Origin of the sequence: Escherichia sp. KTE52, from assembly GCF_000408325.1 — a bacterium.
Lineage (GTDB): Bacteria > Pseudomonadota > Gammaproteobacteria > Enterobacterales > Enterobacteriaceae > Escherichia > Escherichia marmotae.
Map to the genome: position 1 here is coordinate 242,861 of NZ_KE138680.1, position 230,686 is coordinate 473,546.

Annotated in this window: 212 protein-coding genes, 1 tRNA gene, 1 other RNA gene, 5 pseudogenes and 1 riboswitch (2 of these 220 cut by a window edge); of the genes and pseudogenes, 92 read left to right on the top strand and 127 right to left on the bottom strand. The window is 50.4% G+C overall.

Annotated features, from left to right (window positions below):
- Nucleotides 1-615, bottom strand: the 5' portion of a protein-coding gene (gene yqeC, locus A1SC_RS10415; RefSeq protein WP_010378585.1) for a selenium cofactor biosynthesis protein YqeC. Its footprint begins 156 nt before the window's first position; 615 of the gene's 771 nt are visible here — the first part of the coding sequence; the start codon lies at nucleotides 613-615; its stop codon lies beyond the left edge, outside the window.
- Nucleotides 616-720: 105 nt separating this feature from the next.
- Between yqeC and mocA the strand changes: the two genes are divergently transcribed.
- The 8 genes from mocA (at nucleotide 721) to ghxQ (ending at nucleotide 14,041) form a co-directional block, all read left to right on the top strand.
- Nucleotides 721-1,293, top strand: coding sequence for a molybdenum cofactor cytidylyltransferase (mocA, locus tag A1SC_RS10410; RefSeq protein WP_001110887.1), 573 nt, complete (start codon nucleotides 721-723; stop codon nucleotides 1,291-1,293).
- Nucleotides 1,294-1,621: 328 nt separating this feature from the next.
- Nucleotides 1,622-4,720 (top strand): putative selenate reductase subunit YgfK, encoded by a 3,099-nt coding sequence (ygfK, locus tag A1SC_RS10405; RefSeq protein WP_016262501.1) that lies wholly within the window; start codon nucleotides 1,622-1,624, stop codon nucleotides 4,718-4,720.
- 2 nt (nucleotides 4,721-4,722) lie between these two features.
- Complete coding sequence (ssnA, locus tag A1SC_RS10400; protein WP_016262502.1) at nucleotides 4,723-6,051, top strand: putative aminohydrolase SsnA; 1,329 nt, start codon at nucleotides 4,723-4,725, stop codon at nucleotides 6,049-6,051.
- 50 nt (nucleotides 6,052-6,101) lie between these two features.
- Nucleotides 6,102-6,881: a molybdopterin-dependent oxidoreductase FAD-binding subunit gene (gene ygfM, locus A1SC_RS10395; RefSeq protein ID WP_000572480.1), complete on the top strand. Its 780-nt coding sequence runs from the start codon at nucleotides 6,102-6,104 to the stop codon at nucleotides 6,879-6,881.
- A complete protein-coding gene (locus A1SC_RS10390; protein WP_000583667.1) occupies nucleotides 6,878-9,748 on the top strand; it encodes a molybdopterin-dependent oxidoreductase Mo/Fe-S-binding subunit in 2,871 nt (956 codons plus the stop codon). Before ygfM ends, A1SC_RS10390 begins: the two co-directional genes overlap by 4 nt.
- Before the next feature lie 165 nt (nucleotides 9,749-9,913).
- Nucleotides 9,914-11,314 carry a xanthine/proton symporter XanQ gene (gene xanQ, locus A1SC_RS10385; RefSeq protein WP_001517020.1) on the top strand — a complete coding sequence of 467 codons (1,401 nt, stop codon included), beginning with the start codon at nucleotides 9,914-9,916 and terminating at the stop codon, nucleotides 11,312-11,314.
- Between the two features lie 17 nt (nucleotides 11,315-11,331).
- Nucleotides 11,332-12,648: a guanine deaminase gene (guaD, locus tag A1SC_RS10380; RefSeq protein ID WP_010378591.1), complete on the top strand. Its 1,317-nt coding sequence runs from the start codon at nucleotides 11,332-11,334 to the stop codon at nucleotides 12,646-12,648.
- A 25-nt stretch (nucleotides 12,649-12,673) separates the two neighbouring features.
- Nucleotides 12,674-14,041, top strand: coding sequence for a guanine/hypoxanthine transporter GhxQ (gene ghxQ, locus A1SC_RS10375; protein WP_000012179.1), 1,368 nt, complete (start codon nucleotides 12,674-12,676; stop codon nucleotides 14,039-14,041).
- A 35-nt stretch (nucleotides 14,042-14,076) separates the two neighbouring features.
- Here ghxQ and A1SC_RS10370 read toward each other — a convergent pair whose 3' ends face one another.
- The gene (locus A1SC_RS10370) at nucleotides 14,077-14,565 is read right to left on the bottom strand and encodes a 4Fe-4S dicluster domain-containing protein (protein WP_016262503.1); all 489 of its coding nucleotides are present in this window, start codon (nucleotides 14,563-14,565) and stop codon (nucleotides 14,077-14,079) included.
- Nucleotides 14,565-16,484, bottom strand: a complete 1,920-nt coding sequence (gene ygfT / locus A1SC_RS10365) for a formate-dependent uric acid utilization protein YgfT (protein WP_010378594.1) — start codon at nucleotides 16,482-16,484, stop codon at nucleotides 14,565-14,567. Before ygfT ends, A1SC_RS10370 begins: the two co-directional genes overlap by 1 nt.
- Nucleotides 16,485-16,919: 435 nt before the next feature.
- Here ygfT and uacT point away from each other — a divergent pair, with 435 nt between their 5' ends.
- The 3 genes from uacT to idi all read left to right on the top strand — a co-directional run bounded on the left by uacT (nucleotide 16,920) and on the right by idi (nucleotide 19,165).
- Nucleotides 16,920-18,368 (top strand): urate/proton symporter UacT, encoded by a 1,449-nt coding sequence (gene uacT / locus A1SC_RS10360; protein ID WP_001517024.1) that lies wholly within the window; start codon nucleotides 16,920-16,922, stop codon nucleotides 18,366-18,368.
- Between the two features lies 1 nt (nucleotide 18,369).
- Nucleotides 18,370-18,495, top strand: a complete 126-nt coding sequence (yqfG, locus tag A1SC_RS0122020; RefSeq protein WP_010378596.1) for a protein YqfG — start codon at nucleotides 18,370-18,372, stop codon at nucleotides 18,493-18,495.
- A gap of 121 nt (nucleotides 18,496-18,616) precedes the next feature.
- On the top strand, nucleotides 18,617-19,165 hold the full coding sequence (gene idi / locus A1SC_RS10355; protein ID WP_016262504.1) for an isopentenyl-diphosphate Delta-isomerase: 549 nt from the start codon (nucleotides 18,617-18,619) through the stop codon (nucleotides 19,163-19,165).
- Between the two features lie 43 nt (nucleotides 19,166-19,208).
- Here idi and lysS read toward each other — a convergent pair whose 3' ends face one another.
- The 5 genes from lysS to xerD all read right to left on the bottom strand — a co-directional run bounded on the left by lysS (nucleotide 19,209) and on the right by xerD (nucleotide 25,295).
- Complete coding sequence (lysS, locus tag A1SC_RS10350) at nucleotides 19,209-20,726, bottom strand: lysine--tRNA ligase (RefSeq protein WP_001517026.1); 1,518 nt, start codon at nucleotides 20,724-20,726, stop codon at nucleotides 19,209-19,211.
- Between the two features lie 9 nt (nucleotides 20,727-20,735).
- A protein-coding gene (gene prfB / locus A1SC_RS10345; RefSeq protein ID WP_098729101.1) for a peptide chain release factor 2 occupies nucleotides 20,736-21,834 on the bottom strand; the annotation gives its coding sequence in 2 pieces (ribosomal slippage) (nucleotides 20,736-21,758 and nucleotides 21,760-21,834; 1,098 coding nt in all).
- A gap of 90 nt (nucleotides 21,835-21,924) precedes the next feature.
- Nucleotides 21,925-23,658, bottom strand: coding sequence for a single-stranded-DNA-specific exonuclease RecJ (gene recJ, locus A1SC_RS10340; RefSeq protein WP_000813173.1), 1,734 nt, complete (start codon nucleotides 23,656-23,658; stop codon nucleotides 21,925-21,927).
- Between the two features lie 5 nt (nucleotides 23,659-23,663).
- Nucleotides 23,664-24,374, bottom strand: coding sequence for a bifunctional protein-disulfide isomerase/oxidoreductase DsbC (dsbC, locus tag A1SC_RS10335; RefSeq protein ID WP_000715232.1), 711 nt, complete (start codon nucleotides 24,372-24,374; stop codon nucleotides 23,664-23,666).
- A gap of 24 nt (nucleotides 24,375-24,398) precedes the next feature.
- Nucleotides 24,399-25,295: a site-specific tyrosine recombinase XerD gene (gene xerD / locus A1SC_RS10330; RefSeq protein ID WP_000806649.1), complete on the bottom strand. Its 897-nt coding sequence runs from the start codon at nucleotides 25,293-25,295 to the stop codon at nucleotides 24,399-24,401.
- Nucleotides 25,296-25,405: 110 nt separating this feature from the next.
- Here xerD and fldB point away from each other — a divergent pair, with 110 nt between their 5' ends.
- Entirely contained in the window at nucleotides 25,406-25,927 is a 522-nt protein-coding gene (gene fldB, locus A1SC_RS10325) for a flavodoxin FldB (protein WP_001055874.1), read from the top strand.
- Between the two features lie 33 nt (nucleotides 25,928-25,960).
- Here the strand turns inward: fldB and A1SC_RS10320 are convergent, their stop codons facing one another.
- Complete coding sequence (locus A1SC_RS10320) at nucleotides 25,961-26,365, bottom strand: protein YgfX (protein ID WP_000244789.1); 405 nt, start codon at nucleotides 26,363-26,365, stop codon at nucleotides 25,961-25,963.
- Complete coding sequence (sdhE, locus tag A1SC_RS10315; RefSeq protein ID WP_000354045.1) at nucleotides 26,346-26,612, bottom strand: FAD assembly factor SdhE; 267 nt, start codon at nucleotides 26,610-26,612, stop codon at nucleotides 26,346-26,348. Before sdhE ends, A1SC_RS10320 begins: the two co-directional genes overlap by 20 nt.
- A 252-nt stretch (nucleotides 26,613-26,864) precedes the next feature.
- On the opposite strand from sdhE, the gene ygfZ reads away from it, so the two are divergent.
- Entirely contained in the window at nucleotides 26,865-27,845 is a 981-nt protein-coding gene (gene ygfZ, locus A1SC_RS10305; RefSeq protein WP_000886070.1) for a tRNA-modifying protein YgfZ, read from the top strand.
- A 146-nt stretch (nucleotides 27,846-27,991) separates the two neighbouring features.
- On the opposite strand, the gene trhA is transcribed toward ygfZ, so the two are convergent.
- Both trhA and yqfB read right to left on the bottom strand, forming a co-directional pair.
- Entirely contained in the window at nucleotides 27,992-28,651 is a 660-nt protein-coding gene (gene trhA, locus A1SC_RS10300; protein WP_001517030.1) for a PAQR family membrane homeostasis protein TrhA, read from the bottom strand.
- Between the two features lie 162 nt (nucleotides 28,652-28,813).
- Nucleotides 28,814-29,125 carry a N(4)-acetylcytidine aminohydrolase gene (gene yqfB / locus A1SC_RS10295; RefSeq protein WP_001182960.1) on the bottom strand — a complete coding sequence of 104 codons (312 nt, stop codon included), beginning with the start codon at nucleotides 29,123-29,125 and terminating at the stop codon, nucleotides 28,814-28,816.
- 44 nt (nucleotides 29,126-29,169) lie between these two features.
- On the opposite strand from yqfB, the gene bglA reads away from it, so the two are divergent.
- Nucleotides 29,170-30,603, top strand: a complete 1,434-nt coding sequence (gene bglA, locus A1SC_RS10290) for a 6-phospho-beta-glucosidase BglA (protein ID WP_016262505.1) — start codon at nucleotides 29,170-29,172, stop codon at nucleotides 30,601-30,603.
- Nucleotides 30,604-30,766: 163 nt separating this feature from the next.
- Here bglA and gcvP read toward each other — a convergent pair whose 3' ends face one another.
- The 3 genes from gcvP to gcvT form a co-directional block, all read right to left on the bottom strand.
- Nucleotides 30,767-33,640 (bottom strand): aminomethyl-transferring glycine dehydrogenase, encoded by a 2,874-nt coding sequence (gene gcvP / locus A1SC_RS10285; protein WP_016262506.1) that lies wholly within the window; start codon nucleotides 33,638-33,640, stop codon nucleotides 30,767-30,769.
- Between the two features lie 118 nt (nucleotides 33,641-33,758).
- A complete protein-coding gene (gene gcvH, locus A1SC_RS10280; protein WP_000073211.1) occupies nucleotides 33,759-34,148 on the bottom strand; it encodes a glycine cleavage system protein GcvH in 390 nt (129 codons plus the stop codon).
- 23 nt (nucleotides 34,149-34,171) lie between these two features.
- On the bottom strand, nucleotides 34,172-35,266 hold the full coding sequence (gene gcvT / locus A1SC_RS10275; RefSeq protein ID WP_001517033.1) for a glycine cleavage system aminomethyltransferase GcvT: 1,095 nt from the start codon (nucleotides 35,264-35,266) through the stop codon (nucleotides 34,172-34,174).
- Between the two features lie 290 nt (nucleotides 35,267-35,556).
- On the opposite strand from gcvT, the gene A1SC_RS25175 reads away from it, so the two are divergent.
- Nucleotides 35,557-35,640, top strand: a complete 84-nt coding sequence (locus A1SC_RS25175) for a hypothetical protein (RefSeq protein WP_122983120.1) — start codon at nucleotides 35,557-35,559, stop codon at nucleotides 35,638-35,640.
- 73 nt (nucleotides 35,641-35,713) lie between these two features.
- On the opposite strand, the gene ubiI is transcribed toward A1SC_RS25175, so the two are convergent.
- Genes ubiI through ygfB form a run of 4 tightly spaced genes read right to left on the bottom strand, consistent with a single transcriptional unit; the run spans nucleotide 35,714 to nucleotide 40,043 of the window.
- Nucleotides 35,714-36,916 carry an FAD-dependent 2-octaprenylphenol hydroxylase gene (gene ubiI, locus A1SC_RS10270; RefSeq protein ID WP_016262507.1) on the bottom strand — a complete coding sequence of 401 codons (1,203 nt, stop codon included), beginning with the start codon at nucleotides 36,914-36,916 and terminating at the stop codon, nucleotides 35,714-35,716.
- A 22-nt stretch (nucleotides 36,917-36,938) separates the two neighbouring features.
- Nucleotides 36,939-38,117 (bottom strand): 2-octaprenyl-6-methoxyphenyl hydroxylase, encoded by a 1,179-nt coding sequence (ubiH, locus tag A1SC_RS10265; RefSeq protein ID WP_016262508.1) that lies wholly within the window; start codon nucleotides 38,115-38,117, stop codon nucleotides 36,939-36,941.
- Nucleotides 38,114-39,439 carry a Xaa-Pro aminopeptidase gene (gene pepP, locus A1SC_RS10260; RefSeq protein WP_016262509.1) on the bottom strand — a complete coding sequence of 442 codons (1,326 nt, stop codon included), beginning with the start codon at nucleotides 39,437-39,439 and terminating at the stop codon, nucleotides 38,114-38,116. Before pepP ends, ubiH begins: the two co-directional genes overlap by 4 nt.
- Nucleotides 39,440-39,464: 25 nt before the next feature.
- Nucleotides 39,465-40,043 carry a UPF0149 family protein YgfB gene (gene ygfB / locus A1SC_RS10255; RefSeq protein WP_001517036.1) on the bottom strand — a complete coding sequence of 193 codons (579 nt, stop codon included), beginning with the start codon at nucleotides 40,041-40,043 and terminating at the stop codon, nucleotides 39,465-39,467.
- Between the two features lie 167 nt (nucleotides 40,044-40,210).
- On the opposite strand from ygfB, the gene zapA reads away from it, so the two are divergent.
- The 3 genes from zapA to A1SC_RS10245 all read left to right on the top strand — a co-directional run bounded on the left by zapA (nucleotide 40,211) and on the right by A1SC_RS10245 (nucleotide 41,388).
- Entirely contained in the window at nucleotides 40,211-40,540 is a 330-nt protein-coding gene (gene zapA / locus A1SC_RS10250) for a cell division protein ZapA (RefSeq protein ID WP_001276008.1), read from the top strand.
- Between the two features lie 41 nt (nucleotides 40,541-40,581).
- Nucleotides 40,582-40,765, top strand: a non-coding RNA gene (gene ssrS / locus A1SC_RS22910) — 6S RNA.
- Between the two features lie 20 nt (nucleotides 40,766-40,785).
- Nucleotides 40,786-41,388 carry a 5-formyltetrahydrofolate cyclo-ligase gene (locus A1SC_RS10245; RefSeq protein WP_024214628.1) on the top strand — a complete coding sequence of 201 codons (603 nt, stop codon included), beginning with the start codon at nucleotides 40,786-40,788 and terminating at the stop codon, nucleotides 41,386-41,388.
- Between the two features lie 81 nt (nucleotides 41,389-41,469).
- Here the strand turns inward: A1SC_RS10245 and A1SC_RS26255 are convergent, their stop codons facing one another.
- The 3 genes from A1SC_RS26255 to rpiA all read right to left on the bottom strand — a co-directional run bounded on the left by A1SC_RS26255 (nucleotide 41,470) and on the right by rpiA (nucleotide 43,920).
- Nucleotides 41,470-41,514, bottom strand: coding sequence for a hypothetical protein (locus A1SC_RS26255; RefSeq protein ID WP_370567170.1), 45 nt, complete (start codon nucleotides 41,512-41,514; stop codon nucleotides 41,470-41,472).
- Between the two features lie 255 nt (nucleotides 41,515-41,769).
- The gene (gene serA, locus A1SC_RS10240) at nucleotides 41,770-43,002 is read right to left on the bottom strand and encodes a phosphoglycerate dehydrogenase (RefSeq protein WP_001151616.1); all 1,233 of its coding nucleotides are present in this window, start codon (nucleotides 43,000-43,002) and stop codon (nucleotides 41,770-41,772) included.
- Nucleotides 43,003-43,260: 258 nt separating this feature from the next.
- Nucleotides 43,261-43,920 carry a ribose-5-phosphate isomerase RpiA gene (rpiA, locus tag A1SC_RS10235; RefSeq protein ID WP_016249170.1) on the bottom strand — a complete coding sequence of 220 codons (660 nt, stop codon included), beginning with the start codon at nucleotides 43,918-43,920 and terminating at the stop codon, nucleotides 43,261-43,263.
- Nucleotides 43,921-44,295: 375 nt separating this feature from the next.
- On the opposite strand from rpiA, the gene argP reads away from it, so the two are divergent.
- The 5 genes from argP to scpC all read left to right on the top strand — a co-directional run bounded on the left by argP (nucleotide 44,296) and on the right by scpC (nucleotide 50,824).
- Nucleotides 44,296-45,189 carry a DNA-binding transcriptional regulator ArgP gene (argP, locus tag A1SC_RS10230; protein ID WP_000828349.1) on the top strand — a complete coding sequence of 298 codons (894 nt, stop codon included), beginning with the start codon at nucleotides 44,296-44,298 and terminating at the stop codon, nucleotides 45,187-45,189.
- A 202-nt stretch (nucleotides 45,190-45,391) separates the two neighbouring features.
- The gene (gene scpA, locus A1SC_RS10225) at nucleotides 45,392-47,536 is read left to right on the top strand and encodes a methylmalonyl-CoA mutase (protein ID WP_016249171.1); all 2,145 of its coding nucleotides are present in this window, start codon (nucleotides 45,392-45,394) and stop codon (nucleotides 47,534-47,536) included.
- Nucleotides 47,529-48,524 carry a methylmalonyl Co-A mutase-associated GTPase MeaB gene (gene meaB, locus A1SC_RS10220; RefSeq protein ID WP_016262511.1) on the top strand — a complete coding sequence of 332 codons (996 nt, stop codon included), beginning with the start codon at nucleotides 47,529-47,531 and terminating at the stop codon, nucleotides 48,522-48,524. Before scpA ends, meaB begins: the two co-directional genes overlap by 8 nt.
- A gap of 10 nt (nucleotides 48,525-48,534) precedes the next feature.
- The gene (gene scpB, locus A1SC_RS10215; protein ID WP_016262512.1) at nucleotides 48,535-49,320 is read left to right on the top strand and encodes a methylmalonyl-CoA decarboxylase; all 786 of its coding nucleotides are present in this window, start codon (nucleotides 48,535-48,537) and stop codon (nucleotides 49,318-49,320) included.
- Between the two features lie 25 nt (nucleotides 49,321-49,345).
- A complete protein-coding gene (gene scpC, locus A1SC_RS10210; protein WP_016262513.1) occupies nucleotides 49,346-50,824 on the top strand; it encodes a propionyl-CoA:succinate CoA transferase in 1,479 nt (492 codons plus the stop codon).
- Here scpC and srsR read toward each other — a convergent pair.
- From srsR to argO, 3 genes are all read right to left on the bottom strand, one after another.
- Complete coding sequence (gene srsR, locus A1SC_RS10205; protein WP_000350787.1) at nucleotides 50,821-51,717, bottom strand: LysR family transcriptional regulator SrsR; 897 nt, start codon at nucleotides 51,715-51,717, stop codon at nucleotides 50,821-50,823. The genes scpC and srsR overlap by 4 nt on opposite strands.
- Nucleotides 51,718-51,885: 168 nt before the next feature.
- Nucleotides 51,886-52,626, bottom strand: coding sequence for an oxidative stress defense protein (locus A1SC_RS10200; protein WP_000669823.1), 741 nt, complete (start codon nucleotides 52,624-52,626; stop codon nucleotides 51,886-51,888).
- A 92-nt stretch (nucleotides 52,627-52,718) separates the two neighbouring features.
- Nucleotides 52,719-53,354, bottom strand: coding sequence for an arginine exporter ArgO (argO, locus tag A1SC_RS10195; protein ID WP_000493344.1), 636 nt, complete (start codon nucleotides 53,352-53,354; stop codon nucleotides 52,719-52,721).
- A 214-nt stretch (nucleotides 53,355-53,568) separates the two neighbouring features.
- Between argO and A1SC_RS10190 the strand changes: the two genes are divergently transcribed.
- Both A1SC_RS10190 and dctP read left to right on the top strand, forming a co-directional pair.
- Nucleotides 53,569-54,498 (top strand): hypothetical protein, encoded by a 930-nt coding sequence (locus A1SC_RS10190; RefSeq protein WP_016262514.1) that lies wholly within the window; start codon nucleotides 53,569-53,571, stop codon nucleotides 54,496-54,498.
- 54 nt (nucleotides 54,499-54,552) lie between these two features.
- Nucleotides 54,553-55,596 (top strand): annotated as a pseudogene (gene dctP / locus A1SC_RS0122030) (TRAP transporter substrate-binding protein DctP).
- 41 nt (nucleotides 55,597-55,637) lie between these two features.
- Here dctP and mscS read toward each other — a convergent pair.
- The 4 genes from mscS to epd all read right to left on the bottom strand — a co-directional run bounded on the left by mscS (nucleotide 55,638) and on the right by epd (nucleotide 60,275).
- The gene (mscS, locus tag A1SC_RS10185) at nucleotides 55,638-56,513 is read right to left on the bottom strand and encodes a small-conductance mechanosensitive channel MscS (RefSeq protein ID WP_000389807.1); all 876 of its coding nucleotides are present in this window, start codon (nucleotides 56,511-56,513) and stop codon (nucleotides 55,638-55,640) included.
- Nucleotides 56,514-56,871: 358 nt separating this feature from the next.
- A complete protein-coding gene (fbaA, locus tag A1SC_RS10180) occupies nucleotides 56,872-57,951 on the bottom strand; it encodes a class II fructose-bisphosphate aldolase (RefSeq protein ID WP_000034375.1) in 1,080 nt (359 codons plus the stop codon).
- Between the two features lie 91 nt (nucleotides 57,952-58,042).
- On the bottom strand, nucleotides 58,043-59,206 hold the full coding sequence (pgk, locus tag A1SC_RS10175) for a phosphoglycerate kinase (RefSeq protein ID WP_000111269.1): 1,164 nt from the start codon (nucleotides 59,204-59,206) through the stop codon (nucleotides 58,043-58,045).
- A gap of 49 nt (nucleotides 59,207-59,255) precedes the next feature.
- Nucleotides 59,256-60,275, bottom strand: coding sequence for an erythrose-4-phosphate dehydrogenase (gene epd, locus A1SC_RS10170; protein WP_000218495.1), 1,020 nt, complete (start codon nucleotides 60,273-60,275; stop codon nucleotides 59,256-59,258).
- A 371-nt stretch (nucleotides 60,276-60,646) separates the two neighbouring features.
- Between epd and A1SC_RS10165 the strand changes: the two genes are divergently transcribed.
- Genes A1SC_RS10165 through A1SC_RS10145 form a run of 5 tightly spaced genes read left to right on the top strand, consistent with a single transcriptional unit; the run spans nucleotide 60,647 to nucleotide 63,723 of the window.
- Entirely contained in the window at nucleotides 60,647-61,078 is a 432-nt protein-coding gene (locus A1SC_RS10165) for a PPC domain-containing DNA-binding protein (protein ID WP_000988684.1), read from the top strand.
- Nucleotides 61,079-61,100: 22 nt separating this feature from the next.
- Entirely contained in the window at nucleotides 61,101-61,679 is a 579-nt protein-coding gene (locus A1SC_RS10160; RefSeq protein WP_016262517.1) for an ECF transporter S component, read from the top strand.
- The gene (locus tag A1SC_RS10155) at nucleotides 61,680-62,387 is read left to right on the top strand and encodes an energy-coupling factor transporter transmembrane component T (protein ID WP_000553213.1); all 708 of its coding nucleotides are present in this window, start codon (nucleotides 61,680-61,682) and stop codon (nucleotides 62,385-62,387) included.
- A complete protein-coding gene (locus A1SC_RS10150) occupies nucleotides 62,375-63,052 on the top strand; it encodes an energy-coupling factor ABC transporter ATP-binding protein (RefSeq protein ID WP_016262518.1) in 678 nt (225 codons plus the stop codon). Before A1SC_RS10155 ends, A1SC_RS10150 begins: the two co-directional genes overlap by 13 nt.
- A complete protein-coding gene (locus A1SC_RS10145) occupies nucleotides 63,046-63,723 on the top strand; it encodes an ABC transporter ATP-binding protein (RefSeq protein ID WP_016262519.1) in 678 nt (225 codons plus the stop codon). Before A1SC_RS10150 ends, A1SC_RS10145 begins: the two co-directional genes overlap by 7 nt.
- Here A1SC_RS10145 and A1SC_RS10140 read toward each other — a convergent pair.
- Genes A1SC_RS10140 through cmtB form a run of 6 tightly spaced genes read right to left on the bottom strand, consistent with a single transcriptional unit; the run spans nucleotide 63,695 to nucleotide 69,049 of the window.
- Nucleotides 63,695-64,408 carry a nucleoside/nucleotide kinase family protein gene (locus tag A1SC_RS10140; protein WP_016262520.1) on the bottom strand — a complete coding sequence of 238 codons (714 nt, stop codon included), beginning with the start codon at nucleotides 64,406-64,408 and terminating at the stop codon, nucleotides 63,695-63,697. The genes A1SC_RS10145 and A1SC_RS10140 overlap by 29 nt on opposite strands.
- Nucleotides 64,405-64,914, bottom strand: coding sequence for a fumarase E (gene fumE / locus A1SC_RS10135; protein WP_001517047.1), 510 nt, complete (start codon nucleotides 64,912-64,914; stop codon nucleotides 64,405-64,407). Before fumE ends, A1SC_RS10140 begins: the two co-directional genes overlap by 4 nt.
- A 21-nt stretch (nucleotides 64,915-64,935) precedes the next feature.
- Nucleotides 64,936-65,901 carry a class II fructose-bisphosphatase gene (gene glpX, locus A1SC_RS10130; RefSeq protein ID WP_016262521.1) on the bottom strand — a complete coding sequence of 322 codons (966 nt, stop codon included), beginning with the start codon at nucleotides 65,899-65,901 and terminating at the stop codon, nucleotides 64,936-64,938.
- On the bottom strand, nucleotides 65,898-67,175 hold the full coding sequence (locus A1SC_RS10125) for a zinc-binding dehydrogenase (protein ID WP_016249179.1): 1,278 nt from the start codon (nucleotides 67,173-67,175) through the stop codon (nucleotides 65,898-65,900). Before A1SC_RS10125 ends, glpX begins: the two co-directional genes overlap by 4 nt.
- Before the next feature lie 14 nt (nucleotides 67,176-67,189).
- Nucleotides 67,190-68,578 (bottom strand): PTS mannitol transporter subunit IICB, encoded by a 1,389-nt coding sequence (gene cmtA, locus A1SC_RS10120; protein WP_016262522.1) that lies wholly within the window; start codon nucleotides 68,576-68,578, stop codon nucleotides 67,190-67,192.
- 27 nt (nucleotides 68,579-68,605) lie between these two features.
- Nucleotides 68,606-69,049: a PTS mannitol transporter subunit IIA gene (gene cmtB, locus A1SC_RS10115; protein WP_001236708.1), complete on the bottom strand. Its 444-nt coding sequence runs from the start codon at nucleotides 69,047-69,049 to the stop codon at nucleotides 68,606-68,608.
- A 378-nt stretch (nucleotides 69,050-69,427) separates the two neighbouring features.
- Here cmtB and A1SC_RS10110 point away from each other — a divergent pair, with 378 nt between their 5' ends.
- A complete protein-coding gene (locus A1SC_RS10110; protein ID WP_001517050.1) occupies nucleotides 69,428-70,336 on the top strand; it encodes a prohibitin family protein in 909 nt (302 codons plus the stop codon).
- 42 nt (nucleotides 70,337-70,378) lie between these two features.
- Here the strand turns inward: A1SC_RS10110 and tkt are convergent, their stop codons facing one another.
- Nucleotides 70,379-72,370 (bottom strand): transketolase, encoded by a 1,992-nt coding sequence (gene tkt / locus A1SC_RS10105; protein WP_016262523.1) that lies wholly within the window; start codon nucleotides 72,368-72,370, stop codon nucleotides 70,379-70,381.
- Between the two features lie 277 nt (nucleotides 72,371-72,647).
- Between tkt and loiP the strand changes: the two genes are divergently transcribed.
- Nucleotides 72,648-73,406: a metalloprotease LoiP gene (gene loiP / locus A1SC_RS10100; protein WP_000701822.1), complete on the top strand. Its 759-nt coding sequence runs from the start codon at nucleotides 72,648-72,650 to the stop codon at nucleotides 73,404-73,406.
- Nucleotides 73,407-73,535: 129 nt separating this feature from the next.
- On the opposite strand, the gene speB is transcribed toward loiP, so the two are convergent.
- From speB to A1SC_RS26050, 6 genes and pseudogenes are all read right to left on the bottom strand, one after another.
- On the bottom strand, nucleotides 73,536-74,456 hold the full coding sequence (speB, locus tag A1SC_RS10095) for an agmatinase (protein ID WP_000105566.1): 921 nt from the start codon (nucleotides 74,454-74,456) through the stop codon (nucleotides 73,536-73,538).
- Between the two features lie 135 nt (nucleotides 74,457-74,591).
- Nucleotides 74,592-75,323: a hypothetical protein gene (locus A1SC_RS10090; RefSeq protein WP_000758927.1), complete on the bottom strand. Its 732-nt coding sequence runs from the start codon at nucleotides 75,321-75,323 to the stop codon at nucleotides 74,592-74,594.
- A gap of 145 nt (nucleotides 75,324-75,468) precedes the next feature.
- Nucleotides 75,469-77,445 carry a biosynthetic arginine decarboxylase gene (gene speA / locus A1SC_RS10085; RefSeq protein WP_016249181.1) on the bottom strand — a complete coding sequence of 659 codons (1,977 nt, stop codon included), beginning with the start codon at nucleotides 77,443-77,445 and terminating at the stop codon, nucleotides 75,469-75,471.
- 8 nt (nucleotides 77,446-77,453) lie between these two features.
- A complete protein-coding gene (gene yqgB / locus A1SC_RS0122040) occupies nucleotides 77,454-77,585 on the bottom strand; it encodes an acid stress response protein YqgB (protein WP_001338822.1) in 132 nt (43 codons plus the stop codon).
- Between the two features lie 93 nt (nucleotides 77,586-77,678).
- Complete coding sequence (gene yqgG, locus A1SC_RS26045) at nucleotides 77,679-77,822, bottom strand: protein YqgG (protein WP_269446598.1); 144 nt, start codon at nucleotides 77,820-77,822, stop codon at nucleotides 77,679-77,681.
- A gap of 110 nt (nucleotides 77,823-77,932) precedes the next feature.
- Nucleotides 77,933-78,184 (bottom strand): annotated as a pseudogene (locus A1SC_RS26050) (hypothetical protein).
- Between the two features lie 55 nt (nucleotides 78,185-78,239).
- Here A1SC_RS26050 and metK point away from each other — a divergent pair.
- The 8 genes from metK to ruvX all read left to right on the top strand — a co-directional run bounded on the left by metK (nucleotide 78,240) and on the right by ruvX (nucleotide 85,509).
- Nucleotides 78,240-79,394, top strand: coding sequence for a methionine adenosyltransferase (gene metK / locus A1SC_RS10080; protein ID WP_001062125.1), 1,155 nt, complete (start codon nucleotides 78,240-78,242; stop codon nucleotides 79,392-79,394).
- Nucleotides 79,395-79,875: 481 nt separating this feature from the next.
- Nucleotides 79,876-81,270 (top strand): galactose/proton symporter, encoded by a 1,395-nt coding sequence (gene galP, locus A1SC_RS10075; RefSeq protein WP_001517053.1) that lies wholly within the window; start codon nucleotides 79,876-79,878, stop codon nucleotides 81,268-81,270.
- Between the two features lie 76 nt (nucleotides 81,271-81,346).
- Nucleotides 81,347-81,844 carry a SprT family zinc-dependent metalloprotease gene (locus A1SC_RS10070; protein WP_032141455.1) on the top strand — a complete coding sequence of 166 codons (498 nt, stop codon included), beginning with the start codon at nucleotides 81,347-81,349 and terminating at the stop codon, nucleotides 81,842-81,844.
- A 94-nt stretch (nucleotides 81,845-81,938) separates the two neighbouring features.
- Entirely contained in the window at nucleotides 81,939-82,646 is a 708-nt protein-coding gene (gene endA, locus A1SC_RS10065) for a deoxyribonuclease I (protein WP_000286521.1), read from the top strand.
- Nucleotides 82,647-82,726: 80 nt separating this feature from the next.
- Complete coding sequence (gene rsmE / locus A1SC_RS10060; protein ID WP_001517055.1) at nucleotides 82,727-83,458, top strand: 16S rRNA (uracil(1498)-N(3))-methyltransferase; 732 nt, start codon at nucleotides 82,727-82,729, stop codon at nucleotides 83,456-83,458.
- A gap of 12 nt (nucleotides 83,459-83,470) precedes the next feature.
- Nucleotides 83,471-84,421, top strand: coding sequence for a glutathione synthase (gene gshB, locus A1SC_RS10055; RefSeq protein ID WP_000593301.1), 951 nt, complete (start codon nucleotides 83,471-83,473; stop codon nucleotides 84,419-84,421).
- 108 nt (nucleotides 84,422-84,529) lie between these two features.
- Nucleotides 84,530-85,093 (top strand): YqgE/AlgH family protein, encoded by a 564-nt coding sequence (locus A1SC_RS10050; RefSeq protein ID WP_010378695.1) that lies wholly within the window; start codon nucleotides 84,530-84,532, stop codon nucleotides 85,091-85,093.
- A complete protein-coding gene (gene ruvX / locus A1SC_RS10045) occupies nucleotides 85,093-85,509 on the top strand; it encodes a Holliday junction resolvase RuvX (RefSeq protein WP_000017106.1) in 417 nt (138 codons plus the stop codon). The genes A1SC_RS10050 and ruvX overlap by 1 nt, the downstream gene beginning before the upstream one ends.
- 163 nt (nucleotides 85,510-85,672) lie before the next feature.
- Here the strand turns inward: ruvX and A1SC_RS10040 are convergent, their stop codons facing one another.
- Nucleotides 85,673-86,653 carry a PilT/PilU family type 4a pilus ATPase gene (locus A1SC_RS10040; protein ID WP_001517057.1) on the bottom strand — a complete coding sequence of 327 codons (981 nt, stop codon included), beginning with the start codon at nucleotides 86,651-86,653 and terminating at the stop codon, nucleotides 85,673-85,675.
- A gap of 17 nt (nucleotides 86,654-86,670) precedes the next feature.
- On the opposite strand from A1SC_RS10040, the gene yggS reads away from it, so the two are divergent.
- Genes yggS through hemW form a run of 5 tightly spaced genes read left to right on the top strand, consistent with a single transcriptional unit; the run spans nucleotide 86,671 to nucleotide 89,976 of the window.
- Entirely contained in the window at nucleotides 86,671-87,375 is a 705-nt protein-coding gene (gene yggS, locus A1SC_RS10035; RefSeq protein WP_016262525.1) for a pyridoxal phosphate homeostasis protein, read from the top strand.
- A 17-nt stretch (nucleotides 87,376-87,392) separates the two neighbouring features.
- Entirely contained in the window at nucleotides 87,393-87,959 is a 567-nt protein-coding gene (yggT, locus tag A1SC_RS10030) for an osmotic shock tolerance protein YggT (protein WP_001094831.1), read from the top strand.
- Nucleotides 87,956-88,246, top strand: coding sequence for a DUF167 family protein YggU (gene yggU / locus A1SC_RS10025; RefSeq protein ID WP_001277217.1), 291 nt, complete (start codon nucleotides 87,956-87,958; stop codon nucleotides 88,244-88,246). Before yggT ends, yggU begins: the two co-directional genes overlap by 4 nt.
- Nucleotides 88,247-88,253: 7 nt before the next feature.
- The gene (locus tag A1SC_RS10020) at nucleotides 88,254-88,847 is read left to right on the top strand and encodes an XTP/dITP diphosphatase (protein WP_001174757.1); all 594 of its coding nucleotides are present in this window, start codon (nucleotides 88,254-88,256) and stop codon (nucleotides 88,845-88,847) included.
- Entirely contained in the window at nucleotides 88,840-89,976 is a 1,137-nt protein-coding gene (gene hemW / locus A1SC_RS10015; protein WP_000239972.1) for a radical SAM family heme chaperone HemW, read from the top strand. Before A1SC_RS10020 ends, hemW begins: the two co-directional genes overlap by 8 nt.
- A gap of 64 nt (nucleotides 89,977-90,040) precedes the next feature.
- Here the strand turns inward: hemW and A1SC_RS10010 are convergent, their stop codons facing one another.
- The 5 genes from A1SC_RS10010 to trmB form a co-directional block, all read right to left on the bottom strand.
- The gene (locus A1SC_RS10010) at nucleotides 90,041-91,048 is read right to left on the bottom strand and encodes a DUF1202 family protein (protein WP_016262526.1); all 1,008 of its coding nucleotides are present in this window, start codon (nucleotides 91,046-91,048) and stop codon (nucleotides 90,041-90,043) included.
- Between the two features lie 116 nt (nucleotides 91,049-91,164).
- Nucleotides 91,165-92,211, bottom strand: coding sequence for an L-asparaginase 2 (gene ansB, locus A1SC_RS10005; protein WP_000394192.1), 1,047 nt, complete (start codon nucleotides 92,209-92,211; stop codon nucleotides 91,165-91,167).
- A 175-nt stretch (nucleotides 92,212-92,386) separates the two neighbouring features.
- Nucleotides 92,387-93,106: a YggN family protein gene (locus A1SC_RS10000; protein ID WP_000984801.1), complete on the bottom strand. Its 720-nt coding sequence runs from the start codon at nucleotides 93,104-93,106 to the stop codon at nucleotides 92,387-92,389.
- Nucleotides 93,107-93,307: 201 nt separating this feature from the next.
- A complete protein-coding gene (locus A1SC_RS09995; protein ID WP_001107572.1) occupies nucleotides 93,308-93,634 on the bottom strand; it encodes a YggL family protein in 327 nt (108 codons plus the stop codon).
- Entirely contained in the window at nucleotides 93,634-94,353 is a 720-nt protein-coding gene (gene trmB, locus A1SC_RS09990) for a tRNA (guanosine(46)-N7)-methyltransferase TrmB (protein ID WP_000786922.1), read from the bottom strand. The genes A1SC_RS09995 and trmB overlap by 1 nt, the downstream gene beginning before the upstream one ends.
- A 160-nt stretch (nucleotides 94,354-94,513) precedes the next feature.
- On the opposite strand from trmB, the gene mutY reads away from it, so the two are divergent.
- The 4 genes from mutY to nupG all read left to right on the top strand — a co-directional run bounded on the left by mutY (nucleotide 94,514) and on the right by nupG (nucleotide 98,470).
- Nucleotides 94,514-95,566, top strand: a complete 1,053-nt coding sequence (gene mutY, locus A1SC_RS09985; RefSeq protein ID WP_001517060.1) for an A/G-specific adenine glycosylase — start codon at nucleotides 94,514-94,516, stop codon at nucleotides 95,564-95,566.
- 26 nt (nucleotides 95,567-95,592) lie between these two features.
- Nucleotides 95,593-95,868, top strand: a complete 276-nt coding sequence (locus A1SC_RS09980) for an oxidative damage protection protein (RefSeq protein WP_000091700.1) — start codon at nucleotides 95,593-95,595, stop codon at nucleotides 95,866-95,868.
- A 66-nt stretch (nucleotides 95,869-95,934) separates the two neighbouring features.
- Complete coding sequence (gene mltC, locus A1SC_RS09975; protein WP_016262527.1) at nucleotides 95,935-97,014, top strand: membrane-bound lytic murein transglycosylase MltC; 1,080 nt, start codon at nucleotides 95,935-95,937, stop codon at nucleotides 97,012-97,014.
- A 199-nt stretch (nucleotides 97,015-97,213) separates the two neighbouring features.
- Complete coding sequence (gene nupG, locus A1SC_RS09970) at nucleotides 97,214-98,470, top strand: nucleoside permease NupG (RefSeq protein ID WP_001517062.1); 1,257 nt, start codon at nucleotides 97,214-97,216, stop codon at nucleotides 98,468-98,470.
- A gap of 48 nt (nucleotides 98,471-98,518) precedes the next feature.
- Here nupG and speC read toward each other — a convergent pair whose 3' ends face one another.
- The gene (gene speC / locus A1SC_RS09965; RefSeq protein WP_000839918.1) at nucleotides 98,519-100,654 is read right to left on the bottom strand and encodes an ornithine decarboxylase; all 2,136 of its coding nucleotides are present in this window, start codon (nucleotides 100,652-100,654) and stop codon (nucleotides 98,519-98,521) included.
- Between the two features lie 162 nt (nucleotides 100,655-100,816).
- On the bottom strand, nucleotides 100,817-100,900 hold the full coding sequence (locus tag A1SC_RS25660; RefSeq protein ID WP_212976457.1) for a hypothetical protein: 84 nt from the start codon (nucleotides 100,898-100,900) through the stop codon (nucleotides 100,817-100,819).
- Nucleotides 100,901-101,052: 152 nt separating this feature from the next.
- Between A1SC_RS25660 and A1SC_RS09960 the strand changes: the two genes are divergently transcribed.
- Both A1SC_RS09960 and A1SC_RS09955 read left to right on the top strand, forming a co-directional pair.
- Nucleotides 101,053-101,760, top strand: a complete 708-nt coding sequence (locus A1SC_RS09960) for a DUF554 domain-containing protein (protein WP_000234506.1) — start codon at nucleotides 101,053-101,055, stop codon at nucleotides 101,758-101,760.
- A 105-nt stretch (nucleotides 101,761-101,865) separates the two neighbouring features.
- Nucleotides 101,866-101,941, top strand: a tRNA-Phe gene (locus tag A1SC_RS09955).
- A 285-nt stretch (nucleotides 101,942-102,226) separates the two neighbouring features.
- On the opposite strand, the pseudogene tssB reads toward A1SC_RS09955, so the two are convergent.
- Nucleotides 102,227-102,723, bottom strand: a pseudogene (gene tssB, locus A1SC_RS0122060) (type VI secretion system contractile sheath small subunit).
- A 591-nt stretch (nucleotides 102,724-103,314) separates the two neighbouring features.
- On the opposite strand from tssB, the gene A1SC_RS09950 reads away from it, so the two are divergent.
- From A1SC_RS09950 to A1SC_RS09915, 8 genes are all read left to right on the top strand, one after another.
- Entirely contained in the window at nucleotides 103,315-103,788 is a 474-nt protein-coding gene (locus tag A1SC_RS09950; RefSeq protein ID WP_000143249.1) for a hypothetical protein, read from the top strand.
- Nucleotides 103,785-104,120 carry a lysozyme inhibitor LprI family protein gene (locus A1SC_RS09945; RefSeq protein WP_000789899.1) on the top strand — a complete coding sequence of 112 codons (336 nt, stop codon included), beginning with the start codon at nucleotides 103,785-103,787 and terminating at the stop codon, nucleotides 104,118-104,120. The genes A1SC_RS09950 and A1SC_RS09945 overlap by 4 nt, the downstream gene beginning before the upstream one ends.
- Before the next feature lie 824 nt (nucleotides 104,121-104,944).
- Entirely contained in the window at nucleotides 104,945-105,928 is a 984-nt protein-coding gene (locus A1SC_RS09940; protein WP_016262528.1) for a KpsF/GutQ family sugar-phosphate isomerase, read from the top strand.
- 62 nt (nucleotides 105,929-105,990) lie between these two features.
- Nucleotides 105,991-107,139: a capsule polysaccharide transporter gene (locus A1SC_RS09935; RefSeq protein ID WP_000905744.1), complete on the top strand. Its 1,149-nt coding sequence runs from the start codon at nucleotides 105,991-105,993 to the stop codon at nucleotides 107,137-107,139.
- A 23-nt stretch (nucleotides 107,140-107,162) separates the two neighbouring features.
- Entirely contained in the window at nucleotides 107,163-108,839 is a 1,677-nt protein-coding gene (locus A1SC_RS09930) for a polysaccharide biosynthesis/export family protein (RefSeq protein WP_001325876.1), read from the top strand.
- A 9-nt stretch (nucleotides 108,840-108,848) separates the two neighbouring features.
- Nucleotides 108,849-109,589 (top strand): 3-deoxy-manno-octulosonate cytidylyltransferase, encoded by a 741-nt coding sequence (kdsB, locus tag A1SC_RS09925; RefSeq protein WP_016262529.1) that lies wholly within the window; start codon nucleotides 108,849-108,851, stop codon nucleotides 109,587-109,589.
- Entirely contained in the window at nucleotides 109,586-111,613 is a 2,028-nt protein-coding gene (locus A1SC_RS09920; RefSeq protein ID WP_016262530.1) for a capsular polysaccharide biosynthesis protein, read from the top strand. Before kdsB ends, A1SC_RS09920 begins: the two co-directional genes overlap by 4 nt.
- Before the next feature lie 34 nt (nucleotides 111,614-111,647).
- Entirely contained in the window at nucleotides 111,648-112,874 is a 1,227-nt protein-coding gene (locus A1SC_RS09915; protein WP_016262531.1) for a capsule biosynthesis protein, read from the top strand.
- A gap of 50 nt (nucleotides 112,875-112,924) precedes the next feature.
- Here the strand turns inward: A1SC_RS09915 and A1SC_RS0122065 are convergent.
- From A1SC_RS0122065 to glcD, 27 genes and pseudogenes are all read right to left on the bottom strand, one after another.
- A pseudogene (locus tag A1SC_RS0122065) lies at nucleotides 112,925-113,962 on the bottom strand (IS481 family transposase).
- A 152-nt stretch (nucleotides 113,963-114,114) separates the two neighbouring features.
- Entirely contained in the window at nucleotides 114,115-115,128 is a 1,014-nt protein-coding gene (gene galE, locus A1SC_RS09910) for a UDP-glucose 4-epimerase GalE (RefSeq protein WP_000115194.1), read from the bottom strand.
- Nucleotides 115,129-115,136: 8 nt separating this feature from the next.
- The gene (locus tag A1SC_RS09905) at nucleotides 115,137-115,892 is read right to left on the bottom strand and encodes a hypothetical protein (RefSeq protein ID WP_000706159.1); all 756 of its coding nucleotides are present in this window, start codon (nucleotides 115,890-115,892) and stop codon (nucleotides 115,137-115,139) included.
- Nucleotides 115,892-117,652 (bottom strand): capsular polysaccharide export protein, LipB/KpsS family, encoded by a 1,761-nt coding sequence (locus A1SC_RS09900; protein WP_262353651.1) that lies wholly within the window; start codon nucleotides 117,650-117,652, stop codon nucleotides 115,892-115,894. Before A1SC_RS09900 ends, A1SC_RS09905 begins: the two co-directional genes overlap by 1 nt.
- Entirely contained in the window at nucleotides 117,628-118,137 is a 510-nt protein-coding gene (locus A1SC_RS09895; protein ID WP_016262536.1) for a hypothetical protein, read from the bottom strand. Before A1SC_RS09895 ends, A1SC_RS09900 begins: the two co-directional genes overlap by 25 nt.
- 10 nt (nucleotides 118,138-118,147) lie before the next feature.
- On the bottom strand, nucleotides 118,148-118,819 hold the full coding sequence (locus tag A1SC_RS09890) for an ABC transporter ATP-binding protein (protein ID WP_000590252.1): 672 nt from the start codon (nucleotides 118,817-118,819) through the stop codon (nucleotides 118,148-118,150).
- Complete coding sequence (locus A1SC_RS09885; protein WP_001564072.1) at nucleotides 118,816-119,592, bottom strand: ABC transporter permease; 777 nt, start codon at nucleotides 119,590-119,592, stop codon at nucleotides 118,816-118,818. The genes A1SC_RS09890 and A1SC_RS09885 overlap by 4 nt, the downstream gene beginning before the upstream one ends.
- A gap of 1,200 nt (nucleotides 119,593-120,792) precedes the next feature.
- Entirely contained in the window at nucleotides 120,793-121,329 is a 537-nt protein-coding gene (gene yghD / locus A1SC_RS09880; protein WP_016262537.1) for a GspM family type II secretion system protein YghD, read from the bottom strand.
- Between the two features lies 1 nt (nucleotide 121,330).
- On the bottom strand, nucleotides 121,331-122,509 hold the full coding sequence (gspL, locus tag A1SC_RS09875) for a type II secretion system protein GspL (protein ID WP_016262538.1): 1,179 nt from the start codon (nucleotides 122,507-122,509) through the stop codon (nucleotides 121,331-121,333).
- Nucleotides 122,506-123,483 (bottom strand): type II secretion system minor pseudopilin GspK, encoded by a 978-nt coding sequence (gspK, locus tag A1SC_RS09870; RefSeq protein ID WP_016262539.1) that lies wholly within the window; start codon nucleotides 123,481-123,483, stop codon nucleotides 122,506-122,508. The genes gspL and gspK overlap by 4 nt, the downstream gene beginning before the upstream one ends.
- Nucleotides 123,480-124,085: a type II secretion system minor pseudopilin GspJ gene (gene gspJ, locus A1SC_RS09865; protein WP_000822464.1), complete on the bottom strand. Its 606-nt coding sequence runs from the start codon at nucleotides 124,083-124,085 to the stop codon at nucleotides 123,480-123,482. The genes gspK and gspJ overlap by 4 nt, the downstream gene beginning before the upstream one ends.
- Entirely contained in the window at nucleotides 124,082-124,453 is a 372-nt protein-coding gene (gene gspI, locus A1SC_RS09860; RefSeq protein WP_000820075.1) for a type II secretion system minor pseudopilin GspI, read from the bottom strand. The genes gspJ and gspI overlap by 4 nt, the downstream gene beginning before the upstream one ends.
- Entirely contained in the window at nucleotides 124,450-125,013 is a 564-nt protein-coding gene (gene gspH / locus A1SC_RS09855) for a type II secretion system minor pseudopilin GspH (RefSeq protein ID WP_016262540.1), read from the bottom strand. Before gspH ends, gspI begins: the two co-directional genes overlap by 4 nt.
- A gap of 3 nt (nucleotides 125,014-125,016) precedes the next feature.
- Nucleotides 125,017-125,472: a type II secretion system major pseudopilin GspG gene (gene gspG, locus A1SC_RS09850; RefSeq protein WP_001517083.1), complete on the bottom strand. Its 456-nt coding sequence runs from the start codon at nucleotides 125,470-125,472 to the stop codon at nucleotides 125,017-125,019.
- 16 nt (nucleotides 125,473-125,488) lie between these two features.
- Nucleotides 125,489-126,712 (bottom strand): type II secretion system inner membrane protein GspF, encoded by a 1,224-nt coding sequence (gene gspF, locus A1SC_RS09845; RefSeq protein ID WP_016262541.1) that lies wholly within the window; start codon nucleotides 126,710-126,712, stop codon nucleotides 125,489-125,491.
- The gene (gene gspE / locus A1SC_RS09840) at nucleotides 126,712-128,205 is read right to left on the bottom strand and encodes a type II secretion system ATPase GspE (RefSeq protein WP_000249315.1); all 1,494 of its coding nucleotides are present in this window, start codon (nucleotides 128,203-128,205) and stop codon (nucleotides 126,712-126,714) included. Before gspE ends, gspF begins: the two co-directional genes overlap by 1 nt.
- Nucleotides 128,205-130,265 carry a type II secretion system secretin GspD gene (gene gspD / locus A1SC_RS09835; protein ID WP_016262542.1) on the bottom strand — a complete coding sequence of 687 codons (2,061 nt, stop codon included), beginning with the start codon at nucleotides 130,263-130,265 and terminating at the stop codon, nucleotides 128,205-128,207. Before gspD ends, gspE begins: the two co-directional genes overlap by 1 nt.
- Nucleotides 130,266-130,294: 29 nt before the next feature.
- A complete protein-coding gene (gene gspC / locus A1SC_RS09830; protein WP_000135106.1) occupies nucleotides 130,295-131,254 on the bottom strand; it encodes a type II secretion system protein GspC in 960 nt (319 codons plus the stop codon).
- A gap of 17 nt (nucleotides 131,255-131,271) precedes the next feature.
- Complete coding sequence (gene gspS2 / locus A1SC_RS09825; RefSeq protein ID WP_001309757.1) at nucleotides 131,272-131,682, bottom strand: type II secretion system pilot lipoprotein GspS-beta; 411 nt, start codon at nucleotides 131,680-131,682, stop codon at nucleotides 131,272-131,274.
- A gap of 65 nt (nucleotides 131,683-131,747) precedes the next feature.
- Nucleotides 131,748-132,557: a prepilin peptidase PppA gene (gene pppA, locus A1SC_RS09820; protein WP_016262543.1), complete on the bottom strand. Its 810-nt coding sequence runs from the start codon at nucleotides 132,555-132,557 to the stop codon at nucleotides 131,748-131,750.
- A gap of 325 nt (nucleotides 132,558-132,882) precedes the next feature.
- Entirely contained in the window at nucleotides 132,883-137,448 is a 4,566-nt protein-coding gene (gene sslE / locus A1SC_RS09815) for a lipoprotein metalloprotease SslE (protein ID WP_016262544.1), read from the bottom strand.
- A gap of 493 nt (nucleotides 137,449-137,941) precedes the next feature.
- Complete coding sequence (glcA, locus tag A1SC_RS09810) at nucleotides 137,942-139,624, bottom strand: glycolate permease GlcA (RefSeq protein ID WP_000259271.1); 1,683 nt, start codon at nucleotides 139,622-139,624, stop codon at nucleotides 137,942-137,944.
- Between the two features lie 354 nt (nucleotides 139,625-139,978).
- Nucleotides 139,979-142,150, bottom strand: coding sequence for a malate synthase G (gene glcB / locus A1SC_RS09805; protein WP_016262545.1), 2,172 nt, complete (start codon nucleotides 142,148-142,150; stop codon nucleotides 139,979-139,981).
- Nucleotides 142,151-142,171: 21 nt separating this feature from the next.
- Nucleotides 142,172-142,576, bottom strand: a complete 405-nt coding sequence (locus A1SC_RS09800; protein ID WP_000853256.1) for a GlcG family protein — start codon at nucleotides 142,574-142,576, stop codon at nucleotides 142,172-142,174.
- Between the two features lie 4 nt (nucleotides 142,577-142,580).
- Nucleotides 142,581-143,804, bottom strand: a complete 1,224-nt coding sequence (glcF, locus tag A1SC_RS09795) for a glycolate oxidase subunit GlcF (protein ID WP_016262546.1) — start codon at nucleotides 143,802-143,804, stop codon at nucleotides 142,581-142,583.
- Nucleotides 143,805-143,814: 10 nt separating this feature from the next.
- Entirely contained in the window at nucleotides 143,815-144,867 is a 1,053-nt protein-coding gene (gene glcE, locus A1SC_RS09790; protein ID WP_000943105.1) for a glycolate oxidase subunit GlcE, read from the bottom strand.
- Nucleotides 144,867-146,366 (bottom strand): glycolate oxidase subunit GlcD, encoded by a 1,500-nt coding sequence (glcD, locus tag A1SC_RS09785; RefSeq protein ID WP_016262547.1) that lies wholly within the window; start codon nucleotides 146,364-146,366, stop codon nucleotides 144,867-144,869. The genes glcE and glcD overlap by 1 nt, the downstream gene beginning before the upstream one ends.
- 250 nt (nucleotides 146,367-146,616) lie before the next feature.
- Between glcD and glcC the strand changes: the two genes are divergently transcribed.
- On the top strand, nucleotides 146,617-147,381 hold the full coding sequence (glcC, locus tag A1SC_RS09780; protein ID WP_001517090.1) for a transcriptional regulator GlcC: 765 nt from the start codon (nucleotides 146,617-146,619) through the stop codon (nucleotides 147,379-147,381).
- A gap of 6 nt (nucleotides 147,382-147,387) precedes the next feature.
- On the opposite strand, the gene yghO is transcribed toward glcC, so the two are convergent.
- Nucleotides 147,388-148,530: a protein YghO gene (gene yghO, locus A1SC_RS09775; RefSeq protein WP_016262548.1), complete on the bottom strand. Its 1,143-nt coding sequence runs from the start codon at nucleotides 148,528-148,530 to the stop codon at nucleotides 147,388-147,390.
- A gap of 370 nt (nucleotides 148,531-148,900) precedes the next feature.
- On the opposite strand from yghO, the gene A1SC_RS09770 reads away from it, so the two are divergent.
- The 4 genes from A1SC_RS09770 to spt are packed head-to-tail and all read left to right on the top strand — an operon-like array spanning nucleotide 148,901 to nucleotide 152,985.
- Nucleotides 148,901-150,622 carry a fatty acyl-AMP ligase gene (locus A1SC_RS09770; RefSeq protein ID WP_001517092.1) on the top strand — a complete coding sequence of 574 codons (1,722 nt, stop codon included), beginning with the start codon at nucleotides 148,901-148,903 and terminating at the stop codon, nucleotides 150,620-150,622.
- Nucleotides 150,619-151,533, top strand: a complete 915-nt coding sequence (locus A1SC_RS09765) for an NAD-dependent epimerase/dehydratase family protein (RefSeq protein ID WP_001077188.1) — start codon at nucleotides 150,619-150,621, stop codon at nucleotides 151,531-151,533. The genes A1SC_RS09770 and A1SC_RS09765 overlap by 4 nt, the downstream gene beginning before the upstream one ends.
- Nucleotides 151,534-151,564: 31 nt before the next feature.
- Entirely contained in the window at nucleotides 151,565-151,813 is a 249-nt protein-coding gene (locus tag A1SC_RS09760; protein WP_000248105.1) for an acyl carrier protein, read from the top strand.
- Nucleotides 151,813-152,985, top strand: a complete 1,173-nt coding sequence (gene spt / locus A1SC_RS09755) for a serine palmitoyltransferase (protein ID WP_000524948.1) — start codon at nucleotides 151,813-151,815, stop codon at nucleotides 152,983-152,985. Before A1SC_RS09760 ends, spt begins: the two co-directional genes overlap by 1 nt.
- Before the next feature lie 34 nt (nucleotides 152,986-153,019).
- Here the strand turns inward: spt and lptG are convergent, their stop codons facing one another.
- The 7 genes from lptG to A1SC_RS09720 are packed head-to-tail and all read right to left on the bottom strand — an operon-like array spanning nucleotide 153,020 to nucleotide 159,488.
- A complete protein-coding gene (gene lptG, locus A1SC_RS09750) occupies nucleotides 153,020-154,099 on the bottom strand; it encodes an LPS export ABC transporter permease LptG (protein ID WP_016249208.1) in 1,080 nt (359 codons plus the stop codon).
- The gene (gene lptF / locus A1SC_RS09745; RefSeq protein WP_000779618.1) at nucleotides 154,096-155,166 is read right to left on the bottom strand and encodes an LPS export ABC transporter permease LptF; all 1,071 of its coding nucleotides are present in this window, start codon (nucleotides 155,164-155,166) and stop codon (nucleotides 154,096-154,098) included. Before lptF ends, lptG begins: the two co-directional genes overlap by 4 nt.
- A gap of 30 nt (nucleotides 155,167-155,196) precedes the next feature.
- Nucleotides 155,197-155,754, bottom strand: a complete 558-nt coding sequence (locus A1SC_RS09740) for a YtfJ family protein (protein WP_000952663.1) — start codon at nucleotides 155,752-155,754, stop codon at nucleotides 155,197-155,199.
- Between the two features lie 11 nt (nucleotides 155,755-155,765).
- Nucleotides 155,766-156,590 carry a hypothetical protein gene (locus A1SC_RS09735; RefSeq protein ID WP_016262549.1) on the bottom strand — a complete coding sequence of 275 codons (825 nt, stop codon included), beginning with the start codon at nucleotides 156,588-156,590 and terminating at the stop codon, nucleotides 155,766-155,768.
- Nucleotides 156,590-157,939, bottom strand: a complete 1,350-nt coding sequence (locus A1SC_RS09730; protein ID WP_000896902.1) for a lipopolysaccharide biosynthesis protein — start codon at nucleotides 157,937-157,939, stop codon at nucleotides 156,590-156,592. The genes A1SC_RS09735 and A1SC_RS09730 overlap by 1 nt, the downstream gene beginning before the upstream one ends.
- Nucleotides 157,940-157,984: 45 nt before the next feature.
- Complete coding sequence (locus A1SC_RS09725; protein WP_000339328.1) at nucleotides 157,985-158,743, bottom strand: nucleoside/nucleotide kinase family protein; 759 nt, start codon at nucleotides 158,741-158,743, stop codon at nucleotides 157,985-157,987.
- Nucleotides 158,744-158,774: 31 nt separating this feature from the next.
- On the bottom strand, nucleotides 158,775-159,488 hold the full coding sequence (locus A1SC_RS09720; RefSeq protein ID WP_072274938.1) for a dTMP kinase: 714 nt from the start codon (nucleotides 159,486-159,488) through the stop codon (nucleotides 158,775-158,777).
- 173 nt (nucleotides 159,489-159,661) lie between these two features.
- On the opposite strand from A1SC_RS09720, the gene A1SC_RS09715 reads away from it, so the two are divergent.
- A complete protein-coding gene (locus A1SC_RS09715; protein ID WP_016249209.1) occupies nucleotides 159,662-160,354 on the top strand; it encodes a dTMP kinase in 693 nt (230 codons plus the stop codon).
- 48 nt (nucleotides 160,355-160,402) lie between these two features.
- Here the strand turns inward: A1SC_RS09715 and pitB are convergent, their stop codons facing one another.
- Complete coding sequence (pitB, locus tag A1SC_RS09710) at nucleotides 160,403-161,902, bottom strand: inorganic phosphate transporter PitB (protein WP_000933317.1); 1,500 nt, start codon at nucleotides 161,900-161,902, stop codon at nucleotides 160,403-160,405.
- Nucleotides 161,903-162,203: 301 nt separating this feature from the next.
- Nucleotides 162,204-164,063, bottom strand: coding sequence for a bifunctional glutathionylspermidine amidase/synthase (gene gss / locus A1SC_RS09705; RefSeq protein WP_001517098.1), 1,860 nt, complete (start codon nucleotides 164,061-164,063; stop codon nucleotides 162,204-162,206).
- Nucleotides 164,064-164,267: 204 nt separating this feature from the next.
- Here gss and yghU point away from each other — a divergent pair, with 204 nt between their 5' ends.
- The gene (gene yghU / locus A1SC_RS09700; protein WP_000131798.1) at nucleotides 164,268-165,134 is read left to right on the top strand and encodes a glutathione-dependent disulfide-bond oxidoreductase; all 867 of its coding nucleotides are present in this window, start codon (nucleotides 164,268-164,270) and stop codon (nucleotides 165,132-165,134) included.
- Between the two features lie 157 nt (nucleotides 165,135-165,291).
- Here the strand turns inward: yghU and hybG are convergent, their stop codons facing one another.
- From hybG to yghX, 10 genes are all read right to left on the bottom strand, one after another.
- Nucleotides 165,292-165,540, bottom strand: coding sequence for a hydrogenase maturation factor HybG (gene hybG / locus A1SC_RS09695; protein WP_000334894.1), 249 nt, complete (start codon nucleotides 165,538-165,540; stop codon nucleotides 165,292-165,294).
- Between the two features lie 12 nt (nucleotides 165,541-165,552).
- Complete coding sequence (gene hypA, locus A1SC_RS09690; protein WP_000544957.1) at nucleotides 165,553-165,894, bottom strand: hydrogenase maturation nickel metallochaperone HypA; 342 nt, start codon at nucleotides 165,892-165,894, stop codon at nucleotides 165,553-165,555.
- On the bottom strand, nucleotides 165,887-166,375 hold the full coding sequence (hybE, locus tag A1SC_RS09685) for a hydrogenase-2 assembly chaperone (protein WP_016262550.1): 489 nt from the start codon (nucleotides 166,373-166,375) through the stop codon (nucleotides 165,887-165,889). Before hybE ends, hypA begins: the two co-directional genes overlap by 8 nt.
- Nucleotides 166,368-166,862, bottom strand: coding sequence for a HyaD/HybD family hydrogenase maturation endopeptidase (locus tag A1SC_RS09680; protein WP_016262551.1), 495 nt, complete (start codon nucleotides 166,860-166,862; stop codon nucleotides 166,368-166,370). The genes hybE and A1SC_RS09680 overlap by 8 nt, the downstream gene beginning before the upstream one ends.
- Entirely contained in the window at nucleotides 166,862-168,565 is a 1,704-nt protein-coding gene (hybC, locus tag A1SC_RS09675; protein WP_000083056.1) for a hydrogenase 2 large subunit, read from the bottom strand. Before hybC ends, A1SC_RS09680 begins: the two co-directional genes overlap by 1 nt.
- Entirely contained in the window at nucleotides 168,562-169,740 is a 1,179-nt protein-coding gene (gene hybB / locus A1SC_RS09670; protein ID WP_000017694.1) for a Ni/Fe-hydrogenase cytochrome b subunit, read from the bottom strand. Before hybB ends, hybC begins: the two co-directional genes overlap by 4 nt.
- Nucleotides 169,730-170,716 (bottom strand): hydrogenase 2 operon protein HybA, encoded by a 987-nt coding sequence (hybA, locus tag A1SC_RS09665; RefSeq protein WP_001081870.1) that lies wholly within the window; start codon nucleotides 170,714-170,716, stop codon nucleotides 169,730-169,732. The genes hybB and hybA overlap by 11 nt, the downstream gene beginning before the upstream one ends.
- A 2-nt stretch (nucleotides 170,717-170,718) precedes the next feature.
- On the bottom strand, nucleotides 170,719-171,837 hold the full coding sequence (gene hybO / locus A1SC_RS09660) for a hydrogenase 2 small subunit (RefSeq protein ID WP_000145417.1): 1,119 nt from the start codon (nucleotides 171,835-171,837) through the stop codon (nucleotides 170,719-170,721).
- Nucleotides 171,838-172,026: 189 nt separating this feature from the next.
- Nucleotides 172,027-172,314 (bottom strand): DUF2623 family protein YghW, encoded by a 288-nt coding sequence (gene yghW, locus A1SC_RS09655; protein WP_001059136.1) that lies wholly within the window; start codon nucleotides 172,312-172,314, stop codon nucleotides 172,027-172,029.
- A gap of 119 nt (nucleotides 172,315-172,433) precedes the next feature.
- On the bottom strand, nucleotides 172,434-173,321 hold the full coding sequence (gene yghX / locus A1SC_RS09650) for a YghX family hydrolase (protein ID WP_010378800.1): 888 nt from the start codon (nucleotides 173,319-173,321) through the stop codon (nucleotides 172,434-172,436).
- 156 nt (nucleotides 173,322-173,477) lie between these two features.
- Here yghX and gpr point away from each other — a divergent pair, with 156 nt between their 5' ends.
- Nucleotides 173,478-174,518, top strand: coding sequence for an L-glyceraldehyde 3-phosphate reductase (gpr, locus tag A1SC_RS09645; protein WP_016262552.1), 1,041 nt, complete (start codon nucleotides 173,478-173,480; stop codon nucleotides 174,516-174,518).
- A 39-nt stretch (nucleotides 174,519-174,557) separates the two neighbouring features.
- Here gpr and A1SC_RS09640 read toward each other — a convergent pair whose 3' ends face one another.
- Nucleotides 174,558-175,052 (bottom strand): TIGR00645 family protein, encoded by a 495-nt coding sequence (locus A1SC_RS09640; RefSeq protein ID WP_001517102.1) that lies wholly within the window; start codon nucleotides 175,050-175,052, stop codon nucleotides 174,558-174,560.
- Between the two features lie 126 nt (nucleotides 175,053-175,178).
- On the opposite strand from A1SC_RS09640, the pseudogene A1SC_RS0122080 reads away from it, so the two are divergent.
- A pseudogene (locus tag A1SC_RS0122080) lies at nucleotides 175,179-175,355 on the top strand (SDR family oxidoreductase); the annotation flags it as partial.
- A gap of 326 nt (nucleotides 175,356-175,681) precedes the next feature.
- On the opposite strand, the gene exbD reads toward A1SC_RS0122080, so the two are convergent.
- Both exbD and exbB read right to left on the bottom strand, forming a co-directional pair.
- A complete protein-coding gene (gene exbD / locus A1SC_RS09635; protein WP_001240714.1) occupies nucleotides 175,682-176,107 on the bottom strand; it encodes a TonB system transport protein ExbD in 426 nt (141 codons plus the stop codon).
- A gap of 6 nt (nucleotides 176,108-176,113) precedes the next feature.
- A complete protein-coding gene (gene exbB, locus A1SC_RS09630; protein WP_016262553.1) occupies nucleotides 176,114-176,848 on the bottom strand; it encodes a tol-pal system-associated acyl-CoA thioesterase in 735 nt (244 codons plus the stop codon).
- Between the two features lie 251 nt (nucleotides 176,849-177,099).
- Between exbB and metC the strand changes: the two genes are divergently transcribed.
- On the top strand, nucleotides 177,100-178,287 hold the full coding sequence (gene metC, locus A1SC_RS09625) for a cystathionine beta-lyase (RefSeq protein WP_016262554.1): 1,188 nt from the start codon (nucleotides 177,100-177,102) through the stop codon (nucleotides 178,285-178,287).
- 139 nt (nucleotides 178,288-178,426) lie between these two features.
- Nucleotides 178,427-179,086 (top strand): DedA family general envelope maintenance protein YghB, encoded by a 660-nt coding sequence (yghB, locus tag A1SC_RS09620; RefSeq protein WP_000268420.1) that lies wholly within the window; start codon nucleotides 178,427-178,429, stop codon nucleotides 179,084-179,086.
- Nucleotides 179,087-179,125: 39 nt separating this feature from the next.
- Here yghB and yqhC read toward each other — a convergent pair whose 3' ends face one another.
- Nucleotides 179,126-180,025, bottom strand: coding sequence for a DNA-binding transcriptional regulator YqhC (gene yqhC / locus A1SC_RS09615; RefSeq protein ID WP_016249216.1), 900 nt, complete (start codon nucleotides 180,023-180,025; stop codon nucleotides 179,126-179,128).
- Nucleotides 180,026-180,218: 193 nt separating this feature from the next.
- Between yqhC and yqhD the strand changes: the two genes are divergently transcribed.
- From yqhD to yqhH, 4 genes are all read left to right on the top strand, one after another.
- On the top strand, nucleotides 180,219-181,382 hold the full coding sequence (gene yqhD / locus A1SC_RS09610) for an alcohol dehydrogenase (RefSeq protein ID WP_001058791.1): 1,164 nt from the start codon (nucleotides 180,219-180,221) through the stop codon (nucleotides 181,380-181,382).
- A gap of 103 nt (nucleotides 181,383-181,485) precedes the next feature.
- A complete protein-coding gene (dkgA, locus tag A1SC_RS09605) occupies nucleotides 181,486-182,313 on the top strand; it encodes a 2,5-didehydrogluconate reductase DkgA (RefSeq protein ID WP_000184343.1) in 828 nt (275 codons plus the stop codon).
- A 199-nt stretch (nucleotides 182,314-182,512) separates the two neighbouring features.
- Nucleotides 182,513-183,442 (top strand): YqhG/Tai3 family protein, encoded by a 930-nt coding sequence (locus tag A1SC_RS09600; protein WP_016249217.1) that lies wholly within the window; start codon nucleotides 182,513-182,515, stop codon nucleotides 183,440-183,442.
- A 35-nt stretch (nucleotides 183,443-183,477) separates the two neighbouring features.
- A complete protein-coding gene (gene yqhH / locus A1SC_RS09595) occupies nucleotides 183,478-183,735 on the top strand; it encodes a lipoprotein YqhH (RefSeq protein ID WP_001517105.1) in 258 nt (85 codons plus the stop codon).
- Nucleotides 183,736-183,779: 44 nt separating this feature from the next.
- Here yqhH and A1SC_RS09590 read toward each other — a convergent pair whose 3' ends face one another.
- The 7 genes from A1SC_RS09590 to ygiW all read right to left on the bottom strand — a co-directional run bounded on the left by A1SC_RS09590 (nucleotide 183,780) and on the right by ygiW (nucleotide 193,598).
- The gene (locus A1SC_RS09590; RefSeq protein ID WP_016249218.1) at nucleotides 183,780-185,999 is read right to left on the bottom strand and encodes a YgiQ family radical SAM protein; all 2,220 of its coding nucleotides are present in this window, start codon (nucleotides 185,997-185,999) and stop codon (nucleotides 183,780-183,782) included.
- Nucleotides 186,000-186,109: 110 nt separating this feature from the next.
- Nucleotides 186,110-187,522 (bottom strand): cell division protein FtsP, encoded by a 1,413-nt coding sequence (gene ftsP / locus A1SC_RS09585; RefSeq protein ID WP_001517107.1) that lies wholly within the window; start codon nucleotides 187,520-187,522, stop codon nucleotides 186,110-186,112.
- Nucleotides 187,523-187,593: 71 nt separating this feature from the next.
- On the bottom strand, nucleotides 187,594-188,331 hold the full coding sequence (plsC, locus tag A1SC_RS09580; RefSeq protein WP_000965727.1) for a 1-acylglycerol-3-phosphate O-acyltransferase: 738 nt from the start codon (nucleotides 188,329-188,331) through the stop codon (nucleotides 187,594-187,596).
- A 228-nt stretch (nucleotides 188,332-188,559) separates the two neighbouring features.
- Nucleotides 188,560-190,818, bottom strand: coding sequence for a DNA topoisomerase IV subunit A (parC, locus tag A1SC_RS09575; RefSeq protein WP_001281917.1), 2,259 nt, complete (start codon nucleotides 190,816-190,818; stop codon nucleotides 188,560-188,562).
- Nucleotides 190,819-190,955: 137 nt separating this feature from the next.
- A complete protein-coding gene (locus tag A1SC_RS09570) occupies nucleotides 190,956-192,563 on the bottom strand; it encodes an ABC transporter substrate-binding protein (RefSeq protein WP_016262555.1) in 1,608 nt (535 codons plus the stop codon).
- 108 nt (nucleotides 192,564-192,671) lie between these two features.
- The gene (locus A1SC_RS09565; RefSeq protein WP_016262556.1) at nucleotides 192,672-193,154 is read right to left on the bottom strand and encodes an AraC family transcriptional regulator; all 483 of its coding nucleotides are present in this window, start codon (nucleotides 193,152-193,154) and stop codon (nucleotides 192,672-192,674) included.
- A gap of 51 nt (nucleotides 193,155-193,205) precedes the next feature.
- Nucleotides 193,206-193,598, bottom strand: a complete 393-nt coding sequence (gene ygiW, locus A1SC_RS09560; RefSeq protein ID WP_000712662.1) for an OB fold stress tolerance protein YgiW — start codon at nucleotides 193,596-193,598, stop codon at nucleotides 193,206-193,208.
- Nucleotides 193,599-193,749: 151 nt separating this feature from the next.
- On the opposite strand from ygiW, the gene qseB reads away from it, so the two are divergent.
- From qseB to A1SC_RS09540, 4 genes are all read left to right on the top strand, one after another.
- Nucleotides 193,750-194,409 (top strand): quorum sensing response regulator transcription factor QseB, encoded by a 660-nt coding sequence (gene qseB, locus A1SC_RS09555; RefSeq protein WP_001221482.1) that lies wholly within the window; start codon nucleotides 193,750-193,752, stop codon nucleotides 194,407-194,409.
- Nucleotides 194,406-195,755 (top strand): quorum sensing histidine kinase QseC, encoded by a 1,350-nt coding sequence (gene qseC / locus A1SC_RS09550; RefSeq protein ID WP_000673336.1) that lies wholly within the window; start codon nucleotides 194,406-194,408, stop codon nucleotides 195,753-195,755. The genes qseB and qseC overlap by 4 nt, the downstream gene beginning before the upstream one ends.
- A 109-nt stretch (nucleotides 195,756-195,864) precedes the next feature.
- Nucleotides 195,865-196,446 (top strand): NADPH:quinone oxidoreductase MdaB, encoded by a 582-nt coding sequence (gene mdaB, locus A1SC_RS09545; protein ID WP_000065441.1) that lies wholly within the window; start codon nucleotides 195,865-195,867, stop codon nucleotides 196,444-196,446.
- A gap of 30 nt (nucleotides 196,447-196,476) precedes the next feature.
- Nucleotides 196,477-196,791, top strand: coding sequence for a putative quinol monooxygenase (locus tag A1SC_RS09540; RefSeq protein WP_016262557.1), 315 nt, complete (start codon nucleotides 196,477-196,479; stop codon nucleotides 196,789-196,791).
- A 44-nt stretch (nucleotides 196,792-196,835) separates the two neighbouring features.
- On the opposite strand, the gene A1SC_RS09535 is transcribed toward A1SC_RS09540, so the two are convergent.
- From A1SC_RS09535 to A1SC_RS09515, 5 genes are read right to left on the bottom strand one after another with little or no spacing between them, the layout of a single operon-like run.
- Nucleotides 196,836-197,723, bottom strand: a complete 888-nt coding sequence (locus A1SC_RS09535; protein WP_001517109.1) for a MurR/RpiR family transcriptional regulator — start codon at nucleotides 197,721-197,723, stop codon at nucleotides 196,836-196,838.
- The gene (locus A1SC_RS09530; protein ID WP_001517110.1) at nucleotides 197,720-198,667 is read right to left on the bottom strand and encodes an iron-siderophore ABC transporter substrate-binding protein; all 948 of its coding nucleotides are present in this window, start codon (nucleotides 198,665-198,667) and stop codon (nucleotides 197,720-197,722) included. The genes A1SC_RS09535 and A1SC_RS09530 overlap by 4 nt, the downstream gene beginning before the upstream one ends.
- 10 nt (nucleotides 198,668-198,677) lie before the next feature.
- Nucleotides 198,678-199,715 (bottom strand): FecCD family ABC transporter permease, encoded by a 1,038-nt coding sequence (locus A1SC_RS09525; RefSeq protein ID WP_032141510.1) that lies wholly within the window; start codon nucleotides 199,713-199,715, stop codon nucleotides 198,678-198,680.
- An 8-nt stretch (nucleotides 199,716-199,723) separates the two neighbouring features.
- On the bottom strand, nucleotides 199,724-200,707 hold the full coding sequence (locus tag A1SC_RS09520) for a FecCD family ABC transporter permease (RefSeq protein ID WP_001517111.1): 984 nt from the start codon (nucleotides 200,705-200,707) through the stop codon (nucleotides 199,724-199,726).
- Nucleotides 200,704-201,513: an ABC transporter ATP-binding protein gene (locus A1SC_RS09515; protein ID WP_000940884.1), complete on the bottom strand. Its 810-nt coding sequence runs from the start codon at nucleotides 201,511-201,513 to the stop codon at nucleotides 200,704-200,706. The genes A1SC_RS09520 and A1SC_RS09515 overlap by 4 nt, the downstream gene beginning before the upstream one ends.
- Nucleotides 201,514-201,886: 373 nt before the next feature.
- On the opposite strand from A1SC_RS09515, the gene A1SC_RS09510 reads away from it, so the two are divergent.
- Nucleotides 201,887-204,028, top strand: coding sequence for a TonB-dependent siderophore receptor (locus A1SC_RS09510; protein ID WP_016262558.1), 2,142 nt, complete (start codon nucleotides 201,887-201,889; stop codon nucleotides 204,026-204,028).
- Nucleotides 204,029-204,083: 55 nt separating this feature from the next.
- Here the strand turns inward: A1SC_RS09510 and parE are convergent, their stop codons facing one another.
- The 5 genes from parE to nudF are packed head-to-tail and all read right to left on the bottom strand — an operon-like array spanning nucleotide 204,084 to nucleotide 208,490.
- A complete protein-coding gene (parE, locus tag A1SC_RS09505) occupies nucleotides 204,084-205,976 on the bottom strand; it encodes a DNA topoisomerase IV subunit B (protein ID WP_000195279.1) in 1,893 nt (630 codons plus the stop codon).
- A 28-nt stretch (nucleotides 205,977-206,004) separates the two neighbouring features.
- A complete protein-coding gene (gene yqiA / locus A1SC_RS09500; protein ID WP_000105733.1) occupies nucleotides 206,005-206,586 on the bottom strand; it encodes an esterase YqiA in 582 nt (193 codons plus the stop codon).
- Complete coding sequence (gene cpdA / locus A1SC_RS09495) at nucleotides 206,586-207,413, bottom strand: 3',5'-cyclic-AMP phosphodiesterase (protein WP_000444754.1); 828 nt, start codon at nucleotides 207,411-207,413, stop codon at nucleotides 206,586-206,588. Before cpdA ends, yqiA begins: the two co-directional genes overlap by 1 nt.
- Before the next feature lie 24 nt (nucleotides 207,414-207,437).
- Complete coding sequence (locus A1SC_RS09490; protein WP_000833390.1) at nucleotides 207,438-207,860, bottom strand: DUF1249 family protein; 423 nt, start codon at nucleotides 207,858-207,860, stop codon at nucleotides 207,438-207,440.
- Nucleotides 207,861-208,490 carry an ADP-ribose diphosphatase gene (gene nudF, locus A1SC_RS09485; RefSeq protein WP_016262559.1) on the bottom strand — a complete coding sequence of 210 codons (630 nt, stop codon included), beginning with the start codon at nucleotides 208,488-208,490 and terminating at the stop codon, nucleotides 207,861-207,863.
- Between the two features lie 204 nt (nucleotides 208,491-208,694).
- On the opposite strand from nudF, the gene tolC reads away from it, so the two are divergent.
- The 6 genes from tolC to dsbI all read left to right on the top strand — a co-directional run bounded on the left by tolC (nucleotide 208,695) and on the right by dsbI (nucleotide 215,813).
- Complete coding sequence (gene tolC, locus A1SC_RS09480) at nucleotides 208,695-210,176, top strand: outer membrane channel protein TolC (protein ID WP_016262560.1); 1,482 nt, start codon at nucleotides 208,695-208,697, stop codon at nucleotides 210,174-210,176.
- 147 nt (nucleotides 210,177-210,323) lie between these two features.
- Complete coding sequence (locus A1SC_RS09475) at nucleotides 210,324-210,995, top strand: DUF1190 family protein (protein WP_000831543.1); 672 nt, start codon at nucleotides 210,324-210,326, stop codon at nucleotides 210,993-210,995.
- Nucleotides 210,996-211,000: 5 nt separating this feature from the next.
- Nucleotides 211,001-212,161, top strand: coding sequence for a glutathionylspermidine synthase family protein (locus A1SC_RS09470; RefSeq protein WP_000442874.1), 1,161 nt, complete (start codon nucleotides 211,001-211,003; stop codon nucleotides 212,159-212,161).
- Between the two features lie 483 nt (nucleotides 212,162-212,644).
- The gene (locus tag A1SC_RS09465) at nucleotides 212,645-214,441 is read left to right on the top strand and encodes an aryl-sulfate sulfotransferase (protein WP_016262561.1); all 1,797 of its coding nucleotides are present in this window, start codon (nucleotides 212,645-212,647) and stop codon (nucleotides 214,439-214,441) included.
- Nucleotides 214,442-214,458: 17 nt separating this feature from the next.
- Nucleotides 214,459-215,127, top strand: a complete 669-nt coding sequence (locus tag A1SC_RS09460; protein WP_000040026.1) for a thiol:disulfide interchange protein DsbA/DsbL — start codon at nucleotides 214,459-214,461, stop codon at nucleotides 215,125-215,127.
- 14 nt (nucleotides 215,128-215,141) lie between these two features.
- Nucleotides 215,142-215,813: a protein-disulfide oxidoreductase DsbI gene (gene dsbI / locus A1SC_RS09455; protein ID WP_016262562.1), complete on the top strand. Its 672-nt coding sequence runs from the start codon at nucleotides 215,142-215,144 to the stop codon at nucleotides 215,811-215,813.
- Between the two features lie 48 nt (nucleotides 215,814-215,861).
- On the opposite strand, the gene ygiD is transcribed toward dsbI, so the two are convergent.
- Nucleotides 215,862-216,650 carry a 4,5-DOPA-extradiol-dioxygenase gene (ygiD, locus tag A1SC_RS09450; RefSeq protein WP_024214630.1) on the bottom strand — a complete coding sequence of 263 codons (789 nt, stop codon included), beginning with the start codon at nucleotides 216,648-216,650 and terminating at the stop codon, nucleotides 215,862-215,864.
- Nucleotides 216,651-216,792: 142 nt separating this feature from the next.
- Here ygiD and zupT point away from each other — a divergent pair, with 142 nt between their 5' ends.
- Complete coding sequence (gene zupT, locus A1SC_RS09445; RefSeq protein WP_000115865.1) at nucleotides 216,793-217,566, top strand: zinc transporter ZupT; 774 nt, start codon at nucleotides 216,793-216,795, stop codon at nucleotides 217,564-217,566.
- 57 nt (nucleotides 217,567-217,623) lie between these two features.
- On the opposite strand, the gene yqiD is transcribed toward zupT, so the two are convergent.
- Together yqiD and ribB are read right to left on the bottom strand one after the other, a co-directional pair.
- Nucleotides 217,624-217,794: a protein YqiD gene (gene yqiD / locus A1SC_RS26055; protein ID WP_000469265.1), complete on the bottom strand. Its 171-nt coding sequence runs from the start codon at nucleotides 217,792-217,794 to the stop codon at nucleotides 217,624-217,626.
- A 262-nt stretch (nucleotides 217,795-218,056) separates the two neighbouring features.
- A complete protein-coding gene (ribB, locus tag A1SC_RS09435) occupies nucleotides 218,057-218,710 on the bottom strand; it encodes a 3,4-dihydroxy-2-butanone-4-phosphate synthase (RefSeq protein WP_001076995.1) in 654 nt (217 codons plus the stop codon).
- A gap of 103 nt (nucleotides 218,711-218,813) precedes the next feature.
- Nucleotides 218,814-218,962: riboswitch (FMN riboswitch) on the bottom strand.
- A 122-nt stretch (nucleotides 218,963-219,084) separates the two neighbouring features.
- Between ribB and ubiK the strand changes: the two genes are divergently transcribed.
- Nucleotides 219,085-219,384, top strand: a complete 300-nt coding sequence (gene ubiK / locus A1SC_RS09430) for a ubiquinone biosynthesis accessory factor UbiK (RefSeq protein ID WP_001517114.1) — start codon at nucleotides 219,085-219,087, stop codon at nucleotides 219,382-219,384.
- Nucleotides 219,385-219,417: 33 nt separating this feature from the next.
- Here ubiK and glgS read toward each other — a convergent pair whose 3' ends face one another.
- Nucleotides 219,418-219,618 (bottom strand): cell surface composition regulator GlgS, encoded by a 201-nt coding sequence (gene glgS / locus A1SC_RS09425; RefSeq protein ID WP_001517115.1) that lies wholly within the window; start codon nucleotides 219,616-219,618, stop codon nucleotides 219,418-219,420.
- A 268-nt stretch (nucleotides 219,619-219,886) separates the two neighbouring features.
- Here glgS and A1SC_RS09420 point away from each other — a divergent pair, with 268 nt between their 5' ends.
- From A1SC_RS09420 to ibsE, 3 genes are all read left to right on the top strand, one after another.
- Nucleotides 219,887-220,516, top strand: coding sequence for an OB-fold-containig protein (locus A1SC_RS09420; protein ID WP_016262564.1), 630 nt, complete (start codon nucleotides 219,887-219,889; stop codon nucleotides 220,514-220,516).
- Nucleotides 220,517-220,542: 26 nt separating this feature from the next.
- Nucleotides 220,543-222,204, top strand: a complete 1,662-nt coding sequence (locus A1SC_RS09415) for a flotillin family protein (protein WP_000341014.1) — start codon at nucleotides 220,543-220,545, stop codon at nucleotides 222,202-222,204.
- Nucleotides 222,205-222,442: 238 nt separating this feature from the next.
- Nucleotides 222,443-222,502 carry a type I toxin-antitoxin system Ibs family toxin gene (ibsE, locus tag A1SC_RS25190; RefSeq protein WP_001387082.1) on the top strand — a complete coding sequence of 20 codons (60 nt, stop codon included), beginning with the start codon at nucleotides 222,443-222,445 and terminating at the stop codon, nucleotides 222,500-222,502.
- Nucleotides 222,503-222,620: 118 nt separating this feature from the next.
- On the opposite strand, the gene hldE is transcribed toward ibsE, so the two are convergent.
- From hldE to ygiF, 3 genes are read right to left on the bottom strand one after another with little or no spacing between them, the layout of a single operon-like run.
- Complete coding sequence (hldE, locus tag A1SC_RS09410) at nucleotides 222,621-224,054, bottom strand: bifunctional D-glycero-beta-D-manno-heptose-7-phosphate kinase/D-glycero-beta-D-manno-heptose 1-phosphate adenylyltransferase HldE (protein ID WP_016262565.1); 1,434 nt, start codon at nucleotides 224,052-224,054, stop codon at nucleotides 222,621-222,623.
- A 47-nt stretch (nucleotides 224,055-224,101) separates the two neighbouring features.
- Complete coding sequence (gene glnE / locus A1SC_RS09405; protein ID WP_010378851.1) at nucleotides 224,102-226,942, bottom strand: bifunctional [glutamate--ammonia ligase]-adenylyl-L-tyrosine phosphorylase/[glutamate--ammonia-ligase] adenylyltransferase; 2,841 nt, start codon at nucleotides 226,940-226,942, stop codon at nucleotides 224,102-224,104.
- Between the two features lie 22 nt (nucleotides 226,943-226,964).
- Nucleotides 226,965-228,266 carry an inorganic triphosphatase gene (gene ygiF / locus A1SC_RS09400; RefSeq protein WP_000046322.1) on the bottom strand — a complete coding sequence of 434 codons (1,302 nt, stop codon included), beginning with the start codon at nucleotides 228,264-228,266 and terminating at the stop codon, nucleotides 226,965-226,967.
- Between the two features lie 241 nt (nucleotides 228,267-228,507).
- Here ygiF and A1SC_RS09395 point away from each other — a divergent pair, with 241 nt between their 5' ends.
- Entirely contained in the window at nucleotides 228,508-229,128 is a 621-nt protein-coding gene (locus A1SC_RS09395; protein WP_001125318.1) for a TIGR04211 family SH3 domain-containing protein, read from the top strand.
- Between the two features lie 63 nt (nucleotides 229,129-229,191).
- Nucleotides 229,192-230,430 (top strand): fused tRNA nucleotidyltransferase/2',3'-cyclic phosphodiesterase/2' nucleotidase/phosphatase Cca, encoded by a 1,239-nt coding sequence (cca, locus tag A1SC_RS09390; protein ID WP_001517122.1) that lies wholly within the window; start codon nucleotides 229,192-229,194, stop codon nucleotides 230,428-230,430.
- 181 nt (nucleotides 230,431-230,611) lie between these two features.
- Here the strand turns inward: cca and bacA are convergent, their stop codons facing one another.
- Nucleotides 230,612-230,686 carry the final stretch of an undecaprenyl-diphosphate phosphatase gene (gene bacA, locus A1SC_RS09385; RefSeq protein WP_016249227.1) on the bottom strand. Its footprint extends 747 nt past the window's final position, so the window shows 75 of its 822 coding nt (coding positions 748-822); its start codon lies off the right edge, out of view; the stop codon is at nucleotides 230,612-230,614.

The window sequence follows — 230,686 nt, forward strand, 5'->3', positions numbered from 1 at the left end:
CCCTGATGGCACGTTTTTAAACGCACCTTGCGGATGGCGAACCAGGGCAACAAGATCGCTAAGTTGCAAGGTCGCCCCCGGCGTCAGGCCAGTAATGTCGGCAAACTGCGGCCAGCGATGGACATTTTCCGCGCCAACTTTTGCGCCTAAAACATGCCCCCCCATCACAGCAATCACGCAACAACTGCTTCGTGGTATGCAAGGTTCGTGCTCATCCGGCGCTTTTAACGGCATTCCACGCGAGCCATCAGCCTCAATGAGAATTACGTCACATTCCGACCGTTGCGCCAGTGCATCAATGGCATCTGGCGAAAATCCCTGTGCTTTCCCCTGTATCGCTTTCCAACGATGAAAACAAAATAAAATGGGAGATGTGAGAGACGCATGAGGAAGTGTTGCAGGATCACGGCAAAAAACTACAGGCCAATGAGAAACTGGCATAAACATATGCGTAGTCGTAGTAATTAACACACGTCTGCCACTAGCCCGGAGTACCTCTGCCAGCCAAAAAAGCAGACTGGTTTTCCCCCCTGCGCCAACAACTGAAATCACAGCAGGACGTTTCTGCACGTCTAAGTCAATGAATAACGCTGATGGGTCAATTATACTTTTCACAAATCTTTATAGTCCTCTCAGGGATAAATTAACCCCACAAATTCATTAACCAGGAAGTAACGTAATCCCCAGACGTTATTACCCAATATAATTAATGGAACGACTATGCCAGCTATCGACTGTATAATTACCGCTGCCGGATTATCATCAAGAATGGGACAATGGAAAATGATGTTACCCTGGCAGCAAGGAACAATTCTTGATGCAAGTATCAAAAATGCGTTGCAGTTTTGTAGCCGAATTATTTTAGTCACAGGTTTTCGCGCCAATGAACTGCATCATCGCTACGCACATACTGCCAATATTACTCTTATTTATAATCCAGATTATGAGCAGGGTTTACTGACCTCGGTGAAGGCAGCAGCCCACGAAGTGCAAACAGAGCATTGCTTTATTACCCATGGTGACATGCCAACTCTAAATAGAGATATTTTCCTAAAAATCTGGCAGTTACGTAACAGCGGCGCAATACTCCCGCTACACAATGGTATCCCTGGCCATCCCATTTTAATCTCAAAATCGAGCCTGATGCAGGCAATACAACGCCCCAATGTAATCAATATGCGTCAGGCATTACGCATGGGTGAACATTATTCCGTCGAGATGGAAAATGAAGAAATAATTTTAGACATTGATACTCCGGATGACTTTATTAATGCGCAAAAATGGCATACTTAATTTTAGAAAATCAAGCTAAACGATTGCGTTCAAATATTTAATCCACCCTCCACTCCTTTATCATAATGATAAGGAACCACTGTTTTTGAGAAATGAGAAAAGATGATAAAAGCCATAAGAATAATAACGTTCAGGAGTGATTTTAATTCTCATTTGGCACCTGTGAGATCATTCACAAAAAACCATTAAGTTTCGAGGCGCTTCACATTTTTTTATATTTCCGGGCAAACCGGGCAAGAGTGGTGCGATTGTTGCTCTATCCCCTTAAACCACCGGATTTATCAATACCGGTCACTCAATGATATCTGTATAAGCTAAGGAGAGGGTTATGGGGGATATTATGCGTCCCATTCCGTTTGAGGAACTTTTGACGCGCATATTTGATGAGTACCAACAACAACGCTCAATCTTTGGTATTCCCGAACAACAGTTTTACTCACCCGTAAAAGGTAAATCTGTTAGCGTCTTCGGTGAAACCTGTGCTACCCCCGTCGGCCCAGCCGCCGGACCGCACACACAGCTCGCGCAAAACATCGTCACCTCCTGGCTGACCGGCGGACGATTCATCGAACTAAAAACTGTACAAATTCTTGACCGTCTGGAGCTGGAAAAACCCTGTATCGATGCCGAAGACGAGTGTTTTAACACCGAATGGTCTACCGAATTCACTCTGCTTAAAGCGTGGGATGAATACCTTAAAGCCTGGTTTGCCTTGCATCTGCTTGAAGCCCTGTTCCAGCCTTCAGAATCAGGCAAGTCGTTCATCTTTAATATGAGCGTCGGTTACAACCTCGACGGTATTAAGCAGCCGCCAATGCAGCAGTTCATCGATAATATGATGGACGCATCTGACCATCCGAAATTCGCTCAATACCGCGATACGCTTAATAAACTGCTTCAGGATGACGCGTTTTTGGCTCGTCACGATTTGCAGGATAAACGCGAACATTTACAGGCATTACCGGCACGCATCCCCACCAGCATGGTACAAGGCGTTACTCTCTCCACCATGCACGGTTGCCCTCCGCATGAAATCGAAGCCATTTGCCGCTACATGCTGGAAGAAAAAGAGCTGAATACCTTTGTAAAACTCAACCCAACTTTATTAGGTTACGCTCGTGTTCGCGAGATTCTCGATGGCTGCGGCTTCGATTACATCGGCTTAAAAGAAGAATCATTTGATCATGACCTCAAGCTGGCGCAGGCACTGGAAATGCTGGAACGCCTGATGGCGCTGGCAAAAGAGAAATCACTCGGCTTTGGCGTCAAACTGACTAACACCCTCGGCACTATCAACAATAAAGGCGCACTGCCTGGTGAAGAGATGTATATGTCGGGTCGCGCGCTGTTCCCACTCTCTATCAATGTTGCAGCCGTTCTGTCTCGTGCCTTTGACGGCAAACTGCCAATTTCTTACTCCGGTGGTGCGAGCCAACTGACGATCCGCGATATTTTCGATACCGGTATTCGCCCGATCACTATGGCAACCGACCTGCTGAAACCTGGCGGCTATCTGCGTTTAAGCGCCTGTATGCGCGAACTGGAAGGGTCAGACGCCTGGGGGCTTAACCACGTTGACGTTGAACGACTGAGCAAGCTGGCAGCAGATGCATTAACCATGGAATACACTCAAAAACACTGGAAGCCAGAAGAGCGTATTGAAGTGGCAGAAGATCTCCCGCTGACCGATTGCTACGTTGCTCCATGTGTCACTGCCTGTGCCATCAAACAAGATATTCCGGAATACATTCGACTGTTGGGCGAACATCGCTATGCCGATGCGCTGGAACTCATCTACCAACGTAATGCGCTGCCCGCCATTACCGGCCACATTTGCGATCATCAGTGCCAGTACAACTGTACCCGCCTCGATTACGACAGCGCACTGAATATCCGCGAACTGAAAAAAGTCGCCCTGGAAAAAGGCTGGGATGAGTATAAGCAACGCTGGCACAAACCTGCCGGTTCCGGTTCACGCCATCCGGTTGCCGTGATTGGCGCGGGTCCAGCAGGTCTGGCTGCCGGTTACTTCCTTGCCAGAGCGGGTCATCCGGTTACGTTATTTGAACGCGAAGCCAACGCAGGCGGCGTGGTGAAAAATATCATTCCTCAGTTCCGTATTCCGGCAGAGTTAATTCAGCACGATATCGATTTTGTTGCCGATCACGGTGTGAAATTTGAGTATGGCTGCTCACCGGAACTGACCGTCGAGCAGTTAAAGAATCAGGGCTACCACTACGTTCTGATTGCTACCGGCACCGATAAAAACAGCGGTGTGAAACTGGCGGGCGACAACCAGAATATCTGGAAATCACTCCCCTTCCTGCGCGAGTACAATAAAGGTACGGCGCTCAACCTTGGCAAACATGTAGTGGTTGTCGGTGCGGGCAACACCGCAATGGACTGCGCGCGAGCAGCGTTACGCGTTCCGGGCGTAGAAAAAGCAACTGTGGTTTACCGTCGTTCACTGCAAGAGATGCCCGCGTGGCGCGAAGAGTATGAAGAAGCGTTGCACGATGGCGTGGAGTTCCGTTTCCTGAACAATCCGCAACGTTTCGATGCTGATGGCACCTTAACATTGCGCGTCATGTCACTTGGCGAACCTGATGAGAAAGGTCGCCGCCGTCCGGTTGAAACCAACGAAACGGTAACGCTGCATGTAGACAGCCTGATTACTGCCATTGGCGAACAGCAGGATACCGAAGCCCTGAATGCGATGGGTGTGCCACTGGACAAAAACGGCTGGCCTGACGTCGACCATAACGGCGAAACCCGTCTGACTGACGTCTTTATGATCGGTGACGTACAACGCGGGCCGTCCTCAATCGTTGCCGCTGTCAGCACCGCTCGTCGGGCAGCCGATGCCATCCTTAGCCGGGAAAATATCCGTTCCCACCAGCGCGATAAATACTGGAACAACGTTAACCCGGCAGAAATCTACCAACGTAAAGGCGACATCTCTGTCACCCTGGTGAGCAGCGATGATCGTGACGCATTTGTCGCTCAGGAATCCGCGCGCTGCCTTGAATGTAACTACGTTTGCAGCAAGTGTGTGGATGTCTGCCCGAACCGCGCCAACATCTCAATTGCGGTTCCTGGCTTCCAGAACCGTTTCCAGACGCTGCACCTTGATGCCTACTGCAACGAATGCGGTAACTGTGCTCAGTTCTGTCCATGGAACGGTAAACCGTACAAAGACAAAATCACCGTCTTCAGTCTGTCGCAAGACTTTGATAACAGCAGCAACCCTGGCTTCCTGGTGGAAGATGATCGGGTAAGCGTACGTCTGAATAACCAAAGCTGGGTGTTGAACATTAATAGCGAAGGCCAGTTCAACAACGTACCGCCAGAGCTGAACGATATGTGCCGCATTATCAGCCATATTCACCAGCATCATCATTATCTGCTGGGCCGCGTGGAGGTGTAATCATGTTGATTCTTAAGAATGTCACTGCAGTACAGCTACACCCGGCGAAAGTGCAGGAAGGCGTCGATATCGCCATCGAAAATGATGTCATTATCGCTATCGGCAACTCCCTGACACACCGCTACCCTGAAGCCAGCTACAAAGAGATGCATGGCCGGATTGTGATGCCAGGGATCGTATGCTCGCACAACCATTTTTACTCGGGGCTTTCCCGCGGAATTATGGCGAATATTGCCCCCTGCCCGGACTTCATCTCAACGCTAAAAAATCTCTGGTGGCGACTCGATCGCGCCCTTGATGAAGAGTCGCTCTATTACAGCGGGCTGATTTGTTCACTGGAAGCGATTAAGAGCGGATGTACATCGGTTATCGATCACCATGCCTCTCCGGCTTATATCGGCGGATCGCTCTCGACGTTGCGCAACGCATTTCTAAAAGTTGGTCTACGTGCGATGACCTGTTTTGAAACAACAGATCGTAATAACGGTATTAAAGAGTTGCAGGATGGGGTAGAGGAAAACATCCGTTTCGCCCGTCAGATTGACGACGCGAAGAAAGCGGCAAGCGAGCCGTATCTGGTAGAAGCGCATATCGGTGCTCACGCGCCGTTTACCGTGCCAGATGTTGGTCTGGAAATGCTGCGCGAAGCAGTGAAAGCCACAGGCCGTGGTTTACACATACACGCTGCGGAAGACCTTTACGACGTTTCTTACAGTCACCACAGGTACGGAAAAGATCTGCTGGCACGCCTGGCGCAATTCGATCTCATCGATAGCAAAACGCTGGTCGCTCATGGGCTGTATCTGTCGAAAGAGGATATTGCCCTGCTTAACCAACGTGACGCGTTCCTGGTACATAACGCCCGTTCAAACATGAACAACCATGTTGGTTACAACCATCATCTTAGCGACATTCGCAATCTGGCACTGGGAACTGACGGCATCGGTTCAGACATGTTTGAAGAGATGAAATTCGCCTTCTTTAAACATCGTGACTCTGGTGGCCCACTGTGGCCAGACAGTTTTGCCAGAGCGCTGACTAACGGCAACGAACTGATGAGCCGCAACTTTGGTGCGAAATTTGGCCTTCTGGAAGCCGGTTATAAAGCAGATTTAACCATTTGCGATTACAACTCGCCAACGCCGCTGCTGGCAGACAATATTGCAGGCCACATCGCCTTCGGTATGGGTTCAGGCAGCGTTAACAGCGTGATGGTTAACGGCGTGATGGTCTACGAAGATCGTCAGTTTAACTTCGATTGCGATTCCATTTATGCGCAAGCCAGAAAAGCCGCCGCCAGTATGTGGCGTCGGATGGATGCGCTGGCATAAATGACCTATACCCTCTTCCTTCAGGGAAGAGGGTTAAATAAGGAAAGAAGATGATTGAACAATTTTTCAGGCCCGACTCTGTAGAACAGGCGCTGGAACTGAAGCGCCGCTACCAGGATGAAGCCGTCTGGTTTGCCGGGGGCAGCAAACTCAACGCCACGCCAACCCGTACCAATAAAAAAATTGCTATTTCCTTGCAGGATCTGGAACTGGACTGGATTGACTGGGATAACGGCGCACTGCGTATTGGCGCAATGTCGCGCTTACAACCACTGCGCGATGCGCGATTTATTCCAGTGGCACTGCGTGAAGCTCTCGGTTTTGTCTACTCTCGTCATGTACGAAATCAGTCGACTATCGGCGGCGAAATAGCGGCCCGGCAGGAAGAGTCCGTTCTTCTTCCGGTTCTGTTAGCACTGGATGCAGAACTGGTCTTTGGCAATGGCGAAACGTTGTCGATTGAGAGCTATCTGGCCGATCCGGGCGATCGCCTGCTAACCGAAATCATCATTAAAGATCCGTATCGCACCTGTGCGACCCGTAAAATTAGCCGTTCCCGGGCGGGGTTAACAGTGGTGACTGCAGCCGTTGCATTAACTGACCACGACGGACTGCGAATTGCGCTGGATGGCGTTGCCAGTAAAGCCCTGCGCCTGCACGATGTCGAAAAACAAAACCTGGAAGGCAATGCACTTGAACAGGCCGTCGCCAACGCCATTTTCCCCCAGGAAGATTTGCGGGGGAGCGTAGCGTATAAACGCTATATCACGGGAGTTCTGGTGGCCGACCTTTATGCCGACTGCCAACAGGCTGGGGAGGAAGCCGTATGATCATCCACTTTACTTTAAATGGCGCACCCCAGGGGCTAACCGTTAACCCTGGCGAAAACGTGCAAAAGCTGTTGTTTGGTATGGGTATGCACTCCGTGCGCAACAGTGATGATGGTTTCGGTTTCGCCGGTTCTGATGCGATTCTTTTTAACGGCAACATCGTTAATGCCTCCTTGCTGATTGCAGCACAGTTAGAAAAAGCAAACATTCGCACCGCAGAATCCTTAGGCAAATGGAACGAATTAAGCCTGGTTCAACAGGCAATGGTTGATGTTGGCGTGGTGCAGTCCGGTTATAACGATCCGGCAGCATCTTTGATTATTACCGATCTACTCGATCGCATTGCCGAGCCAACCCGCGAAGAGATCGACGACGCGCTTTCTGGTCTGTTCAGCCGCGATGCGGGTTGGCAGCAATACTATCAAGTCATTGAACTGGCTATTGCGCGTAAAAATAACCCGCGTGCCACGATTGACATCGCCCCCACTTTCCGTAACGACCTTGAAGTTATTGGCAAGCACTACCCCAAAACCGATGCTGCTAAAATGGTGCAGGCGAAACCCTGCTATGTTGAAGACCGCGTAACGGCTGACGCCTGCGTCATTAAAATGTTACGCAGCCCACATGCTCACGCACTGATTACTCATCTGGATGTCAGCAAAGCCGAAGCCTTACCGGGCGTCGTTCACGTTATCACTCATCTCAACTGCCCGGATATTTACTACACTCCTGGTGGTCAAAGCGCGCCAGAACCTTCACCGCTCGACCGTCGCATGTTCGGCAAAAAAATGCGTCACGTTGGCGATCGCGTTGCTGCGATCGTTGCCGAAAGTGAAGAAATTGCGCTCGAAGCACTGAAGCTCATTGACGTTGAATATGAAGTGCTTAAACCGGTAATGTCGATTGACGAAGCAATGGCGGAAGATGCCCCTGTCGTTCACGATGAACCGGTGGTGTATGTCGCTGGTGCGCCAGAGACGCTGGAAGAAGACAATAGCCACGCGGCCCAGCGCGGCGAGCATATGATCATTAACTTCCCTATCGGTTCTCGCCCACGTAAAAATATTGCCGCCAGCATTCATGGTCATATCGGTGATATGGACAAAGGCTTCGCTGATGCTGATGTGATCATTGAGCGAACCTATAATTCAACTCAGGCACAACAATGCCCGACTGAAACACATATCTGCTTTACCCGTATGGATGGCGATCGGCTGGTGATCCACGCCTCCACCCAAGTACCGTGGCACCTGCGCCGTCAGGTAGCGCGTCTCGTTGGTATGAAACAGCATAAAGTTCATGTCATTAAAGAACGCGTGGGCGGCGGTTTCGGCTCCAAACAGGACATCCTGCTGGAGGAAGTGTGCGCCTGGGCAACCTGTGTGACCGGGCGTCCGGTACTGTTCCACTACACCCGTGAAGAAGAGTTTATTGCTAACACCTCTCGTCACGTCGCGAAAGTCACTGTCAAACTGGGGGCAAAAAAAGATGGTCGCCTGACGGCAGTGAAAATGGATTTCCGCGCCAATACGGGCCCTTATGGCAACCACTCACTCACCGTACCGTGTAACGGACCGGCGCTGTCGTTGCCGCTGTACCCGTGCGATAACGTCGATTTTCAGGTCACCACCTACTACAGCAACATTTGTCCAAATGGTGCTTATCAGGGCTATGGCGCGCCAAAAGGTAACTTTGCTATCACCATGGCGTTAGCAGAACTTGCTGAACAATTACAGATTGATCAACTGGAAATTATCGAACGTAACCGGGTACATGAAGGGCAAGAGCTGAAGATCCTCGGTGCGATTGGTGAAGGTAAAGCGCCAACCTCCGTTCCTTCTGCTGCCAGTTGCGCACTGGAAGAGATCCTGCGTCAGGGTCGTGAAATGATCCAATGGTCTTCACCGAAATCACAGGAAGGTGACTGGCGCACAGGTCGTGGCGTCGCCATTATCATGCAGAAATCGGGGATCCCGGATATCGATCAGGCTAACTGCATGATCAAACTGGAATCTGATGGCACCTTTATTGTCCATTCTGGTGGTGCTGATATCGGAACCGGCCTGGATACCGTAGTGACAAAACTGGCAGCAGAAGTGCTGCACTGTCCACCTCAGGATGTGCATGTTATCTCCGGTGATACTGACCATGCATTGTTTGACAAAGGCGCTTATGCCTCGTCTGGTACTTGCTTCTCAGGCAACGCGGCGCGTATGGCGGCAGAAAATCTGCGCGAGAAAATTCTCTTTCATGGCGCACAAATGCTTGATGAACCACTGGAAGATGTCCAACTGGCAACGCCAGGTGTCGTTCGTGGCAAGAAAGGCGAAGTCAGTTTCGGGGATATTGCCCATAAAGGCGAAACCGGTACTGGTTTTGGTTCGCTGGTGGGAACAGCCTGCTACATCACGCCTGATTTCGCCTTTCCGTATGGCGCAAACTTTGCTGAAGTTGCCGTCAACACGCGTACCGGTGAAATCCGCCTGGACAAATTCTACGCATTGCTGGATTGCGGTACGCCAGTTAACCCAGAGTTAGCGTTGGGACAGATCTATGGAGCTACCCTGCGTGCTATCGGACACAGTATGAGCGAAGAAATCATTTATGACGCCGAAGGACACCCGTTAACACGTGATTTACGTAGCTACGGTGCTCCCAAAATTGGTGACATCCCGCGTGATTTCCGTGCCGTGTTGGTGCCGAGCGACGATAAAGTCGGTCCATTCGGAGCAAAATCGATCTCAGAAATTGGCGTAAATGGTGCAGCACCAGCAATTGCCACCGCAATTCACGATGCCTGCGGCATCTGGCTACGCGAATGGCATTTCACACCGGAGAAAATACTTACCGCGCTGAAAAAAATATAAGTAATTAATGGCCGCTTCGGCGGCCTGTTTCCCTTGTATTAAAGATAACTAATTAGTAACTGCGAAAATGAGATAAGCCGTTCTCAAGGCGTCCTGCGCCCCAAATTCGTGGGTATTTATTTTACTGATTCAGATGATCAAATTTACTTTAAAAGGAGTGAAGGGATGTCTGATATAAACCATGCAGGCTCCGACCTTATATTTGAACTGGAGGATCGCCCTCCCTTTCATCAGGCTATTGTTGGTGCCATTACCCATCTGTTGGCAATTTTTGTTCCGATGGTGACCCCCGCATTAATTGTTGGTGCGGCTTTACAGCTTTCTGCAGAAACGACCGCCTATCTGGTTTCTATGGCGATGATTGCCTCTGGCATTGGCACCTGGTTACAGGTAAACCGTTACGGTATTGTGGGTTCCGGTTTGCTCTCAATTCAATCCGTTAATTTTTCATTTGTTACGGTCATGATTGCGCTAGGCAGCAGCATGAAAAGTGACGGTTTTCACGAAGAATTAATCATGTCGTCGCTACTCGGCGTCTCCTTCGTTGGCGCATTTCTGGTTGTCGGTTCTTCTTTTATCCTGCCCTATTTACGTCGGGTTATCTCCCCCACCGTCAGCGGTATTGTGGTGCTGATGATCGGCTTAAGTCTGATTAAAGTCGGCATTATTGATTTTGGTGGTGGATTTGCAGCCAAAAGCAGCGGTACGTTCGGCAATTACGAACACCTCGGCGTTGGATTATTGGTTCTGATTGTGGTGATCGGCTTTAACTGCTGCCGCAGTCCGTTGTTACGCATGGGCGGGATCGCCATTGGGCTATGTGTCGGCTATATCGCATCCTTATGCCTGGGAATGGTAGATTTCAGCAGTATGCGCAATCTGCCGTTAATCACCGTCCCGCATCCCTTCAAATACGGATTTAGTTTCAACTTTCATCAGTTCCTGGTGGTCGGCACGATTTATCTACTTAGCGTACTGGAAGCAGTAGGCGATATCACCGCCACGGCAATGGTTTCCCGCCGCCCCATTCAGGGGGAAGAATATCAATCACGTCTGAAAGGCGGCGTGTTGGCTGATGGTCTGGTTTCTGTTATCGCCTCCGCAGTCGGCTCATTACCATTAACTACCTTTGCGCAAAATAACGGTGTTATTCAGATGACCGGCGTCGCCTCACGTTATGTCGGGCGAACCATCGCGGTAATGTTGGTTATCCTCGGGTTATTTCCGATGATCGGCGGCTTCTTCACTACCATTCCCTCAGCAGTTCTGGGTGGGGCAATGACGCTGATGTTTTCCATGATTGCCATCGCCGGTATCCGCATCATTATCACCAACGGATTAAAACGCCGTGAAACACTTATTGTCGCCACTTCTTTAGGTTTAGGGCTTGGCGTCTCCTACGACCCCGAAATTTTTAAAATATTACCTGCCTCAATTTATGTATTAGTTGAAAACCCTATTTGTGCAGGCGGGTTAACTGCGATTTTATTAAATATTATCCTCCCTGGTGGCTACCGACAGGAAAGCGTTCTGCCGGGTATTACCTCAGCGGAAGAGATGGATTAACAATAAAGGAGTCAATGATGTCAGGAGAACACACGTTAAAAGCAGTACGAGGCAGTTTTATTGATGTCACCCGTACAGTCGATAACCCGGAAGAGATTGCCTCTGCGCTGCGTTTTATTGAGGACGGTTTATTACTCATTAAACAGGGGAAGGTGGAATGGTTTGGCGAATGGGAAGACGGCAAGCATCAAATTCCTGACACCATTCGCGTTCGCGACTATCGCGGCAAACTGATAGTACCGGGCTTTGTCGATACGCATATCCATTACCCGCAAAGTGAAATGGTCGGTGCCTATGGCGAACAATTGCTGGAATGGTTGAATAAACACACCTTCCCTACTGAACGTCGCTATGAGGATTTAGAGTACGCCCGTGAAATGTCGGCGTTCTTCATCAAGCAACTTTTACGTAACGGCACAACCACGGCACTGGTGTTTGGTACGGTTCATCCGCAATCCGTTGATGCACTGTTTGAAGCCGCCAGTCATATCAATATGCGCATGATTGCCGGTAAGGTGATGATGGATCGCAACGCGCCGGATTATCTGCTTGATACCGCCGAAAGCAGCTACCTGCAAAGCAAAGAGCTGATCAAACGCTGGCACAAAAATGGTCGTCTGTTGTACGCCATTACGCCACGCTTCGCCCCCACTTCATCGCCCGAACAGATGGCAATGGCGCAACGCCTGAAAAAAGAGTACCCCGATACGTGGGTACATACCCATCTCTGTGAAAACAAAGATGAAATTGCCTGGGTGAAATCACTTTATCCTGAACATGATGGTTATCTGGATGTTTACCACCAGTACGGTCTGACCGGTAAAAACTGCGTCTTTGCTCACTGCGTCCATCTGGAAGAAAAAGAGTGGGATCGCCTTAGCGAAACTCAATCCAGCATCGCTTTCTGTCCGACCTCCAACCTTTATCTCGGTAGCGGCTTATTCAATCTGCAAAAAGCATGGCAGAAGAAAGTCAAAGTGGGCATGGGAACCGATATCGGTGCCGGAACCACCTTCAACATGCTGCAAACACTGAACGAAGCCTACAAAGTGTTGCAATTACAGGGCTATCGTCTCTCAGCCTATGAAGCGTTTTACCTTGCCACGCTCGGCGGCGCGAAATCTCTGGGCCTTGACAACCTGATTGGCAATTTTTTACCAGGCAAAGAGGCTGATTTTGTGGTGATGGAACCCACTGCCACACCGCTACAGCAACTGCGCTATGACAACTCTGTATCTTTAGTCGATAAATTGTTCGTGATGATGACGCTGGGCGATGATCGTTCGATCTACCGCACCTACGTTGATGGTCGTCTGGTGTACGAACGTAACTAATAATAAACCTCGTGAGGACATCATTATGTCTGGAGACATCCTACAAACACCGGACGCATCAAAGCCACAGGGCGCCCTGGATAATTATTTTAAAATTACCGCTCGTGGCAGTACCGTTCGCCAGGAAGTTCTGGCAGGCCTGACCACATTCCTGGCGATGGTTTACTCCGTTATCGTAGTGCCGGGAATGCTGGGTAAAGCAGGTTTTCCTCCCGCAGCGGTCTTTGTTGCCACCTGTCTGGTCGCAGGCTTTGGCTCCCTGCTGATGGGGTTATGGGCTAACCTGCCAATGGCGATTGGTTGCGCCATTTCCTTAACGGCATTTACCGCATTCAGTCTGGTGCTCGGGCAACAAATTAGCGTTCCGGTAGCACTGGGTGCGGTCTTTCTGATGGGGTTGATATTCACCGCCATCTCCGTAACAGGTATTCGTACCTGGATCTTGCGTAATTTACCGATGGGTATTGCACACGGTACAGGTATCGGTATTGGTCTTTTCCTGCTACTGATTGCCGCTAACGGTGTTGGTATGGTTATCAAAAACCCGATTGAAGGCTTACCGGTTGCGCTCGGCGCGTTTACCTCCTTCCCGGTACTAATGAGCTTGCTGGGATTAGCGGTGATTTTCGGTCTGGAAAAATGCCGCATACCAGGCGGGATCTTGTTGGTCATTATCGCCATCTCGATCATCGGCTTAATCTTTGATCCGGCGGTGAAATACCACGGTCTGGTGGCAATGCCGAGCCTGACTGGCGAAGATGGTAAGTCTCTGATTTTCAGTCTGGATATTATGGGCGCGCTCCAGCCAACCGTACTTCCGAGTGTACTGGCGCTGGTGATGACCGCCGTGTTTGACGCCACCGGCACCATCCGTGCCGTAGCCGGCCAGGCGAATCTGCTGGATAAAGACAACCAGATTATCAACGGGGGCAAAGCCCTGACCAGTGACTCGGTAAGTTCAATATTCTCCGGTTTGGTGGGTGCAGCACCTGCGGCAGTTTATATCGAATCAGCGGCCGGGACCGCAGCCGGGGGTAAAACCGGTTTAACCGCAACCGTGGTTGGCGTTCTGTTTCTGTTGATTCTGTTTTTATCTCCGCTGTCGTTTCTGATCCCTGGTTATGCCACCGCCCCCGCGCTGATGTACGTTGGGCTACTGATGTTGAGCAACGTCTCAAAGCTGGACTTCAATGACTTTATTGATGCAATGGCAGGGCTGGTTTGCGCGGTATTCATCGTCCTGACTTGTAATATCGTCACCGGTATTATGCTGGGGTTTGTGACGCTGGTCGTAGGTCGCGTCTTTGCTCGCGAATGGCACAAGCTGAATATCGGCACTGTTATCATTACCGCCGCGCTGGTCGCGTTTTACGCGGGTGGTTGGGCAATCTAAACGATTCTCCGCGCCTTTCAGCGCGGAGGTTTTTATCAAAGAGGATTCGCACCGCTGGCTGCAATACGCTGCTGGCGAACTCGCTTGAGTTCTCTCTCGGTCAGCAACTGCAAAGCCTGCGTCGGGCAAGATTCAACGCAGGCTGGCCCCTCTTCCCGCTGTTCACAGAGATCACATTTCACGATTTGTTGCCGTGTATGACCGGACAACGACTGAATAGTGATCATCCCAAATGGGCATGCACTAACACAACTCTGACAACCAATGCAGCGGGCAGAGTTTGCCTGCACCATCAGCTCCCCTATGCTCAACGCCTGCACGGGACAAGCGCCAACACAAGGAGCGTTTTCGCACTGGTGGCACATCACTGGCGTACTAATGCTGTCCAGCCGCTGTACCTTCAGCCGGGGTAAAAAGACATCGGCATTCAACTCCTGTTCAGACGGATGAGCGACTACACAGGCAACTTCACAGGTACGGCAGCCAATACAGTCAGCCGGATTAGCGATAATTAACGATTTCATCACGATACCTTTGTATCAAACAGAGTTAACATATCGCGCGCCGCCTGCCTTCCTGCGGCCATTGCGGTAACAACCAGATCCGCGCCGTGAACGGCATCACCACCCGCAAAGACTTTTTTCAGATGCGTCTGAGTAGATAAGTATCCCGCGTCGCCGGTTTTAATCAGGCCCCATTTATCAAGTTTAATTCCGCTGCCCTGCAACCACGGCATCGCATGTGCCTGGAAACCAAAGGCCATAATCAGAACATCGGCGGGCAGCTCAAACTCCGACCCCGCCACCGGACGTGGACGACGGCGACCATCTGGCCCAGGCTCCCCCATTGCAGTACGAATCAGACCCACCGCAGTTAAACGCCCATCGTCATCACAGGCGATATATTGCGGCTGAACATTGAACTGAAACTCAACGCCTTCCTCGCGCGCGTTGACCACCTCTTTGCGAGAACCCGGCATACTGACTTCATCACGACGATAAGCACAGGTCACACTGGCGGCATTCAGACGGATGGAAGTACGCAAACAATCCATAGTCGTATCGCCCCCGCCCAATACCACGACTCGCTTACCTTCAACTTCCGTCAGCGGATACTCTCCAGACTCCGGCAATCCCATAAGCTGGCGGGTATGAGCGGTCAGGAACGGTAGCGCCTGAATGACACCAGGAGCGTCTTCATGCGGCAGATCTGCACGCATCATCCCGTAAGTCCCCACACCGAGGAAAACTGCGTCATATTCCACCGTTAATTCGTTGAAAGAGATATCGCGGCCGATTTCACAGTTGAGATGAAAGTCGATTCCCATTGCGGTGAATATCTCACGCCGCTGGCTTAATACCCTTTTATCGAGCTTGAACGGAGGAATGCCAAACGTTAGCATACCGCCAATTTCTGGATGACGATCAAAGACATCAACGTGAACGCCCGCGCGTGCCAGAATATCAGCACACCCCAGCCCCGCTGGCCCTGCGCCAATCACCGCCACTTTTTCCACGCGGGGAGCAACCAGGCTGACATCGGGACGCCAGCCCATCGCCAGCGCGGTATCGGTGATGTAGCGTTCCAGATTCCCGATCGATACAGCGCCAGAGTGATCTTTTAACGTACATGCGCCTTCACAAAGCCTGTCCTGTGGACATACCCTGCCGCAAATTTCTGGTAAGGAGCTGGTCTGGTGACAGAGTTCTGCCGCTTCAATAATCTTCCCTTCCTGTACCAGATGAACATAGTCGGGAATCGCATTATGCAGTGGGCAAAACCAGTTACAGTTGGCTTTCCCGGCACAATAAACACATCGCTCGCTTTCATAAGCCGCTTGTTGATGATCCAGCCCGCAATAAATTTCGCCAAAATGTTTTTTCCGCTCATTCGCTGGAATTTTATCTGCGCCTTTGCGTGGGTTAACAGGAAGCAACGCCGCGTGGCGGGATGGAGGAGTTCCCTCTGACGCTTTTCCTTCTGCCGTTTTGCGCTGGCGGGTCATTTTTATCTGCTGTAACCCTTTATCATCCATCAGCCGTAACGCCTGTGTTGGGCAACTCTCAATACAAGCTTGCGTGCCGGAACTGCGCTGGTTACAAAGGTCACATTTCTGCGCAATAGTATCGGCCATCTCAATGACCCCAAAGGGGCAAGCGATTGCGCATCTTTTACAACCAATACATTTTTGTTCGTCCAGTTGTACGCTATCGGGCTGAAAAGTCAGAGCGTTTACCGGACAAGCCGTAACGCAGGGAGCATTGTTGCAATGATGGCAGGCCACCGGATTAGCCGCCAGCCCTTTCCCAACAACGTGGATACGGGGTCGAAAGTCACGATGACTCAGCGGCCAGAGTTCTTGATTGTGTGCCACCGCACAGGCAATTTCACAGGCATGGCAGCCTATACATTCCGCAGCATCAGCAGCGATAAACTTATTCATTTGCATCCCTTTCATTTGATGAGTTATGTCTTCTCAAATGTCGCGATGCAATAAACGGGCATATATTATAGAACATGCCCGATTTAATAATCATTTTGCTACTGAGATCAAATTATTGCCCCCCAATATATGCTGCTTTCATTCATTAAACATCATTACAAAAAACAGAAGTATCCGACTCAAAAACATTAAATGCGAGAGTCCGACATGCCAGAATGATTAAAGAAATATCAATATGAGAAAATTAGAGATAATTTCACTGCCCATTTATTTTCTCACTTTTTCGGTTTAACCGCGATTATGTGATTGCCTCCGCATTTCCATTCTATAACTCCCTCTCATCGCTAAAACTGGCATCCCACGAGCATGTCATTAGACAGTTTTATTAACGTAAACGGTTGCTTTTTACTCTGGCGAGCGAAAGGAGAATGACTGATGAGCGCCATAGATTCCCAATTACCCTCATCTTCAGGGCAAGACTGCCCCACTGATGAGGTTGACCGTATATTATCACCAGGAAAGTTGATCATACTCGGTCTGCAACACGTCCTTGTTATGTACGCAGGCGCGGTCGCTGTACCACTGATGATTGGTGACAGACTCGGCCTCTCCAAAGAAGCAATAGCAATGCTTATTAGCTCGGATCTCTTTTGCTGCGGGATCGTCACGTTATTGCAATGTATCGGTGTCGGCCGCTTTATGGGGATCCGCCTGCCGGTGATTATGTCGGTGACCTTTGCGGCTGTAACGCCAATGATTGCCATTGGGATGAACCCCGATATCGGCCTGCTGGGGATTTTTGGCGCGACTATCGCAGCAGGGTTTATCACAACATTATTAGCACCACTTATTGGTCGCTTAATGCCTTTGTTCCCACCGCTGGTTACCGGTGTAGTTATTACCTCTATCGGGCTGAGTATTATTCAGGTTGGTATTGACTGGGCTGCTGGTGGTAAGGGCAATCCGCAATATGGCAATCCCGTTTATTTAGGCATCTCTTTCGCAGTCTTAATTTTTATCTTGCTCATTACTCGCTATGCGAAAGGATTTATGTCCAACGTCGCCGTATTACTGGGGATTGTATTTGGCTTCTTCCTTTCATGGATGATGAACGAAGTAAATCTGTCCGGATTATATGATGCATCGTGGTTTGCCATTGTCACGCCAATGTCGTTTGGTATGCCAGTTTTCGATCCTGTTTCCATTCTGACCATGACCGCCGTGTTAATCATCGTATTTATTGAGTCGATGGGGATGTTCCTGGCTTTGGGGGAAATTGTTGGTCGAAAACTTTCTTCACAAGACATTATTCGCGGGCTGCGCGTAGATGGTGTCGGAACAATGATTGGCGGTACATTTAACAGCTTCCCGCATACCTCATTTTCGCAGAACGTCGGTCTGGTCAGCGTAACACGCGTTCACAGTCGCTGGGTGTGTATCTCTTCCGGGATCATTCTTATTCTGTTCGGTATGGTGCCCAAAATGGCAGTGCTGGTAGCTTCCATTCCGCAATTTGTACTTGGTGGCGCAGGGCTTGTCATGTTCGGCATGGTGCTGGCGACAGGGATCCGTATTCTGTCGCGTTGTAACTACACCACCAACCGTTACAACCTCTATATTGTGGCAATCAGCCTTGGCGTGGGCATGACCCCAACGCTTTCTCACGATTTCTTTTCTAAGTTACCAGCCGTACTACAACCATTGCTGCATAGCGGCATTATGTTGGCAACCCTTAGCGCTGTTGTGCTGAACGTTTTCTTTAATGGCTATCAGCATCATGCCGATTTGGTGAAAGAATCTGTCTCTGATAAAGATTTAAAAGTCAGGACAGTACGCATGTGGCTTCTGATGCGCAAGCTGAAGAAAAATGAGCATGGTGAATAATATGAATCTTGTAATGCGCGCTATATTCAGCCTGTTATTGCTCTTTATGATCTCCATTCCTGTCATTTCTGACTGTGTTGCAATGGCTATTGAAAGTCGCTTCAAATATATGATGCTGCTTTTTTAGCTGACATTCCTCTGTCGGCATCCGCTCAAAACGGGCGGTTGCCGATAACACTCACTTGGTTAATCATTTAACATTTTAGTTATCTATAATGACGAATGATTAGAATTACATGTGAGAAATTATGCCAACGGAACACGTCATTTTACTGAATACACAGGGAGTCCCTTCGGGAACACTGGAAAAATATGCTGCACACACGGCTGATACCCCCTTACATCTCGCGTTCTCCTGTTGGCTATTTAACGCCAAAGGACAATTGCTGGTTACTCGCCGTGCACTAAACAAAAAAGCGTGGCCAGGTGTGTGGACCAACTCGGTATGCGGACATCCGCAACTGGGTGAAAGCAATGAAGAGGCGGTGATCCGCCGTTGCCGCTATGAACTGGGCGTAGAAATAACACCACCCGAACCGGTTTATCCAGACTTCCACTATCGCGCCACTGACCCGAATGGCATTGTCGAAAATGAAGTATGCCCGGTATTTGCCGCACGAATTACCAGTACGTTACAGCTCAACGATGATGAAGTGATCGATTATCAATGGTGTGATTTAGCGGAAGTATTACGCAGTATTGATGCCACACCGTGGGCGTTCAGTCCGTGGATGGTCATGCAGGCGACAAACAGCGAAGCCAGAAAAATGTTGTCAGCCTTCGCGCAACAAAAATAAAAAACCCCGACAAATGCCGGGGCTGTGTGCTTACGCGTAAGGCTTATTTTACCGGACGCATCGCCGGGAACAGAATCACGTCACGGATAGTGTGGCTGTTGGTGAACAGCATAACCATACGGTCGATACCAATACCCAGGCCTGCTGTCGGCGGCAGACCATGTTCCAGTGCAGTAACGTAATCTTCATCGTAGAACATTGCTTCATCGTCGCCTGCATCTTTTGCTGCAACCTGATCGAGGAAACGCTGTGCCTGATCTTCAGCATCATTCAGTTCGCTAAAGCCGTTACCGATTTCACGACCACCAATGAAGAACTCAAAGCGATCGGTGATTTCCGGGTTGACGTCGTTACGGCGCGCCAACGGAGAAACTTCTGCCGGATATTCAGTAATGAAGGTCGGTTGAATCAGATTCGCTTCTGCCACTTCGTCGAAGATCTCAGTGACGATACGACCCAGACCCCAGCTCTTCTCCACGTGAATGCCGAGAGATTCAGCAATCGCCTTCGCAGAGTCGAAGTTATCCAGATCCGCCATATCAGTTTCCGGACGATATTTCTTAATCGCTTCACGCATGGTCAGTTTTTCGAACGGCTTACCGAAGTCCAGCTTCACATCACCGTAAGTCACTTCAGTCTTACCGAGAATATCCTGCGCCAGAGTGCGGAACAGCGATTCGGTCAGTTCAATCAGATCTTTGTAATCCGCGTAAGCCATATAGAGTTCCATCATGGTGAACTCTGGGTTATGACGCACGGAAATACCTTCGTTACGGAAGTTACGGTTGATTTCGAACACACGTTCAAAGCCACCAACCACCAGACGCTTGAGGTACAGTTCCGGCGCAATACGCAGGTACATGTCGAGATCCAACGCATTGTGATGGGTAATAAACGGACGCGCTGCCGCACCGCCAGGGATCACCTGCATCATCGGGGTTTCAACTTCCATAAAGCCGCGGTTCACCATGAACTGACGGATGCCAGCGAGGATCTGCGAGCGAACTTTAAAGGTGTTGCGGGATTCATCGTTAGAGATGAGGTCCAGATAACGCTGACGATAACGCGCTTCCTGATCCTGCAAACCGTGGAATTTGTCCGGCAGTGGACGCAGTGCTTTGGTCAGCAGACGCAGCTCGGTGCAGTGGATCGACAGTTCGCCGGTCTTGGTTTTAAACAGCTTACCTTTTGCGCCGATAATATCGCCAAGATCCCATTTCTTAAATTGATCGTTATAAACGCCTTCCGGCAGATCATCACGAGCGACATATAACTGAATGCGGCCACCGACGTCCTGCAGGGTAACGAAGGAGGCTTTACCCATGATTCGACGAGTCATCATGCGACCAGCAACAGCCACTTCGATGTTCAACTCCTCCAGCTCTTCGTTCTCTTTGTCGTCGAAGTCTGTATGCAGTTGGTCAGAAGTATGGTCGCGACGAAAATCGTTCGGAAAAGCAACCCCCTGCTCACGCAGGTTCGCCAGCTTTTCGCGACGGGTTTTCAGTTCATTGTTAAGATCGGTTACCGCGTCAGTGCCTTGTACGTGTTGTTCAGACATGTTGGTTCCTTATAACCCAGCTTTCAAACTTGCTTCGATAAATTGATCCAGGCTGCCATCCAGCACTGCCTGCGTATTGCGGGTTTCCACCCCGGTGCGCAGATCTTTAATGCGGGAGTCATCAAGGACATAAGAACGAATCTGGCTGCCCCAGCCGATGTCAGATTTATTGTCTTCCATCGCCTGTTTCTCAGCGTTCTTCTTCTGCATCTCCAGCTCATAAAGCTTCGCTTTCATCTGCTTCATGGCCTGGTCTTTGTTCTTGTGCTGGGAACGGTCGTTCTGGCACTGAGTCACAATCCCTGTCGGGATGTGGGTAATACGCACCGCAGATTCGGTACGGTTAACGTGCTGACCGCCCGCACCGGATGCGCGATAAACATCAATGCGCAGATCCGCTGGGTTGATTTCGATATCGATATCGTCATCTACTTCTGGATAAACAAATGCGGAACTAAAGGACGTGTGGCGACGGCCACCGGAGTCAAACGGGCTCTTACGCACCAGACGGTGAACGCCGGTTTCTGTGCGCAGCCAACCGTAAGCGTAATCACCGGAGATCTTGATAGTCACGGATTTAATACCCGCCACTTCACCTTCCGACTCTTCGATAATTTCAGTTTTAAAACCACGTGATTCTGCCCAGCGCAGATACATACGCTCAAGCATGCTCGCCCAATCCTGCGCTTCTGTGCCGCCGGAGCCCGCCTGGATATCGAGGTAGCAATCGGCGCTGTCATATTCGCCGGAGAACATGCGGCGGAACTCAAGCTGCGCCAGTTTTTCTTCCAGGGCGTCGAGTTCAGCAACGGCTTCATTAAAGGTTTCTTCGTCGTCGGCTTCTACTGCCAGTTCCAGCAGACCGGAAACATCTTCCAGCCCTTGTTTCATTTGGTCGAGAGTATCGACAACAGCCTCGAGGGAGGAACGCTCTTTACCCAGCGCCTGCGCACGCTCAGGCTCGTTCCAGACATCCGGCTGTTCCAGCTCGGCGTTTACTTCTTCCAGACGCTCTTTCTTGGCGTCGTAGTCAAAGATACCCCCTAAGAACGTCGGAGCGTTCCGTGAGGTCCTGAATGCGATTCTTTACCGGATTAATTTCAAACATGGTCTGATTTCTTTTATTGAGCTAGTCAAAATGCGGTGATAAGAGCGGGATTGTACCCAATCCACACTCTTTTTTATAGAGAAGATGACGCTAAATTGGCCAGATATTGTCGATGATAATCTGTAGATTGCGGTTGCCGCGAAACTCGTTGATATCCAGTTTGTAAGCCAGTTGCACTTCGCGCACGCCGTTATCTGGCCAAAGAGCCGTATCAACGTTAAACGCAATACCATCCAGTAGCGGGCCGCCGCCGACCGGTTCAACCATAACCTTCAGATGGCGCTCCCCCACCAGGCGCTGTTGCAGCAGGCGGAAATGGCCGTCAAACAGCGGTTCCGGGAACATCTGCCCCCACGGACCGGCATCACGCAGCAGTTGCGCGACTTCCATTGTCATCTCCGCTGCACTTAACGGGCCGTCTGACACAACTTCGCCTTGCAATAAAGAAGGATCAAGCCACTCGGTAACCAGCTCGCCAAAGCGTTGCTGAAAGAGTTCAAATTTATCCTCTTCCAGCGACAATCCTGCCGCCATCGCATGACCGCCAAACTTGAGCATCATGCCAGGGTAGAGCGTGTCTAACCGCTCCAGCGCATCGCGCATATGCAGTCCCTGAATGGAGCGACCGGAACCTTTCAGCGTACCATCACCTGCAGGCGCAAAGGCGATAACCGGACGATGAAAACGCTCTTTGATGCGCGAAGCCAGAATACCAACGACGCCCTGATGCCATTCAGGGTGATACATTGCCAGCCCGCCGGGCAGTGTATCGCGACTACGCTCCAGTTGCTCACACAGGGTCAATGCTTCGACCTGCATTCCCTGTTCGATCTCTTTACGTGTCTGGTTTAACGCATCAAGCTCATTGGCCAGAACGCGCGCTTCACCGATGTTGTCGCAAAGCAGCAACGCCACGCCAACGGACATATCATCCAGTCGCCCGGCAGCATTGAGACGCGGCCCCAGCGCAAAACCTAAATCGCTGGCAGCGAGTTTTTGCGGATCGCGATTTGCCACTTCCAGCAGAGCTTTAATCCCCGGTCGGCACTTCCCGGCACGAATACGGCTCATCCCTTGCCAGGTCAGGATGCGGTTATTGGCGTCCAGTGGCACAACATCCGCCACAGTCCCCAGAGCGACCAGATCCAGCAATTCCGCCAAATTGGGGATTGCGATGCCACGCTCATCAAACCATCCCTGATCACGCAAAAAGGTGCGTAACGCCAGCATCAGATAAAAGGCCACACCAACGCCTGCCAGTGATTTTGACGGGAACTCGCAGTCACGCAAATTGGGATTAATAATGGCTTCCGCCGCGGGTAACGTTTCGCCGGGTAAATGGTGATCGGTAACAATAACCGGAATGCCCAGCGAGCGAGCGTGTTCAACACCTGCGTGGGAAGAAATACCGTTATCAACCGTTACAATCAACTGCGCACCACGCGCATAAGCTTGATCGACCACTTCCGGACTTAAACCATAACCGTCTTCAAAACGGTTTGGCACCAGATAGTCGATGTTGTCACAGCCGAGAGAACGCATCGCCAGCACGCTAAGGGCTGTGCTGGTGGCTCCGTCGGCGTCGAAATCCCCGACCACAATAATCCGCGTTCCTTCACGAAAAGCGTTGTAAAGGATCTCAACAGCCTTTTCGACACCGCTCAGTTGCTGCCAGGGCAACATACCTTTAACACTGCGCTCCAGTTCCTGCGCGCTGCGCACGCCCCGACTGGCGTATAAACGGCGCAGCAAGGGGGGCAGGTCAGCGGGCAAGTCTGCCGTTTCGTCGACTTCACGACGACGAAGTTGTATCTGTTGTTTCACGCGAATTATTTACCGCTGGTCATTTTTTGATGTTCGTCGAGGAATGCTTTCATCTCTTTCGGCGGCTGGTAGCCCGGCACCAGAGTACCGTTATTCAGCACAACCGCCGGAGTACCACTAACACCAAGCTGTACGCCAAGTGCGTAATGGTCGGCAATATCGATATCGCAACTTGCCGGAGTAACAGCTTTGCCTGCCATTACGTCATCAAAGGCTTTGTTTTTATCTTTTGCACACCAAATGGCTTTCATTTGTTGCTCCGCCTGGCTTTCCAGCCCCTGACGCGGGAACGCGAGATAACGCACGGTGATCCCCAGCGCGTTGTAGTCAGCCATCTGCTCATGCAGTTTGTGGCAGTAACCGCAGGTAATGTCGGTAAACACGGTGATAACGTGCTTTTCTTGCGGCGCTTTGTAGATAATCATCTCTTTTTCCAGCGCATTCAGTTGCTTTAACAGCATCTGGTTGGTGACGTTGACCGGTGCCACGCCGCTAACATCATACATTGGCCCCTGAATGATGTGTTTACCGTCATCGGTGATATACAGCACGCCGCTGTTAGTTAGCACTGTTTTCATACCAGCAACGGGCGCGGGCTGAATATCGCTGCTTTTGATGCCCATTTTAGCTAACGTTTGTTGTATTGCCGCGTCATCCGCCTGAACAAAGCCAGAAAACGTCGCCAACAAAGTAAACAACATAAAACCTTTCTTCATAAATCATCCTGTTCTTTTCAGCTATCACGCCCGCGGGTGATGCTGTTGATGAAGTTGCCGCAGACGCTCAGTGGCGACATGCGTATAAATTTGAGTCGTGGAGAGATCACTGTGACCCAGCAACATCTGCACCACACGTAAATCCGCACCATGATTTAACAAATGGGTGGCAAAGGCGTGACGCAACACGTGCGGCGATAACTTTTCGCTGTCGATCCCCGCCAGCACAGCATAGTGTTTAATGCGATGCCAGAAAGTCTGCCGCGTCATTTGCTGCGCGCGCTGGCTGGGAAACAGTACATCAATCGACACACCGTTTAACAACCACGGTCGCCCATGTTCCAGATAGGTTTCCAGCCAGTAGACCGCCTCTTCACCTAACGGCACCAGTCGCTCTTTGTTGCCTTTACCTATTACCCGCACCACCCCCTGACGCAAGCTGATATCACTCATCGTCAGACCGACAAGTTCAGAAACGCGCAACCCGGTAGCATACAACACTTCGAGCATCGCTTTGTCACGCAGTTCCAGTGGCTGATCCACCAGCGGTGCCTGCAATAACCTTTCGACCTGCGCTTCACTTAAATCTTTCGGTAAGCGCTGGGGTAATTTCGGTGAAGCAAGATGCGCACTGGGATCGTCTTCACGAAACTTTTCGCGGTAAAGATACTGGAACAATCGGCGCACCGCACTCAATAAACGGGCTGAACTGGTGGCTTTATACCCGCCCTCCAGCCGTTCTGCCAATAATGCCTGTAAGTCACCGCTTTGCGCCGTTGCCAGCGTTAGCCCACGATGATGCAACCACTCCACCATCATTGACAGATCGCGGCGATATGCGTTCAACGTATTTTCTGCCAGATTTTTTTCCAGCCACAGGGCATCAAGAAATTGCTCGATGCGTGCCAAATCTTGTTTCACTTGCGCCCCTTACATTTCTCGTTTGATGCATTATGCCTTATTGTGCCGTGACTAAAACGATTCTGATACACTAGCCGCAAAAGCCACAGCAGAATCGAGAAGCTTACGTTATGAATATGGGTCTTTTTTACGGTTCCAGCACCTGTTACACCGAAATGGCGGCGGAAAAAATCCGCGATATTATCGGTCCAGAACTGGTGACCTTACATAACCTCAAGGACGACTCCCCTAAATTAATGGAGCAATACGATGTGCTCATTCTGGGAATTCCGACCTGGGATTTTGGTGAAATCCAGGAGGATTGGGAGGCCGTCTGGGATCAGCTCGACGACCTGAACCTCGAAGGTAAAATTGTTGCGCTGTATGGGCTGGGCGATCAACTCGGGTATGGCGAGTGGTTCCTCGATGCGCTCGGAATGCTGCATGACAAACTCTCAACCAAAGGCGTGAAGTTCGTCGGTTACTGGCCAACGGAAGGATATGAATTCACCAGCCCGAAACCCGTTATTGCTGACGGACAACTGTTTGTCGGCCTGGCGCTGGATGAAACCAACCAGTATGACCTCAGCGATGAGCGTATTCAGAGCTGGTGCGAGCAAATTCTTAATGAAATGGCGGAACACTACGCCTGATTTCCCTGACGGCTTAGCGTATTTGCTTCGCCGTCATCGTATCTCTTGCTGTAACAAAATTCGCCGTAAATCACGCCATTCGGCTTCGTCCATGCTGTCTGCTGCCAGCCACAAATGCTGACGTTTGCCGCTATCAGAACGTAAACGTAACATCATGCCGCTTTTAATCATCCACGGCGTTTTGACGATGCTCCATTCCTGTCCTTGCCAACGTAAACGCCCATCCATCAGCAGGCGAATCTCTCCCTGACGGGAATTAATGCGTCGCTGGCTGCGAACGCAATCAAACACCACCAGCGAAAGCAACACCAGCCATAGCGGGGTGTAACTAAGTGGCCATGGCATGAGTAAAATAACTGCGGCAACCAGCCCATGAATCAGCAGGGAAAGCCACTGCGCGCGCCAGGAGACGCGTAATTCAGATTGCCACAGGACCACGATCCCGGTTCCGTGTCTGAATGAGTCTGACCATCATTTCCAGTTCTGCATCGGCAGGTTTACCATGATTCATCAGCCAGTTGAACAGGTCCGGATCGTCGCATTCCAGCAGACGAATAAAGATGCGTTTTTCGTCATCGCTTAAGCTGTCGTACTCATGTTCGAAAAACGGCATGATTGAAATATCGAGTTCACGCATACCGCGGCGGCATGCCCAATGAATGCGGGCTTTGTTGTTAATATCCATTTTCTTCCTGTCTCACGAAAATCCAGTACCAGGATATTGTAACGTGTTTTTCGACTTCTTTTGCGGGAATATCGGTAAACACAATCGCGATCGCGAAATTAATCCACAACAATTCAATGGCTTCATTTTTTTGGAAGTCATCTCGCAAAGCGAATCAGAAGGCACGGATCGCGTAGTGAAAGCACTTGCAATGCCCCATAGCTCTTTTACCATTAGTCATTAATTACGCCGTTTGTAAAACAGGACTCCATTATGGCTTTTACACCTTTTCCTCCCCGTCAGCCCACGGCTTCTGCCCGTTTACCGCTGACGTTGATGACGCTTGATGATTGGGCGCTTGCCACCATTACCGGCGCAGATAGCGAAAAATATATGCAGGGCCAGGTAACGGCAGATGTCAGCCAGATGACCGAAGACCAGCATCTGCTTGCCGCGCACTGCGATGCCAAAGGTAAGATGTGGAGCAATTTACGTCTGTTCCGCGACGGCGACGGTTTTGCCTGGATTGAACGTCGCAGCGTGCGCGACAACCAGCTTACCGAACTGAAAAAATATGCGGTCTTCTCTAAAGTGACTATCGTCCCGGACGATGAACGTGTACTGCTCGGTGTTGCCGGGTTCCAGGCGCGCGCCGCGTTAGCGAATCTTTTCAGTGAGCTGCCGACTCAGGAAAAACAGGTAGTCAGAGAAGGCGCGACAACCCTACTTTGGTTTGAACATCCGGCAGAGCGTTTTCTGATCGTCACCGATGAAGCCACCGCCAATATGCTGACCGATAAACTTCGCGGTGAAGCGGAGTTGAACAATAGCCAACAGTGGCTGGCGTTGAATATTGAAGCGGGTTTCCCGGTGATTGACGCGGCCAACAGTGGGCAGTTTATCCCACAAGCGACGAATATTCAGGCGCTGGGTGGGATCAGCTTTAAGAAGGGTTGCTACACCGGACAAGAGATGGTGGCACGAGCTAAATTCCGCGGGGCCAACAAACGTGCACTCTGGTTGCTGGCGGGTAGTGCCAGTCGTGTGCCGGAAGTGGGTGAAGACTTAGAACTGAAAATGGGCGAGAACTGGCGTCGTACCGGAACCGTACTGGCGGCGGTAAAACTGGACGATGGTCATGTCGTGGTTCAGGTAGTCATGAATAACGATATGGAGCCGGACAGCATCTTCCGCGTTCGTGACGATGCGAATACGCTGCATATCGAGCCGCTACCTTATTCGCTGGAAGAGTAAATCTCTGTATCGCTCCTGGCATCTATTGCCTGATGCGGCGCTGACACGTCTTATCAGGCATGGGAGTGGGTATCTGTTTTCACAATGGGCACGCTACCCGTAAGCCGGATAAGGCGTTTTCGCCGTATCCGGCGGTTGTGCGCCAATTACGCCTGCCCAATATACAAATAGATCGCCAGGAAATGGCACACGCTGCCGCCGAGCACAAATCCGTGCCAGATGGCATGGTTGTATGGGATGCGTTTGCAGACGTAGAAAATTACGCCAAGCGAGTAAACCACGCCGCCTACCGCCAGTAAGGTAACGCTGCCCGCCGCGAGCTTCACTGCCATTTCATAAATAACCACCAGCGACAACCAGCCCATAGCCAGATAGGTCACCAGCGATAATATTTTAAATCGGTGCGCGATGGTCAGCTTGAACAGAATCCCCAGCAGCGCCATGCTCCAGATAACAATCATCAGCCCGCGCGCCAGCGGTGAATCCAGCCCCACCAGCAAAAAAGGTGTGTAAGTTCCGGCAATCAACAGATAAATGGCGCAGTGGTCAAATTTCTTCAGCCACATTTTTGCCCGTTGATGGGGAATAGCGTGATACAGCGTCGAGGCCAGAAACAGCAGGATCATACTACCGCCATAGAGGCTATAACTGGTTATCGCCGTGGCGCTGGCGTTGAGATCAACAGCCTGAACCAGTAGTAACACCAGCCCGACAATGCCAAACACCAGTCCGATACCATGACTGACACTATTGGCAATTTCCTCTGCCAGCGAATATCCCTGTTTAGAGAGGGGCTTCTGAACCATAACTTACTCCGGAGAACGTCCACGCGCGTGATTGCAACTCCAGCGTAACTGAGAATAGTTCCAGTGAACACCTGTTAGCTAAAATAAATTCTGATTTGAGAGTAATCTCCGAAAAATCATGAAATTAAATATAAAGTTTCAGCTAACAGGCGTTAGTTCAACTTAAAGGCATTTAAATTCAATTACATAAAACTGCGTCTGACCGGGATAGATGTCAGCAATGACCTTTTTCAGTTCAGCCAGAGTCATATTTTCCTGTTGCGCATGTTTTTCTGTGAGAGTATCCAGCGTCACTGTTGAAGTTGCGGTGACTTCAATAGTGCAAAAATAGCCATCATCTTCAAAGCGCCCGACGCGAAGTACATCGCCCGTTTTAAAGTGCGATTCAGATTCGTCACGGATGGTGATGGTTTTACGCCCAGCCAGAATGTCATCCTGGAAACGTTGAAAAAAAGTGATGTCGTTTGGCTGCATGGTAATATTTCCTGTAAGAATTGACTCATTTGGAGCCTATGATAGTGAAAAAACTCACCTTACCGAAAGATTTCTTATGGGGCGGCGCAGTTGCCGCCCATCAGGTCGAAGGCGGCTGGAACAAAGGCGGCAAAGGGCCAAGCATTTGTGACGTTCTGACCGGCGGCGCACACGGCGTACCGCGCGAAATCACCAAAGAAGTCTTGCCAGGCAAATACTATCCGAACCATGAAGCGGTAGATTTTTATGGTCACTATAAGGAAGACATCAAGCTGTTTGCCGAAATGGGCTTCAAATGTTTTCGTACTTCCATCGCCTGGACGCGCATTTTCCCGAAAGGCGATGAAGCCCAGCCTAATGAAGAAGGGCTGAAGTTTTACGACGCCCTGTTCGATGAACTGCTGAAATACAACATTGAACCGGTGATCACCCTTTCTCACTTTGAAATGCCGCTACATCTGGTGCAGCAATACGGCAGTTGGACCAACCGTAAGGTGGTTGATTTCTTTGTACGTTTTGCTGAAGTGGTGTTTGAACGCTATAAGCACAAAGTCAAATACTGGATGACCTTCAACGAGATTAACAACCAGCGTAACTGGCGCGCACCGCTGTTTGGCTATTGCTGCTCTGGCGTGGTTTATACCGAACATGAAAATCCAGAAGAGACGATGTACCAGGTGCTGCATCATCAGTTTGTTGCCAGCGCCCTGGCGGTGAAAGCGGCACGTCGCATCAACCCGGAGATGAAAGTCGGTTGTATGCTGGCAATGGTGCCACTTTATCCTTACTCCTGTAACCCGGACGATGTGATGTTCGCCCAGGAATCGATGCGCGAACGTTATGTCTTTACCGATGTGCAACTGCGCGGCTATTACCCGTCCTATGTGTTGAACGAGTGGGAGCGTCGCGGATTTAACATCAAAATGGAAGATGGCGATCTGAATGTACTGCACGAAGGTACCTGCGATTATCTCGGCTTCAGCTATTACATGACCAACGCGGTAAAAGCCGAAGGCGGCACCGGTGATGCGATTTCTGGTTTCGAAGGCAGCGTGCCGAACCCATATGTGAAAGCCTCTGACTGGGGCTGGCAGATTGATCCGGTGGGTCTGCGTTACGCGCTCTGCGAACTGTATGAGCGTTATCAGAAGCCTCTATTTATCGTCGAAAACGGTTTTGGCGCTTACGATAAAGTAGAAGAGGACGGCAGCATCAACGATGACTACCGCATTGATTACCTGCGCGCCCACATTGAAGAGATGAAAAAAGCGGTGACTTACGATGGCGTCGATCTGATGGGCTACACGCCGTGGGGCTGCATCGACTGCGTATCATTCACCACCGGGCAGTACAGCAAACGCTACGGTTTTATCTATGTGAATAAGCATGACGACGGTACTGGTGATATGTCGCGTTCACGTAAGAAGAGCTTTAACTGGTACAAAGAGGTGATCGCCAGCAACGGCGAGAAACTTTAATTAGCCGATGTGCCTGATGCGCCCCGCTCATCAGGCCTGGAGCTCCTGTCATATATTGAACTCCAAGATTTTGTATTTACGCTTCATCCGACACACAAAGCGCACCTTATTAACAAACTAAAAAGGCGCCGAAGCGCCTTTAGAAGATAGTCAAATCAGTTAATTACTGGTATTCGCTAATCGGTACGCAGGAACAGAACAGGTTACGGTCACCGTAAACATCGTCCAGACGTTTCACCGTCGGCCAGTATTTGTCTGCCACGCCTGCCGGGAACACCGCAATTTCACGGCTGTACGGATGCCCCCACTCAGCAACCAGTTCGTTCTGAATGTGCGGCGCGTTTACCAACGGGTTATCTTCCAGCGGCCAGACTCCGGCTTTCACCTGGTCAATTTCCGCACGGATAGCCAGCATCGCGTCAATAAAGCGATCCAGTTCCACTTTGCTTTCGGATTCAGTCGGTTCCACCATCAGCGTCCCCGCAACCGGGAATGACATTGTCGGCGCGTGGAAACCGTAGTCGATCAGACGTTTGGCTATATCCAGCTCGCTGATGCCGGTTTCTTCTTTCAGCGGACGAATATCGAGAATACATTCGTGCGCCACGCGACCATCGCGACCGGTATACAGCACCGGGAAGGCATCCTGCAGGCGGCTGGCAATATAGTTGGCGTTAAGAATTGCTACCTGGCTTGCTTTTTTAAGCCCTTCTGCGCCCATCATGCGAATGTACATCCAACTGATTGGCAGAATGGATGCACTACCGAACGGTGCCGCAGAAACCGCGCCCTGACGGGTTAACATGCCTTCGATTTGTACCACGCTATGACCCGGCACAAACGGTGCCAGATGCGATTTCACGCCGATCGGCCCCATACCCGGGCCGCCACCGCCGTGCGGAATACAGAAAGTTTTATGCAGGTTGAGGTGCGAAACGTCCGCACCAATAAAGCCCGGTGAAGTGATGCCGACCTGGGCGTTCATGTTTGCGCCATCAAGGTAAACCTGACCGCCAAACTGATGCACGATTTCACACACTTCACGGATTGTTTCTTCGTACACACCGTGGGTGGATGGATAAGTCACCATGATGCAGGAGAGATTATCGCCAGCCTGTTCCGCTTTCGCGCGCAGGTCAGTCAAATCGATATTGCCGTTTTTATCACATGCCACGACCACCACCTGCATTCCCGCCATATGCGCAGAAGCTGGGTTAGTCCCGTGGGCAGATGCCGGGATCAGGCAGATATCACGATGCCCTTCGTTGCGGCTTTCATGGTAATGACGAATCGCCAGCAGGCCCGCGTATTCACCCTGAGCACCGGAGTTCGGCTGCATACAGACGGTGTCATAACCAGTCAGTTTGACCAGCCAGTCAGCCAGTTGCGCAATCATCTGCTGATAACCTTCGGCCTGCTCCGGTGGGCAGAACGGGTGCAGTTCAGCAAACTCCGGCCAGGTGATCGGGATCATCTCGGCGGCGGCGTTCAGTTTCATGGTGCAGGAACCCAGCGGGATCATCGCCTGATTCAGCGCCAGATCTTTACGCTCCAGCGAATGCATATAGCGCATCATTTCGGTTTCGCTGTGGTAGCGATTAAATACCGGGTGCGTCAGGATTTCATCGTCGCGCAACATTGCAGGCTGGATAGAGCGACTGTCGTGAGCCACGTCTTTGTCCAGCGTGTCGATATCCAGCCCGTGATTATCGCCCAGCAGCACGCTGAAAAGCTGCATCACGTTTTCACGCGTCGTGGTTTCATCAAGGGTGATCCCCACGGCGTTCAGAATGTCGCTACGCAGGTTGATTTCAGCCGCTTCGGCACGCGCCAGCACGCCTGCTTTGTCGGCTACGTCTACACACAACGTGTCGAAATAGTACGCATGGCGCAGCTTCAGACCTTTTTGTTGCAAGCCAGCAGCCAGAATATCGGTCAGACGATGAATGCGGTTAGCGATGCGTTTCAGGCCAACCGGACCGTGATAAACGGCATACAGGCTGGCGATGTTTGCCAGCAGTACCTGGGAAGTACAAATGTTGGAGTTCGCTTTCTCGCGGCGAATATGTTGTTCGCGAGTCTGCATCGCCATTCGCAGCGCGGTATTGCCTGCGGCATCTTTCGATACACCAATAATACGGCCCGGCATAGAACGTTTATATTCATCTTTCGCCGCAAAGAAGGCCGCGTGCGGGCCACCGTAGCCCATCGGCACACCGAAGCGTTGCGCCGAACCAAAGACAATATCCGCGCCCTGTTTGCCCGGTGCAGTAAGCAGCACCAGTGCCATAATGTCAGCGGCAACACTGACCACAATTTTGCGTGATTTCAGTTCGCTGATAAGCGTTGTGTAATCGTGGATTTCACCGGTAGTGCCAACCTGCTGTAACAGCACGCCGAACACTTCCTGATGATCGAGCACTTTTTGCGCGTCATCGACAATCACTTCAAAACCAAAGGTTTCTGCACGGGTGCGAACCACATCCAGCGTTTGCGGATGAACGTCAGAAGCAACGAAGAAGCGATTGGCATTTTTCAGTTTGCTGACGCGTTTAGCCATCGCCATTGCTTCAGCGGCAGCAGTAGCTTCGTCCAGCAGAGACGCCGAAGCCATATCCAGCCCGGTCAGATCCAACGTTACCTGCTGGAAGTTGAGCAGGGCTTCGAGGCGGCCCTGGGAGACTTCAGGCTGATACGGGGTATACGCGGTATACCAGCCCGGATTTTCCAGCATGTTGCGCAGAATAACCGGCGGCAACTGCACGGCGGTGTAACCCATGCCGATGTAAGACGTGAAGCGTTTATTGCGACTGGCAATAGCCTTGAGTTCCGCCAGCGCGGCGTATTCGGTCGCCGGTGCGCCAACCTGCGGCGGGGTCGCAAGCTGAATATCTTTCGGCACAATCTGGCCGATCAGCGCGTTTAACGATTGTGCGCCAACGGCATTCAGCATTTCTTGCTGTTGCGCGGCGTCCGGTCCGATATGGCGTTCAATAAAAGCGCCGCTGTTTTCAAGCTGGCTTAACGTCTGTGTCATGAGCGATGGTTCCTGAAACGTGCAGTGAATTGTGAACCTCCCTTCTTGCGAAGAGAGTAAGGGTGAGGCGTAAATTTTCCTCACCCAGCCCCTCTCCCAAAGAAGAGGGATAAAGCTGTTACTCGTCTTCTAACAATGCTTCGTATGCGGTGGCGTCCAGCAGTGATTCCAGTTCGCTTTCATCGCTGGCTTTGATTTTAAAGATCCAGCCGCCAGTGTATGGCTCGCTGTTTACCAGCTCCGGGGAGTCGCTCAGTGCGTCGTTCACCGCTACGATTTCACCACTTACTGGCGCATAAATGTCTGACGCCGCTTTTACTGATTCGGCAACCGCGCAGTCATCGCCCGCGCTTACCGTTGCGCCCACTTCCGGCAGGTCAACAAACACCATATCGCCTAACAGTTCCTGAGCATGCTCGGTGATGCCAACGGTGTAAGTGCCGTCAGCTTCTTTACGCAGCCATTCGTGTTCTTTGCTGTATTTCAGTTCTGCTGGTACGTTGCTCATCAATCAATCTCCAAAAAAGTAAATCACGCGACGGCTTTGCCGTTACGCACAAAAACAGGTTTAGTCACTTTTACCGGCATTTCACGGTTGCGAATTTGCACAATCGCCGTTTCGCCAATGCCTTCCGGCACACGCGCCAGCGCAATGCTGTAACCCAGCGTTGGGGAGAAAGTCCCGCTGGTAATAATGCCTTCATGCTGATTACCCTGCGCGTCGGTAAAACGCACCGGCAGTTCATTACGCAGCACACCTTTTTCGGTCATCACCAGACCAACCAGTTTCTCTGTGCCATGTTCACGCTGCACTTCCAGTGCTTCACGACCGATGAAGTCACGGTCAGTCGGTTCCCAGGCGATGGTCCAGCCCATGTTGGCTGCCAGCGGCGAGATGGTTTCGTCCATCTCCTGACCATAAAGATTCATGCCCGCTTCCAGACGCAGCGTATCACGCGCACCCAGACCGCATGGCTTAACGCCCGCTTCCACCAGCGCACGCCAGAAATCTGCTGCTTTTTCATTTGGCAGCGCAATTTCATAGCCCGCTTCGCCGGTATAACCGGTGGTGGCAATAAACAGATCGCCCGCCTGCACGCCAAAGAACGGCTTCATGCCTTCCACCGCCTGACGCTGGGCGTCATTAAACAGTGTGGCAGCTTTTACCTGAGCATTCGGCCCTTGTACGGCAATCATGGAAAGGTCATCACGAACGGTAATTTCAATGCCGAAGGGTTCAGCGTGTTGGGTTATCCAGGAGAGGTCTTTTTCGCGGGTGGCGGAGTTAACAACGAGGCGGAAGAAATCTTCAGTGAAGTAGTAAACGATCAGGTCATCTATCACTCCGCCAGAGGCATTCAACATCCCGGAGTAGAGCGCTTTGCCACTTTTGGTGAGCTTCGCCACATCGTTCGCCAGCAGATAACGCAGAAACTCCCGGGTGCGGCTGCCGCGGAGATCGACGATGGTCATATGCGACACATCAAACATTCCGGCATCGGTTCGTACCGCATGATGTTCGTCGATTTGCGAACCGTAATGCAGCGGCATCATCCAGCCATGGAAATCCACCATGCGTGCGCCGCAAAGCGTGTGTTGTTCGTACAAAGGAGTCTGTTGTGCCATCTTGTCCTCATTGAATAAGCGGGGCTGACAACTTTTTCACAGTGAAATTATCACCACGAAACCCAGCATCGGAGCCACTCCCGGTCCCCAACGCAATCGTTCTCTTTTCTCTGAACTTACCACCGAAATAGACGGTTAACCATAAGGTAAAATTGATCATCACATTAGCTTATGGTTAAAAAACGCAAAAATCTCAACAGAATAAAAAACCAAAAATTGATTTTATTTTTATATAAATACAATGCATTAAGAAATTGAATTTGGATAAAGCAATATTAAGAACTGAAAATATGTCAAAAATCACTAAATCAAAAAATCGTAACATTAGAAAATATAATGCGAAATTGAAGGTGAAATTAGTTTATTTCAAATGAGGAAAATCTCCCGACAGAAAAACCGGGAGATTAAAGTGTGATGGGTATCAAATAAACAACAGAGGAGAAATTTTTAACGCAACCATTCAGGCAAATCATTTAACCCCATTGCCTGACGAATAAGCTGCGGCTTAACGCCAGGCAGCGTGTCGGCCAGTTTCAAACCAATATCGCGCAGCAGTTTTTTCGCCGGATTAGCTCCGGAAAAGAGATCGCGGAATCCTTGCATACTTGCCAGCATCAGCACCGCACTGTGCTTGCGGCTGCGTTCATAGCGACGCAAGTAAATGTACTGCCCGATGTCTTTGCCCTGACGGTGCAGACGTTTCAGTTCGGCAATCAGCTCTGCGGCATCCATAAAGCCGAGATTCACCCCCTGCCCCGCCAGCGGGTGAATGGTATGTGCGGCGTCGCCCACCAACGCCAGACGGTGAGCGGCAAACTGGCGGGCATAACGCCCCGTCAACGGGAACACCTGACGCTCGCTCTCAACCTTGCATAAGCCCAGGCGATTATCAAAAGCGATATTTAATGCGCGATTAAATTCATCTTCGCTCGCCTGCTGCATCCGCTGCGCCTCCTGAGGAGGTAATGACCAGACAATCGAGCAAAGATGCGGATCGCTCAGCGGCAAAAAAGCCAGAATACCTTCACCGTGGAAAACCTGGCGCGCCACCGCTTCATGTGGTTCTTCAGTACGAATGGTCGCTACCAGCGCGTGATGCTGATAATCCCAGAAAGTCAGCGGGATATCGGCTTTGTTGCGCAACCAGGAATTTGCCCCGTCCGCACCAATCACCAGACGCGCCGTTAACATTCTGCCGTCTTTCAGCGTCAGGAAGGTTTCGTTTTCCCCCCAGGCGACCTGCTGTAATTCTGCAGGGGCAAACAGGGTGATATCTGACGACTGTTGCGCTTTGTTCCACAGCGCGTAGTGAATCACTGCGTTTTCAACAATATGCCCAAGATGGCTATAGCCCATGCTTTGATCGTCAAAAGAGATGTGACCAAAACTGTCTTTATCCCACACTTCCATACCGTGATAGCAACTGGCTCTACGGGAGAGAATGTCCTGCCAGATGCCAAGACGGGTGAGTAATTTTTCGCTGGCGGCATTGATAGCCGAAACGCGCAGTTGTGGTGGTGCATCCGCCGCCAGAGGTTCCGGTACACGCTGTTCCAGTACGGCGACGCGTAAGCCGCTCCCCTGTAAGCCGCAGGCAACCGCCAGCCCCACCATGCCGCCGCCAACAATGGCTACATCAACACTTTGCATTGTTTATTCCTTAAAACCGCCTTCAACGCGCCACCCAACCGAGGGTGCGCTGCGTCAGCACATCGCGTGCCGGAGTGAATAATTCCATCGCCATCAGCCCGAGGTTGCGCCCGACAACCAGCGGCACCCAACGGTTGGCAAAAAGATGCACCAGACTGTCCGTAACGCCGATAGTCGCTTCGCGATCGCTCTGCCGACGCTGCTGGTAGCGGCACAATACGCCGTAATCACCAATGTCTTCACCACGTTCTTGCGCCTGAGTCAGGGTTTCTGCAAGGCTCATAACATCACGCATACCGAGGTTAAATCCTTGTCCGGCAATCGGATGCAGGGTTTGCGCTGCATTACCCACCAGCACGGTGCGATGGGTAATGGGTTTAGCGGCGCGGGTTAACGCCAGCGGATAAGCACTGCGTTTACCGGCGTGGGTAATTTGCCCCAGACGCCAGCCAAAAGCGGACTGGAGTTCACGGCAAAACGTCTCGTCGCTCCACGCCATGACCTCATCGCCCCGTTCCAGCGGGTGACACCAGACCAGCGAACAACGTCCGCCAGACATCGGCAACATCGCCAGCGGGCCATATTGCGTAAAGCGCTCAAAAGCACGGCCTTCATGCGCAACAGAGGTAGCAACATTAGCAATCACTGCCAGTTGTTCGTAAGGCTCTTGCTGCCAGTCAACGCCGCAGGTGGTCGCTAATGCTGAATGCGTACCATCAGCCGCAACCAGCACACGCCCCGTCAGCGTCTCGCCACTCTCCAGCGTTACGGCAACGTTATCCTGAGTACGAGAAACGTTAGCAACGCGATCCGGACAGTGCAGCGTCACGCCAGGCGCTTTGCGCAACAATGTAAACAGCCGTTGCCCGACATTGTGCAACTCAACAACCTGCCCCAGTGCCGCCAGTTGATAATCTTCTGCGGCGAGGGTGACGAATCCAGCATGACCGCAATCGCTGACATGAACAGTGGTGATGGCGGTTGCGCAATCAGCCAGAGATTGCCAGACGCCGATGCGCGCCAGTTGCTGGCAGGTGCCCGCCGCCAGCGCAATAGCTCGGCCATCAAAGCCAGGATGAACATGTGATTCCGGTGCAGTCGCTTCAATCAGATGTACCGGCAGCGCCCCGTGACTTAACCGGGAAATAGCCAGCGCCAGCGTCGCGCCAGCCATGCCGCCACCGACGATGATTACGCTCATTGCTTTCTCGCGGCCGCCATCAATGCTTCGATTTCTTCCGGCTTTTTCACCACGCTGGCGGTGAGGTTTTCGTTACCGGTTTCAGTAATCACAATATCGTCTTCAATACGAATGCCGATACCGCGATATTGTTCCGGCACATCTGCATCCGGCGCGATATACAGCCCCGGCTCTACGGTCAAAGCCATACCCGGTTCAAGAATGCGCGAGCGCTCCTGACCATAAACACCCACATCATGAACATCCAGACCTAACCAGTGGCTAAGGCCATGCATAAAGAAAGGACGATGGGCATTTTGGGCGATCAGTTCATCGACGTCACCTTTCAGGATCCCCAGTTTTACCAGGCCGCTAATCATGATACGCACCACTTCACCCGTGACTTCCTGAATGGAGGTTCCCGGACGATACAGGCGCAAACTGGTTTCAAGAGACTCCAGCACAATGTCGTAGATTTCACGCTGTGCCTGAGTGAATTTGCCATTGACCGGGAAGGTGCGGGTAATATCGCCAGCGTAACCTTTATATTCACACCCCGCGTCAATCAACACCAGGTCGCCGTCGCGCAGTTCACACTCGTTTTCGGTGTAATGCAAAATGCAGCCATTTTCACCGCTGCCGACAATGGTGTTGTAGGAAGGATAACGTGCGCCGTGGCGGTTAAATTCGTGGTGAATTTCGCCTTCCAGATGGTACTCAAACATTCCTGGACGGCATTTTTCCATCGCCCGAGTGTGCGCCAGTGCGGTGATTTCACCAGCGCGGCGAAGTACGGCAATCTCTTCTGGCGATTTGAACAGGCGCATTTCATGAACAACAGGGCGCCAGTCGATCATCGTTGCCGGAGCGGTGAGATTTTGCCGCGAGCCTTTACGCAGTTTTTCCAGTGCACTGTTCACTATTTCATCAGCATACGCATATTCGCCCTGGGCATGGTAAACCACATCCAGACCGTTAAGTAGTTGATAAAGTTGCTGATTGATTTCGCTGAACGCCAGTGCGCGGTCAACGCCTAGTTTTTCCGGTGCGGCATCTTGCCCCAGGCGACGGCCAAACCAGATCTCTGCCGTCAGGTCGCGAACGCGGTTAAACAGAACGCTGTGGTTATGAGTGTCATCGCTTTTAATCAGCACCAGCACTGCTTCTGGCTCATTAAAGCCAGTGAAGTACCAGAAGTCGCTGTTTTGACGATAGGGATATTCGCTGTCGGCGCTACGGGTCACTTCTGGCGCTGCGAAAATCAGCGCGGCGCTGGCAGGTTGCATTTGCGCCAGTAAAGCCTGGCGGCGGCGCTGAAATTCTTGCTGAGATATCTCACTCATAACACTCTCCTTACGTTTTTTGTTTTTAGTGTAGAGTCGGCTTTTGTACTTCTGGCGCGGTCGGTTGCGGATGGGTAAAGGTGTCGTGACATAACAGCGCAGCAACACGAACGTATTCAATGATCTCTTCGAGGGACATTTCCAGCTCTTCCTGATCTTCGTCTTCGTCGTAGCCCAGTTGTGCAATGTTACGCAAATCGTCAATAGCTTCACCGGTTTCACCGGTCACTTTGTCGAGCTTCGGTTGTGTGACGCCAAGACCAAGCAGGAAGTGATTTACCCAGCCTGCCAGTGCATCAGCGCGATCGAAAACGCTGACATCATCGCCATCAGGCAGATAAAGCTGAAAAAGGAAGCCGTCATCTTGCAGGGCATCGCTGGTAGCAGAGTGCATTTTACGCAATGCCTGTGCCAGCTCATGACCGAAAGCCATGCCTTCGTTCGTCAGGTCATGAAGCAGCGGCAGCCATGAGCTGTCATCATTGCCACCGCAAAGCATCCCGCTGATTAAACCATGCATTTCAGCAGGGGTCAGACCTGTCCCTTGTTGGTTCAGATACTGGTTCATCTCGTTGTAACCAGGCATTTCGTTCTGTATAGACATAAGCATTCGACATCAAAGGGAGGAAGATTCATGATATGCTATCACTTTGGACCCTGGTGAACCAGAAAAGGGCTTGTCTCATTGCACCAGGGTAGCTATAGTTTCGCCCCTTCGCAGACCAAAGGTCTGAAGGCGAAGGCAGCGCAGTCAATCAGCAGGAAGGTGGCATGTCTGCACAACCCGTCGATATCCAAATTTTTGGCCGTTCACTGCGTGTGAACTGCCCGCCTGACCAAAGGGATGCGTTGAATCAGGCTGCGGACGATCTGAACCAACGGTTGCAAGATCTGAAAGAACGCACTAGAGTCACAAATACAGAACAGTTGGTTTTCATTGCTGCATTGAACATCAGCTATGAGTTAGCGCAAGAAAAAGCGAAGACTCGTGACTACGCGGCAAGTATGGAACAGCGTATTCGGATGCTGCAACAGACCATAGAACAAGCGTTACTTGAACAAGGTCGCATCACCGAAAAAACGAACCAAAACTTTGAATGACACTTTTCGGTTTACTGTGGTAGAGTAAACGTGAAGACAAAATTTCTCTGAGATGTTCGCAAGCGGGCCAGTCCCCTGAGCCGATATTTCATACCACAAGAATGTGGCGCTCCGTGGTTGGTGAGCATGCTCGGTTCGTCCGAGAAGCCTTAAAACTGCGACGACACATTCACCTTGAACCAAGGGTTCAAGGGTTACAGCCTGCGGCGGCATCTCGGAGATTCCCTTCTTATCTGGCACCAGCCATGACACAACTACCAGAACTTCCACTTACATTATCCCGACAAGAAATCCGTAAAATAATTCGGCATCGCCGTCGTGCCTTAACGCCGGAGCAACAACGCGAAATGGGTCAGCAGGCCGCAACCCGGATGATGAACTACCCCCCTGTTGTAATGGCGCATACGGTTGCCGTTTTTCTCTCATTTGATGGCGAACTCGACACCCAACCGCTCATAGAACAGCTCTGGCGTGCCGGTAAGCGCGTATATCTTCCAGTTTTGCATCCCTTTAGTGTCGGTAACTTACTGTTCCTGAATTACCATCCGCAAAGTGAACTGGTGGTGAACAGATTAAAAATCCACGAGCCGAAACTGGACGTGCGCGATGTACTTCCCCTTTCCCAATTAGATGTCCTCATAACGCCGCTGGTAGCCTTTGATAAGTACGGTCAACGCCTGGGAATGGGTGGCGGTTTTTATGATCGGACATTGCAAAACTGGCAGCACTATAAAATGCAGCCAGTTGGTTATGCACATGATTGTCAGTTAGTAGAAAAACTTCCTGTCGAAGAGTGGGATATTCCGCTACCTGCGGTGGTTACACCGTCGAAAGTCTGGGAGTGGTGAGGTCGACACACCTGCATCGCCCTGATTGATATCGTTTATTTTTTAACCTAATTTAGTGAGTAAGGGTCCTGAGACTGACTGTTAATAAGCTGGCAAATTTATCAGTAACAGTACAATCAGTATGATGACAAGTCACATCATACCCCTTCTCCTTTAAGCCCTCGCTTCGGTGAGGTCTTTACCGTTACAGCGCCATGCTGCACCGCCATCGTAAATCTTCTTCGAGTAAACACAACGTATTGATCTGGCTTTGATTTCTTTCTTCGAGCAGGCTCACAAAGGCGATTGCACAACCCTGCAAATGTGGTGAGAAGCATGGGGAAAAGGGACAAAAAAACGGGCAAGTCAGCGACCTGCCCGTTGTTTGTCAGAGAAGGGGAATCAGTACAGCAAACGGGCGCGAATGGTGCCAGGAATAGCTTTCATGGCCTGCAATGCTTTTTCGGCAACGTCTTCATCGGCTTCAATATCAATAACTACGTAGCCCATCTGAGCAGACGTTTGCAGGTACTGCGCGGCGATGTTAACGCCCTGCTCGGCAAATATTTTGTTCAGCGCAGTCAGCACGCCCGGACGGTTTTCATGGATGTGCATCAGACGACGACCACCGTGCAACGGCAGCGATACTTCCGGGAAGTTCACCGCAGAAAGCGTGGAGCCATTGTCAGAGTACTTGATCAATTTTCCTGCAACTTCCAGGCCGATATTCTCCTGCGCTTCCTGAGTCGAACCGCCAATGTGTGGCGTCAGCAGGACGTTGTCGAATTCGCACAGCGGAGAGGTAAACGGATCACTGTTGGTCGCCGGTTCCGTCGGGAATACGTCAATTGCCGCACCAGCAAGGTGTTTGCTCGCCAGCGCGTCACACAGTGCCGGAATATCGACTACAGTACCGCGCGAGGCGTTAATCAGTAGCGAACCGGGCTTCATCAGCGCAATCTCTTTCGCGCCCATCATATTTTTGGTGGACGGATTTTCTGGCACATGCAGACTTACCACGTCGCTCATATTCAGCAGGTCGGAAAGATGTTGCACTTGAGTCGCGTTGCCCAGTGGCAGTTTGTTTTCAATATCATAGAAGTAAACATACATCCCCAGCGACTCCGCGAGAATGCCAAGCTGCGTACCAATATGACCATAGCCAATGATACCCAGCTTTTTGCCGCGAGCTTCAAAAGAACCCGCCGCCAGTTTGTTCCACACGCCACGGTGCGCTTTAGCGTTGGCCTCCGGCACTCCGCGCAATAGCAGCAAAAGTTCGCCAATCACCAGCTCAGCAACGGAACGCGTATTCGAAAACGGTGCGTTAAATACCGGGATCCCACGTTTTGCCGCAGCATTTAAATCAACCTGGTTTGTGCCTATGCAGAAACAACCAATAGCGACCAGCTTTTCTGCGGCATTGATCACGTCTTCTGTCAGATGGGTACGGGATCGCAGGCCGATGAAGTGGGCATCGCGGATGGATTCTTTTAATTGTTCATCATCCAGCGCGCCTTTGTGAAATTCGATGTTGGTGTAACCCGCCGCGCGAAGGCTTTCCAGCGCCTTTTGGTGCACGCCTTCTACCAGCAGAAACTTAATCTTGTCTTTCTCCAGCGATACCTTTGCCATTTACCCAATCCTGTCTTTGAAATGTTGTGTGTGGATTTACATCCGCCTTTCAACATATCAAAAAATAATATTGCGGCAATATGAACGTTTGCGTCGCGATGTTGAGGAAATATCACGCAAGGTTGATTAACAGAAGAAAATGCTGGAGATAAGACTTTGTTTAGAGCGTTAGGTAACAGAGGGTTAAAAACGTGACAGATGTCACCAAATTTAACAATGAAAAAAATTTTTAACGGGGGAGAGAACTCCCCCGTCAGATCATTTCACAATGGTTTTGACGCCGTCAGGTGTGCCAATCAGCGCGACATCCGCACCACGGTTGGCAAACAGACCAACAGTAACCACGCCAGGGATAGCGTTAATTGCGTTTTCCATCGCCACCGGGTCAAGAATTTCCATGCCGTGAACGTCGAGGATCACGTTGCCGTTATCAGTCACCACGCCCTGACGGTATTCCGGACGGCCGCCTAATTTCACCAACTGACGAGCTACTGCACTACGCGCCATCGGGATAACTTCTACCGGCAGTGGGAATTTACCCAGAATATCGACCTGCTTGGAAGCATCTGCAATACAGATAAACTTCTTCGCGACTGAAGCGATGATTTTTTCACGGGTCAGCGCCGCGCCACCACCTTTGATCATCTGCATATGGCCGTTGATTTCATCTGCTCCGTCGACGTAAATTCCAAGGCTGTCCACTTCATTGAGGTCAAAAACGTGAATGCCAAGGCTTTTCAGTTTTTCAGTGGATGCATCGGAGCTGGAAACTGCCCCTTCAATCTGACCTTTCATCGTGCCGAGTGCATCAATAAAGTGTGCGGCGGTGGAACCTGTACCTACACCAACAATGGTCCCGGGCTGAACATACTGAAGTGCCGCCCATCCTACTGCTTTTTTCAATTCATCCTGCGTCATGATCGTTTCGCCTGTGGTATGAAATTTCACACGCATTATATACAAAAAACGCGGTTCAGACCCCGTCAGCAAGTCGTGCGACTAACTCATCCATGAATAACAGGCAATAGGGGGAATTCTCTTTCGTCCCTGCAAGCCTGGATATCAGCAGGCATCGGGTGACCCCTTTTATCAACCAGCGTGCATATCTGAAGCTGCACCGATAAAAGTGAAGCTCTACAGAACTTTTCCCGGGTCTCCACAAAGACAAAAAGACACGGTAACGCCACCCAAAATTTCCATTATAGCTACTTTTTCATACGCTAAATGCTCTGTACCCAAAGCAAAATTATGTCATAGTTCGGCATAAGAAAATTTGAGGAGTAGGTTAAAGCAATGAAACGCCCGGACTACAGGACATTACAGGCACTGGATGCGGTGATACGTGAACGAGGATTTGAGCGTGCGGCACAGAAATTGTGCATTACGCAATCAGCCGTCTCACAGCGCATTAAGCAGCTAGAAAATATGTTCGGGCAGCCGTTACTGGTGCGCACTGTCCCGCCGCGGCCTACTGAGCAAGGGCAAAAACTGCTGGCACTGCTTCGCCAGGTTGAGTTGCTGGAAGAGGAGTGGCTGGGCGATGAACAAACCGGTTCAACCCCGCTACTGCTTTCGCTTGCAGTCAACGCCGACAGTCTGGCAACCTGGCTGCTTCCGGCGCTCGCTCCTGTGCTGGCTGACTCGCCTATCCGTCTGAATTTACAGGTGGAAGATGAAACCCGTACCCAGGAGCGCCTGCGTCGTGGCGAAGTGGTCGGCGCGGTGAGTATTCAACATCAGGCGCTACCAAGCTGTCTTGTCGATAAACTTGGCGCGCTTGACTATCTGTTCGTCAGCTCCAAACCGTTTGCTGAGAAATACTTCCCCAACGGAGTAAGCCGCTCCGCGCTGCTCAAGGCACCGGTGGTGGCGTTTGACCATCTTGACGATATGCACCAGGCATTTTTGCAGCAAAACTTCGATCTGCCGCCAGGTAGCGTTCCGTGCCATATCGTTAACTCGTCAGAAGCCTTCGTTCAACTCGCTCGCCAGGGAACAACCTGCTGTATGATCCCACACCTACAAATTGAGAAAGAACTGGCTAGCGGCGAGTTGATAGACCTGACACCGGGGCTGTTTCAACGGCGAATGCTCTACTGGCATCGCTTTGCCCCAGAAAGCCGCATGATGCGTAAAGTCACTGATGCTTTGCTCGACTATGGTCACAAAGTACTTCGTCAGGATTAATCAATCAATTAATGCCTGATAGCACATATCAGGCATTTTCCTTCTTTCTTTTTACCTTCTTTGAACAACGTCACAAAAGAGACAAATCTCACACGGCAAAAAACGACGCCTCAATGCATTTTTTTTGCTGGCGACAAACCCGTTTAAAAAGCTCACCGTAAGCGCAAATCCCCTATTTTTATTGCGCTTTATGGAGCAAATAATGTCAAACGTGCAGGAGTGGCAACAGCTTGCCAACAAGGAGTTGAGCCGTCGGGAAAAAACCGTCGACTCACTGGTACGGCAAACGGCGGAAGGGATCGCCATCAAGCCGCTGTATACCGAAGTCGATCTCAACAATTTGGAAGTGACAGGCACCCTTCCTGGCTTGCCGCCCTACGTTCGTGGCCCCCGCGCCACCATGTACACAGCCCAGCCATGGACCATCCGCCAATATGCCGGTTTCTCAACGGCCAAAGAGTCTAACGCCTTTTATCGCCGTAACCTCGCGGCCGGGCAAAAAGGTCTTTCCGTTGCCTTTGACCTCGCCACCCACCGCGGTTACGACTCCGACAATCCGCGTGTTGCTGGCGATGTCGGAAAAGCGGGCGTTGCTATAGACACCGTAGAAGATATGAAGGTGCTGTTCGACCAAATTCCACTGGATAAAATGTCGGTGTCAATGACCATGAACGGCGCAGTCCTGCCAGTACTGGCGTTTTATATCGTGGCCGCTGAAGAGCAAGGAGTTCCCCCCGATAAACTTACTGGCACCATCCAGAACGACATCCTGAAAGAGTACCTCTGCCGCAATACCTATATTTACCCGCCGAAACCGTCTATGCGCATTATCGCTGATATCATCGCCTGGTGTTCCGGCAATATGCCGCGCTTTAATACCATCAGTATTAGCGGCTACCACATGGGCGAAGCGGGTGCAAATTGCGTGCAGCAGGTGGCATTCACCCTGGCTGATGGGATTGAATACATCAAAGCTGCACTCTCTGCTGGTCTGAAAATTGACGACTTTGCCCCACGTCTGTCGTTCTTCTTCGGTATTGGCATGGATCTGTTTATGAACATCGCCATGCTGCGTGCCGCACGTTATCTCTGGAGCGAAGCGGTAAGCGGATTTGGAGCCAAAGATCCGAAATCACTGGCGCTGCGTACCCACTGTCAAACCTCCGGCTGGAGTCTCACCGAGCAAGATCCCTATAACAACGTTATCCGCACCACCATTGAGGCACTGGCCGCGACTCTGGGCGGTACTCAGTCGCTGCATACCAACGCTTTTGATGAAGCTCTTGGTCTGCCGACCGATTTCTCGGCACGTATTGCCCGCAACACTCAGATCATTATTCAGGAAGAGTCAGAACTCTGCCGCACCGTCGATCCGCTAGCCGGTTCTTATTACGTTGAGTCACTAACTGATCAGATCGTGAAACAGGCCAGAGCCATCATTGATCAGATCGACGAAGCCGGTGGCATGGCGAAAGCGATCGAAGCGGGCTTGCCAAAACGAATGATCGAAGAAGCATCTGCGCGTGAACAATCGCTGATCGACCAGGGCAAACGGGTGATAGTTGGCGTGAACAAGTACAAACGGGATCACGAAGACAAAACCGATGTACTGGAGATCGACAATGTGATGGTTCGTAACGAGCAAATTGCTTCGCTGGAACGCATTCGTGCCACCCGTGATGATGCAGCCGTAACCGCCGCGCTGAACGCCCTGACTAACGCTGCGCTGCAAAACGAAAACCTGCTGGCTGCCGCTGTTAATGCAGCACGCGTTCGCGCGACATTGGGTGAGATTTCCGATGCACTGGAGGCCGCTTTTGACCGTTATCTGGTGCCGAGTCAGTGTGTTACCGGCGTGATTGCGCAAAGTTATCACCAGTCGGAAAAATCAGCCTGCGAATTTGATGCCATTGTTGCGCAAACGGAGCTGTTCCTCGCCAACAATGGTCGTCGCCCACGTATTCTGATCGCAAAAATGGGTCAGGATGGGCACGATCGCGGAGCGAAAGTCATTGCCAGCGCCTATTCCGATCTGGGTTTTGACGTTGATCTCAGCCCGATGTTCTCGACGCCAGAAGAGATCTCCAGACTGGCGGTAGAAAACGACGTTCATGTGGTGGGCGCATCCTCTCTCGCGGCTGGACACAAAACGCTGATCCCGGAACTGGTCGAAGCCCTTAAAAAATGGGGGCGCGAAGATATCTGTGTAGTCGCTGGCGGCGTTATTCCACCGCAAGATTATGCCTTCCTGCAAGAGCGTGGCGTGGCGGCGATTTATGGCCCGGGTACTCCCATGCTCGACAGTGTACGTGATGTGCTGAACCGAATTAGCCAGCATCATGATTAACGAAACCACACTAGCAGACAACATTCGCCGCTTACGTGAGGGTGAACGAGCCACACTTGCCCAAGCCATGACGCTGGTAGAAAGCCGCCATCCGCGTCATCAGGCGCTAAGTAACCTGTTGCTCGATACCATCATGCCATTCTGTGGAAATGCGCTGCGGCTGGGCGTTACCGGTACACCCGGCGCGGGGAAAAGTACCTTTCTTGAAGTCTTCGGCATGCAGCTAATTCGCCAGGGGTTGAAGGTCGCGGTGATTGCCGTTGATCCCAGCAGCCCGGTAACCGGTGGCAGCATCCTTGGTGACAAGACACGTATGACCGAACTGGCTCGTGCCGATGCGGCGTTTATTCGCCCGGTTCCGTCATCTGGTCATCTGGGCGGTGCCAGCCAACGAGCACGGGAGTTAATGCTGTTATGCGAAGCGGCGGGTTATGACGTGGTGATCGTTGAAACCGTCGGCGTCGGACAGTCGGAAACGGAAGTAGCCCGCATGGTCGACTGTTTTATCTCACTACAAATTGCCGGTGGTGGTGATGATCTCCAGGGCATTAAAAAGGGGCTAATGGAGGTGGCAGATCTGGTTGTCATCAACAAAGACGATGGCGATAACCACACGAATGTCGCCATTGCCCGCCATATGTACGAAAGCGCCCTACATATTCTGCGTCGCAAATATGAAGAATGGCAACCACGAGTCCTCACCTGTAGCGCACTGGAAAAATGCGGTATCGATGAGATTTGGCACGCGATTATCGATTTCAAAACCGCGCTTACCGCCAGCGGTCGTTTGCCCCTGATGCGGCAGCAACAATCGGTGGAATGGCTGCGTAAGCAAACCGAGGAAGAAGTGCTGCACCACCTGTTCGCTAATGAAGATTTCGATCGCTATTACCGCCAGACGCTATTAGCAGTCAAAAACAACACGCTTTCGCCGCGCACCGGCCTGCGGCAACTCAGTGAATTTATCCAGACTCAATATTTTGATTAAAGGAATTTTTATGTCTTATCAGTATGTTAATGTTGTCACCATCAACAAAGTTGCGGTAATTGAGTTTAACTATGGCCGCAAACTCAATGCATTAAGTAAAGTCTTTATTGATGACCTGCTCCAGGCATTAAGCGATCTCAACCGTCCGGAAATCCGTTGTATCATTCTGCGTGCCCCGAGTGGTTCCAAAGTGTTCTCCGCAGGTCACGATATTCATGAACTGCCATCAGGCGGCCGCGATCCACTCTCCTACGATGATCCGCTACGCCAAATCACCCGCATGATCCAAAAATGCCCCAAACCGGTAATTTCGATGGTTGAAGGGAGCGTCTGGGGAGGCGCATTTGAAATGATCATGAGTTCCGATCTGATCATCGCCGCCAGCACCTCCACCTTCTCAATGACGCCAGTTAACCTCGGCGTCCCATATAACCTGGTCGGCATTCACAACCTGACCCGTGACGCGGGTTTCCACATTGTCAAAGAGCTGATTTTTACCGCTTCGCCAATCACAGCCCAACGCGCGCTGGCTGTTGGCATTCTCAACCACGTTGTTGACCTCAACGAGCTGGAAGATTTCACCTTACAAATGGCTCACCACATTTCCGAAAAAGCACCGCTGGCGATTGCGGTAATCAAGGAAGAACTGCGCGTGTTGGGCGAAGCACACACCATGAATTCAGATGAGTTTGAACGTATTCAGGGGATGCGCCGGGAGGTTTATGACAGCGAGGATTATCAGGAAGGTATGAACGCCTTCCTGGAAAAACGTAAACCTAATTTCGTCGGTCATTAATGATCTGCGAACAAAGGAGTAAAGGATGAGTATGACCTGGGCAAGGATGACCGCCGATGAAGCGGCGGAAATTATCCGGCACAACGATATGGTGGCATTCAGCGGCTTTACCCCTGCGGGTTCACCTAAAGCCCTGCCTGCTGCTATTGCCCGTCGTGCCAATGAACAGCATGAGGCGAAAAAACCGTACCAAATTCGCCTGCTAACCGGAGCGTCAATTAGCGCCGCCGCCGATGATGTACTCTCTGAAGCTGACGCTGTTTCGTGGCGCGCTCCGTATCAAACATCATCTGGATTACGCAAAAAGATCAATCAGGGTGCGGTCAGTTTTGTTGATCTACATTTGAGCGAAGTAGCGCAAATGGTCAACTACGGCTTCTTCGGTGACATTGATGTTGCGGTAATTGAAGCTTCAGAGATCGCACCGGATGGACGTGTCTGGTTGACCAGTGGGATCGGTAACGCGCCGACCTGGTTACTGCAGGCAAAGAAAGTGATCATTGAACTCAATCACTATCACGATCCGCGCGTTGCGGAACTGGCAGATATTGTGATTCCAGGAGCACCACCGCGGCGCAATAGCGTTTCGATCTTCCATGCAATGGATCGCGTCGGTACTCGTTATGTGCACATTGATCCGAAAAAGATTGTTGCGGTCGTGGAAACCAACTTACCTGATGCAGGTAATATCCTGGATAAGCAAAATCCCATGTGCCAGCAAATCGCTGACAATGTAGTCACCTTTCTGTTACGTGAAATGGCACAGGGGCGTATTCCACCGGAGTTTTTGCCATTGCAAAGTGGGGTTGGCGACATCAATAATGCGGTAATGGCACGTCTCGGAGATAACCCGGATATTCCACCGTTTATGATGTATTCGGAAGTGCTACAGGAATCGGTGGTTCATCTTCTGGAAACCGGCAAAATCACCGGTGCCAGCGCCTCCAGTCTGACAATCTCTGCCGATTCACTGCGTAAGATTTACGACAATATGGACTACTTCTCCAGCCGCATTGTGTTACGTCCGCAGGAGATTTCCAATAACCCGGAAATTATCCGCCGCCTTGGTGTTATCGCTCTGAACGTGGGTCTGGAGTTTGATATTTACGGACATGCCAACTCAACGCATGTTGCCGGAGTTAATTTGATGAACGGTATCGGCGGCAGCGGCGATTTTGAACGCAATGCTTACCTGTCGATCTTTATGGCACCGTCGATCGCCAAAGAAGGCAAGATATCAACTATCGTGCCAATGTGTAGCCATGTCGATCACAGCGAACACAGCGTGAAAGTGATCATCACTGAACAAGGGATTGCCGACCTGCGCGGCCTCTCCCCACTTCAGCGCGCACGCGCTATCATCGATAACTGTGCCCATCCCATGTACCGTGACTATCTGCATCACTATCTGGAAAATGCACCTGGTGGGCATATTCACCACGATCTTAGCCACGTTTTCGATCTGCATCGTAACTTGATCGAAACTGGCTCGATGCTGAGTTAATTGCTCGTACCGTCACGATCTTCAGAAATTTGCTGTAGCATCGTGGCGGTATAGCGATGGTTTTTCAGTGAATAGAGGTATTCCTGCATATACATTGGCGTATGCGGCGCATCAAAATATTTCAGCGTTGCCGGGTTCACCAGCCGCCAGGCAAAATGTGGAATGACTGTCAGGAAATGTCCGCGCTCAACGGCGCTTATTTTGGCCATAAAACTGTAGGGACGATAAATGATTGTTGGATTAATCCCACAAGGACGCATGTTCGCATCAATCATCGCTTCATAGTTAGCGCGGTTCTGAAAGCGCATCTGTAACCACGGCAGCTCCTGTAATAACTCCTGCTCCTGGCGTTCTTCAAAACGGCGAGAAACGAGAAACCCCAGTCGCAGCGGCGAAAGTTCGCTGATAGTCAGGCTCTCCAACCCCTTTACACGCCCGGAGACATGCTGCGGAGAGATAATAAAATCAAACTGGTGGTGGAAGAGATTATCAATAACCCCATTCTCACTAAACTCAACCGGCTGGGCTGTCACCCCTTCATATTTATCACCAAGGCTGATTAGCTGATCAAAAATAATCGTCGGATAGGTATTATCTATACCAATTACAATTTCACGAGAACGACGCCCGGAATTATGAATTTCATTATCAATAGCAGAAATTCGTTGGTAAACCGGAAAAAGTTTTTGATAAAGTTCCTGTCCAGCTTTATTAAGACTAATATTGTTATCTTTACGGGTAAACAATGTATAACCAATTTGCTCCTCCAGCGCGGCAATACTTTTGCCGAACGGCGACGCCGTCATATGTATTTTTTCTGCTGCCCGGGCAATATTATTAGTTTGCGCTAATAAAATAAAATTGCGCATCTTTTTTGAAATAAAAATATCCATACCCTCTCCCCAAACATCACTGTCCGCTTAACCGTTTCAGTTATTCAATCTTTGATGAAATCGCGTGCAAAGATAGGTGATTGCATCATGGTTTTACAGAAAATTACAGAAAAAGGAGGCGATATCAGGTGAAGACATTAGCCCGACAAAGGCGTCGGGCTAAAAGTATTATTGTGCGGTAGGTGTTTTTGCAGGTTGCTGATCAACAGGTTCTAACTGGAAGACCACATCAACCTGATCATCAAACTGAATAGCAGCCTGCTCGTAAGTTTCCTGAGTGGAAACCGGCGCGGCATCAGCTTTCATCATTCGAACCATCGGGCTGGGCTGATAGTTGGAAACATGGTAGCGCACGCTATATACCGGACCCAACTTGCGATTAAAGCCGTTCGCCAGCTCCTGTGCCTGATGAATCGCATTATCAATCGCCGCCTTACGCGCTTTATCTTTATAGGCATCAGGTTGCGCCACACCCAAGGAAACAGAACGAATTTCGTTAAGCCCGGCCTTCAGCGCGCCATCCAGCAAAGAATTCAGTTTGTCTAACTGACGAAGCGTTACTTCCACCGTTCTCACCGCCCGGTAGCCTTTCAGAATACTTTTACCATCCTGGTAATCGTAATCAGGCTGGGTGCGTAAATTTGCAGAGCTGATATCTTTTTTCGCGATCTGATTGAGTTCAAGGAAAGAGATATATTGCGCCACACGCTCATCCGCCTGCTTCTTGGCGGTCGCGGCATCCTTCGCTGCCACGTTGACTTCAATCGCAAGGGTGGCAATGTCTGGCACCGCATCCACGCTTGCTGTTCCTGAAGTGACAATATGCGGACCATCCGGTAGTTCATTGGCCTGTACTGCCATTCCGCTGAAACCCATCAATGCCGCCAGGGCGATAACTTTGAACTTCACGTTAGTCTCTCCGTGTTAATTGACTTGCCCAAAATTCAGGACCTCTGGAGGCAAGCTTAGCGTCTCTGTTTTAATTTTCCATCAGATAGCACCTAACTGAACAAGGCTTGTGCATGGGCAATCCCCTCTTTCGCCAGTTGTAGAGCGATAAACCACATCACGCAGCCCACCACGAAATTGATAATGCGCTGCGCTTTGGCGGTACGCAAACGCGGTGCCAGCCAGGCGGCTAATAACGCCAGGCCAAAAAACCACAGGAAAGAGGCGCTAATCGTCCCGAATGCAAACCAACGTTTTGGGTCAGGATCAAGTTGACCGCCCAGGCTGCCCAGTACCACAAAGGTATCCAGATAGACATGCGGATTCAGCCAGGTCACCGCCAGCATGGTGGCGATAATTTTCCATCGCCCCTGTTTCATCACTTCGGCACTCGCCAGTTCAATATTACTGCCCATCGCAGTTTTAAAAGCGCCAAAGCCATACCACAACAAAAAGGCAACACCACCCCAGGTCACTAATGCCAATAACCACGGAGACTGCATCAGTAACGCGCTACCACCAAAAATCCCGGCGCAAATCAGGACTAAATCGCTGATTGCACAAAGTAAGGCAATCATTATGTGGTACTGACGGCGAATGCCCTGATTCATCACAAAAGCATTTTGCGGACCGAGCGGCAGGATCATAGCCGCACCAAGCGCAAGACCTTGAAAATAATAAGAAAACACGTTAAAAATTCCGAGTTAATTACCTGATGCAGAGACTATAGCGCGGGATTGTTATTAGATAAAATTGATAATTCTAATAGCATATAAATAATTTTAATATTAATTTAAATAATTCTACTCGGTGACTGATTTTAGAATAACAATCTCAACATTCCCCATGGCGTAAACGACGTTATGGCTCGCTTCCCTGCTCGCGTTGTAAAGGACTAACACAATGCAATCATATGATCTCACTCTGCTCCCCTACCCTATCCGCGAAAATATGCCGCGACAACAAGGTTGGTGCTTTGGACTACCACCAGGCATAACACCCGAACAGTGGCCGCTGGATCCAAATAATGGTTTCCCATTGAATCATGGATTTACCCTACTATTGCCAGAGGACTATCGGATTTATGGACCAGAGGTTGTCGCGTTATCTTTCTTTGCAGTTGCGCCAGAACACAACGATGGCGGAACTCCGTGTACAGAAGAAATATTGGATGTGTTTGAAAATTTTGAATCCTGCACGCTCCCAGAAGATCCAAATCTTTATGTTTTTTGGCTGGCAGAAAAGCAACGACATCCACGGCTATTTCGGATGGCAGATATATTAGGTTGTTCTTATGCGGTAATTTTACTAACCCAGTACGAGTTCAACGGCCCATTTTGCGAGCCACCTGAACTTATACCTGACCACTATCGCGACCAGCAAGATACGCCAGAATGGATGGCTATTGGCAGTGCATTTAGTTATTTTCAGGCTAACGTCAGACCAAAAGATACGCCTGAAAGCAATTTTATTTACCGTAAATTGAGCACCATTCCTGAGCAGTCGCTGGCGTTCAATCTGGCGATTTCATGCGAGCCGCGCGCTTTTGATCCTAATGCGGGAATTAGCCCCTCAGAAAGAAATGATACGGAATATCAGTCCATTCATTATTTTTCTAAAGATGCAGAGGGAAAGAGTAAATGTGAACCTCTCCAGTGGCATAGCGCACATCTGCCCGATCATCTCGGTGGTTCGATGGCGCTCGTGCAGCCTATACCAGACGGAATGTCGCCTTATTATATTGAGTTTGAAGAGTATTTCGACGGGTATAATTTTGGCACAGGTAATGCCTGGCTGGACTTTAAAAATATGAAGTTTGATTTTAGTTGTTAAAGTTCACTGCTTTTAATATTAACGACGATCAACAAAATTACAGAAGGAACTGATATGACATTCAAACACTTTTTATTTTCTCTGATATCAGGGTTACTTCTGGTATCTTTCCCCAACATTGCTGCTGAAAAAATACTTCGCTATACCGATCATGAACCTTATGGTGGAATGCGTACACAACTCATTAAAGAGGTATTATTTGCAGAAATTGGAAAAGAGTCACAAGGACGTTTGAAAATTGAACCTCACTGGAACGGTGAAATCGCCATCAGCTATGACGCACTGGCGACGATAAGTGATGGCAGCAAAGCTGATATGGGTATAGTGGTGCCAGAATACACAGCGAAACAATTACCGCTTCATCAAATATTCAAGAGCTTTGCTATTGGCCCGGAGCATGGAGCCAGTCAGGTAGAATTCTTTCGTCGCGTATATGCAGAAATTCCCGAACTTAACGCTGAAATTGAGCGTAACAATGTCGTGAACTTACAATTTTTCCTTGGCTATCCGGTAGGCTTTTTTTCTACCAAACCCATTATGAAATTAACCGCTCTTTAGGGAACTTCCTGGCGAACAGCCAGTTTCTGGCATCGGGCTTATTTAGTTAATACAGGAGCAAAAACCGTAACCTTACCGTGGAATGAGCAAATTACGACAGCACTCCGCGACGGGAAACTCGATGGCTTAATGGTCAATCTCGATAGCGGGTATGACATCCATGCTGAACGTGCTGCGCCGAATGTGTTGCTCTCTCCTTCGCTCTGGCTCGGCCATGTTTATCTTTTGACGATGAATAAACACACCTGGGAAAGCCTCAGTACTCAAGATCGCGAGGCGATTCAGCGAGCTGCTATTACAACCCAGAAGGCGCTGGGCCAGGCATTAGATAACAATCTGATCAACATGGTAAAAACGCTTGAACAGGAAGGCACACATGTTCGCTATCTGACAAAAGCAGAACTGGAGGCCTGGCGGAAAGCGATTGGTTATCAGCAAGAACAAGCTCAGTGGGTAGCAAAGCAGAAAGCTGAAGGTATAGACAATGCCAGGGAAGTGATGCAAAAAGTTGCCAATCTTCTTGATAGAACAATCCATTGAATTGTTAGTGCGCCCATGAATCTTATGGGCGCTTTACATGATTAACGCGTTACCGCATCGCTCTCTTTATTCTCTTTCACCCGCTTGAAGTTCACATCCATTTGCGGATATGGGAAGCTGATACCAGCAGCATCAAACTCGCGTTTAATACGTTCCAGCACGTCCCAGTACACGTTTTGCAGATCACCGCTGTTGCTCCAGGCACGAACGATAAAATTAACCGAGGATGCGCCAAGTTCATGCAGACGCACGGTAATTTCACGATCTTTTAAAATACGATCTTCGGACTGAATAATATCAGTCAGGATCTGCTTAACCTGATCGATATCAGAATCATACGCCACGCCAATGATAAATTCGTTACGGCGCGCCGGCTCGCGAGAGAAGTTAATAATATTACCGGCAATAATTTTACCGTTCGGAATAACGATAATTTTACCGTCTGCGGTGCGCATAGTCGTAGAGAAAATCTGCACGCTCTGCACAGTACCGGCAACACCGCCGAGGTCAACATATTCACCGGCACGGAACGGGCGGAACATTACCAGCAACACGCCAGCGGCCAGGTTAGACAGCGAACCCTGCAACGCCAAACCTACAGCTAAACCTGCGGCACCCAGTACGGCGATAACCGATGCGGTTTGTACGCCCACGCGACCCAGTGCAGCAATTAGCGTAAAGGCAATAACTGCGTAACGGACTAATGCAGAAAGAAAATCAGCAACGGTGGCATCAATTTTACGGGAGATCATCAGGCGATTCACCGCATTGGAAATCATCCGCGCGACAATCAAACCAATGATGATAATCGCGAGAGCCGCCACGATGTTTACAGCATAACTCAGCAACAGCGCCTGATTATTCACCAACCAGGAACCTGCACCGTGTATGCTATCGACAACATTCAAATCTTCCATTCAATATTCCTTTTCAACTGACTCAAAATGGAGAAATACACTCCGCCGCCTTATGACGGGCAGTCTGACAAGGGTAAACAATAAAGTATAATTTTGCCAAATAGATCACAAATTTCTTAAGTACATCACCTTGTTTTTGGCGAAAAAAAGCCCCGCAGAGTGGGGCTCAGACATATGACAATGTGCGCTTTGTCATGCCGGATGCGGCGTGAACGCCTTATCCGGCCAACAAAAACCTGCAAATTCAATATATTGCAGGATACGTGTAGGCCTGATAAGCGTAGCGCATCAGGCAATTTTGCTTTTGGCGAAAAAAAGACCCGCAGAGCGGGCCTTGAGATAAGCAGAAAGGAATATCTTACAGAACGTCGATTGCGTTCAGTTCCTGGAATGCTTTTTCCAGACGAGCGATCATCGAAGTCTGACCAGCACGCAGCCATACGCGCGGATCGTAGTATTTCTTGTTCGGCTGATCTTCGCCTTTCGGGTTGCCCAATTGACCCTGCAGGTAAGCTTCGTTTTCTTTGTAGTAGTTCAGAACACCTTCCCAGGTTGCCCATTGGGTATCGGTATCGATGTTCATTTTCACTACGCCGTAGCTTACGGAGTCTTTGATTTCCTGAGCAGTAGAACCGGAACCGCCGTGGAATACGAAGTTCAGGCTGTTGTGCGGCAGGTTGTGTTTCTTAGAAACATATTCCTGAGAATCACGCAGGATAGTCGGGGTCAGAACCACGTTACCCGGCTTGTAAACGCCGTGTACGTTACCGAAGGAAGCCGCGATGGTGAAACGCGGGCTGATTTTGCTCAGCTCGGTGTATGCGTAATCAACGTCTTCCGGCTGGGTGTACAGTGCAGAAGCGTCCATGTGGCTGTTGTCCACACCGTCTTCTTCACCACCAGTGCAACCCAGTTCGATTTCCAGAGTCATACCGATTTTGGACATGCGCTCCAGGTATTTAGAGCAGATTTCGATGTTCTCTTGCAGAGATTCTTCAGACAGGTCGATCATGTGAGAAGAGAACAGCGGCTTACCGGTAGCTGCGAAGTGTTTTTCACCTGCGTCCAGCAGACCGTCGATCCACGGCAGCAGTTTCTTCGCGCAGTGGTCAGTGTGCAGGATTACAGGAACACCGTAGTGTTCAGCCATCTGGTGTACGTGATGCGCACCAGAGATAGCGCCCAGGATTGCAGCCCCCTGCGGAACATCAGATTTCACGCCTTTACCAGCGATAAAGGAAGCACCGCCGTTGGAGAACTGAACGATAACCGGCGCTTTAACTTTAGCAGCGGTTTCCAGTACGGCGTTGATGGAGTCAGTACCGACGCAGTTTACTGCTGGCAGTGCGAAGTTATTTTCTTTTGCTACCTGGAAAACTTTCTGTACGTCATCACCAGTGATTACGCCAGGTTTTACGAAATCAAAAATCTTAGACATGTTTCTTTGTCCTGTATCGTCGGGCTTGAGAAAAAGTGCGTGCTACATGAGCGCGCTGAAACAAGGGCAGGTTTCCCTGCCCTGTGATTTTTTACTTCTTAGCGCGCTCTTCGAGCATCGCTACTGCAGGCAGTACTTTACCTTCTACGAATTCAAGGAATGCGCCGCCACCAGTGGAGATGTAGGAGATTTTGTCAGCAATGCCGAACAGGTCGATTGCTGCCAGAGTGTCGCCGCCGCCAGCGATGGAGAACGCTTCGCTATCTGCGATAGCGTTAGCCACGATTTCAGTACCTTTGCGGAAGTTCGGGAATTCGAACACGCCAACCGGGCCGTTCCACAGAATAGTTTTCGCATTCTTCAGGATTTCAGCCAGTTCCTGTGCGGAAGCATCACCGATATCCAGGATCTGCTCGTCAGCTTTCACGTCGTTAACAGATTTCAGGGTAGCCGGAGCAGTTTCAGAGAACTCAGTTGCTACGCGAACATCAGACGGAACCGGGATGTTGCAGGTGGTCAGCAGACGTTTTGCTTCGTCAACCAGGTCTGCTTCGTACAGAGATTTACCTACATCGTGGCCTTGTGCCGCGATAAAGGTGTTTGCGATACCACCACCAACGATCAACTGGTCAGCGATTTTAGACAGGGAATCCAGAACGGTCAGTTTGGTAGAAACTTTAGAACCACCAACGATAGCCACCATCGGACGAGCAGGTTCTTTCAGTGCTTTACCCAGCGCGTCAAGTTCAGCCGCCAGCAGCGGGCCTGCGCACGCAACGTCAGCAAATTTACCGATACCATGAGTAGAAGCCTGCGCGCGGTGAGCAGTACCGAATGCGTCCATTACGAATACGTCACACAGTGCAGCATATTTTTTGGACAGGGTTTCGTCGTCTTTCTTCTCGCCTTTGTTGAAGCGAACGTTTTCCAGAACAACCAGTTCACCTTCAGCAACGTCAACGCCGTCGAGGTAATCTTTAACCAGACGAACCGGGTTAGACAGTTTATCTTTCAGGTAGTTAACAACCGGCAGCAGAGAGAATTCTTCGTTGTACTCGCCTTCGGTAGGACGACCCAGGTGGGAAGTTACCATCACTTTCGCGCCTTGTTTCAGGGCCAGTTCAATGGTCGGCAGAGAAGCACGGATACGTGCGTCGCTGGTTACTTTCCCGTCTTTTACTGGTACGTTCAGATCCGCACGGATAAATACACGTTTCCCAGCAAGATCCAGATCGGTCATCTTAATTACAGACATGGTGAATCCTCTCGTTGATTCTAAAAGTTTTGCAGACGCTGCTTGCGTCTTACCTGAAAGCAACAGCGGCCATTGCTAACGTCGTGTCGATCATTCGGTTAGCAAAGCCCCATTCGTTATCGCACCAGACCAACGTTTTGATCAGGTGTGCGCCACTGACCCGGGTTTGGGTGCCATCGACAATGGCACTGTGCGGGTCGTGGTTAAAATCTACAGAGACCAACGGCAATTCCGTATAGTCAACTATACCATGAAATGCACCTTGTGCTGCCTTTTGCAACAACTGGTTGACTTCATTGGCTTTTACAGGTTTCTTCACCGTCACGCTCAGGTCGATTGCCGTCACATTAATGGTTGGCACACGTACCGCAATCGCTTCAAAGCGATCGTTAAACTGCGGGAAAAAACGCGTGATACCGGCGGCCAGTTTAGTATCGACCGGGATGATCGACTGACTGGCGGCCCGAGTGCGGCGCAGGTCGGGATGGTACGCATCAATAACCTGCTGATCGTGCATGGCGGAGTGAATTGTGGTCACAGTGCCGGACTCAATGCCGTACGCATCATCTAACAATTTGATGACGGGAATTATGCAATTCGTGGTACAGGAAGCGTTAGAAACAATGCGATGTTCCGCGCGAAGTTGATCCTGATTGACGCCATAAACAATAGTTGCGTCGAGATCGTTGCTACCAGGATGTGAAAAGAGCACTTTTTGGGCCCCGGCGGCAATATGCGCTTCGCCATGCTCGCGGGTGCCATACACGCCGGTGCAATCGAGCACCACATCGACGCCAAGTTCACGCCAGGGGAGCGATTGCAGTGAACGTTCATGCAATACGCGGATGGCGTCATCACCAACAAAAAGTTGATCGCGTTCCTGACGTACTTCCCATGCAAAACGGCCATGACTGGTGTCATATTTCAACAAATGCGCCATGCCCGCAGCATCCGCCAGTTCGTTGATTGCCACCACGGTGATTTCCGCCCGGCGTCCGGATTCATACACAGCACGAACCACATTACGCCCGATGCGACCGAAGCCATTTATCGCTACGCGTACGGTCATAGGTCTCCTGCAAGGCTTTCTCAAAGCAAATTTGCCAGACAGAGTAGTCCAGCAAATCGTTCGGGAAAACCTTACCTGTCGCAAATTGCGACTGATTGGTTAATTGTCGAACATTTAATCGACTGAAACGCTTCAGCTAGGATAAGCGAAACGCGGAATAAAAGGAATGATTGTCCAGTCAAAGAAGACAATTATCTGACTTACGTCACGTTTTTGGCCATGGTATGCCAGGAATTATTCCACTTTGCAGAATCACGAATAAGCGTAGCAAAATCTTTTCGCTGTGCCGTCATAAACCCTGATTTATATCAGAATATGACTGATGTCGCGTCGATATCATCCGCAATACGTCCGAGTTTCGGAGTACTTCAATGATGACATTGCCCCACCTTTATTCTTCAACTGCGCGCTTTTACGCGCTGCGCCTGCTTCCCGATCAGGAAGTTTTCTCTCAATTACGCACCTTCGCGCGACAGCAACAACTTCACGCCGCGTGGATTGCGGGTTGTACCGGCAGTCTGACTGACGTCGCCTTACGCTATGCCGGGCAAGAAAACACCACTCATCTTCGCGGTAAGTTTGAAGTAATCGCACTGAACGGCACACTGGAACAGACAGGTGAACATCTTCATCTCTGCATTTCAGACCCACACGGCGCAATGCTCGGCGGTCATATGATGCCTGGCTGTACCGTGCGCACCACCCTTGAACTGGTGATCGGTAGCCTGGAAGAACTGGCATTCAGTCGCCAGCCTTGCGCGCTTTCTGGTTACGACGAGTTGCATATTTCCCCTGTTAAATAACACCCTTTAGAGAGGTTTTCTTATGGCGCGTCGCCACTTTTCCAGTCAGGCTTTGGTGCTGATCGTTATCTCTATCGCCATCAATATGATCGGCGGTCAACTGGCCAGCATAGTCAAATTGCCTATTTTTCTCGACTCCATCGGCACGCTTATTAGCGCGGTACTGCTTGGTCCAGTGATCGGTATGCTGACCGGCTTACTGACCAATTTACTCTGGGGGTTACTGACTGACCCGATCGCCGCCGCTTTTGCCCCCGTGGCGATGGTCATCGGTCTGGTCGCGGGTTGGCTGGCGCGAGCGGGTTGGTTCCGTACTCTGCCGAAAGTCATTGTCAGCGGGGTGATTATTACTCTTGCGGTGACAATTGTTGCCGTGCCGCTGCGTACAGCCTTGTTTGGCGGAGTAACCGGTAGCGGAGCGGATTTGTTCGTCGCCTGGATACATTCAATGGGGCAAAACCTGGTGGAATCAGTGGCGATTACGGTGATAGGCGCTAACCTGGTCGATAAAATTCTCACGGCAGTGATTGTCTGGCTTTTACTGCGACAACTACCGATTCGCACCACACGCCATTTTCTAATGATGGCCGCCGTGCGCTAAATGCATCCGTTTACCTCATTAACATTGTGGGCGCTGGCTGCCTGCACCACGCTTATCCTGCCCGCGCAGACCATTTTGCCGATCTATAGCGCGGCGACCTTTTTCTGCCTTATCGCGCTAAAGGCCACGCGGCGGCGGGCAAAATATGTCACCTGGCTGATGTTTTCGCTGGGCGTCGGTCTGTGGCTGGTGCACGGTGGCTGGCTGACAGAATGGATAAGTGACGCGCCACGCTCTCCAGAACGGTGGGCACATGCCATTACGCTCTGGTTGCGTATTCTGGCTATTGTTTCAACTTCACAGTTGTGGATGCAATTCGTCCCCGTGCAAGGTTTTATCCGCGCTTTGTTTGCTTCTCGCCTGCCGCCGGGCGTCGCTTATCTGTTTGCCGGGCCGTTATTGGTCGTTGAGCAGTTAAAACGACAATTAGCGATTATTTATGAAGCACAACGCGCTCGCGGCGTGCCGCTGGATGAAGGCTGGTATCAACGTTTACGTGCGATGCCCGCGTTAATTATTCCGCTAACTCATAATGCGCTTAACGATCTGGCGATCCGCGGCGCGGCGCTGGATATGCGGGCATTTCGACTCCACAACCGGCGCACTACGCTGTGGGCACCACCTGACAGTAACCTGGAAAAAGTGGCGCGTTACACCATGATCTTGCTGATGCTGGCAGAATTCGGAGCGTGGATATGGTTACGTTAGAACAGTTTCGCTATTGCCCGACACACTCAACAATTCCTCCGTTCTGTTATGACTTTTACTATGACGAACCGGGGATGATCGCCATCTTTGGGGACAACGGCAGTGGCAAAAGCACGCTGGCGCAACTGATGGCGGGTTGGTATCCCGACTTCTTGCCGGGTGACATAGCTGGTACGGGAATGCTCCTCGATACGCCCATTGGGCAACGCTCACTCAACGAACAATCTGCGACCATTCAACTCGTCCAGCAATCCCCCTACTTGCAGCTTTCTGGCTGTACCTTCAACGTGGAAGAAGAAGTCGCGTTTGGGCCAGAAAATCTGTGTCTTGCTGAAGCAGAGATTATGGCGCGTATTGACGCCGCTCTGACTCTGACCGGGTGCCAGCCATTGCGTCATCGCCATCCGGCAACACTCTCCGGCGGGGAAACCCAACGCGTGGTCATCGCTTGTGCTATCGCGATGCTACCTAAGATTTTAATTCTCGACGAAGCCTTTAGCCGACTGACGTCGCAGGCCAGCGAAATGCTGTTGCAGCGCTTACAACACTGGGCGTTGAAACGTGATTCGCTGATTATTCTTTTTGAACGCCATCAAACACCTTTCCTGAACTACTGCCAGCAAGCGTGGCAACTGCAAAACGGAGCACTCCAGCCATTATGTTAACGTTAAATCAGGTAACTTATCGCTGGCCTGACGCAGCAACGTATTGTCTTTGCAACATTTCTCTACAACTCAAAAAAGGTGAATGGCTGGCGCTGACCGGCGACAATGGCGCGGGAAAATCGACCCTGTTGCGTATCATGGCGGGTCTTCTACCCCCTTCGTCCGGCACGGTAATGTTGCAACATCTGGCGCTACATACACTCAAGAACCGCCAACGCGCGGCAAACATTGGTGTGCTGTTTCAGGAAGCGGAAAACCAGTTATTTCACAGTACCGTCGCGGAAGAGATCGCATTTGGTTTGAAACTGCAAAAATGCCCAACTGATGAAATTGCTCAACGCACCGACGCTGTCCTGAAATGCTGTCAGTTAACAGATGTTGCCAGCGCTCATCCGTTAGATCTGCATAGCGCCCAGCGACGGATGGTGGCCGTCGCCTGCCTGGAAGCTCTCGCCCCGCCGCTGATATTACTTGACGAACCGAGCCGGGATTTTGACGCCCAATGGCTGGCAGTATTTGAAAGTTGGCTGGAAAAGTGCCGCCTTCGTGGCACGAGTGTGGTGGCAATCAGTCATGACGCCGCATTTACCCGGCGTCATTTTTCTCGCGTCATGCGACTGGAAGGTGGTGTAGTGAGGGAGGTCAATCTGCCAGACAGTATTCACCGTTAGGCGTCATCATTAAGGTCAAATTTGCAGGTCGACTCTGTTCCAGCACCCGACGAACATTCGGCCCGTCGGTACGTTCATAAAAAGCTTCAGCATCTGCCTGCGATAATCCCCCCGCCAACTTGCGCCCCACCAGTCGTTCCCTTAACGCAGATGCGGGCGCGTTGATAAATATCGAGAAATCACAAAATTGCGCTAACGTGCGCCACTGCTCGTCATCCAGCAATAGCCAGTTTCCTTCGACGATGACCAGCGGCGCGGTAACGTGCAACGCATCTTCTACCGGATCATGTTTTTGTCGATCATACTGCGGCCACGTACAGTCGCCTTGCACGGCCTGACGCAGATTTTCCGCCAGTTTCGCCACGTCAAACGTTTGCGGCGCGCCTTTATAAGGGCGAAGCTGATGCTCATCCAGCCAGATGTTGTAATGGTGAAAACCATCCATCGGGAGCGTCTGAATAGCGGGTAATTCGGGATCTTGTTGTGCGAGATATTCCCAGAAGGTAGTTAAGGTAGATTTACCCGTCCCTGGTGGAGCACTCAGAAATACCACCGTACGCCGCTGCGGGTTTACCGCCTGTAAGGCCGCCAGCATACGCAGTAGCGGTTTATGTACATTTTCAATTTCATCATCAGAGTACTGCGCCTGTACCTTTAGTCCATTCACCGTCAGTTCGATTTTCACGGCGTTAATTCCTTTAAAGTTGTCGTTACTGCCAGCGTCAGCGCCGTTTTGACCATTCCGCTAAAACGCGCCTCTGACCAGACCGCGAAATCAGCGAACTTCATCGCTTTCAACGCATCATAGAGGGAAGTATTACGGGTTATGCTATTAACGTTGCTGATAAAATCCCAGGTAATGTCATCGACAAATCCGGGCGTTTCATTCTGCTCGTTCAGGTAATGCCAGAATTGAGAAAAGTGCGTAATATCGGCGTACAGCCATTTATCCATTTTCCCCAGCGCATAAATCAAACGCAGCGCAACATCAATATCATCAAGCGGGCCGCTTTGGGCGAGCAACGGCTTCACTGCATATTCCACGATCTCTTCATCGTTATCGACAAACAGCGACGGCAGAAACTGGCGTATCCCCTGGAGCAAAATGGCATGCGCAGTTTTCATAAATGACAATAAATTGTCCTGTGCATCCAGTTGCTCAAGCACATCATCTTCTGTCAGCGTCGCCATTCGTCTTCCGATAGATCACCATCAATGCAGGGAGTCTATTATATTACACGTTTGGTCTGCGCCACCGATCAGTAATGTCTGCGTCCGCACCCCATTCGCCGTCTGTTGTATACCGTTCACCAGCTCTCCGCCCGTCACACCCGTGGCGCTAAAGAGGATATTTTTATCTCTCACCAGTTCGTCGAGCGAGTACACACGGTTGACCTCACCCCCCATTTCCTTGCAACGCTGGCGCTCCTGTTGTGCAATCTGCCGATTTTCCGTGTAATCACCTTTGGCCTGACAAAAATCAATAAGCTCTGCCTGCATATCTCCACCTAACGCTTTGACTGCACAGGCAGAAATAACGCCTTCTGGCGCACCACCGATGGTGTACATCACGTCGTAAGGATTATCCTGCCAGCAAGTCAGCACACTGGCAGCAACATCGCCATCCGGCAGGGCGAATACTTTCACGCCCAGTTGCGTCGCTTCTTCAATCGCGGCATGAAGACGGGGTTTATCCAGCGTAACCATGCGTAATCGATCCAATGGTTTGCCCAATGCTTTTGCCACATTGCGCAAGTTATCCGTCAGGGGCAAAGACAGATTAATCACTCCTGCAGCCAGTCGGTTAACGACCAGTTTTTTCATATACATATCGGGCGCGTGTAACAGGCTATCTCGTGGGGCGAAGGCCATTACTGCCAGGGCATTACTCTGCCCCATCGCCACCATCCGGGTGCCTTCAATCGGATCAACCGCGATATCGACTTCTGGCCCATCACCTTTGCCAACCTCTTCGCCAATCCACAGCATCGGCGCATGGTCAATTTCCCCCTCACCGATAACCACTCTCCCACGAAAAGCGACGTCGTTTAATGCCTGACGCATCGCGGTAACCGCCAGGCCATCAATTTTATTTTTGTCGCCACATCCGGTTTGCGGCCAGGCAGCCAACGCGGCCTGTTCCGTAACGCGAAATAATGGCCACGCAAGGGACATCATTGCGCGGCCTCCCCGATATCAACGCCAAATTGTGCCAGCAGATATTTCTCGGCCTGTTCATTCCAGATGCCGTGCGTTTCCTCAACCCGTCGCGCCAACTCTTTAAACAGCGGATCTGTTTTCCCTTTTTCGGCAAAATCGGCAATGGCGGTCAGCGGCATGGTGACGCCGTTATAAATGAGTTTTTTGCCGCCGGGAATATCCGGCAAATTGAGTACGGTTTCTGGCACCGCATCCAGGCCACCGATATGGGTCACCATAAACGACGGCTGCAACTGCCCCGTGGCGCTAAGGGCAATCGCCTCTTTCATATCATCCGTAGAACCACCGGACGTCCCAACGACGTGAGTGCTGTTGTAATGCACGTTGTAAAAGTTAAACGGCACTTTGAAGTTTTTATCCGTTGGCCCGGCAAAGAAGTTCAGACAACCATCTTCCGCCAGCAATTCATCAGCCATCTCAACGACCGAAGGCACCGCCGCATAGACAAAAACATCATCGAACCCGACATCTCCTGTCAGCGACCGCAGCATCTGTACCGGATCGCTCATCCCTTTGGTATTCACGTATACCAGCTCAATCCCTTTGCTGGCCGCCATCTCCACCGGCAGCAGCTTCTGTACTTGTGCCAGCCGTTTTTCATCGATGTCGACCACTACCACCCGTGATGGTTGAATGCCGCCGTTAATGGCGTAATCGATAGCGCCAATTCCCATCGGGCCAGCACACGCCAGTAGCGCAATATTGCCGCCAGATTTGACGCCCATTCGATGCTCATAAACATATTGCGTAGTGTGATAATTAGCATGATAAGCGCCAATAATGCAGCACATCGGCTCCGCCAGCGACGCCGCAGCAAAATAAGAGCCGTGATACGGTAATACGCAGCCTAAATTAATCGCGATTTCAGGAATAATCATATAGGTGGCATTACCACCAAAATATTCGTAGCTGTATCCCGCAGAATATCCGCTGGGTAACCCCATCGCAGGCTGTAAAACAAATCGCTGACCTTTTTTATATTTGTCGGTAAGATTTTTACCCACTTCAACAATGACTCCGGCACATTCATGCCCGGTGATCGCCGGGTGATTTTCTAAATCGTCCGGCACCCGTTTATGTTCGCTACCAAGCAACGCCGCTTTCCAGGTGGATAAACAAACACTATCAGAAATTACACTGACCAGCAGTTCATTATCAGTAATTTCGGGTAACTCAAATTCACGCAGACGGATATCCCGCTTGCCATAAATAGCAGCAACTTTGGTTTTCATTTTTACCTCTGCAATCAGTTTTTATGTTCGGCGGTTAATTGATTAAATAAAGTGTCGAATTTTGGATCGCCAATGTAGTTATTAATCAATATCAGCGGTTTATCCGTCACACGTTTCACTCGTCCTTCCAGACTGGCGTGAGTGACGACGATATCAGCATCCGAAGGCACGTTTTCTATGGCGTAATGTTTTACTTCAATGGTCAGTCCGGCTTTTTCCAGACGTTTGCGGAAGGTGGTTGCCCCCATTGCGCTGGAGCCCATTCCCGCATCACAAACAAAGGCAATACGTTTCACACGACTTAATGAAAATGCACCTTCCTGCTTCATAGCTTTTACCGCATTGGCTGACTCGGTGAACTCATCTTCGCTCTCCGTTTCCACCGTTTTTTCCATCTTCAGTATCAGGGATGTGATGACAAAGGACACCAGAGTACCGACCGTAACACCGGCAATTGTCGCCAGGAACGAGCCTTTCGGCGTCAGTGCCAGATAAGCAAAAATAGAACCCGGGCTAGGACCTGCCACCAGGCCGCCATCCAGCAAATTGAACATCCAGGTGCCAGACATACCGCCTGCAATCATGGCGATAATGGTCAACGGCTTCATCAATACATACGGAAAATACAGCTCGTGGATGCCACCGAGGAAGTGAATAATCATCGCACCAGGCGCAGAGCGTTTGCTCATCCCTTTACCAAACAGAGTGAATGCCAGCAGCAAGCCTAAACCCGGCCCAGGATTGGACGCCACCATAAAGAAGATAGATTTACCGTTAACCGATGCCTGCTGCATTCCCAACGGGTAATAGACGCCCTGATCGATCGCATTATTAAGGAAAAGCACTTTTGCCGGTTCATTGATGACTGACAGCAGAGGTAGATAACCCGCATGTACCAGCGCCTCAATACACTCTTTGACGAAAGTATTGGCAATTAACACTGCCGGACCGATGACTTCAAAGCCCAACAGGCAGAGGATCATCCCGGCAATACCTAATGAGAAGTTATTGATAACCATCTCAAAACCAGCAGGTATGCGTTTTTCCAGTGCTTTATCGACATATTTTATGACCAGACCACCTAACGGCCCCATGCTCATCGAACCGAGAAACATCGGAATATCCGCACCGACGATCACACCAATCGTCCCTATTCCCCCCATGACCGCACCGCGTTTACCGCCGACCAGATGACCACCGGTAGAACCAATCATCACGGGCAATAAATAGGTAATCATGGGGCCAACAATTTTGGCGAAGTGTTCGTTAGGCATCCAACCCGTAGGAATAAATAAAGCAGTAATAAAACCCCAGGCAATGAAAGCACCGATATTGGGGATGACCATTGCAGTCAAAAAGCCACCAAAAGCCTGGACCTTTGCACGAGCAGACTTGTTTTCCATAATGTTATCCTGTAGAGGAGAGAGTAATTATCCGCGGCTGATAATGTCCGCTAATTGTTTTTTTGATGTTGCTGTTAATAGTTGTTCGAGTATTTCTTCTTCGCACAGTAATTCACTTAACGCCTGAATAGCACCAATGTGCGAATCAGCATCGGCAGCAGAAAGCCCGATGAGTAATTTGATCGGTTCATCACTTCCGGGGAAACAAACTGGCTGTTCGAGTAATGTCAGTGACATCCCGGTTTTAAGCGCCCCACATTCCGGTCGTGCATGGGGCATTGCTACGCCCGGCGCGAGAATATAATAAGGCCCGTTGCGGGTAGTTGAGTCTTTAATAGACTGAATGTAATTCTCGTTGATATAATTTTTTGCTAACAATGACGCCATCGAAAAATCGATAACATCCTGCCAGTCTTTTGCTGAAGATATAACTGAGATTGATGATTCCGGGAAATAATCAATAAGCCGCATAAATTATCCTTATTTTATTTTTAGGGTGCTGTCCGGCGGTAAAAATAAAATACTCGTGCGACTTAATGAAAGCAATTGTGCACGTGAAAACACAAACTCCACGAGCCAAAATAGCAAAGCATTAAATAACAATGACATAAAAATGATTTTACGTAAGTCAACTATATATTTGCCGTGTATGTCACATAATAGATATTTTATACGTTATTACATTCGTGATGCATATCACCATTTGTTTATTGAATGTTCGAAAACATACTTATTTCATTCGTTGGTTTTCCGCCATTCCCCCTTTATAGATTCTGAATTCTCGATTGTTGGCTGTTTTCTTCTCACCTCATGTGACATATTTCCACACATCACTCAAGGAAGACTCACATGAAAGCACCTGTTTCAATAACCTCATTCCGCCCACAAAAATCGCTTGCCATCGCCATTGGCGTACTTGCCGTTATTGTGCTGCCATTTCTGTCGTATTACACCGTGAATGAAGGTGAACGTGGTATTTTGTTGCGCTATGGAAAAATAGTAAAAGTTGCCGATCCGGGGCTGGGTTTTAAGATCCCGTTTATGGAAAGCGTAGAGAAAATTTCCACGCGTAATCAGGCTGTTGTCTATCAGGGATTACAGGCATACAGCCGCGACCAGCAACCCGCACAAATGACTGTGTCAGTCAGTTTCCATATTAAGCCTTCGGAAGCAGGCGCGGTTTATACCACCTACAACACCATTGAAGCATTAAAAGATCGCCTGATTGTTCGCCAGTTGCCAACCCAACTGGAGAACGTTTTCGGTCAATATACGGCCATCAGCGCTGTACAGGATCGCACGAAACTGGTTCAGGATCTGCAAAATGCAATGCGCAAAGCCGTTGTTGGTCCGGTGGTGATTGACGGGGTCCAGATTGAAAATATTGATTTTTCGGACGCTTATGAAAAATCAATTGAAGATCGTATGAAAGCGGAAGTCGCCATTGCCACACGGAAACAAAATCTGGAAACAGAGAAAATCCAGGCACAAATTGCGGTAACTCAGGCGCAGGCAGAAGCAGACAGTAAACTGGCGGCAGCCAAAGCAGAAGCAGAGACGATTCGCGTAAGAGGCGCGGCAGAAGCAGAAACTATTCGTTTAAAAAGTGGGGCTGAAGCAGAAGCTATCCGCCTGCGCGGTGAAGCTCTGCGAGATAACCCAGGGCTTGTTGCCCTTACCACTGCCGAACGCTGGGACGGAAAACTGCCCGATACCATGATCCCTGGCAGTACCGTTCCGTTTATCTCAACCAAATAAAAAAGAGCCGCATTTGCGGCTCTTCACACACCATAGTGTTAATTACAGCAGTTCTTTCGCTTTCGCTACCACGTTTTCAACGGTGAAGCCGAACTCTTCGAACAGTTGCTCTGCCGGAGCAGATTCACCAAAGGTGGTCATACCGACGATAGCACCGTTCAGGCCAACATACTTGTACCAGTAGTCAGCAATACCTGCTTCCACTGCAACGCGTGCGGTGACGGCTTTCGGCAGTACGGATTCACGGTAAGCCGCGTCCTGTTTGTCGAACACGTCGGTAGACGGCATGGAAACTACGCGCGCTTTCACGCCTTCAGCAGTCAGTTTTTCGTATGCTGCAACCGCCAGCTCGACTTCAGAACCGGTGGCGATGAAGATCAGTTCCGGTTGACCGGCACAATCTTTCAGCACGTAACCACCGCGCGCGATGTTTGCCAGTTGCTCTTCCGTACGTTCCTGCTGCGCCAGGTTCTGACGGGAGAGGATCAGCGCGGTCGGGCCGTCCTGACGCTCAACGCCATATTTCCACGCAACGGCGGATTCAACCTGGTCACACGGACGCCATGTAGACATGTTCGGGGTCACGCGCAGAGAAGCAACCTGCTCAACCGGCTGGTGAGTCGGGCCGTCTTCGCCCAGACCGATGGAGTCGTGGGTATAAACCATCACCTGACGCTGTTTCATCAGTGCAGCCATACGTACAGCGTTACGTGCGTATTCCACGAACATCAGGAAGGTGGAGGTGTACGGCAGGAAGCCACCGTGCAGGGAGATACCGTTGGCAATCGCGGTCATACCAAATTCGCGAACACCATAATGGATGTAGTTACCAGCAGCATCTTCGTTGATTGCCTTAGAGCCAGACCACAGGGTCAGGTTAGACGGAGCCAGGTCAGCGGAGCCGCCAAGGAATTCCGGCAACAGCGGACCGAATGCTTCGATGGCATTCTGAGACGCTTTACGGCTGGCAATTTTAGCCGGATTAGCCTGCAGTTTAGCAATGAACTCTTTCGCTTTCACGTCGAAGTCAGACGGCATTTCACCTTTCATACGACGGGTAAATTCAGCCGCTTCTTGCGGGTAAGCTTTCGCGTAAGCCGCAAACTTCTCGTTCCATGCAGACTCTTTCGCCTGACCGGCTTCTTTCGCATCCCACTGAGCATAGATTTCAGACGGGATTTCGAACGGCGCGTATTTCCAGCCTAGCTGCTCACGAGTCAGTGCAATTTCCGCATCGCCCAGCGGCGCGCCGTGGGAGTCATGCGTACCGGCTTTGTTCGGGGAACCGAAACCAATGATAGTCTTGCACATCAGCAGAGACGGTTTGTCAGTCACTGCACGCGCTTCTTCTACTGCGCGTTTAATAGCGGCAGCGTCGTGACCGTCAATACCGCGGATTACGTGCCAGCCGTAAGCTTCGAAACGCATTGCAGTGTCATCGGTGAACCAGCCTTCAACATGGCCATCGATAGAGATACCGTTGTCATCGTAGAACGCAATCAGTTTACCCAGCTTCAGCGTACCCGCCAGAGAGCAAACCTCGTGGGAAATGCCTTCCATCATGCAGCCGTCGCCCATGAAGGCGTAGGTGTAGTGGTCGACAATGTCGTGACCTGGACGGTTAAACTGCGCCGCCAGCGTTTTTTCTGCAATCGCCATACCGACTGCGTTAGCAATACCCTGACCCAACGGACCGGTGGTGGTTTCTACACCTGCGGTGTACCCCACTTCCGGGTGGCCCGGAGTTTTGGAGTGCAACTGACGGAAGTTCTTCAGCTCTTCCATTGGCAGATCATAACCAGTGAGGTGCAGCAGGCTGTAGATCAGCATGGAGCCGTGGCCGTTGGACAGCACGAAGCGGTCACGGTCAGCCCAGGACGGATTCTGCGGGTTGTGTTTCAGGAAATCACGCCACAGGACTTCGGCAATGTCAGCCATACCCATCGGGGCGCCCGGGTGACCGGATTTGGCTTTCTGTACTGCGTCCATGCTCAGCGCACGAATAGCATTGGCAAGCTCTTTACGTGAGGACATTTTGACTCCAGATCGGATGATGAAGGGCACGCCCTTAACGACTTGACGACAGCGCGTTTTGGGCTACGCCGGAAAATTTGCCAACAATTTACCGCAAGCCACGCGTCATGTACATGGAACATCCTTTTGCCGGTTCAGAAATCTCTGGATCATGCTCGCATGTTGCGCAATCTGCTCGCCCGTCCGCTGCGCTTTTCCTTATACTTAGACTGAGCGTCGATTCACCTGCAAACGGCGCATTTTTAGAATAATCCTGACTTTGTGCGGAAGAGAAAACATGAAAATTCGCGCCTTATTGATAGCAATGAGCGTGGCAACGGTATTGACCGGTTGCCAGAATATGGACTCCAGTGGGCTGCTCTCATCAGGAGCGGAAGCTTTTCAGGCTTACACTCTGAGTGATGCGCAGGTCAAAGCCCTGAGCGATCAGGCATGTCAGGAGATGGACAGTAAGGCGACGATTGCGCCAGCCAGTAGCGAATATGCTAAACGTCTGGCCACTATTGCCAACGCGCTGGGCAACAATATCAACGGTCAACCGGTAAATTACAAAGTGTATATGGCAAAGGATGTGAACGCCTTTGCGATGGCCAACGGCTGCATCCGTGTTTATAGCGGACTGATGGATATGATGACTGATAACGAAGTCGAAGCGGTGATCGGTCACGAAATGGGACACGTGGCGTTAGGCCATGTGAAGAAAGGGATGCAGGTCGCGCTTGGAACAAACGCAGTGCGAGTAGCTGCGGCATCGGCGGGCGGGATTGTCGGTAGTTTATCTCAATCACAACTAGGCGATCTGGGCGAGAAATTAGTCAATTCGCAATTCTCCCAGCGTCAGGAAGCTGAGGCGGACGATTACTCCTATGACTTGCTGCGCCAACGCGGCATCAGTCCGGCAGGCCTTGCCACCAGCTTTGAAAAACTGGCGAAGCTGGAAGAAGGCCGTCAAAGCTCAATGTTTGACGACCATCCAGCATCCGCGGAGCGCGCCCAGCATATTCGCGACCGTATGAGCGCTGATGGGGTTAAGTAAGACCTGGTGGTGCCGAACGTAGGTCAGATAAGGCGTTTAGGCCGCATCTGACATATATGGCCAGAGCACATCGCCGGATGCGATGCTGGCGCATCTTATCCGGCCTACGGATGGCATCACATCCGGCGCTTACTCGCCCTTTTTCGCTGCCTGAATATACAGCATCTCCAGCGCCAGCGTTGCCGCTGCCAGAGCAGTGATTTCCGACTGATCGTATGCCGGAGCCACTTCCACTACGTCCATCCCAACGATGTTGAGATCTTTCAGGCCGCGTACCAGTTTAATGGCGCGATCGGAGGTCAGGCCGCCAATTACCGGCGTACCCGTTCCCGGCGCAAACGCAGGATCCAGGCAATCGATATCAAAAGTCAGGTAGACCGGCATATCACCAACAATCTGCTTCACCTGGGCGATAACGTCATCCACGCTGCGATCGTTCACCTGGCAGGCGTCCAGCACGGTAAAGCCGTTGTCTTTATCGAACTCAGTACGAATACCAATTTGCACGGAATGATTCGGGTCAATCAGACCTTCTTTCGGCGCGGTATAAAACATAGTGCCGTGGTCAAACTCACAACCGTTCGCGTAGGTATCGGTGTGGGCGTCAAAGTGTACCAGCGCCATTTTGCCAAAATGTTTAGCATGAGCACGCAGCAGCGGCAGCGTAACAAAGTGGTCACCACCGAAGGAGAGCATACGCTTACCGGCAGCCAGCAGCTTCTCAGCGTGCGCCTGCAGTTTCTCGCTCATTTCACGGGCATCACCGAAGGCATATACCAGATCACCACAGTCGACGACATTCAGACGTTCACGCATGTCGAAATTCCACGGGAAGCGGTTGTGTTCCCAGGCCAGATTAGTCGAAACCTGGCGAATAGCTGCCGGACCGTGACGCCCCCCCGCACGACCAGAAGTAGCCATATCGAACGGCACGCCGGTAATTACCCAGTCAGCATCGCTGTCATACGGCTGGAAGTTCATCGGCAGGCGTAAAAAACCAAAGGCGTTGGAAACCAGTGAGTTATCGTATTGATGACCTAAGGTGCTCATGGATGGACTCCTTTTACAAAGTCGATATAAAAAAACCCTTCCGCGTCGTTAGGCCCGACGAGGAAGGGTTGGATTTGCGAAACACAAGTTTGTGCTAATTATCGCCCTAAATGGGTGAAGCATCAAGCGGGGTTGCTATTTACGACACGGTGGTGGCGCATAGCCATTGTTGTCTGCCGGAAAGGCTTGTCCAGAGCACGGCGGTAGCGCATTTTTCGCTGAGCCTTGTAATTCAAAAGCGGCAAAACCAATCACCCCTGTGTTACGTACATCGCCTTGCGCCGAATTGGCGGCGTAGGAATCAGCAACGTTGGCAAACTGAAAAGCAGCTTCGGTATGTTTATCTTTACGGAAACCTTTAATCGCTAACGAATCACCGGCATTCACAATATAGCCATTGTTATTCAGCGAACCTTGCTTGCCGTTCAGAACATCCAGCCCATCAACTGTGGCAACGATCTCATAGTTAGTGTTACGGCTATAGTTACGAACATATAATTGATAATTCATTCCCACTCTGGCATGAACAATATATCGAGGTTTATTATTCGATGAATCATATACCCGAGTAATAGGAAGCGAATTAAAATTAGCATCGCGAATAGCATATTCCAGTTCGTTAATCCGAATGCTATAAACGCGGTCGTATCCGGAAGGAATGTTAGTCGAATAACTAATAACGATCATCTCTGCCGGATCGCGCCAGGCGCGTTCAGCAGATACGCCTTGAACCGTTGAGTGCACATCCCCGCCCCAGGCAGTGCCGACATTGCCAGATGCACTACTATTATACTGCGCATTACTGGAACAACCAGCAAGCAGTACGAACAATCCCACCAGCGCAACGCGTACTTTCCATTTTTTCATAACCGATCCCTCTGCATTTAATTAATGCAGCGATTGTAGGGAGATTATATTAGAAGGAAAGTAACCAGATTATTTTTAAGAATATATAAATAAAAAGCGGGCCGAATTAATCAATTAAATCGGCCCGCCAGCAGAATAATCTTAATTATTCATCTTCAAGGTAGGTATAACCGTACAAACCTGCCTCGAACTCTTCAAGGAACTGTTGTTGCAGTTCGGCATCAAGATCGGTTTTCTTCACCTGGTCACGGAACTGGGTTAACAACGTTTTTGGATCGAGCTGCACATATTGCAGCATATCCGCAACGGTATCGCCCTCGTCAGACAGCTCCACTTCTACGCTGCCGTCAGGGAAGACGAACACGTCAACCGCTTCGGTATCACCAAACAGATTGTGCATGTTGCCGAGGATCTCCTGATAGGCACCGACCATAAAGAAACCGAGCATCGGCGGATTCTCCGGATCGTACTCCGGCATTGGCATTGTCGTAGCAATGCCGTCACCATCGATATAGTGGTCGATGGCTCCATCAGAGTCACAGGTGATATCCAGCAGCACAGCGCGGCGTTCCGGCACTTGATCCAGCCCTTCCAGCGGCAGAACCGGGAACAACTGGTCGATACCCCATGCATCCGGCATCGACTGGAATAGCGAGAAGTTGACGTACATTTTGTCCGCCATACGCTCCTGTAATTCGTCGATAATCGGGCGATGGGCGCGGTTTTGCGGATCCAGTTGCTTCTGCACTTCATGACACATGCTCAAATAGAGCTGTTCTGCCCATGCACGTTCTTGCAGATTGTAAGTGCCAGAAGAATAACCAATATGGATATCGTGCAGATCCATCTGGCTATCATGCAGCCATTCACGCAGAGAGCGGCGAGTTCCCGGTTCGTGCATCTCCTGCCAGGTTTCCCACATGCTTTGCAGTGCGCGCGGCGCATCCTCTGCTGGTGCGGTTGGAACGGTGTATTCGTTACGTTCCACACCGATAATATTGGAAACCAGCACAGTGTGATGCGCAGTCACCGCACGACCCGATTCGGTGATCACCGTCGGATGTGGCAGACCATTCTCTTCACAGGCATCGCCAATTGCCCAGATAATGTTATTAGCGTATTCATTGAGGCCGTAGTTCACCGAACAATCGGATTGCGAACGGGTGCCTTCATAATCCACGCCCAGACCACCGCCAACGTCAAAGCACTGAATGTTGACGCCCAGCTTATGCAGCTCAACATAGAAGCGCGCAGATTCACGAACGCCTGTCGCGATATCGCGAATATTCGCCATCTGCGAACCGAGGTGGAAGTGCAGCAGTTGCAGGCTATCGAGACGTCCGGCTTCACGCAGTGTCTCAACCAGTTGCAGTACCTGGGTTGCCGCCAGACCGAACTTCGATTTTTCACCACCGGAAGACTGCCATTTACCAGACCCCTGCGAGGCCAGACGCGCACGTACGCCAAGACGAGGGATCACGTTCAGACGTTCCGCTTCATCCAGCACAATGGCGATTTCAGACATCTTCTCGATAACCAGATAAACCTTATGGCCCATCTTCTCGCCAATCAGCGCCAGGCGGATATATTCGCGGTCTTTATAGCCGTTACAGACGATGACGCTGCGGGTCATGCCAGCATGCGCCAGCACCGCCATCAACTCAGCTTTTGAACCTGCTTCCAGCCCCAGCGGTTCACCAGAATGAATCAGGGACTCAATCACGCGGCGGTGCTGGTTAACCTTGATCGGGTAAACGAGGAAGTAGTCACCGTTATAGCCATAGGATTCCCGCGCACGTTTAAACGCGGCGTTAATAGAACGCAAACGGTGCTGCAGGATCTGCGGAAAGCAGAACAGTGCAGGCAGGCGCTGGCCCTGCGCTTCGCGGGTCTTCACTAACTGCGCGAGATCAACGCGAGCTTCCGGGACGTCCGGGTCAGGGCACACGCTAATGTGACCCAGCTCGTTAACGTCATAGTAGTTATTGCCCCACCAGGCAATATTGTAAGTACGCAGCATCTTGCTGGCTTCCTGGGAGCTCATTGCAACCTCCTGCATGGAGCGTAGTACACCGTGTTCGCCCGCTGACGAAGGCAAACTCATAGACATGTCGTCAGACATAGCGAACCTCAAATTATTTTATTAAGTGTAAAACAGTTAACCACTATCGCAGCCTGAAACTGCGATAACAACCCATAAGCACACGGATTTTCCAGCAGCGTATGCTGACGCTCCGACTGCGCAACCGGTTTCTTTTTCATAACATTATTAAGCACATAACCGAACGTAAGTGTGACAGTCCGGCGAAACCACGAGAAAACTCTTGTATTTACAAGAGCGCCCTTGTTCAGTCATCAGTAACTGTTGCCAGCTCTTGAATCCTGAGAAGCGCCGAGATGGGTATAACATCGGCAGGTATGCAATGCAGAGATGCAGAGTGCGGGGAACGAATCTACACCAGAACGGTGCGACAGATTAAGCAGCAGACAACGATTCATTATTTCGTATCACCTCCACGGCCGCCTGCGAAGACGAACCAACAAGCTAAAACACTGATTTCAACCCGGCTGGAAGTGGCAACACGAAAGGAACGTCGTGTGCTTTTTATTTAAGCCGCGCGCCGCGTTTTATACCCCACAATGGCAGAAAATTGCAAAAGATAAATACACAGAATGCCAGCATTGTCAGGAAAAATTTCCAGCTACGTTTTTAACGGAATGAGATACGCTTCAAAAAAAAGTGGAAATCGGATGACGTCTTGACCTAAAATAGCCATCCAGATGTTAATCCATCCATACTGATTAACACTCAGACTGCCAGTGTTTTTAACCTGCAGAGTCGTGGAAGGAGCCACTACCACAGAAAATTCACACAACAGTTTGAGCTAACTAAATTCTCTTTAGGTGATATTAAATATGGCAAAACACCTTTTTACGTCCGAGTCCGTCTCTGAAGGGCATCCTGACAAAATTGCTGACCAAATCTCTGATGCCGTTTTAGATGCGATCCTCGAACAGGATCCGAAAGCACGTGTTGCTTGCGAAACCTACGTAAAAACCGGCATGGTTTTAGTTGGCGGTGAAATCACCACCAGCGCCTGGGTGGACATTGAAGAGATCACCCGTAACACCGTTCGCGAAATTGGCTATGTGCATTCCGACATGGGCTTTGACGCTAACTCTTGTGCGGTTCTGAGCGCTATCGGCAAACAGTCCCCTGACATTAACCAGGGCGTTGATCGTGCTGATCCGCTGGAACAAGGCGCTGGCGACCAGGGTCTGATGTTTGGCTATGCCACCAACGAAACCGATGTGCTGATGCCAGCGCCAATCACCTATGCACACCGTCTGGTACAACGTCAGGCTGAAGTGCGTAAAAACGGCACTCTGCCGTGGCTGCGCCCGGACGCAAAAAGCCAGGTTACTTTCCAGTATGACGACGGCAAAATCGTTGGCATCGATGCAGTAGTGCTTTCCACCCAGCACTCTGAAGATATCGATCAGAAATCCCTGCAAGAAGCGGTAATGGAAGAGATCATTAAGCCGATCCTGCCAGCAGAATGGCTGACTTCCGCAACCAAATTCTTCATCAACCCGACCGGACGTTTTGTTATCGGCGGCCCGATGGGTGACTGCGGTCTGACGGGGCGTAAAATTATCGTTGATACCTACGGCGGCATGGCTCGTCACGGTGGCGGCGCGTTTTCTGGTAAAGATCCATCCAAAGTGGACCGTTCCGCAGCTTACGCAGCACGCTATGTTGCGAAAAACATCGTGGCAGCGGGTCTGGCTGACCGTTGTGAAATTCAGGTTTCCTACGCGATCGGCGTGGCTGAACCGACTTCCATCATGGTAGAAACTTTCGGTACTGAGAAAGTCCCTACTGAACAACTGACCCTGCTGGTGCGCGAGTTCTTCGACCTGCGTCCATACGGTCTGATTAAGATGCTGGATCTGCTGCACCCAATCTATAAAGATACCGCTGCATATGGTCACTTTGGTCGCGAGCATTTCCCGTGGGAAAAAACCGACAAAGCGCAGCTACTGCGCGATGCCGCCGGTCTGAAATAATCTTTCATCCCCGCTTTCTAAGGCCAGCCTCGCACTGGCCTTTTTCTTTTCTAAAAAATGCCCGATGCGCTACGCTTACCAGGCCTACAACCATTGCTACATGTAGGCTGGCTAAAACGTTCACGCCGCATCCGGCAAAAGCCGCCCACACGATAGCAACATTCCGTTGCTGAACACGTTTATCCGTAGTTCATCACAACAACTGAAACCGATTACACCAACCACATCAACCCAGTATTTATAATATTTTCATCATATTATTCAGTTTTCATGATTGTTACATTTCTTTTCAGCAAAGTCTTAATTGCAGATAACTTCGCTTAATCTATGATGTTATAACTCAATTGTTTTCATGTACTTAAATTATAACCACTATAAATGTTAGTGTAAGCGATTACACTGATGTGACATGCTTCACATCTTTTTGCGTCGTACTCACCTATCTTAATTCACAATAAAAAATAACATATTGGAGGGCATCATGCCTGACGCTAAAAAACAGGGGCGGTCAAACAAGGCAATGACGTTTTTCGTCTGCTTCCTTGCCGCTCTGGCGGGATTACTCTTTGGCCTGGATATCGGTGTAATTGCTGGCGCACTGCCGTTTATTGCAGATGAATTCCAGATTACCTCGCACACGCAAGAATGGGTCGTAAGCTCCATGATGTTTGGTGCGGCAGTCGGTGCGGTGGGTAGCGGCTGGCTCTCTTTTAAACTCGGACGTAAAAAGAGCCTGATGATCGGCGCTATTCTGTTTGTTGCTGGTTCGCTGTTCTCAGCCGCAGCGCCAAACGTTGAAGTACTGATTCTTTCTCGCGTTCTGCTGGGTCTGGCGGTGGGTGTTGCTTCCTATACCGCGCCACTATACCTCTCCGAAATTGCGCCAGAGAAAATTCGTGGCAGTATGATCTCGATGTATCAGTTGATGATTACCATCGGCATTCTCGGCGCTTATCTTTCTGATACCGCCTTCAGCTACACCGGCGCATGGCGCTGGATGCTGGGTGTGATTATCATCCCGGCAATTCTGCTACTGATTGGTGTTTTCTTCCTGCCAGACAGCCCACGTTGGTTTGCCGCCAAACGCCGTTTTGTTGATGCCGAACGCGTGCTGCTGCGCCTGCGCGACACCAGCGCGGAAGCGAAACGCGAACTGGATGAAATCCGTGAAAGTTTGCAGGTCAAACAGAGCGGTTGGGCACTGTTTAAAGAAAACAGCAACTTCCGTCGTGCGGTATTCCTTGGCGTGCTGTTACAGGTGATGCAGCAATTCACCGGGATGAACGTCATCATGTATTACGCGCCCAAAATCTTCGAACTGGCGGGTTATACCAATACTACCGAGCAAATGTGGGGGACAGTGATCGTTGGTCTGACCAACGTACTCGCCACCTTTATCGCTATTGGTCTGGTTGACCGCTGGGGACGGAAACCGACGCTGACGCTGGGCTTCATGGTAATGGCTGCTGGCATGGGCATACTGGGTACGATGATGCATATCGGTATCCACTCACCGTCGGCGCAGTATTTTGCCATTGCCATGCTGCTGATGTTTATTGTCGGTTTTGCCATGAGCGCAGGTCCGTTGATTTGGGTACTGTGTTCTGAAATTCAGCCGCTGAAAGGCCGCGATTTTGGCATCACCTGCTCCACCGCCACCAACTGGATTGCCAACATGATCGTCGGCGCAACGTTCCTGACTATGCTCAACACGCTGGGCAACGCCAACACCTTCTGGGTGTATGCGGCTCTGAACGTGTTGTTTATCCTGCTGACATTGTGGCTGGTACCGGAAACCAAACACGTTTCGCTGGAACACATTGAACGTAATCTGATGAAGGGTCGTAAACTGCGCGAAATCGGCGCTCACGATTAATCGTCTCTGGCTTCCTCCCGTCGCGGAGGAAGCCACCTCTTGCAGTCATCTTTTCTTCGCTTTATCCTCAGCCGCTATGAAAACGCCCCGTCTCCCTATCGCCATCCAACAGGCCGTTATGCGTCGTCTGCGGGAAAAACTCGCCCAGGCCAACCTGAAGCTGGAGCGTAATTACCCGGAGCCAAAAATCGCTTACACCCAGCGTGGTACATCCGCCGGTACTGCCTGGCTGGACAGCTATGAAATTCGTCTCAATCCGGTGCTGTTGATGGAAAACAGCGAAACTTTTATAGAAGAAGTCGTACCGCACGAGCTGGCGCATTTACTGGTGTGGAAACACTTTGGTCGCGTGGCACCGCATGGCAAAGAGTGGAAATGGATGATGGAAAGTGTGCTGGGTGTTCCCGCCCGCCGCACGCATCAATTTGAGCTACAATCCGTACGCCGCAACACCTTCCCCTACCGCTGTAAATGCCAGGAGCATCAGCTTACCGTGCGCCGCCATAACCGTGTGGTGCGTGGAGAGGCCGTCTATCGCTGCGTTCATTGCGGCGAACAACTGGTTGCGAAATAACCATCTGAACTATCAGGAACTTTCCTGATCTGGCTGATTGCATAGTAAAACAACTTTCGCTACGTTGCTGGCTCGTTTTAACACGGAGTAAATGATGTACCGTTATTTGTCTGTTGCTGCGGTGATACTGAGCGCAGCATTTTCCGGCCAGGTATTGGCCGAAGGCATCAATAGTTTTTCCCAGGCGAAAAATGCGGCAGTAAAAGTCTATGCTGACGCACCGGGAACATTTTACTGCGGCTGTAAAATCAACTGGCAGGGTAAAAAAGGCGTTGTGGATCTGGAGTCATGCGGATATCAGGTACGCAAAAATGAAAATCGCGCCAGTCGTGTGGAGTGGGAACACGTGGTTCCCGCCTGGCAGTTCGGCCACCAGCGTCAATGCTGGCAAGACGGCGGACGTAAAAACTGCGCCAAAGATCCGGTTTATCGCAAAATGGAAAGCGATATGCATAACCTGCAGCCCTCGATAGGCGAAGTGAACGGCGATCGCGGCAACTTTATGTACAGTCAGTGGAATGGTGGCGAGGGTCAGTATGGACAGTGCGCCATGAAGGTGGATTTCAAAGAAAAAGTGGCGGAACCACCAGCTCATACGCGAGGCATCATTGCCAGAACTTATTTCTATATGCGTGACCAGTACAACCTGACACTCTCACGCCAGCAAACGCAACTGTTTAACGCCTGGAACAAGATGTATCCGGTCACCGATTGGGAGTGTGAGCGCGACGAACGCATTGCAAAGGTGCAAGGCAATCATAACCCGTATGTGCAACGCGCTTGCCAGGCGCAAAAGAGCTAACCTACACTAGCGGGATTCTTTTTGTTAAACCCCTACCCCACGCAGGCAACTGCGTGGGGAGACGACGCGGATTTTTAACCATGCGTATCCCCCGCATTTATCATCCTGAACCATTAATCAGCAACTCGCACATTGCTCTTTGCGAAGATGCCGCTAACCATATCGGCCGTGTACTGCGTATGGGGCCTGGTCAGGCGTTACAGTTATTTGACGGTAGCAACCAGGTCTTTGACGCAGAGATTACCAGCGCCAGCAAAAAAAGCGTGGAAGTTAACGTGCTGGAAGGTCAGCTCGACGATCGTGAATCGCCTCTGCATATTCATCTCGGTCAGGTAATGTCACGCGGTGAAAAAATGGAATTCACTATCCAGAAATCGATCGAACTTGGAGTAAGCCTCATTACGCCACTTTTTTCTGAACGCTGCGGCGTTAAACTGGATAGCGAACGTCTGAACAAGAAGCTCCAGCAGTGGCAGAAAATTGCGATTGCCGCCTGCGAGCAGTGTGGTCGTAACCGGGTGCCGGAGATCCGTCCTGCAATGGATCTGGAAGCCTGGTGTGCAGAGCAAGATGAAGGACTGAAACTGAATCTTCACCCGCGCGCCAGTAACAGCATTAACACGCTGCCGTTGCCGGTCGAACGCATCCGCCTGCTGATTGGCCCGGAAGGCGGATTATCAGCAGATGAAATTGCCATGACTGCCCGCTATCAATTTACTGATATCCTGCTGGGACCTCGCGTTTTGCGTACAGAGACAACTGCGCTCACCGCCATAACTGCGCTACAAGTACGTTTTGGTGATCTGGGCTAACGGAGAAAAATAATGATCAAGCTCGGCATCGTGATGGACCCCATCGCAAGCATCAACATCAAGAAAGATTCCAGTTTCGCTATGTTGCTGGAAGCACAACGTCGTGGTTACGAACTTCACTATATGGAGATGGGCGATCTCTATTTGATCAATGGTGAGGCTCGCGCTCGTACCCGTACTTTGAGCGTCGAACAGAACTACGATAAATGGTACGAGTTCACGGGTGAGCAGGATCTGCAACTGGCCGATCTCGACGTGATCCTGATGCGTAAAGATCCGCCGTTTGATACCGAGTTTATCTACGCCACTTATATTCTGGAACGTGCTGAAGAGAAAGGAACGTTGATCGTTAACAAGCCACAGAGCCTGCGCGACTGTAACGAAAAACTGTTTACCGCCTGGTTCTCTGACTTAACACCAGAAACGCTGGTCACGCGTAATAAAGCACAGTTGAAAGCGTTCTGGGAAAAGCACACTGACATTATCCTTAAACCGCTGGACGGCATGGGTGGCGCGTCGATTTTCCGCGTGAAAGAAGGCGATCCGAACCTCGGCGTGATTGCCGAAACCCTGACTGAGCACGGTACTCGCTACTGCATGGCGCAAAATTACCTGCCTGCCATTAAAGATGGCGACAAACGCGTTCTGGTAGTGGATGGCGAGCCCGTACCGTACTGCCTGGCGCGTATTCCGCAGGGTGGCGAAACCCGTGGCAATCTGGCTGCCGGTGGTCGCGGCGAACCTCGTCCGCTAACTGAAAGTGACTGGAAAATCGCCCGCCAGGTAGGGCCGACGCTGAAAGAAAAAGGGCTAATTTTTGTTGGCCTGGATATTATCGGAGACCGCCTGACTGAAATTAACGTCACCAGCCCAACCTGTATTCGTGAGATTGAAGCAGAGTTTCCGGTCTCGATCACCGGAATGCTAATGGATGCCATCGAAGCACGTTTACAGCAACGATAACCCAGCTTAACGAGAGGGATCTCGTTGAGACTATGAGTGACAGCGCCCGTCTTTCCACGCATACTGGGCGCTGTTGCTTTTTTGAACCAGGAAACAGAACCTCTGACAATGAATTTACAGCATCACTTTCTTATTGCCATGCCTGCTCTCCAGGATCCGATTTTCCGTCGTTCGGTGGTCTACATTTGCGAACATAATCCAGAGGGTGCAATGGGGATTATCATTAACAAGCCTCTGGAAAATCTTAAAATTGAAGGGATTCTGGAAAAATTAAAGATCACGCCGGAGCCGCGTGATGAGTCAATCCGTCTGGACAAGCCTGTTATGCTCGGTGGCCCACTGGCTGAAGATCGTGGGTTTATTTTGCATACTCCACCATCAAATTTTACTTCCAGTATTCGCATTTCAGACAACACGGTGATGACCACTTCCCGTGATGTGCTGGAAACGCTCGGCACCGATAAACAACCCTCTGACGTGATGGTTGCGTTGGGTTACTCCTCCTGGGATAAAGGCCAACTGGAACAAGAAATTCTCGACAACGCCTGGCTAACCGCTCCGGCAGATCTGAATATTCTGTTCAAAACACCGATAGCCGACCGCTGGCGCGATGCGGCAAGGCTGATTGGTGTTGATATTCTTACCATGCCTGATGTGGCGGGACACGCCTGATGAGCGGGACTTTACTTGCCTTCGACTTCGGCACCAAAAGCATTGGCGTAGCGGTTGGTCAACGCATTACTGGCACCGCTCGCCCTTTGCCTGCGATTAAAGCGCAGGACGGTACGCCGGACTGGAATATTATCGAGCGTTTGTTGAAAGAGTGGCAGCCAGACGAAATCATCGTCGGTTTGCCGCTGAACATGGACGGCACCGAACAACCGCTAACCGCCCGGGCGCGTAAATTCGCCAACCGTATTCATGGTCGTTTCGGTGTTGAAGTAAAGCTACATGACGAACGTCTTAGCACCGTGGAAGCGCGTTCCGGCCTGTTTGAACAGGGCGGTTATCGGGCGCTCAACAAAGGCAAAGTCGACTCTGCCTCTGCGGTTATCATTCTCGAAAGTTATTTTGAGCAGGGATATTAAGGCGATTTGCAAGCCTGGCAAATTGTAGATAGCGTCATCGCCCGTCTTGCCGGATGCGGCGTAAACGCCTTATCCGGCCTACATTTGGCAACGATTGTAGGTCTGATAAAACGCGTCAGCGTCGCATCAGGCATATTTACGATGCTAATCAGCCGCTTTAGCCTCACAAGCGCCCTTCTTTCACCCGCTGCTGATAACTCTGCTGAAAAGTTAACATCCCCACCTGCTGCCCGGTTTGAATAACATGTGGCAACTGGTGGGTTTTCCCTTCGCGTATCAAATTCCCCACCGCTGGCGTGTTAATCAACAATTCAAACAGCGCCACGCGCCCTTCCTGCTTATCCACTTCCAGCTTTTGTGACAACACCGCCCGCAAACTACCGGCCAGTTGATTACGCACGGGATCTTTTTCCTGTGCCGGAAATGAATCTACCAGCCGCTCGACCGCCTGCGCTGCACCGCGCGTATGTAAGGTTGCCAGCACCAGATGCCCGGTTTCTGCCGCCGTCAGCGCCAGACGGATTGTCTCGCTATCACGCAGCTCTCCGAGCAATATCACATCGGGATCTTCCCGCAATGCCGCACGTAATCCCGATGCAAACGTCATACAGTGCAAACCAATCTCTCGCTGCTGGATCAAGCATCGCTGGCTGGCATAGAGATATTCAACAGGATCTTCCAGCGTCAGAATATGCGCATCGGCATGTTGATTGAGATAACCAACCATCGCCGCCAGTGTGGTCGATTTGCCGCTCCCCGTCGCTCCCGTCACCAGAATCAGGCCATTCTCGCTATTGAGTAATTCCGGCAATACCGGCGGCGCGCCAAGTTGTTCGAGCTGCGGGCAATGCGCAGGTAACAACCGTAACGCCAGAGAAATGCCTTGCCGCTGCGCAAACGCACTGCCTCGTAGCCGCTGGTTTTCAGCCAGCGATACCGCAAAATCAAGCTGGCCATTCTCAAGCAATATCGCCCGTTGATCGTCATCCAGCCACTCCCGCAACAACTCTTCGACGTCTGGCGCGTCAAACGGCGCGACCTCCATTCTCCCTCGAATGCGCCATCGTGCTGGCCAGGCGCTGCACAGGTGTAGATCCGAGACGTTATGCTTTACACTAAGGGTCACAATTTCTTCCATATTCATACTAAGATCCTCGGAAAATGAACGATATTGCGCATAACCTGGCACAGGTTCGGGACAAAATCTCAACGGCTGCAACGCGTTGCGGCCGTTCTCCAGAAGAAATTACGCTGCTTGCAGTCAGTAAAACAAAACCTGCGAGCGCCATCGCAGAAGCCATCGACGCCGGGCAGCGTCAATTTGGTGAAAACTATGTTCAGGAAGGGGTAGATAAAATTCGCCACTTTCAGGAACTGGGCGTAACAGGATTAGAGTGGCATTTTATTGGCCCGTTGCAGTCTAATAAAAGCCGCCTGGTGGCAGAGCATTTCGACTGGTGTCATACCATCGACCGTTTGCGTATCGCCACCCGTCTTAACGATCAGCGTCCGGCAGAACTTCCCCCTCTTAACGTACTGATTCAAATCAACATTAGCGATGAAAACAGTAAGTCAGGCATTCAACTGGCAGAGCTGGACGAGCTGGCAGCAGCGGTCGCAGAACTACCGCGTTTACGCCTGCGCGGGCTAATGGCGATCCCCGCACCAGAGTCAGAATATGTAAGGCAGTTTGAAGTTGCACGCCAAATGGCTGTAGCATTTGCCGGACTGAAAACGCGCTACCCGCATGTCGACACCCTCTCTCTGGGGATGTCAGATGATATGGAAGCCGCCATTGCGGCAGGTAGCACGATGGTTCGCATCGGCACTGCTATCTTTGGTGCACGTGATTACTCTAAAAAATAAGGAATTAAAGGAACGCCATGAATACGTTGACTTTCCTGCTTTCAACGGTCATTGAGCTGTATACCATGGTGCTGTTATTACGCATCTGGATGCAGTGGGCTCATTGTGATTTTTATAACCCCTTCTCACAGTTTGTGGTGAAGGTGACGCAGCCGATTATCGGGCCACTGCGCCGCGTTATTCCGGCAATGGGGCCGATTGACAGCGCCTCACTGCTGGTGGCGTACATTTTGAGTTTCATCAAAGCCATCGTCCTGTTCAAAGTCGTAACCTTCCTGCCGATCATCTGGATTGCCGGTTTGCTGATTCTGCTGAAAACTATCGGTCTGCTGATCTTCTGGGTACTGCTGGTGATGGCGATAATGAGCTGGGTAAGTCAGGGTCGCAGCCCAATTGAATATGTGCTGATCCAGCTTGCCGATCCGCTACTGCGTCCGATTCGCCGCCTGCTACCGGCAATGGGAGGGATTGATTTCTCACCAATGATCCTCGTACTGCTGCTGTATGTCATCAATATGGGTGTCGCAGAAGTATTACAGGCAACCGGAAACATGCTGCTGCCGGGGCTGTGGATGGCGTTATGAGTGCCGTAACAGTAAACGATGACGGTCTGGTATTACGGCTTTATATCCAGCCGAAAGCCAGCCGTGATTCTATTGTCGGTTTACATGGCGACGAAGTAAAAGTCGCCATTACCGCACCGCCGGTCGACGGCCAGGCCAACAACCATCTGGTGAAGTTTCTCGGTAAGCAGTTCCGGGTCGCGAAAAGCCAGGTGGTGATTGAAAAAGGCGAACTTGGCCGCCACAAACAAATTAAAATCATTAATCCGCAACAAATCCCGCCAGAAATCGCGGCGTTAATTAATTAGGTATCCTATGCAAAAAGTTGTCCTCGCAACCGGCAATGCCGGTAAAGTGCGTGAGCTGGCGTCGCTGCTTAGCGACTTCGGTCTTGATATCGTGGCCCAAACGGAACTTGGCGTCGATTCCGCCGAAGAGACCGGCCTGACCTTTATCGAAAACGCGATCCTGAAAGCGCGCCACGCGGCCAAAGCGACCGGTTTACCGGCGATTGCCGACGATTCCGGTCTGGCGGTTGATGCGCTTGGCGGAGCGCCGGGTATTTACTCCGCTCGTTATTCCGGTGAAGACGCAACCGATCAAAAGAATCTGCAAAAACTGCTGGAAACCCTGAAAGACGTACCGGACGACCAACGCCAGGCACGTTTCCACTGCGTGCTGGTGTATCTGCGTCATGCGGAAGATCCGACTCCGCTGGTGTGCCACGGTTGCTGGCCTGGCGTGATTACCCGTGAACCTGCTGGTACTGGTGGCTTTGGTTATGATCCGATTTTCTTCGTGCCTTCTGAAGGCAAAACCGCTGCCGAACTGACTCGCGAAGAGAAGAGTGCCATTTCCCACCGTGGTCAGGCGTTGAAACTGCTGCTGGACGCGCTACGTAATGGTTAAGTTACCGCCGCTCAGTCTCTACATTCACATCCCGTGGTGTGTGCAGAAATGCCCGTACTGCGATTTCAACTCTCACGCGTTGAAAGGAGAAGTGCCGCACGACGATTATGTTCAGCATCTGCTTAACGATCTGGACAATGATGTGGCTTATGCTCAGGGTCGTGAAGTGCAGACAATATTTATTGGCGGTGGTACGCCGAGCCTGCTTTCTGGCCCGGCGATGCAAACGCTGCTGGACGGCGTGCGTGCGCGTTTGCCGCTGGCAGCGGATGCAGAAATTACTATGGAAGCGAATCCTGGTACGGTAGAAGCCGATCGCTTTGTTGATTATCAGCGTGCCGGTGTGAACCGCATCTCCATTGGTGTGCAGAGTTTTAGCGAAGAAAAGCTGAAACGACTTGGACGCATTCATGGCCCGCAAGAAGCGAAACGGGCAGCGAATCTGGCAAGCGGGCTGGGGCTGCGTAGTTTTAACCTTGATTTGATGCACGGGTTGCCTGATCAATCACTGGAAGAGGCGCTTGGCGATCTGCGACAGGCCATTGAACTGAATCCGCCGCATCTTTCCTGGTATCAGTTGACCATCGAACCCAATACGTTGTTTGGTTCGCGGCCACCGGTGCTACCGGACGACGACGCACTGTGGGATATTTTCGAACAGGGGCATCAGTTATTAACCGCAGCGGGTTATCAGCAATATGAAACCTCCGCTTACGCCAAACCGGGTTATCAATGCCAACACAATCTCAACTACTGGCGATTTGGTGACTACCTCGGCATCGGCTGCGGCGCGCATGGCAAAGTGACCTTCCCGGACGGGCGCATTCTGCGCACCACCAAAACGCGTCACCCGCGTGGTTTTATGCAGGGGCGTTATCTGGAAAGCCAGCGTGATGTAGAAGCCGCTGATAAGCCGTTCGAGTTCTTTATGAATCGCTTCCGTTTGCTGGAGGCCGCGCCACGCGTGGAGTTTAGCCAGTATACCGGCCTTTGCGAAGAAGTGATTCGCTCTCAGTTAGACGAGGCTATCGCTCAGGGTTATCTCACCGAATGTGCGGATTACTGGCAGATAACGGAACATGGGAAGTTGTTTTTAAATTCACTGCTGGAACTGTTTCTGGCCGAGTAAACTTGTTCTGCCGGATGCGGCGTAAACGTCACATCCGGCTACAAGCCATGCATCATCGCAAAAATCACTTAATCACCCCATTACGCCGCAGTTGTTCGGTATCTTTTTTCCAGCGTTCATTAGCCTGGTTGATATCGTCAATCTTCATCAAAATCGCGACTTTTTTACTGTTTATTTCCGAAACTTTCATCGTTAACGGATATTGCCCTTTTTCAAGCTTTATCCAGTCATCCTGCAATTTACGGCTGAGTTTTTGTGATTGCAGAAAAGTCTGTCGCCGCTGCTCGTTGATATCAAAATCCCGTTTCTGCTGAATCGGCACTTCATAACACTCTTCACTCTGTTTATGACATGCCGCAATCGCCGGTTGATAGACCTCTTTGTCATATTTAGCCGCGAACACCTCGCTATCATTCTGTTTATTAAACGCATCCCGTTGCTGGTGTATTTTTTTAAAAGCGTCTTCACGAGTCATTTGCTTGCCATCTGCCCCTTTTCCCCAATAAGCATTCGCCGCTTTCTGTGCCGCAACCATTTGCTTATCAAGCTCTTTCACTTCCTTTTCCAGCCCCGAAATCGAATTCATCTGCACATTCAGCGCTGACTCAAGCTGACTAAAGCGATAATTGAAATCTTCGCTATTCACAATCAGGTACTTATTATTCGTTTTGATATCATCAACAAACCGCCCACTATCGCTGGCTGCTGCCTGAAAAGAGTAAAAATTCACCGTCCAGCCAGACGCGGGCGTTCCTTTACTGGTTAACATCGCTGAGAATTTTACGGGTTTATCTTTCACCCAGGTCTGTTCCAGAAGTTGATAATCTGCCAACTGACCGATCCAGGTATAGAGATCATCGTTAGAAGAGACATCACTTTCCGCAGACCAGGTGGCCTGATTCCCCTTCGCATCAAGGTTTTTTAAATTGATGGCATCCAGTTTGAGAATGCCGTGATATTGCTTTTTGAATTGATCTTTTAAGACATTTTCAGTTGGCGGTTCACCATCGGCCCAGCCATAACCTGACATCAACACAAACAACGCCGTACCTACAATCCATTGTTTTTTCACAGTGAAAGTCTCGTGTGGAATAATTTATTCCTGTGATTATCATCATGATAATTATGATTGACAATGGACGTGAGTCTGAAGTGAGAAAGCCCCGGCACGATACCGGGGCGAGGCGATTAGTACTGATTGAAAATCTGCTGGATCTGCTGTGGATCTTTAGTTTGCGTCAGCGCCAGTTGCAGCAGAACGCGCGCTTTTTGCGGGTTCAGCGTACCAGAGGCGACGAAACCGTATTTCGCATCATCCACTTCGGCATCCTGAGTGGTTGCGCCCGTCGGTACGCGAGAAGAACGCACTACCGCAGTGCCGTTTTTCGCCGCGGTTGCCAGGGTGTCGAATACGGTTTTATACAGGTTACCGTTACCCACACCGGCGCTAACGATGCCGTCATAGCCCGCATCTACCAGTGCTTTTGCCGGAAGATCGGATGCGTTAGCATAGTTATAAACGATACCAACTTTCGGCAGTTCATTCAGCTTAGAGACATCAAACGGCGTATCGCTGGTGTGCTTACGCGCCGGAGTACGCTGATAGTCGATTTTACCGTTGTGAATGTAACCCAGTGGACCGAAGTTAACAGACTTGAAGGTCGCTACATCGGTAGTGTTGGTTTTGGTCACGTCACGACCATCCAGCACGGTGTCGTTCATCACTACCAGCACGCCACGGTTAGCGGAGGCTTTATCTGCTGCGGTCACTACCGCGTTATACAGGTTGAATGGACCGTCTGCGCTCATGGAGGTGGACGGACGCATTGCACCGACCATCACTACTGGCTTATCACATTTTACGGTCAGATCGAGGAAGTAAGCGGTTTCTTCCATCGTGTCTGTACCGTGAGTAATGACGAAGCCGTCAGTTTTATCGCAGTCGGTATTAATTTTTTTCGCCAGTGTCAGCCAGACATTATCATTCATGTCCTGGGAGCCGATGTTAACGACCTGCTCGCCTTTAACGTTCGCAATGTCCTTCAATTGCGGCACCGCATTGACCAGGTTTTCTACGCCAACTTTACCCGCTGTGTAGTTAGATTTGGTTGCGGAGTCACCACCACCGGCAATCGTCCCGCCGGTCGCTAAAATGGTGATATTCGGTAATGCTAATGCTGCACCACTAAAACCCATAACCAGTGCGGCAAGTGCCGTCTTTCTGAAAAACTCCATTTCATTCCTCCAGTTACGTGAACGCTACGTATTATCCCTTAGCTTTGTATAGGAAATTTGACGTTAAACAATTTACAACGTGAATGGATTTTGGAGATCTATAAAGTTAGAGGCAGGTAACAAAACGAAGAATTAAACGGCATAAAAAAGTATTATGCCGTCTTAAAATAGAGGATTATTTCAAATTCCCGACCAGGGCTTTGCGGCTATCTTCCAGGGTCACCACACGGCTACAGACATCTTTGCCAAACTGCTGGAAATCTTTTTCCTGCTTTTTCCACTCGGTTTGGATGGAGGATTGCAAACCGCCCAGGCTTCCCAGCACATTCTGTAACGGATTACCGCCGCTTTTCAGTACCGCTTTCGCGCCCATTTCATTAATGCTGTCCTGCAAAATTCCACCCATCGCCTGATTCACTAGTTGCTGGCCTTCGGCGCGAACCTGATCAATGGCTTTATAGTGGAACGTCAGGCCATCGCTGCGCGTTTCAATAATGCGATTCATCTGTTCTTTCAACTGCGCATCGAGCTTGGTCAGACGGCTGCGCATTTTACTGCTTTCACCCATCTCCTGAACGATAATTTTATCCAGTGCGACGCGGGCTTTCTCAACGCGGCTCTTAGTCCCTTCATCAATCCACGGCAACGTGCTGCGCAGTTCTGCCTGATAATCCTTCGCCTGCTCGCGCTGGGCGGCACTCAGAGAATATTGCTTGCCGTTGTACATCACATTGCCGTCTGGCGTGATCACCAGATTGCCGTTTTCGCCCTTCACCTGTACGGTTTGCGGGCTGACAATCACATCGTCACGCGGTGTGACGCTGCACTGGTAGTCGGCGTGAGCAGTCATTGCCGTTACTGAAAGTGCTGCCGCCAGCAGCATTTTGCGCATCATAATCTTCCCTCAAGAACAAATCAGGCCAGCATTTGCTGGCCCGGATTGATAACAAAGTGCGCATTGTCCATGCCGGATGTAGCGTAAATGCCTTATCCGGCCTACTCAATCGTGCAACCTCAATATATTGCATACCCATTGTAGGCCTGATAAGCGTAGCGCATCAGGCAGTTTTGCGTTTGTCATCGCCCGTATGCTTTCTTAGTCCCACCAAACGTCGAAAAGTTCGCTGGTGCGTACCTCATCCAGTTTGCGCTCTTCCAGCCACTTACGCACAATCGCCTGATGTTCTTCGGTACATTTGCCAATTTCCTGCATGCAGATCAGACCTTCCCAGGCCAGATAACCGCTGCCGTCAAAAGCCAGCTTGTTCGGTTCGACAACCTCGTTAATAAAATCATCAACGGTTTTATCAATCTGTTCTTCCGATGTACCTTCCGGGAATCGCCATGCCACCGAGAATCCTAATTCCTGGAATTCGTCGATGTGCATTTTTTTACGCAGACGACGGCTACGGTTCTTTGCCATTATTTCACCCTCTCGAACATTAAGTCCCATACTCCGTGACCAAGACGATGACCACGTTGTTCAAATTTCGTCACCGGACGTGATTCCGGGCGCGGTACGTAATCGTTACTTTCTGACAGGTTTTTATAACCGTCAATGGAAGACATCACTTCGAGCATATGTTCCGCATAAGGTTCCCAGTCGGTCGCCATATGGAATACGCCCCCCAGTTGCAGTTTGCTTTTTACTAGTTCAGCAAACGGCACCTGAACGATACGGCGTTTATTATGACGTGCTTTGTGCCACGGGTCAGGGAAAAAGAGCTGAACCATGCTCAATGAATTGTCAGGAATCATTTTATGCAGCACTTCGACCGCGTCATGACACATCACGCGCAGATTGCTCAGCCCCTCTTCATGCGCGGAAGCCAGGCAAGCGCCAACGCCCGGCGAATGCACTTCAATGCCGAGGAAATCCTGCTCCGGACGCTCTTTCGCCATTGCCACCAGCGAAGCACCCATGCCAAAACCAATCTCAAGCGTCACCGGCGCTTCACGGCCAAACAGCGTCGGGAAATCCAGCATATCTTCGCTGAACTCAACGCCCATCACCGGCCAGTAGTTTTCCAGCGCATGTTCCTGGCCTTTGGTCAGTCGCCCCTGGCGGCGTACAAAACTACGGATACGGCGCAGAGGACGGCCGTTTTCATCAAATTCCGGTGAGATGACGTCGTTTTTCATAAAGATTTAGTCGCTTGTGAAAGTGTTCTGAAAACGGGCATTATCCAAAGTTAGTTGCCGGATGCAAGCATGATAAGGCCGTGGCTGCGGAAAGTTCCGGTTTACACCCTGTCGTCGCTGTGCTGCAATCTTGCCCCCAACAACTGTGAATTTGGTGACCATGCAAGCGTCGCAATTTTCAGCCCAGGTTCTGGACTGGTACGATAAATACGGGCGGAAAACCCTGCCCTGGCAAATTGACAAGACGCCCTACAAAGTATGGCTCTCAGAAGTGATGTTGCAACAAACTCAGGTTGCGACTGTTATCCCCTATTTTGAACGCTTTATGGCGCGCTTCCCGACGGTGACCGATCTCGCCAATGCGCCGCTGGATGAAGTTCTCCACTTGTGGACCGGGCTTGGCTATTACGCCCGCGCGCGCAATCTACATAAAGCGGCACAGCAAGTTGCCACCTTACACGGCGGAAAATTCCCGGAAACCTTTGAGGAAATCGCCGCACTACCGGGCGTCGGGCGTTCCACCGCGGGCGCGATCCTCTCACTTTCTCTGGGTAAGCACTTTCCGATTCTCGACGGTAACGTCAAACGCGTGCTGGCGCGCTGCTATGCTGTAAGCGGCTGGCCAGGGAAAAAAGAGGTCGAGAATAAACTGTGGAGTTTGAGCGAACAGGTGACGCCCGCCGTCGGTGTGGAGCGGTTTAATCAGGCGATGATGGATTTAGGCGCGATGATCTGCACGCGCTCGAAGCCAAAGTGTTCGCTCTGCCCGCTACAAAACGGCTGCATTGCCGCGGCCAATGATAGCTGGTCACTTTATCCAGGCAAAAAACCGAAACAGACGCTGCCGGAGCGCACCGGCTACTTTCTGCTGTTACAGCACGAAAATGAAGTATTTCTGGCGCAGCGTCCGCCAAGTGGGTTGTGGGGCGGTTTATACTGCTTCCCGCAGTTTGCTGATGAAGAAAGTATGCGGCAATGGCTGGCGCAACGGCAGATCAACGCCGGTCACCTGACGCAACTCACCGCGTTTCGTCATACCTTCAGCCATTTCCATTTAGATATTGTGCCTATGTGGCTTCCCGTGTCGTCATTCACCGGTTGCATGGATGAAGGCAATGCGCTCTGGTATAACTTAGCGCAACCGCCGTCAGTTGGCCTGGCGGCTCCCGTGGAGCGTTTGTTACAGCAGTTACGCACTGGCGCGCCGGTTTAGCGCGTGAGTCGATAAGAGGATAATTTATGAGCAGAACGATTTTTTGTACTTTCCTGCAGCGTGAAGCAGAAGGTCAGGATTTTCAGCTATACCCCGGCGAACTGGGAAAACGCATCTACAACGAGATTTCCAAAGAAGCCTGGGCGCAGTGGCAGCACAAGCAAACCATGTTGATCAACGAAAAGAAACTTAACATGATGAATGCTGAGCACCGCAAGCTGCTGGAGCAGGAGATGGTCAATTTCCTGTTCGAAGGTAAAGAGGTACATATCGAAGGCTATACGCCGGAAGATAAAAAATAAAAAGACATTGCCGGAGCACGCCTCCGGCAACTTGCATAAAAACAAACACAACACGCACCCGGAATGATGAAAAAATATCTCGCGCTGGCTTTGATTGCGCCGTTGCTCATCTCCTGTTCGACGACCAAAAAAGGCGATACCAATAATGAAGCCTGGGTCAAAGATACCAACGGTTTTGATATTCTGATGGGGCAATTTGCCCACAATATTGAAAACATCTGGGGATTCAAAGAGGTGGTGATCGCCGGTCCTAAGGACTACGTGAAATACACCGATCAATATCAAACCCGCAGCCACATCAACTTTGATGATGGTACGATCACTATCGAAACCATCGCCGGGACGGAACCTGTCGCACACCTGCGCCGGGCAATTATCAAAACGTTACTGATGGGTGACGATCCGGGGTCGGTCGATCTCTATTCCGATGTTGATGATATTACGATATCAAAAGAACCTTTCCTTTATGGTCAGGTAGTAGACAACACCGGGCAGCCAATTCGTTGGGAAGGTCGCGCGAGCAATTTCGCGGATTATCTGCTGAAAAACCGCCTCAAAAGCCGCAGCAACGGGCTGCGTATTATCTACAGCGTAACCATTAATATGGTGCCGAACCACCTTGATAAACGTGCGCATAAATATCTCGGTATGGTTCGCCAGGCGTCACGAAAATATGGTGTCGATGAGTCATTAATTCTGGCGATTATGCAAACCGAATCCTCATTTAACCCGTATGCGGTCAGCCGTTCCGATGCGCTGGGATTAATGCAGGTAGTACAGCACACCGCCGGGAAAGACGTGTTCCGCTCACAGGGGAAATCCGGCATACCAGGCCGCAGTTTCTTGTTCGATCCTGCCAGCAACATTGATACCGGCACCGCATATCTGGCGATGCTGAATAATGTTTATCTCGGCGGCATTGATAACCCAACGTCGCGCCGTTATGCCGTCATCACCGCCTATAACGGCGGCGCAGGCAGCGTGTTACGTGTTTTCTCGAATGATAAAATTCAGGCAGCTAATATTATTAACACCATGACGCCAGGTGATGTTTATCAGACTTTGACGACCCGCCATCCTTCTGCGGAATCTCGCCGCTATCTCTATAAAGTGAACATGGCGCAGAAATCTTACCGCCGTCGATAATTTCACCTTTGCCTCTAACATTACTTCGAGGCAAAGTGTTACACGCTTCACAATTTCGCCTTGCAAATTGAGATTATTTGCAATTATTTGCTACGGATAACAAAAAAACAGTCAGCGAAGTTGATAGAATCGCATCATCTTGCACGGTCAAATGTGCTTTTTAAAACACTCATCCGCATCACGATGTGAGGAAATTAACATGAATCTTAAGCTGCAGCTGAAAATCCTCTCTTTTCTGCAGTTCTGCCTGTGGGGAAGTTGGCTAACGACCCTCGGCTCATATATGTTCGTTACCCTGAAGTTCGACGGTGCTTCTATTGGCGCAGTTTATAGTTCACTAGGTATCGCCGCGGTCTTTATGCCTGCTTTGCTGGGGATTGTGGCCGACAAATGGTTAAGTGCGAAATGGGTATATGCCATTTGTCACACCATCGGCGCAATTACTCTCTTCATGGCGGCGCAAGTTACCACGCCGGAGGCGATGTTCCTCGTTATCCTGATTAACTCGTTTGCCTATATGCCAACGCTTGGGTTAATCAACACCATCTCTTACTATCGCCTGCAAAACGCGGGGCTGGATATCGTTACTGATTTCCCGCCAATCCGTATCTGGGGCACCATCGGTTTTATTATGGCGATGTGGGTGGTGAGCCTGTCAGGCTTCGAACTAAGCCACATGCAACTGTATATTGGCGCAGCCCTTTCCGCCGTTCTGGTGCTGTTTACCTTTACGCTGCCGTATATTCCGGTTGCTAAACAGCAAGCGAATCAGAGCTGGACGACTTTGCTGGGGCTTGATGCATTCGCGCTGTTTAAAAACAAGCGTATGGCGATTTTCTTCATCTTCTCGATGCTGCTGGGCGCAGAACTGCAGATTACCAACATGTTCGGTAATACCTTCCTGCACAGCTTCGACAAAGATCCGATGTTCGCCAGCAGCTTTATCGTGCAACATGCGTCAATCATCATGTCGATTTCGCAAATCTCTGAAACGCTGTTCATTCTGACTATCCCGTTCTTCTTAAGCCGCTACGGTATTAAGAACGTAATGATGATCAGTATTGTGGCGTGGATACTGCGTTTTGCGCTGTTTGCCTACGGCGACCCGACTCCGTTCGGTACTGTACTGCTGGTGCTGTCAATGATTGTCTACGGCTGCGCATTCGACTTCTTCAACATCTCTGGTTCGGTGTTTGTGGAAAAAGAAGTTAGCCCGGCAATTCGCGCCAGTGCGCAGGGGATGTTCCTGATGATGACCAACGGCTTCGGCTGTATCCTCGGCGGTATTGTGAGCGGTAAAGTGGTTGAGATGTATACCCAAAACGGCATTACCGACTGGCAGACCGTATGGCTGATTTTCGCAGGTTACTCCGTGGTTCTGGCCTTCGCGTTCATGGCGATGTTCAAATACAAACACGTTCGTGTCCCGGCGGGCACACAGACGGTTAACCACTAATTACACCAAGAAAAACGGGCTACCAGATGGTAGCCCGTTTTTTTGTTCTCACTTCAACACATAACCGTATAAACGTTTCATGCCGTCGGCATCGGTTTCGCTATAGACACCTTGTAGCTCCGGCGAAAACCCCGGCAACAAATTCACGCCTTCTTCCAGTGCGAGAAAATAACGCTGTACCGCGCCTCCCCATACCTCCCCCGGCACCACGCAAAGCACGCCAGGTGGATACGGCAGCGCGCCTTCCGCCGCAATCCGCCCTTCGGCATCACGAATACGCACTAACTCCACTTCACCACGAATATAGGCGCTATGCGCATCCTGGGGATTCATCACTACAGGCGGGAAACTCTGTTGGCGGAACATCGCTTTTTGCAGGTCTTTGACGTCGAAACTGACATACAGATCGTGCATCTCCTGACACAACTGGCGCAGGGTATAGTCGCGATAGCGCACCGGATATTTGTTATAAACGCTCGGCAACACCTCAGCCAGTGGCGAGTCATCCTCAATATGCTGTTCAAACTGTGCCAACATTGCGACCAGTTGTGCCAGCTTCTCGTGGCTCTCCGCCGGGGTTAATAAGAACAGAATAGAGTTGAGATCGCACTTTTCCGGCACAATGCCATTCTCACGCAGATAGTGCGCCAGAATCGTCGCAGGAATACCAAAGTCGCTATATTCACCGGTTTCGGCATCGATACCGGGCGTGGTCAGTAGCAGCTTGCACGGATCAACAAAATACTGATCTGCGGCATATCCCTCAAAGCCGTGCCAATTCGCCCCCGGTTCAAAACTGAAGAAGCGACGGTCGCTGGCCAATACTGACGTCGGATAATCCTGCCACAATTTGCCACCAACAACGGGCGGGATAAACGGGCGAAACAGCTTACAGCGTGCAAGAATCGCCTTGCGCGCTTCAATGCCCAACTCAACACACTCCGCCCACAGTCGACGACCGCTCTCCCCTTCATGGATTTTGGCGTTAACGTCCAGCGCAGCAAACAGCGGATAGAACGGACTGGTGGAGGCGTGGAGCATAAAGGCATTATTCAACCGCTTATGCGGGCAAAAGCGCGCCTGCCCGCGAATATGGTTATCTTTTTTGTGGATCTGCGAAGTCTGTGAGAATCCCGCCTGCTGTTTGTGCACCGACTGGGTAACAAAGATCCCCGGATCGTTTTCGTTAAGTTCTAACAGTAACGGCGAGCTATCTGCCATCATCGGAATAAACTGCTCGTAACCGACCCACGCGGAATCAAACAGAATGTAATCGCACAAATGCCCAATGGTCTCGATCACCTGGCGAGCGTTATAGATAGTACCGTCATAAGTTCCTAACTGAATAATTGCCAGGCGAAACGGGCGCGGTAGTTCGGCTTTTTCTGGTGCCACTTCACGAATTTGCTGGCGCAAATAGTCTTCATTAAAACAATGCGCATCAATACCGCCGATAAAACCGAACGGGTTACGCGCGGCTTCCAGATACACCGGCGTCGCCCCAGCCTGAATCAATGCACCGTGATGATTCGACTTATGATTGTTACGATCGAACAGTACCAGATCGCCACGCGTTAACAGCGCATTGGTAACCACTTTGTTTGCTGCCGAAGTGCCGTTAAGCACAAAATAGGTTTTATCAGCATGAAACACTTTGGCCGCAAACTTCTGCGCATCCTTCGCTGAGCCTTCATGAATAAGCAGATCGCCCAGTTTCACATCGGCGTTGCACATATCGGCACGAAAAACGTTCTCACCGAAGAAATTGTAAAAATGACGCCCCGCAGGATGCTTTTTAAAGAACGCGCCATGTTGATGACCCGGGCAAGCAAAAGTGCTGTTGCCCATCTCAACATATTGCGTCAGCGTGTCATAAAACGGCGGCAACACGTTCTCTTCGTACTGGCAGGCTGCAGATTCCAGCTCCAGCCACTGCTGCTCGTTGCCATTGATTACCGCCGCGACGCCCGCAGGCAATTCAACAATCTGTTCGGAATACAAAAACACCGGTAGATGAAAACCAGTGCGTTTAAGTAACGCAAGAATGCCACTGCGGCTATCCGCAGCGGTAATGACGACTGCCGCGACGTCCGTAAAATCAGTATCTTCCAGCGCCACCACGCGACGATGGGTAGAAATTCGGGAAACCAGTTCACTACTGGCGGCAATACTCATTGATTTCATAAATGTAAAACCCGTTTCGGGGAGGTAAAAATACCGGGCAAGGTGTAAAAACCTGCCGCATGAGATGTGGGTCAAACTGGTCACCAGCTCCGACCGCCAGACATCAGTAAAAGCAGAATGGCTCTGATTTTACTGTTGTCCTACAGTGAGCGTGCGTTAACTTCACCGCATGAGCAGTAATATGGAAAGGGAAGCGTTTCGCGCAAAACGGCGATAAACAAGAGAATGTAAGGAGGTGGCGTGCATCGGGCAAACTCCGTACAACAAGGAGAAAATTCGCGCAATCATGGCACCTTTCACCAGAGCGTGCAAGCCAGGACTTTGCGGTCAGACAAGCAATCGGCGGGACAAAAAGTTCATAATAAAAACATCAAACAACACAATTAACAGGAACTCTTGTGGTCATCGGCCCTTTTATCAACGCTAGTGCAGTATTACTGGGTGGCGTCCTCGGCGCACTGCTTAGTCAACGCTTACCGGAACGGATCCGTGTCTCTATGACATCCATTTTTGGTCTGGCATCGTTGGGAATTGGTATTTTACTGGTGGTGAAATGCGCCAACCTTCCGGCGATGGTTTTAGCGACGCTACTCGGTGCATTAATTGGTGAAATTTGTTTGTTGGAAAAAGGTGTTAATACCGCAGTCGCTAAAGCGCAAAATTTGTTTCGTCACTCGCGTAAAAAGCCAGCGCATGAATCTTTTATTCAGAATTTTGTCGCGATTATTGTCCTGTTTTGTGCCAGCGGCACCGGGATCTTCGGCGCGATGAATGAAGGGATGACCGGCGATCCGAGCATTTTAATCGCCAAGTCATTTCTGGATTTCTTTACCGCGATGATCTTCGCCTGTTCACTTGGCATTGCGGTATCGGTGATTAGTATTCCATTGCTGATCATCCAGTTAACGCTGGCCTGGGCTGCTGCGCTGATATTACCGCTGACAACACCATCGATGATGGCAGACTTCAGCGCCGTAGGTGGTTTGCTGCTGCTAGCAACCGGCTTACGCATCTGCGGCATTAAACTATTTCCGGTGGTAAACATGCTTCCAGCACTACTTCTGGCAATGCCTCTTTCCGCCGCCTGGAGCGCCTGGTTTGTCTGATGATGCGTGTAGTAACGGCAAAGTGATGATAGATTGTGCAGTCTGCTATAAATTGAAGAAATTTAATTGACGAGACGAGGCGAATCAGGTTTAATGCGCCCCGTTGCCCGGATAGCTCAGTCGGTAGAGCAGGGGATTGAAAATCCCCGTGTCCTTGGTTCGATTCCGAGTCCGGGCACCACTATTCATAAGGCCTCGCTGAAAAGCGGGGCTTTTTCTTTTTCTGGCTACGGTAAATTTCTGGCCGTTGCTACACGTAATTTGCGTGCTGTATTTCTCGCCATTTTCGACGATGTTTGTTGCTTTATACACACCAATACATGCAGGCGCTCACAGTGATATTCTGTTAATTATCACTCCCTGACGTTCCCCCTGATTGTGCGGCAATCGGCTCGCCACCAGCGGCATTCTCATTTTTTACAGACGTCAACATTTTCCTTATTAATCCATTAAATCGTCGTGACCGTTACGGCTGTTTAGGTGCCAAAGCTGAAAGTTCTGCTTTGAGTTCTGCACTTAATGCCGGGTCCAGCAAAATGTTTTCCAGTTCTTTACGGAACGTCTGGTTATCCAGAAGGTTCGCTTTTAAATCACGAAGTAAATTACGCATGGAAAGCATGGCTTTTAGCTGAGGTATTTGTCGGGATACCTGTTCCGGGGAGAAATCCTTTATGCTCTGAAATGTCAACCTGATGCTGTCTTCGCTACCGTCATCAGCAAGTGTGTTATTAACGATAAGATTTACTTTTGGGGAATAGTCTGAAAGGAGTGCATCAAGATTATTTTTGTTAAGATTAACTTTTTTACGCTCAGATAATGGCGCGGATTCCTGACCATTACTAAAATCACCCGCAACCAGTAACTTCAGGGGTAATTCTGTTTTTTTACTCGCCCCCCTGTATGCAGTTCTAATTTCAGATTAATACGGGCCTTTGGTATCTCCCGCTGGAAACTGTCACTCATAATCCCCTCACGTAATTCAGTTAAAGTCAAATTAATCATAATACTTATTTAACCGGATACTAAGGCAATGGCGAAATCAAAAAAACAATACAGATCAATACATTGAGAATAAAAACAATGGGAATGTTGCCAGACAATAAAAATAAGCACAGCGATATCAAGCAATTAAAAACGTCTTTATAAATATTCCTAATTGTATTTTTATTATGTGCTTTTATTTTTTCATTACCCGCACAACCTGTTAACAGACAGGCGGTACATCGTGCGAAACGTTGACTTACCTGGCTTCATACTACTGGCAAAGTTATTCTGATAGCCCCGCTTACTTTGCCTTACTGATTCATAAGCATTCACCGCCATCCTTATCCAACACTCAGACCATCCCAGTTTCTACAGGCCTCACCATTGGCGGAAGAGATTTTATTTTAGGTAAGCGCAAATTTGCATTACAGCATATTCAGGCCTACACCCGAATAGCCTGATTAACCATAAAATATTGACGCAGCGCAGCATATTGACTATTCCTTGAACTTATATTCATACATTGTAATAGCACAGTAAATGTAGGATCTTATGCATAACGGAGTATTTATGACTTTTAAGCGTTTGGTTGTTATTACCGCTATATCCTGTATGTATACCGGATTTGCATTTGCAACGAATGTCTCGTTGAATCCTGCCCAGGTAGAACATCTGAATAACGTCATTCATCGTGAGGTAAAAGGGAAGAATGACCGTAATTTTGCCTATACAAACTGGACTGAAGCTCAACGCGTAGCCGAATTTATTTGCCGACCGCTGGCACTGAAAGAACTACAGAAGCAGTACACCGACGTAGATAAGGTTATTCTCGATCAGGGAAAACATAATATGCAGCGCCTGGTCTCACCTGCGCTCCTGACGGGCAATGGTCAGTACCGTCGGGGGATTAACTGGACGACTTTTCACTACGCATGTGAACTGTCAGTGAAAACCGGAGAGGCTATAGGGTTCAGATTGTTGAACAACAAAACCCTGACCATGGCTCCGGGACCCGTTATTCGTCCCGGGAGGCTAAGCCAGTGAAAAATATTCTTACCGCATTTCTCATCATCACTCTCCCGGCGTTCTCTGCCACGGCGGCCAGTTTTGATTGTCGGCAGTCCCACAGTGCGGATGAAAAAGCAATTTGTTCATCACATAGCCTGAATGATTTGGACGTGGAGTTGAGTGTTAAATATCAATTCCTTCATGGACTTTACGCGATGGGAGCCGCCGGGGAACTGCATGACTCACAGGTACTGTGGCTGGCTGAACGACGCCGGTGTGGTAGCGATACAACCTGCCTGAGAAAAGCATACAAACAGCGATTAAAAACTTTAAACCATCTTTATGACGCGATTAATAAACCACTCTGAATCTGAAGTGGACTGTTGGTTGCCGGAGGTGCCTTTCTGCGAGGCATCTCCTTACCCGCGAGTATGGCCAAAAGGGCCTGATGCTTGTCTCTCTATCAGCCCTTTCACTGAGCAAAATGTACGCTACAAAAATGAAGGATGGCCGGACGGAAGTGCTCTCTGGCATATGTGCAACCGATTCATCACGTGATAATCCCAATAATTATTTTTTATTTGGTAATAGTTTCCTTGAAAATATATGTACCAATAAATGCAATCTGGTCTGTTTTAATTCCACTGCCACCTGCAGAAATAATCAACCAGAAAACAATCTTGATATTTAATAGTCACTAATAAAACTTTATCACTCCCTTCTGCTTTATATGGAAATTGTCAATTGGTTAACTATACATAGCTTAAATAGTTGAATGCGGAATATCACCACCATTACCGAGGTGTTTTATTTATAAATAACAGTGTCATGCGTCTCTTTTTTTACAATGAAACAATCAACCTCTGAATTGTTTTTTGATTCAATAGTTAAGCGCGAAACATTTTAATCATTGATAAAAATCCTAAACTCCTTGTTCATAATGTAGGGCTGTGTTAAATAGGTGGGCAAAATTTGGTTCCCCCTTCTCGCCTGTAATATTGCAGTATCTTCGCACTTCCATGAGACATTGCGACTTAATAAGAGGGTGATAAGTCCTGGATAAGAGCATGGACTAACCATATTTTTATATTTATTAAATAATTTGTTATAACCCATTGATTTAATATTAATAATTTATTATGGGTTCGGGTTTGTTGTGACTGTGGCACTATTTCCGTGCAAAGGAGCTGATATGTCTGAAAGACATTTACCTGATGACCAGAGCAGTACTATCGATCCATATTTAATTACCTCTGTTCGCCAGACTCTGGCAGAACAAGGCGCAGCATTACAAAACTTGTCTAAGCAACTGGATCCCGTACAGTACCAACGAGTCCTTAATTTGATAATGAACTGTAAAGGACACGTTATTCTTTCGGGAATGGGTAAATCAGGGCATGTTGGTCGTAAAATGTCAGCGACACTGGCCTCTACTGGTACGCCGAGTTTCTTTATTCATCCGGCAGAGGCTTTCCATGGCGATCTCGGTATGATTACGCCTTATGATCTCCTGATCCTTATTTCCGCCAGCGGTGAAACTGATGAAATTCTGAAGCTAGTCCCTTCACTGAAGAATTTCGGCAACCGAATTATCGCCATTACTAATAATGGAAATTCCACGCTGGCGAAAAATGCTGATGCCGTGCTGGAACTTCACATGGAGAATGAAACCTGCCCGAATAACCTTGCACCAACAACGTCCACCACGCTGACCATGGCGATCGGAGACGCGCTGGCTATTGCCATGATCCACCAGCGTAAATTTATGCCGAATGACTTCGCGCGTTATCACCCGGGCGGTTCATTAGGTCGTCGCCTGCTGACCCGTGTTGCTGATGTTATGCAGCATGATGTTCCTGCGGTGCACCTGGATGCGTCGTTTAAAACCGTGATTCAACGTATCACCAGCGGTTGCCAGGGTATGGTGATGGTAGAAGACGCAGAAGGCGGGCTGGCGGGTATTATCACCGACGGTGACCTGCGTCGCTTTATGGAAAAAGAGGATTCTCTGACATCCGCCACGGCTGCGCAGATGATGACGCGTGAACCACTGACTCTACCGGAAGAAACCATGATCATCGAAGCGGAAGAAAAGATGCAAAAGCATCGAGTCTCAACGTTATTGGTGACCAACAAGGCGAACAAAGTCACTGGTCTTGTACGAATTTTCGACTAATGAAGCAACGGGAGGCGAGAGGCCAGCCCCCTCGCCTCCACTGAAACTCTGATAATCGTTACATGTTGATAAAATTGAAGTCTGCCGTATCCTGGATGCGTGCTCGTCTGTCTGCCATCTCACTGACAGATATCCAAAAACACCTGGCGAAAATCATCATTCTGGCACCGATGGCTGTGCTACTGATCTATCTGGCTATCTTCAGCCAGCCTCGTTATATGAGCGAGTCGAAAGTCGCCATTAAACGCTCGGATGATTTAAATAGCGGCAGCCTGAATTTTGGTCTGCTTCTGGGTGCCTCTAACCCCAGTTCCGCGGAAGATGCGTTGTATCTGAAAGAGTATATCAACTCGCCGGATATGCTGGCGGCGCTGGATAAGCAACTGAATTTTCGTGAAGCATTTAGCCACAGCGGGCTCGATTTTCTTAATCATCTTAGCAAGGATGAAACCGCAGAAGGCTTCCTGAAGTACTACAAGGACCGTATCAACGTTTCGTATGACGATAAAACCGGATTGCTGAATATTCAGACACAGGGCTTTAGCCCGGAGTTTGCGCTTAAATTTAACCAGACCGTGTTGAAAGAGTCAGAACGCTTTATCAATGAGATGTCGCATCGCATTGCGCGTGATCAACTTGCCTTTGCAGAAAGCGAGATGGAAAAAGCGCGCCAGCGTCTGGATGCCAGCAAAGCGGAACTGCTCTCTTATCAGGACAGCAATAACGTCCTGGATCCACAAGCCCAGGCTCAGGCGGCGAGCACGTTAGTAAATACGCTGATGGCTCAGAAGATCCAGATGGAAGCAGATCTGCGTAACTTGCTGACATATCTGCGTGAAGACGCCCCCCAAGTGGTGAGCGCGCGTAACGCGATTCAGTCATTGCAGGCACAAATCGATGAAGAAAAAAGCAAAATCACAGCGCCACAGGGTGACAAGCTAAACCGTATGGCGGTGGATTTTGAAGAAATCAAATCAAAAGTAGAGTTCAACACCGAGCTGTACAAACTGACCCTGACCTCCATTGAAAAGACCCGTGTAGAAGCGGCTCGTAAGCTCAAGGTGCTGTCTGTGATCAGTTCGCCACAGTTGCCGCAGGAATCGTCTTTTCCAAACATCCCTTATTTGATCGCCTGTTGGTTACTGGTGTGCTGCCTGCTGTTCGGCACCCTGAAACTGTTGCTGGCTGTTATTGAAGATCACCGAGATTAACGCTGTCGCTGAATGAGTTTGTGATGAAATTATTTAAATCAATTTTACTGATTGCCGCCTGTCACGCGGCGCAGGCCAGCGCGGCCATTGATATTAACGCTGACTCAAACCTTACGGGGGCAGCACCACTGCCCGGTATTCTGAGTGGGCAGCAGTCGGATACACAAAACATGAGCGGCTTCGACAACACCCCACCGCCAGCACAGCCGGTGGTGATGAGTCGTATGTTTGGTGCTCAACTTTTCAACGGCACCAGCGCGGATAGCGGTGCGACGGTAGGATTCAATCCTGACTATATCCTTAATCCGGGCGATAGCGTTCAGGTCCGTTTATGGGGTGCGTTCACCTTTGATGGTGCGTTACAGATTGATCCCAAAGGCAATATTTTCCTGCCGAACGTTGGTCCGGTGAAAGTTGCTGGGGTTAGCAATAGCCAGTTGAACGCCCTGGTTACATCAAAAGTAAAGGAAGTGTACCAGTCCAACGTCAACGTCTACGCCTCCTTATTACAGGCGCAGCCAGTAAAAGTGTACGTTACCGGCTTTGTACGTAATCCTGGTCTGTATGGCGGCGTGACGTCCGACTCTTTACTGAATTATCTGATCAAGGCTGGCGGCGTAGATCCGGAACGCGGGAGCTACGTTGATATTGTGGTCAAGCGCGGCAACCGCGTGCGCTCCAACGTCAACCTGTATGACTTCCTGCTAAACGGAAAACTGGGGCTTTCGCAGTTCGCCGATGGTGACACCATCATCGTTGGGCCTCGTCAACATACGTTCAGCGTTCAGGGCGATGTCTTTAACAGCTACGACTTTGAGTTCCGCGAAAGCAGCATTCCTGTAACAGAAGCGTTGAGCTGGGCACGCCCTAAGCCTGGCGCAACTCACATTACGATTATGCGTAAACAGGGGCTGCAAAAACGTAGCGAATACTATCCGATCAGTTCTGCGCCAGGCCGTATGTTGCAGAACGGCGATACCTTAATCGTGAGCACTGACCGCTATGCCGGCACCATTCAGGTACGAGTTGAAGGCGCGCATTCCGGCGAACATGCCATGGTGCTGCCTTATGGTTCCACCATGCGTGCGGTTCTGGAAAAAATCCGTCCGAACAGCATGTCGCAGATGAACGCGGTTCAGCTTTATCGCCCATCAGTAGCTCAGCGTCAGAAAGAGATGCTGAATCTCTCGCTGCAAAAACTGGAGGAAGCGTCACTTTCTGCCCAGTCCTCCACCAAAGAAGAAGCCAGCCTGCGTATGCAGGAAGCGCAACTGATCAGCCGCTTTGTGGCAAAAGCACGTACTGTGGTCCCGAAAGGCGAAGTGATCCTCAACGAGTCCAATATTGATTCTGTTCTGCTTGAAGATGGCGACGTCATCAATATTCCAGAGAAAACGTCGCTGGTTATGGTTCATGGCGAGGTGCTGTTCCCGAACGCGGTGAGCTGGCAGAAGGGGATGACCACCGAGGATTACATCGAGAAATGTGGTGGCCTGACGCAGAAATCGGGTAACGCCAGAATTATCGTCATTCGTCAGAACGGCGCTGCCGTCAACGCGGAAGATGTGGATTCACTCAAGCCGGGCGATGAGATTATGGTTCTGCCGAAATATGAATCGAAAAACATTGAAGTTACTCGCGGTATTTCCACCATCCTTTACCAGTTGGCGGTGGGTGCAAAAGTGATTCTGTCTTTGTAAGGAGTTGAAATGAGCAAAGCAGTTATTGTCATTCCGGCTCGTTATGGTTCATCGCGCCTGCCGGGTAAGCCGCTACTCGATATTGTCGGCAAACCGATGATCCAGCATGTTTACGAGCGTGCGTTACAGGTGGCGGGCGTTGCAGAAGTTTGGGTGGCAACAGACGACCCGCGCGTTGAACAGGCCGTGCAGGCGTTCGGCGGGAAAGCCATCATGACGCGCAACGATCATGAATCCGGCACCGATCGGCTGGTCGAGGTGATGCATACGGTGGAAGCAGATATCTACATTAACTTGCAGGGCGATGAACCAATGATTCGTCCGCGGGATGTAGAAACACTGTTACAAGGAATGCGTGACGATCCCGCGTTGCCGGTGGCAACACTATGCCACGCGATTTCTGCCGAAGAAGCGACGGAGCCAAGCACAGTAAAAGTGGTTGTGAATACCCGCCAGGATGCGCTTTATTTCAGCCGCTCACCGATCCCGTATCCGCGTAATGCTGAAAAAGCGCGTTACCTGAAACACGTCGGTATTTACGCTTATCGTCGCGATGTGCTGCAAAACTACAGCCAGTTGCCGGAGTCCATGCTGGAGCAGGCGGAATCACTGGAGCAGCTACGGTTGATGAACGCGGGGATCAACATTCGCACGTTTGAAGTTGCCGCAACAGGTCCGGGCGTCGACACCCCAGCATGCCTGGAAAAAGTGCGCGCCCTGATGGCACAGGAACTGGCTGAAAACGCATGATTGGCATTTTCTCGTCCGGTATCTGGCGTATTCCGCATCTGGAGAAATTTCTGGCGCAACCGTGCCAGAAACTTTCTCTGCTGCGCCCTGTTCCGCAAGAAGTTGATGCTATCGCCGTGTGGGGACATCGTCCCAGCGCGGCGAAACCAGTCGCCATCGCCAAAGCAGCGGGAAAACCCGTCATTCGTCTGGAAGATGGATTTGTGCGTTCGCTGGATCTTGGCGTCAATGGCGAGCCGCCGCTTTCTCTGGTGGTGGATGATTGTGGCATTTACTACGATGCCAGCAAGCCTTCAGCACTGGAGAAACTAGTACAGGATAAAGCCGGAAATACAGCTCTGATAAGCCAGGCCAGAGAAGCGATGCACACCATCGTGACCGATGATTTGTCGAAATATAATCTGGCGCCTGCGTTTGTGGCTGATGAGTCAGAACATTCAGACATCGTTCTGGTTGTCGATCAGACATTTAATGATATGTCAGTGACGTATGGTAATGCGGGTCAGCATGAGTTTGCCGCCATGCTGGAGGCCGCGATTGCGGAAAATCCTCAAGCGACAATTTGGGTGAAGGTGCACCCAGATGTACTGGAAGGAAAGAAAACAGGTTATTTCGCTGATCTGCGCGCCACGCAACGAGTACGTTTAATTGCCGAGAATGTCAGCCCGCAGTCGCTGTTGCGACACGTTTCCCGAGTTTACGTCGTGACCTCCCAGTACGGCTTTGAAGCCTTGCTGGCAGGAAAACCGGTGACATGCTTCGGCCAGCCCTGGTATGCAGGCTGGGGCTTAACGGACGATCGTCATCCGCAGTCGGCGTTGTTATCTGCCCGACGCGGTTCAGCCACACTGGAAGAACTTTTTGCCGCTGCATACCTGCGTTACTGTCGCTATATCGATCCGCAAACGGGAGCAGTAAGCGATCTGTTTACCGTGCTGCAATGGCTGCAATTACAACGCCGACATCTGCAACAGCGTAATGGCTATTTATGGGCGCCAGGCTTAACGCTGTGGAAGTCAGCGATCCTGAAACCTTTCTTGCGTACCGCGACAAACCGGCTGAGTTTTTCACGTCGCAGCCCTGCGGCGACCGCTTGCGTGGTATGGGGTGTAAAGGGAGAGCAGCAATGGCGAGCCGAAGCGCAGCGAAAATCACTGCCGTTATGGCGAATGGAAGATGGTTTTCTGCGTTCATCCGGACTTGGCTCTGACCTGCTGCCACCGCTATCGCTGGTGCTGGATAAACGCGGGATCTACTATGACACCACGCGCCCCAGCGACCTGGAAGTGCTGCTGAATCATAGCCAGCTAACGCTGGCGCAGCAGATGCGAGCTGAAAAATTACGCCAGCGACTGGTTGAAAGCAAACTGAGCAAGTACAACCTGGGAGCCGATTTCTCTCTACCAGACGAAGCTAAAGGTAAAAAAGTTATCCTGGTGCCGGGTCAAGTAGAGGACGATGCCTCTATTAAAACAGGCACTGTCTCGATTAAGAGCAACCTTGAGCTATTACGCACAGTACGCGAGCGTAATCCGCACGCCTACATTATTTATAAACCGCACCCGGATGTACTGGTGGGGAATCGCAAGGGCGATATTCCGGCAGAACTGGCTGCTGAACTAGCTGATTATCAGGCACTGGACGCAGATATTATTCAATGCATTCAGCGCGCAGATGAAGTGCACACCATGACGTCGCTGTCGGGATTTGAAGCGTTATTACATGGTAAGCACGTACATTGTTACGGCCTGCCCTTCTATGCCGGTTGGGGTTTAACCGTCGATGAACATCGCTGCCCGCGTCGCGAACGAAAATTAACGTTAACGGATCTGCTATATCAGGCGCTGATTGTTTATCCAACCTATATCCACCCAACACAGCTACAACCTATTACGGTTGAAGAAGCGGCGGAATATTTGATCCAGACGCCGCGCAAGCCGATGTTTATTACCCGAAAAAAAGCGGGGCGAGTAATACGCTATTACCGCAAATTAATTATGTTCTGCAAGGTCAGATTTGGCTAAACAATTTCATAGTTGACTATTACGCAAATCATTTATGCAAGGTAATGCACTAACCGTTTTATTATCCGGTAAAAAATATCTGCTATTGCAGGGGCCGATGGGACCCTTTTTCAGTGATGTTGCCGAGTGGCTAGAGTCATTAGGCCGTAACGCTGTGAATGTTGTCTTCAACGGTGGGGATCGTTTTTACTGCCGTCATCGACAATACCTGGCTTACTACCAGACACCGAAAGAGTTTCCCGGATGGTTACGGGATCTCCACCGGCAATATGACTTTGACACCATCCTCTGCTTTGGCGACTGCCGCCCATTGCATAAAGAAGCAAAACGCTGGGCAGAGTCGAAAGGGATCCGCTTCCTGGCATTTGAAGAAGGATATTTACGCCCGCAATTTATTACTGTTGAAGAAGGCGGAGTGAACGCATATTCATCGCTACCGCGCGATCCGGATTTTTATCGTAAGTTACCAGATATGCCAGCGCCGCATGTTGAGAACTTAACACCTTCAACAATGAAACGTATTGGTCATGCGATGTGGTATTACCTGATGGGCTGGCATTACCGTCATGAGTTTCCTCGCTACCGCCACCACAAATCGTTTTCCCCCTGGTATGAGGCTCGTTGCTGGGTTCGTGCATACTGGCGCAAGCAACTTTACAAGGTAACACAGCGTAAGGTATTACCGAGGTTAATGAACGAGCTGGATCAACGTTATTATCTTGCCGTTTTGCAGGTATATAACGATAGCCAGATTCGTAACCACAGCAATTATAACGATGTGCGTGACTATATTAATGAAGTCATGTACTCATTTTCGCGTAAAGCGCCGAAAGAAAGTTATTTGGTGATCAAACATCATCCGATGGATCGTGGCCACAGACTCTATCGACCATTAATTAAGCGGCTAAGTAAGGAATATGGCTTAGGTGAGCGAGTCATATACGTGCACGATCTCCCGATGCCGGAATTATTACGCCACGCAAAAGCGGTGGTGACGATTAACAGTACGGCGGGGATCTCTGCACTGATTCATAACAAACCACTCAAAGTGATGGGCAATGCCCTGTACGACATCAAAGGATTAACGTATCAAGGGCATTTGCACCAGTTCTGGCAGGCTGATTTTAAACCGGATATGAAACTGTTTAAGAAGTTTCGGGGGTATTTATTGGTGAAGACGCAGGTTAATGGGGTTTATTATGGGGATAGATTTTTTATTACAAAGAAGGATTTTATAAAAGAAAAACATTATATGTATTAGCTCAGACCTGAGCTGACAGTTACCGGTTATTTATACAGGTATCTGCCAGATTACATCTGGCTTAAATTTTTCTCGGCCCAGATGCGCTTTCCATCAAGTAACGTTTCCATTGGCGTCCGCCCATTGCACATTTTTCCCTGATGGGTTCGCTCATTATTATAGTGAGTGAGCCAGCCATTCATCAAGATCCGACTGTAATGTATCGAGATCGCCGTACAGTTTTTTACGGAACGTTACCTGATAAAATTCGTTCAGGATTGTTTTATGGAACCGCTCGCAGATGCCGTTGGTCTGCGGGGACATCGCCTTTGTTTTCGTGTGTTCTATATCGTTTATTGCCAGATAAAGCTGATAATCATGCTGCTCTACTTTGCCACAGTACTCCGTGCCTCTGTCGGTCAGTATTCTCAGCATCGGCAGGCCCTGAGACGCATAAAACGGCAGTACACGATCATTCAGTAAGTCAGCCGCGGTAATCGGTGTTTTGGTGACGTAAAGCTTACAGTGAGCCACTTTCGAGTACGTATCAACGAACGTCTGCTGATAAATACGCCCGACACCTTTCAGGTTGCCTACATAGAACGTGTCCTGCGACCCCAGATATTCCGGATGAGCCGTTTCGATTTCGCCACAGGCCTCGTCATCACTGGCTTTACGCTCCAGTGCTGCGATCTGGCTGGCTCAATGCCATCACGGGCTACTTTTTCTTCCAGTGCTTTCAGACGTTTTTTGAAATTCTCAAGGTTATGGCGTAACCAGACAGAACGGACACCACTGCCGGAGATAAAAACGCCCTGTTTACGCAGCTCGTTGCTGGTCCGGTGCTGACCGTGTGCCGGGAAAGCGACGGCGTAATCAACAACAGCCTGTTCAGTTGCCTCATCGGTACGGTTCTTAAGGTTAGGAGCGCGGCGACTACAATTAATCAGCGCATCCACACCGCCTTCATCGACCAGTTCGCGGTAACGATAAAACGTATCACGCGAAACTCCCATGATTTTACAGGCTTTTGATACGTTGCTGAGTTCTTCAGCCAGATTGAGCAAACCGGCTTTGTGTTTGATAACGGGATTGGTAGTATGAAGCATGAGAGTTACCTCGTGTTTTGTATAAGGATTCGACACCCATATCAAAACCGGTAACTCTCAACCTTTCAAGGCTCAGTGTCAGATCAAGTCGCGACTAATACACATTATAAAATAACCATGTGAGATAAAAAGGATTTTTGTTTTATAATTTTTTAAACATATCCAGTTGGATTCTTTTGTTGCCAGTTCCATGTATCAAAAACCATTTTTTGAATGTCATATTTTGCTTTCCACCCAAGATCTCTTTCCGCTGCCTTTGGGTTAGACCAACATTCCCCAATATCACCACATCTTCTTTCTGAATAATTACAAGCTATTTTAATACCAGAAACCTGTTCAAACGTATTGACTAATTCTAAAACAGAATACCCCTTGCCTGTACCTAGATTATAAATTCGAAAAGATGGAGTTGACCATTTTTTTCGCAATGCACATAAGTGTCCTTCCGCCAAATCCATTACATGAATATAATCTCTAATACCAGTACCATCAGGTGTATTGTAATCAGAACCATATATATTTAGCTGTTTATATTTTCCAATAGCAACACCAGAAATATATGGCATAATATTACTTGGGACTCCATTTGGATTTTCACCTATTTCTCCTGAGGGATGTGCTCCGACAGGATTGAAATACCTTAGGCAAGTAACATTAAAGTCATGAGAAGACTTCACCAAGTCTCTCAATATATTCTCCACTACTAATTTCGAATATCCGTAAGGATTTGTAGGTTTCTCTGTCTTACAGTCTTCAGTTAAAGGGATTATCTCTGGTTGACCATAAACTGTAGCAGAAGAGCTAAAAATAATATTGGTAACTTTATGTTTAACCATTTCACTTACCAAAGTTAAACTTCCTACAACATTATTTTTATAATATTTTATAGGATCGTTAATTGATTCACTAACAGATTTTAAACCGGCAAAATGAATCACATCGGTTATATTATTTTCACCAAAAATTCTATTTAAAAGTTCTGAATTTGAAATATCACCTGTATATTGTTTTATTTTTTTATTTGTCAGCCTTTCAACCCTTTTCAAAGATTCATTAGTTGAATTGCTAAGGTTATCTAATGTTATTACATCATAACCATTTTCTAACAATAATAAAGTTGTGTGAGAACCTATATATCCAGCGCCGCCTGTAACTAATACTGACATATTAATCCTTAAATTATGTTTCTCAAAACTTCTCGTGAGTAATTTAAATAACACTTATCAGTAAAATGATAAATATCCGAATGAGTTACTAAATCATGTATCGATATATCTCTTCTTGGTAATACATATAAATTTTTATGATTATTTTTAAGTTTGCAAATCTGCAAGTGTTGTGATGAACTTCTTTCTGTTAGATTTTTGTTGTTTTTTAAATTGATCGGGAATGGTATAAACACAATTTTACACAATGGGTTTTTACGTGTTAAAAAGTCAAACACATTATCATAACTGTTATATAATTTATCATCATCTATAAACTTATTTACAAATTGAAATTCAACAGCCTTATTTGTAAGGTAATTCTCATTTATAAACATAGGAGTGCCAAACTCTCTATGTTTATAAATCTTAAATAATAATTCAGCAAAATTATCAAATATAAAAAGATCTATTTTTCCAAAATTTATTGCGTCAAAGAAATTTATAAGCGGAAGTTTATCTTCTTTCTTCGGTAATGCTTTACCTAAACCTACATCATTTAACTGATTATCGATCGTGTTTACATAGCTATATTGTTTACTTAGCTCGAACTTTAGATCTGTTTTTTTTAACTCTGGATACTTTTTATTTATGTAAATATCACAGAATTGATCTATACGATTATGTTGAACACTGCTTAACCTATACCATTCTGAATATATTTTTGATAAATTTGTAGCTACATTTGCGGAGAGACAACTACCGAAAGAACATACAATTTTCATTATCTTGCAATATTCCTATTATTATCTTTAATATTTTTTATCAAATCTACAAAAAATAATTTTGGATTTCTTATTAATTTATTAGTTTTTCTCTTTATTGCTCCTCTATTATTTTTTACCTCATTATTTTTTGGCATCAATACTCTATTACCAAAGTTAGTTGATTCTTTTTGTGATTTTTGTTTATTAATCAAATGAGTGAAATCACAAATATAGTTTTCAGTTAAAGGTAATGATGCTGCCATAGAAGGAGTATTTCCAGCCCTAATATCTATTAAATTAATTTGCCTTTCCATAAGTGCGTTAACAATAGCATCTCTTTTCTGTCTACTTCCTTTCATTATATTGGTCCATACTGTATCTATAGAATCAGTAGAACAATCAATTGCCACGCCTTTATTATCCAAAATAGAACGACCAAATGAATAAATATTAACATTGAACTTGAGAGATTGTAATAATACAGTGGAGTTAATCCCAATTACTGAATGCGCATTTTTTAAAAGAGTATCGGTATCAATATCGGTAACGAGTTTCACATTTTGTGATTCAAATATTTTATATCTTTCAATATTTTTGTCTAATGGGTGTGGTTTTATTATTATATTAGTTTTGTTACCAATATTAGAAATGACATGATTAATGAAATTGATGTTATTTTTAAACCTTGGGGAATTAACAATAAGATTTGTATCATTTTCCAATTGAGTAATAATTAATGCGTAATCACCCTTGATTTGTAAAGTACTTTCATCTCCATCAAAATTTCTTTTGCATAGCTGCTCTGCTGTTAAACTTGCAATATATGATTGCCCATTAGTACCCCATTTATCGAAGTATACATGATCCTTTTGAGGAAACCACCCTAACTCTGAATATACAATTGGTATTTTCAGTTCCTTCACTTGTTCTAAAACTTTTCGGTAAATTGGATGCGATCCATTGTGAAAAAGAATAAAGTTAGGCCGATAATTTACTATTTGTTTTAATAGTCGATCATGATCTTTTATCCAATCAAACTGGCAAAACCAATTTTTATTTATTTGATATGGAGTGTGTTTAAAGACCGTATGATAACCTAATTTTTGGCGGCATACATATCTGTATTCATACCCAAGTTTATCAATAACTGGCGCCCATATTTCTTCAATGTGTTCATTAGAAAAAGCTATTCCAAAAACACGAAGCTTTTTTATAGGCTTAGTATAAACCGCAACTGTTTCGTTGCTATATTTATGATATTTTTTGTTATTCATCCCTCTATAAACTGAAGGTATTTCATTATTTATCTCATTGATGGTATTTTGTATACCATTTGAAAAATCTGTGTTTATATTAGCTATAGCTTCTTGAAAAAACTTTATTTTAGGAGGTGTTGAAATCAACTCATTTACTTTATAAGCGAAATCGTCATAATCTCCAAATTTTGCGCATTTTAATATATTTGGCTTAGCTATTTCAGCATTACCACCAACATCCCATGCGACTACAGGTACATGACATGCTAACGATTCAAGGATCACCATACTACAGTTTTCGAATTGGCTAGGCATAATTAAACACTTTGCTTTTTTTACTAATTCAAATCGTTTATCTCCAATAACCTCGCCTTTCTTCTCAACGGAGCATTTTACACTAGGGTCCAATTTAAATAAATTTGATTTTGGCCCAATAAGTAATACTTTGAAATTAGCTGGCAGTCTCTCAAGAATTTTATTAATATCTTTAGTACCTTTTAATTCTTGAAAGCGCCCATAAATACAATGTCATATTCTTTATCATATGATTGATTGTGATTGATTATGATTGGGTTTTTAAAATAACTTACATTATCTATTTTAATTTCGCTACTTAATTCTTCAGCCAATGCATATGACGGAGATGATACTATTTTTGCTTTATTGATTACTCTCAACTCATTGGAAAACTCTTGTTGATTTGGTTTTTGACCATCATATTTCTGAGCAATTGCAAGTGGACAATGCAATCGAATATGCACATTGTACCTTGAAGACAATAGTAATGTTGAAGCTTTAGCTTCAGGTGCTTCAATTATAACGTCATCATATCCAAAATTCTTAGTGACATAATCATACACCTCTTCACGAAATGCAATAGCATTCAAGTTTCTTTTATTTTCAAACGTTATTATTTCTACCCCAACCAACGCATTTTCAAGATTTTTTATATAGTTGGCAATTCCATGAGATGCATTATGATAAGGATTTATTATAAGATATTTCATATTATCCTCTCTATTTCTTTAAATTTTCTTCAGTTATATATGATGATATAGCTGTATCCAAGCAATCAAAGTAACTTACATATTTCCTATCTGATATGTAAATCGCCACATCACAAAACTCTTTCAATGAATTCAAACTATGTGACACCATTAAAAAACTAGATTCTTTATGCCTTTCTTTAAACAATTGAGCGCACTTCTCTTTAAACCTTGCATCACCGACTGCGGTTACTTCATCGACGATATAATAATCAAACTTAAATGCCATGCTTAAACCAAAGCCTAAACGCGATCGCATACCCGATGAGTAAGTTTTAATCGGCATATCAAAGTACTTACCGAGTTCGGCAAATTCTTCGACAAACTCAATTTTCTCTTTCAGTTCTTCTTGCTTTGCATATAACCGCGCAACAAATTTTACGTTCTCGCGTCCAGTTAAACTTCCCTGAAATCCACCGGCGAGGCCGACTGGCCATGATATTGTTTTATTGGTGATGATCTTTCCACTGTCGGGGCGGTCAATACCACCAATCATTCTTAGCAACGTTGATTTACCCGCACCGTTGCGACCAATAAAGGCAACGCTTTTTCCTGAAGGGATTTCGAGGTTTAAATCCTTAAACACATAGTGTCGCCCCGTTGGGGTACGATATGACTTTGTCAAATTCTCAATCTTAATCATGATGTCAGCATTGCCTCCTCACGAGTTCGGTATAAAGCCAGACCAATGAACAGAGTTATCAATGTGAACATTGCCAGGTAGTTCAGACTTACGCCTTCGCTGATATAGCCAGGCATAACAGCCTCGCGGCTTAGCTCCACCACATGCACTAATGGGTTCCAGAGTAGATAAGACCAATATTGCTTAGGAATTGAGTGCAGAGGGAACATGATGCAGGAGATGAAATACAGCGGCTTAAGCAGTATCGGCAGGACCTTTTGCATTTCGGGGAAGGTTTTACCAACGACCATGAATATTAAGCCGACGCCACATGAAAGAATGATTAACAAACTCCAGGTGAGCACAAGTTGTAAAAAGTTTGTTATTTCGAAATATTCGCCTGCCATCCAGACGATAAGCATAAGCAATATATAAACAGCAACATAAATCAGTGTCTCAAGCAATGCACGCGCAATGATCGTATCGATGGGTTTTACTGGTCGATAATTAAACAGCCCCTGATTCGCTTCAATAGCACCTACAGAACGATTGCTGATACTGCTAAAGATAAAAAAGGGAATCAGGCCATTAAGTAAAAACACCGGGAATGAGATGTCTGGCATCGTGCGGTGCATAATGTAACCAAAAATGCCCAACAGTATCAGCAAATGCGCAGAGGGTTCGAGAATCGCCCACAAATATCCCAGACGGAACTTACCAAAGCGTGTTCGTATTTCTCGTAGAAATAATGCCTCTACGGTGACTTTCTGGACTTCAAATCCACTTCTTGCCATTTGATGATGTGATCCTAATCTCTTCAGGTACGCTACCGCCCCTGGCTTAACAGCTACCAATACACTGGAGGTAATACTTGTTTGTAACTGGATAAATTTTATTCAGACCAATCAGGCACTTTGTAGCACCCGCGACCAATTTCGCCGGAAATTATTTCGGCAGGGATAAATTGGTTTATTTCTGTCTCTTTTCTCTATCCTATTCTTCAGGCATGAATGTATTCGGTCTTCCTGGAATGTCAGGAAAACAAGCCATTTCAGAATGTAGAGTTAATTCCCATGAAAATGCCCCATCGTTATTTCTACCTCTTTGTGACTACTCTTTATGGCTAAAAAAAGACACAAAGCTTCATGCATCCTGGATTACACCGGAACACATATCTTCATAAAGATTTGTTAATTTCGCGAGAAATTATTATTTATTACCAATATTAACTACTTGATTATAAATCCTCATAAGAATTTGGTGTGCAACAACACCTGCAATCTGCCTTATCTCAGAACGCACGCGATTTATTACCCTTAAATTGTTTTCTGCGAAACTATTTCCCTATTTAAAATTCACTCATTCACTGCTTGTTTATATCTCCTATATACCTGATACAGTAATATTTGTGATTAAGATCACACTGAAATAGTTTTATTTAGCTCACGCGAAGTAATACCTACAGAAACTATTTCTATCAATTAAAATATACAACATGATTATTTGCTGCGTGCATTTTGACCTGTATTATGACCAGCACTATCCTCAGATTGATATATCAAACGGGATAATGTTTAAAATTGATTAATAATTTCTGTGGAAATTGTTTTTTTATTTAAAATTTACTTCCTGATTGTCTCCAGGAATTTTATCAATTTCCAGGCTACACAAAATACAGATCAGTTAATAATTATCCTATATGTTTTGCCCTATCAATTACCACTCAATGATTTATGAAATCTATTAATACTGGTAATATATCACCACTCTTAAGCGTATTTGCAGTCAGGAAAAGTATTGATTAACGGGGGTTAAATAGTGAGAAACGGATTTCTGCAGTATTGCTGAACACTCCATGATGGTATGGAAGGAGGACTCATTCTTACGACATCAATACTCAGCCCGGTGAGCGAGTTTGACAGTTCCGCACTCACCATTGGGCTAAGGGTTATCAGGTGGAGTTAAGGGGATGACTATGACAAGGATGGCAACACCTACCCCCGCCTAAACTCCAGTCGCTGCACATTCACCATTCCTGGCTTCTCACCTGCGCTGACATCAATTTGTGTCACCCGCAGCGCATACTTTTCATCCAGCGCGTTTAACCAGTTCAGCAGGTCATTAAACACCACAGGATCTATCCAGACCTGGATATTCTCCCCACGCTCGGCTATCCGCTTGATGATCACAGAATGCGCGGAAGCGCTGTCACTGATAACCCGCGATACCTGTGCAGGCGTTGTCGTGGCGGATTTTCGCGCTGCGATAATATCCGGTGCGGCGCGTTTCAGTCGGGTGTTCATCACCTCCAGTTGCTGCAACATCGTCTCCTGTTGCTCTATCCGTTCGCTCAACGGCTGCCAGATGAGGACGTAATATCCGGCGCTAAACAGGAACGCCGCCGCGGCCAGTAACATGCCCTTTTCGCGCGGCGAACGCCCCGCCAGGTGTTGTGCCAGCCAGTGTTCGCCACGGCTTAACTGGCGCTCACGCCATTGCTGAAAATAGTGAATCAATTTATCGCGTAACATGTTATTTCCTCCGCAACGTTACGCCGCCGGAAACCGCATCACCCTCTTTCTGTAACGCGTCCTGTTGCACAACATAATCTGCCGCCAGTGCGCTACGCAGTTTGTCGAAACTGGCAAAGCTCGCTGCCCGCAACTGAAGGTGGAGCGTCTGGCGTTTTTGATCAAAGGTGAAACCACGCATCTCAATGTCGGAAAGTGACGCCGATTTCAGGGTGCTGGCGATCGCTGACAACTCGGCAAGTAGCCTGGTATCGTCAGTCTGTGGGCGATATTTTTTCATCGCCATCGTCACCTGAGAGCGCAAATTCACAATCCGCTTCTGCTCCGGGAACAACGTTAAGAACTGTTTCTCTGCCTGGGCGCGGCTTTGCGCCACCTGTTCGCTGACGCTCCATAATGTCACGCCCCGTTCCACTGCCAGCACAACCAGAATCAGCAATACAGGCAGAACCATCACCCGCCAGCGCGCCCACTGTTTTCGGTAGCTGACGCGAGGTTGCCACTGCCCTGTCAGCAGGTTCCCTTCTGGTTCACCGCAGGTGGTAATAGCGGGCAGAGACGTGATCGTCAGGCGTCCGGCGTCTGCGCCAGCCCATGCAGATAGCTCTTCCGGTGCAATGCCGACCACGGTTAACGAAAGCGGTGATTCCTGCTCATTGAGCTGTGTGCGGAACATGACCGGAGCCAGCGCCCACCCGGCACTCCATCCCCGACATTCATCGATGCGGCAGATAACCCGTTGCGCATCGCCAGCCATAGAGCCACAAGGAATGGACATCCAGTCCGGCGCGACGGTAGCGCGGGTGATGCCGTTTGCCTGCAACCACTGCGCAATGTTGCGCATATGCTGTTGGTGAATCACTGCTACGGTTGCCAGTTGCTGGTCGATTTTCAACGGGGCGAAATGCAGTTCATCAATATCCTGGTTCAGCTCTTCTTCCAGTAAGGCGGGCAGAATAGTCGGTATCTGCTTACGGGGAACATCAGGCAGTTCAACCTGCCAGATGCTGATCCATTCGCCGGGAATGTAGAGCCGAATCGTATCAGTTTGCAGCCATTGCTGAAGCTGTTCGTCGGCAATGTCAGGCCAGATGCCGTGCTCCACGTCGGCGGAACGGCGCTGCCAACGAATGGAGTCAGAGGCGCAAAGCGGGAAAAAAATCTCAAGCATGGAACTCACTCACTTTCTCCTGTCTGATGCCAGAGAACCGAAAAGTGTTGTGGCCCCATGCGGACAATTAACGAATTCATCGTCAGTTCAATCTCATTCACGGTGATATCTGAACGCAGCCAGAAGTAGTTGCTGTCCACGCTCAGGACGGTTTTTAGCTGTTTTTTTGTACGCTCATCGACGTCAGCGAGTAGCGGCTGTGCAAGAAACTGATCGACATCTTCCCAGCCCTTCGCCGGACGTTGTTGTAATAATGCCCGCGCCTGAACAGGGCTTAACCACGGGTCGAACAGCGCCTCAAGAATCACGCTTTGCGCGACCTCTAAGGTGTTGATGTTGATTTGTTGGTGGGTCATCGGTAGCGCACAGACCAGCGGTTTGAGTTTTTGATAAAGTCCGGCGTCCATTCCCTGCACCACACGCATTTCGCTGATATCCGCCAGCGGTTGATTCGCGGCGTAGAACGGCACCGAGCGGGCGAGATACTCACTGTCTTCACGACCCAGCCGCGTTTGCACGCTGCGATCTTCGTCAATAAACTCCCACAGACTTTCGGCTATCAGCTCAGCCCGATAAGCAGGCACATCGAGACGCGTGATCAAGGCAATCAACTGTTGCACCGCAAGCGGACGCGTCGCCGTCGTCGACTGTGCGAGAGCATTCAGATTAAAGCAGGCCTGTGCGTCACGCAGGGTGACGGCAATTTGCCCCTGCGGCAGTGGGAAAAAACGGGGGCCGGAAGCCCACGGCTGTGCCAGATACACGCGTTGTTCATTTTTCAGGCTCAGGCTGAGCGCGCTCAGCGCCAGGCTTTCTGCACTGGCGCTGTACCACAGTGCCTGCTGGTACTCCTGCTGGCTGCGCGTTCGCCCAAGTTGTTGCTGCATCCGCCCGGAAAGTGTGATGGTTACCAGCATTATGAGCGCCAGCAATACCAGCACCACGACCAGTGCCATTCCGCGTTTTGGTGGTGAGGTGATCATGATAATTGCGGCCCACGTAACAACCAGATGCGTTCAATCTCGCCCCATTGCGGCGAATGCAGAGTCATGCGCACCGCCACAGGGATCGCCTGCCCTGACGACCAACTCGCCTGCCAGCGCGTGCCGTCGTAGAACTGCAAACGGAGCGAATCTGCCGGAATTAATTTTTGCGTTGTTGGCTTCACGCTGCCCGCTGCATCGGTCAGCGGCCAGGCTAACCGTTCAAGGTAACCGTCATGAATGCGGTAACCGACAGTGAGCAGATTACTGCGCGGCAGGCGCATCAACGGATTAACCACGCCGCCACGTACAAAGCGCATCCCTTCACTCTCAGACGCCAGCACGCCTGCGCCCGCCAGTAACGCCGGTTCCCTCTGGCCCTGCTCGCCTCTTACCAGACGCGGCATCATTTGGGTCAGATCGTGGGTCAGAAAACTCATCGTTTGCTGCATGAGGTTGAGTTTTTGATCGTGCTCCGCGACGGCGCTATTCACGCGCGTGACACCGTTTGTCACCTGCTGCGCCATCAGTGCCAGTGAGGCAAAAATGGCAATTGCCACCAGCATTTCCAGTAACGTAAAACCAGGGCGAATCCTTTTCACTGTTGGCCTCCCACGGCGCTAAACCAGGCGCGCCGTGACTGAACCACCGGCGAAAAGTCTTCGTGAAGGCTGACTTCAATATCCACCGCCTGGAGCAACGCGTTGCCTGTATTCAGTGGGATCGTTCGCCAGTACCAGCGGTTTCCTGCCATGTCGCTCTCGCCCTGATGCCTGACCGCCCGCTGTTCGCGGGTCATCAGGTAGAGCAGTGCGATCTGGTTTTCGGCCACCCAGCCAGCTACCGTTTTCTCCTCAAGAACCTGCTGATTGTTTAGCGCGCCGCTGGCGATCTGTAATACCGCCGTGGCAGCCAGCGCAAAAATCGCCAGTGCGATCATCACTTCCAGCAACGTAAATCCGCGCTTCATGGCACCCTCTCATCACATTGATTGAGGGATAACGCGCCATCGTGCGCCAGTTTTACCGCCCAACATGCGTTTTGCGCCGCCGAATAGAATCGCAGCGTAAACGGCGTGGCGGGTTCAAAAGGCGAAAAACGGATCTGCGGTGTCTTCTTTTTCGCCTCTTTTTGCAGCTCCAGTTCAATATCATGCAGCGTCAGGCGACGACGTTGCAGCTCCAGCGCATACTCCTTCTGCCAGATATCACTGCCGGGTTGTAACAGCATCTGCACCTGTTTCGGCACCGTAACCTGTGCCGATAACCGGGGCGCGGAAACGGGCAACCACTGCCCCTGACGACGCTGCATAAACTGGTAGCCAGGCGGGTCGATTAGCACACCGAGTGTTTGCCCTTCGATCACTGCCTTGTCCTTAAACTGCGCAAAGCGAGTCAGAAAATCCTGCGCCGCTTTTTTCGCAGGCGATTCAGAATCGGTCGCAAAAGTCTGTACCACGCCTGCACTGGCAAGGCCGATCAGGAAAATCACCAGCATGATTTCCAGAAGAGTGAATCCGCGTCCAGGCACTGATTACTGAAACTCCTGTAAATTCCAGTTACCGATATCTGCGGCAGCCCCTTCTCCGTTTTCCTGACCATCCGCCCCTAAGGTGTAAACATCAAACATCCCTTTTTCACCCGGGCTGAGATACTGATAATCATTGCCCCACGGATCTTTTGGTAGCCGTTTAATGTACCCACCGGTACGGTAGTTGCGGGAGTCCGCCATATTGGCCGGTTGCTGGATCAGCGCCTCAAGCCCCTGCTCGGTGGTTGGATAACGCCCGTTATCCAGCCGGTACATGTCCAGCGCGTTTTCCAGCGCCACGATATCGCTGATGGCTTTTTGCCTGTCCGCTTTCTCTTTGTTGCCCAGCAGGTTAGGCACCACCAGACTTGCCAGGACGCCAAGAATAACAATCACCACCATCACTTCCAGTAGGGTAAAACCTGCCCGTGGTTTTTGCGTGCGGGATAACGAATTCATGTGATAACTCCGTAAATTACATTCCAACCATATTGTTCAGTTGCAGCATCGGTTCGAGGATGGCGATGACGATAAACAGCACCACGCCCGCCATCATCACCACCAGCGCCGGTTCAAACAGCCCTAACGCCAGCCCCACCTGGGTATCAAACTCTCGTTCCTGGTTGACCGCGGCCTGTTCAAGCATGGTTTCCAGCTCTCCGCTCTGTTCACCAGAGGCGATCATGTACAACATCATCGGCGGGAACAGGCGCAGATCCGCCAGCGCGGCGCGCAGACTGCTTCCTTCGCGGACGCGATCTGCCGCCAGTAGCAGTTGCTGCTCGACATAGCGATTTGCCGACACGGCGGCAGCGGTCTGAATGCCTTCCAGCAGCGGAACACTGCTGGCGGTGAGGATGCTTAACGTGCGGGAAAAACGCGCCGTATTCAGCCCGCGAGCAACCCGCCCCGTCACGGGCAAGCGCAGCAAAGTTTTATCCCAGCGCAGCCGCATAGTCGGCTTTTTGAGTAGCCGTTGCCCCAGCACCAGAAGCCCCAGCAATCCCGCCAGCCAATAAACGCCGCTGGCTTGTAAGGCGTCGCTCATGGCGATAAGGGTGCGGGTGGAGGCGGGCAGCGCGTGTCCGAGGTGATCGAACTGTTCGATAATTTTCGGCACCACCGCCGTCAGCAAAATAGTGACCACACCCGTTGCCACCACCAACAGCACCAGCGGGTAGAGCATGGCCTGCAGCAGTCGTGATTTCAGGCGCTGGCGCTGTTCGGTGTAATCCGCCAGGCGATTGAGCACCACATCGAGATGCCCGGATTTTTCTCCGGCAGCCACCATCGAACAAAACAGGGAATCAAAGACGCGGGGGTGTTCGCGCAGGCTGTCCGACAGGGTATAACCCTCCTGAATCCGGCTGCGCAGCGCCATTCCCAGACTTTTCACATGCAGTTTTTCGCTTTGCTCACTGACCGCCTGTAAGCAGGTTTCCAGCGGCATTGCTGCCTGAACCAACGTTGCCAGTTGGCGGGTGAACAGCGCCAGATCTGCCGCCGCCACACGACGATGTGCGTGCCGCCGACGCTGCAACATTCCCCCTGACGAAGCATTCAGCCGGGCTTCAATGTGCACGGGAATGAGGTCTTTAGCGCGCAACAACTGGCGGGCATGACGCGCGGAATCCGCCTCAATCATGCCTTTGGTTTTGCGGCCATTACGCTGTAGCGCCTGATAGTAAAACAGTGCCATTACGCCTCCATCGTTACCCGCAGCACTTCATCGAGAGAGGTTTCTCCGGCGAGTACTTTCTCAATGCCGTTGCTGCGGATACCCGCAGAGTGTTGCCGGACATAACGTTCCAGCTCCAGTTCCCCGGCCTGACGGTGGATCAAATCACGCAATGTGGCGTCCACCACGATCAGCTCATGGATGGCGGTTCGCCCACGAAAACCTTTGTGATTACAGGCGGGGCAGCCCTGCGGATGGTACAGAGTGACGGTTCGCGCATCGGTAATCCCCAACAGGCGTTTTTCTTCGTCGGTAGCAGGTGCGGGCTGGCGGCAGTCGGGGCACAGCGTGCGAACCAGTCGCTGCGCCATCACGCCCGTCAGACTGGAAGAGAGCAGGAAAGGCTCTACGCCCATATCCTGCAAACGCGTGATTGCCCCCACCGCCGTGTTGGTATGCAACGTGGAAAGAACCAGGTGCCCCGTAAGCGACGCCTGAACGGCGATTTCTGCGGTTTCGGTATCGCGGATCTCACCGACCATCACTACATCCGGGTCCTGACGCAAAATCGCACGCAGGCCACGGGCGAAGGTCATGCCGACACGGGTGTTGACCTGCGTCTGACCGATCCCTTCAATCATGTATTCGATGGGGTCTTCAACCGTGAGAATGTTGCGCGAGTGGTTGTTCAGCTCCTGCAATCCGGCGTACAGCGTGGTGCTTTTGCCAGAACCCGTCGGCCCCGTCACCAGAAAGATGCCGTGCGGTTTGTGCAGTAGCTGGCGCAACTGCGCGGTCAGTTCATGACTCAGCCCCAGACGCTCCAGCGTCAGGCGGGCCTGGTTTTTGTCCAGCAGTCGCAGCACCACGCGCTCACCCCAGGCAGAAGGCATGGTGGAGACACGCACGTCAATCGCCCGACCGCCCAGCAGCAGCGCAATACGTCCATCCTGCGGCACGCGCTTTTCGGCAATGTCCAGCCGCGCCATCACCTTGATACGCGACACCAGCAGCGAGGCCAGTTTGCGCCCGGGACGCAGCATTTCATGTAGCGTTCCGTCTACACGAAAACGGATCACCAGACTCTTTTCAAACGTCTCAATGTGGATATCCGAAGCGCCTTCTTTAATTGCCTCTGCCAGCATGGCGTTGATCAGTTTGATGATCGGCGCATCGTCGTCACTTTCCAGCAAATCTTCCGTTTCCGGCAGCTCTTCTGCGAGGGTAAAGAAGTCCTCGGCGGAACCGAGATCTTCCATCAACTGGCGAGCTTCGGAAGAGTCCCGCTGCCAGACCGCATTCAGCCGCTGTTCAAATTCGGCCTCGTCGATTTGCCGCAGCGTAAAGGGCGCGTTCAGCCCCCGTTGCAGCTCCTGCAAAACAGAGAGCGACAACGGATGAACATGGAGGATCTCCAGCGACGCTTCGCACCATGCCACCAGGCTAAACCGACGGCTGAAACTGTAGGGCAGACGCACGGTGTTAGCGGAGGTTTCCTGTGCTACAGGCACCATTAACGCGTTCTCCCGGCATTGAGGAACGCGCGAACTTCCGGCGGTAAGGCCTGGTTTTGCGCTGGTAGTACCGGCTGCGCAGTGTTCGGCATCAGGCTTAAGCCTTGCTCATCGCGATAGATCTGCTCGGCGCGCATATAGTTATATTTGCGCTGCGAAACGCCGTCTGCCGCCATACCGTCACGCAGAATGGTCGGGCGGATAAACACCATCAGATTACGTTTTTCTTTTTTATCTGCCGTGGACTTAAACAGGTTGCCAATCAACGGGATATCGCCCAGCAACGGCACTTTCGCCACGCTTTCTCCCGCCTGGTCGTCCATCAGACCGCCAAGCACAATCAGCTCACCATCGTTAGCCAGCACGGTAGTCTTCAGTTTGCGCTCGCCAAACACCACATCGAGGCTGGTCTGTCCTTCCACCTTCGACACTTCCTGCTCAATCACCATCTGTACCGCGTTACCTTCGTTAATCTGCGGCGTGACTTTCAGCATGATGCCGACTTTTTTCCTTTCTACCGTGTTGAAAGGATTGCTGTTATTGGAGCCAACGGTAGAACCGGTTAATACCGGAACGTCCTGACCCACCATGAAGAAGGCTTCCTGGTTGTCCAGCGTGGTGATGCTCGGCGTAGAAAGGACGTTAGAGCTGGAGTCGTTTTTAACCGCCTGCACCAGCGCCATCCAGTCGCCTTTCACCACGCCAACCGCCGTACCGCTAAAGCCGGAAAGTAGCTGGGCGAGCGTGGAGAGGTCACCGTTGGTATCCGGGTTAATGGTGGTGGCACCGTTTTCGCTGATCACCGTGGAACCTTTCTGCGGCTTCGCCTGAGAAATCGCCGCCCCCAGCGTACCGATAGGGATCTGCGTGCCGTTGGCAAACTGCATTAATCCGGCATCTTTCGACGCCCACTGCACGCCGAAGTTGATATTGCTGCCTTCGGCAACCTCCACGATCAACGCCTCGACATGCACCTGAGCACGGCGGATATCCAGTTGTTCAATCACGCTTTGCAGCGACTGCATGATGTCCTGCGGCGCGGTCACAATCAGGGCATTACTGTGTTTGCTGGCGGCAATAGAAACAACCTCACGTCCGCTACTGACCGTGCCTTCCGCCTCTTCTTTAGCGGCGGTGAGCGTGCCGCTGACCTGTTTCAGAACATCGACCAGATCTTCCGCTTTGCTGTATTTGAGATAGAACACCTGGCTGTTGCCGCTGCGTTCCATTTCTGAGTCCAGGCGACGGATCAGACGGCGCATTTTGTCTCGCGTAGCGGGATCGCCGCTGACAATGACGCTGTTAGTGCGTTCATCAGCAACAATCTGTGATTTCAGCGTTGCTGGTTGGTTCTCGCCGCTGTTTTTGGTCAAGCTTTCCAGCACGCGGGCAATTTCCGAGGCCGAGGCGTTATCCAGCGGGATCACCTCTTCGGTGCGGTTTCCCGCGTGATCCACGCGCTGAATCACTTCCGTCAGCCGTTCCACAACCGAGGCGCGTCCGGTAAGCATAATCACGTTGGAGGGATCGTAATTAACGACGTTGCCAGAACCCGCGCTGTCGATCATCTGGCGCAGAATCGGTGCCAGTTCGCGTACAGACACATTACGTACCGGCACCACTTTAGTGACCATTTCATCGCCCGCATAATTGTCGCTGCCTTCACCGACCAGCGGCAACGGCTCGACTTTTGCGGCGCTGGATTTCACCACCTTCAGCACGTCGTTTTCCATCGGTACGACGGCATACCCCTGTGCTTCCAGCAGGTTAAGGAATAGCTGGTAATACTGGCGTTCATTGAGCGGGGTCATAGTACGAATACTCACTTTCCCCTGAACGCCCGGCCCCATAATGATGGTTTTATTGAGGTTAGCGCCGACGGTTTCGATAAACGATTTCAGGTCGGTATCTTTAAAATTGGCGGTAAAAGTGGCTTCTTCCGCCCAAACTGGTGAACTGCATAATGCCGCTGCCAGCATCAGCGGCAGTAAACGCTTTTTTGTTTTGAGGCCAGTTGTCTTCTTACGCCAGACCGACAACGTAATATCACGCCAAAACACGATGAATGATTCTCCTGGATTAAATGCGGTTAGCGCAGCGCGATGGAAATGTCGTAGCGCGCACCCTTGCGTAAAACCGTGAGTTGAATGGAATCCATTGAAGGTAACTGCCGCATCAGAGCAATCATTGCTCGTGGATCAGTGAAATCCTGCTGATTTAACGCAATGGCGATATCGCCTTCCTTGAAACCGCTGGCATCGAACAGAGAACGATCTGCCCCCGGTTTCACTGCATAACCGACAATCCCCTCCTTACGCACAGGCGTAAGCTGGATATAGTTAAAAATTTTCTGCGGGTCTTTCGCCAGTGCCTGGCGCACGGCAGCCGGGATCTCAACTGGCGTGCTGGCGGCAGGTTCAGCGGCTGTTTGCTTTGCTTCGTCACTGACGGTTTTTTCATTGGTCACGGCAACGGTGGAACGCTCCTCTTCTGCCAGACTCAGGCGCTCCATTTTTCCCTGATAACGCAGCACCACATGATCGCGATAAATCTCTTCGATCACCGCGTTGTGAGAGTCAAGCCGTTCGCCCAGCAAATAGACCTGCTGTTTGCCGCCTTCTTCAATAACCGCGCCGGGTCTGGCACCAAAGGCGATCCCGCGCAGTACCACGTTAAGACGTGTTTCTGCCACCGGAGCCGGTTCGGGTTGTTTTACCAGTGCAGCAACGGGCTGATATTTGCCAAACCAGTTTTGCTGGCTGATTAATTGCACGTCTTTTTTATCGAACGTTTTTACATCCGCACGGGTCGATTTATTCACCGATGGGGAAATCGCCGTATATTCCGCAGAAAAGGAGATATAGCGCCAGAGTGAATGCGCCATTTTTGCAGAAATAATAAGCAACATCAGCCAGAACATCCCGCGTGCAATTTTGCGCAGATGCTCTTTGTCTGTATTAAGAGATTGTCCCTGGCTAAGAGTGTAACGAATTTTAGTCAGCCATTGATTGAGATAAATTCGTGCGTCACGAAAAACAACCCGCGCCAATTTATATATACCCGACGTTATGCTTTGACTATTCCACAGGTGGTACGATCCAGTTTCCGCTGATACTGGTTGCCTGTGCGTGTATCATTAATCGTTATGCTGTAATTAATCCCCTCAGTGATCATTAATTTCACCGTTGGGTCAGCGCACATTTGTCGTTGATAGCTGGTTAAAAACGCGTCCGGCGTTTGCGTGGTTTGAGCACCCGCTTCGCTGATAATGGTCATTTTTACCGTCGTGCCGCTACTTTGCGCCAGCACTAAGGTATATCCCGCAGATTTAATCGGCAGGTTTTGGCTGATATTTTGCGCCTGTTTTTTCGCCAGCAAACTGGCGTTTTCATTATGGCTTGCGCAGCCACTTAATAATCCTGTAACGCTTAACAATAGCGATATTAATACCCTCCCTGGCATTTGTTTTATCGACATAGTAAATAATCTCTAAGGTTATTAATGAGAGTAAAAATGTCACTTCGATAATGACGTGGTTATCATTAAAACAATGCCTGTAGATAAAGTGTTGCTATACCGCCCAGACTTAAACACGGTCCAAAAGGCAGCGTCGTTGATCCTTTTTTTGTAATAACGGCATATATCAGCCCGCAGCATGATGCAATTAAAGCAACATGGGGTAGCGACAATGCCCCCACCCAGCCACCTAAAGCGGCGAAGAGTAATACATCGCCCATGCCTAATGCTTCTTTACGCAGAATTATTCCGGCCAGCCAGCGAAGGGAGTAAAAAGTGACAAACCCCACCAGTACGCCGGTGACTGCGTCTTGTAACGTTAGCGGACTCTGCTGTGCCCATGCCGCAATCAGCCCCGTCCACAATACTCCCTGAGTAAAGACATCGGGCAGCCATTGATTATCGAGGTCGATGATACTCGCGGCAATCAGCCAGGCGGATAATATCATCACCGCCAGCCCCCATCCACTTTCCGGCCAGACCAGACTCGCCAGCAAAAAAGCGAGTGCCGTCAATAACTCGACCAGCGGATAACGCTTGCTGATTTTCGCCTGACAGTCGCGGCAGCGCCCTTTGAGCATCAGCCAGGAGAGCAGCGGAATGTTGTCACGAACGCGGATGGTCTGCTGACAATGCGGACAATGCGAGCGTGGCAGCGCCAGGCTTATTTTTAGCTGCGTGCTCGGCGTTTCACCGTGAAACTCCGCCATTTGTTGGCGAAGCATGATGGGGTAACGCCAGATCACCACATTCAAAAAACTGCCGATGATTAATCCTCCGACGGTTGCCAGGACAGGTATCGCAGCAGGATATTGCTGAAAAACATCAAAAAGCATGGTTAAAGGTTATTTGTTGTAACTTGCCGGATGCGGCGTGAACGCCTTATCCGGCCTACAGGTGTCTGCCAACGCAAGTAATCGCGGCTTCTTCCCTCCAGGCCCGATAAGCTGGCGCATCGGGCATATATGTTGACCCGGTGCGCCTTATTTCATGCCGGATGCGGCGTGAACGCCTTATCCGGCCTACAGGTGTCTGCCAACGCAAGTAATCGCGGCTTCTTCCCTCCAGGCCCGATAAGCTGGCGCATCGGGCATATATGTTGACCCGGTGCGCCTTATTTCATGCCGGATGCGGCGTGAACGCCTTATCCGGCCTACAGGCTTATTCGGCTGGCATCGAATACTCGGTAACCTTATTAATGGTTTCCGGCCCTTTTTCCGGTTTCGACAGGTGCATCGCCGCGAGCGTGTTGTAAGCCGACTGGCTCACGCCGCCTTCGAAGCTCATCTCACTTGCCCCCGGAAGCTGGTAAGCATTTGCGCCCGGATTCCATTTCTTAAAGAATTCCGAAAGATCCGCCTGAGCGACCCAGGATGCACACAGCATCAGCGTGTCAGCAGCGTTACCGTTTGACTCAGCACAGTAATTTCTTTCGCCAAACTTGGTTTTGCCTGCCTCATCGCCGCGCGCTTTACGGTGCATCAACTGGAACAGGTTCCAGCCCTTCATCCCTTTACGATCGCTGTAGAACTTAGGCAGGTCACCATCTGGATACCACTGTTTGATATCAAAGTTTTCCTCTGCCCACTCCTTCAACTGTGCGTACATCAGCAGACGGTCACCCGCACCGCCGCGCGCCCAGGCCTGACCGTTGCTCTCGTCCAGATATTCCGGCGCGACGGTAATGTCGTCAGCGACACGGTTCATCTTACCGAGATAGCGATCCTGCATGTACAGCGCCAGCACGTTGTTCGCCACTTCAGTTGCACCCGGTACGTTCAGCGGTGTTTCTGCAGCGTTATGACCGACTTCGTGCCAGATCAACCAGTCGTTCAGCGGCGTCGTCGGCAGCGTGGTGCTGTTCGTCGAGAAGCTGCTGTTCATTACCGGATAACCCGAGTGCGCATCACCGATGGAGATCTGCACATCGTTGGCGAAACGATGCTTGTGACCTGTCAATGCTTTATAGGTAAACATCCGGTGGTTACCACTTTCGCCATCACGACCGTAGAAGTCATTCATCGAGCTGGCAAAGGTATCCAGTTCCTCTGCGAATTGTTTCAGGTCACCCTTGTAATTGCTGGCGTTCAGGTTGTTCTTCGGTGCGGTGTAGACGAAAGAATCTGACTCCAACTCGCCCAACGGCGCAGGAGATTTCAGATCGTTTTTCCATGCGCCGTCTTTATAGAACGGTGCTTTTACCACACCGGTAAAGGTGAAGCTGGCAGATTTATTATTCTCCTTGCTGTCGCCCTTGATATAAATCAGACCACCATAAGGAGCCGTAAACTTCACCGTACCATTAGCCTCCAGAGTATACGTTTTAGTCACTCTCGGCGGACGGTTCAGCGCAACTTCATGCTTTTCACGTCCGGTCAGGTCGTCAGCCAGCGCCACGGTGACAGTCACAGGAACGTCCGCTGTAGACTCAATGGTGACCTCTTTCTGAGCCGGAGCCCACAGGCCGGTTGATTGCATGTTACCTGCAAACCATTTAGTCGGATTCGAGTACAGGCTGATGGTTTCCGTAACATTCTCACCCTCTGCCGATACTGCTCCCGGATACTTCTCAACATCAACTTTAATGTTCAGATCCCACCAGGAACGCCCCAGCATCAGACGCGTCAGCGGTTTTTCCATATAGTTGAGCGGATAGCTCGGGTTCATCATGCCCGCTTTGGTAGTATTATCTCCGTAGATCATGTTGTTATCGACCAGCGATTTCTTCAGTTCCGCGGAGCACTCGGTGCCGCCCTCGTAAGCATTGTTGGCGTAGCAGTTCAGGAACTCGGTGAACGTTTTAAAGCCCAGCTCGTCATTTTTGCCTTCTTCATAACGATAAGCCGTGTCGTTCCACAGCCAGACCGACATGTTCTGGTACAGACGTTCGAGATCGACGCTGTTCAGACGTTCGCCTTTACTGCCTTTAGTACGGAAATAAAGCTCATGTTGATACAGGCGCTGAATGTTGGTGCCTAAATCCGCAGCCTGCACCATCGCTTTCGCAGTGTCGGCGTCAAGATTCAGTTGCGTATACTGCGGAACATACATTGTCCCCGTCACAGGAACACCCGTACCAGGACGATATTCCAGGCAGTTGACCTCATAGTGATATGTCGAGTCCTTACACTCCTGTAATCCAGGAAACTTTTCAAAGATTTTTGCCTTTGCCGCCTCCAGAGACTCTTTTGTTTTAAACTCCGCCTCATCGATAAAGGCATAGCGCTTGACCTGTTCGCCATCGACATCTTCCAGCCAACTGGCCACTTCCAGTTTCGGCTTGTCATCAGGCTTACCTTCTTCCTGATATTTCCAGGTCACTTCCCCTGTAGTTGTGTCGATGGTGTACGGCGGCTGCGCACCGTCTGCGGCAGGATAACGTTCATAAACCCAAATGCCATTCGCTCGGCGCTGGCGTACGCGATCCGGATAACCCTGCGGATCGTTGTTCACCACCGATTTGTTCAGAGCCATTGACAGACCCGCGGCATCCAGCAGACGCACAAAGCCAGACGCGCTCTCTTCCTTAAGATTGCTCATCACGTTTTCCATGATCAGCACTGATCCGCCTTTGTTCAGATAGGCGATCAGATCGGTCACATCCTGCTGAGTCAGCTTCGGTTTGCTGGTATCTGCACGCAGAGGCACTGCATAGGGATCGCCAGACCACTGAGTCACATATTCAAAACCGTTGAGGATCAGCAACGGAACTTCTTCCGGATTCAGATCGCCATAGCTGGTCAAATGTTTAACAGAAATACCTGCAAAATCCGGATGGAAGCCAAATGGAGCACTGTTCCCAGTGACCTGGCCATGACGTTTGAAATAAACGTTTTCCAGGTTCGTACCCACGGTCATTGTGCTCTTGGTATTCGGCTGCCAGATGTCGTTTGACAGGTAGCGCAGTACGTTCTGCATGAAGTGCTTCATATCATCTGAATCACCGCTGAGCGTACACTCACCTTTATCATTGACACCACCGGCCCAACTGTAACCATTAGGGCAACGCAAAATGCTGTTGTAGTGCGGGTTACCGATAACCATCAGCTTGCCATCACCGACTTGCCCCAGCGAAATAAACGGCAGGTTGAAGGTCGCGGTATCGCGCGTCACGTTTTCCGGCACAACAAGAGAAGGCGCTTCAGTAATGTACGCCAGCTCGTTTTTATCCCAGGCGCGTTTTTCACCAAAGGCCAGCCAGTAGTTTTTATCATTACGCGCCATCAGAATCGGGAAGGCCGCGTTGGAGATATTCACCACCGCCTGACCGCGCGCATTACCGGTGCTGCCATAGAAGTTGGTGGAGTCATGGAATACATGGAACTTGCTGACAGATTGGTAGTTCGTATCCACACCCCACAGTTTGTTGATAACGCCCTGAATCTGACCGTCATTAACATTGCGTGTCGTCAGCGAGAACCAGCGTGCAGAGTTGCAATTGTTGGTTTTGCCACAAATCGCAGTATCGATCTCTTTGGCCTGCCCCATTTCAAACTGCTCGATAAATTCGTTTGGCAGCACAACGGTTTGATCGCCTTCATCCAGCGTCGCGCCATTGGATAACGAGAGATTGATAATCTCGTTAATCACGTTGGGATATTCAGCAAAGACCTTGCGTACATCGTCCGGAACAACACGGGTATTATTTTGCCCGGTCGTCGAATAGCGATGAATCAGTTGATCGACATTCGCGCCGCGAACTTCATCACCCAGTTCAGTCAGCGCAATGGTCGACTTGTTGCCGCGTACTGAGCCAAGTTCAAAGGTATCGATACCAAAGGAGATGGTTTCGCCCCAGCTAAAGGAAAATTCACCATTTTCCCCTGTCACACCACGGCCTGAATTGGTGTAGTAGTCAACACCAGCAACACCATATCCCTGGCTATCCACCAGGCGGCCTTCGGAGAGAATAATTTCAGTAGGTTGATACTGATAAAACTGTTCCGCATTAGCTGACACAAATTTGGCGTTCAGATCCGGCGTTGTTCCCTCTGTCGTGACGGGCACGACCGGTGAGGTATGGGTGGATGGCGCTTTATCGGTCGCGACATTGTTTTCCACTTCCTCATTTACCAGCTTTTTGAATTCTTCCGGTGCCAGATCGATTTGCTTATACAGTTTTTCAAAGCGTGCGCGATCGACCACTGACGAGAAGGTCAGACAAAGTTGTTCTGCATCCGCCGGGCAACTGTCGCTGGAAGTTAACAGAGAGATAGCGTTGGTTTTCTCATTTTCAGAATCCGCCAGCTCCTGCGCGTCCTCGAGGCTAAACGACACTTTGTCAACCGCACGCAGGCTACGCGCAGCTTCTGACTGGGTGTTGAAAGTTGCAATGGTCGTACTACCAACCACACAACTCACGGTGTTGCCAGGTGTAAAAGTAAAGCCATCGCTGGATTCACCATTACAGGTAGCACCAGTTACCCGCTGGCTTCCGCCCAGGGTCAGATAACCCGTTTTCGTGGGAACAGGTTCTGGCTCTGGTTCTGGTGTCGGCTCAGGATCAGGGGTTGGATCCGGCGTAGGTTCTGGGTCCGGCGTCGGCTCAGGCGTCGGCTCCGGGTTTGGTGTTGGATCAGGTTTCACTTCCGGCAAAGACCCTGTTCCAGAATCTACAGGCGGAGTATCGGAGGACGAGCCTGAACCACCGCCATCACAACCGGCTAACAGGGTTGCGCTTAAAATAGCCGCTAAAAGCGATTTCTTATATTTAAATTTCTTATTCATTAATAACGCAAGTGACAAAACAAAGTTAAAAAATTCGTAACTGTGGAAATAGTTTTATGTTTTACCTTCTCTAAAAATAACCTCCATTCTTAAGAAATCTGCATTATTGATAACGAAATAGATAAAATTTATAGGAATATCCCCTATACGATGTCAGAGGGGTGATTTATAAAAATTTTTAACAAACAAAAAAGTAACAATCATTCACAATATTACTATCTCAAGTCATTGATAGTTTTAACGATTGCGATTGCAAAAGCAACAGATAGCACGCTACTTGCTCATCAAGCGAACACAATTAATACAGCTTGTTTTGCGTGGTAAAAAAACACAGATTTTCACGCCATTAATTATTTACCGGGTTATCTAATCATCAAACATTATTGATCTGATGATAATAAATAGAGAAATAATCTTGCTATTGTTTAGCCGGAATAACGAAACAGATATGAAAAAAGCCGGATGATATTTACAGCCATCCGGCTCTATTGAATTACGAAACCAACATTCCGGTAAACACATATGCCTGCAGCAGCGTGATAATGCCAATAACGCTGGCAAAGATCAGACTGTGCTTCACGGTGTAACGGAACAATTCAGATTCTCTGCCCACCATGCCCGTCGCGGCGCAGGCCACGGCGATAGATTGCGGGGAGATCATCTTGCCGGTCACGCCGCCGCTGGTATTTGCTGCCACCAGCAGAGTGTCCGAGACGTTGATTTGCTGCGCGGTGGTTGATTGCAGTGAACCAAACAGGGCGTTCGAGGATGTGTCAGAGCCGGTAAGAAATACCCCCAGCCAACCAAGGAACGGCGAGAAGAACGGGAACATCACGCCAGTACCCGCCAGTACCAGCGCCAGCGTAGTGGACATGCCGGAATAGTTGGTCACGAAGGCAAATGCCAGCACCATGCCAATCGACAATATCGGCCACTTCAGGCTAATTAGCGTTTCTGCGAAAACGCCAATACCTTTCTTGATCCCGACACCAAGAATGAAGATAGAGATAATTGCCGCGATAAAAATCGCAGTTCCACCAGCGGAGAGTGGATCAAATTTAAACACCGCATCCATTGGCGTCGGTTGGGCGACAATGGGTGCCGCTTTCAGTACCTGTTGATGCAAATGGGGGATCTGGAAGTTAATCACCAGCGAATAAAACGCGCCGCCCGGAGCGAATAACGCTTTAAACGGCTTCATGGTCCAGATGGTGACCAGCACCGTTAAGATTAAAAACGGTGACCACGCACGAATGATTTGCCCAAGGCTGTATTCTGACGGTACTGGGCCGCCAGAAGACGGTTTATTCACCACCATCGCACCTGCGGATTGCCCCATGCTGATTGCCGTTTCGGTATTTTTCGGCCGCCAGACTTTGAGGAATAAAGAGAGTGAGACGATACTCACCAGCGCCGAAGTAATATCCGGCAGTTCCGGGCCAATGTAGTTAGAGGTAAAGAACTGGGTAACTGCGAAGCTACCACCCGCCACCAGCGCCGCTGGCCATGTCTCTTTCACCCCTTTCCAGCCGTCCATCATCGCCACCAGCCAGAACGGCACCAGTACCGACAGGAACGGCAACTGACGTCCCGCCATTGCGCCAATGTCGAACGGATCGATGCCAGTCACCTGACCGGCAACCAGAATAGGCACGCCCAACGCACCAAACGCCACCGGCGCGGTGTTGGCAATCAGACACAGCCCCGCCGCGTATAACGGTTTAAAGCCCAGTCCCACCAGCAGCGCGCCAGTAATCGCCACCGGCGCGCCAAAGCCCGCAGCTCCTTCTAACAGTGCGCCAAAAGAGAAGCCAATCAGCAACACCTGCAAACGTTGATCGTCGGTGATGGAGATAACCGAGCTGCGGATAATATCAAACTGGCCGCTGGCAACGGTTAATTTATAGAGGAATACCGCCGCGACAATAATCCAGGCGATTGGCCATAAACCATAAATAAAACCATATCCCGCAGCAGCAAATGCCATATCAATCGGCATTTTAAAGGCGAATATCGCAATCAATATCGATAATATAAGGGTTATTGCTCCGGCGACATGCCCTTTCAGACGTAATATCGCAAGCGCAACGAAGAAGAATATTATCGGGATCAGGGCAACCAGAGCGGATAGCCCCAGCCCTCCCATCGGCATATACATTTGGGTCCAGGTAACCATATTGTTCAGTCTCTTATTATCTTTATATGCTTGATATGCTTAAGGTTGTAATAAGCAAAAGAGGACTGAACTGTAAAATATAGGCGTTATACTTTACAGCAACAGCACGCCGCTAACGCAATTGCTACCTCAGGCATAACAAGTATATCGGGTAAGGGGTTCTGTTCCGCACCCGCAGGCGCAGAGTATCGTTAAGATGTCCATATTGTTGTTTTAACCCGCTAATGATGCGCTACGGGTATTTAATTTTATTAAACCCTGATAATCGCTCCGGTTATTTCCGGGATAAATGTACTACCGCAGTAACTATAATAGCCCCAGCGGTAAAACTTGCCGGGGCTTTTGCTATTGCTATTAATGACTTTCTTTTTCGCGTAAACGCCAGGCATGTAATAACGGTTCGGTATAACCGTTTGGCTGTTTCACACCGAGGAAGATTAAATCGCTGGCGGCTTTAAACGCACACGAGTTAGCAAAATTCCCCACCATCGGACGATACGCCGGATCGCCAGCGTTTTGCTGATCAACCACTTTCGCCATATTCTCCAGCGACGCCTGCACCTGTTCTTTGGTCAGAATACCGTGACGTAACCAGTTGGCGATATGTTGGCTGGAGATGCGCAGCGTTGCACGGTCTTCCATCAGCGCCACGTTGTGGATATCCGGCACTTTTGAACAACCAATCCCCTGCTCTACCCAACGCACCACATAACCCAGAATCCCCTGCACGTTGTTATCCAGCTCTTGTTGGATCTCTTGTGCCGACCAGTTTGCGTTTTCAGCAACCGGAATGGTCAGCAGATCGTCCAGCAGAGGCTCAAATTCTGCATTGAACTCTGTGTTGGCAATGTTGGCTTGCACGCTCTGTACGTTGGTTTGGTGATAGTGCAACGCATGCAACGTGGCTGCGGTCGGTGACGGAACCCAGGCCGTGTTCGCCCCGGCACGTAACTGATCGCCCTTTTGGCTGTACATGTCTGCCATCAGATCTGGCATTGCCCACATCCCTTTACCGATTTGCGCTTTACCGCGCAGCCCACAAAACAGGCCGGAAAGCACGTTATTGCGCTCGTAGGCTTTGATCCACGGTGTCGATTTCATCTGGTTTTTACGCAACATCGGGCCCGCTTCCATCACCGAATGCATCTCATCACCAGTACGGTCGAGGAAGCCGGTGTTGATGAACGCCACGCGGTTGCGTGCCTGGGCGATACAACTACGCAAGTTCAGCGAGGTCCGGCGTTCTTCATCCATAATGCCCATTTTCAGGGTATTTGGTTCCATACCAAGCATGGTCTCAACGCGGGTAAACAGTTTGTTGGCAAACGCCACTTCCTGCGGACCGTGCATTTTCGGTTTCACAATATAGACGCTGCCAGTACGCGAGTTTTTCTGCACTTTTAAGTCGTAGAGGGCAATCGCACCTGTCATGACGCCATCAAGAATACCTTCCGGAATTTCATTGCCTTCGCTGTCCCAAATTACGGGGATAGTCATCAAATGCCCCACGTTGCGGATAAACAGCAGCGAGCGCCCGTGCAAAGAAATTTCAGAACCATCGGCGGCGGTGTACTGACGATCGTCATTCAGTTTACGCACGATTTGCCGACCGTTTTTCTCCATTTTCTCTTGCAGAGTGCCCTGCATCAGCCCCAACAGATTGCGGTACAGCAGGATTTTATCTTCAGCATCAACCGCAGCGACCGAGTCTTCACAATCGAGAATGGTACTGATGGCGGCTTCGACGATAACGTCGTTGATATGCGCCGGATCGTCTTTGCCAATCCGTCCGTTGGCATCGATTTGCAGTTCGATATGCAGACCGTTATTTTTCAGCAAAATGCAGGTCGGTGCAGCAGCATCACCACGGTAGCCGACAAACTGCGCCGGGGTACGTAACGTGGTTTCTGAGCCATTTTTCAACAGAATACGTAATTGTTTGTCGACCACCTTAAACGCCGCCACATCCTGATAGCTGCCGTTTTCCAGCGGTAGTGATTCATCGAGGAAGCGGCGAACCCAGGCGATAACCTGCGCACCACGCTGCGGATCGTAGCCGCTGACCATCGCCCCTTCCTGCGGGATGATGTCGCTGCCGTATAGCGCATCGTACAGTGAACCCCAGCGAGCGTTCGCCGCATTCAACGCGTAGCGGGCGTTCATTGCCGGAACCACCAGTTGCGGCCCCGCCTGGCTGGTGATTTCGCTGTCGATGCCGGTGGTTTCCACCGTCACATGGCCCGGTTGCGGCACCAGGTAGCCCAGTTCACGCAGGAAAGATTTATAGGCTGCTTTATCTTTTACCGGCCCCGGATTGCGGCGATGCCATTCGTCGAGCGCCGCCTGAATGCGATCGCGCTCTGCCAGTAACTGACGATTCTCTGGCGACAGATCGTGAACAATATCATCAAAATTGTGCCAGAACGCCGTAGAGTCCAGCCCTGTTCCGGGTAAAACTTCTTCATCAACAAAACGTTTAAAGTTGGCGTCAATGCGTAAACGGCCCTGGGTTATGGTTTCACTCATTGTTAATCTCCTCGTTTTCGCTTATTTCGCCAATACCGCTGCTGCCGCTTTCGCGACCTGCGCATCCTGTGCCCCGGTTAAACCAGACACACCCACAGCGCCAATAATCTGCCCATCAACAACAACCGGTACGCCGCCTTCCAGCGACGTCAGTAACGGTGCCGTCACAAACGCCGTACGTCCGTTGTTCACCATCTCTTCATAGCCCTTAGTTTCGCGGCGCCCCAGCGCGGCGGTACGCGCTTTCTCCTGGGAGATGTAGGCCGCAATCGGCGCGCAATCATCCATACGACTTAACGCCAGCAGATGACCGCCGTCATCGGCAACAGCAATGGAAACGGACCAGTTATTTTTCTGCGCCTCTTCCTGACCTGCGGCAATAATTGCACTCGCCATTTGCTGGCTAAGAATGACTTTAGTTTTCATTTTGTTATTCCTTTTCAAGGGCTTGTTCTACAATTTCAATCCAGTGACGCACAGAGGTACGACCGGCGCTCGCCAGATGCGTCTGGCAACCAATGTTGGCGGTAACGATCATTTCCGGTTTGCCGCTTTCCAGCGCATTCATTTTGTTATCCCGCAACTGGCGCGCCAGATCGGGATGCGTTAACGCATAAGTTCCCGCCGAACCGCAGCACAGATGGCTGTCGGGAACGTCGGTTAAGGTAAATCCCAGCCGCAGTAACACTTTTTCTACTTCGCCATTCAGTTTTTGCGCATGTTGCAGGGTACACGGACAGTGGAAGGCCAGTTTTTTATCGCCGCGAATCGCCAGCTTTTCCAGCGGCTCCTCACGCAAAAGCTCGACTAAATCAACCGCCAGTTCGCTGACCTGACGCGCTTTATCGGCATACAACGCATCGTTTTTCAGCATCTGCCCATACTCTTTAACGAACGCCCCACAGCCGCTGGCGGTTTGCAAAATTGCCTCGGCGCCTGCTTCAATCGCCGGCCACCAGGCATCAATATTATTTCGCGCGCGCGCTAACCCTTTCTCTTGCGCATTAAGATGATAGTCCACCGCGCCACAACAGCCTGCTTCGTTAGCTGGCATGACGCTGATCCCCAGACGATCCAGCACCCGCGCGGTTGCCGCGTTGGTGTTGGGCGAAAGCGTAGGCTGGACGCAACCTTCCAGCATTAAAACCCGACGCTTATGACGCAACGGCGGACGCGGTTTGGCTTTCACGATCCCGGCGGGGAGTTTTGCTCTAATCTGCTCTGGCAAAAACGGTCGTAGCACCAGGCCTACTTGCGTCAGCGCACGGAAGACCGCCGGACGCGGCACTACCTGACGCAGCCCTTCGCGTAGCATTCGATCCGGCAGTGGACGTTTCACTTTTTGCTCGACGATATCACGCCCGATATCCAACAGAGTGTGATAGCGCACACCAGAAGGACAGGTGGTTTCACAGTTGCGGCACGTGAGACAGCGCTCGAGATGCTCCTGCGTTTTAAGTGTAACTTCGTTACCTTCCAGCACCTGTTTAATCAGATAGATGCGCCCACGCGGCCCGTCCAGTTCATCACCCAGGAGCTGATAGGTCGGGCAGGTTGCGGTACAAAATCCGCAGTGCACACAGGCGCGCAGAATGCTGTCAGCTTCCAGCGCCCGCGTATTCTGGCGCATCTCTTCGGTTAACCGGGTTTGCATAGTCTGCTCCTTAAAGTTCCGCGTACATGCGACCGGGGTTAAACACACCGCAAGGGTCGAGCTGCTGTTTAAGCTGCTGGTGATAGCGGAATAAAGGGGCAGGCAACGGAGCAAAACTGCCATCACCTGGACTAAAGCGAGTTGCGTGACCACCAGCGTTGCGGGCGATACGGTGGATTTGATTGTCATCGGCTGTCGATTTCAGCCAGCGTAACGCGCCCCCCCAGTCGATCAGTTGCTCGCCGGGTAAATCCATCATCGGTGCATCGGTGGGTAATGAAATGCGCCACAAAGTCCCTGGTAACGAGAAGAATGGCAGTTGTTGTTCACGCAATTGCTGCCAGAACTGACCCGCAACCTCTTCGCCCCCCAGCAGTTCACGCGCCGCTTTTACCGAGCCTTCACCGCCTTCAAGGCGGAGCCACAAGCCGTTGTCGAAGTAACATAAACCGCTAATGGGTAATGGCTGGAGTTGCCACTGGGCGATTTCGTTCATGGCTTCTTGCAGGCTGATTTCCCGACGCAGGCTGATAGTGGCGCGCGGTCGAGGCAACACTTTCATTGAGATTTCAGTAAGTACGCCAAGACAGCCATAGCTTCCGGCCATTAGCCGTGAGAGATCGTATCCGGCAACGTTTTTCATCACTTCGCCACCAAAACGCAGATGTTTTCCACTGCCGGTAATAATGCGCGTACCGAGGACAAAATCGCGTACCGAACCGCTCCACGGTCGACGCGGCCCCGCCAGACCGCAAGCGACCATGCCGCCCCAGGTGGCTTCTTCACCATAATACGGTGGCTCGCAGGGCAGCATTTGCCCCGCACTTTCCAGCGCCGCTTCAATCGCCATCAGCGGCGTTCCGGCACGAGCGGTGATCACCAACTCGGTCGGGTCGTAATTCACAATGCCGCGATGACAACGCACATCCAGCGTTTGCCCGGTGACAGGGCGACCTAAAAAGGCTTTGCTATTGCTTCCCTGAATCACCAGCGGCGTTTTATTACTAATCGCCTGATTCACCTGTTCCAGCAGCGCCTGGCTGTAATCACACTCACGTAGCATCAGAAACGCTCCAGTTCAGGGAAAGGTAAATGACCGTGGTGCACGTGCATGGCACCAAATTCAGCGCAGCGGTGTAGCGTGGGAATGTTTTTTCCAGGGTTCAGCAAACCATCGGGGTCAAATGCCGCCTTGACCGCATGGAAGGTCGTGATTTCATCGCTGTTGAACTGGGCGCACATTTGATTGATTTTTTCGCGCCCAATGCCATGCTCCCCACTGATGCTGCCGCCCACTTCCACGCAGAGTTCGAGGATCTTCCCACCCAGCGCTTCCGCGCGGGCAAATTCGCCGGGTTCATTGGCATCGAAAAGGATTAACGGGTGCATGTTACCGTCTCCGGCATGAAAGACGTTGGCGACGCGTAAATCATATTGCTGCGATAAACGAGCAATGCCTTCCAGTACGCCAGGCAGCGCGCGGCGTGGGATGGTGCCGTCCATGCAGTAGTAATCGGGAGAGATGCGCCCCACCGCCGGAAAGGCGTTTTTACGACCGGCCCAGAAACGCACACGCTCCGCTTCGTCCTGCGCCAGACGGACGTCAGTCGCGCCCGCTTTCCGTAAGATGTCGTTAACCCGTTCACAATCTTCCTGTACGTCAGACTCCACGCCGTCCAGCTCGCACAATAAAATCGCTTCGGCATCAACGGGATAACCGGCATGAATAAAATCTTCTGCCGCGCGAATCGACAGGTTATCCATCATCTCCAGCCCACCAGGGATAATGCCATTGGCGATGATGTCACCGACGGCGAGTCCGGCTTTTTCTACCGAGCCAAAGCTGGCTAACAGAACCCGTGCCACGGGGGGCTTCGGCAGCAGTTTTACCGTCACTTCGGTGGTCACGCCGAGCATACCTTCTGATCCAGTAAACAGCGCCAGCAGGTCAAAACCCGGCGAATCCAGCGCATCCGATCCCAGTGTCAGCGTCTCTCCGTCCAGCGTTTGCACTTCAATTTTCAGCAGGTTATGTACGGTAAGCCCATATTTCAGACAGTGAACGCCACCGGCATTTTCCGCCACATTGCCGCCAATGGAACAGGCGATTTGTGAAGAAGGGTCCGGCGCGTAATAGAGATTATGCGGCGCTACGGCCTGGGAGATAGCCAGATTACGCACGCCCGGCTGCACGCGCGCACGGCGACCGACGGGGTTTATATCGAGGATCTCTTTAAAGCGCGCCATCACTAACAACACGCCTTTTTCCAGCGGCAACGCGCCGCCAGAAAGCCCGGTGCCCGCGCCACGAGTCACCACCGGCACACGCAGACGGTGGCAGACAGCCAGAATCGCCGCCACCTGTTCTATCTGCTTAGGCAGAACAACCAGTAATGGACGCGTGCGATACGCGCTCAACCCGTCACACTCGTAAGGAGTGATCTCCTCATCGGTATGCAGGATCTCGAGTCCGGGGACATGCTCACGCAGTGCCATCAGTACCGATGTTTGGTCGACATCGGGTAAAGCGCCATCAAGACGCTCTTCGTACAAGATGCTCATGAGTAGGGTTCGCTTTGTTGTGTTGTGTGGTAGCTGATTTTTGCGTGCTGCTTCTGTGAACAGTTATTAAGCGGGCTTTTTGTTTTCGTCTATCTCTTTAGTTACCGGTCAGACCATTTTTTTTCCAGCTCTGTGACCACGCATAGGTTAATTCAATGTTAAATTGATGTAACATAATCACTTGCATGATGTGCGTGTTTCGCGAATTAAGAACAGAAAAATTGGTCCTACCTGTGCACGAGGTCCGGGAATGAAAGATGAACGTCGCCCTATTTGCGAAGTGGTTGCAGAGAGTATCGAACGGTTAATTATCGACGGTGTGTTGAAGGTCGGGCAGCCGCTTCCCTCGGAACGTCGACTGTGCGAAAAGCTCGGCTTCTCGCGTTCCGCACTGCGTGAAGGGCTGACGGTGCTGCGCGGGCGCGGGATTATTGAAACGGCGCAGGGGCGCGATTCTCGGGTCGCGCGACTTAATCGGGTACAGGACACCAGTCCGCTGATCCATCTGTTCAGCACGCAGCCGCGAACACTGTATGATCTGCTCGACGTCCGGGCATTACTGGAAGGCGAATCAGCAAGGTTGGCGGCAACGCTGGGAACCCAGGCTGATTTTGTATTGATAACTCGCTGTTATGAAAAAATGCTCGCCGCCAGTGAGAACAACAAAGAGATTTCACTGATCGAACATGCGCAGTTGGATCACGCTTTCCATCTCGCTATTTGTCAGGCTTCCCACAATCAGGTGCTGGTTTTCACTCTGCAATCATTGACCGATCTGATGTTTAATTCGGTGTTTGCCAGCGTGAATAATCTCTACCATCGCCCCCAGCAAAAAAAGCAGATCGATCGCCAACATGCGCGGATCTATAACGCGGTTTTGCAACGACTGCCGCATGTGGCCCAGCGCGCGGCCCGCGATCATGTGATGACCGTGAAAAAGAATCTCCACAATATCGAACTGGAAGGTCACCACTTGATTCGCTCGGCGGTGCCGCTGGAGATGAGCCAGAGTTAGCGGGCGTTAAATCTGCTTTTCATACAAGCGGTAACGCTTATATGGCTGTGCGCCAATACGTTCCAGCATGTTATTCATGCCCGTATTGGTTTCGAGGATCCATGACATCTCCAGCGCGTCGATCTTCCTGCGGGTAAAGGGATCGCGTAATGCTTCAATCAGCAACAGCGCGATTACCGGTCCGATACGACTAAACTGATATTCGTCGCGCACACCCATTAGCGGCACTCGCGCAGTTCGCATACCACTGACTTTTAAGCGCCACAGCAATTTTGCCCAGCCGAGGGGAAAGAGCGATCCATTCAGATCAGCAATCGCCTCGTTGATGTTCGGTAAGCCGACAACAAACGCGCAGGGTGCAGAGTCTATCTCAGCAATGTAGATCATATCGTCCGGCACCAGGTATTTAAGCTGATCGCCCATGATGGCAAATTCGCGTTCGGTAAACGGCACAAAGCCCCAGTTGTGCTGCCAGCCAGAGTTGAAAATCTCACGCAGGATCTGCATCTCTTCAGCAAACCGCTGGCGATTGATGCAGCGAATGGTCACCTTTTTGCGTACCTGATCCATCAGTTTTTTTAGCGCCGGAGAGAAAGTGAGATCGGTTCGCTGCATCCACCACGCCAGTAAATCAATGCCTTTCTGATAGCCCAATTGCTCGAGATGCGCGGCATACCACGGTTTGCCGTGCGGCATCATCGCGCAGGGCGGCGTATCAAACCCTTCAATCAGTAACCCACTCTCCTGATTGATATTCAGGCTGAAGGGGCCAGTGATGTTGCGTGCCCCTTGTGACTTCAGCCACCCTTCCGCTGCGTCAAATAAGGCCGCAAATACCTGTGGATCATCAATGGCGTCAATCATGCCAAAATGCCCCGTATCTTCGCCGTATCGCTCGCGGTGCAAGGTATCGATTTGCGCCGTAATGCGCCCGACTATCTGCCCCTCTTTTTTTGCCACCCACGCCTGCCAGATAATATGGTCCGTTCCCGGATTCTTTTGTGACAGATGCTCACTGCGTTCAATGCATAAAGGGGGGATCCAGTTTGAATCATTGGAATAAAGTGACGACGGAAAAGCGATAAATGCCTTTAAGTCATTTTTATTTATTACTTTTTCAATTTTAATCATCAGCAGATCGCATTCCATATTTACGTGGATAACAAATAATTAACGGTGAAAAACAGGCTGCAACTGCAACGAACGGCACCTTCATAATCCACCCAATGAATACAAACGAAGATAAAATAATATTTATTAATAATTACGGTAAAACCAGAGCCTGCGTAAGACGGTTAATAATGCCTTTTATAGACTTAATGCGACCAGACAAGGCATTACTTAATACATTCATAAATTAAATATCATTCACAATAAGAAACAAAAAACAGAACTTATTATTTTAATCAATGTTCAATATCGCACCAATGAAAATACTATCTCATTTATCTTTTATGCATATATAATCCACCGCATTATTGTCATTTTATTTTTGATATCCAATTTTCTTGTGGTGTATATGTCCAATAAAATCTTTACGCATTCCCTGCCTATGCGCTATGCCGATTTTCCAACGCTGGTTGATGCTTTGGACTATGCCGCTCTGGGTAACGCCGGAATGAATTTTTATGACAGGCGTAGCCAGCTTGAAGATGAACTGGAATATCACACTTTAAAAGCACGTGCGGAAACAGGAGCCAGGCGACTGTTATCGCTAAACCTGAAAAAAGGCGATCGCGTGGCGCTGATTGCGGAAACCAGTAGCGGGTTTGTCGAAGCGTTTTTTGCCTGCCAGTATGCCGGATTAGTCGCTGTCCCACTGGCGATTCCGATGGGCGTCGGTCAGCGGGATTCATGGAGCACAAAACTGCAAGGGTTGCTGGCAAGCTGCCAGCCTGCGGCGATTATCACTGGTGATGAGTGGTTGCCGCTGGTCAATGCCGCGACGCAGGGCAAACCCGAGTTACATGTTTTGAGCCACGCCTGGTTTAAAACCTTGCCAGAAGCCGATGTTACGCTCCCGTTGCCAGTGCCAGACGATATCGCCTATCTGCAGTACACCTCCGGCAGCACCCGTTTTCCCCGTGGCGTCATCATCACTCATCGCGAAGTGATGGCCAATCTACGTGCCATCAGCCACGATGGCATTAAATTACGCCCAGGCGATCGCTGTGTCTCCTGGCTACCTTTCTACCATGATATGGGGCTGGTCGGTTTTCTTCTGACACCTGTCGCCACGCAGCTTTCAGTGGATTATTTGCGCACCCAGGATTTTGCCATGCGCCCACTGCAATGGCTTAAATTGATCAGCAAAAATCGCGGCACCGTCTCCGTTGCGCCACCATTTGGCTATGAATTGTGCCAGCGCCGCGTGAATGAAAGAGATCTCGCTGAACTGGATCTCTCCTGCTGGCGCGTCGCCGGTATTGGCGCAGAGCCTATCTCCGCCGAACAACTCCATCAATTTGCTGAATGTTTCCGTCCAGTTAACTTTGACGATAAAACGTTTATGCCGTGCTACGGACTGGCAGAGAACGCGCTGGCTGTCAGCTTTTCCGATGAAGCCTCTGGGGTTGTGGTTAACGACGTGGATCGCGACATCCTCGAATATCAGGGGAAAGCCGTTACGCCGGGTGTTGAGACACGTGCCGTATCAACTTTCGTCAACTGCGGTAAAGCGTTGCCGGAACATGGCATTGAAATCCGTAATGACGCGGGGATACCGGTAGCGGAACGTGTGGTGGGCCATATTTGCATCTCTGGCCCCAGCCTGATGAGTGGCTACTTTGGCGACATGGCTTCACAAAACGAGATTGCCGCGACGGGTTGGTTAGATACTGGCGATCTCGGTTATCTGCTGGACGGTTATCTGTATGTCACCGGGCGCATTAAAGATCTGATTATTATTCGTGGCCGCAATATCTGGCCGCAGGATATTGAATATATTGCGGAACAGGAACCGGAAATTCACTCTGGCGATGCCATTGCTTTTGTTACCGCCCAGGAAAATATTATTTTGCAGATCCAGTGCCGGATCAGCGACGAAAAGCGCCGCACGCAGCTTATCCACACGCTGGCGGCGCGGATACAAAGCGAATTTGGCGTAACTGCGGCTATCGACCTGTTACCGCCCCACAGTATTCCCCGCACCTCTTCCGGCAAGCCCGCCCGCGCAGAAGCGAAAAAACGTTATCAGAAGGCCGTTGCCGCTAATCCTCATGTTCAGGGATCTCTCGTATGAATCAAACTGTTGCGGTGACGGGCGCTACCGGGTTTATCGGGAAATATATTATCGATAACCTGCTCGCCCGCGGCTTTCACGTTCGCGCTTTGACGCGTACTACCCGCGCTCACGTTAGCGATAATCTCATCTGGGTGCGCGGTTCGCTGGAAGATACGCATTCGCTTAGCGAACTGGTTGCCAGCGCCAGCGCGGTGGTCCATTGCGCCGGGCAAGTGCGCGGACACAAAGAAGATATCTTTACCCGTTGTAACGTCGACGGCAGCCTGCGCCTGATGCAGGCGGCAAAAGAGAGCGGCTGCTGCCAACGTTTCCTGTTTATCTCTTCACTGGCGGCGCGTCATCCCGAACTCTCCTGGTATGCAAAATCTAAATTCGTAGCCGAACAACGACTGGCAGCAATGGCTGGCGAAATCACGCTGGGCGTTTTTCGTCCAACTGCAGTGTATGGCCCCGGCGATAAAGAGCTAAAACCGCTGTTTGACTGGATGCTGCGCGGACTTCTGCCACGTACTGGCGCACCAGATACGCAGCTCTCTTTTCTGCACGTCACCGATTTCGCCCAGGCTGTGGGTCAGTGGTTAAGCGCCGATTCCGTACAGACGCAAACGTATGAATTATGCGATGGCATCGCCGGAGGTTATGACTGGCGACGTGTCCAACAGCTTGCCGCTGTAGCCCGTTGTGGTTCTGTGCGGATGGTCGGTATTCCTCTGCCGTTACTCACCTGCCTTGCGGATATCAGTACCGCGTTGAGTCGCCTCGCAGGTAAAGAACCCATGCTGACCCGCTCGAAAATCCGTGAATTAACCCATGCCGACTGGTCGGCAAGTAATAAATGTATTTCTGAAGATATTAATTGGTTTCCCGGGGTTAGCCTGGAACACGCATTACGCAACGGGCTATTTTGATTGTCTTGTTTAAAGGTGTGTTAACGTTTCTATGGTAAATCGTGAAATAGTAATGGATTACATCCTTTCCTGTTTACAGGAGTTGGTCGAAAACGGTGTGGAAATTAAGCCCGACAGCGATCTCGTCAACGATCTCGGCCTGGAGTCGATCAAAGTGATGGATCTCTTAATGATGCTGGAAGACAGATTCGATATTTCCATTCCTATTAATATTCTGCTGGATGTCAAAACCCCTGCGCAATTAATGGAAACTCTACTTCCATGGCTGGAGAATAAATAATGGGGCTTTATGATAAATATGCGCGCCTTGCTGGTGAGCGGCTGCAATTTAGTGATAACGGTTTAACGCCGTTTGGCACCTGTATTGATGAAGTGTATTCCGCCACCGAAGGCCGTATCGGCAATAAAAAAGTGATTCTGGCCGGGACCAATAATTATCTCGGATTAACCTTCAATCATGATGCCATTGCGGAAGGTCAGGCGGCGTTAGCGACCCAAGGCACCGGCACCACCGGTTCTCGTATGGCTAATGGCAGTTATGCGCCGCATCTGGCATTAGAGAAAGAAATTGCAGAGTTCTTCAATCGCCCTACCGCTATCGTTTTTTCAACCGGTTATACCGCGAATTTAGGTGTCATCAGCGCACTTGCCGACCATAACGCCGTGGTGTTACTCGATGCCGACAGCCACGCCAGTATTTATGACGCCTGTTCTCTCGGCGGTGCGGAAATTATTCGTTTCCGCCATAACGACGCCAACGATCTGGAGCGTCGCATGGTTCGCCTCGGTGAACGGGCAAAAGAGGCGATTATCATCGTTGAGGGCATCTACAGTATGCTCGGTGATGTGGCACCGCTGGCAGAAATCGTTGATATCAAACGTCGCCTCGGTGGTTATTTGATTGTCGATGAAGCGCATTCGTTTGGCGTATTAGGCGCAACGGGCCGCGGACTGGTTGAAGCCGTTGGCGTTGAAGACGATGTGGATATTATCGTCGGCACCTTCAGTAAAAGCCTGGCCTCCATTGGCGGTTTTGCCGTGGGTTCGGAAGCGATGGAAGTGCTGCGCTACGGCAGCCGCCCGTATATTTTTACCGCCTCGCCTTCCCCTTCCTGCATTGCGACCGTGCGCTCGTCGTTAAAAACCATTGCCACACAACCAGAGCTGCGGCAAAAGCTGATGGATAACGCCAACCATCTGTATGACGGGCTACAAAAGTTGGGTTATGAGTTAAGCTCGCATATCAGCCCGGTAGTGCCAGTGATAATCGGTTCGAAAGAGGAAGGGTTACGTATCTGGCGCGAGCTTATCTCGCTGGGCGTTTATGTGAATCTTATCCTGCCGCCTGCCGCACCTGCGGGTATTACGCTGCTGCGCTGTAGCGTTAACGCCGCTCACAGCCGCGAGCAAATCGATACCATCATTCAGGCATTTGCTACCCTGAAGTCGTAATATTGGCCCGCCGTGGTGTTACGCCACGGCTGGATTAATGTTGCCTGTCATACCAATACACCAGAATCAACGCTACCAACACAAACGCTACCGGTAAACCGAGCGCGGTAACGGGCGCGCTCAACGCAAATAGCAATCCCAGATTGACCATGATTTGATAGCTGATCCAGGTAAGCAAGCCAACGATGACGCCTACAGCAAGACGGCTGCCCATCCCCGGCGAGCGCGGAGTGCTAAAGGTAAAGGGTACAGCCAGTAAAATCATCGCCAGAGTTAAGATGGGTTGCCCCAGCTTTTCCCACAGTGCAAGGCGGTATTCGCTGCCCGGTTGTCCGGTTTCCTGCAAATAATGGATGTAATGGTTGAGCTGACGGACAGAAAAAGTATTCCCCGGCATCGATAACTCTTCGAGATTCATACTGGTGAATGCCGATTGCCAGGCAAGATTGGCTAATGCTTCCTGCGTTTCTTTACCGTTAAGCCATTTTTTGTGATTCACGCCGTGCAGGATCCACGTTTTGTCGTTTTCAATGGTGGCACTGCGTGCGTAAATGTAGGATTCGAGCGAGAGATCGTCGCGGTAATGAAATATCTCCACGCCCACAGGCTGACCCAGTTCATTCAGCGATTTCACCGTCACAAATTCATTGCCGCGCCTGGCCCACAGCATATTGCCGGTAATATCATCCTCATCTCCCAACGCTACCGCGGTAGATTTAATTTGCAGTGCCTGTTGCTGCAATGGCGACGCAACCCACTCATCAATCGCGCCTAACGAAACAGTCCACAGTATTCCGGCGACCAGCGCCACCAGTGCAATACGGAAAATAGAAAACCCCGTGCTACGAATGGCGGTAAGTTCGCTGTTTTTCGATAGTTGCCCCAGGCCAACAATCCCACCCAATAACGCGATAAATGGTGCAAGCTCGACCAGTGTGCGCGGTAAGGTCATCAGTACCACCAGCACCGCCTGAGTCCAGCGATAACCACCAGGGCTGACATCATCCAGTTCGTTAATCAGGTTGAAGGTGGTAAAAAGCGGCAACAGTAGCCCGGCCGCGGCAGCAAAACCGAGGAAGAGATGGCGGATTAAATAGCGACTGAAAACATTCATCGGGAAAATTTCTGCAGCAAAGAGAAGTCGCGAGCAACCAGCATCAACAGACCTATTAGCATGAGTCCGGGCACTAACCACAAACCAGGAATGAGGGGAATCGCGCCGTTAGCCACCAGGGTGCGGCAGACGTCGCCGCCATAAAAAATGGCAATAAACAGTAATGTCAGTGGCAGTAACGTAGAAAATCGCCCCTGCCGCGGTTTTACCCGGCTTAAAGAAATAGCCAGCAGTGCCATCAACAACGCCGTCAGGCCACGGCTTTGTCGCCATTGCAGCTCAGCATGATCGGCAGGAAAGACAGAGTGTGCCAGTTCCGTGACCGATTTCGCTTTGCGTTTGACGTTAGGGCTTTGATCCAGCGGATTCAGATGTAATTGCAGATTACGGTAAAGCTGTTCGTTGTCGTCACGGCCCTGATGATCGAGAAGATAGGCAGTTCCGTTATGCAACATAACGGTAGGTTTCTCGGGTGATGGGTCGACCACATCGACCGAACGGGCGCGGAAAATACGTGTTCGATTGGCGGTAGAAGTATAAATCAGCGCATCGGTCAGGCGGTTATTATCTTGATCAACCGTCTGAGAGAGGATCATTCGTCCGTTATCGTTAGTGTTAAATTTCTTTGCCCGCAACTGGCGAACATCCAGCTCCGACTGCGACTGTTGCTCCAGTTGATAAATCTGCGCATAAGCCCACGGCCTGCCATACATCGACAACAGAGTGACAAAAATACTTAGCGGTATCGCCAGGTAAAGAACGGCTTTGTACAAACGCGCCGGACTGCCTCCCGCCGCAGAGATAGCGGTAATTTCTGAATCGGTATACATCTGCCCAAGCGTCACGCCAACCGACACATACAGGCCAACCGGTAATAACATCTCCAGTGCAATCAGCACCTTGTAGAAAACGATATCCAGTACAACATCAAGCGCTAAGGTTCCATTTGCCGCTTCGGTCAGATAACGCTGTGCGGAGTAGCTGGCAAAAATAAAGATCAGAAAACCGATGATAATCAGCACCAGACGGCGCGTACCACGCATGATGTAGTGCTCAACCAACTTCATCTCACTAACGCCCTCAATCCTTTGAATTTTTTATTCATTGATCAGCTTATGTGCTAACGCAATAACATGATCTACTTCTTCCGGCACCAAGCTACCGTCCTTTGCCCACTGGATTTGCCCGTATTTATTCAGCACCAGAATGGTTGAACTCTGCTCCGGCAGTTGCCAGGCAAGACGTCCCAGACCATTGGCGTCAATAACAAATTGCGCCCACGGATAGCGGCGTTTATTTTTTTCAATTTTACCTGCCACGAAATAACCGGTGCCAAAGATGGCATCATCGGTGTTCACTATGGTGGTGGGCTGAAAACGATCCTGAGGGAAATTTGCTATTTCTACTGCTTTGATTAGCAATGAGTTCTTTTTCTTTGCCGACTTTCGCCCGGCAATATACTGGATAATACGAACTTTTCCCGCCAGTTGCGTGCTATTCCACTTTTGGTAGTGAATCTCTTCGTTATTAAGCAGCAACTCACCGCCTTCCTGGATATAAACAGGGGGAACCGGTTTTCCTGTGACGAAATTGTGTGCCTGCGCACCAGGTAATAAGAGCATGATAATCAGTGCGACAATCAAACGAGATAACATCATTACCCCGGTTATAGCGGAAAACGCGAAATCAGCAGTTCTAAACGCTGACGAATATCGCTATCGAGTGCCACTGGTGCATCATACGACTGGCGATTTTCCATATCGTCCGCCACCATGTCGTCGTGCTTATCTCCCATCAGGCCATTAATGGCTGCGAGAAAGCGGGAAATCTGCAACGCCTCTTTATTTTCAGGATCAAGCGCTCTTAACGTGTCGTAATAAGAAACCTGCTGGCTGATGATTTTTCGCACATCATGAAATTCCCTGCCTGTAAGCTGTGGTTTGGCAACAATCTCCTTCAGAATGTGCATTTGCTTCTGGCGATAAGCGATAAAGCCGTTCACGCTTTCTAACTGGCTATGGCGTAATAAATAACTCACCAGCCACCATACAAGAGGGCTTAAATAAATACGTAACAAGTTTCCGTAATACGACACGATATTTTTCTTACCGTTACGAAAACCGTCCTGAAAACGCCCAAGAAAAACCGTCGTTTTGCCGAATAAGAATCCCGCCCGGTGTTTTTTTAAATACAACCGTTGGGCAAAACGTAGATGCTTGTAGCGCGCTCGCATGTATTTAAACTGTTTGCGCTCGTCAGACGTAAGCTCCTCACCTTTGGACTGTTTGCGGATTAAATGCAGTAACTCCTGACGATTAACACCATTCAGCCAGAATTGCAGACATAACGCATAGTTATCCTGAATGATTTCAGCAGTACAACGCAAAGCAATTGTCGATGGTAAACTGACCCACTCATCAATAACATCATCTTCCTCAACCGCAACAAATAAACGCTCGCTCGCCTCAAGCGGGAAATATTTTCTCATCATCAGGATTTCTCTCCGGCTGCGTTATAACGCAATGAATGGCGCTGAAAAAACGCCTTTAAGGTCGGAATTAATGAGAGCGCCACATCCAGACATTGACCGCCGAAATAGGCAAACGCCGCCCCCAGCACGCCAAACAGATGGCAGAACATGAACAGCAACACGATGTAGCCGATTGAAGCGATGGTTTGCGCCACGAGAAAAGCGCGTTGTTTCCCCGCCATCAGCAGCAATGATTCCTGCGGGAAACCCAGCATCGAAATAACAATCGCGCCCAACATGACCTGAATCAGGTCATATGCTTCGAGATATTTAACGCCAAATACCAGCGAAATAAGTGGTTTACCAACGATCAACACCGCAAGCGCAACCAGAATGCCGATCCCGCCCGCCAGCAAGCCGGACTTCACGCCTAACAACCACGGTCTGGTGGTTCGAGGATCTAAACGCATCACTTCAGGGTAAAAGCTCTTACCCAGCAAACTGGCGGGCGTTCCGGCAGCGTCAAAGAATGTCATAGCGATTTTAAATAATCCGGCGGCCGCTGGCCCTAACACGATCCCCACCAGCACCGTGCTGCACGAGTTACGCGCCGACCAGATGGAGTGAGCAATGTTGGTTGACCAGACAAAACTCCAGGCGCCTTTAATGTGTCTGGCAGACTCAAACAGATTTAATTTGAAGGCGTTATGGATATTTCTACGACGCAGTTCACGCGCAGCAAACCACCAGTACATCGTGCCACCAACCAGATTCGAGGCGTACCAGGCGATCACGAAGCCCGCAAAACCAAAGTCAAAATACCAGGCAATGACGCTTCCCGCCGCACGCAGAAAAGGTTTCGTCGCCTGCTGCACCGCAATTAAGTCGAAGCGATCCACTGCGCGCAAAATGCCGGTCGGCGTGGAGGAAGCCATTGAGGGGATAAGCGTGCAATAGAGCGCCGCCAGCCAAAAACTTTGCTCATCCAGACCTAACGAGTGAGAAAGAAATGGCAGCAAGGCAATGCCGCCGACAATCGCCACCGCACCACTGACGATATCCAGCGAAAAGGAAAAAGAGACAACATTGCGAAATTGTTGGGGATTATTATTGGTTAAGGCTGGCGTGCCATACTGCACTACCAACTGCCATGTCTGAAACTTAATAAAATCACTGATCGACTTGGCATACGATTGCACAATCACCAGTACGCCAAACATGGCTGGCGTCATCCCTTTCCCTGCGCATGAAAGCGCCAGTAAACCCAGCAAAGCGCTCACGACATTGCTGGAGCCTAACCAGGCGCTATTGCGAATAATGGTGCGAAATGCGCCATCTGCAAACCAATGTTTGATGTTAAAACCCGCCAATTCAGCCAGACCTTATCGTTGAAAATGAAAAACAGCCCGCCAGCCTTAAGTTAAACGTCGGCGGTCAGAAACGATGGCAACCAGAGAAACCGCTTTCTGTGCCTGTTCCAGCACTTCGCTGTAGGGCGCTCTGGAATCAATCTCAAGAATTTTTGTGCCGTTATAGCCAATCTTCGACATGACACCGATTTTGTCCTGCAACTCGGCATAGTCATGGTCAGGCTTGCGGGAGATAGCAGTATCAATATCAATACCCAGACGAATGATTAATTCCGGGCGGTATTGCGCCATTTGTTGGTATAACTGCCGCTCACGCTGCGCCAGGAACATGTTGATTTTCCCGGCCGCACGTTCGACGCCAATCCCAGGACCGTCATAATAGAAACCGGAAATTTCAGCCTGCGGAAAGCGATCGCTGACCACCAGAACACCACTTTGCGCCAGTCGCTGAACTTTGCGCAGATTTGCCATTCTTCGCAGCGAAAAGCCATACATAATCGCCGCCGCCCAAAGCGCCGGAGATTGGGTTTTCATACTTTGGGTTTTGGAGGATTTTGCCGCCAGTCTCCGCTCCAGCCAGACACCAACAAACGGTAAGCGTTTAATTTTGTCGCCGTCTTCGCCCGAGAGCAGCCCCAGATAGCGGCGCTCGGTTTGCCAGTGCTGTTGCAGTGATTTCACCAGATCGGTGGTCAGCGTGGATTTCCCCGTGCCATCACACCCGACCACCGCAATCAGCCCTGGAATGTAGTTGGGCTGCGGCGCAGTTGTACTATTAGCAGTTTGCGTGTGTAGTGCATCCATTCGTTAAATCATCCCTTATCCATTTTGGTGATCAGGAAAGCGCGGCGTGAATTGAGCGTAGTGACACTTGCAGGACTTCATCGGCGGGTTGTCGCCCATCCAGTTCAAGGATCTTTGCGCCATTGAACGTCAGTTGTGGCGTGACGGCGATTTTTTCCTGTAACGCCGCCAGTTGATGGTCGGGCTTACGCGAAAACGCCGTCTGTTCATCAATAGCAAGACGAATCAATAACACAGGTAAATAAGACGCCATCCACTGGTATAGTTTCAGTTCGCGCTGCCTTAACATTTTTATCCAGCCGTTACCGCCAGTAGTTTTTGCCAGTTGCGGGCCATCAAAGCGAAAACCCGGCACTTCAACCTGCGGGTAGCGATCTGTAATGAGCAGATAGCCTTGCTGGCTTTTGCGCAACATTTTGCGAAACTTGTACGCCCGCCAGCAAGAAAGCAAATAAATAACCAGCGCGGTAATATTACCGGGCGGCGTTGAAGGCTTTTCATGCACATGTGCCGCTTTGCCTCGCAAATAACGGCCAAAAGGTGCACCAATAATGGGGAGCTGTGAAATCCACTCACCAATTCGCCCGGACGATTGCCCGAGATAAATGTGTTCTGTTGGCATTTTTGCTGCCAGTTCATTCACCAGGCTTGCCGTGAGGGTCGATTTACCCGAACCATCACATCCCACAATGGCAATAACGCGCACTGGCGTGGAATTAATTATTGACATATTACGTTGATTCACGAAAAACCCGGCAGCAAATAATGTATTGAATATTACGTGGCCCGTGCTCAGAATATCCGTTCAACCTTATTGTGACAATGGTTAATTGTGGTATTACCCTGAATTACGCTTTCATAAAAACATATTAACCAAATAAATATTTTGGGTGGGTATTTAAATTTAAGGATATATTCATGCAATCAATAACCCCTCCGTTAATTGCCGTTATCGGCAGTGATGGTTCAGGCAAGTCAACGGTGTGTGAACATCTCATTACCGTTGTCGAAAAATATGGTGCCGCAGAAAGAGTTCATCTCGGGAAACAAGCAGGGAATGTGGGGCGAGCAGTAGTCAAATTGCCCTTAATGGGGAAATCACTTAATAAATCTATTGAACGCAATAAAGTGAAAACGGCGAAAAAATTACCGGGTCCCGTTCCGGCGCTGGTAATTACAGCATTTGTCGCCCGTCGCTTACTACGCTTTCGCCATATGCTTGCCTGTCGTCGTCGCGGGTTAATTGTTTTAACCGACCGTTATCCGCAAGACCAAATTCCTGGCGCTTACGATGGTACGGTATTCCCGCCTAACGTTGAAGGCGGTCGTTTTGTCTCATGGCTGGCAAGTCAGGAACGTAAGGCGTTTCACTGGATGGCGAGCCATAAGCCTGATCTGGTCATCAAACTCAATGTCGATCTGGACGTTGCCTGCGCGCGTAAACCCGACCACAAAAGGGAATCGCTGGAAAGGAAGATAGCCATAACGCCGCAGTTAACCTTTGGCGGTGCACAACTGGTTGATATCGATGCCAATCAGCCGCTGGAGCAGGTGCTGATTGATGCGGAAAAAGCGATTAGGGATTTTATGACGGCACGAGGTTATCACTAGTCAGAAGTGATAATGCCCGATCGCAGGGAGCGGGCATTATCAGGAAGGTTAAATAAGCTGCAATGCTATCCAGTACAGACTACCAGACAGAAAAATTGCCGCCGGTAAGGTAAACACCCAGGCCATCAGGATACTGGTTACCGTTTTACGCTGTAACCCACCGCCATCCACTACCATCGTCCCCGCCACCGCAGAAGAGAGTACGTGCGTTGTGGAAACAGGCATACCGATGTAACTGGCAAGACCGATAGACACTGCCGCCGTCATTTGCGCCGCCATGCCTTGCGCATACGTCATGCCACGCTTACCAATTTTCTCGCCGATGGTCATCGCCACACGACGCCAGCCAATCATGGTGCCGATACCGAGCGCCAGTGCTACCGCCATGATAATCCACACCGGAGCGTACTCAATGGTGCTTAACATATCGCTGCGCAGTTTTTTCAGCAGGTTCTGGTCTTCTTTGCTAACGCCTGGCAGTTTCGCCAGCTTCGCGGAAGTATCAGAGATGCAAAGCATAATGCGCCGCAACTGACTGCGTTGACTTACGTTTAACGGCTCGTAGCTTTCCATATTGCCCGGCAGCATCGTTTTGACACGAGCAATCGCATCAAAAGTATTTGCTGGATGACAGTGGAACTCCGTCGCTTGCGTGCCTTCAGTTGATGCCGCAGGCAACGGGGGTTCCATCGCAATCAATTTCTGCGGCAGTTCCGGATGCTGTTGCAGATAGTGTTCGAAGTTGGTCACTGCATCGCGAGTACGGGTAATTTCATAGCCGGAAGCATTCATATTGACGACAAACCCGGCGGGCGCAATTCCCACCAGAACCAGCATCACCAGGCCGATCCCCTTCTGTCCGTCGTTCGCGCCGTGCGAAAACGCTACGCCCGCAGCGGAAACAATCAGTGCAATGCGCGTCCAGAATGGCGGCTTACGTTTACCTTTTTTCTTTTTGCGATCTTCAGGAATGCGGTGAATACGGTCACGCTTTTTCGTTCCGCTCCAGAAACGGCGCAGCAGGAAAATCAACCCTCCCGCAATGACAAGACCGACGATAGGGGAGACAATCAGCGAGGAGAAAATCTTGGTCACTTCACGCAGGTTTAACGCATCCATCACCGATGAGCCGGTTAACAGCGCGTTGGTTAAACCAATGCCGATAATAGCGCCAATCAAGGTGTGCGAACTGGAGGCCGGTAAACCAAAGAACCATGTTCCCAGATTCCAGATAATCGCCGCCAGCAGCATGGAAAAGACCATCGCCAGACCATGAGTTGACCCCATATTCAGCAACAAATCGGTTGGCAACATATGGACGATGGCATAGGCGACGCTAAGTCCGCCAAGCAATACACCAAAAAAGTTAAAAAATGCTGCCATCACCACAGCAAGTTGTGGCTGCATGGCACGGGTATAAATAACGGTTGCGACCGCATTCGCTGTGTCATGAAAACCATTAATTGCTTCATAGAACAACACAAACGCCAGAGCAAGTAATAACAAAAGCCCCGTATATACATCAAGGCCAACAAATAAATTTAGCATATATTAGATTACGCCATTTTGAATTTACGAACGAACGCATTATCAGTGACTTTAATGGCATGGGCAAAGTGAAATATCGCTTTTTAGTGATAAAAACAATGTTATTTCTTTAGGATCAGGGAATAAGTCACCATTCAGAAATCACGGAAAGAATTCATGACAAAGAATTTCAACCCCCAATATATTTATATTATGAATTCATTAATCTAAATAAATCTACCCGATAAATGTTTTGATTATTACACAAACAATTTTCCGCACTGGTTATTTCCATAATCAGTGCGGTTTATGGCAAAGTTTATTACTCTTTCACCACAATTAACGGTTCAATATCACTCTCTTTCTTGATGACCAGTGATTCATCTCCGCGCAAGCAAGTCCCACCGTAGTTACCGCCAACAGTGAAGGTACATACCTGAATGTATTTACCGTCCACTTTTGGCAGACACCACAACTGCTGGTAAATGTTTTTCTGCTCGGCAAATTTACCGCTGGTTTTGTCCAACACCTCTTCATGATGGCTGACGAGGTCGATATTGCTGCCACAGCGACCGGCAATCGGCTTCACGGCGTAACCGGTTTTCACCAGCTCATCATTAACGGTGAAATCGGTATCCAGCAGGTAGCGATGGTGCGGGAACAACGACCAGAGGATCGGCAGAATCGCTTTGTTGCCAGGGATCACCGTCCACAGCGGCTCAAAGACCAGTACTTCCGGACGCAGCAGAACGTCTATCAGGCGCACTTCATTTTGCGGATGGCCGGTACGGATCGGCACCGCAGCAAACTCACGGTCGCTGACTTCGCGAATCTGATCAAACGCGGTTTCCCATGCCCAGGTTTTCCACACGCAGTTAACCAGTCGCCCTTCCCCATCAATCAGTTGCCCGGCAGCATCCCAGCGCAGCTCGTCTAACCCGCGCAAGATACGCGTTTCAAAGCCCGCCTGTTGCAGCGCCTGCTCCATAAACTGCGCGTGATAGTTCTCCTCGATATCTTTGTCCTGCATGATATGGACAAACGGACGTGCACGACTGTGTTTCCAGGCACCAGCCAGTTCGTTAATCAGCCCTTCAGCCGGATTGAAGCCGTTGCCTTTATAGCCTTGCTCCGCCCAACGTTCGAGGATCAAGCCCGCTTCAGTATGACAGGAGGCAGAATCGGCGTTGTATTCATAGACTTTCAGGCCGCGCTCATCCATGCAGAAATCCATACGACCGGTGATCATATGGTGACGGCGACGCTGCCAGGAGAGACGCAAACGCGGCCAGAGGATTTTCGGAATGTCGAACAGCGCCAGCAGATTGTCATCTTTCAGCACCTTGTCGGTGGCGTGGAGATACATCAGGTGCAGCTCGTTGGTGGCTTTAATCAGCTCCTGCTCGGCACTCTCGGTAATGGTGTAATAATGATACGGATCCTGATTGATCACTTGACCGTTCGCCTGCACGTAGGCGTTTTGTAGCGGATCTTTTTCATCCAGCCATTTGCCGTCAAACTGGCCTTTGTTTTCCAGCCGCGCCCCGCTGATTTTCAACAAATCACCTGCAATTTCCGGCTGCGGTAAACTGTGTTCGGTATCTTCTGTCTGGATCATCCAGCCCAGGATGGTGGTGTCATCGAAGGTGTCTTTCAGGGTATAGCAGCCGTTTTCGACCACCATTTCCAGCTCACGCGTCCACTGTTGCCCTTGCGGCAATGGAGAATGAATCACGTTCTGTTCCGCAATACGGACTTTATTGCCGCGTAATTGGGTAATGATGGCGACATGGCCGGTGTCTTTAAATTCACCGCCCTTATCCCAAATAAGAAGCGCTCCTGCGACCGGCGCACGCGGCGAGCCGTTAGGAAATGCCTGCAATGGCAGGATGTTGTCGTTAACCACTTCACGCAGGAAGCGCAATGAGAAAATCTCCCACGCCATGCCCACATCGGTGAAGACCACACCGTAATTCAAAAAGAGAAAACGGCGAGCAAATTCAACACATTGCCATTTGTGGCCCATATATTCATCGTCGATATAGCTACGGAATACGGCGTCATCTTCGTATTCCTGCGGATCGAGAGAACTGTAATCTGAAGAGTAGATTGCTACACCACCGGGGGCGTAGCCCAATAATGTCCCGAACGGGGCATCCTGGCTGGTCGTTCCTTTGCTCATCACTTTACCTTTAACAATACAACCTAAGCAGTTGGCGTAATTGTTGTGCTCTGATTACCTGCTCAGCGACATTAACCGGACAGAGGTCTGACTTATCATACACCTCAACGCAGCGGCTGGTGCAAAGGGTTAAAAAATTCACAATCTGTACAGCAAGCGAGCTGCTACACTGCTTCAACACTACCACTCAGAAGGCAATTCAGTATGACAGACAATACTTATCAGCCCGCGAAAGTCTGGACGTGGGATAAATCTGCTGGCGGCGCGTTCGCCAATATCAATCGCCCGGTTTCTGGTCCGACGCATGAAAAAACGCTGCCTGTTGGCAAGCACCCGTTGCAACTTTATTCGCTGGGTACGCCAAACGGTCAGAAAGTAACGATTATGCTCGAAGAGCTGCTGGCGCTGGGCGTCACCGGCGCAGAGTACGATGCCTGGCTGATTCGCATTGGCGATGGCGATCAATTCTCCAGCGGTTTTGTCGAAGTGAACCCGAACTCGAAAATCCCGGCACTGCGCGATCATACGCATAATCCGCCGATCCGCGTGTTTGAGTCAGGTTCGATTCTGCTTTATCTGGCGGAGAAATTTGGCTACTTCCTGCCGCAGGATCTGGCGAAGCGCACTGAAACGTTGAACTGGCTGTTCTGGTTACAGGGTGCTGCGCCGTTCCTCGGTGGTGGTTTTGGTCACTTTTACCATTACGCGCCGGTGAAAATTGAGTACGCCATTAACCGCTTTACTATGGAAGCCAAGCGTCTGCTCGACGTGCTGGATAAGCAACTGGCACAGCATAAGTTTGTGGCGGGCGATGAGTACACCATTGCTGATATGGCAATCTGGCCGTGGTTTGGCAACGTGGTGTTAGGCGGCGTGTATGATGCCGCAGAGTTTCTTGATGCGGGTAGTTATAAACACGTGCAACGCTGGGCGAAAGAAGTGGGTGAACGTCCGGCGGTGAAGCGTGGGCGTATTGTTAACCGCACCAACGGACCGCTGAATGAGCAGTTGCATGAGCGCCATGACGCCAGTGATTTCGAGACAAATACAGAAGATAAGCGTCAGGGGTAATGGTTAGCGTTCGTCGCAGCAAGCCCTCCAGACCGATGTAGGCCGGATAAGGCGTTCACGCCACATCCGGCAATCAGGCAATCAGGCAATCAGGCACAATGCCTGATGCGACGCTCGCGCGTCTTATCAGGCCTACGAAAGCATCCGACTTTAATTATCACGCGCTGGTAATGTCGTAATCCATATTGCGCAGCGCGTCTAATGTGGCTTTGGCTTCATCTTCATCGATGATGCTCATGGCAAACCCGACGTGCACCAGCACCCACTGGCCCAGCAAATCAGCCGGATTGCCTTCGCAAATCAGGGCGATATTCACGTCGCGCTTGATACCACAAACTTCAACCTGCGCAAGTTGGTGAATATCTTCACCGACGGCCAGCACCTGGCCAGGAACGCCAATACACATTGTTAACTCCGGTTATTCAACTTCAATACTTTTGACGATCAGCGAATCGCCGGTATCGACACGCAACCGCTCGCCATGACAGAGCGGACACTGCGCATCGTGCTGATGAATTTCCACTACCTGGCTGCAATCCCAGCACCAGGCCTGGGCGGGTTTATAGACGATATGTAAATCGCACCCTTGCGCCACCGTTCCCTGGCAGACAATTTCAAAACTAAAACGAACCGCGCTCTCCTCAACGCAGGAGAGCGCGCCAATTTCCAGCCACACGGCGGTGACGCGCTTAACATCGTGCTGCTCCGCCTGCCGTTGGATAATTTCAACGGCGCTCTGGCAAAGCGACAACTCATGCATTTTCATCACTCCTGCGGCCAAACAGCAGGGCGCGACGCCCTGCGTGTGGCACATCCGGATTCGTGACTGGCAGCGAAAGAATCATTCGCGCGCAGTCATCCGTCAGGCGTTTGCCCTCTTCAATCGACATGCTGTGCGAAAGCGGCGACATCAGCGAGCAAGAGAGGTATTGCGAAACACCGTCCAGTTCGCCAACGGTAAAGGTCATAGTGCCATAAGGCAGTTGCAGACCGATCTTCTCACTCACTTTGCGCAGCGGCCAGAGTTGATCCGGACCGGGGAAGATCACTGCACTCAACATCCACGGGGTGATCACACACCCCGTCCACTGACCTTCGAACAGCGTAAAATCGGAAACATACACCGGCATGGAAGGATGCAGAAACGAGAGGTCGTGCATCGAACGCCGGGCAATTTCTTCAAACGCTACCTGTACTTGCGCCTTTGGGGAGGTCTGGAAACCAGCAATCTCCTCAGTCATGTGCTGCCTCCCGCAGGATGGCTTCCACGCCTGATTCGCGCAGCGCAGCCAGAACCTGCTCAAGCGCAGGTTCAATCATTGCTTCGACCGTCGGCGTTAAACCGATGTGCGGCTCCAGCGATTCCGGGATCACGCCGACCAGAGTCAGCTTTTTCGGAAACTCGCCGGTGAAGCGCAGGGCCGACAATACGTCGGCCAGGCCAAGCTGATGCGGAGAGATTTTGTTGGTAAACAACGCCGGAACTTCTTCGTCCCGCAGGATCATCATCGTTCCCGGCGCGTTCTTTTTCGACACAATGGCATCGGCAATGATCAGATGATCGCGATTTGCCATGTCGCCAAGCAGTTCCATTCCCGCCGTGCCGCCATCGAGGATCTCAACATAATCCGGCAGAATGTATCGTTGCTCTAACGCTTCAACAATCCGCACGCCGATGGCTTCATCGGTCAGCAAAATATTGCCGACCCCTAAGACTAAAATACGCATTACAGAACCTTCACTGAAACCACTTCGTTGCCGTCGGCATCCACTACGTGAACCGCACAGGCCATGCACGGGTCGAAGGAGTGAATGGTACGCACCACTTCCAGCGGTTTATTCGGATCGGCAATCGGTGTACCCACCAGCGACTGTTCATACGGACCGACGTCATCATTGAAGTTACGCGGGCCAGAGTTCCAGGTGGATGGAACGACCGCCTGGTAGTTGCTGATGATACCGTCTTTAATCACCATCCAATGGGAGAGCATACCGCGCGGCGCTTCAAGGAAGCCAACGCCTTTGAACTCGCCCGTTGCCGGAATGTTCGGCTTCACGAACGTGGTGTGGTCGCCTTTGCCGATATTAGTGATCAGTGCACTGTATTGATTTTGCAGGATATCCTGCAATTCGCAGCAGTGAACGGTACGACCAATAATACGCCCCAGAGTGGAGTGCAGTTGCGCCACTTCCAGCGTGTTGCCCGTCAGTTTCTGATAAATCGCAACGATTTCATTCAGTTTGTTCTGGGTAGACTCGCGTCCTGCCGCCAGTTTCACCAGCATGTTCGCCAGCGGCCCCACTTCTACCGTTTTGCCGTAGAAAGTCGGTGATTTCACCCAGGAGTATTTACCGTCGTCAGACCAACCGTCGTAAGCCGGAATGGTTGTGCCTTCCCACGGTGCCTGCGGTGCTTCGTCTTTATACCAGGAGTGTTTCGCGCTTTCCTGAATCCCTTTGATCAGGTATTCATCGGAATGGGAAGTAATCGGACGATACGAGGACAAATCCGCGTTTTCGATATATCCGCCAGGGAACAGGAAGCTACCGTTTTTGCTGTCGGTCGGGAATTCCGGCACACTCAGGTAGTTCACCGCACCTTTACCGCGCTCCAGCCATTCCGGATAAAACGCCGCGATAACGGCAGTATCAACCTTATAAACCTGCTCAACAAAGTCGCTCAGCTTGTCGATGAAGGACTTGATGTACATCAGGCGCTCAAGGTTCAGTACGCCCAGACCGTCGAGGTTGATCGGGTTAGCGACCCCACCTACCGCCAGGTTCTGAATGTGCGGCGTTTTACCGCCCAGCAGCGCCACAACGCGGTTAGCGTCACGCTGGCACTCCAGCGCCTGTAAGTAGTGCGCTACCGCAATCAGGTTCACTTCCGGCGGCAGTTTCATCGCCGGGTGCCCCCAGTAGCCATTGGCGAAAATACCCAACTGACCGCTGGCAACCAGATCTTTGATCTTGTTCTGAACTTTGGTGAACTCTTCCGGGCTGTTCAGGTGCCAGGTCGAAACACCTTTCAACATTTCAGAAGCTTTAGTCGGATCAGCTTGCAGTGCAGAAGTGATGTCCACCCAGTCCAGCGCCGAAAGCTGATAGAAATGGACGATATGGTCATGCGTGGTATGCGCAGCCAGAATAATGTTACGGATGTATTGCGCGTTAACCGGAACGTCAATGTTCAGCGCACTCTCTGCCGCACGAACAGAAGAGAGCGCGTGAGTGGTGGTACATACGCCACAGATACGTTGCACAATCATCCAGGCATCGCGCGGATCGCGGTTTTTCACGATCTCTTCCATGCCGCGCCACATGGTTCCGGAAGCCCATGCTTTCGAAACGACGCCATTTTCGATTTCGCAATCGATGCGTAAATGCCCTTCAATACGGGTTACCGGATCAATAGTAATTCTCTGGCTCATGCTTTGCTCGCCTCATGACGATTATGATCGTTTTGTTTTAAAGGAGGAAGTATCGGCAGTAGACGAATGAGTACGATGTAAGCGCAAATCTCAATAGCCACAAAACCAATAGAAATCAACAGTTCTTCCCACGTCGGGAAGTAGGCGTAACCGCCGCCAGGGTTGAATGCCACCAGCGAATAGGTCAGACGCCAGGTTGCACAACCTAACAGTGCGCTCAGTGCCGACAGGAACAGCATACGTGAATCATTACGCAGCTTCGCCACACGCAGAACGACCAGCGGGAAGAGCATCAGCAGGACTTCAATCCAGAACATGACGGAGTAGAAGTCACCGGCAAACGCTAACGACAGCTTGTCGCGATAGATTAACTCGCCAAAGCGCAGCACGATGAAAATCGCCAGCAGCACGCTGATGGTGTTGGTCAACTTGACGAACAGGCTCTTCTCATCCGGCCCGTTGCCACGCAGACCCGCCTGCACCAACGAACCTTCAAAGATGACTATCGAGAAGCCCATTATGAACGCCGTCAGCAGCGAGAACAGCGGCAACATTTCATAGCTCTGCCACAGCGGATGCACTTTGTAGCCCGCCGAGATCATCAGTGATCCCATGGAAGACTGGTGCATAGTCGGCAGCAGCGCGCCAAGCGCGATGATAAAGAACATCACCTTGTTCAAACGCTTGAGCGATACCTTCCAGCCCAGACGTTCAAACAATGCAGGAGCAAACTCCAGAGCCATCACACCGATGTAGATGGTCATACAAACCGCCGTCTCGAACAGTACCGAGTTCACGTTGAAGTGACCCGGAATATAGAAGTACGGCAGGTTCCAGTAACGACCGACGTCGATGGTAATCGACAAGCCACCCAGTGAGTAACCGAACAAACTTGCCAACAGTGCCGGACGCACCAGCGGATGGTATTGTCCACGGTTAAAGACGTATACCGCCCACGCCAGCGCCCAGCCGCCACAGGCGAAACCGGTGCCGATCAACAGGTCAAACGCAATCCACACGCCCCATGGGAAGCCGCCATTCAGGTCGGAGACAGAGCCCAGACCGAACACCAGACGCTTCACAATCAGGAGCATACAAATGACGATTAACGGTCCAAAAATCATGACCGGTTTACTGATGATTTTGCCGCCCAGCGGTTGTGGATCATGACTCATGATCGTCTCCTCCGTCGTGATGGTCGTTTTTGGTGTTGCGACGAACCAGCACGGTTAAGCCCGCCAGCACAGCCAGTGGTAGCATCATGCCTTTATACAGGGTGTGTTGAATATTTTCGGAACGCGCACCGGTAGAAAGATCGTCCAGTTTCGGCAAGTCGAGATTTTCATAAGGAACCCCCGTCAGTACCAGAACCTGAGTACCGCCGCCCTCTTTCTCGCCGTACAGATGCGGATAATATTTCGGCACTGTGTGCAGGTAAGTGTCGCCAGATTTCAACGTCTGACGCGGATAGTGGTATTCGCTGCCAGGCTTCAGCGCCAGGCGTTTTTTCGCCTCAGCCATCAGCTCTTCACGCGTACCAAAAATCACCGCGCCCGCCGGACACACTTCTACGCAGCCAGGTAGACCGCCTTTATCGAGACGCTCCACACCTTTCTGGTTACACAGCTCACACTTATGCAGCGCACCAAACGGGTTGTTGTAGTCGTACTTCGGCACATTGTACGGGCAGGCGACCATGCAGTAACGACAGCCGGTGCACACGTCTTTGTCGTAATGGACAATGCCGGTTTTCGGATCTTTTTTCAGCGCAGAAACCGGGCACACGGAGACACAGTTCGGATCGACGCAGTGCATACACTGTTTCTTAATGTACGCATAGCCATTCTCTTCCTGGTCTTTGTTGACGCCAGTGCCGCTGGTCCACACCTGGATGATGTTATTGGTATACGGCGACAGTTTGTCGTTGTTCGACCACGTCTGTTCCCCTTGCGGGTTACGTTCCGGGAAGTTGATATCCTGACACTTAGTCACACAAGCCTGGCAGCCTACGCACAAGGTCGAGTCATACAACATTCCCAGCGATCCCGGAATTGGCGGGCGGTTTTCAGCAGCCGCATGGCTGACAGACGGCAATGCGCCCGTCAGCAATGCCCCGCAGGAGGCTGCTTTAATAAAATTACGTCTGTTCACGGTTATTCTCCCCGTGAGTCAGCGTTATCTTTCTTTTGCTGACGACCCAGTTCACGCACCGCCATCACGCTGACACCGGCAACCAGCCCAACCACACCGCCAAGCAAACCGATAGCGCCCGCAGAAACGTTGCCGCCCTCTTTAGCGTTAACGTCCGGTTTCTGTGAACGCGGCGTCTGGTTTTCGACGTTGGCAAGCTGATGGATGCCTTTATGGAAGCCGATACCTTCTTCGTTACAGCCGTAGCACGGGTGACCAATCGCCACCGGCCATACACCGCCAACGTCGCAGAATTGCAGTGTGGAGCAGTTACCGTAAGTTTCCGGTCCTTTACAGCCGAGGTGGTACAGGCACCAGCCTTCGCGATGGCCATCATCACCAAACTCTTTGGCGAAACGACCAGCATCGAAGTGCGGGCGACGTTCGCAATGTTCGTGAATCAGACGCCCATAGGCGAAGGTCGGACGGTTTTTGTTATCCAGCTTCGGCGGTTTACCGTAAGTGATGATGTGCGCAACGGTCGCAAGGAAGTTGTGCGGGTTCGGCGGGCAGCCTGGAATGTTGATAACGGTTTTGCCCGGCAGAACTTCTTGCAGGCTGACCGCACCGGTTGGGTTAACCCCAGCAGCGGCGACACCGCCCCACGCGGAGCAGGAACCGATAGCGATAATTGCGGCAGCACCTTCTGCCGCTTTGCGGATGTGATCCACAATCGGCTCACCGGCGACCATGCAGTAAATACCGTTATCTTTTAATGGGATGGAACCATCCACAACCAACACATACTGCCCTTTGTATTTCTCGAGCGCGTTATGTTTGTTCTCTTCAACCTGATGGCCGAAAGCGGCGGAGAGCACTTCGTGATATTCCAGAGAGATAGTCTCCAGCACGAGGTTTTCTACCGTTGGATGCGTTGCACGAAGCAGAGATTCCGTACAACCAGTACATTCCTGCGCGCCAATCCAGATAACCGGCGGGCGCTGCGGGTTAGTGACCGATTCGGCCATCTCTGCGGCGGCTTTGCTACTCAACCCCATGGTGGCGGCTAATGCTGCACAAAGCTTCATGAAATCACGGCGATTAATGCCGTGAGAATGGATGAGGGTGTTATCTCCAGTCATTTATAGTTATTCCGTTGCGAAGACCTGGCATATATTTTGCCTCAACCGCAAAATCGATAATGCGATCGATGCGCCATTTACCACACAATTATTATGGTTATCATTGTCATGATACTGCGGCGGGGCGCTAAAACGAAGGGGAAGGAGCATTAGTGTAATTAATTAAAGCAAGATAATACGTATGTTTGATCAATTTTCGAGGCGATAACCAGCCATAAAAAAGCGCAAAGTAGAACAGGAATTATTCTCACGAAAGAAATCCATTACCATCTCTTTATCCAGCCCATAACGCCGCGTCAGAATGCCTGCTTCCCAGGCGCTAAGCTGACGATCGCCGGTCTTTTCATACATCCGGTGCGAGTAGCCTAATACAAAACCGCGTTTATAATCGGCGCAGAATTTCGTCACATTAACCGCACTGTCGGCATGTGTTGCTTTTAATCCCGCCATTAAGCCTTTACCAAAATGGTTATTCATAATTTATCTCCAATCGCTATATACGAATCTATATAGCGATATTTTAGGCAAAGTACGACTTTTACGCACGCTATTTTTTCCTGTATGTGAAAGACGTTATCCAGTAAGAGATAAACGCATCAAGAGAGATATTTGTCGAACCATTTCAGCGTTCTTTGCCAGGCAAGATCGGCGGCAGATTTGTCATAACGGGGAGTGGAATCATTATGGAATCCGTGATTAACCCCCGGATAAATATACGCCTCATAGACCTTATTATTCGCTTTCAACGCTGCCTCATAAGCGGGCCAGCCTTCGTTAATTCGCGTGTCCAGTTCGGCGTAGTGGAGCAGTAAAGGCGCTTCAATTTTCGCCACATCGGCGGCCAGAGCCTGGCGACCATAAAACGGCACCGCGCAGGCCAGTTCCGGATATGCCACCGCTGCCGCGTTCGATACCCCACCGCCATAACAAAATCCGGTTATACCTACCTTGCCAGTGGCTTGCGGATAGCGTTGCATAAACTCAATCGCGGCAAAGAAGTCATTCATCAGTTTGGTTGGATCGACCTGCTGTTGCAGCTCGCGGCCTTTGTCATCGTTCCCGGGATAGCCGCCAACGGAACTTAAACCGTCAGGAGCGAGGGCAATATATCCTGCCTTCGCCACTCGCCGCGCCACATCTTCGATATACGGATTCAGCCCGCGATTCTCATGCACCACCACTACGGCTGGCGTTTTGCTGTTCATCTTCGCAGGTTTCACCAGATAGCCGCGCACCTCACCATGACCATTTGGCGAAGGATACGTGATGTACTCCGCAACAATATCCGGATCGGTAAACTCCACCTGGGTCGCCCATGCGTAATTTGGCCTGAGCAAATCAAACAATGCTAATGCCGTCATCCCGCCCACTGCATACTTCGCCGCAATATTGAGGAACTCACGTTTCGATATTTTCCCGTGAGCGTAATAGTCGTAGTAGTCCAGCAACTCTTGTGGGAAATCTTTAGCGGTCAGACGCGGCATCGTTTCACTCCTCAACTGGTGTTTTTTTAAGCAAAGCATAAGCACGTGTTTTTGCCCAGTTTTTCGTCACACTGTGAGCGATGCTACGGGATCTCCCCTGGCAAATCGCTAGACTAGAAACATCGTTTCGAAATTGAACAGTGGAAAGGAGATGTCATGGTCTGGTTAGCGAATCCCAAACGTTACGAGCAGATGCAGTACCGCTATTGCGGAAAAAGCGGTTTACGCCTGCCCGCGTTATCGCTCGGTTTGTGGCACAATTTTGGTCACGTCAACGCGCTGGAGTCACAGCGTGCGATCCTGCGTAAAGCCTTTGATTTGGGCATTACGCACTTTGATTTAGCCAACAACTACGGCCCGCCTCCTGGCAGTGCGGAAGAGAACTTTGGCCGTCTGCTGCGGGAAGATTTTGCCGCTTATCGTGACGAGTTAATCATCTCCACCAAAGCTGGCTACGATATGTGGCCCGGCCCGTATGGCTCTGGCGGGTCGCGTAAATACCTGCTCGCCAGCCTCGACCAAAGCCTGAAACGTATGGGGCTGGAGTATGTCGATATCTTTTACTCTCATCGCGTCGATGAAAATACGCCGATGGAAGAAACCGCGTCGGCGCTGGCCCATGCGGTGCAAAGTGGTAAGGCTCTGTATGTCGGGATATCGTCTTACTCGCCAGAGCGAACGCAAAAAATGGTCGAGTTGCTACACGAGTGGAAAATTCCGCTGCTAATTCACCAACCTTCGTACAATTTACTGAACCGCTGGGTGGATAAAAGCGGTCTGCTGGATACCCTGGAAAATAACGGTGTGGGCTGCATTGCCTTCACTCCGCTCGCCCAGGGATTGTTAACCGGAAAATATCTCAACGGTATTCCTGAAGATTCTCGGATGCATCGTGAAGGGCACAAAGTTCGCGGCCTGACGCCGAAAATGCTTACCAACGCCAACCTCAACAGTCTGCGTTTATTAAATGAAATGGCACAGCAGCGTGGTCAATCTATGGCTCAAATGGCATTAAGCTGGTTGCTGAAAGATGATCGAGTGACGTCGGTATTGATTGGTGCCAGCCGTCCGGAGCAACTGGAGGAGAACGTACAGGCGCTAAATAATCTGCTGTTTAGTGCCGAAGAACTGGCGCAGATTGACCAACATATCGCTGATGGCGAGCTAAATCTGTGGCAGGCGTCTTCCGATAAATAACGTGTTAATACCGGGCGCGAGAACCGCGCCCGAATAAGATCAGTGATTATGACGGGTGAGTCGGTCAAGATAGCCCATCACAAATGCAGAGAGCACAAACGTCAGATGGATAATGACGTACCACATCAGTTTGTTATCCGGGACATTTTTCGCATCCATAAAGACGCGCAGTAAGTGAATGGAAGAGATTGCCACAATCGACGCCGCCACTTTATTTTTCAGCGACGTAGCATCCATTTTCCCCAGCCAGTTCAGCTTCTCTTTGTTCTCGGAGATATCTAACTGCGAGACAAAATTCTCATAACCGGAAAACATTACCATCACCAGCAAACCGCCAACCAGCGTCATATCTACCAGCGACAGTAACACGAGGATCAAATCAGATTCCGCTATCGAGAAGATATTCGGCAATACGTGAATAATCTCCTGAAAGAACTTCAGCGCCAGGGCAACCAGCGCCAGCGAAAGGCCAAAGTACACGGGGGCAAGCAGCCAGCGAGAAGCATACATTGCATTTTCAAGAAAACGTTCCATACATTCCTGTCGTGTAGTTAAAACGGGCAACAGTATATCGTAATTGAGTAAACAGCACGCAACAGCCAATCAACATATACGTTAATCCTTTGTCGCATAAATCCGACGTTTAGGGATCTTCCTGGTTACCTTATTAACCAGGAAGCGATTCCATTGTTACCGAAAGGCTCCGGTATCATCACCACTTCGTCAATCCAGGCGTATCAGCCAAGCCCACACTTGCTGGATTATGCTGCAACGAAAGCGGCGATTCTTAACTACAGCCGTGGTCTGGCGAAACAGGTCGCGGAGAAAGGGCTACGTCACTGCGGAAGTGCACGGCGTGTGCGGCGGTGAGCATTTAGGCTGAAAAAATGCCCGGTTGTGAGAAGCGACCGGGCATCATTGTGCTTTTAACTCTTGCCTGATGCGGCGAAAACACCTCATCAGGCCTGCAAACTCATGAAAATTCAAAACGTTGCAATAGATTTTGTAGGCCGGATAAGACGCGCCAGCGTCGCATCAGGCATTGGGCACCGAATGTCGGATGCGGCATGAACGCCTTATCCGGCCTACAAATTCATGCAAATTCAATATATTGCGATAGAGTCTGTAGGCCTGATAAGCGCAGCGCATCAGGCAATTCTGCGTTACTTCGCTTTGGCAGTTTCTTCGCCAACCAGACCTATCTTCAGGTAACCCGCCTGATGCAGCGTATCCATTACCTTCATCAACGTCTCGTAATCGACGGTTTTGTCCGCGCGGAAGAAGATGGTGGTATCTTTCTTACCTTCGGTTAACGCATTCAGTGCCGTAACCATCGTTTCATCGGTGACAGGATCGTTACCGATGAACATCGAGTTATCCGCCTTCACCGACAGATAAACCGGTTTTTCCGGGCGCGGCTGCGGCGTGCTGGTAGAAGCAGGCAAGTTCACCTTCACATCTACCGTCGCTAACGGTGCCGCCACCATAAAGATAATCAGCAGAACCAACATCACGTCGATAAACGGCGTCACGTTGATGTCGTGCATTTCGCCGTTATCGTCGAGGTTTTCGTTAAGATGCATTGCCATCGGACATTATCCTGCGCGTAATTTTTGTGCGACACGAACCGGATGCGCAGCGGCGCTGGCTTCCAGATCCAGATCACGGCTTTGCAGCAACAGCACCTGCGCTGCGACATCACCCAGCATCGCTTTAAAGCCGCCAATCTGACGTGCGAATACGTTATAGATAACAACCGCCGGAATTGCTGCCACCAGACCGATTGCCGTTGCCAGCAGCGCTTCTGCGATGCCCGGTGCAACAACTGCCAGGTTGGTAGTCTGCGTTTGCGCAATACCGATAAAGCTGTTCATGATGCCCCAGACTGTACCAAACAGCCCCACAAACGGCGAAATCGCGCCGATGGTTGCAAGGTAGCCGTTACCGCGCCCCATTTGACGCCCCACTGCGGCGACCCGACGTTCAAGGCGGAAACTGGTGCGCTCTTTAATACCGTCGTTATCGTCGCTGCCTTCTGACAGTTCCAGCTCGTTCTGCGCTTCATTGAGCAAATGCAGACTTAAGCTTTTGCTACCAAAATCAGCGGCGATATCGTTGGCCTGGTTTAAGGAGCGAGCTTCAGCCAGCAGTTGCTGTTCACGCTTCAGGCGACGCTTCTGGTTTAAGAACTCAACGCTCTTGCTGAAGAAGATTGCCCAGGTGACTACGGAGGCCAGAATCAGCCCAATCATCACGCACTTAACGACAATATCGGCGTGCTGATACATACCCCAGACGGAAAGATCCGTCTGCATTAAATTATTACCCACTGTGTATCTCCAGGACGCAAGTCACAAAATCTGCGCACAATAATATCAAAACGACGTCGAATTGATAGTCGTTCTCATTACTATTTGCATACTGCCGTACCTTTGCTTTCTTTTCTTTGCGTTTACGCAGTAAAAAAGTCACCAGCACGCCATTTGCGAAAATTTTCTGCTTTATGCCAATTCTTCAGGATGCGCCCACTATTATTCATGCTAGTTTAGACATCCAGACGTATAAAAACAGGAATCCCAACATGGCAAACAAACAACTTGATACTCAACTGGTCAATGCAGGACGCAGCAAAAAATATACCCTTGGCGCGGTAAATAGCGTGATTCAGCGCGCCTCCTCGCTGGTCTTTGATAGTGTGGAAGCAAAAAAACACGCGACGCGTAATCGTGCCAATGGTGAATTATTCTATGGCCGCCGCGGAACGTTAACGCACTTCTCATTGCAAGAAGCGATGTGTGAACTGGAAGGTGGCGCAGGCTGCGTGCTGTTTCCTTGCGGGGCGGCAGCCGTTGCCAATTCCATTCTCGCGTTTGTCGAACAAGGCGATCATGTGTTGATGACCAACACCGCCTACGAACCGAGTCAGGATTTTTGTAGCAAAATCCTCAGCAAATTGGGCGTAACGACATCGTGGTTTGATCCGCTGATTGGCGCGAATATCGTTAAACATCTGCGGCCAAATACCAAAGTGGTATTTCTGGAATCGCCAGGTTCCATCACTATGGAAGTGCATGATGTTCCGGCGATTGTCGCCGCCGTGCGCAGCGTGGTGCCGGACGCCATCATTATGATTGATAACACCTGGGCTGCCGGAGTGCTGTTCAAAGCCCTCGATTTTGGTATCGATATTTCCATTCAGGCCGCCACCAAATATCTTGTGGGTCACTCAGATGCGATGATCGGCACCGCGGTGTGCAATGCCCGTTGTTGGGAGCAACTGCGGGAGAACTCTTATCTGATGGGGCAGATGGTCGATGCCGATACCGCCTATATGACCAGCCGTGGCTTGCGCACTTTAGGCGTGCGTCTGCGTCAGCATCATGAAAGCAGTCTGAAAGTTGCGGAATGGCTGGCAGCACATCCGCTGGTTGAGCGGGTTAACCACCCTGCTCTGCCGGAAAGTAAAGGCCATGAGTTCTGGAAACGAGATTTTACAGGTAGCAGCGGACTATTTTCCTTTGTGCTGAAGAAAAAACTCAACGACGAAGAACTGGCGAACTATCTGGATAACTTCAGTTTATTTAGCATGGCCTACTCGTGGGGCGGCTATGAATCGTTGATCCTTGCGAATCAGCCGGAACATATCGCAGCCATCCGCCCACAAGGAAAGATTGATTTCAGCGGCACGTTGATTCGCCTGCATATTGGTCTGGAAAACGTCGACGATCTGATTGCCGATCTGGACGCGGGCTTTGCACGAATTGTGTAACATTGCCAAATTTGGACAATTTTGCAGACATTTAATTGTGATTAGTCTTAAATTGTTGCGTCCGGGATCAAGGCGTCCCGGACGATTCAGGAGTACAATAGGCAAATAAAGGCTTAAACGCTGTTCCACAGGAAAGTCCATGGCTGTTATTCAAGACATTATCGCTGCGCTCTGGCAACACGACTTTGCCGCGCTGGCGGACCCTCATATTGTTAGCGTTGTTTACTTTGTCATGTTTGCCACGCTGTTTTTAGAAAACGGCCTGTTGCCCGCCTCGTTTTTGCCAGGCGACAGCTTGTTAATACTGGCTGGCGCACTGATTGCCCAAGGGGTTATGGATTTTCTGCCAACAATCGCGATTCTGACTGCCGCAGCCAGTCTGGGCTGCTGGTTAAGTTATATTCAGGGACGTTGGTTAGGTAATACCAAAACGGTGAAAGGCTGGCTGGCGCAGCTTCCGGCTAAATATCATCAACGCGCCACCTGTATGTTTGACCGCCACGGTTTGCTGGCTCTGCTGGCTGGGCGTTTTCTCGCATTTGTCCGCACACTGCTGCCAACAATGGCGGGGATTTCCGGTCTGCCAAACCGTCGCTTCCAGTTTTTCAACTGGCTAAGTGGACTGCTGTGGGTCAGCGTGGTGACCAGTTTTGGTTACGCCTTAAGCATGATCCCGTTCGTTAAACGCCATGAAGATCAGGTGATGACGTTTCTGATGATCCTGCCAATTGCCCTGTTAACCGCAGGCCTGTTAGGCACGCTGTTTGTGGTAATTAAAAAAAAATACGGTAACGCCTGACATTTTCCTCTGTTCCCGGCAGCAATGCCGGGAACGCATTTAACTCCCCTGCATCGCCCGCATTCTTGCTGCATCTTCACCCGGCGTCACACCGAAGTAACGTTTAAATTCGCGGCTGAACTGTGATGCACTTTCATAACCTACACGCATCGCTGCCGCACTGGCTTTCATGCCATCGTGGATGATCATCATTCGCGCCTTATGCAGCCGGTAGTTCTTCAAATACTGCAAAGGCGAGGTGCTGGTGACAGATTTAAAATTATGATGGAAGGCAGAAACACTCATATTGGCTTCTGCCGCGAGTTGCTCGACGCTTAGATTTTCGGTGTACTTATTCTCAATACGTTTCAGCACGCGGCTAATCAGACTGAAATGCGTCTGGCGACTGACCAGCGCCAGTAATGCTCCGCCGCAAGGTCCAGTCAGCACGTAGTAAAGAATTTCGCGGATGATCTGCTTGCCGAGAATGCGCGCATCCAGCGGTCGCTCCATCACATCCAGTAACCGCTCCGCCGCACATAAAATCTCTTCTGACAGCGTGGCGGAGTTTATGCCGCTGGCTGCCATCGACGGTTGAAAATGTTCATCCTCGCCAATGTCCATCAACAGTTCCTGTAACTGCAAAATATCAACATTGAGACGTAAGCCCGCTAATGGCACCTCCGGCGTAGCGTAAGTTTCGCACTCAAAGGGTAATGGCACCGTCAGTAGCAGATATTCATTGGCATCATAACGAAACACTCGTTCATTGATATAACCGATTTTATGCCCGGAAAAGAGAATTATGATGCCTGGCTCGTACATTACCGGCGTACGTGCCCCGGGATTCTCGCCAAACAGCAAGCGCACATCAGGCAACAGTTCTGACAAACTATTTTCTTTATTTTTCAGATTATTAATTTTATCCGTCAGCAGTCGGCAAATCTCTTCACGTTTCATATCGTGTAATTTCTTAGGATTAATGCGGCAATTTGATTGTGCGCAATTTTGTACTATTTCTCCAGCACTCTGGAGAAATAGGCAAGACATTGGCAGAAATGAGCATTGAGAGCCACGGCGCTGGCGACCACAATGACAAACATCAGGCAGACTGATCTCTGCCCTCATATTGGCCCAGCAAAGAGAGCAAGTAATGAACAACTTTAATCTGCATACCCCAACCCGCATTCTGTTTGGTAAAGGCGCTATCGCCGGTTTACGAGAGCAAATCCCTCACGATGCCCGCATATTGATTACTTACGGCGGCGGTAGCGTTAAAAAAACCGGCGTTCTGGATCAAGTACTGGATTCCCTGAAAGGCATGGACGTGCTGGAGTTTGGCGGTATCGAGCCAAACCCGACTTATGAAACGCTGATGAACGCCGTGAAACTGGTTCGCGAACAGAAAGTGACTTTCCTGCTGGCGGTTGGTGGCGGTTCCGTACTGGACGGCACCAAGTTTATCGCCGCAGCAGCAAATTATCCTGAGAATGTCGATCCGTGGCACATCCTGCAAACGGGTGGTAAAGAGATTAAAAGTGCCATCCCAATGGGCTGCGTGCTGACGCTGCCAGCGACCGGTTCAGAATCCAACGCAGGTGCGGTGATCTCTCGCAAAACCACCGGTGACAAACAGGCGTTTCATTCTGCCCACGTTCAGCCGGTATTTGCCGTGCTCGATCCGGTTTATACCTACACCCTGCCGCCGCGCCAGGTGGCTAATGGCGTAGTGGACGCCTTTGTACACACCGTAGAACAGTATGTTACCAAACCGGTTGATGCCAAAATTCAGGATCGCTTCGCAGAAGGTATTTTGCTGACGCTTCTCGAAGATGGCCCGAAAGCCCTGAAAGAGCCAGAAAACTACGATGTGCGCGCGAACGTCATGTGGGCAGCGACTCAGGCACTGAACGGTTTGATTGGCGCGGGCGTACCGCAGGACTGGGCAACGCATATGCTGGGCCACGAACTGACTGCTATGCACGGCCTGGATCACGCGCAAACGCTGGCTATCGTCCTGCCTGCGCTATGGAATGAAAAACGCGACACCAAGCGCGCGAAACTGCTGCAATACGCTGAACGTGTCTGGAACATCACCGAAGGTTCCGATGACGAGCGTATTGACGCCGCAATTGCCGCTACCCGCAACTTCTTCGAGCAATTAGGTGTGCCGACGCGCCTGTCCGACTACGGTCTGGACGGCAGTTCTATCCCGGCATTACTGAAGAAGCTGGAAGAACACGGCATGACCCAACTGGGCGAAAATCATGATATTACGCTGGATGTCAGCCGTCGCATTTACGAAGCAGCCCGTTAAGCTTTTTCCTCCTCACACTTTCGTTTTTGGGTATTTCGTCCAGACTTAAGTTCACAACACCTCACCGGAGCCTGCTCCGGTGAGTTCATATAAGGAGGAACATATGACTAATCCAACCGTTATTAAGCTACAGGATGGCAATGTCATGCCCCAGTTGGGACTGGGCGTCTGGCAAGCAAGTAATGAGGAGGTAATCACCGCGATTCAAAAAGCCCTGGAAGTGGGATATCGCTCGATTGATACCGCCGCGGCCTATAAAAACGAAGAAGGCGTCGGCAAAGCACTGAAAAATGCCGCACTTGCCAGAGAAGAGTTGTTCATCACTACCAAACTGTGGAACGACGACCACAAGCGTCCCCGTGAAGCCCTGCTGGACAGCCTGAAAAAACTCCAGCTTGATTATATCGATCTCTACTTAATGCACTGGCCCGTTCCCGCTATCGACCATTATGTCGAAGCATGGAAGGGAATGATCGAGCTGCAAAAAGAGGGGTTAATCAAAAGCATCGGCGTCTGTAACTTCCAGATCCACCATTTGCAACGTCTGATTGATGAAACTGGCGTGCCCCCCGTGATTAATCAGATCGAACTTCATCCGCTGATGCAGCAACGCCAGCTTCACGCCTGGAACGCTACGCACAAAATTCAGACCGAATCCTGGAGCCCGTTAGCGCAAGGCGGAAAAGGTGTCTTTGACCAGAAAATCATTCGCGATCTGGCGGATAAATACGGCAAAACTCCAGCACAGATTGTCATCCGCTGGCATCTGGATAACGGCCTGGTGGTGATCCCAAAATCAGTCACACCTTCACGCATTGCCGAAAACTTTAATGTCTGGGATTTCCGTCTCGACAAAGACGAACTTGGTGAAATCGCGAAACTCGATCAAGGTAAACGCCTCGGTCCCGATCCCGACCAGTTCGGCGGCTAACGCACAAATTCTCCCGGTGGCGGTAATGTTCCGCTACCGGACTTTTCAGAAATCATTTATTCCCCTCGCCTCCCGCCCGTTGTTACTCTCCTCCGTTCAGAAATGCCACATTTAAGGACATCATCATGCGGAGCTGGAAGCTCTTAAAGCAACAAAGCATCTACAATATGGATAAACGCGACGGTGAGGTAAAAAACAGATGAGACAAATACTTCTTCTGTTTTTGGCTGTTTTTGCAAGCTTCACGACTCAGGCACAATCACCATCGCTAACCGCTGAACAAACAGTTCGCCTGATTTATCAAAACTATAAATCGGATGCCAGTGCGCCTTATTTCGGTGCAACAGGAGAGCAGGCAATAACATCTGAACGCATACAAAAGGTGCTAACCCTGAATGATAATCTCACTCTACCGGGCAATATTGGCTGGCTGGATTACGATCCGATTTGTGACTGTCAGGATTTTGGCGATCTGGTGTTAGAAAGCGTAGCGATTACCCAAATAGACGCCGACCACGCGGATGCCGTTGTGCGCTTTCGTGCCTTCAAAGACGATAAAGAAAAGACCACGCAAACGCTGAAAATGGTGGCCGAAAATGATCGCTGGGTCATTGACGATATTGCCAGCAATCATGGTAGCGTCTGGCAGGCAGTTAATAGCGAGAATGAAAAAATCCTGGCAACGCTGGCATCGCTGCAAAAAGAACAGCCAGAAGCTTTTGTCAGTGAACTATTTGAGCATATTGCCGATTATAGCTGGCCCTGGACGTGGGTTGTTTCCGACACTTATCGTCAGGCCGTTAATGCCTTCTATAAAACTACCTTCAAAACTGACAGCAACCCCGATGAAGATATGCAAATCGAGCGGCAATTTATTTACGATAATCCGATCTGTTTTGGCGAAGAAACGCTATTTTCTCGCATTAATGAAATCCGTGTACTGGAGAAAACCGCTGATTCCGCCCGCATCCATGTTCGTATTGCGCTGACCAATGGCAACAGCGAAGAGCAGGATTTGGTTTTACAGCGGCGCGAAGGGCTGTGGGAAATTGCAGATTTCATCCGTCCGGATAGCGGAAGTTTGCTTAAACAGATTGAAGCGAAGACTGCGGCCAGATTAAAGCAGTGAGTTGAATAGGAATAATAAATAAAAGGGAACACTATATGAAAACGATTTTCACCGTGGGAGCTGTTGTTCTGGCGACCAGCTTACTAAGTGGCTGCGTCAATGAACAAAAGGTCAGTCAACTGGCGGGTAATGTACAAACATTAAATGCCAAAATCGCCCGACTTGAGCAGGATATAAAAGCATTACGCCCGCAGATCTACGCCGCCAAATCCGAAGCTAACAGAGCCAATACACGCCTTGATGCGCAAGACTATTTTGATTGCCTGCGCTGCTTGCGTATGTATGCGGAATGATAAAAATATCCCCGGTAGCAATTCTGCTACCGGGGATAATTAACTTAACGACCAACAGCCACTTTTGGGCGTTTCTTCGCCCCTGCATTCACCGGGCGAGATTGCGCGGGCGGCGCTTTCTTTGCTCCGGCAGGTGTCTGGCGCTGGGTCGCCATTGGCGTATGTTTGGTCAACGCCGGACGGGTATTGCGGTTCTGGCGACGGGCCTCGCGCATCTCTTCAATGGTTGGCGCTGGCACTAAGCAATCGCGACGACTGCCTATCAGATGCTTTTTACCCATCGCTTCCAACGCCTGGCGGATTAACGGCCAGTTTGCCGGATCGTGGTAACGCAATAACGCTTTATGCAAACGTCGCTGCTTGTCGCCCTTCGGTACGAAGACGTCTTCGCTCTTATAACCAATCTTCGCCAGCGGGTTTTTGCCGGTGTAATACATGGTGGTCGAGTTAGCCAACGGCGACGGATAGAAGTTCTGCACCTGGTCGAGACGGAAGCGGTGTTTTTTCAGCCACAGCGCCAGGTTCACCATATCTTCATCACGCGTACCGGGGTGTGCGGAGATGAAATACGGGATCAGATACTGCTCTTTGCCTGCCTGTTTCGAGTAGGTGTCGAACAGCTCTTTAAAGCGGTCATAGCTACCCATGCCCGGCTTCATCATCTTCGACAGTGGCCCTTCTTCGGTATGTTCCGGCGCAATCTTCAGATAACCACCGACGTGATGGGTCGCCAGCTCTTTGATGTAGCGCGGATCTTCTACGGCGATGTCATAGCGCACGCCGGAGGCGATCAGGATCTTTTTAATGCCTTTCAGATCGCGGGCACGGCGATAGAGATTGATCGTCGGCTCGTGGTTAGTGTCCATATGCGGACAAATATCCGGATACACACACGACAAGCGGCGGCAGGTCTGCTCGGCGCGTGGCGATTTGCAGCGCAACATATACATGTTGGCCGTTGGCCCGCCGAGATCGGAAATCACGCCCGTAAAGCCCGGAACGGTATCGCGGATCGCTTCAATCTCATTAATGATCGAGTCTTCCGAACGGCTCTGAATAATGCGCCCTTCATGCTCGGTGATAGAACAGAAAGAACAGCCGCCAAAGCAGCCACGCATAATATTGACCGAGAAACGGATCATTTCGTAAGCCGGAATACGGGCATTACCGTAAGCCGGATGCGGCACGCGCTTGTACGGCAACGCAAAGACGCTGTCCATCTCTTCGGTAGAAAGCGGAATGGCTGGCGGGTTGATCCACACATAGCGGTCGCCATGTTTTTGCATCAGCGCACGAGCGCAGCCTGGGTTGGTTTCGTGGTGCAGAATACGCGAAGCATGTGCGTACAGCACTTTATCGCCCTTCACTTTCTCGAATGAAGGCAACAACACGTAGGTTTTTTCCCACGGTTTCGGACGCGGCGGCTGCACAGTAACGGCTTTCGCTTCCTGTTTTTTCGGTGTCACCGGTTTGTTATCCGCGCACGGCAAATCTTCACCATACGGATGCGGAATCGGGTCAATTTTCCCGGGAGTGTCGAGACGAGTAGAATCCACGCCACTCCAGCCAGGTAGCGCTTCTTTCACGATAATCGCGGTATTACGTACATCGCGGATTTCACTAATCGGCTCGCCCATCGCCAGACGATGCGCCACTTCCACCAGCGGACGCTCACCGTTACCGAACATCAGCATGTCGGCTTTGGAATCTACCAGCACCGAACGGCGCACGGTGTCAGACCAGTAATCATAATGCGCGGTACGACGCAGGCTGGCCTCGATACCACCGAGGATCACCGGTACATCTTTCCATGCTTCTTTACAACGCTGGGTATAAACCAGTGTCGCGCGATCCGGACGCTTACCCGCGACATTATCCGGGGTGTAGGCATCGTCATGGCGTAAACGACGATCGGCAGTGTAACGGTTGATCATCGAGTCCATGTTGCCTGCAGTCACGCCGAAAAACAGATTCGGTTTTCCCAGACGCATAAAGTCATCTTTGCTGCTCCAGTCCGGCTGGGCGATGATCCCGACACGAAAGCCTTGCGCTTCCAGCATACGACCGCAAATCGCCATCCCGAAGCTCGGGTGATCAACATACGCGTCGCCAGTAACCAAAATGATGTCGCAGCTATCCCAGCCAAGTTGATCCATCTCTTCACGAGACATCGGCAAAAACGGTGCCGGTCCAAAACAGGCGGCCCAGTACTGCGGCCAGGAGAACAGGTCGCGATCCGGTTGGATCAGGGAGATAGAGCTCATTTTGCTTCCAGAAATGGTAAAAAAATAATCAAAGGCCGGGGATTATAAGCCGGAACGAAAGAGAAATCGAAAGGTATTCCATACTCGCCCTCCTCGGGCGAGTATGGAGATTAAGGCACCGGATTAACCAACAGTTGCCCGATGGAACCGCGATCCGCCATTTCCAGCGTCTGGCTATTAAAGTAGAACGGGAAGTGCGCCCAGGAAGGCTGACCGAAATAGACAAGCAGTTCCACTTGCCCATCAACCCATACGGTGTCTTTCCAGCCTCTGTCTTCCGGGAATGGCATCGCACCGTTCACGTTACGGATCTGGAACATCACGCCTTCAATATGGAATGATTGCGGCTCATCTGCCCGCACCGTCCAGCGTTCCCACGTACCTTGCTGCGCGGTGACATCAATACGATTGACGTCCCACAACTGCCCGTTGATGCCAGGATCGTCACCCAGGCTAATATCACGGCTGCGAATCGGAGAGCCGGCCATTATTTCGGTCGGTAACAAACGCATCGGCAGGCTGTCTGTCACCAGCGGCAGAAGACCGGTCGGGCGCAGCGTCAGCACCAGCGTGGAAACCAGAATGCTGGATGGCTCAAAGAAGCCACGAATACGATCAACAATGCTCGCCGCTTCACCACAGGTGATCGACACTTCATCACCGTTGCTCATATCCACCAGAATCTCACGACGCTCGCCCGGTGCCAGCGAAAGCTGTTTCACCGACACGGGTGCAGGCAGGAACCCCTGGTCGCCAGAAATCACGTGCAACGGACGTCCGTCACTCATCTGTAATTGATAACGACGGGAGTTCGACGCGTTCAATAAACGCAGGCGCACCCAACCGCGCGAAACTTCAACATACGGGCTTTGTACGCCATTGACCAGTAGCGTATCGCCAACAAAACCGCCGCTTCCCGGCTCGTTGTATTCCGGCGTGCCAAAGTTATCCAGCCGTTTATCCTGGATAATGACCGGAAAATCATCCACTCCATAATGATTAGGGATTGGCAGCGACTTGCTGACTTCATCTTCCACCAGCCACATCCCGGCAAGGCCGTTATAAACCTGCTGTGCCGTGCGGTTCGGTGTGTTGGCGTGATACCACAGGGTCGCGGCGCTCTGACGAATTGGCAGCACAGGTGCCCAGTCAGCATTTGGCGACATCATGCGTGCAGGCCCCCCCATCAGCGGGCCTGGCACCTGTAGCCCGGCGACTGTCATTGAGACATTTTCTGTCAGTCGGTTGCTGTAAATCAGCTTAACATCATCGCCCTTCCAGACGCGGATAGTCGGCCCAAGGTAGCGACCATTGATACCCCAAACCGACGCGCGCGTTCCTGGCGTAAATGACCAGTGCGCACGTTGTACTGTCATAAACAGCGGTTGCCCACGGCGAGATTCAAGCAGCGGCGGAACGGGCAGCGGTTGCTGTTGCCCGGCTGCGCTTGCCTTCAGGGGGACTGCTCCTGCACACAGTGCAATCCCCGATGCCTGAATGAACTGACGCCGACTGAGTGACATATTTGCTCCATGTAAAACTGGCTAAAGTAATACCGTGCAGGAAAACATTCCCGCAAAAACAGACTGCCGACTTAAACTTTTCCGGCGGCTTCGCGCTCTGCGACTTCTTTATCGAGCTCGGCTATTTTTTGTTCCATTATCGAACGACAATGGGCAGCCAGCTCGCGAACCTGATCTTTACCATATTGACTGACGTCAATTGGCGGCAGCATTTCTACGATCACTAAACCATTATTCAGTCGGTTAAGATTAATCTTATTCGAAGTTGTGGAAACACACACGGGAATAATGGGGACGCCTGCCGCAATCGCCGCATGAAATGCCCCTGTTTTAAACGGCAGCAGGCCACGACCACGGCTGCGCGTTCCTTCCGGGAACATCCAGATGGAAATACGGCGTTTTTTGAAGTGATTCACCACTTCCGCGATAGTGCCGTGCGCTTTAGTACGATTGTTTCTGTCGATCAATAAGTTGCCAGTTAACCAGTACAACTGACCAAAAAAGGGGATCCACAGCAAACTCTTTTTACCCACAGTGACTGTCGGTGGCTGCACGATATTCGATGCCGTCACCATGTCATAGTTGTTCTGGTGGTTAGCGATATAGATAGCATTACCATAACTTTCAGCATCAGCGGGTTTGCGACACTCAACTTTAAGGCCGAACAGCGGCGCAAGACGACCAAACATATGCCCAAAGGTGGCCACATGCTTCGGATTTCTCGGGCTGAACAGACAGTAAATGGAGCCGAAAACACAGACTAACAAGCTGTAAATCACGGTAATAATAAGACGAAAGATATATAGCATAACACCCTCTGAAGATCTGAGAGACTGGCATTGTACGTCACCTGAAATCAGGTTAGGGCATTGTTAAAAGCCGCTCTCTGGAAAAGCGTATTGTTAATCGCAACGCATGAATAAACAACGGTTTCAAGGGAATTTTTATCGTTTCCTGGGGCTGATTACGCTGCCGGATGACGACTTAACGTTCCATCCGGCAGTCCTTGCAAACGGGAGAAAGCCCCCTCCGGCATATTACTCTTCGCTATCGCTGCTGCTGGCGCGGAGAGGCGAATCAATCTCGACACGGTCGATACGCTGCAAACCACGCATCAAGGTGCCGCGACGGCCACGCTCACCGGTAACTTTCAGCAATTCTTCCGGGCGCAGTTTGATTTTGCGTTTCCCGACATGAATGGTCAGGGTACTTTGCGGCGGCAGTACATACAGGTGTGCCAAACCATCCTCGCCCCGCGCGGCTTCTGCCGACGGAATGTTGATGATCTTGTTGCCTTTACCCTTCGACAGTTGCGGAAGCTCGCTTACCGGGAACATCAACATGCGGCCTGCCTGAGTAATTGCCAGCAACATATCAGAAGCATCTTCAATGACTACCGGCGGCATGACATGCGCATTTTCCGGTAAAGTGATCAATGCTTTACCTGCACGATTACGCGCCACCAGATCGTTAAAGGTGCAGACAAAACCGTAACCCGCATCGGAAGCCATCAACAGTTTCTGATCGTCGCTTTCCATCAGCATATGGTCAACGGTAGCACCTGGCGGCAACGTCAGTTTGCCAGTAAGCGGTTCGCCCTGACCACGCGCCGACGGCAGCGTAATTGGGTCGATGGCATAGCTGCGTCCGGTAGAATCAACAAACACCACTGGCTGGTTGCTCTTGCCTTTCACCGCAGCTTTAAAGCTGTCACCCGCTTTGTAGTTCAAACCTGGGGCGTCAATGTCGTGGCCTTTAGCGCTACGCACCCAGCCCATCTGCGACAGCACGATGGTAACGGGTTCAGACGGCAGCATGTCGTGCTCACTCATTGCTTTCGCTTCTTCGCGTTCCTGCAACGGTGAACGGCGATCGTCACCATATGCTTGCGCATCGGCCTGCAACTCTTTCTTCAGCAGATTATTCATCTTGCGCTCGGAAGCCAGAATGCTCTGCAACTGGTCACGCTCTTTTTCCAGCTCGTTCTGCTCACCGCGAATCTTCATCTCTTCCAGTTTGGCGAGATGACGCAGTTTCAATTCGAGGATCGCTTCCGCCTGGGTTTCCGTGAGGCCAAAACGCGACATCAGCGCCGGTTTCGGTTCATCTTCATTACGAATGATCTCAATCACTTCGTCGATATTGAGAAACGCCACCAGCAAACCTTCCAGGATATGCAGGCGCTTGAGGACTTTCTCCAGACGATAGTTCAAACGGCGGCGCACGGTATCGCGACGGAATACCAGCCATTCGGAGAGGATTTCCAGCAGGTTTTTCACCGCCGGACGCCCATCCAGACCAATCATATTAAGGTTAATGCGATAGCTCTTTTCCAGATCGGTGGTGGCGAAGAGGTGATTCATCACCTGATCCATATCCACGCGATTAGAGCGCGGCACAATCACCAGACGGGTCGGGTTCTCGTGGTCGGATTCATCGCGTAGATCGTCAACCATTGGCAGCTTTTTGTTACGCATTTGCGCAGCAATTTGCTCCAGTACGCGCGCACCAGAAACCTGATGCGGTAAGGCACTGATGACCACCGCGCCATCTTCTTTCTTCCACACTGCGCGCATACGCACAGAACCACGACCATTTTCGTAGATTTTGCGGATCTCCGCCCGGGAGGTGATGATTTCCGCTTCGGTCGGGTAATCCGGCCCCTGCACAATATCCAGTAACTGATCGAGCGTGGTTTTCGGCTGGTCGATTAAGGCGATTGCTGCCTGTGCGACTTCGCGCAGGTTATGTGGCGGAATGTCCGTTGCCATCCCGACAGCAATACCGGTGGTGCCGTTAAGCAAAATATTCGGCAGGCGGGCAGGCAGCATTTTCGGCTCCTGCAAGGTGCCGTCGAAATTTGGCACCCAATCCGCCGTCCCTTGCCCCAGCTCGCTCAATAACAGCTCGGAATATTTCGACAGACGGGATTCGGTGTAACGCATTGCCGCGAACGATTTCGGATCGTCCGGCGCGCCCCAGTTCCCCTGACCATCAACCAGCGGATAACGGTAAGAAAACGGCTGCGCCATCAGAACCATCGCTTCATAGCAGGCGCTGTCGCCGTGCGGATGGTACTTACCCAGTACGTCACCGACGGTACGGGCCGACTTTTTAAATTTGGCGGTAGCATTCAGACCCAGCTCAGACATCGCATACACAATGCGGCGCTGAACGGGTTTCAGACCATCACCAATAAACGGCAACGCACGATCCATGATGACGTACATGGAGTAGTTTAAGTAGGCGTTTTCCGTAAATTCATGTAGCGCAAGGCGCTCTGCCATATCGCTCATTAATTCTGATTCCTCAACTTATTCGCCAGCCTTCAAAGGGGCAATATTGCCGGAGATACTACATTATCTGTCGCGTCGAGTCACAGGAGATCAGCGTGAATAGCGCCGCCGGACGTGCTCCGACGGCGATAAAGGCATCAATGTGCCTTGATATACAACTCTTTGCTGTAGACATAATCCTGGGGATTATGCAGCGGGAAACCGCCAACGTAAGGTTTAAGCAATTTGATCAGCGGCTGATAGTAGATGGGAATGAGCGGTGCCTGCTGATTAATGATCATCTCTGCCTGCCGATACAACGCATTACGCTTTGTCGCGTCAGTGGTCTGCGCCGCCTGATTTAGCAACGCGTCATACTGCGCATTTTTCCAGTGACCGACATTCTCTTCACTATCGCTTTTGAGCGTGTTCAGGAAAGTGGAAGCATCATTGTACGTCGCATCCCACGACTGCCGCGATAGCATGAAATCACCGGCTCGCCGGGTATCAAGATAGGTTTTCCACTCCATCGTGCGCAGCGTCACCTGTGCACCAAGCCATTTTTTCCATTCGGAAGACAACGCAATTGCCGTTTTTTCATGCAAATCATACTTGTTGTAGAACAGTTCAAAGCGTAGCGGATGAGATGCATCGTACCCCGCTTGTTTGAGCAAGGCTTTTGCCGTCGCCACGCGCTCACTCATCGGCTTTTGCAGTTCATCAAACGTCGTCGCGTTAAAGCCTTCTACCTCTGGCGGCGTCAACGTGGTTGCAGGCGTTCGCAACCCGAGTATCTTTTGCGCAATCAACGGCCTGTCGACCGTCAGATATAGCGCCCGCCGGACACGAACATCGTCAAACGGTGGTTTCTGGATATTGAAATTGTAATATTCACTGTTCAGACGCGGGATAATTTGCAACTCACCAGGCAGTGATTTTTCAATAGCAGGAATTTGTTGTGCCGGAACCCAGGTGAGATCGACTTCACCCGCACGATAGCGGTTATAGCCGGTGACTGAATTATCCAGTGCCAGATACTCAACCTGCTGCAATACCGTATGTTGTGCATCGCGGTACTTTGGATTTTTGCGTGCGGTAATCTTTTCGTTAACCACCCATTTATCAAGCACAAAAGCACCGTTGTAAACCATATGCTCTGGCTTACTCCAGCTATCGCCATACTTCGCAATCATATGATGCGGAACCGGAAACAGCGTCGGCCAGGCTAGCATTGTCGTAAACCACGGTACGGGCTGCTCAAGCGTGACTTCAAAAGTGCGGTCATCCGTCGCTTTCACGCCTAACGATGAGACATCCGATTTTCCCGCCGCGATAGCCGCTGCATTTTTAATATGCGCCTGCGCCAGATAGCCAGCAAAAGGGCTTGCCGTTTTGGGGTCAACCGCGCGCTGCCAGCCGAGGACAAAATCCTGCGCTGTCAGAGGCTGACCATCAGACCACTGTAAGCCGTTGCGTAAATGGAAAATATAGCGTTTGCCGCCATCTGACACTTCCCAGGATTCAGCCTGGGCAGGTTGCACTTTACCTTCGCCGTCCATCCATACCAGACCTTCAAACAGATCCAGCACAATCTGCGCGGCGGTATTCTCCTCAACCTTTTGCGGGTCAAGCGTGCCGGGGTCGCTATGATTGTTGTAACGAAAGAGCTGTTGCGGGGCGAGCGGTGTGTTGGCGGGAACGTCAGCAGCATAGAGAGGAGCCGCACTTACCAGGCTGACCAGCCATAATAAATTTCGCGTATACATGGTATTCCTTACCGGAGAAATTATAAGCCTGACAACAATACGCCAGTGGCATTGTTAGCTCAAACTTATCGCGAGTGATTTGGCTCACACTCCGGAAAAGATCCCCCTTCACATTAACGGCACATAAATATCCGTTTCCAGCCGCTTCTCTGACATCCCTTCGGCCAGGTTGGTGTAGTGAAACAATATCGGTGCGTTACGCATTTTCTCGCCGCTATCAGGAAGCCAACGGCGAATGATGGCCCGGATAGTGTGAGATATGTTATCCAGGGCGCCAGAATGACGGGCAACCGCATAACGCCCTGCGGTGAGTTCGCCATTACTCACACCATAACGATTCTCCGGAACAGGCTCGTTAACGCTGCCGCAAATATCAAAGCGAAACGCGTCTGGCGCAGTGGTGGCAGGATCGTCCCAGGCGACGCCAAAAGTCTGGCTTTGGTTAACGGGAGATAACCCCGTGTCTTTGCGCCACATGATAAATTTCGCCACGCTGTAGTTGAGCAACTCAGGGCTACAGCGATGCGGCAACATCGCCACGCGGGTTGATGGGAAATCGATAATATTTACGTCCAGTGCACGGTTTTTCATGTTGCTCCCTGCGAAATTATTCCCGGGAACGCGTCCCGGGAGCAGTAACAATTACGGATTGACTTTACTGATCTGTTTCACGTCAATCTCAACAGAGTTCCAGTCTTTATCCACTTCCCCCTGAATCTCAACCGTATCTTTCGGCGTAACTGTCACGCCGTTCCAGCGTTTGTGGTCGATATCGACATTGATGGTGCCGCTGGCATCTTTGAACACATACAGATCGTCAGAGATGCGCTCAACGATATTGCCACGCAGAGTTACCCAGGTGTCGTCACGCAAAGATTTCGCGTTTTCTACGTTAGTTACGCTGCCGTTCGGCCCCTGGAATCCTCCGGTTTGACTTTGTGTTGCCGATGGGCCAGAAAAGCCCCCCTGCTCTGCTGCCATAACCGGTGCGCTACACAGGGCCATTACTGCAATTACTGCTGCGAATTTTTTCATGTTTGTTACTCCCTTTGATGTCTGTTTCCAGGCATTAAACAAGATAGTCCTTAACAACTTCTTAAGGAAAAAAAAGAAAATTTAGTACTGTACAGAGCGCGTTACAACACGGTTTACTGACAACGAATACAGCTATCGCAGGGATGAAAAGATGCGAATTTTACTGATAGAAGATGACATGCTGATTGGTGACGGCATCAAAACAGGTCTTAGTAAGATGGGCTTTAGTGTTGACTGGTTTACGGAAGGTCGTCAGGGAAAAGAGGCGCTTTATAGCGCACCTTATGACGCGGTGATCCTTGATCTCACCTTACCGGGAATGGATGGCCGCGATATTTTGCGCGAGTGGCGGGATAAAGGTCAGCGTGAGCCGGTACTGATCCTGACCGCGCGCGACGCACTGGCGGAACGCGTGGAAGGTTTGCGTCTGGGGGCCGACGATTATCTGTGTAAACCTTTTGCATTGATAGAAGTGGCCGCCAGGCTGGAAGCGCTGATGCGCCGAACCAACGGCCATGCCAGCAACGAGCTACATCACGGCAACGTCATGCTCGACCCGGGCAAACGGATCGCCACCCTGGCAGGTGAATCCTTAACACTCAAGCCAAAAGAATTTGCCCTGCTGGAATTACTGATGCGTAACGCTGGCCGTGTTCTACCACGCAAACTGATTGAAGAAAAACTGTATACCTGGGACGAAGAGGTCACCAGCAATGCCGTCGAAGTACATGTGCATCATCTGCGACGCAAACTCGGCAGTGACTTTATTCGCACCGTTCACGGTATTGGCTACACATTAGGTGAGAAATGAAATTTACCCAACGCCTTAGTCTGCGAGTCAGGCTGACGCTGATCTTTTTGATTCTGGCCTCGCTGACCTGGGTTGTCTCCAGCTTTGTAGCCTGGAAACAAACGATTGATAATGTCGATGAGTTGTTCGATACCCAGTTAATGCTGTTTGCCAAACGATTAAGTACGCTCGATCTTAACGAAATTAATGCGGCAGATCGTATGGCAAGAACGCCGGATAAATTCAAACACGGCCATGTGGATGACGATGCCCTGACATTTGCCATTTTTACCCGCGACGGCAGAATGGTTCTTAACGATGGCGATAATGGAGAAGATATTCCCTATAGCTATCAGCGTGAAGGTTTTGCTGACGGGCAACTGGTGGGTGATAAAGATCAATGGCGCTTTATCTGGATGACATCACCTGATGGTAAATATCGCATCGTTGTCGGCCAGGAATGGGAATACCGTGAAGACATGGCGCTGGCAATCGTCACCGGCCAGCTCATCCCCTGGCTTGTTGCGCTACCCATTATGTTAATCTTCATGATGGTGTTACTGGGTCGTGAGCTCTCGCCACTGAACAAACTAGCGCTGGCGCTACGTATGCGCGATCCCGACTCGGAAAAACCACTCAACGCCGCGGGCGTACCCAGCGAAGTGCGTCCGCTAGTCGAGTCGCTGAATCAACTGTTCGACCGTACACATGCGATGATGGTGCGTGAACGGCGCTTTACCTCTGACGCCGCTCACGAACTGCGTAGCCCATTAACGGCGCTGAAAGTTCAAACCGAAGTTGCGCAACTCTCTGACGATGATCCGCAGGCACGGAAAAAAGCACTGACGCAATTACATTCGGGGATCGATCGCGCCACCCGTCTGGTTGATCAACTGCTCACACTATCGCGGCTCGACTCGCTGGATAACCTTCAGGACGTCGCGGAGATCCCACTTGAAGATCTCCTGCAATCGGCGGTGATGGATATCTACCACACGGCGCAGCAGGCAAAAATTGACGTGCGGCTGACGCTCAATGCCCACGGCATCAAACGCACCGGACAACCGCTATTGCTAAGTCTACTGGTACGAAATCTGCTGGATAACGCAGTACGCTACAGTCCACAGGGCAGCGTAGTGGATGTCACTCTGAATGCAGATAATTTCACCGTAAGAGACAACGGCCCCGGCGTGACGCCAGAGGCGCTGGCGCGAATTGGCGAACGTTTCTACCGCCCACCTGGACAAACCGCAACCGGTAGCGGACTGGGGTTGTCGATTGTCCAGCGAATCGCAAAATTGCATGGCATGAATGTTGTGTTTGGGAATGCGAAACAAGGTGGATTTGAGGCGAAAGTGAGCTGGTAGTGGTGAGACTTTTGCAAAATTCGCAAAAGACTTTGCACATTTTGCTAATTTCACCGCACCGCTCTGTGACGTACTATTGTCGGTAAACGTCTCTCCTTGAGGATAAAAAATGAGCAATATTCTGATTATCAACGGTGCGAAAAAATTCGCCCACTCTAATGGTCAACTGAACGACACCCTGACCGAAGTCGCGGATGGCACGCTGCGCGACCTCGGACATGATGTCCGCATCGTTCGCGCTGAGAGCGACTACGATGTCAAAGCCGAAGTACAAAACTTTCTCTGGGCTGATGTGGTGATCTGGCAGATGCCTGGCTGGTGGATGGGCGCGCCGTGGACGGTGAAAAAATACATTGATGATGTGTTCACCGAAGGTCACGGCACGCTGTATGCCAGCGATGGTCGTACCCGCAAAGATCCGTCGAAAAAATACGGTTCTGGCGGTCTGGTACAGGGTAAAAAATATATGCTCTCGCTGACCTGGAACGCCCCAATGGAAGCCTTCACCGAAAAAGACCAGTTCTTCCACGGCGTTGGCGTTGACGGTGTGTATCTACCGTTCCATAAAGCAAACCAATTCCTCGGCATGGAACCGCTGCCGACATTTATCGCTAATGACGTGATAAAAATGCCTGATGTTCCCCGCTATACTGAAGAATATCGCAAGCATCTTGTGGAAATTTTTGGTTAACTAGAGCTCTGGCTTTAGAAGGAGTTAACCATGATTACAGTAATCGCAGAAATCCGTACTCGCCCTGGCCAACATCACCGTCAGGCGGTATTGGATCAGTTTGCTAAAATCGTTCCAACAGTTCTGAAGGAAGAAGGTTGCCACGGCTACGCGCCAATGGTGGATTGCGCTGCTGGCGTGAGTTTCCAGTCTATGGCGCCGGACTCTATTGTGATGATTGAGCAGTGGGAAAGCATCGCGCACCTTGAAGCGCATCTGCAAACCCCGCACATGAAAGCATATAGCGAAGCCGTAAAAGGCGATGTGCTGGAGATGAATATTCGTATCCTGCAGTCGGGACTTTGATGTTCCTGAAAAGAGGCCGGTGTTGCTACCGGTCTCAGGCCTGATTAGCCATTCTTTCTTCCCGTTTTCAAACCCCGATGGAAATCGTTAATTCGCTTAATGGTTTTAACCGCACGCTGCGGCACCGCTGAGGCCACCGACCAGACAATCATTTCCAGGCACAACAATACCGTACCATGTAGCGGCGTTTTCCCCTTTTCATCCCCGCGCGGAACGTGGATGACGATACTGGCGTCTTTACTAAAACGCGAATCCAGAGCGTTTGTCAGCAAAATAACCGGGATCCCCAGCCGTTTCGCTTCACGCAGCGTTGTCAGCCCTTCCCGGTGTGCAGATTTTTGCGCCATCATGATCAGCACATCGCCACGCTGAAGCGCGATCAATTGCTCGGCAAGGCCAATACCCGTACGGTTTAGCGCCGTGGCGGGCAAGCCAATGCGGTTGAATAGCCGCGCGGTATAATCCGCCAGAATACCCGAAGCGCCAATGCCAAAAATAGCAACTTGCCGCGCCTGCACCAACAAGGCTACCGCTTGCGCAAGCGAGTGGCGGTTTTCAGGCTCTGACAGGACATTGCAGGTATACAGATGCCCTTCAAGAACAAAGTCGATTGCGGTGTTAACATCGCTCGTCAAGTTACTCACCGTCGTAGACATCTTTTCGCTGGAGCTAAGGGCTGGGCCAAGCCACTGTTCCAGAGTACGTTTCAGATCGCGCAGCCCGGCAAACCCCAGAGCCTGTATAGCCCGAATTACTGTGGCATCGGAAGTGTTTAACGTGGCCGCAATTTCCATCGCCGTTTGCTCGAGGACCACTTCACGGTGCTCATTAATGTAGCTGGCGACGGTTCTTAACCCTGGCGTTAACTGACTCGCACGAGTACGAAAACGCTCCCCAAAAATATCAACCCGCGTTTTGTCTTTCTGGATCATTTGGCCTCCGGTAAAGGTCGCCCCGCAATTTGTGATTGTATCTGCGCAGCCATCAATCCCAGAGATGCAAAGGAGTTAGAAATCGCCTCTTCACGCGAAATCAACACATAACGTCCGGAACGACAGGCTGTCAGAAACTGACACCATCCCGGCATGACTTTTTCCATTGCTGCCAGCTCGTCCTGAGGTTTACCACCAGAATCACCGCGCCAGGTTGCAAAAACAAAATCGGCATCCAGTTCAGGCAAACGCTCCGCGCTCACATCCATTCGCCCACCTTCAGGAATGCTCTCAATCAGCGGCGGAAAGCGAAAACCAGCATCGCGTAATACCCGCCCCAGCGAATGATAGCTATGCATCACATTAATTTTTCCCTGATTTGCCTGAATCACCGATACCGTTATTTTTTGACTGTCCAGCGTCGCCTTCAGCGCATTGATTTGCGCCTGATAGCGGCGTTCAAGTATCGCCAGCCGCGCCTGTGTTCCTGTAAGTTCGGCCAACTTGCGGTAGATTTCTGGCGCGCCCCCTTTGAGATGATCAATGCTCACCGTGGGCGCAATTTTCTCCAGTTGTTCAATGGGCGTATTACGGGTCGGTTCTGTGATGATCAGGTCCGGCTTTGCCGCCACAATCGCTTCAATATCAATATCGGCTGTTCCAATGAAGGCGATCGATGAATTATCGAAATCAACACCTGTCAGTAACGCACCTGATCGAATGAAATGGCTACCGTCAGGCCGTGTACGCCCGTGGCTGGCGACAGGAGGTACACCGAGTTCAATCAGAGGAATGGTGATATCAAGATCGTGTAAAGAAACGATTCTCTTTGGATGTGCAGGCACTGTGACTTTGCGCCCTAAATCATCGGTAAACACCTGAACAGGCTCTGTTGCACGAGCAAAAAATGACAACAGTATCAGCAGAGAAAAAAATAAACGCATATAACTCCCGTTAAAAACTGTTCCTGCGTTGCCAGAGAAGTAGCAGAAAGAATGGTCCACCAATCAGTGAGATAACGATTCCTGCAGGGAGTTGCAAAGGCAAAAAAGCCAAACGACCAATGCTATCCGCCAGAATGACTAACAACGCCCCCGATACGGCGCTCCCCAGCAGTAATGTCGTCTGTCCACCACGCAGAATAAAACGTGATATATGAGGTGCTATCAGCCCGACAAAGCCGATGTTGCCAACACAAGAAACGCAGACGGCTGTCAGGATTATTGGCGCGGCTACACGCAACAACGCCAGACGAGAACTATTCACGCCTAATCCGGTTGCAACCTGATGACCAAGCAGAGCGATATCCGCCGTCCGGGCTGTGAACAGCAATAAAAGAGCGGCTGGCAACATCCAACAGGCTGAAATACCGACTAACATCCAGTTGGCTGCATGTAGGCTTCCCGATAACCACATCAATGCAGTTTGTACGTCACGAACATCTGCTGTGGTCATAAATACACCGATCCCCGCGGCGAAAAACCAGGAAACGCCAATGCCGATCAAAACAAATCGCGGGCGGGAAATATCGCGTGCACAGAAAATCACCACTAACGCAACGAATAAGCCGCCAGCGAGGCCAGCCACTGGACGCCAGAACATCCCCAGCATTGGAAACTGGAAAATCAGCCACAGCACTGCCACGCTACATCCTTCCTTGACCCCGATAAGACCGGGATCCGCAAGGCTGTTACGAGCAATAGACTGCATTGCGGCTCCCGCCATACCTAACATGGCTCCGCATAGCAACGCCATGATGACTCTCGGCAAGCGAATATCCTGCACAATATAACGTGTGTCTGTGTTCACATTTTCTGGAGAGAACAACGCTCGTCCGACTTCCGATGCCGGGACAGAAAAAGAACCATGCATCAGACCGAATATCAGTATTCCAACAGCAAACAGAGACAGTCCACCAAGCAACACCAGATTTTTAGGGCGTACCAGTGTAGAAAACTCACCAACACGTAGCGGGCGTAACCCAACGTTCATTATCCGGCTCATTTGAACATCCTCGTCGCCATAATGACAAAAACAGGTGCACCAACTAATGCCGTCATGACACCTGTCGCCAGCTCATGGGGCGTGAAAAGCGTCCTGGCAATAATATCTGCCAGTAATAGCAGTAAAGCTCCGACACAAGCTGAAAGAGGTAGCAGAACGCGCAGATCCGTTGATACCAGACGCCGGACAATCTGCGGTACGAGCAAGCCGACAAAACCAATCGGGCCAGCAATCGATACGGCCGCGCCACAGAGCAACGCGATCGCAATCAGAGTGAATGTTCGCGTGCGTAGTACCGAGACGCCCAGGCCCTGCGCCATGCGATCGCCCAGTGCCAACATGTTAAGAGAGGGCGCAAGATAAAGAGCTAATACAAATCCCCCCAGAGAAAACCAGGCAGATGTACCAAGCGTCGCCCAATCCAACCCCGCTAAATCACCCGCTAACCATGTCCGCATCGCCAACAACGTTTGTTCGTCAAGAATCAGGATTGCAGCCGTTATTGAGGAAACGAACGCCGATAGCGCCACGCCGCATAAGGTAACTTTCATTGGCGTTAACCCTGAACGTCCTGCGGAAGAGAGCAGCAATATCAGCAGGAACAGTACCGCGCCTCCCGCTGATGCCAGCAATGGACGCCCAACAGGAAATGCCAGTCCTAGTGCACTGGCAGCAACGACAGCCAGGGCGGCTCCGGCATTTAAGCCTAAAATATGTGGCTCCCCCAATGGGTTACGAATGACAGCCTGCAACAAAGCGCCAGCAACACCAAGAGAAGCACCAGTAAGCAATGCTGCCGCCAAACGCGGCAAACGGAGTCTTATAATCACGTTGTGATCGAAGTTTTGCGGTTCAAAATGGAAAAATGCCTGCAACACCGTTTGTGGTGCAATAAATCGGGCACCAATCCCAGGATATACAACGCATCCCACCAGCAGTAAGGTGAGGAAAAAAACAGTAACCAGCCCCGTGCGCATCATACTTTTTCTACACCACGAAACGGCATGAAAAACGGTTTTCCCGTCAGAGGATTTATTGATGCGTGAACATCAACGTCAAAGACAGCTTTCACCAGCTCAGGCGTGCAATGCTCCCCCTCATTCAACACACGCACCACTTTCCCCTGGCGTAAAAATATCAGCGTATCGCCATAATTGACGGCAAAATTCAGATCATGCAACACCACGACGACTGTACGCCCGTGATGACGCGTTAAGTCATGTAATAACTCAAGAATTTCAACCTGATAACGTAAATCAAGCCAGGTTGTTGGTTCATCCAGCAGGATATAAGGCGTCTTTTGCGCCAACACCATCGCAATCCAGCACCGCTGGCGCTGCCCACCAGAGAGTTTTTCAACAGGTAAATGCGCAAACTCCTGCGTACCGGTTAATTTCAGGGCCTCTTCTACCGCCTGCTCGTCAGCGTCGCTCCATTGACGTATAAAATTCTGCCAGGGAAAGCGCCCGCGCGACACCAGTTCGTAAACGGTTAAGCCCTCCGGCAATAATGGCGACTGCGGTAAGATCCCAAGTCTGCGGGATAACGCTTTCGTTGGTTGCTCGTGAATCGCTTTGCCATCAAGCAATATCGAGCCGCCCATGGGTTGCAATATACGCGCAATGGTACTGAGCAACGTCGACTTTCCACAGCCGTTTGCCCCAACCAGAACGGTCATTTTCTCTGTGGGAACGGAGAAAGAAACACCATCAACAATGATGTTCTTGTGATACCCGGCAGAAACATTGTCGAGGATCAGCCCCTGCCCTTTTGCGTTATGTGCCACGTGTACGCCAACTTAATCAAAGACAAACAAAAATAAAACTCATTCTCCTTTGAGAGTTTGACGCCACAAAATGTAGTAGTCAAGAAGTTAAAAGCCTCACAAAAACAAGGTAAATAACAGGTAAAATCTTTTTGAAAATAAAAATTAAAACATTAAATATTAATGAGTTAAAAACAATCAACCTGCATTAAATCATCGTGAAAACACCTGTAGCATTTTTTCGTTATTTCTCATTTACTACTACATTATTGCATGATTGAATGATTCTCAATTACATATCCGATGGCGAAATAACAAACGGATAGTGCTTAGTGAGCAACAAGAAACAATTTTCACTCGCGACAATCCGCGAGTTTTTGGGATAAAAGACTAAATGGCTAAGTTCACACCTTCATTCTCAGGAGTCAAAGGTCGGGCGCTCTTTTCACTGCTCTTTGCGGCACCGATGATTCATGCAACAGACACTGTAACGACCAAAGATGGCGAAACCATCACGGTTACCGCGGATGCGAATACCGCAACTGATGCGACCGATGGTTATCAGCCTCTGAGCACCTCCACGGCGACATTAACCGATATGCCGATGCTGGATATTCCGCAGGTGGTCAATACGGTTAGCGATCAAGTTCTGGAAAATCAGCATGCGACGACGCTGGATGAGGCGCTTTATAACGTCAGTAACGTGGTGCAAACCAATACATTAGGCGGGACTCAGGACGCTTTTGTACGTCGTGGGTTTGGTGCAAACCGGGATGGCTCCATCATGACCAACGGCCTGCGAACCGTACTTCCTCGCAGTTTCAACGCCGCAACAGAACGTGTGGAAGTGCTAAAAGGCCCGGCCTCCACGCTGTATGGCATTCTCGATCCTGGTGGGCTGATTAACGTCGTGACAAAGCGCCCGGAAAAAACGTTCCATGGTTCTGTCTCAGCCACGTCCTCCAGTTTTGGTGGTGGTACAGGGCAACTTGATATCACAGGTCCCATTGAAGGCACTCAACTGGCCTACCGCCTGACGGGGGAAGTGCAGGATGAAGACTACTGGCGGAACTTCGGTAAAGAGCGCAGTACATTTATTGCCCCATCACTCACCTGGTTTGGTGATAATGCAACAGTAACCATGCTCTATTCACATCGGGACTATAAAACGCCATTCGATCGCGGAACAATTTTCGATCTTACGACGAAACAGCCCGTAAACGTTGATCGAAAAATACGTTTCGACGAACCGTTTAATATTACAGATGGTCAGTCCGATCTGGCGCAACTCAACGCAGAATATCATCTCAATAGCCAGTGGACTGCGCGCTTTGATTACAGCTACAGCCAGGATAAATACAGCGATAATCAAGCTCGCGTTACCGCGTATGATGCAACAACAGGAACACTGACACGGCGTGTTGATGCAACTCAGGGCTCTACTCAGCGCATGCATTCTACTCGTGCGGATCTGCAAGGGAATGTCGATATCGCTGGATTCTATAATGAGATTCTGGGCGGGGTGTCATATGAATATTATGATCTTCTGCGCACAGATATGATTCGCTGTAAAAACGCTAAAGATTTCAATATCTACAACCCTGTTTATGGCAATACCAGCAAATGTACAACGGTCTCGGCATCGGACAGTGATCAGACGATCAAACAGGAGAGCTACTCAGCTTATGCTCAGGACGCGCTCTATCTGACCGATAACTGGATTGCCGTCGCCGGGATCCGCTATCAGTATTACACGCAGTATGCGGGTAAAGGCCGTCCTTTTAATGTCAATACTGACAGCCGCGATGAGCAATGGACTCCCAAACTGGGGTTGGTCTACAAACTGACGCCATCGGTATCCTTATTTGCCAATTATTCGCAAACATTTATGCCGCAATCGTCAATTGCCAGCTACATTGGCGATCTTCCCCCGGAATCATCTAATGCTTACGAAGTCGGGGCAAAATTCGAGCTGTTCGATGGTATAACCGCAGATATTGCGCTGTTTGATATCCATAAACGCAACGTGTTGTATACCGAAAGTATTGGTGACGAAACCATCGCCAAAACGGCAGGCCGCGTTCGTTCAAGAGGGGTAGAAGTCGACCTTGCGGGAGCATTAACTGAAAATATTAATATTATTGCCAGCTACGGCTATACCGATGCTAAGGTTCTGGAAGATCCTGATTATGCAGGAAAACCATTGCCGAATGTTCCTCGTCATACCGGTTCGCTATTCCTGACCTATGACATTCATAATATGCCTGGCAATAACACGCTGACGTTTGGCGGTGGCGGACATGGCGTAAGCCGTCGTTCAGCAACCAATGGGGCTGACTACTATCTGCCGGGCTATTTCGTTGCCGATGCCTTCGCCGCATATAAAATGAAATTGCAGTATCCGGTCACTCTGCAATTAAACGTCAAAAACCTGTTTGATAAAACGTATTACACCTCTTCCATAGCCACAAATAATCTGGGTAATCAGATTGGCGATCCGCGTGAAGTGCAATTCACGGTGAAAATGGAATTTTGATAAAAAAAGCCCGGTATGTTTACCGGGCTATATTTTATTCTCCTGGCGGGAATTATCAGACCTCAATCTCCGCCATATCACCTTTCTCTTGCAACCAGTTACGGCGGTCTTCCGAGCGTTTCTTCGCCAGCAGCATGTCCATCATCGCGTCAGTACGCTGATCGTCTTCATCATCGATGGTTAACTGCACCAGACGGCGTGTATTCGGATCAAGCGTGGTTTCGCGCAATTGCATCGGATTCATTTCGCCCAGACCTTTAAAACGCTGGACGTTAGGCTTGCCTTTTTTGCGTTTTAACTGCTCAAGCACGCCCTCTTTTTCTTCTTCCGTCAGCGCGTAATAAACCTCTTTCCCGAGGTCAATGCGGTAGAGCGGTGGCAGAGCAACGTAAACGTGGCCGTGTTTCACCAGCGTGCGGAAGTGCTTTACAAACAGTGCGCAAAGCAACGTAGCAATGTGCAGGCCATCGGAGTCCGCATCCGCCAGGATACAGATCTTGCCATAACGCAACTGGCTAAGGTCGGCGCTGTCAGGATCAATACCGATCGCCACTGAAATATCATGCACTTCCTGCGAGGCCAACACTTCATCAGAAGAGACCTCCCAGGTGTTAAGGATCTTACCTTTCAACGGCATGATCGCCTGATATTCACGATCGCGCGCCTGCTTGGCAGATCCACCTGCGGAGTCACCTTCCACGAGGAACAGTTCGGTACGATTGAGATCCTGCGCGGTACAGTCAGCCAGTTTGCCAGGCAACGCCGGGCCACTGGTCAGCTTTTTACGTACCACTTTCTTCGCCGCACGCATACGACGCTGGGCGCTGGAAATCGCCATCTCCGCCAGCAATTCAGCAGCCTGGACGTTCTGGTTCAACCACAGGGTGAACGCATCTTTCACCACGCCAGAAACGAATGCCGCACATTGACGCGAAGAGAGACGTTCTTTGGTCTGCCCGGCAAACTGCGGATCCTGCATTTTTACTGACAGCACATATGCGCAGCGATCCCAGATATCTTCCGCTGACAGTTTCACGCCGCGCGGCAGAATGTTGCGGTATTCACAGAACTCGCGCATCGCGTCCAGCAGGCCCTGACGCAGACCATTAACGTGCGTCCCGCCCTGCATCGTTGGGATCAGGTTGACGTAGCTTTCGGTCAGCAGTTCGCCACCTTCCGGCAGCCACAAGAGCGCCCAGTCCACCGCTTCGGTATCGCCAGAAAAATTACCGATAAACGGTTTTTCCGGCAGCGTCGGCAAGCCATTTACCGCTTCCGCGAGGTAATCATTCAGACCGTCCTGATAGCACCAGCGTTGTTCGGTATTGTTGATCTCATCTTTAAAAGTGATCTCAACGCCGGGGCACAGTACCGCTTTGGCTTTCAGCACATGCGTAAGGCGCGAAACAGAAAAACGCGGGCTGTCAAAGAAGGTTTCATCCGGCCAGAAATGTACGCTGGTGCCGGTATTGCGTTTACCGCAAGTGCCGACAACCTGCAAATCCTGTACTTTTTCGCCATTTTCAAACGCGATGTTATAAATCTGGCCATCGCGGCGCACGTTGACTTCTACGCGCTTTGACAGGGCGTTAACCACCGAAATCCCCACGCCGTGCAGGCCGCCGGAGAACTGATAGTTTTTATTGGAGAACTTACCACCCGCGTGCAGACGGCAGAGGATCAATTCTACCGCCGGAACACCTTCTTCCGGGTGAATATCCACCGGCATTCCACGGCCATCGTCAATGACCTCCAGCGACTGGTCAGCATGTAAAATAACGTCCACGCGTTTTGCGTGACCGGCCAGTGCTTCATCGACACTGTTATCAATAACTTCTTGCCCCAAATGGTTTGGGCGAGTGGTATCGGTATACATCCCCGGGCGGCGGCGAACCGGCTCAAGCCCGGTGAGTACCTCAATGGCATCAGCGTTATAAGTTTGCGTCATGGTTTAAGTTAGCAATTCGAGTTGATCGTCAGAGATGGTGCAGACCAAGAAAATCGACGATCGGGTTGAAATAATCTTCGAAGCCCGTGAATGCGTGGTTGCCGCCTTCTATTACAGTCTGGCGGCAGGAGGCGTAGTACGCCACCGCCTGGCGGTAATCCAGCACTTCATCTCCCGTCTGTTGCAGCAGCCAGATAAGATCCGGTGCTTCCAGTGGGTCAATCTGCATGACTTTGAGATCGTAAATATGGCGTGACTCTAGCACATATTGCTGCCCGGTGTAGGGGTTCTCGTTCTGACCGAGATAGTCCGTCAGCAGTTCAAACGGGCGCACAGCCGGGTTTACCACTACCGCTGGCAGCATAAAACATTGCGACAACCAGGTAGCGTAATAACCCCCAAGTGACGAACCAACGATACCCAGCGAATCACCACCATGTTCCAGCACAATGGATTCCAGCAGTTCTGCCGCATCGGAAGGATACGGCGGCAACTGCGGAATAATCATCTCAACGTCAGGGTGATGCTCCGCCAGCCAGTTTTTCAACAAGCTCGCTTTCGCTGAACGCGGCGAACTGTTGAATCCATGCAAATAAAGAAGCGTTGACATCAGTAGCCTTCTGAAGCGGTATCTGGTTGGAAACGAGTGTCCGCCAGGCGGTGCACTTCGGTAGTCAGGGTGCCATCGGCATGGAGTTCCAGCGTACGCCAGCCTGGGGCAATAGTGTCCAGCGTAAAGTTGGAACAGTGTGGTTTAAACTGCACACAGGTTGACGGCGTTGCCAGCAGGCGGCGACCATTCCAGTCGAGATCGAGTTCCTGATGGATATGTCCGCACAACAGATATTTGACGTGCGGAAACTTCACCAGCACGTTATCCAGTTCACCCGCGTTACGCAGACTGTGCTGGTCAAGCCAGCTACAACCCGCAGGCAACGGATGATGGTGCAGCAGCAGCAAAGTATGACGTTCTGGCGCATCGGCCAGTTTACGTTCCAGCCAATCAAGCTGAAACTCGCTCAACTCGCCGTGCGGTACGCCAAACACCTGGCTATCAAGCATCAGGATTTGCCATTGCTCACCAATAAACACACGCTTCGCCGGGGAGATACCCGCATCCTGTAATGCGCTGTACATCGCAGGCTGGAAATCATGGTTACCCGGCAGCCAGACGCAGGGCGCACGAAAGCTTGCGATGCCTTCTGCAAAGTGCTGATAGGCCGCAGAGGATTGATCCTGTGCCAAATCACCTGTCGCGACAATCAGGTCGAATTCGTGCTGGTGTGGGCGAATCGCCTCCAGCACCGCCTGATAGCTCTCCCAGGTGTTTACCCCCAGCAGGGCTTCGTGCTTTTGTGCAAACAGGTGAGTGTCGGTAATTTGTAAAATCCTGACTCTGGCCTCACCAGCCAGAGGAAGGGTTAACAGGCTTTCCAAATGGTGTCCTTAGGTTTCACGACGCTAATAAACCGGAATCGCCATCGCTCCATGTGCTAAACAGTATCGCAACCAGTCCGCTAAAAACTGATTAATTTGATGCTTTTCGTCGCGTTGATGCAACTTTTTATTAGGATAATCATACCGCGCTTTAAAGCGAAAAATCTGCTGACTTGAACACACTTCAGCCACCATCGCGTCATGATACAGACGCACCGTCATTGACGGAAGGCTCCAGTAACTGATTGCAGGTGCAATCTGTTCAATTGTCACCAGGGTAGTGTATCGGGTCGATTCCACAATCGTTAACCGATATTGTGCGTTTGCCACCTGATAGCTTACAGTTTCGCCGGGTGCGTCATTGCGCGGCAACAAACGGCGCAATTGTGAAAAGTTCATCTCGCACAGGCGCATCATTTCAGGAAAGTCAGGTGTGTAACGCTTCATTTATGCCCACTCATTTTTTAACGCTTGATGATGCAGTTGCAGCCATTGCAAAGCGATGACCGACGCTGCGTTGTCGATTTTCCCCTCTTCTACCCACCGGTATGCCTGCGCCCTGCTTACCACATGAACGCGAATATCTTCGTTTTCATCAGCCAGACCGTGAATACCGCTTGCGGCCGTGGCGTCCACTTCGCCCACCATAATTGACGAACGCTCACTGGTACCGCCCGGGCTTGCCAGGAAACTTAACACCGGTTTGATCCGTTTGACTATCAGTCCCGCCTCTTCAATCGCTTCGCGACGGGCGACATCTTCTACGCTTTCACCTTCTTCGATCATCCCGGCAACCATTTCCAATAACCAGGGCGTTTCGCTGGTGTCATAGGCGGCAATCCGAATCTGCTCAATCAGCACAACTTCATCGCGTACTGGGTCAAAGGGTAGCAAGACTGCGGCGTGCCCGCGCTCAAAAATTTCCCGCCGGACCTCATGACTCATTTGTCCGTTGAATAGACGATGACGAAATCTATAAAGATCTAATGAAAAAAAGCCGCGATAAAGTGTTTCTCGTGCAATAATTTCTACATCGTTTTTGCCAAATGTAACGGGCAGGTTGTCTGGCTTAAGCATTGTTAATGTCCTGACACTAATAGTGAATTAAATGTGAATTTCAGCGACGTTTGACTGCCGTTTGAGCGGTCATGTGTTAAATTGAGGCACATTAATGCCCTATGGCACGTAACGCCAACCTTTTGCGGTGGCGGCTTCTGCTAGAATCCGCAATAATTTTACAGTTTGATCGCGCTAAATACTGCTTCACCACAAGGAATGCAAATGAAGAAATTGCTCCCCATTCTTATCGGCCTGAGCCTTTCTGGGTTCAGTACGTTGAGCCAGGCCGAGAACCTGATGCAAGTTTATCAGCAAGCACGCCTTAGTAACCCGGAATTGCGTAAGTCTGCCGCCGATCGTGATGCTGCCTTTGAAAAAATTAATGAAGCGCGCAGTCCATTACTGCCACAGTTGGGTTTAGGTGCAGATTACACCTACAGCAACGGCTATCGCGACGCGAACGGCATCAACTCTAACGCGACCAGTGCGTCCCTGCAGTTGACCCAGTCCATTTTCGATATGTCGAAATGGCGTGCGCTGACCTTGCAGGAAAAAGCGGCCGGAATTCAGGACGTCACTTACCAGACCGATCAACAAACTCTGATCCTCAACACCGCGACCGCTTATTTCAACGTGTTGAATGCGATTGACGTTCTTTCCTATACCCAGGCGCAAAAAGAAGCGATCTACCGTCAGTTAGATCAAACCACCCAACGTTTTAACGTGGGTCTGGTGGCGATCACCGACGTGCAGAACGCCCGCGCACAGTACGATACCGTGCTGGCAAACGAAGTGACCGCACGTAACAATCTCGACAATGCCGTTGAGCAACTGCGTCAGATCACTGGTAATTACTACCCGGAACTGGCGGCGCTGAATGTTGAAAACTTTAAAACCGACAAACCACAGCCGGTGAACACTCTGCTGAAAGAAGCTGAAAAGCGTAACCTGTCGCTGTTACAGGCACGTTTGAGCCAGGACCTGGCACGCGAGCAAATTCGCCAGGCGCAGGATGGTCACTTACCGACTCTGGATTTAACGGCCTCTACCGGAATTTCTGACACCTCCTACAGTGGTTCGAAAACCCGTGGTACGACCGCAGGCCAGTATGACGACAGCAATATGGGCCAGAACAAAGTGGGCCTGAGCTTCTCGCTGCCGATTTATCAGGGCGGAATGGTTAACTCGCAGGTGAAACAGGCGCAGTACAACTTCGTGGGTGCCAGCGAGCAACTGGAAAGCGCACACCGTAGCGTCGTGCAAACCGTGCGTTCCTCCTTCAACAACATTAATGCATCTATCAGTAGCATTAACGCTTACAAACAAGCCGTTATTTCCGCCCAAAGCTCATTAGACGCGATGGAAGCTGGATACTCGGTCGGTACGCGTACCATTGTTGATGTATTGGACGCCACCACGACGCTGTACAACGCCAAGCAAGAACTGGCGAATGCACGTTATAACTACCTGATTAACCAGTTGAATATTAAATCAGCTCTGGGTACGTTGAACGAGCAGGATCTGCTGGCATTGAACAATGCGCTGAGCAAACCGGTTTCCACTAACCCGGAAAACGTCGCGCCGCAAACGCCGGAACAAAATGCTATCGCTGATGGTTATGCACCTGATAGCCCGGCACCAGCCGTTCAGCAGGTATCCGCACGCACTTCCACCAGTAACGGTCATAACCCTTTCCGTAACTGATGACAACGACGGGGCTTCGGCCCCGTCTGAACGTAAGGCAACGTAAAGATACGGGTTATCTGCCGCATTCTTCCCCCTTCTCGCTTCAATTTCGACCAGCCATCCTCTATTCTGATGGGTATTTACCACTGGTCCCGGAAGACAAAAATGAAACGGACAAAATCCATACGCCACGCATCGTTCCGCAAAAACTGGAGCGCACGCCATCTGACACCTGTCGCTCTTGCTGTTGCCACTGTTTTTATGCTGGCGGGCTGTGAAAAGAGTGATGAGACCGTGTCTCTGTATCAAAACGCTGATGATTGTTCAGCCGCAAACCCAGGCAAAAGCGCAGAATGCACCACCGCGTACAACAATGCGCTGAAAGAAGCCGAACGTACCGCGCCGAAATACGCCACCCGTGAAGACTGTGTTGCCGAATTTGGCGAAGGTCAATGCCAGCAGGCACCTGCCCAGGCAGGCATGGCACCAGAAAACCAGGCGCAGGCCCAGCAATCCAGCGGAAGCTTCTGGATGCCGCTAATGGCAGGTTACATGATGGGTCGTCTGATGGGCGGCGGAGCGGGTTTTGCACAGCAACCGCTGTTCTCCTCAAAGAACCCTGCCAGCCCGGCTTACGGTAAATATACCGACGCAACCGGTAAAAACTATGGCGCAGCCCAGCCAGGCCGCACCATGACCGTACCGAAAACAGCAATGGCACCAAAACCAGCGACCACCACCACCGTTACCCGCGGCGGCTTTGGCGAGTCTGTTGCCAAACAAAGCACCATGCAGCGTAGCGCAACCGGCACCTCTTCTCGTTCAATGGGTGGTTAATACCGATGGAAAGAGTCAGTATTACCGAGCGCCCGGACTGGCGCGAAAAAGCCCACGAATACGGTTTCAATTTTCACACCATGTACGGCGAGCCGTACTGGTGTGAAGATGCCTACTACAAGTTGACCCTCGCCCAGGTTGAAAAACTGGAAGAAGTTACCGCCGAACTGCACCAGATGTGCCTGAAAGTGGTGGAAAAAGTGATCGCCAGCGATGAGCTGATGACCAAATTCCGCATTCCAAAGCATACCTGGAGCTTTGTACGTCAGTCATGGCTGACCCACCAGCCGTCGCTTTATTCACGTCTTGATCTGGCGTGGGACGGTACAGGCGAACCTAAGTTACTGGAAAATAACGCTGATACGCCAACATCACTGTATGAAGCAGCGTTCTTTCAGTGGCTCTGGCTGGAAGATCAGCTTAACGCTGGCAACCTGCCGGAAGGCAGCGATCAGTTTAATAGCCTTCAAGAAAAGCTGATTGATCGCTTTGCCGAGCTACGTGAACAGTATGGCTTTCAGTTGCTGCATCTCACCTGCTGTCGCGACACGGTGGAAGATCGCGGCACTATTCAGTATTTGCAGGACTGCGCGACCGAAGCTGAAATCGCTACCGAGTTTCTGTATATCGACGATATCGGTTTAGGTGAAAAAGGTCAGTTCACGGATTTACAGGATCAGGTCATCGCTAACCTGTTCAAACTATATCCGTGGGAATTTATGCTGCGCGAAATGTTCTCTACCAAGCTGGAAGATGCTGGCGTACGCTGGCTGGAACCGGCGTGGAAGAGCATTATCTCCAACAAGGCGCTTCTGCCACTGCTGTGGGAGATGTTCCCGAATCACCCGAACCTGTTGCCCGCTTATTTTGCGGAAGATGATCATCCGCAAATGGAAAAATATGTGGTTAAGCCGATCTTCTCACGTGAAGGTGCAAACGTGTCGATCATTGAGAACGGTAAAACCATTGAAGCGGCGGAAGGCCCGTATGGCGAAGAAGGAATGATTGTTCAGCAATTCCATCCGCTGCCGAAATTTGGCGACAGCTATATGCTGATTGGAAGCTGGCTGGTGAACGATCAACCTGCCGGAATTGGCATTCGTGAAGACCGTGCATTGATCACCCAGGATATGTCTCGCTTCTACCCCCATATTTTTGTTGAATAATACTGCTTAAAATTGCCCCGATAACCGGGGCAATTCATTATTAATCCGCAATTCATAACTCCAATCAATATATAACCACATACATCTCTACATTTTATTTAACATTAATAATCAATCTAATGTTAAATCGTCATATACAGACGGTTTTGTAATTAAAACAAGTAAAGAAATCACAATACAAGCCACTGATATTCCTTAAATATTTTGTTTTTATCACATTAAAATTTGATTTAATAATAAAAAAACAATGCCGCAGAGATCACACTACACAATATTGAATATTGTTATTGATATATCGCCACCCTACTATCCATTAAAGATAAATATTCATTTCAGAGAATGACAATATATTAAAAAACAACAAAAACATTCTCACTATTTATTTAACCTGCATCTTCATTCATAAAATGAATTTATTAGTCCTATCTCAACAGTCGATATTCATCATTATTATATATTTGCGTTATATAAGGAGATATATCCATGTTTGATAAATACAGAAAAACACTGGTAGCCGGAACTGTGGCATTAGCTCTGGGTTTATCTGCAACTGGCGTGATGGCTGCAGGTTTTAAACCAGCGCCACCAGCCGGGCAACTCGGTGCTGTCATCGTTGATCCCTACGGTAATGCACCTCTGACCGCTGTGGTTAATTTAGACAGTCACGTCATTTCAGACGTCAAAGTTACCGTCCACGGTAAGGGCGAAAAAGGCGTTGAAATCAGCTATCCCGTGGGTCAGGAGTCACTAAAAACTTATGATGGCGTACCGATTTTTGGTCTTTATCAGAAATTTGCAAACAAAGTGACCATTGAATGGAAAGAAAACGGCAAAGCCATGAAAGATGACTACGTGGTGCAGACTTCAGCCATCGTCAACAATTACATGGATAACCGCTCCATCTCCGATCTACAGCAGACCAAAGTTGTTAAAGTCGCCCCCGGTTTTGAAGACCGCCTCTATCTGGTTAATACCCATACCTTTACCGCACAAGGTTCCGATCTCCACTGGCACGGCGAAAAAGATAAAAATGCCGGTATCCTCGATGCAGGCCCGGCAACCGGTGCACTGCCTTTTGATATCGCCCCCTTTACCTTCATTGTCGATACCGAAGGTGAATATCGCTGGTGGCTGGATCAAGACACCTTCTATGATGGCCGTGACCGCAACATCAACAAACGTGGTTATCTGATGGGTATCCGCGAAACACCGCGTGGCACCTTTACCGCAGTACAAGGCCAGCACTGGTATGAGTTCGACATGATGGGCCAGGTGCTGGAAGATCACAAACTGCCGCGTGGATTCGCTGACGCTACCCATGAATCCATTGAGACGCCTAACGGCACGGTACTGCTGCGCGTAGGCAAGAGCAACTACCGTCGCGATGACGGCATACACGTCACGACCATTCGTGATCACATTCTTGAAGTCGATAAATCGGGTCGCGTTGTCGATGTATGGGATCTGACAAAGATCCTCGATCCGAAACGTGATGCTCTGCTTGGCGCCCTGGATGCCGGCGCAGTTTGCGTTAACGTTGATCTGGCCCACGCGGGTCAGCAGGCAAAACTGGAACCGGATACACCGTTCGGTGACGCTCTGGGTGTAGGACCAGGCCGTAACTGGGCGCACGTTAACTCCATCGCATATGACGCCAAAGATGACTCAATTATTCTCTCCTCTCGTCATCAGGGCGTAGTGAAGATTGGTCGTGATAAGCAAGTGAAATGGATCCTTGCACCATCCAAAGGCTGGGAAAAACCGCTGGCCAGCAAACTGCTGAAACCTGTGGATGCCAATGGTAAACCTATCGCCTGTAACGAAAATGGCTTATGTGAAAACTCGGATTTCGACTTCACCTACACCCAACATACCGCATGGATCTCCAGCAAAGGTACGCTCACTATCTTTGATAATGGCGACGGTCGCCATCTGGAACAGCCCGCCTTACCGACCATGAAATATTCACGCTTCGTGGAATATAAGATTGATGAGAAGAAAGGTACTGTTCAGCAAGTTTGGGAATACGGTAAAGAACGCGGTTACGATTTCTATAGCCCAATCACCTCCATCATCGAATATCAGGCCGACCGTAACACCATGTTCGGCTTCGGCGGTTCCATTCATCTGTTCGACGTCGGTCAGCCTACCGTCGGTAAGTTGAACGAAATCGACTACAAAACCAAAGAAGTAAAAGTGGAAATCGACGTGCTGTCTGATAAACCCAACCAGACTCACTATCGCGCGCTGTTAGTCCATCCAAAACAGATGTTTAAATAATTAAGAAGGGAATAAAAATGTCGAAATTAGGGATCTCATCACTGCTTAAAAGCGTGCTACTTACCGCTACCCTGGCGGTTTCATTTACTGCTTCCGCCTTCACCGAAGGCACGGATTATATGGTTCTGGAAAAACCCATTCCGAACGCCGACAAAACGCTGATCAAGGTTTTCAGCTATGCCTGCCCGTTCTGCTACAAATATGACAAAGCAGTTACCGGCCCGGTATCGGAGAAAGTGAAGGATGTCGTCGCTTTTACCCCATTCCATCTGGAAACCAAAGGTGAATACGGTAAGCAGGCAAGCGAAGTCTTTGCAGTATTGATTAATAAAGATAAAGCGGCCGGCATTTCTTTATTTGATGCTAACTCGCAGTTTAAGAAAGCCAAGTTTGCTTACTACGCGGCTTATCACGACAAAAAAGAACGCTGGTCTGACGGTAAAGATCCGGCTGCTTTTATCAAAACCGGTCTGGATGCCGCAGGTATGAGCCAGGCGGATTTTGACGCCGCACTGAAAGAGCCTGCGGTACAGGAAACACTGGAAAAATGGAAAGCGGCCTATGACGTAGCCAAAATTCAGGGCGTTCCGGCCTATGTCGTCAATGGTAAATACTTGATCTATACCAAGAGCATTAAATCTATCGACGCTATGGCAGACCTTATCCGTGAGTTAGCAAGCAAATAACAGGGAAACAGGCTATGGGTATTAAGGGAATGTGGAAAGACCTTAGCACTTCACCGGTGAACACGCTGGTAAGATGGCAGGAACAACGCTTTTTATGGTTGTTAATGGCTGTTGCGATGGGCGCGCTGATTATCCTGGCGCACTCTTTCTTCCAGATCTATCTCTACATGGCACCCTGTGAGCAGTGTGTTTACATTCGCTACGCCATGTTTGTGATGGTTATTGGTGGATTGGTTGCGGCGATTAATCCGAAGAATATCGTCCTTAAGTTGATTGGCTGTGTGATGGCCTTTTACGGCAGCATTATGGGACTGAAGTTTTCGCTCAAACTGAACGATATCCATCATGCAGTGCATAACCCGGATCCCGATTCACTGTTTGGCGTACAGGGTTGCTCGACCGATCCCACTTTTCCCTTTAATCTGCCGCTGGCACAATGGGCTCCAAACTGGTTCAAGCCTACCGGGGATTGCGGCTATGATGCGCCAATCGTTCCTGATGGCGTCACACTGAGCAGTATGCAGCAGTGGTTTGTGGAGATGTATCAGCAATCTGAAGGTTGGTATCTGCTACCACCGTGGCACTTTATGAACATGGCACAGGCCTGTATGTTGGCTTTTGGTCTCTGTTTGTTGCTGCTACTGGTGATGAGCGGTGCGTGGGGACTTAAACTGCTGAGAAAGTAAGGTAATGCAAACCGAAGCCAACAATTTGGCTTCGGTTTTCTTCATCTATTAACCTACCTGCACCGATAGCATACTTAAACTTCCCATTTCTATGCCATCGACTGGAATGGTAATTGCCTCTTGCCCATCCCATGCGCCTAAAATATACAAAAGCGGTAGATAGTGTTCCGGTGTTGGGTTCGATAACGCCCCGCCCTCATGGTCCAGGTAGTTCACCAGAGGATGCTGTTCCACTGGCCCTTGCCACGTTAAATTCGCTTTCACATACTCATTGAACGACATCGCCCACGGATACGGTGAGCTGTCGCCATGCCATTTTACTGTGCGAAGGTTATGCACCACATTGCCGCTGGCGACTAACATTATTCCTTCATCGCGCAGCGCCGCCAGTTTACGCCCCATTTCGAAATGCCAGGCGATGGGTTTAGTACTATCGATACTCAACTGCACCATCGGAATATCAGCTTGCGGATACATCTTAATCAGCACGCCCCACGAACCGTGATCAAAACCCCAGGCTTCTTGATCCAACGTGACAGGGGCTGGCGCTAACAATTCAACCAGACGTTGCGCCAATGCTGGCGATCCTGGAGCCGGGTAATGAGTGTCGTAAAGCGCCTGCGGAAAGCCACCAAAGTCATGAATAGTGGGCGGCGCTTCCATCGCAGTAACTCCTGTTCCCCGGGTAAACCAGTGAGCCGAAACCACAACAATCGCTTTCGGGCGCGGTAACGTCATCCCCAACTTGTACCAGCTACGGGTATATAGATTATCTTCCAGCACGTTCATCGGGCTACCGTGACCTAAAAACAATGCTGGCATACGTGTTGAAGACATGATGATATCCTTAACTAAAGGTGTCATTTTGATATCCTCACAATACGCTTGTTCGGCGGAGTAAGAACCCGGATAACAATGATGATCATCATCAGTTATTTTGAAGATCCGCCTGAAGGTGAAGATTTATAAGGAGTAGTCGATGTCAGTACCTCTCATTCTGACCATACTGGCGGGGGCAGCCACGTTTATTGGCGCGTTTCTCGGCGTTCTCGGGCAAAAACCCTCGAACCGGCTACTGGCGTTTTCGCTAGGATTTGCAGCGGGGATCATGTTGCTTATCTCATTGATGGAGATGCTACCTGCCGCATTAGCCGCTGAAGGGATGTCCCCTGTTCTGGGCTATGGGATGTTTATCTTTGGTCTGCTGGGCTATTTTGGTCTGGACCGTATGTTACCGCATGCGCATCCGCAGGATTTAATGCAAAAATCGGTGCAACCGTTACCAAAATCGATCAAGCGTACTGCCATTCTGCTCACTCTTGGCATCAGTCTGCATAACTTCCCGGAAGGTATCGCTACCTTTGTAACGGCAAGCAGCAATCTGGAACTGGGCTTTGGCATCGCGCTGGCCGTTGCATTACACAATATTCCTGAAGGTCTGGCAGTGGCGGGTCCTGTTTATGCAGCTACGGGGTCAAAACGAACAGCGATTCTGTGGGCGGGAATTTCTGGGCTGGCGGAAATACTCGGCGGCATTCTGGCGTGGTTGATCCTCGGCAGCATGATTTCACCCGTCGTTATGGCGGCAATTATGGCGGCGGTGGCTGGGATTATGGTGGCGCTCTCTGTTGACGAATTAATGCCGTTAGCGAAAGAGATAGACCCCAATAATAACCCGAGCTATGGCGTGCTATGCGGAATGTCAGTGATGGGATTCAGTTTAGTGCTGCTACAAACGGCAGGAATTGGCTAAAAACAATTTCAGATGTTGTCCTGTACATGGACAACATCTGCTGGCTCCCATAAAGCCCTATTCTAGCTTTTCGGCCGTCTCTTCTCTCGTACTGTTTAAGTATTTGTTTCGCGCTTCCAGCAGTGCGTCTCTATCCTGGCGAAAAGCCCGACAATAACGTTTCAAATGCAGGAAATAACCCACTACAACCAGCGCAATCAATACAATCCAGTACCAGGCGATAAACATCCTTTTTACCCTTAATATTTAACAATACTAAACATTTGGCGCATAAATTTCACATACCCTTTTCGGATATATTCATATGGTCGCATAATAACGGAACAAATATATGATTTTGATCATAATGAAAAAGGTTGGCTGATATCAGTGAAATTTTTTCATAGAAAAAGAGGGGATATTTACATTCCGTCAGGTGAAGACAAAATAAAACCGAAGCCTGCTACCGCTTCGGTTTCTTTGATTATCGCGCCAGTTTAAGCAGCCGTTTTCAGCTAGCTTTACGCTCATGTGCCTGACGATACGCCACCAAATCTTCAATGGTGACCAGCGCCATATTGTGTTTATTGGCAAATTCAATGCATTCTGGCGCACGCGCCATAGTGCCATCATCATTAGTCAATTCACACAGCACACCTGCTGGTTTAAAGCCTGCCAGCGTCACCAGATCGATGGTCGCTTCAGTATGACCACCGCGAGTCAGTACACCACCCGCCTGTGCACGCAATGGAAATACGTGACCCGGACGATTGAGGTCAGAGGGTTTCGCATCATCGGCAATGGCGGCACGAACGGTCGTAATACGATCAGCAGCAGAAACACCGGTAGTCACACCTTCAGCAGCTTCAATGGTTACGGTAAAACCGGTGCCATAGGCACTGGTGTTATTTTCTACCATCATTGGCAGATCAAGTTGTTTACGGCGATCCTCGGTAATGCACAGGCACACAATACCGCTACCGTGGCGGATGGTCAGCGCCATCTGCTCAACGGTCATGGTTTCTGCCGGGAAGATCATATCGCCTTCGTTTTCACGGTCTTCGTCATCAAGCACCATTACACCGCGTCCTTCACGCAGCGCTGCCAGTGCATTTTCAACACGTTCGAAAGGCGTACCAAAAGAGGAAAGTAGCGTCTGATTCATGGTAAAAAAACCTCACTAAAATTATGGTTACCAGAATCAGGGCAGTCTTAGGAGTGGCGGCATACAGCCAAAATAACGTGAGCGGGTCCATGCCCGACAGAATCGTTACTCTCTCCCATCCGGACTTTAACCGTCGGCCCCGGAATTACACCGGATCTGCTGTCCTTTGAGTTTGCACCCAAAGCGCTCGCGGGCTTTCAACTATGTTGATTTACCGCCGGTGGGGAATTTCGCCCCGCCCTGAGAATAAGCGAGATCACTATAACGCTAATGGCTAGCGGCAGCAACGCTGCAGGTTCACATAATTCTGGTTTATGCCTGTCTCTTATCGCACTACAATGTTACTCAATACCTATCAGTTCAGGGAAACTACAATGATTGACCCGAAAAAAATTGAGCAAATCGCTCGCCAGGTTCACGAATCGATGCCTAAAGGAATCAGGGAGTTCGGGGAAGATGTGGAGAAGAAAATCCGCCAAACCCTACAAGCGCAGTTGACGCGTCTCGATCTGGTAAGCCGTGAAGAATTCGACGTTCAGACGCAGGTCTTGTTACGGACTCGTGAGAAACTGGCATTGCTGGAACAGCGCATCAGTGAACTGGAAACACGCTGCACCCCGACAGCAGAAACTCAATCTCCACCAGCTATCCCACCAGTTGATAAGCCTGAATAAAATAAACAAAAACGGGCCAAATGGCCCGTAATATCAATGTTCTAATTCCAGTTCTCTTGGCTGTGTCATCTGCTGGCAATACCATGCATAGCGGGCGCAAAACCAGGTTCGATGTTCTTCATCCATATTACCGGTGACGGCCAGAATATCGACCGGGCGGCCTTCAGTATGCATTCTGGCAAAACTACGCGCCAGGAAATCGAAATTATTTAAAGAATTAAGACTATGATCCATAAGCACATCCTCCGGTTATCGCATACCTTTTAAGGCTATATGCTTTTGCTGATTTCAGTATTCCTTAATCAGTGTAGTGCCTTTAAACATAACGTGCGTAAATATATTGTTTCGGATCACACTTTTTATCGAAAAATAAAAAATAACATTAATGGACTTCCCCTTTTAAAACATCACTAACACATGTTATTATTAGCAAAGGCAAATGTAAGAAAGGAAACAATACCATTGTAAACAATGCGTCACTGAATGGACGATGGAGTGACAGATGATTTTATTTACCGACTATAACGCACCTTATCTTTTTGCTATTTCCTTTGTACTATTGATCGGTTTGTTGGAAATTATTGCCATTATCTGTGGCCATATGCTCTCCGGCGCTCTTGATGCACATCTTGATCATTACGATTCCATAACCACAGGTAATATTAGCCAGGCACTTCATTATCTCAATATTGGAAAACTGCCAGCCCTCGTCGTCCTCTGTCTGTTGGCAGGCTTTTTTGGCCTCATTGGCATTCTTCTTCAGCATGTCTGTGTCATGCTCTGGCAAACACCACTCCCAAACCTGTTCGTAGTTCCAGTTAGTTTACTGCTCACAATTATCATGGTGCATTATACCGGCAAGGTGATTGTGCCCTGGATCCCTCGCGACCATAGTACTGCCATTACAGAAGAAGAATATATTGGCTGCATGGCATTAATTACTGGTCATCAGGCCTCTTCCGGAAAACCCTGTGAAGGAAAACTCACTGATCAATTTGGTCAAATACACTATTTATTACTGGAACCCGAAAAAGGGATATTCTTCAATAAAGGCGATAAAGTATTAATTATTTGTCGACTTTCTACAACGCGGTATTTGGCTGAAAAAAATCCCTGGCCAAACATATTGTAATTATTTAATTAAAAGGAAATTTAATAATGGATGATATTGTCAACTTAGTTCCGTCATGGATGTTTACCGCGATTGTTGCCGTATGCATTCTATTTATTATCGGTATTATTTTCGCGCGGCTTTATCGTCGGGCATCCGCCGAGCAGGCATTTGTCCGTACCGGATTAGGCGGGCAAAAAGTAGTCATGAGCGGCGGCGCAATTGTTATGCCTATCTTCCATGAAATAATCCCCATCAATATGAATACATTGAAACTGGAAGTCAGTCGCTCGACAATTGATAGTCTGATCACGAAAGACCGTATGCGCGTCGATGTGGTTGTCGCTTTCTTTGTGCGCGTAAAACCTTCAGTTGAAGGAATTGCCACCGCAGCTCAGACGCTGGGGCAACGCACTCTGTCGCCTGAAGATTTACGTATGCTGGTCGAAGATAAATTCGTCGATGCCCTACGTGCGACAGCGGCACAAATGACGATGCATGAGTTGCAAGATACGCGCGAAAACTTCGTTCAGGGAGTGCAAAATACCGTTGCAGAAGACTTATCGAAAAACGGCCTGGAACTGGAAAGCGTGTCACTCACCAACTTTAACCAGACCTCCAAAGAACATTTCAACCCGAATAATGCCTTTGACGCTGAGGGTTTGACCAAGCTGACCCAGGAAACAGAACGTCGCCGCCGCGAACGTAACGAGGTTGAACAAGATGTAGAAGTTGCGGTTCGTGAAAAAAACCGTGATGCGCTGTCGCGGAAGCTGGAAATTGAACAGCAAGAAGCGTTTATGACCCTTGAGCAGGAGCAGCAGGTGAAAACCCGCACTGCCGAGCAGAACGCAAAAATTGCTGCTTTTGAAGCTGAACGTCGGCGTGAAGCAGAGCAAACGCGTATTCTTGCTGAACGTCAGATTCAGGAAACCGAAATCGACCGCGAGCAGGCCGTCCGCTCCAGAAAAGTTGAGGCTGAACGTGAAGTTCGCATTAAAGAAATCGAACAGCAACAAGTCACCGAAATCGCCAACCAAACGAAATCGATCGCCATTGCGGCCAAATCGGAACAACAATCGCAGGCAGAAGCCCGTGCCAATCTGGCTTTAGCAGAAGCAGTAAGCGCCCAGCAAAACGTAGAAACGACACGTCAGACCGCCGAAGCTGACCGTGCCAAGCAGGTAGCGCTGATTGCAGCAGCACAGGATGCGGAAACCAAAGCAGTTGAACTGACCGTGCGGGCGAAAGCAGAGAAAGAAGCTGCAGAAATGCAGGCGGCAGCCATTGTTGAGTTAGCCGAAGCTACGCGTAAAAAAGGCCTGGCAGAAGCAGAAGCGCAACGAGCGTTGAACGACGCCATCAACGTACTTTCTGACGAACAAACCAGCCTTAAATTCAAGCTGGCACTATTGCAGTCTCTGCCTGCTGTAATCGAGAAATCCGTTGAGCCGATGAAGTCTATTGACGGTATCAAGATTATTCAGGTCGATGGCTTGAATCGTGGCGGCGCTGCGGGTGATGCGACATCAGGCAGCGTTGGCGGAGGAAACCTGGCGGAGCAGGCATTATCAGCCGCTCTTTCTTACCGTACACAGGCACCGCTTATTGACTCTCTACTTAATGAAATCGGTGTTTCAGGCGGTTCGCTGGCGGCACTGACTTCACCATTGGCTTCATCGATTCCCGTCGCAGATAAAGTAGAATAAATCTTCTTATATTCACATCCCTGGCTCAAAAAGCCGGGGATTTTTTATATCTACGTTCCAGCAAAAAGTGCAAATGATCAGGCTGTTGCAGCGTTTTGCGTGACCGCTCGGGGAAGACCAAACTGCATCAGAGAAAGCATTGTGCGGGGTCTGTCACTCATCAACACTCGGAGAGTCAGTAAGGGGTTGAAACGGAAAAGCCCCTCCCAAGGAAGGGGCCTTATAGAAGGAAAGGGTTATGATGAAGTTCGTCATCATACTGGTTGTGTTGTTACTGTTAAGTTTCCCGACTTACTAACAACTCATCAGAGGGAGAGAAATCCTCCCTTACCCTTGTTCCTTTACCTTAGGTTGAAAAAACAACAGCGCCAATAGCTCTACCTGGCACGAAGCGAGATCTGCGAACCGCTTTCCAGTTAGCCTTTTTTATCCTGTTGGATCTTCTTGATGATGTTGGTTGTCGAGCAACCATCTTCGAAGTTGAGCACCAGCACTTCACCGCCGTTGGCCCAGACTTCTTTACTCCCGGCGATCTCTTCCGGTTTATAGTCGCCGCCTTTCACCAGCAGATCCGGCAGGATCCCGGCGATCAGGCGCTGCGGCGTATCTTCTTCAAATGATACCACCCAGTCGACCGCTTCCAGTGCGCCCAGTACAATCATGCGCTGTTCGAGCGGATTAACCGGACGAGAATCCCCTTTCAGCCGTTTAGTGGAGGCATCGCTGTTCACGGCGACAATCAAGCGGTCGCCCAGTTTACGGGCATTTGCCAGATAGGAGACGTGCCCGGCATGCAAAATATCGAAGACGCCGTTGGTCATCACCACTTTTTCACCGCGTTTACGCGCCGCGGCTACAGCCAGCTTCAGTTCTTCTTCAGTCATCACGCCAAAGCCGGTGTCCGCACGTCCACGTACTGCGTTTTCCAGCTCGATCGGTGAAACCGTGGACGTCCCCAATTTACCGACAACAACGCCTGCTGCCGCATTCGCAAAGAAGCAAGCTTCTTCCAGTGAATTACCCGCAGCCAGCGTTGCCGCCAGCACGCCAATCACCGTATCGCCTGCGCCAGTTACGTCATAAACTTCCTGCGCCTGAGTAGGCATATGCAGCGGCGCTTTCCCCGGTTGCAGCAGTGTCATCCCCTGTTCGGAACGGGTTACCAGCAGCGCAGAGAGTTCATAATCGGCAATCAGTTTCATGCCGCGTTCAACAATCTCTTCTTCGGTCTTACATTTACCAACAACAGCTTCAAATTCAGAGAGATTCGGCGTCAGCAGTGTAGCGCCACGGTAACGTTCAAAATCAGTACCTTTTGGATCAATCAGCACCGGAACGCCCGCTTTACGCGCTAGTTGGAGCATATGCTGTACGCTTGCCAGCGCGCCTTTGGCGTAGTCAGAAAGCACCAGCGCGCCAATCGAACCCAGCGCCTGATTAATCCGCTCGTGCAGTGGCTGCGGATCGACGCCTTCGAAACCTTCTTCAAAGTCCAGGCGAATAAGCTGTTGGTTACGGGAAAGCACCCGCAGTTTGGTAATGGTTGGATGCGTCGGCACAGAAACGAAGTCGCATTTTACGTTCACGTCCGCCAGTGATTTACTGAGCGCGCGCGCCGCATCATCAATACCTGTCAGCCCAACCAGACGCGCGTTAGCACCGAGAGAAGCGATGTTCATCGCCACGTTGGCTGCGCCGCCCGGACGTTCTTCAATGGTATTGACCTTAACCACAGGCACCGGCGCTTCCGGCGAAATACGACTGGTGGGGCCGTACCAGTAACGATCCAGCATCACATCACCAACCACCATCACTCCAGCACGTTCAAACTCTGGCAGCGTTACTTTCATTCCTGTCTCCTGAGAGATTCAAAATTTGCGCGCGATAATATCACACTTCATTCCTCCACCAGCCACTTCTGCCAGCTTGCCCGCACCAGTTCACGCTCTGCGGTGAAGCACTCATCCGGCACATGGCCCGGCAACTCCTGTAACGCCAGGTGGTGAAGTTCATCGCGAAGCGTAGTGTAAGCACGGGTTAGCGCCATCGCTTCCCGCTCTTCCATAATGTCGTTTTGCGCCAGCAGTTCCAGAATGCGCACGTTGTCTGACCAGCGCGTTAACTTTGGTTTTTCATGAGCGTAGCGCAACACCAGATATTGGGTAATAAATTCGATATCGGTAATTCCGCCCTCATCGGCTTTGATATCAAAGCGATCGCGATGTTTATTGCCGAGATGAGCGCGCATTTTCTCGCGCATTTCCCGCACTTCCGTTTGTAGGTTTTTACCTTCACGTGGCAGTGTCATAATTTCCCGACGCACCGCGTCGAATTGCGCTGTCAGTTGTGGATCGCCATACACCACACGCGCACGCACCAACGCCTGATGCTCCCACGTCCAGGCCTCGTTTTTCTGATAATCGGCAAACGCTTCTGTGGAGGTAACCAGCATTCCCGCCGCTCCGGACGGGCGCAGCCGCGCATCCACTTCATACAAAATGCCGGAAGAAGTACGTGTGCTGAACAGGTGCATAATGCGTTGCGCCAGACGCAGATAAAACTGCCGTCCGTCGATTTCCCGATCGCCGTCGGTCATTACATCCATCGGGCAATCGTGCAGGAAGATCAGATCAAGATCAGAACTGTAGCCTAACTCCCAGCCCCCCAGCTTACCGTAGCCGACCACCGCAAAACCGCGGCCTTCGCGTTCACTCAGGTGATTCGGTTTACCATAGCGGGCAACCATTTGTCCCCATGCTTGCTGTACCACAGCATCGATCATCGCCTCCGCCAGCCAGGTTAAGTGATCGCTCACTTTCATCACTGGCAGCGTTCCGGCAATATCCGCGGCAGCAATACGTAACAACTGTGCCTGTTTAAATTGACGCAACGCCTCAAGCTGTTGTTCTTCATCATCTTCTGGCACGCGCAGCAAATACTGGCGCAGTTCATCACGATATGCATCAGTCGCCGTCGGCTGGTAGAGCGTGTTCGGATCGAGCAGTTCATCCAGCAATAATGGATAACGCGCCAGTTGGCTGGCAATCATCGGAGATGCAGCGCACAGCGAAATCAAATGTTTAAGCGCCGCCGGAAATTCACTGAGCAACTCAAGATAAGTGGTACGAGTGACAATCCCCACCAACAAGGCGGTAATACGCGACAGCGTGACGGCGGCATCTTCACGCCCACAAACGTCACTCAGCAGATGCGGCATCAGATGGTCGAGTACCTGACGTCCGCGCGGCCCGATGGTACGTTTGTCTAACTCTTTACGGAAATCGGCAATCAGCGCCAGCACTTGTTTGCGATCATCCTCGCTAAGATGCGCCAGCACCGGCGTGGTGTCATCTTCCTGCAACGCATCCTGCCACAACTCACGCCACTGCTCCGATAGCGACTCTTCCTGAGTTTCGCTTTCGTCATCGCCAATCAGTTCGTTAAATACCCGGCGCACATTGGTCATATGTCCGATCAGCGCTCCGGTCAGTTGCAACCAGTCAGCGAAATCCATCGCCCACGCCAGCCGCGCACGGTTAAGCTCATCGGCTGGGAGCGTCTGGGTTTGTTCATCATTAATGCTTTGCAGCAAGTTTTCCAGACGACGCAGAAACAGATATGCCACTCGCAATTGTTCGGCATCGTTTTCAGAAAGCAGATGCAGTGCGGCAATGGCGCTGAGTGTTGGCAGTAAAGAGCGTGATTGCAGCGACGGTTCGCGTCCACCGCGAATGAGCTGAAACACCTGGACGATAAATTCAATTTCACGAATGCCACCGGCACCAAGTTTGATGTTGTCAGTAAGGCCACGACGGCGGACTTCACGGGCAATCATCCCTTTCATGTTGCGTAGCGACTGGATCACGCTGAAATCGATGTAACGGCGGAAAACAAACGGACGCAGCATCGAACGCAATTCGTTAGCATAAACGCCATCGCTATCGCCCATAATCCGCGCCTTGACCATCGCGTAACGCTCCCAGTCACGCCCCTGTTCCTGGTAATAATCTTCCAGCGCCGCGAAACTCAGCACCAGCGGGCCACTTTCACCAAACGGGCGCAGCCGCATATCCACGCGATAGACAAAGCCATCTTGCGTCGGTTGATCCAGCACTTTAATCAGCCGCTGGCCCATGCGGGTAAAGAACTGAGCATTATCCAGTTCGCGGCGTCCTCCCTGCGTGCAACCATGTTCCGGCCAGGCAAAAATCAGATCGATATCCGAGGAGAAATTCAGTTCTCCACCACCCAGCTTACCCATGCCTAAAATCAGCAGCGGTTGCGCTTCGCCCTGCGCATTACACGGCGTTCCCCATTCGCGGCAGCAGGCGTCATACAGCCAGTCACGCGCCGCGACAATCAGCGTCTCCGCCAAATGGCTGAGTTGCTGCAAAATGTTCTCTTCCGCAACCAGCGCCAGTGTTTGCGCCCAGGCAATACGCACCATAATGCGCCGACGGAACAGCCGCAGTTCGCGCATTAAGCTGGCTTCATCGTTTACATCACTGAGCGCCTTCTGTAACCATGCAGCGTAATGCTGCCATTCGTCGGCCTGCGGTGGTTCGCTTTCCAGTTCCACCAACCACTCTGGATGCGCAATCACACTGTCCTGCACAAAATCACTGAAGGTAAGTACTGACTTCGCCTGTGAGCTAAGTGATTCCTCGGCTAAAGGCGCTGGCAGCCGCTCAACAACGGTCTGCCAGTACTGCTGTAACGGTGAAGAGAGCGGCTTCATACGCGATTTTATCCTTGCCTGATTAACGTTTTCCGCTGTGCAACCAGAACGGTTCCTGATTGTTTGCCTCATTACGGAAATGTTCAATTTCAATGCGTTGCCCGGTCGCAATAGCGTGACGCAGCCCCTGCCAGTTCTCCAGCCAGGCTTGCGCGACGAGAGGATCGTAATAACCTGCCAGCAGCAATACGGAGTCAATATCACGCGTAAGACGTGGCAACTGATCACGATAGCGATCGCCCAACGGCTGGCAAAAAACACTTTTCAGCTCAGCGGCGTGGCGGGAGAGATGGATATCAGCAAAGCGTTTAAAGGAATCACTCATTTTGCTCTGCGCTTTGCTATCTAAAAACGGCTGCCAGGCTTTGCTTACCAGCCATTCGGTCAACGCCAGTTTCGCCATTGCCGTTTCGGTAGAGTAGACAGCCGTTACGGCAGAAACCGCAGAAACAATTGTCGCTTCACATTGGGTCAGCAGATCACGTAAGTGAGTGCTCGCTTTACGTGGGACAATGCCACCGAACAGCATCAGCGTATGACGAACCAGGCCGATGGCTGCCAACACTTGCTCTTTCGCCGCATCGTTGCCGCGTACCCACAGCTCCTCATGATACTGCCATTGCGCTAATGCCAGCTCCAGCGCCGCTTCCAGCCCCTGCTCGACATCCGCTTTTGCCGCAACATGCAGAATAGAGGTGGGTTTAATTTCACGCGCAGGATTGCCCTGTGCCAGGTGATAACCACGTGCGGCTTTGCTCAGGCTGCCCTGACGCAATCCGGTTTGCGATACCAGTTGGCTCGCCAGTTTCAGCACCGCGCGCGTTTCACCGCTAAGTAATTCCAGCTCCAGTTCGCAGATGGGTTCAGCAAATTCACCGGCTTTCACTTCCCCCAAATCGAGGGCAATCTCAATCTGGCTGCCATCAACATCTACCAACCATTTTTCGCGATAAAAATCAGTGCTGAACAGCGGCTGTACGCGGGAAGCAAGATCGGCAGGTAATTCATTGTTTGGCCAGACTTCTACTGGAAACTGTGCCAGATCGAGGTTCGCCTCACTCAACGCAACGTTATATTCCGGTCGCTGGTGTAACCCGCCCGTTACCCGCCCGGCAACTTTCATGGTCATCTCATAGCGACCATTTTCGCCACGAATACGCAGGCCCATATCGTGCCCACGCAGCCAGTTATCCGGCGTTTCGTAGTAGACGTTGAGCAACTGCACGGGGTCATGATGCTCACCGCCCAGCGTATTGAGATGGTCACGCAACGCCTCAACGGCACTGTGATTAACAATAAACTTTAATTCGATTTCCTGAGCCATGGCCTTTACTTATCGGTTATGTCACATAAGTGACGATGAACGGCGAACTAAATGCGATCTTTTTTGTCAGTAGATAGTATTTTGCGCCAAATTGCCATGCAACGAGCATTTTGACGGGCGTAAAAGTTTGAAACAGTGGCAAGAGCTGACACAGAGGATTCCGATTGATGCCGAATGCTTTGCGTAGCGACACTGATGCCACTACTATCGTTCCACTTTCCATGACAATAACGACAGCCTGATGCCAAAATTACGCCTGATCGCACTAACTTTACTCGCGCTTAGCGCCACTGCCGTCTCTCACGCGGAAGAAAAGCGCTATGTTTCTGACGAACTGAATACCTGGGTCCGCAGTGGCCCGGGAGATAATTATCGCCTCGTGGGCACGGTTAACGCCGGTGAGGAAGTGACATTATTACAAACTGACGCCAACACCAGTTACGCCCAGGTGAAAGACAGCTCTGGTCGTACCGCCTGGATCCCGTTGAAACAACTTAGCACAGAGCCAAGTCTACGCTCCCGTGTGCCAGATCTGGAAAATCAGGTCAAAACCCTGACTAATAAGCTCACCAATATCGATAACACCTGGAATCAGCGCACGGCAGAAATGCAGCAGAAAGTGGCGCAGAGCGACAGCGTGATCAACGGGTTAAAAGAAGAAAATCAGAAGCTGAAAAACGAACTGATTGTCGCCCAGAAAAAAGTTGATGCCGCCAGCGTGCAACTGGATGACAAACAGCGCACCATCATCATGCAGTGGTTTATGTATGGTGGCGGCGTGCTGGGGCTTGGCTTGCTGCTCGGTCTGGTATTGCCGCACCTGATCCCAACGCGCAAACGTAAAGATCGCTGGATGAACTAAATCGCCTTCTTCGTCACACTATCTTATTATTAGGAATTGTGTATTTGACGAAGGGAAAATGGCGTGAAGATTTATCTGGTCGGTGGTGCGGTTCGGGATGCGTTATTAGGGCTACCGGTCAAAGACAGAGATTGGGTGGTTGTCGGCAGCACGCCACAACAGATGCTTGACGCGGGCTACCAGCAGGTAGGCCGCGATTTTCCTGTTTTTCTGCATCCGCAAACGCATGAAGAGTATGCGCTGGCGCGTACCGAGCGGAAATCCGGTTCGGGATACACAGGTTTTACCTGTTATGCCGCGCCTGATGTCACGCTGGAAGATGATCTTCAGCGTCGCGATCTGACTATCAATGCGCTGGCCCAGGATGATGACGGCGATATTATCGATCCGTACAACGGTCTGGGCGATCTGCAAAGCCGTCTTCTGCGCCATGTTTCCCCCGCTTTTGGCGAGGATCCGCTACGCGTGCTACGCGTAGCGCGTTTTGCCGCACGTTATGCTCATCTCGGTTTTCGTATTGCCGATGAAACAATGACGTTGATGCGCGAGATGACCCACGCGGGTGAACTGGAACACCTGACGCCCGAACGCGTGTGGAAAGAAACTGAAAGCGCCCTCACAACCCGCAATCCACAGGTGTTCTTTCAGGTACTACGCGATTGCGGCGCATTACGCGTTTTATTCCCGGAGATCGACGCGTTGTTTGGTGTCCCCGCTCCGGCGAAATGGCACCCGGAAATCGATACTGGTATTCACACCTTAATGACACTCTCAATGGCGGCGATGCTAAGTCCGCAGGTCGATGTCCGTTTCGCAACGTTATGCCACGATCTCGGTAAAGGGCTAACGCCGCCGGAGCTGTGGCCACGTCATCATGGTCATGGTCCAGCAGGCGTGAAATTAGTAGAACAATTGTGCCAGCGCCTGCGCGTCCCTAATGAAATCCGCGATTTAGCCAAACTGGTCGCGGAGTTTCACGATCTCATCCACACCTTCCCAATGCTGAATCCGAAAACCATCGTCAAATTGTTTGATTCCATCGATGCCTGGCGTAAACCGCAGCGTGTCGAGCAACTGGCGCTGACCAGCGAGGCAGACGTGCGCGGTCGAACCGGTTTTGAAGCGGCAGATTACCCACAAGGACGCTGGTTACGTGAAGCGTGGGAAGTAGCGCAGTCAGTACCAACAAAGGCGGTTGTTGACGCAGGATTTAAAGGCGTGGAGATCCGCGAGGAGCTGACACGACGCCGAATTGCGGCGGTGGCTACCTGGAAGGAACAACGTTGCCCAAAGCCTGAATAAGTTTTGGGCATTTTGCCGGATGCGGCATAAACGCCTTATCCGGCTACATGTCAACGACGGTTGTAGGCCTGATAAGACGCGCAAGCGTCGCATCAGGCGTTGATTGCCGGATGCGGCGTGAACGACTTATCCGGCCTACGCAATCGTGGACAATTCCAGGCATCCGACACTGTTCTTCACATCAAAAGAACACAACGTACACCGCAGCCGCCACAATAAAGCGATAAATGGCGAACGGGATAAACGAAATCCGCTT

Coding starts and splice junctions, on each gene's coding strand:
- gspG (WP_001517083.1), bottom strand. CDS start 125,472: ATGAATTCGTTATCCCGCACGCAAAAACCACGGGCAGGTTTTACCCTA.
- A1SC_RS09525 (WP_032141510.1), bottom strand. CDS start 199,715: ATGAACGTTGGGTTACGCCCGCTACGTGTTGGTGAGTTTTCTACACTG.
- qseC (WP_000673336.1), top strand. CDS start 194,406: ATGAAATTTACCCAACGCCTTAGTCTGCGAGTCAGGCTGACGCTGATC.
- gcvH (WP_000073211.1), bottom strand. CDS start 34,148: ATGAGCAACGTACCAGCAGAACTGAAATACAGCAAAGAACACGAATGG.
- exbD (WP_001240714.1), bottom strand. CDS start 176,107: ATGGCAATGCATCTTAACGAAAACCTCGACGATAACGGCGAAATGCAC.
- A1SC_RS09475 (WP_000831543.1), top strand. CDS start 210,324: ATGAAACGGACAAAATCCATACGCCACGCATCGTTCCGCAAAAACTGG.
- loiP (WP_000701822.1), top strand. CDS start 72,648: ATGAAAATTCGCGCCTTATTGATAGCAATGAGCGTGGCAACGGTATTG.
- yqfB (WP_001182960.1), bottom strand. CDS start 29,125: ATGCAGCCAAACGACATCACTTTTTTTCAACGTTTCCAGGATGACATT.
- A1SC_RS10070 (WP_032141455.1), top strand. CDS start 81,347: ATGAAAACGCCCCGTCTCCCTATCGCCATCCAACAGGCCGTTATGCGT.
- A1SC_RS09465 (WP_016262561.1), top strand. CDS start 212,645: ATGTTTGATAAATACAGAAAAACACTGGTAGCCGGAACTGTGGCATTA.
- lysS (WP_001517026.1), bottom strand. CDS start 20,726: ATGTCTGAACAACACGTACAAGGCACTGACGCGGTAACCGATCTTAAC.
- ygfT (WP_010378594.1), bottom strand. CDS start 16,484: ATGAATAAGTTTATCGCTGCTGATGCTGCGGAATGTATAGGCTGCCAT.
- A1SC_RS09565 (WP_016262556.1), bottom strand. CDS start 193,154: ATGAAAAACCGTGCACTGGACGTAAATATTATCGATTTCCCATCAACC.
- speC (WP_000839918.1), bottom strand. CDS start 100,654: ATGAAATCAATGAGTATTGCCGCCAGTAGTGAACTGGTTTCCCGAATT.
- speB (WP_000105566.1), bottom strand. CDS start 74,456: ATGAGCACCTTAGGTCATCAATACGATAACTCACTGGTTTCCAACGCC.
- A1SC_RS09540 (WP_016262557.1), top strand. CDS start 196,477: ATGATTACAGTAATCGCAGAAATCCGTACTCGCCCTGGCCAACATCAC.
- mutY (WP_001517060.1), top strand. CDS start 94,514: ATGCAAGCGTCGCAATTTTCAGCCCAGGTTCTGGACTGGTACGATAAA.
- A1SC_RS10090 (WP_000758927.1), bottom strand. CDS start 75,323: ATGAAAAAATGGAAAGTACGCGTTGCGCTGGTGGGATTGTTCGTACTG.
- A1SC_RS09895 (WP_016262536.1), bottom strand. CDS start 118,137: ATGAAATATCTTATAATAAATCCTTATCATAATGCATCTCATGGAATT.
- pppA (WP_016262543.1), bottom strand. CDS start 132,557: ATGCTTTTTGATGTTTTTCAGCAATATCCTGCTGCGATACCTGTCCTG.
- ribB (WP_001076995.1), bottom strand. CDS start 218,710: ATGAATCAGACGCTACTTTCCTCTTTTGGTACGCCTTTCGAACGTGTT.
- A1SC_RS10370 (WP_016262503.1), bottom strand. CDS start 14,565: ATGAAATCGTTAATTATCGCTAATCCGGCTGACTGTATTGGCTGCCGT.
- A1SC_RS09765 (WP_001077188.1), top strand. CDS start 150,619: ATGAATCAAACTGTTGCGGTGACGGGCGCTACCGGGTTTATCGGGAAA.
- A1SC_RS09935 (WP_000905744.1), top strand. CDS start 105,991: ATGTTGATAAAATTGAAGTCTGCCGTATCCTGGATGCGTGCTCGTCTG.
- ygiF (WP_000046322.1), bottom strand. CDS start 228,266: ATGGCTCAGGAAATCGAATTAAAGTTTATTGTTAATCACAGTGCCGTT.
- ygiD (WP_024214630.1), bottom strand. CDS start 216,650: ATGTCTTCAACACGTATGCCAGCATTGTTTTTAGGTCACGGTAGCCCG.
- A1SC_RS09600 (WP_016249217.1), top strand. CDS start 182,513: ATGAGACAAATACTTCTTCTGTTTTTGGCTGTTTTTGCAAGCTTCACG.
- glpX (WP_016262521.1), bottom strand. CDS start 65,901: ATGATGTCCCTTGCGTGGCCATTATTTCGCGTTACGGAACAGGCCGCG.
- glcC (WP_001517090.1), top strand. CDS start 146,617: ATGAAAGATGAACGTCGCCCTATTTGCGAAGTGGTTGCAGAGAGTATC.
- yqgG (WP_269446598.1), bottom strand. CDS start 77,822: ATGAATCGTTGTCTGCTGCTTAATCTGTCGCACCGTTCTGGTGTAGAT.
- glcD (WP_016262547.1), bottom strand. CDS start 146,366: ATGAGCATCTTGTACGAAGAGCGTCTTGATGGCGCTTTACCCGATGTC.
- glcE (WP_000943105.1), bottom strand. CDS start 144,867: ATGCTACGTGAGTGTGATTACAGCCAGGCGCTGCTGGAACAGGTGAAT.
- lptG (WP_016249208.1), bottom strand. CDS start 154,099: ATGAATGTTTTCAGTCGCTATTTAATCCGCCATCTCTTCCTCGGTTTT.
- hypA (WP_000544957.1), bottom strand. CDS start 165,894: ATGCATGAGTTGTCGCTTTGCCAGAGCGCCGTTGAAATTATCCAACGG.
- glcB (WP_016262545.1), bottom strand. CDS start 142,150: ATGAGTGAAACCATAACCCAGGGCCGTTTACGCATTGACGCCAACTTT.
- galE (WP_000115194.1), bottom strand. CDS start 115,128: ATGTCAGTATTAGTTACAGGCGGCGCTGGATATATAGGTTCTCACACA.
- A1SC_RS09535 (WP_001517109.1), bottom strand. CDS start 197,723: ATGATCCAGAAAGACAAAACGCGGGTTGATATTTTTGGGGAGCGTTTT.
- A1SC_RS09920 (WP_016262530.1), top strand. CDS start 109,586: ATGATTGGCATTTTCTCGTCCGGTATCTGGCGTATTCCGCATCTGGAG.
- gspF (WP_016262541.1), bottom strand. CDS start 126,712: ATGGCACTGTTTTACTATCAGGCGCTACAGCGTAATGGCCGCAAAACC.
- ssnA (WP_016262502.1), top strand. CDS start 4,723: ATGTTGATTCTTAAGAATGTCACTGCAGTACAGCTACACCCGGCGAAA.
- A1SC_RS10145 (WP_016262519.1), top strand. CDS start 63,046: ATGTTAACGTTAAATCAGGTAACTTATCGCTGGCCTGACGCAGCAACG.
- pitB (WP_000933317.1), bottom strand. CDS start 161,902: ATGCTAAATTTATTTGTTGGCCTTGATGTATATACGGGGCTTTTGTTA.
- serA (WP_001151616.1), bottom strand. CDS start 43,002: ATGGCAAAGGTATCGCTGGAGAAAGACAAGATTAAGTTTCTGCTGGTA.
- A1SC_RS25660 (WP_212976457.1), bottom strand. CDS start 100,900: ATGCACGCCACCTCCTTACATTCTCTTGTTTATCGCCGTTTTGCGCGA.
- A1SC_RS10245 (WP_024214628.1), top strand. CDS start 40,786: ATGACACAACTACCAGAACTTCCACTTACATTATCCCGACAAGAAATC.
- yqhC (WP_016249216.1), bottom strand. CDS start 180,025: ATGAAACGTGAAGAGATTTGCCGACTGCTGACGGATAAAATTAATAAT.
- parE (WP_000195279.1), bottom strand. CDS start 205,976: ATGACGCAAACTTATAACGCTGATGCCATTGAGGTACTCACCGGGCTT.
- yqfG (WP_010378596.1), top strand. CDS start 18,370: ATGAATCTTGTAATGCGCGCTATATTCAGCCTGTTATTGCTCTTTATG.
- A1SC_RS09490 (WP_000833390.1), bottom strand. CDS start 207,860: ATGAAGCGTTACACACCTGACTTTCCTGAAATGATGCGCCTGTGCGAG.
- A1SC_RS10165 (WP_000988684.1), top strand. CDS start 60,647: ATGATGACATTGCCCCACCTTTATTCTTCAACTGCGCGCTTTTACGCG.
- metC (WP_016262554.1), top strand. CDS start 177,100: ATGGCAAACAAACAACTTGATACTCAACTGGTCAATGCAGGACGCAGC.
- gss (WP_001517098.1), bottom strand. CDS start 164,063: ATGAGCAAAGGAACGACCAGCCAGGATGCCCCGTTCGGGACATTATTG.
- A1SC_RS09520 (WP_001517111.1), bottom strand. CDS start 200,707: ATGATGCGCACGGGGCTGGTTACTGTTTTTTTCCTCACCTTACTGCTG.
- mdaB (WP_000065441.1), top strand. CDS start 195,865: ATGAGCAATATTCTGATTATCAACGGTGCGAAAAAATTCGCCCACTCT.
- hldE (WP_016262565.1), bottom strand. CDS start 224,054: ATGAAAGTAACGCTGCCAGAGTTTGAACGTGCTGGAGTGATGGTGGTT.
- A1SC_RS10000 (WP_000984801.1), bottom strand. CDS start 93,106: ATGATGCGCAAAATGCTGCTGGCGGCAGCACTTTCAGTAACGGCAATG.
- A1SC_RS09510 (WP_016262558.1), top strand. CDS start 201,887: ATGGCTAAGTTCACACCTTCATTCTCAGGAGTCAAAGGTCGGGCGCTC.
- yggS (WP_016262525.1), top strand. CDS start 86,671: ATGAACGATATTGCGCATAACCTGGCACAGGTTCGGGACAAAATCTCA.
- zapA (WP_001276008.1), top strand. CDS start 40,211: ATGTCTGCACAACCCGTCGATATCCAAATTTTTGGCCGTTCACTGCGT.
- A1SC_RS09800 (WP_000853256.1), bottom strand. CDS start 142,576: ATGAAAACTAAAGTCATTCTTAGCCAGCAAATGGCGAGTGCAATTATT.
- A1SC_RS09740 (WP_000952663.1), bottom strand. CDS start 155,754: ATGTTATCTCGTTTGATTGTCGCACTGATTATCATGCTCTTATTACCT.
- A1SC_RS10155 (WP_000553213.1), top strand. CDS start 61,680: ATGCATCCGTTTACCTCATTAACATTGTGGGCGCTGGCTGCCTGCACC.
- A1SC_RS09890 (WP_000590252.1), bottom strand. CDS start 118,819: ATGATTAAGATTGAGAATTTGACAAAGTCATATCGTACCCCAACGGGG.
- A1SC_RS10190 (WP_016262514.1), top strand. CDS start 53,569: ATGCAATCATATGATCTCACTCTGCTCCCCTACCCTATCCGCGAAAAT.
- uacT (WP_001517024.1), top strand. CDS start 16,920: ATGAGCGCCATAGATTCCCAATTACCCTCATCTTCAGGGCAAGACTGC.
- gpr (WP_016262552.1), top strand. CDS start 173,478: ATGGTCTGGTTAGCGAATCCCAAACGTTACGAGCAGATGCAGTACCGC.
- sslE (WP_016262544.1), bottom strand. CDS start 137,448: ATGAATAAGAAATTTAAATATAAGAAATCGCTTTTAGCGGCTATTTTA.
- gcvP (WP_016262506.1), bottom strand. CDS start 33,640: ATGACACAGACGTTAAGCCAGCTTGAAAACAGCGGCGCTTTTATTGAA.
- A1SC_RS09640 (WP_001517102.1), bottom strand. CDS start 175,052: ATGGAACGTTTTCTTGAAAATGCAATGTATGCTTCTCGCTGGCTGCTT.
- mocA (WP_001110887.1), top strand. CDS start 721: ATGCCAGCTATCGACTGTATAATTACCGCTGCCGGATTATCATCAAGA.
- nudF (WP_016262559.1), bottom strand. CDS start 208,490: ATGCTTAAGCCAGACAACCTGCCCGTTACATTTGGCAAAAACGATGTA.
- dsbC (WP_000715232.1), bottom strand. CDS start 24,374: ATGAAGAAAGGTTTTATGTTGTTTACTTTGTTGGCGACGTTTTCTGGC.
- glcF (WP_016262546.1), bottom strand. CDS start 143,804: ATGCAAACCCGGTTAACCGAAGAGATGCGCCAGAATACGCGGGCGCTG.
- A1SC_RS09885 (WP_001564072.1), bottom strand. CDS start 119,592: ATGGCAAGAAGTGGATTTGAAGTCCAGAAAGTCACCGTAGAGGCATTA.
- A1SC_RS25175 (WP_122983120.1), top strand. CDS start 35,557: ATGTCAAAAATCACTAAATCAAAAAATCGTAACATTAGAAAATATAAT.
- fbaA (WP_000034375.1), bottom strand. CDS start 57,951: ATGTCTAAGATTTTTGATTTCGTAAAACCTGGCGTAATCACTGGTGAT.
- A1SC_RS09760 (WP_000248105.1), top strand. CDS start 151,565: ATGGTAAATCGTGAAATAGTAATGGATTACATCCTTTCCTGTTTACAG.
- A1SC_RS09915 (WP_016262531.1), top strand. CDS start 111,648: ATGCAAGGTAATGCACTAACCGTTTTATTATCCGGTAAAAAATATCTG.
- idi (WP_016262504.1), top strand. CDS start 18,617: ATGCCAACGGAACACGTCATTTTACTGAATACACAGGGAGTCCCTTCG.
- rpiA (WP_016249170.1), bottom strand. CDS start 43,920: ATGACGCAGGATGAATTGAAAAAAGCAGTAGGATGGGCGGCACTTCAG.
- srsR (WP_000350787.1), bottom strand. CDS start 51,717: ATGGATATTTTTATTTCAAAAAAGATGCGCAATTTTATTTTATTAGCG.
- argP (WP_000828349.1), top strand. CDS start 44,296: ATGAAACGCCCGGACTACAGGACATTACAGGCACTGGATGCGGTGATA.
- A1SC_RS09735 (WP_016262549.1), bottom strand. CDS start 156,590: ATGATGAGAAAATATTTCCCGCTTGAGGCGAGCGAGCGTTTATTTGTT.
- glcA (WP_000259271.1), bottom strand. CDS start 139,624: ATGGTTACCTGGACCCAAATGTATATGCCGATGGGAGGGCTGGGGCTA.
- ygiW (WP_000712662.1), bottom strand. CDS start 193,598: ATGAAAAAATTCGCAGCAGTAATTGCAGTAATGGCCCTGTGTAGCGCA.
- A1SC_RS10050 (WP_010378695.1), top strand. CDS start 84,530: ATGAATTTACAGCATCACTTTCTTATTGCCATGCCTGCTCTCCAGGAT.
- A1SC_RS10110 (WP_001517050.1), top strand. CDS start 69,428: ATGAAAGCACCTGTTTCAATAACCTCATTCCGCCCACAAAAATCGCTT.
- glgS (WP_001517115.1), bottom strand. CDS start 219,618: ATGGATCATAGTCTTAATTCTTTAAATAATTTCGATTTCCTGGCGCGT.
- yghX (WP_010378800.1), bottom strand. CDS start 173,321: ATGCCGCGTCTGACCGCTAAAGATTTCCCACAAGAGTTGCTGGACTAC.
- A1SC_RS09715 (WP_016249209.1), top strand. CDS start 159,662: ATGCAATCAATAACCCCTCCGTTAATTGCCGTTATCGGCAGTGATGGT.
- yghU (WP_000131798.1), top strand. CDS start 164,268: ATGACAGACAATACTTATCAGCCCGCGAAAGTCTGGACGTGGGATAAA.
- cmtB (WP_001236708.1), bottom strand. CDS start 69,049: ATGCGGCTTATTGATTATTTCCCGGAATCATCAATCTCAGTTATATCT.
- gcvT (WP_001517033.1), bottom strand. CDS start 35,266: ATGGCACAACAGACTCCTTTGTACGAACAACACACGCTTTGCGGCGCA.
- A1SC_RS09940 (WP_016262528.1), top strand. CDS start 104,945: ATGTCTGAAAGACATTTACCTGATGACCAGAGCAGTACTATCGATCCA.
- scpA (WP_016249171.1), top strand. CDS start 45,392: ATGTCAAACGTGCAGGAGTGGCAACAGCTTGCCAACAAGGAGTTGAGC.
- tolC (WP_016262560.1), top strand. CDS start 208,695: ATGAAGAAATTGCTCCCCATTCTTATCGGCCTGAGCCTTTCTGGGTTC.
- sdhE (WP_000354045.1), bottom strand. CDS start 26,612: ATGGATATTAACAACAAAGCCCGCATTCATTGGGCATGCCGCCGCGGT.
- fldB (WP_001055874.1), top strand. CDS start 25,406: ATGAATATGGGTCTTTTTTACGGTTCCAGCACCTGTTACACCGAAATG.
- hemW (WP_000239972.1), top strand. CDS start 88,840: ATGGTTAAGTTACCGCCGCTCAGTCTCTACATTCACATCCCGTGGTGT.
- scpB (WP_016262512.1), top strand. CDS start 48,535: ATGTCTTATCAGTATGTTAATGTTGTCACCATCAACAAAGTTGCGGTA.
- A1SC_RS09570 (WP_016262555.1), bottom strand. CDS start 192,563: ATGTATACGCGAAATTTATTATGGCTGGTCAGCCTGGTAAGTGCGGCT.
- galP (WP_001517053.1), top strand. CDS start 79,876: ATGCCTGACGCTAAAAAACAGGGGCGGTCAAACAAGGCAATGACGTTT.
- ygfB (WP_001517036.1), bottom strand. CDS start 40,043: ATGTCTATACAGAACGAAATGCCTGGTTACAACGAGATGAACCAGTAT.
- dkgA (WP_000184343.1), top strand. CDS start 181,486: ATGACTAATCCAACCGTTATTAAGCTACAGGATGGCAATGTCATGCCC.
- ruvX (WP_000017106.1), top strand. CDS start 85,093: ATGAGCGGGACTTTACTTGCCTTCGACTTCGGCACCAAAAGCATTGGC.
- epd (WP_000218495.1), bottom strand. CDS start 60,275: ATGACCGTACGCGTAGCGATAAATGGCTTCGGTCGCATCGGGCGTAAT.
- kdsB (WP_016262529.1), top strand. CDS start 108,849: ATGAGCAAAGCAGTTATTGTCATTCCGGCTCGTTATGGTTCATCGCGC.
- gspE (WP_000249315.1), bottom strand. CDS start 128,205: ATGGTGCCTGTAGCACAGGAAACCTCCGCTAACACCGTGCGTCTGCCC.
- trmB (WP_000786922.1), bottom strand. CDS start 94,353: ATGAAAAACGACGTCATCTCACCGGAATTTGATGAAAACGGCCGTCCT.
- hybC (WP_000083056.1), bottom strand. CDS start 168,565: ATGAGCCAGAGAATTACTATTGATCCGGTAACCCGTATTGAAGGGCAT.
- A1SC_RS10040 (WP_001517057.1), bottom strand. CDS start 86,653: ATGAATATGGAAGAAATTGTGACCCTTAGTGTAAAGCATAACGTCTCG.
- speA (WP_016249181.1), bottom strand. CDS start 77,445: ATGTCTGACGACATGTCTATGAGTTTGCCTTCGTCAGCGGGCGAACAC.
- scpC (WP_016262513.1), top strand. CDS start 49,346: ATGAGTATGACCTGGGCAAGGATGACCGCCGATGAAGCGGCGGAAATT.
- yghO (WP_016262548.1), bottom strand. CDS start 148,530: ATGGAATGCGATCTGCTGATGATTAAAATTGAAAAAGTAATAAATAAA.
- A1SC_RS09395 (WP_001125318.1), top strand. CDS start 228,508: ATGCCAAAATTACGCCTGATCGCACTAACTTTACTCGCGCTTAGCGCC.
- fumE (WP_001517047.1), bottom strand. CDS start 64,914: ATGGCGACGCTGACAGAAGATGATGTGCTTGAGCAACTGGATGCACAG.
- A1SC_RS09415 (WP_000341014.1), top strand. CDS start 220,543: ATGGATGATATTGTCAACTTAGTTCCGTCATGGATGTTTACCGCGATT.
- hybG (WP_000334894.1), bottom strand. CDS start 165,540: ATGTGTATTGGCGTTCCTGGCCAGGTGCTGGCCGTCGGTGAAGATATT.
- metK (WP_001062125.1), top strand. CDS start 78,240: ATGGCAAAACACCTTTTTACGTCCGAGTCCGTCTCTGAAGGGCATCCT.
- nupG (WP_001517062.1), top strand. CDS start 97,214: ATGAATCTTAAGCTGCAGCTGAAAATCCTCTCTTTTCTGCAGTTCTGC.
- A1SC_RS09460 (WP_000040026.1), top strand. CDS start 214,459: ATGTCGAAATTAGGGATCTCATCACTGCTTAAAAGCGTGCTACTTACC.
- plsC (WP_000965727.1), bottom strand. CDS start 188,331: ATGCTATATATCTTTCGTCTTATTATTACCGTGATTTACAGCTTGTTA.
- zupT (WP_000115865.1), top strand. CDS start 216,793: ATGTCAGTACCTCTCATTCTGACCATACTGGCGGGGGCAGCCACGTTT.
- cmtA (WP_016262522.1), bottom strand. CDS start 68,578: ATGGAAAACAAGTCTGCTCGTGCAAAGGTCCAGGCTTTTGGTGGCTTT.
- A1SC_RS09470 (WP_000442874.1), top strand. CDS start 211,001: ATGGAAAGAGTCAGTATTACCGAGCGCCCGGACTGGCGCGAAAAAGCC.
- A1SC_RS09950 (WP_000143249.1), top strand. CDS start 103,315: ATGACTTTTAAGCGTTTGGTTGTTATTACCGCTATATCCTGTATGTAT.
- gshB (WP_000593301.1), top strand. CDS start 83,471: ATGATCAAGCTCGGCATCGTGATGGACCCCATCGCAAGCATCAACATC.
- A1SC_RS10125 (WP_016249179.1), bottom strand. CDS start 67,175: ATGAAAACCAAAGTTGCTGCTATTTATGGCAAGCGGGATATCCGTCTG.
- A1SC_RS09590 (WP_016249218.1), bottom strand. CDS start 185,999: ATGAGCTCTATCTCCCTGATCCAACCGGATCGCGACCTGTTCTCCTGG.
- ubiH (WP_016262508.1), bottom strand. CDS start 38,117: ATGAGCGTAATCATCGTCGGTGGCGGCATGGCTGGCGCGACGCTGGCG.
- mscS (WP_000389807.1), bottom strand. CDS start 56,513: ATGGAAGATTTGAATGTTGTCGATAGCATACACGGTGCAGGTTCCTGG.
- yghD (WP_016262537.1), bottom strand. CDS start 121,329: ATGTTACGCGATAAATTGATTCACTATTTTCAGCAATGGCGTGAGCGC.
- A1SC_RS09995 (WP_001107572.1), bottom strand. CDS start 93,634: ATGGCAAAGAACCGTAGCCGTCGTCTGCGTAAAAAAATGCACATCGAC.
- ygfK (WP_016262501.1), top strand. CDS start 1,622: ATGGGGGATATTATGCGTCCCATTCCGTTTGAGGAACTTTTGACGCGC.
- yqhD (WP_001058791.1), top strand. CDS start 180,219: ATGAACAACTTTAATCTGCATACCCCAACCCGCATTCTGTTTGGTAAA.
- yqiD (WP_000469265.1), bottom strand. CDS start 217,794: ATGTTTATCGCCTGGTACTGGATTGTATTGATTGCGCTGGTTGTAGTG.
- yqgB (WP_001338822.1), bottom strand. CDS start 77,585: ATGAAAAAGAAACCGGTTGCGCAGTCGGAGCGTCAGCATACGCTGCTG.
- lptF (WP_000779618.1), bottom strand. CDS start 155,166: ATGAAGTTGGTTGAGCACTACATCATGCGTGGTACGCGCCGTCTGGTG.
- pepP (WP_016262509.1), bottom strand. CDS start 39,439: ATGAGTGAGATATCTCAGCAAGAATTTCAGCGCCGCCGCCAGGCTTTA.
- A1SC_RS09980 (WP_000091700.1), top strand. CDS start 95,593: ATGAGCAGAACGATTTTTTGTACTTTCCTGCAGCGTGAAGCAGAAGGT.
- yqhH (WP_001517105.1), top strand. CDS start 183,478: ATGAAAACGATTTTCACCGTGGGAGCTGTTGTTCTGGCGACCAGCTTA.
- gspI (WP_000820075.1), bottom strand. CDS start 124,453: ATGAAGCGCGGATTTACGTTGCTGGAAGTGATGATCGCACTGGCGATT.
- xanQ (WP_001517020.1), top strand. CDS start 9,914: ATGTCTGATATAAACCATGCAGGCTCCGACCTTATATTTGAACTGGAG.
- tkt (WP_016262523.1), bottom strand. CDS start 72,370: ATGTCCTCACGTAAAGAGCTTGCCAATGCTATTCGTGCGCTGAGCATG.
- ftsP (WP_001517107.1), bottom strand. CDS start 187,522: ATGTCACTCAGTCGGCGTCAGTTCATTCAGGCATCGGGGATTGCACTG.
- yggU (WP_001277217.1), top strand. CDS start 87,956: ATGAGTGCCGTAACAGTAAACGATGACGGTCTGGTATTACGGCTTTAT.
- ansB (WP_000394192.1), bottom strand. CDS start 92,211: ATGGAGTTTTTCAGAAAGACGGCACTTGCCGCACTGGTTATGGGTTTT.
- gspS2 (WP_001309757.1), bottom strand. CDS start 131,682: ATGTCGATAAAACAAATGCCAGGGAGGGTATTAATATCGCTATTGTTA.
- rsmE (WP_001517055.1), top strand. CDS start 82,727: ATGCGTATCCCCCGCATTTATCATCCTGAACCATTAATCAGCAACTCG.
- trhA (WP_001517030.1), bottom strand. CDS start 28,651: ATGGTTCAGAAGCCCCTCTCTAAACAGGGATATTCGCTGGCAGAGGAA.
- glnE (WP_010378851.1), bottom strand. CDS start 226,942: ATGAAGCCGCTCTCTTCACCGTTACAGCAGTACTGGCAGACCGTTGTT.
- A1SC_RS09905 (WP_000706159.1), bottom strand. CDS start 115,892: ATGAAAATTGTATGTTCTTTCGGTAGTTGTCTCTCCGCAAATGTAGCT.
- hybB (WP_000017694.1), bottom strand. CDS start 169,740: ATGAGTCATGATCCACAACCGCTGGGCGGCAAAATCATCAGTAAACCG.
- qseB (WP_001221482.1), top strand. CDS start 193,750: ATGCGAATTTTACTGATAGAAGATGACATGCTGATTGGTGACGGCATC.
- A1SC_RS09725 (WP_000339328.1), bottom strand. CDS start 158,743: ATGGATGCACTACACACGCAAACTGCTAATAGTACAACTGCGCCGCAG.
- A1SC_RS09770 (WP_001517092.1), top strand. CDS start 148,901: ATGTCCAATAAAATCTTTACGCATTCCCTGCCTATGCGCTATGCCGAT.
- gspK (WP_016262539.1), bottom strand. CDS start 123,483: ATGATCACCTCACCACCAAAACGCGGAATGGCACTGGTCGTGGTGCTG.
- A1SC_RS10020 (WP_001174757.1), top strand. CDS start 88,254: ATGCAAAAAGTTGTCCTCGCAACCGGCAATGCCGGTAAAGTGCGTGAG.
- A1SC_RS10390 (WP_000583667.1), top strand. CDS start 6,878: ATGATCATCCACTTTACTTTAAATGGCGCACCCCAGGGGCTAACCGTT.
- A1SC_RS10150 (WP_016262518.1), top strand. CDS start 62,375: ATGGTTACGTTAGAACAGTTTCGCTATTGCCCGACACACTCAACAATT.
- yggT (WP_001094831.1), top strand. CDS start 87,393: ATGAATACGTTGACTTTCCTGCTTTCAACGGTCATTGAGCTGTATACC.
- A1SC_RS10160 (WP_016262517.1), top strand. CDS start 61,101: ATGGCGCGTCGCCACTTTTCCAGTCAGGCTTTGGTGCTGATCGTTATC.
- yqiA (WP_000105733.1), bottom strand. CDS start 206,586: ATGTCAACGCTTCTTTATTTGCATGGATTCAACAGTTCGCCGCGTTCA.
- A1SC_RS09930 (WP_001325876.1), top strand. CDS start 107,163: ATGAAATTATTTAAATCAATTTTACTGATTGCCGCCTGTCACGCGGCG.
- A1SC_RS09680 (WP_016262551.1), bottom strand. CDS start 166,862: ATGCGTATTTTAGTCTTAGGGGTCGGCAATATTTTGCTGACCGATGAA.
- ghxQ (WP_000012179.1), top strand. CDS start 12,674: ATGTCTGGAGACATCCTACAAACACCGGACGCATCAAAGCCACAGGGC.
- endA (WP_000286521.1), top strand. CDS start 81,939: ATGTACCGTTATTTGTCTGTTGCTGCGGTGATACTGAGCGCAGCATTT.
- ubiI (WP_016262507.1), bottom strand. CDS start 36,916: ATGCAAAGTGTTGATGTAGCCATTGTTGGCGGCGGCATGGTGGGGCTG.
- guaD (WP_010378591.1), top strand. CDS start 11,332: ATGTCAGGAGAACACACGTTAAAAGCAGTACGAGGCAGTTTTATTGAT.
- hybE (WP_016262550.1), bottom strand. CDS start 166,375: ATGACTGAGGAGATTGCTGGTTTCCAGACCTCCCCAAAGGCGCAAGTA.
- parC (WP_001281917.1), bottom strand. CDS start 190,818: ATGAGCGATATGGCAGAGCGCCTTGCGCTACATGAATTTACGGAAAAC.
- mltC (WP_016262527.1), top strand. CDS start 95,935: ATGAAAAAATATCTCGCGCTGGCTTTGATTGCGCCGTTGCTCATCTCC.
- A1SC_RS09530 (WP_001517110.1), bottom strand. CDS start 198,667: ATGCGTTTATTTTTTTCTCTGCTGATACTGTTGTCATTTTTTGCTCGT.
- spt (WP_000524948.1), top strand. CDS start 151,813: ATGGGGCTTTATGATAAATATGCGCGCCTTGCTGGTGAGCGGCTGCAA.
- hybO (WP_000145417.1), bottom strand. CDS start 171,837: ATGACTGGAGATAACACCCTCATCCATTCTCACGGCATTAATCGCCGT.
- ygfZ (WP_000886070.1), top strand. CDS start 26,865: ATGGCTTTTACACCTTTTCCTCCCCGTCAGCCCACGGCTTCTGCCCGT.
- ygfM (WP_000572480.1), top strand. CDS start 6,102: ATGATTGAACAATTTTTCAGGCCCGACTCTGTAGAACAGGCGCTGGAA.
- yghB (WP_000268420.1), top strand. CDS start 178,427: ATGGCTGTTATTCAAGACATTATCGCTGCGCTCTGGCAACACGACTTT.
- pgk (WP_000111269.1), bottom strand. CDS start 59,206: ATGTCTGTAATTAAGATGACCGATCTGGATCTTGCTGGGAAACGTGTA.
- yghW (WP_001059136.1), bottom strand. CDS start 172,314: ATGAATAACCATTTTGGTAAAGGCTTAATGGCGGGATTAAAAGCAACA.
- dsbI (WP_016262562.1), top strand. CDS start 215,142: ATGGGTATTAAGGGAATGTGGAAAGACCTTAGCACTTCACCGGTGAAC.
- ubiK (WP_001517114.1), top strand. CDS start 219,085: ATGATTGACCCGAAAAAAATTGAGCAAATCGCTCGCCAGGTTCACGAA.
- A1SC_RS09420 (WP_016262564.1), top strand. CDS start 219,887: ATGATTTTATTTACCGACTATAACGCACCTTATCTTTTTGCTATTTCC.
- meaB (WP_016262511.1), top strand. CDS start 47,529: ATGATTAACGAAACCACACTAGCAGACAACATTCGCCGCTTACGTGAG.